This window comes from Streptomyces atratus, assembly GCF_900119365.1.
GTDB classification, from domain to species: domain Bacteria; phylum Actinomycetota; class Actinomycetes; order Streptomycetales; family Streptomycetaceae; genus Streptomyces; species Streptomyces atratus_B.
On sequence record NZ_FPJO01000001.1, the window covers coordinates 54,861 to 265,075 of the forward strand.

Genomic DNA, 210,215 nt, shown 5'->3' on the forward strand with positions numbered 1-210,215 from the left:
AGGGCCTCGGCTTCACCGAGGAAGCGGTGTACGAGGGCGAGGGCGGCCAGGTGCTCCACGCCGAGCTGTCCTGCGGCAACGGCAGGGTGATGCTGGGCTCCAAGGGTCGCGACGGCGTCTTCGCCAAGGCGATGCGGGACGCCGGTCCCGCCGGGGTCTACGTCGTGGTCGACGAGGTCGACGCGCACCATGCCAGAGCCGTGGAGCACGGGGTCGAGATCCTGATGCCGCCCACCGATCAGGACTACGGCTCGCGCGACTACATGGCACGGGACGCCGAGGGCAATGTGTGGAGCTTCGGTACGTACGCACCGGGATCGGCGGACTGACGGCCGGACGGGCCCGGGGCGGGGCCCGTCCGGCACGGGGTGTCAGGCGCCGCCGGTGTGCACCTGGAACGCGGCCCGGCGCACCGCCTTGGCCAGCGCGGGGTCCGGGTGCGCGGCGGCCAGGGCCACCAGCACCTGCACGGTGCGCGGGTGGCCCACGGCCCGTACCTCGTCCAGCAGGGCGGGCACCGTGCCCTGGACGGCCGAGTCGAGATGGCGGACCAGCAGCCCGGTCTCGCCGTGGTCGGCGACGGCCGCCGCGGTGTCGACCCAGAGCCAGGTGGCCTCCTCCCGGCTGAGGACGTCCTGGGCGTCCTCGGGGTCGGCTCCGTCGCACTCGGCCAGCCAGAGCAGCGCGTAGGGGCGCAGCGAGGGGTCGGCGACGACGGAGCGCACCTCGGGCTCGGCGGGGGCGCCGACGACCCGGAGCGCCTCGAAGGCGAGCCCCCGCAGGAGCGCGTCCTCGCCGCGGGCGACGGCGAGGAGTTCGGCGACGGCGCTGCCGACGGGGCGGGCGGCCAGCCAGGCCCGGTATTCGTCGCGGGCCGGGCCGGGGGTGAGCCGGGCACAGCCGAGCAGCATGTCCGCGGCGGACTGCTCGATGTTCCCGGCCGGGCTCTGGGCCGCGACGCAGATCTGTTCCAGCTTGACCCAGACCGCCCAGTTGCCGAGCGGGGTGAGGGTGGCGTGTCCGGCGCCGAGGGTGAGCGCGCCGACGGCGGCCAGCCCCTCCAGGGCCCAGTCCAGCAGCAGCGCCACCAGGGCGGCGGGGTGCGGGGCGGGTGCGGATTCGGCCGGTGCGGGCAGCGGCTGGGGGCCGTAGGGCACTTCGCAGCGCTCCTCGCGGAGCTCCGCGACGCGCTGGCCGAGCAGGTCCAGCAGAGCGGGCACGGTGACCGGGCCCGCCGAGAGCTGGAGGAGGGAGAGGACCTGCGGCACGGCCTCGACGGTCTCGGCGACCGCGGTGGACTCGATGTCCGCGGGAGCCGGGTGGACGAGCGACCAGGCGTCGAAGAGCGCCACCCAGCCGCGGAGCACGGCGGAGTCGTCGCGGTCCCAGGCGCGCAGCCGCCAGCCGGGGCGCGCGGTGTCGCCGTGCAGTTCCACGAGGCCGGCGAGCCTGGCCCGGTCCCAGCCGGAGCGCACCTGGGCCGGGGACAATTCCAGAGCTGTCGCGGCCCGTTGGAGGGCCTGGGCGGCGAGCGGTGGTGCGCCGGGGATCGCGCCGTCGGCTGCCCAGCGGGCGATCCGTACGGCGTCGGCGAGGGCCGTCCTGGCCTGGCGGGCCAGTTCCGACCGGGGCGGAGTGCCCTCCGGAGGGCGGGGGGCCGGCCTGGTGCGCCGGGTGGTCACGGCCTTGCGAGCGGTGGCAAGGGGTCGCGGGCGGACAAGTCGCAGCCTGGAGTCGCGCGGGTTACGGGACGTCACGGGAGCAGTCTTGCCCCTGACGGCCCGAAAGCCCAAACGGAACCCGAATTCCCGGTGGAGGGGCCGGTGGACGGGGCCCGGGACCAATCGGCCGAACCCTCGCATCACCTCACATCAGGGGCGTCAGGAAGCGGCGCAGGGTCTCTTCGTAGTGGTCCGGGTCGGCATTCCACATTGCCGCATGCGGAGCCTGCGGTACGGCGTGCAGGGCGATCAGGTCCGGGCGGCGGGCCGCGAGATCGCGGGACGGCTGCCAGGGGGCGAGCCGGTCGTCGGGGCCGTGGAAGATCAGGGTCGGGACGTGCAGTGCCGGTGCGAGGGAGCCGTCCAGCAGCCGGGCGCCGTGCAGTCCGGTCTGCCCCTGGGCGGCGCGGACGGCGAGCGGCAGCAGGACGGCCGGGACGCCGCGGGCGACGGCCAGGGCGCGCAGCGTGGTGGCCCAGTCCAGTACCGGGGAGTCCAGGACGAGGCCGCAGATCCGGTCGCGCAGCGCGGAGTTGACGGCCGCGTGCAGCGCCATCGAGGCGCCGGTGGACCAGCCGTGCAGGACGACCTTCTCGGCTCCGTAGCGCACGGCGAAGCGGATGGCGGCGTCCAGGTCGCGCCACTCGGATTCGCCGAGATGGGCGAGGCCGTCGGGGGAACGCGGGGCTCCGGCGTCGCCCCGGTAGGCCAGGTCGAGCACGGGCAGGCGCTGGTCGTGCAGGAACCTCATGACGTTCATGGGGTGTTCCCTGGTGGTGCCGAGGCCGTGCACGGTGATGACCCAGGTGTCGCGGGGGCCGGTGAGGAACCAGGCGGGCAGGGCGCCCAGTTCGCCGGGGATCTCGACCTCCTGGTGGCGGAGGCCGAGCGCCGAGAACGGGTCGCCGCTGTGCAGTTGCGGGGTGACGCGGACCTTGGTGCCGGTATCCAGGCTGCCGTGGTCGACGCGTTCCAGTCTGCGTACGACGGTGTCGGGGGCGTGGTGGGCGTGCTCGATCACCGGGCCGACCACGGCATGGACGCCCTTGCCCACCAGTCCGTACGTGCCGGGCCGCAGGGCGGTGAGGGAGCGGGTCAGGGTGATCTGCCCGGCCGCCGTGGCGTGCACGGTGAGTCTGCGGTCGGCGGGGAGCGGCCGCCCGGACGGCGCCCTGAGGGCGGCGTCGCTGGCCAGCCGGCCGGCCACGACCGCTGCCGCACCGACGCCGAGGATCGTGGTGACGGCTGCTGCCGTGACTGTTGCCGGGCGCACGGCTTCAGTGTCACGGGGAGTGCGGGACCCTGCCACAGGCCTTAGCCCGTCCGGTGGGCCGGGCCGGGTCAGCCCGGCTGTCCGTATCCCTTGAGCGCCTCCTGCACATCGCTCAGCTGCTCCGGCGAGAGCAGGTTCGGGGTGAGCCCGGGGACGGAGCTCGCGGCGAGCCAGAGCCGGCAGAGCCACTCCAGCTGGGCGGTCCGGTCGTACGCCTGGTCCAGGGTGGCTCCGTAGGTGACGGTTCCGTGGTTCTGGAGGAGGCAGCCCGTGCGGTCGCTCAGGGCGGCGAGCATGTTCTCGGCCAGTTCCGCGGTGCCGTAGCGCGCGTAGGCCGCGACGCGGACGGGGCCGCCCAGCATGGCGGCGGCGTAGTGCACCGACGGGACCTCGGGCACCAGCGTGGAGACGGCCGTGGCGTGCACCGCGTGGGTGTGCACGACGGCGGCCGCGTCGGTGTTCCGGTAGACGGCGAGGTGGAGCGGCAGCTCGCTGGTCGGGGCCAGTGAGCCGAGTACGCGGTTGCCCTCCGGATCGACGCCGACGGCGTCCTGGGGGCCCAGCCGGTCGTACGGCACTCCGCTCGGTGTGACCAGGATGGTGTCGCCGACCCGTGCCGACACGTTTCCCGAGGTCCCGACGACGAGACCCTCGGCCGCCGTCCTGCGGGCGGTGGTGACGACACCGTCCCAGGCACGCTCGATCGCGTTCCGCTGCTGATCGCTCATGCGCCGATCCTGTCAGTCCCGGAGACGAACGGGTATGCGATCGGCCACAGCCGCGCTCCACCGGAAAGCCGGGCCGCGCCTCCCTCCGGACACAAGCGGAATGCCTCCGCCCCGGTTTGGAACACCCCAGCGCCCTGCTCAGTTCACCTTCCGTTCACCCAGGTTGCCTACGGTCCACATGCCAATGACGTCGAACGATTGCCTGGGTAAATGGAACACATCACGCTGCTACTCGCGATTGTGATCGTGACAGCTCTAGTGTTCGATTTCACGAACGGTTTCCACGACACCGCGAACGCGATGGCGACGACCATCTCGACCGGTGCACTCAGACCGAAGACAGCGGTGGCCATGTCCGCCGTTCTCAATCTCGTCGGCGCGTTCCTGTCGGTGGAGGTCGCCAAGACGATCTCCGGCGGGATCATCAACGAGGACGGGCTGCGCACAGAAGTCATCTTCGCGGCACTCGTCGGCGCCATTCTGTGGAATCTGCTGACCTGGCTGGTCGGACTGCCGTCCAGCTCCTCGCACGCCCTGTTCGGCGGTCTGATCGGCGCGGCCGTGATGTCCGCGGGCTGGTCGTCCGTCAACGGCGGCACCGTCGTCACCAAGGTGCTGCTCCCCGCGGTCGCCGCCCCGATCGTCGCCGGTCTGGCCGCGCTGCTGGCCACCAGACTGACGTACCGGATCGGCGGAAAGGTCCGCAACGACGCCCAGGAGAAGGCCACCGCCAAGGGGTACCGGGCCGGCCAGATCGCCTCGGCCGGGCTGGTCTCCCTCGCCCACGGCACCAACGACGCGCAGAAGACCATGGGCATCATCACCCTGGCCCTGGTCACCGGCGGCGTCCTGCACCCGGGCGCCAACCCGCCGGTCTGGGTCATCGTCTGCGCCGGTACGGCCATCGCTCTCGGCACCTACCTGGGCGGCTGGCGCATCATCCGCACCATGGGCAGCGGCCTCACCGACCTCAAGCCGCCGCAGGGCTTCGCCGCCCAGACCAGTGCGGCCACCGTCATCCTGGCCTCCTCGCACCTCGGCTTCTCCCTCTCCACCACCCAGTCCTGCTCCGGCGCCGTGATGGGCGCGGGCCTCGGCCGCCAGGGCGGTGTGGTCCGCTGGTCCACCGCCACCCGGATGTTCGTCGCCTGGGGTCTGACCCTGCCGGCCGCCGGTCTGGTCGGTGCGGGCGCGGAGCTCCTCACCAAGCAGGGCACCTGGGGTGTCGTGGTCGTCGCGGCGCTGCTGGTCGTGGGCTCCGGTGCGATCTGGATGGTGTCGCGCCGCAAGCCGGTCGGCCACGACGATGTCGCGCCGACGGACGTCGACGACGAGCCCGCGGGCGTCGTCACCACGGCCATCGCCGCCGTGAGCCCGCCGCCCACCACGGCCCAGGCAGCGGCCCAGAACCTCATGACCACCATTCCGGCCCCGGCCGGAACCACCCAGGACCCGGCGCGACCCGCCACCGTCTGACCCGGCCGTCTAAGGATTCAGCATGAACATCGACTGGGCAGCCCTCGGCTCCGTATTCGGCGTCTCCCTCGTTGTCACCGTCGCGCTGGTGGGCCTCTTCACCCTGGGCATCGTCGGCCTCTCCAAGCAGCCGGAACCGGCGGCGCAGGGCGGCTCCGGCGGCTCGGTGCTGCTGGCCCGCGCCGGCGCGTACGTCTGCTTCGGGCTGTGCGCGGCGGCCGTCACGTACGGCATCTATCTGATCGTCGCCTGAACCACCCCGCGCACGCTCCCCGTCGGGCCGGACACCACAGGTGTCCGGCCCGATGTGGGTATCAGCACACTGCGCCGCCGCAGGTCAACGGCAGGTTGACGGGCGTTCGCGGAGCGTGGTGGACTGCCGGAGCCAATTACGGCGACAGCAGAGGAAGCCGGTGCGAATCCGGCGCGGTCCCGCCACTGTCACCGGGGAGCGGTCCCCCATACCGGAAGTCACGGCACGCGCGAGCGGGCTGGAAGGCCGGGGGAACCGCGGATCCGGGAGCCAGGAGACTCTCGTCGCCGGTCACGTCGAACCAGGGCGCGGACCCTGAGTGAGGACATATCGCCATGCCCGGCTGCCGTGCGTCCGCTGATCCGGTGCTCTCGACGAGAGCCTCCTGTACGAAGGTCCACCGAGGCGCGACGGCCGGCTGAGCCGTGCGAGCCGACCGCATCTTCGCGTACGGCGCCACAGTCGGTCTGATCGGCGATCTGCTGCTCGGTGATCCCCGCCGGGGACACCCGGTCGCCGCCTTCGGGCGGGCCGCGGCGGGCGTCGAGCGCCGGCTGTGGCGCGACCACCGCGGGTGGGGCGCGCTGCACACCCTCGTCTGCGCCGGAGGCGCCGCTGGTGGTGCCGCGCTGCTCGCCCGTGCCGTACGCCGCAGCCCCGCCGCCTCCGTGGCGCTGACCGCGGCCGCCACCTGGTCCGTCGTCGGCGGCACCTCCCTGGGCCGTGAGGCACGGGCCATCGGCTCCGCCCTGACGGCCGGTGACATCGACCTGGCCCGCGAACGGCTGCCGCATCTGTGCGGGCGCGACCCGCAGTCCCTGGACGGTCCGCAGATCGCCCGCGCCGTGGTCGAGTCCGTGGCGGAGAACACCTCGGACGCCGTGGTCGGCGCCCTGGTGTGGGGCGCGCTGGCCGGGGTCCCCGGGCTGGCCGGCTTCCGGGCCGCCAACACCCTCGACGCCATGGTCGGGCACAAGTCGCCCCGCCACCGGCGCTACGGCTGGGCCTCGGCCCGCCTCGACGACCTCGCGGGCTGGCCCGGCGCCCGGCTCACGGCCCTGCTCGCCGTGGCCGCCGGGGAGCGGCCACGTGGAGCGGTCCGCGCCTGGCGGGCCGATGCCGCCAAGCACCCGAGCCCCAACGCGGGCCCGGTGGAGGCCTCGTTCGCGGGTGCGCTCGGCGTACGGCTCGGCGGCACCCTCGCGTACGGCGGCCGGGTCGAGCACCGCCCCGTGCTCAACGGGGAGACGGGCCGGGCGGTGGAGACCGAGGACATCGAGCGCGCGGTGCGGCTGTCGCGCCGGGTGGGCGCGCTGGCCGTCGGCGTGTGCGTGGCGGGACGGCTCGGCGCGGCCCTGGCCGCACGACGGATCACGGGGCGCCGCACGGCGGGGCCTCGCATCGCAGGACGGAGAAGCGCATGAGCGGCGGGCTGCTGGTCGCCGGAACCACTTCCGACGCGGGCAAGAGCGTCGTCACCGCGGGCATCTGCCGCTGGCTCGTGCGCCGGGGTGTGAAGGTGGCGCCCTTCAAGGCGCAGAACATGTCGCTGAATTCGTTCGTCACCCGCGAGGGCGCCGAGATCGGGCGCGCCCAGGCCATGCAGGCCCAGGCCGCCCGCGTGGAGCCGAGCGCGCTGATGAATCCGGTCCTGCTCAAGCCCGGCAGCGACCGCTCCAGCCAGGTCGTCCTGATGGGGAAGCCGGTCGGCGAGATGAGCGCCCGCGGCTACCACGGCGGCCGGCAGCAGGCGCTGCTGTCCACGGTCGTGGACTGTCTGGAGCAGCTCCGGAGCACGTACGACGCGGTGATCTGCGAGGGGGCGGGCAGCCCGGCCGAGATCAATCTGCGGCGCACGGACATCGTGAACATGGGCATCGCACGGGCGGCGCGCTTCCCGGTGGTGGTCGTCGGCGACATCGACCGCGGTGGTGTCTTCGCCTCGTTCTTCGGTACGACGGCGCTGCTCGCCGCCGAGGACCAGTCGCTGATCGCCGGCTATCTCGTCAACAAGTTCCGCGGCGACGTGTCGCTGCTGGAGCCGGGCCTGGAGATGCTGCGGGACATCACCGGACGGCCGACGTACGGGGTGCTGCCCTTCGCCCACGGCCTCGGCATCGACGAGGAGGACGGTCTGAGGGTCTCGCTGCGCGGAGCCGTGCGCGAATCGGTCGTCGCGCCGCCGCACGGCGAGGACGTGCTGCGCGTCGCGGTGTGCGCGGTGCCCCTGATGTCGAACTTCACCGATGTGGACGCGCTGGCCGCCGAGCCCGGCGTCGTCGTCAGGTTCGTGGACCGCGCCGAGGAGCTGTCCGACGCGGACCTCGTCGTCGTGCCCGGCACCCGCGGCACCGTGAAGGCGCTGGCCTGGCTGCGCGAGCGCGGCCTCGCCGACGCGCTGGCGCGGCGCGCGGCCGAGGGCCGGCCGGTCCTCGGCATCTGCGGCGGCTTCCAGGTCCTCGGCGAGCACATCGAGGACGAGGTCGAGTCGCGGGCCGGGCGGGTCGAGGGCCTCGGCCTGCTCCCCGTACGCATCCGCTTCGACCGTGAGAAGACCCTGGCCCGGCCCGTCGGCGAGGCGCTCGGCGCACCGGTCGAGGGGTACGAGATCCACCACGGCGTGGCGGACGTGCACGGCGGAGAACCGTTCCTCGACGGTTGCCGGGTCGGCGTCGTGTGGGGCACCCACTGGCACGGTTCGCTGGAGAGCGACGAATTCCGCCGCCGCTTCCTGACCGAGGTCGCACGGGCCGCCGGCCGGCGCTTCGTCCCCGCTCCCGACACCGCGTTCGCGGCGCTGCGCGAGGAACAGCTCGACCGCCTCGGCGATCTCGTAGAAGAGCACGCGGACACCGACGCGTTGCTGCGGCTCCTGGAGTCGGGCGCGCCGTCGGGGCTTCCCTTCATCGCTCCTGGAGCCCCCGCGGCCACGGGGAGCCGCCGATGATCCCGGGCGCCGGCCCAGGCCGCCTTTTTCATACCCATTCACCCGCAGGAAGGACCGCCTCGTGAGCACGCATTTCCCGTTCACCGCCGTCGTCGGGCAGCAGGACCTGCAACTCGCCCTGCTGCTCAACTCCGTCGCGCCGAACATCGGTGGCGTGCTCGTACGGGGCGAGAAGGGCACCGCGAAGAGCACTGCCGTGCGCGCACTCTCGGCGCTGCTGCCGGAGGTTGACGTCGTCTCCGGGTGCCGTTTCTCCTGCGACCCCGTATCGCCCGACCCGGCGTGTCCCGACGGTCCCCATGAGGCGGGGGCCGGTGTGTCGCGGGACGCCCGGATGGTCGAGCTGCCCGTCGGCGCGTCCGAGGACCGGCTCGTGGGGGCGCTCGACATCGAGCGGGCGCTCGCGGAGGGCGTGAAGGCCTTCGAGCCGGGCCTGCTGGCCGACGCGCATCGCGGGATCCTCTACGTCGACGAGGTCAACCTGCTCCACGACCACCTCGTGGACCTGTTGCTGGACGCGGCCGCCATGGGCGCCTCGTACGTCGAGCGCGAAGGCGTCTCCGTACGGCACGCGGCGCGTTTCCTGCTCGTCGGGACGATGAACCCCGAAGAGGGCGAACTGCGACCGCAGTTGCTCGACCGCTTCGGGCTGACCGTCGAGGTCGCCGCGTCCCGGGAGACCGATCAGCGGGTCGAGGTCGTGCGGCGGCGTCTCGCCTTCGACGACGACCCCGCGGCCTTCGCCGCCGGGTGGGCCGACGAGGAGGACGGGCTGCGGGCGAGGATCGCCGCCGCGCGTGCGCTGCTGCCCGAAGTGCGGCTCGGGGACGCGGCGTTGCGGCAGATCGCGGCCACCTGCGCGGCCTTCGAGGTCGACGGGATGCGCGCGGACATCGTGATGGCGCGGACGGCCACCGCGCTGGCCGCCTGGGCGGGGCGTACGGATGTGCTCGCCGAGGACGTGCGGCAGGCCGCCCTGCTCGCGCTCCCCCACCGGCGCCGGCGCAATCCGTTCGACGCGCCGGGCCTCGACGAGGACAAGCTCGACGACACGCTGGAGCAGAACGGCGGCGAGGACGACGATCCGGACCCGGACGGCCCGGGTGGCGGCGGCCGGCCCCCGCGGGGCGACGGCCCCGACACGCCGCCGCAGCCCGAGGACGAGGCCTGCGACACGCCCGCGCCGTCCGTACCCGGGCAGGGGCAGGAACAGGGGCAGGGGCAGTCCTCCGGGGGCGGTGAGCAGCAACCGGTACGCGCTGCCGAGCCGTTCCGCACGAAGATGCTGAGCGTTCCCGGCCTGGGCGAGGGCGCGGCGGGGCGGCGGTCCCGGGCGCGCACCGAGCACGGGCGTACGACCGGCGCGCGGCATCCGCAGGGCGCCCTGACCAAGCTGCATCTGGCGGCGACCGTACAGGCCGCCGCCCCGCACCAGCGGGCGCGGGGGCGGTCGGGGCGCGGGCTGGTGGTCCGGCGGGACGATCTGCGGCAGGCGGTCCGGGAGGGACGTGAGGGGAACCTCGTGCTCTTCGTGGTGGACGCCTCCGGGTCGATGGCCGCCCGGCAGCGGATGGCCGCCGTGAAGGGCGCGGTCCTCTCGCTGCTGCTGGACGCGTACCAGCGGCGCGACAAGGTCGGGCTGATCACCTTCCGGGGCAAGGACGCCGAGGTCGCGCTTCCGCCGACGTCCTCGGTGGACGCCGCGGCGGCGCGGCTGGAGCTGCTGCCGACCGGTGGGCGCACCCCCGTCGCGGCCGGGCTGCTGAAGGCCCATGAGGTGCTGCGGGTGGAGCGGCTGCGTGATCCGTCGCGGCGGCCGCTGCTCGTCGTGGTGACCGACGGGCGGGCGACCGGGGGGCCCGAGCCGGTGGCGCTGGCGACCCGGGCGGCGCGGCTGCACGAGGCGGAGGGCATCGCGTCCGTCGTCGTGGACTGCGAGTCGGGGCCGGTACGGCTCGGCCTCGCGGGGAGCCTGGCGCACGCTCTCGGGGGCAGTGCCGTCACGCTCGACGAGTTGCGGGCCGACTCGATCGCCGGGCTCGTCAAGGACGTTCAGGAAACCAACAGGAGGGCTGCGTAATGCCGCAGGGACAGCCGACCACCGTGCCCGATGACGGGCTCACCACCCGTCAGCGCCGCAATCGGCCGCTGCTGATGGTGCACACCGGCATCGGCAAGGGGAAGTCGACGGCGGCCTTCGGGCTCGCGCTGCGCGCCTGGAATCAGGGGTGGCCCATCGGCGTCTTCCAGTTCGTCAAGTCGGCGAAGTGGAAGGTCGGCGAGGAGAACGCGCTGAAAGTCCTCGGCGCGAGCGGCGAGGGCGGGTCCGTCGTCTGGAACAAGATGGGCGAGGGCTGGTCGTGGGTCCAGCGCGACGACCAGCTGAACAACGAGGAGGCGGCGCGCGAGGGCTGGGAGCAGGTCAAGCGCGACCTGGCCGCCGAGACGTACCGGCTGTACGTCCTCGACGAGTTCGCGTACCCGATGCACTGGGGATGGGTCGACACCGACGAGGTGGTCGACGTGCTGCGCAGCCGTCCCGGCACGCAGCACGTGGTCATCACCGGGCGCAACGCACCGCAGCAGCTGCTGGACGCCGCCGACCTGGTGACCGAGATGTCGAAGATCAAGCACCCGATGGACGCCGGTCAGAAGGGTCAGCGGGGCATCGAATGGTGAAGGACCCGCGGTGAACGTTCCTCGTCTGGTGATCGCCGCGCCTTCGTCGGGCAGCGGCAAGACCACCGTCGCCACGGGGCTGATGGCGGCCTTCGCGGGGCGCGGCCTCGCCGTGTCCCCGCACAAGGTCGGACCCGACTACATCGACCCCGGCTATCACACGCTGGCCACGGGCCGGCCGGGGCGCAACCTCGACGCGTACATGTGCGGCCCCGATCCGGTCGCCCCGCTGTTCGCGCACGGGGCGCGGGGGTGCGACCTGGCGGTGGTCGAGGGCGTGATGGGGCTGTACGACGGGGCGGCGGGCCAGGGCGAACTGGCCTCGACCGCCCAGGTCGCCAAGCTGCTGCGGGCGCCCGTGGTGCTGGTCGTCGACGCGTCGTCGCAGTCGCGTTCCGTGGCCGCGCTGGTGCACGGCTTCGCCTCATGGGATCCGCAGGTGCGGATCGGCGGGGTGATTCTGAACAAGGTGGCCTCGCAGCGGCACGAGGCGCTGCTGCGGGACGCGCTGGACGAGTCCGGTCTGCCGGTGCTGGGGGTGCTGCGGCGGGCCGAGCAGGTGGCGGTGCCATCGCGGCACCTGGGGCTGGTGCCGGTGGCCGAGCGGCGCGGCGACGCGGTGGGCGCGGTCGAGGCGATGCGGGAGCAGGTGGTGGCGGGGTGCGATCTGGACGCGCTGATGGCGTTGGCCCGGTCCGCGCCCGCTCTGCCGGGTGAGGCGTGGGACGCGACGGAGGCGATCGGGGCCTGCGGCGGGCCCGTGCCGCCGTCCTCCCCCGCCGGTGGCCGGGGCCCGGTCGTGGCCGTGGCCTCCGGCGCAGCGTTCACTTTCTCCTACGCCGAGCACACCGAGCTGCTCACCGCCGCCGGAGCCGAGGTCGTGCCGTTCGATCCGTTGCGGGACGAGGCGCTGCCCGAGGGCACGCGGGGGCTGGTCATCGGCGGGGGCTTCCCGGAGGTGTACGCCTCCGAGCTGTCGGCCAACGCGGCGCTGCGCAGGGCCGTGGTCGAGCTGGCGGACTCGGGGGCCCCGGTCTCCGCCGAGTGTGCGGGGCTGCTGTATCTGGCGCGTTCGCTCGACGGGCTGCCGATGTGCGGGGTCCTCGACGCCGAGGCCCGGATGTCGAAGCGGCTGACGCTCGGCTACCGGCAGGCGGTGGCGGTCTCCGACAGTGTGCTGGCGGCGCCCGGCACCCGGGTGCGCGGGCACGAGTTCCACCGCACGGTGCTGGAGCCGGGTGCCGGGGCCGCTCCGGCGTGGGGCATGCACCAGCCGGAGCGGCGGGTCGAGGGGTTCGTGCAGGGCGGCGTGCACGCCAGCTATCTGCACACGCACTGGGCTTCGGAGCCCGGCATGGCGCGCCGGTTCGTCGAGCGGTGCGGGAAATGAGCCGCGTCCTCTGTACGGGCAGGCCGGTTGGTGCCGGGCCTGGTGGCCCGGCACCGGCGCGGTGCTCAGTCCGCGACGCCCACCACGAGCCAGATGAAGCCCACCCCGGCCACGGTGCACAGCAGTGTGGAGCGGGCCGGGTGTGCGTGGTGCGCCTCGGGGAGGATCTCGGCGGCGGCGAGGTAGAGCAGCGCGCCGCTGAAGAAGCCGAGATAGCAGCCGAGAAGTTCCTCCGGAAGGGTGAACAGAAGGGTCGTCGCGGCGCCCACGAGGGGTGCCAGGGCATCCGCGAACAGCATGAACAGGGCCTTGCGGCGGGCGTTCCCGTACAGGCTGGTGATCGTGTACGTGTTGAAGCCGTCGGCGAAGTCGTGCGTGATGACGGCGAGGGCGACGGCGGCTCCCATGCCGGCGCCCACCTGGAAGGCCGCACCGAGCGCGATGCCGTCCATCAGGCTGTGGCCGACCATCGCCGCCGCCGCCGTGAGCCCGACCTGCGGCACCCGCTCCTCGCCCGCGCCGTGGGCCGCCTGGCGTACCGCGAGCAGCCGCTCCACGAGGTGCGCGAGGAGGAAGCCGCCGACGAACAGCAGCAGGGCGGCCGGGACGCCGAAGACGGGTTCGCCCGCGGCGTCGATCGCCTCCGGCAGCAGGTCCAGGCCGACCACTCCGAGCATCAGCCCGCCGGCGAGGCCGAGGACCAGATGACGGCGGTCGGTGACGCGCTGGGCGACCCAGCCGCCCGCCAGGGTCATCAGGAACGCGCCGAGCGCGACGAACACCGCCATGCGCTCTTGCTAGCCGATTGACCCCGGTGCGCGCATCTCAGCGCGCCCCGCGCCGCGCCCTCCTGCTCGCACACTCCGAAAGGACCCCGGCCCATGTCCGAAGCAGTCGACGCAGCCGCCGTGTTGCGGCCCGCGTCGCTCGCCGTCGGGGTCGGCGCGTCCAGGGGCGCACCGGCCGACGAGGTCCTCGGGCTGGTCCGGGACACCCTGCGCGGGGCCGGACTCTCGCCGCTGGACGTCGCGGAGCTGGTGACCGTGGACGCCAAGGCGGACGAGCCGGGAATCGTCGCAGCCGCCGCGGCGCTCGGCGTACCGCTGCGTACGTACCCGGCCGTGGAGCTGGCCCGTGTCGAGGTGCCCGGTCCGTCCGGCGCACCGCTCGCCGCGGTCGGTACGCCGTCGGTCGCTGAGGCCGCCGCGCTCGTGGCGGGGGGTGAGCTCCTCGTACCGAAGCGGAAGTCGGCCCCTCGGGGGCGGGCGCCGATGGTGACCTGTGCGGTGGCGCGCCGCGATCCGTGCGGGCGGGCGGACGCGGCGGATGTGCCGTCCGGTCCCGGCCGTTGCGTGGAGCCGGGTGCCGGGCGCATAGTCGTTCTTCCGGACTCCGAGGACCGGGCGGCACCGCCGCGACAACCGGCCTCCCGCCCCGACGACGACGGCCCTCACCCCCACCCCACGGCGGCCATGCACACTCCCACGGAAAGTCCCGACGCGACCGGCGCGGGCACGCACGATCTGCGGCACCACGGTGACGCGGAAGTACGGGGACAGGACCGGGATCTGACCGATCTCGCCGTCAACGTACGGGCCGGGACTCCCCCGGCCTGGCTCAGGGACCGGATATCCGCGTCGCTCGGCTCGCTCGCCGCCTACCCGGACGGCCGTCCGGCGCGGGCGGCGGTCGCTGCCCGGCACGGGCTGCCGGTGGAGCGGGTGCTGCTGACGGCGGGTGCGGCGGAGGCGTTCGTGCTGATCGCCCGGGCGCTGCCGGTCCGCCGTCCGGTCGTGGTCCATCCGCAGTTCACCGAGCCGGAGGCGGCGCTGCGCGCGGCCGGGCACGAGGTGGGACGGGTGCTGTTGCGGGCCGAGGACGGATTCCGGCTGGATCCGTCGGCGGTGCCCGAGGACGCGGATCTGGTGGTGGTCGGCAATCCGACCAACCCCACGTCGGTGCTGCATCCGGCGGCGGTGCTGGAGCAACTGGCGCGTCCCGGCCGGACGCTGGTGGTCGACGAGGCGTTCATGGACGCGGTGCCGGACGAGCGCGAAACACTGTGCGGGCGTACGGACGTCCCGGGGCTCGTCGTGCTGCGGAGCCTCACCAAGACCTGGGGGCTCGCGGGGCTGCGGATCGGTTACGTGCTGGCCGGCCCGGGGACCATCCGCGCGCTGGAGGAGACCCAGCCGCTGTGGCCGGTGTCGTCCCCGGCGCTGACGGCCGCCGAGGCGTGCATGGAGCCGGGTGCCCTGGCCGAGGCGGCCGCCGCCGCGGAGCGGATCGCGGTGGACCGGGCCCATCTGGTGGCGGGGCTCATGGAGTTCACCGAGGTCCGGGTGGCGGGGCCCGCCGAGGGTCCGTTCGTCCTGGTGCGGCTGGAGCGGGCCGCCGAGGTGCGGGAGCGGCTGCGGATGCTGGGGTTCGCGGCACGCCGGGGAGATACGTTCCCCGGTCTCGGCCCCGAGTGGCTGCGGCTGGCCGTGCGCGACCGTGTCACGACCAACCGCTTCCTCCAGGCTTTCGACCAGGCACTGCAGACGCTGGGCTCGGCGGTGCGCTGACGGGGCAGCCGGTGCACAGCCGGCACCGGCTGCCCCGCTCGGGCTCCGGGAAGGGGTCAGCCCTGGGCGCGGCGCCTGGCCACGACCACCGCCCCGGCGCCCGCCGCCAGCAGTACGGCCGCGCCGCCCGCGATGTACGGCGTGGTGGAGCTGCTGCCCGTCTCCGCGAGGTTCGAGTCGACGGCCGGTTCCTGGCCGGTTCCGGTCTGCGGCTTCACCCCGCCGCCGTTGGTGGAACCGCCGTCGCCGCCGCCGGTGGAGCCGGTGGTGCTTCCGCCGTTGCCGGAGGTGCCTCCGTCGGTGGAACCACCGCTGCTGGAACCGCCGTTGCCCGAACCGCCGCTGTTCGACCCCCCGTTGCTCGACCCGCCGTTGGTCGATCCCCCGCTGTTCGACCCGCCACTGTTCGACCCGCCGTTGTCCCCGTCGCCCGGTCCGGTCGGCTTCGGCGTCTCGCAGGTGGCCTCGACGAGGGTGACCTCGCCCTGCACATCGGCGACGTTCAGCTTGAGCGGGTTGACGGAGACCTTCAGCCGCAGCGCGGTCGCCGCGGCGGTGCGCGAGGTGGTGTGCGTCTTCGAGAGGTCGAGGGTCACCTCTCCGACGCCCGGAACGCTGACCTGCGTGGTCCCGCCCGCGGTGAGGTCGATCCGCTTGCCGAGGACCGACACATGCCCCAGTACGTTCGACTCGGCGACCGGCTTCCGGCCCACCTCGCAGACCGCCTTGGAGGTGACCTTCTCCACCTCGATCAGCGAGAGCAGCGGCAGTCCGGGGACGTGGACCCGGGCCTTGGCCACATTGCTGTAGCCCTCGGCCCGGTGCTTGTCGACGGTCGCGTTGGCGGTGGCCACGTCGGCGGCGAGCACGCTGACCGGCCGGCCGCCGTCCACGCCGTCGAGCCGCACGCTGAGCGCGGTCTCCTTGGCGTCGGCGGGTGCCTTCACCTCATTGAGCGTGACCCTGAGCGGCACGTCGACCGTCTTGTTCAGGAGCGAGACGTCGAGTGCGGTACGGAGCACGACCGCGCTCGCCTTCCCGTCGCCGGTGGTCGTGGTGGTCGCGTCGGCGGCCTGCGCCGGGGCGGCGGCCAGCAGGGCGACGGGAGCGACGGCGACCGCCAGGGCGGCCAGGCGGAAGGTGTTGCTGTTCAAGGTGGTGGAACCCCCACAAGAGACATGGAGCCACCGGTGCCGTCCAATGGGGGACATCGAGAGCTCCGGTGGCCTCGACCCCGAAAGCTTTACGCACGGAGGGTGAACTTGCGGACACCTGACGTGAGTTCACCCCAAAGGGGGGTTTCCGCGTCTGTATTCGATTATCTCGGTACGTTCGTTCCTCCGGGTCACCCGATCCACTGAGCGCGTACGGTGCCGGAGCCGACCGCGCCGGGGTGCGCACGAAGGTGTTTCAACGACGGGGCAAGGAGTTCGGTAACTGCCCGTCAATACGGCACACCCCGGCCACGGGGCCGCCGGGCTCAGCCGATCACCCGCCCGTTCAGCACCACCCGCCGCGGCGCCGCCAGCACCCGCACGTCCGCCCGCGGGTCCTCGTCGTACACCACCAGGTCCGCCGGGGCGCCCTCCTCCAGCACAGGGCGCCCCAGCCACTGCCGGGCGCCCCAGGTCGTCGCGGACAGCGCGTCCAGGGCCGGGATGCCCGCCTTCACCAGCTCGGCGACCTCGTCCGCCACCAGCCCGTGGGCGAGCACTCCGCCCGCGTCGGTGCCGACGAAGACCGGGATCCCGGCGTCGTACGCGGCGCGCACCGTGTCGTAGCGCCGCTCGTGCAACCGCCGCATATGGGCCGACCAGCGGGGGAACTTGGCCTCGCCGCCCGCCGCGAGCGAGGGGAACGTGGCGATGTTGATCAGCGTGGGGACGATCGCCACACCGCGCTCGGCGAAGAGCGGAATGGTGTCCTCGGTGAGCCCGGTGGCATGCTCGACGCAGTCGATCCCGGCCTCGACGAGATCGCGCAGCGAGTCCTCGGCGAAGCAGTGCGCGGTGACCCGGGCGCCGAGCCGGTGCGCCTCGGCGATGGCCGCCGCGACCGCCTCGCGCGGCCAGAGGGCGGTCAGATCGCCCACCTCCCGGTCGATCCAGTCGCCGACCAGCTTCACCCAGCCGTCGCCGCGGCGCGCCTCCTGCGCGACGTAGGCGACCAGCTCGTCGGGCTCGATCTCATGGGCGTAGTTCCGGGTGTACCTGCGGGGCCTGGCGATATGCCGGCCGGCCCTGATGATCTTCGGCAGGTCCTCGCGGTCGTCGATCCACCGGGTGTCGGCCGGCGAACCCGCGTCCCGCAGCAGCAGCGCACCCGCCTCCCGGTCGGCGAGGGCCTGCTTCTCGCTGGTCGCCGCGTCGACGGCGCCGTGGTGGTCGAGCCCGACGTGGCAGTGCGCGTCCACCAGGCCCGGCAGCACCCAGCCGGTGACGGTCACCGCCCCGTCCGCACCGGCCGGTCTCCCGTACGAGATCCGCCCGTCGACCACCCAGAGCTCGTCCCGGACGTCCTCGGGACCGACGAGCACCCGCCCCTTCACGTGCAGCACCTGCGATGCCTTGTGATCACTCATGGACAGCACTGTACGAGGCGGCGCACGGGGCCCTGGGTACGCTTCGACGGAAGCACTGTCCGTACGCGCCACAGCGCACCGACCCGACCCGACCCGAAGAGAGCACCACCGTGACGCACCCCTTCCTCGACCTCGCCCCGCTCACCGCCGCGCACTTCGCGGCCATCGAGAAGCGGGTGGCCGGCCTCCTCGCCACCGAGCAGGACGTCGTCATCATGCAGGGCGAGGCGCTGCTCCCCCTCGAAGGCTGCATCCGGGGCGGTGCCCGGCCCGGCTCGACCGCGCTGAACGTCGTCACCGGGCCGTACGGGCAGACCTTCGGGAACTGGCTGCGGGACTGCGGTGCCAATGTGATCGATCTCGCGGTGCCCTTCCACACGGCGGTCACCGCCGACCAGGTCGCGCGGGCGCTGGCCGAGCACCCCGAGATCGACTTCGTCTCCCTGGTCCACGCGGAGGCGGCGACCGGCAACACCAATCCGGTCGCCGAGATCGGTGAGGCGGTCCGTTCGCACGGGGCGCTGTTCATGCTGGACGCCGTAGCCTCGGTGGGTGCCGAGCCGCTGCTGCCGGACGTGTGGGGCGTCGACCTCTGTGTGATCGGTGCGCAGAAGGCGATGGGCGGCCCGGCCGGGGTGTCGGCGGTGTCGGTGAGCGAGCGCGCCTGGGAGCGGATCGCCGCCAACCCCGAGGCCCCGCGCCGCTCGTACCTCTCGCTGCTGGACTGGAAGGAGCGCTGGATCGACGGTGGCCGCAAGGCCCTGCTGCACGCCCCCGCCCAGCTGGAGATGCTGGCGCTGGAGGCCTGTGCGGAGCGGATCGAGGCCGAGGGGCTGGACGCGCTGATGGCCCGTCACGCCGCTGCCGCCGCGGCGACGCGCGCAGGTGCGGTGGCGCTCGGCGGCGGGCTCTCGCCGTATGTGCACGCGGCCGCGGAGGCGGCGCCGGTCGCGACGACGCTGCGCGCCCCCGAGGGTGTCGACGCCGCCGGGCTGGTCGCGCGGGCGCTGGCGGCCGACCCGTCGCTGCCGCTGATCGCGGGCGGCGGCGCGCTGTCCAAGGAGATGATCCGGGTCAATCACTACGGCGTGGACGCGACACGGGGCGCGGTGCAGTCCTCGCTCGCGGCGCTGGGGGCGGCGCTGGCCGACGCGGGCCGGCAGGTCGATCTCGATGCCGCCCGCAAGGCCGTCTCGGAGGCCTGGCCGAGCGAGTAGGGCCCGCTCCTCCTCGGGTGTGCGAGGAGCCCGGTCCCGCGAAGTGCCAGCTCCCAAGGGTGCGTTGGTCTCTCGGCCCCTGGCGGGTGCCGAGAGCCGATGCGTACTATGTGGGGCCTGATCACGGCCGTCGGTGATCTCGGGATCAGAGGTCGGGGAACAGGGATCAGGCAACAGCACACCAAGCATCAGCGGGAGACTCGCCCATGCACCGTGGAGTAGAACTGACCGCCTATCTCGTCAACGAGTCGCGCGCCAGGATGCCCGAGCTCGCCGAGGACCCCCTGGCGGCCGCATGGATCCCGGACGGCGACCGGCCCGCGGTGCGAGAGCTGTGGGACGAGTTCGCCGGCACCGTCTACCCCCACGACGATCTGGTCGTCTCGCTGCGCGGCAGGTACATCGCGGACACCCTGGCCCGCTCGCTGCGCGAGGACCCGGACACGGTGCTCGTCGTGTGCGGGGCCGGCTTCTCCTCGTACCCGTGGCTCCTGCCGTTCCGGACGGCTCTCGAAGTGGATCTGCCGGACATGGCCGCGGCCAAGCGGGCCCGGACGGCGCAGCTGGTGGCGTCCGGGGTCCTGCCGGAGCGCGATGTCCACCATCACGCGGCGGACCTCGGCAGCCCGGACGCGCGCAAGGAACTCGTCTCCCTGGTACGCGAATTGGCCGACGGGCGCCCGGTGGCGTACGTGGCCGAGGGTCTGGTCTTCTATCTGCCGTCGGAGGCGGCCCGCGCGGTCGTCGGCCTCGGGGCCGAGTTCGGTACCTGCGTGGTCACCGCCGTCAGCTACTGGCCCGCCGCGGCCGCGGGCAGCAAGGTCCTCGCCGACCAGCGGCAGTGGTTCCGCAGCCGCTCGGTCCCGGAGGAAGCCTCCTATCTGACCCATCACGGCCTGACCTCGCTGCTCGGCAAGGAGATCGAGGACTGCGGTCCGGAGGATCTGCAGCAGCGGTACCTCGACCGGGTGGACGTGCCCGAGTCCGACCTGATCCCCGAGTACGTGGCCGTTTCCTGGAACGCGCCCGCGCGGAACGTTCCCGGGCAGGGTCTTCTGGGGCAGACCGAGGTGACGCGTTGAGCGAGGTGCTGCACCTGCAGAGCAGGGCGTACCCGGTGCACCACAATTCCCCGGCCCTGAGCCTGGAGTCCTTCCAGGTACCGGGACACGGCGAGTTACGCCCGACCGCCGGAGAGCTCGGGACGCTCGTGTACAACCCGGACCACACGATCGAGCTGGATCTGAAGGAGATCATCACCGGGATGATCACGCTTCCCGGTACGGAGATCGTCGGCTGCCACGCCCGCATCCTCAGCGCGGGCAGCATCCTGGTGACGTACGCGCTGAAGCACGAGGCGGACTTGCGCCTGCTTCCCCTCGCCGACCTCGACGCGCTGGACGCGCGGGTGAACAACGTGCTCCGCGAGGCGGACGCCCCCGTCCTCGCCGCGGTGCTGACAGCCGCGGCCGCCTGCGGTCTGGTGCAGGGGCTCGCACTGCGGCCGGACCTCGCGAGCAATGGCGAGGCGGCGCCGGTGGACCGTCAGTCCGCCCGGTACAACTGCCACTTCGTCACCCGGGAACCGCCCTGGGCGACCGATCCGCGGCTGCCGCAGCTCACCCCGGGACCGCACTGCCGGATACTGCTGCCGTACACCTACGCCTGGGACCGGGACCCGGCGACCCCGCTGCACGAGCTGCGGACGATGCTGGAGCCCACCGACATCGCGACGGCCCAGCAGTCCCTGCTCGTCGGCGCCCTGCTGGGTGGCCGCCGGATTCTGGTCGACCTCGCCAAGGCCGAGCACCCCACGACCGACGTCCACGCGTTCCGGCGCTTCCTCGACGGGGTCTGGTCCGACTACCACCACCTCGACGGCTACCGCATAGAGTCGACCCAGGGCCCCAGGGCCACCTATCTGGCCGCCCGTGAGTCCATCGGCCTGGACAACACCCAGGAGCGGGCCGACAAACTCCTCGGCTACGTCGGCAACTCCCTGCTGGCCGCCGCTTCGCAGCGGACCGAGGCACTCGACACCCGGCTGAACCGCGTCGCCTCCTCGCTCGCCATGGTCGCGGCGGCGTCCTTCAGCCTCGACGTCGCGGTGTTCCTGCTGCCCGATGTCTCGCTGGCGCCACGGATCGGTGTGGTCAGCAGCCTGATCGCGCTGACCGCCGCCGGGATCCTCGCCGTGTTCCTCCCCAACCGCCGGCTGCGGCGGGCCCGGCCGGGACGCGGCGGTGCCGGGCCGACGGGGCGGGTGCCACGCCAGCGCACGGCCGTCCCCGCTCCTGTCCCCGCACTCGATCCGGACGGCCTGCCCGCCGGCCCGGCCCCCCAGCCGTAAACAGCTGTACCCCGGCGGGCACCGGCGGCCACAGTGGAGCCCATGACCTCACTCGTACGTCACCTCACGATCGACTGCGCCGACGCCTACAAGCTGGCCGGCTTCTGGGCCGGGGTGCTCGGCACGCAGCTCTCGGACGACGACGCCCCCGGTGATCCCGAGGCGCTCGTCGAGTCCCCCGGTGCCGCGCTGCTGTTCATCCAGGTGCCGGAGCCCAAGAGCACCAAGAACCGCGTCCACCTGGACATCCAGCCGCAGGACCGGACCAGGGACGAGGAGGTCGAGCGGCTGCTCGGCCTCGGCGCCGCCCTCGTCGCCGACCACCGGAGGCCCAATGGGCGGGGCTGGGCGACGCTCGCCGATCCCGAGGGCAACGAGTTCTGCGTCGAGTGCGGTGCGGCGGAACGGGCGGCCCTGACCGGGACCCGGCTGCCGGTCACGGCGGACGACGTGACGACCGCGGTGCGCCTCGCGGTCGCCGCGCTCCAGGAGTCCCCGGTGACCGACTGGAACATTCCGGCGGGATCGCTGGAGTGGAGCTGCTGGGAGACCGCGGAGCATCTGAGCGACGACCTCTTCTCCTACGCGGCCCAACTGGGCCCGCAGCGGCCCGCGCTGGACGCGTACGTCCCGTACCGCTGGAGTCCCGAGCGCGAGGGCGGCCCGTGGAACGCGGTCTTCGCGGACCCGTCGGCCGGGCCCGCCGGACTGCTCCGGACGCTGGAGGCGAGCGGCGCGCTGCTCGCCTCGATGGTGCGGACGGCCTCGCCGGAGCTGCGCTCGTACCACTCCTACGGGGTGTCCGACCCGGAGGGCTTCGCGGCGATGGGGATCGTGGAGACCCTGGTGCACACGCACGATCTCGCCGCGAGCCTGGGTGTCGACTGGGCGCCGCCCGCCGGGCTCTGCGACCGGGTGCTGGCCCGGCTGTTCCCTCACGCCCCCAAGGACGCCGACCGCTGGGCCGTGCTGTGCTGGGCCACCGGCCGCGCCGAGCTGCCCGGCCACCCGCGCGTCACCTCGTGGAAGTGGCACGGCGCTCCGCTGGACGGGGCCGGTCAGGAGTAGCGGGCGGCCGCCCGGACCGCTGTCCCGGGACGGTCGGGGAAGTGCTCCTCCCGGGGGACTGGGGGCTGTCGCGATCCGCGGTCAGAGTTCCGTGTCGAGGATGTCCGACCACGCTGTGCTTTCCGCGCTCCCGTCGGACGGGGGCAGCGACATCTCCGCCCAGATGACCTTTCCCTGGGAGGTGTAACGGGTGCCCCAGCGCTCGGCCAGCCGTGCGACGAGGAACAGACCGCGGCCTCCTTCGTCCATCGCGGCGGCATCACGCAGATGGGGCGAGGTGCTGCTGCTGTCGGCCACCTCGCAGGTCAGGGTGCGGTCGCGCAGCAGTCGTACGGTGACCGGCGCGGAGCCGTAGCGGATGGCATTGGTGATCAACTCGCTGAGCAGCAGTTCCGTGGTGAACGTAAGCTCGGACAGACCCCAGTCGTCGACTTTCTCCGCCACGGCAGCGCGCATTCCCGCCACAGCGGCAGGATCGAACGGCACGTCCCAGTCGGCGACATGGTCGGGCCTCATCGCCCGCGTCCGGGCGATGAGCAGCGCCACATCGTCCTTCGGCCGACCCGGCAGGAGCGCGTCGAGGACCGCCTGGCAGCTCTCCTCCGGCGACCGGTCGGGATGGCCCGCCAGGGCCTGACGCAGCAGTTCGATCCCCACGTCGATGTCCCGGGTGCGGTCCTCGATGAGCCCATCGGTGTAGAGGACGAACTGCGTGCCCTCCGCCACCTCCAGTTCGGCCGTCTCGAACGGCATGCCGCCCAGGCCCAGGGGCGGGCCGGCCGGCAGGTCGGGGAACGACACACTGCCGTCGGGCCGGACCAGTGCGGGCGGGGGGTGCCCGGCCCGGGCCATGGCGCAGTGGCGGGAGACAGGATCGTAGATCGCGTACAGGCAGGTGGCTCCTGTGATCCCCGCATCGGCGGTGGTTTCCGCCTTCTCCTGGTCGATGCGTCCGACCAGGTCGTCGAGGTGGCGGAGGATCTCGTCGGGCGGAAAGTCGAGTGTGGAGAAGTTGTGCACGGCCGTACGCAGCCGTCCCATCGTCGCGGCCGCGTGCAGGCCGTGGCCGACGACATCCCCGACGACCAGCGCCACCCGGCTGCCCGAGAGCGGGATCACGTCGAACCAGTCGCCGCTCACCCCGGAGAGTGCGGGCAGGTAGCGATGGGCGACATCGAGCGCGCTCTGCTCGGGCAGGGCCCTCGGGAGCAGGCTGCGTTGCAGAGTCACGGCCATGACGTGCTCACGGGTGTAGCGGCGGGCGTTGTCAATGCTGACGGCCGCCCGTGCGACCAGTTCTTCGGCCAGGGACAGGTCGTCCTCCTCGAACGGCTGGGGCTTCTCGGAGCGCCAGAAGTTGGCCATGCCCAGGATGACGCCCCGTGCCTGGAGAGGCACCGTGATGAGCGAATGGATGCCGTACTCGACGATCGTCCGCGTCCGCTCAGGATCCTGGGCGAGCCAGCCGGGTGCGGCGGCCAGGTCGGGCACCAGCTCCGGCCGACCGGTAGCGAAGGCCTGTGCCTGTGGCGTGGAAGGGAGAAAGTTGATCAGCTGGCCGAGTTCGTACAGGGGATGGTCGTCCCGGATGCCGCGTACAGCGGTGCGGCGCATGTCCGTGTCCGCACTGGTCGGCTCGTCACCGTGGAGGACCAGTTCGGCCAGATCGACGGTTGCGAAGTCGGCGAGCCGGGGGACCGCGATCTCGGTCAGTTCGTCGGCCGTGCGCACCACATCGAGCGTGGTACCGATGCCGAGACCTGCGTCGTACAGCAGGCGCAGCCGCTCGCGGGCGTTCTCCGCCCTGCCGGACAGCGTCCGCAGTTCTGTGGAGTCACGCAAGGTCGCGACCGTCCCCTGGGGGCCACCGTGACGGTCCGTGGGCCGCTGGTTCACCGCGAGCAGTCGGCTCCCCGCAAGGTGCACTTCGTCCGTGGCCGCCCGCCCCGACGTCAGCAGCTCCAGCATGCCGGGATCAAGACCGGACAAGTCCGAGATGCGTCGCCCCTCGGCGTCGAGCGGCAGATCCAGCAGCCGTCTGGCCTCGTCGTTGGCCAGCAGCAGTCGACCGTCTTTGCTGACGATGAGCACGCCTTCGCGCACGGCGTGCAGTACCGCGTCGTGATGCTCGTACATGCGATTCATCTCGGCAGGGCCCAGACGGTGGGTCTGCCGCCGCAGCCGCCTGGCCACCAGCGCCGTCCCGCTCGTGGCCAATCCGAGCGCGATCGCCCCCGCACCGAGGATGATCGGAATCTGCCGTGCCACCGCTCCGGTCACGTTCTCGACCTTCATGCCGGCAGCCACCAGGGCCACGACCTGCGCGTGATCGTGGACGGGGACGATCGCCTGCGCCTCGCGGCCGAGCGGGCCGTTGACCGTCTCGGTGTACACGTGGCCGGCCAGCGCCGGCGCGATGGTGGCGACGGCCCTCTTCCCGATCAGCTCCGGCCGGGGATGCGTGTAGCGGATGCCTTTCGTGTCCATCACCACGATGAAGTCGACGCCGGCCGCTTTCCGCCCCGCCTCGGTGAGCGGCTGGAGCACCGCGGAGGGATCAGGGGCTTTCAGCGCGGTCAGGAGGCCCGGTGAATGAGCGAATGTCTGGGCGACGGCGACGCAGCGGTCTCTCGCCTCCGCGCTGCTGTCGCGCCGGGACTCCACTACGAGCGCCAGCATCGCAGCGGTCACGAGGAGCACGACGACAGCCACCTGCAGAGCGAAGACCTGGCCTGCGAGGCTCCGGGGATACCTGCCCGTGGGTGACCGCATCTGTGCGCTCCGGAATCGGCCGAAACGATTGATCCCCTTGCCCTTTGTAACACCGCGAGGTCGAAGGTGCGTGCGGTCGGGGCTCGCTCGGGGGCGGGACCGCGCGGCGGCCCGACGACGATCCGGCAGCCGTGGGACCGGATCGGCGCCAGGGTCGAGGAGGACCTCTGCCGGGAGACCGGGGACTGCCCCGGGCTCCGCCGATCCCCGGCGTGCGGAGTCAGCCGGAGAGCACGTCCAGGACCCGGTCCACGTCGGCCTCCGTGTTGTACAGGTGGAAGGCGGCGCGCAGGCTCCCCGCCCGGTTCGAGACCACCACCCCGGCCCGTGCGAGCTCCGGCTCCCGCACGCCAAGACCGGGCACGGCCACGATCGCCGACTCCCCCGGCACCGCCTCGTGCCCCAGCCCGGCCAGCCCCGCCCGCATGCGGGCCGCGAGCCCTGTGGCACGGGTGTGGATGGTCCCCACACCGACCTCGCTCAGCAGCGCGAGGGACCGCTCTGCGCCGTGGTACGAGAGGAAGGCGGGCGGCTCGTCGTAGCGGCGCGCGGTCGGGGAGAGCCGCTCGACCGGTCCGTACGTGCTGCTCCAGGGGTCGACGGCGGCGGACATGCCGACGAAGACCGGCGGCAGGCTCTGCTGCGCCTCCTCGGTGACGGTGAGGAACGACGCGCCCCGCGGGCAGAGCAGGAACTTGAAACCGCCGGTGACGGTGTAGTCGTACTCCCCGGCGTCCAGCGGCAGCCAGCCGGCCGACTGGGTGGCGTCGAGCAGTGTCCGGGCGCCGTGCGCGGCGGCCGCCGCGCGCACCGCCTTCAGGTCGGCGATCCGGCCGTCGGCCGACTGCACGGAGGAGAAGGCGACGAGCGCGGTGCCCGGTCCCACCGCTTCGGCCAGCCGGTCCAGCGGGACGTAGCGCATCCTGAGGTCGCCGCGGGCCGCGAAGGGGCCGACGACGGAGCTGAACTCGCCCTCGGGCGCCACGATTTCGGCCCCCGGCGGCAGCGAGGCGGCGATCAGCCCGACGTGTACGGAGACCGAGCTGCCGACGGCGACCCGGTCGGTGTCGACCCCGGCGAGGCGGGCGAAGCCGGTCCGGGCCGCTTCCACCACTTCGAAGTCGCCGGAGCCGTCCGTGACGCCCTCGGCGATCGCCTCGGCGAGCCTCCGCACGGCCGCCACGGTCCGCCGGGGCAGCAGCCCGCAGGTGGAGGTGTTGAGATAGGTCGTCCTCGGCGCGAACTCGGCGTCCACCGCACTGCTGAGCGAAGTAGTCTCCATACGCCCAGCCTGGGGCCCCCTCAACCTCTGGTCAATTACGAAAAGTTGAGGAGAACACCCAAGCACTGCTTGTCCGTGCCGCTGGAAACGGCCTCGGACGCCGCGCCTCAGGCCTGCGGAACCTCGCAGGCGCCGTCGGCGTCGCACGCCGCCGCGTCCCCGCCGATCGCGGTGAGCGGACGGTCCTTCCACGCCTGCTCCAGCGCCTGGGCGAAGACCTCGGCGGGCTGGCCGCCGGAGATGCCGTAGCGCCGGTCGAGCACGAAGAACGGCACCGCGTTGGCACCCAGCTCGGACGCCTCCCGCTCGTCGGCCCGCACCTCGGCCGCGTACGCCTCCGGGTCGGCGAGCACGGCGCGCGCCTCGTCGGCGTCGAGCCCGGCCTCGACCGCCAGCCCGACCAGCACGCCCGCGTCGTAGACGGACCGCTCCTCGGCGAAGTTCGCCCGGTAGGCGAGGTTCAGCAGCTCGCCCTGACGGCCGCGGGCCTTGGCCAGGTGGAGCAGCCGGTGGATGTCGAAGGTGTTGCCGTGGTCACGGCCCTCGGTGAGGTAGCCGAGCCCTTCGGCCTGCGCGTTGGCCGCGACATTCGCCTCCATGGCCTGCGCCTCTTCACGGGTGCGCCCGTACTTCTGCGCCAGCATGTCGATGACCTGCGCGGTGTCGCCCTTGGCGCGCCCGGGGTCGAGCTCGAAGGACCGGTGCACGACCTCGACCTGGTCGCGGTGGGCGAACCCGGCCAGGCCCTTCTCGAAGCGGGCCTTCCCGATGTAGCACCAGGGGCAGGCTATGTCGCTCCAGATCTCGACGCGCATGTCTCTTCTTCTCTCCGTGTCCTCGTACGTACGGCTCGGACGGCGTACGGCTCAGATGGTGCGGAGCCACCCTCCGCCCCCGTGCACAACACGGGGGCGGACTCCCTCATTCCCCGTTGTCATTCCGCGTCGTCGAGCTCGACGATCGGCCGGTCGGCGACCACGGCCACCAGGATCATCGGCGCGTCGCCGTCGCACTGGTTCAGGGATACGGCGACCCACCGGCCGTCCACCGGCCCCCACACCGCCAGGTCCCCGAGACAGTCCTTGTCGCACAGCGCCCGGTACAGCGGCGGCAGGGGCTCACCCGCGAGGTCACGGAAGATCGGCACCCGCATGCCCGCGGCCCGGTGGGCTCCCCACCGGCGGTCCAACTCGCCCACGAGATCGGCGAGATGGCCCGAGGCGGCCTCCTCGGCCTCCTCCCACTCGCGCTCGTACACACCTATGAGATCACCGCTCTCCCAGAGCGGCACGATCCGGAACCCCTCGCCGGCGGTCGCGCTCCACTCCCCGGTGTCCGGCTCCCCCTCGTCGACCGTCGGGCCCGTGGCGGGTACGGGCCCGGCGAGCAGCGCCTCGGTATCGAGGACCGCGCGGCCGGTCCCGAACGCCTCCCCGCTCCGGGCGGTCATCAGCTCCCGTCCCGCAGGTCGTCCGGACCCGTCGTGCGGAACGCGATCCGGTCGAAGGACGCCTCGCAGCCCTCGCCCGTCGGCGACTGGACCAGGAAGCCGACCGAGGCGTCATCCGCGCGCTCCGGCTCACCGAGGGCGAAGACGCGGACGAACGTCCACTTCTCGCCGTCGGTGGAAGCGTGGAAGGCGAACGCGTTGCCCGTGCGGCTGAGGCGCAGCCAGCAGCTGTCGCCGTCCACAGTGAAGGAGTTGACGTCGTCGGAATGGCCGCGGGTGACGACCGTGCAGACGGTGGGGCGGTCCGGGGAGAGTTCCAGGCAGATCTTGGCCCACTCCCGTTCCCCGACGTGGAGGTAGAGCACCCCGGCGTCGAAGGCCGCCGCGAAGCCGGCCTTCACCCGGGCGAGCAGCTGGAAGTCGCCCCTGGGTGCGGGGCCGAGGAGGCGGGGGGCGTCGCTGATGGAGTCGAGGGATTCGCCGCCCGGTGGTACGAAGCGGTCCTGGCGGGCGCCGGCGCGGCCGGTCAGGGTGCCGTTCTCGTACGTCCAGTCACCGCTGGGGCCGAACTCGGTTAGTTCGAAGGGGAGTTCAGGGAGTCGTGGGGTCATGCCCGGCGTCCGTCCACTCGGCGGGGGAGGTCCAGGGGGTTGTCCTCGCGGAGCTCCGGCGGGAGCAGGGCCTCGGGGGTCGTCTGGTAGGTGACCGGGCGCAGCCAGCGTTCGATCGCGGTGGCGCCGACCGAGGTGGAGGTGGAGGTGGTGGCCGGGTAGGGGCCGCCGTGGTGCTGGGCGGGGGCGACGGCGACGCCGGTCGGCCAGCCGTTGACGAGGACCCGGCCGGCCAGCGGGGTGAGGGCCGCGAGGAGTGCGGGGGCGTCGGCGTCGGCGCCGTCCGTGGCGGTCTGGAGGGTGGCGGTGAGGTTGCCGGGGAGCCGGGAGAGCACGGCGGTGACCTCCGCGTCGGAGGTGTAGCGGGCGACGACGGTGACGGGGCCGAAGCACTCCTCCAGGAGTTCGTCGTGCGGGCCCTCGGCGGCGAGGAGGTGCGCCGGCACCGTGAGGAAGCCGGCCGAGACGGTGTGGTCGCCGCCCGCGCCGGGGGTGACCGGCGCCTCCACGTCCGGGAGTCCGGCCCGGGTCCGTACGCCCTCGACGAAGGCCGCGCGCATCCGGTGGTCGAGCAGGACCGCGGCCTCGGTGTCGCTGACCGCGTCGGTGAGGGACTTCAGCAGCCGGTCGCCCCTCTCGCCCGCCGGGGCCAGGACGAAGCCGGGCTTGGTGCAGAACTGGCCGGCCCCCATGGTCATCGAGCCCGCGAGCCCTGCGCCGATCTCCTCGGCGCGCTCGTCGGCGGCCGCCTCGGTGACGACGACGGGGTTCAGGGAGCCGAGTTCGCCGTGGAAGGGGATGGGCCGGGGGCGGGCCGCCGCGGCGTCGAACAGGGCGCGTCCGCCGCGGACCGAGCCGGTGAACCCGGCGGCGGTGACGAGCGGGTGCCCGATCAGCTCGATGCCCGCGTCGAAGCCGTGCACCAGGATCAGCACGTCCTCGGGCAGGCCGACCTGGGCCGCCGCCCTGCGCAGCACGGAGGCGCACAGCTCGGAGGTGGCGGGGTGGTCGGGGTGCGCCTTGACGACGACGGGGCAGCCGGCCGCCAGCGCGCTCGCCGTGTCGCCGCCGGGGACGGAGAAGGCGAGCGGGAAGTTGCTGGCCGCGTAGACGGCGACGACGCCGAGCGGGATCTTGTAGCGGCGCAGGTCGGGCCAGGGCGGGGTCCGGGTGGCGTCCGCGTGGTCGATGTGGATGTCGAGGAAGGCGCCCTCGTCGACGACCTCTGCGAAGGCCCTCAACTGGGCGGCGGTGCGTGCGAGTTCACCGGTCAGCCGGGCCGGTCCGAGCGCGGTCTCGGCGTCGGCGGCCTCGATGACGTGCTCCCCGGCCTCGGCGAGCAGATCGGCCGCGGTGCGCAGGAAGGCTGCGCGCACGGTGCGGTCGGCGAGCGATTCGCGTACCGCGTGGGCGGCCCGGACCGCACGGTCGACCTCCTCCGCTGTAGCCTCCACCGCAACCTGCTCGCGCGGGTTCCCGGTGCGGGGGTCGACGCTCCAGACTGGTGCTGCTGCCACCGTGATTCCTTCCGCTCCACTGCCGCACATGTCAGAAGTTGTTCGGTATTCTGAACAGAGTTCCTGATCGTGAATATGCAGCGACTCTATTTCCGGGCGTTCAATGTTGGCAAGGAGCCACCGGGTTCCGGAAGTCGTCCGGTTCAAGCAGTCGTCGGGTGCAAGAAGTCTCAGGGTTTCGCAAGTGGTCTGGAAGGGGCGTAGGGCGATGTCGGTTGCCGAATCCGGTGGGGCACAGGTCAAGTCCGCCGTACGGACGGTGGAGCTGCTCGAATACTTCGCGGGGCGGCCCGGCATGCATTCGCTCGCCGCGGTGCAGGAGGCCGTCGGCTATCCCAAGTCCAGCCTGTACATGCTGCTGCGCACGCTGGTGGAGCTGGGCTGGGTGGAGACCGACGCGACGGGCACGCGGTACGGGATCGGCGTACGGGCCCTCCTGGTGGGCACCTCGTACATCGACGGCGACGAGGTCGTCGCGGCCGCCCGGCCCACCCTGGACCGGCTCTCCGACGACACGACGGAGACCATCCACCTGGCCCGTCTCGACGGAACGAACGTGGTGTACCTCGCCACCCGGCAGTCCCAGCACTATCTGCGCCCCTTCACCCGCGTCGGCCGCCGGCTGCCCGCCCACTCCACCTCGCTCGGCAAGGCGCTGCTGGCCACCCACAGCGACGAGCAGGTCCGCAAGCTGCTCCCCGAGACGCTGCCCGCGCTGACCGAGCACACCATCACCGACCGCGAGAAACTCATCGAGGAGCTGCACCTCATCCGCGAACAGGGGTACGCGGTGGACCGCGAGGAGAACACCCTCGGACTGCGCTGCTTCGGCGTCGCCGTCCCGTACCGCACCCCCGCCCGCGACGCCATCAGCTGCTCGGTGCCGGTCGCCCGGCTCACGCCCGCGCACGAACAGATGGTGAAGGACGCGCTGTTCGACGCCCGGGACCGGCTGACGCTCGCCACCCGGAGGCTCTGACCCGTGAGGATTTCCCTGCGCGAGGTCCAGGCCGGTGACCTGCCGTTGTTCTTCGCGTTCATGTCCGACCCGGAGTCGGTCAGGACGGCCGCCTTCACCAGCGAGGACCCCACCGACCGGCACGCCTTCGACGCCCACTGGCAGCGCATCCTGGCCGACGGCTCCGTCGTGATGCGCACGGTGCTCGCGGACGGGGCGGTGGTCGGCAACGCCGGGGTGTACGGGCCCTTGGGCGATCGCCAGGTCACCTACTGGATCGACCGGGCGCAGTGGGGCCGGGGGCTCGCGACGGCCGCGCTGTCGGCGCTGCTCGACGCCGTACCCGAACGCCCGCTGCACGCACGGGCCGCGGCCGACAACACCGGCTCGCGCCGGGTCCTGGAGAAGTGCGGATTCACCGTCACCGGCGAGGACCACGGGTACGCCCACGCCCGCGGCGAGGAGACCGACGAGCTGCTGTTCACCCTGCCGGGATGACCCGGCGGCGGTCCGTCTCCGCCGCGCGGCGGAGGCGGATCGTCGCGGGGCACGACGTGCCGGAGCGGCCCGCGCGGAAGCGTGGGTGTCATGACACGGACACCACTCGCCACGTCCGCCGCCGCACGGCGGCCGGGCACCCGCATCGCACTGCGCACCCTCACGATCGTCTCCACCCTGCCGTACATCGCGCTCAAGACCGCCTGGGTCTCGGGCAGTCGCATCGGCATCCCGGACGACAGCCCGCTGCTCGACCACCGCACCACGATGATCGTCACCAACGCCGTCACGATCCTGCTGGACAGCGCCGTCGTGCTCCTCGCCTTGCTGCTCACCCAGGCATGGGGACGGCGGGTGCCCGCCCGGCTGCTCGCCCTGCCCATGTGGGTGGCGTCCGGGCTGCTGCTGCCGATCATGACCGGGTACCCCCTGCAACTGGTGGTCGGCCTGGCCGGCGGAGCGGACACCGGCGCCGGGAACAACGAGCCCTCCTTCCTGGACGGCTGGGTCTTCGGCGTCGTCTACGGCGGCTTCATCCTCCAGGGCCTCGCCCTCGGCGCCCTCTTCGCGCTGTATGCCCAGGACCGCTGGGGCCGGCTGTGGAAGGGCACACTGAGGGACCTCCGGCCGGGCCCGACCGGGCCCGCCCTGCGGACCACCGCGGTCCTCGCCTCACTGCTCGCGATCGCACCGGCCGTCACGCATCTGGTGTGGGCCACCGGTTCGGCCGCGGGGCTCAACGAGAGCAGGGCCGCGGACCGGAACAACGTCTTCTACGTCATGGAGTCGCTCAACACCCTCTTCGCCGTCGCCGCGGCCGCCGGCGTGCTGCTGCTCGCCTTCCGCCGCCGCTCCGCGCTCCCCCTGGCCGTACCGCTCGCCCTGGCCTGGGGCGGCTCCGGAGCCTCGGCCTGCTGGGGCGGCTGGCTGAGCCTCGCCGCACTGACCGGGACCGGGAGCATTGCCGAACAGCCCACCCCGGCCATGATGTTGATCTACGGTGTCCAGATGCTGCTCGGAGCGCTGGTGGTCACTCTCGGCGGGTACTTCTTCGCGGAACGCGCGGCCGTCCGGCTGCCCGGCTCCACCGGAACGGCACCGGACGCACGGCCCGCCGGCGCCCGCGCGTGAGGCCGCTGTTCGGGCGGCGGGCCCGGCGGCGCTGGCTGCACCTGATCATCGGTGGCGCGCTGCTGATGCCGTACTTCCTGGCGGCGCTGGTGGTCGTCGGCCGGCTCCGCCCGGACCCCGCCCCCTTCTCGTCCGTCTCCCACCAGCTCACCGCGTTCGCCTGCGCCCTGCCCATGGCCGCGGTCACCGCGCTCCTCGCACCGGCCCGGCCGCTCTCGGTGGCCGCGGCCCGTGCGCTGTGCGGCGTCCCCGGCGACCGGCCGCTCGCCGACGGGCCCGCCGGAACCCGGCAGGCGCGGGTGCGCACGGCCGGCTGGTACACCCTGCATCTCGGGCTCGGCGGCGTCGTCAGCGCTCTGACGCTGACCATGCCCCCGCTCGCCGGGACGATCATGGCGCTGCCGTTCTCCCGGTCGCTGCGCGAATCCCGGACTCTCGGTCTGCCCGAGGTGATGGACCGGCCGTGGATTCTCGCCCTGCTCCCCTTCGCCGGACTGGCGATCCTGGTGGCCGTGGCCTGCTGCGCCGCGTGGGCCGGGGCGCTGCTGGCGGGCCGGGCGCCGGTGCTGCTGGGCCCGACGCCCCAGGACCGGCTGGCCGCGGCCGAACGCCGGGCGGCCGATCTGGCGGTGCGCAACCGGCTCGCCCGGGAGCTGCACGACTCGGTCGGCCACGCGCTGAGCGCCGTCACCCTCCAGGCGGGCGCGGCCCGCAGGGTCCTGGACAGCGACCCGGAGTTCGTCCGCGAGGCGCTGGCCGCGATCGAGGAGACCACCCGGCGCACGGTCGGTGAACTCGACTCCGTGCTCGGCCTGTTGCGCAGCGGCGAGGAGCCCGGGGCGTCCGAGATGACCGGCCCGGCGCTCGACGCGCTGGACGGGCTGCTGAAGCACTGCGGGGTCCCCGTCTCCTGTGCCGTGCGTGGCGACACCGGCACGGTCCCGGCCGCAGTTTCGAGGGAGGCGTACCGGATCGTGCAGGAGGGGCTGAGCAACGCGCTGCGGCACGGCGGGGGCGGGGTGCCGGTGGAGCTGCGGATCACGGTGCGGGCGGCGGAGCTGGCGGTCACGCTGGACAGTCCGCTGCCGGAGCGGGCCGCGGCGGTGCGGCCCGGGGGCGGGAGGGGGCTGCGCGGCATCGCCGAGCGGGCCGTGCTGCTGGGCGGCCGCGCGGAGGCCGGGCCGCACGACGGCGGGTGGCGGCTGGCCGCCCGCCTCCCCCTGCGTACGGACGGACAGGAGAGCCGATGAGCACGACGGTGCGGGTGGTCCTCGCCGACGACGAGCGCATGGTACGCACCGCGCTGCGCGTCATCCTGGACGCGGAACCCGGTCTGGAGGTCGTCGGCGAGGCGGCGACCGGCGCGGAGGCGGTGTCCGTGGTGCGGGAACTGCGCCCCGATGTGGTGCTGATGGACGTGCGGATGCCGGAGATCGACGGCATCCGGGCCACCGAGCAGATCCTCGGCACGCTCGACCGTCCCCCGAGGATCGTCGTCGTCACCACCTTCGAGAACGATTCCTACGTGTACGACGCGCTGGTCGCCGGGGCCGCCGGTTTCCTGCTGAAGCGGGTGGCGGCCGAGGACCTCGTGCGGGCGGTGCGGCTGGTCGCCCGCAGCGACACACTGCTGTTCCCGTCGGCGGTACGGGCGCTCGCGGCCGAGTACCGCAAGCGTGCGGCCGAGCCCCCGCGCTGGGCGTCCCGGCTCACCGACCGGGAGGCGGAGGCGCTGCGGCTGATGGCGGCGGGGCTGACCAACGCGGAGATCGCCGGGCGGCTGGGAGTGGGGCCCGCGACCGCGAAGACGCATGTGGCGGCGGTGCTCGCGAAGACCGGGGCGCAGAACCGCACCCAGGCCGTGATCGCGGCGTACGAGTCGGGATTCATCGCCCCGGGCCACGCCGGTCCGGCATGAGAAACCGGTGAGAATCGGCGCATTCGGGAACGGTGCGCGGAGCCCCGCTCGTCCCTCGGGCGGGATGAACAGAACGATCAGGCACGCTTCGGTCTTCTGCCTGCTGCTGGTTCTCGCGCTGCTGCTGCGGGCGACCTGGGTGCAGGCGTATCAGGCGAAGGCGCTCGCAGACAACGAACACAACCGGCGGAAGACCATCGCGCAGTACGCGCAGCCGCTCGGCGACATCATCGTGGCCGGGAACCCGGTCACCGGATCGAAGAGGACGGTGGGCAGCGACCTCGCGTACAAACGCACCTACACACAGGGCGAGCTCTACGCGGCCGTCACCGGTTACAGCTCGCAGGCGTACGGCTCCACGCAGCTCGAAGGGATCTACAGCCATGTGCTGGACGGCACCGACGACCGGCTGAAGAATCCGTTGGACGCGTTGACGCGCAAGCAGGCGGCCCCGGGCAACGTCCTGACGACGATCGACCCGGACGTGCAGAAGGCCGGGTACGAGGCGCTCGGCGACGACAAGGGGGCGGCGGTCGCGATCGACCCGAAGACCGGCCGGATCCTCGGCATGGTCTCCACCCCTTCGTACGACCCTTCGACGATCAGCGGGACGGCGGACGGCGAAGCCTGGCAGAAGCTGCTCGACGACGAGGACAAGCCGATGGTCAACCGCGCGCTGCGGCAGCCGCTGGCACCCGGCTCCACGTTCAAGCTGGTGGTGGCGGCAGCCGCGCTGGAGGACGGGCTGTACGGCTCGGTCGACGAGCGCACCGACAGCCCCAATCCGTACACGCTGCCCGACACCAGCACCGTCCTGAGCAACGAGAACCCCTCGGCGCCCTGCGAGAACGCCACGCTGCGCACCGCGCTCCAGTACTCCTGCAACAACGTCTTCGCGAAGGCCGCCGTCGACCTCGGCCAGGACAAGGTCAGGTCGATGGCGGAGAAGTTCGGCTTCAACACCGACAAGCTCGATGTGCCGGTACGGGCGTCCAAGAGCGTCTACCCCTCCGGCATGGACCGCCCGCAGACGGCGCTCACCGGCATCGGCCAGTTCGAGGTCACCGCGACGCCGTTGCAGATGGCCATGGTCTCGGCCGCCCTCGCCAACGGCGGCGAACTCGCCGCACCGCACATGGTGTCCGCCGTGACCGACTCCAAGGGCAGCGCGCTCCAGGAGTTCGCGGACGGGGACACCGAGCGGGTCGTCTCCGAATCCACCGCCGAGCAGCTGCGCAGCGCCATGGTGACCGTCGTCGAAGAGGGCACCGGCACCAACGCCCGGATCCCCGGGGCCGAGGTGGGCGGAAAGACGGGTACCGCGCAGAACGGCGTGGGCAACAGCAAGACCCCGTACGCCTGGTTCACCTCGTACGCGAAGGACGCGTCCAGCGGCAAGGAGGTTGCGGTCGCCGTGGTCGTCGAGGACTCGGGCGCGGCGCGCTCGGAGGTCAGCGGCAACGGTCTGGCGGCGCCGATCGCCCAGAAGATGATGAAGGCGGCCCTGGCGGACTGACAAGGACGGCGGGAGCCGTACGCCGGATCCGGCGCGGGTGCGCGGCCTCGGGCGCGCACCCGCGCCGGAGGTGTTCGGGGACGTCCGGCATGTGCCCTACCCCCGGGCGGGGCCGGCTCCTCGCGCCGGGTGCGGAGCAGGGCATCCTCCCGATGCCTCCGGGGCACCTCGGTCGGCAGCCTGGTCCCCATGACGAAGGCGCTGGCAGGGAGGGTGCGGTGGGTTCGGTGACGGGGTCGGGGACGGTGCGGGTGCTGCGGGACCGTACGGCCGGACTGTTTCTGACGGCGGTGGTCGTCTCGGGTTTCGGGACCTCCGCGATGTGGCTCGCGGCGGGGGTCTGGGTCAAGTCCCTCACCGGGTCGGACAGTCTGGCGGCGCTCGCCGTGTTCGCCATGTGGCTGCCGGTGCTGGTCGGGCCGGCGCTCGGGACGATCGCCGACCGGATCCCGGGGAAGCAGCTTCTGGTCGGGTCGAACCTCGTCATGGCGGGGCTGCTCACCTCGCTGACCCTGGTCGGTTCGGCGGGCCGGATCTGGATCCTCTTCGTCGTGCTCGTCCTGTACGGCGCGAGTTCCGTGCTGATGGACGCGGCCGAGTCGGCGCTGGTCGCCGGCGCCGTCGACGCCCGGCTGCTGGGCGACTTCAACGGGCTGCGGATGGTGGCGGGCGAGGGCATGAAGCTGCTGGCGCCGCTGGCCGGTGCCGGACTGTACACGCGGTTCGGGGGCGGGGCCGTGGCGCTGCTGGACGCGGCGTCGTTCGCGCTGGCGGCCGGGGTCTGCGCGCTGCTGCCGGCCGGGGAGCCGGACCGGGCCGCCCGTACCGGCCGGCGGGGCGAACTCACGGCGGGCATACGGCAGGTGTGGGGGTCCGCGGTGCTGCGGCCGCTCGTGCTGGCGGGCTCGGTGACGATGCTGTGCGCGGGACTCAACGGGGCCGCGGTCTACGCGGTCGTCGACGACGGTCTGGGGCACTCCCCCACGTACGCGGGCGTGCTGTACGCGGTGCAGGGCGCCGGGTCCGTCGTGGTCGGGCTGCTGGCCGGTCCGCTGCTCCGGCGGCTTGGGGAGCAGGTGTTCACGGCGGCCGGGATCGCGCTGTTCGCGGTGGCGGTGGGGGCGCGGGCGCTGCCGTACGACGAGGTGGCGCTGGCGGCGAGCGCGGCCGTCGGGATCGGGCTGCCGTGTGTGCTGATCGCCGCGATGACGGCGGTGCAGCGGGAGACCCCGGAGGCCGTGCTGGGTCGCACCGCCGCGACCGCCAACACGCTGATGATGGTCCCGAACGCGGTGGCGCTGGCACTCGGCGCCGGTCTGATCGCGCTGGTGGACATCCGGGTGCTGCTGCCGCTGGTCGGCGCGGCGGGGCTGTTGACCGCGGCCCTGTTGGTGACGGGCCGGCGGGGGAGGCTGACGGACGCCCCCGCCGGCCCGGCTCCCTCATCGGCGAAGGCGTGAGAGCGCTCCGGCGACGGCCTGGAGGTCCGGGTCGGAGGCCAGCCCGGCGTGGTACAGCCGCAGTTGGTCCGCGCCGAGGGACGCGGCGTGCGCGGCGTCCCGCTCCAGCGTGGCGGGGCTGCCGCCCATCCCGGTGACCACGGAGAAGTTGGCCGCGAGCACCCCGTCGCGCCCGGCGAACGGGCCGAGTACGGCCTCGCGCACCGCGTCGTCGCCGGTGCAGGGCAGCACCACACCGTCCGCCACGGACAGGATGTGCTCCGGGTCGACACCGACGTTCGCACCGGTGCGATGGGTCGCGGGGTCGGCGTGCAGCAGCACCTGGAACCCCGGCTCCGCCGCCGCCCGCACAGCTGCGACCGCCGACTCCTGGAGCGTACGGGCGACCCTGCCGCGCCACTGGAGAGTCGCGGCCGCGAGGTCGGCGCCGAGGAACTTCTCGATGCCCGCCCGGCCGGCCTCCGGAGAGCCGGAACCGGCCCAGACCGGCTCCAGCGCAGTGCGTACGGCCGCCGCCAGCCCGTCGGCGTCCAGGCCGTGTCCGGCGTAGCCGGTCCGGCAGTCGGAGCAGAAGCAGAGCGACATCAGATACTGCGCCGCGTCCCCGAGACCGACGCCCGCGACCTTGTCGTGGGCGTGCAGATGCGCGAAGCCGTACCAGCCGCAGGACTCCAGCTCGGTGCCGCGCGCGCCGCCGCGCACCGCCGCCTCCGCCGCCAGTGCGACCAGGTACGCGCGGACCGCGGGCCGGGCGATGCACGGTGCCCAGGGGTAGCGGTCGCCGTACGCGTTGACCACGGAGGTGTCCGGATGTTCGGCGCCCAGCCGGGAGTTGTGGGCCAGGACCACCCAGGTGTGCACCTCCAGGCCGGCTGCGGCGAGGGCCTCGGCGGCCTCGGCGAACGGATCGTCCGAGGCCACCCAGGACTGCTCGTAGGGGCGAAGTGTGCGCCCTGCCCACCGGGCGGCGTCCGGCGGGTAGAGCACCGCGGCGTGCTCGGCGGTGACGACGCGGCGACCGGGGTGACGCGGGGTCAGTGCCCGGGTGGAGTGGTAGGCGGCGGCCAGCGTCACCTGCTGGACACCCAGGTCCACGACGCGCGCGGCCGCGTCCGGGTCGCCGACGACGTCCCAGGGGTAGAGGAAGGCCGAGGTCTTCACCCGCGCCGCTCCTGCCGGTACTTCTCCAGCAGGGCCCGGCCGCGCGCGATGATCGCGGTGAGCTCCTCGATATGGGCGGCGGGCGGCTCGGTGAGCGGGGTGCGGACCTCGCCCACGTCCAGGCCGCCCAGCCGGACTCCGGCCTTGACGAGCGAGACGGCGTAGCCGCGGCCCTTGGCGCGCAGCTCCACGAGCGGCCGGTAGAAGTGGTCGAGCAGGGCCCCGGTCAGTTCGTCGTCGCCGGAGTCCATCGCCCGGTAGAAGGCGAGCGCGATGTCGGGCGCGAAGGCGAAGACGGCGGAGGAGTAGAGCGTGACACCGATGCCCCGGTAGGCCGGGCCGGTGAGTTCGGCGGTGGGCAGTCCGTTGAAGTACAGGAAGTCCCGGCCCGGCAGTCCGGTGCGGACGGCGCTGACGATGCGCTGCATCAGGTCGAGGTCGCCGTAGCCGTCCTTGAGGCCGATGACGCCGGGCGTCCCGGCCAGCGCGACGACGGTCGCGGGGGTGAAGACGGCGTTGTCGCGCTGGTAGACGATCGTCTCCAGGGAGGTGGCCGCGGCGAGCGCGGCGTAGTGGCTCAGCAGCCCCTCCTGGTCGGCGACGACGAGATATGGCGGCATGGCGAGGAGCCCGTCCGCGCCCGCTTCCTCGGCGAGCTTCGCGTACTGGATCGCGAGCGCCGTGCCGTATCCGGCCCCCGCGACGACGGGCACCTCGCCGGCGGTCTCCTCGACGGCCGCGGCGACGACACGGCGGAACTCCTGAGGCGTGAGCGCGTGGAACTCACCGGTGCCGCAGCAGGCGAAGACCGCCGCCGCACCGGCATCGACACCGGCTCGCACATGTGCGCGGAAGGCATCGAGGTCGACGTCGCCGTCCGGTCCGTACGCGGTGACGGGGAAGAAGAGCGGCCCGGCGACACGGCCGAGTCGGGCGGCAAGAGGGGCTGAGGTCACTGGCGCTCCCTGAGCGGGTTCAGGCGTACACAATTCTGATCGGTGTCCATATTCATGAACGGCTTCACGCTAAGGCAGCCGCCAGGCGCAGGTCAAGAAGGGGAGGGGAAGGGAACGGGCAAGGCAGTCGGCCCCGAAGACGGAGCAACCGGCTCCGGGCAAGCGGGGGCCACCCCCCGCCGCCACACTTGACTCCGAAAGCCAGGACTTCTTAGCCTGTCCATGCATATGAATGTCGTCCATGGATTTGATGTCCCAAGGAGATTCGCGTATGCCCGCTCCCCGCACCGTCCTGCTCACCGGCGCCGCCGGCGGCCTCGGCACCCTGATGCGCGGCCTGCTGCCCGCGTACGGCCACGAGCTCCGCCTCTTCGACGCCGTCCCCGTCGAGGGCGAGCCGGACGCGATCACCGCCGACCTCGGCGACCGGGAGGCGCTGCGTGAGGCCGTGCGGGGTGTCGACGCGATCATCCACCTCGCGGGCATCTCCCTGGAATCCACTTTCGACAAGATCCTCAAGGCGAACATCGAGGGCACGTACAACCTCTACGAGGCCGCGCGCGAGGAGGGCGTGCTGCGCATCGTGTTCGCCTCCTCCAACCATGTCGTCGGCTACACCCCCCGCCCACTGCCCGGCGACCCGCTGATCCCCGTCGACGCCCCGCGCCGCCCCGACACCTTCTACGGCCTGTCCAAGTCCTTCGGCGAGGACCTCGCCCAGCTGTACTGGGACCGGCACGGCATGGAGACCGTCTCGGTGCGCATCGGCTCCTGTTTCCCCGAGCCGACATCGGTACGGATGCTCTCGGTCTGGATGAGCCCCGAGGACGGCGCCCGGCTCTTCCACGCCGCGCTCACCGCCGAGGACGTGCGGCACACCGTCGTCCACGGCTCGTCCGACAACACCCGGCTGTGGTGGGACCTGACGACGGCCCGCGCACTGGGGTACGAGCCGAGGGACGACTCGGAGCCGTACGCGGCCCGGCTCATCGCCGAGCAGGGCGAACTGGACCCGGACAACCCCGACCACGCCCACCTCGGCGGTCACTTCTGCACCAATCCGCCGATCTGGCCACGCTGACGACGACCCGGGGCGGCCCTGTAATCCGCGCGACAGGGCACCCGTGCGCCGGGCAGGATACGGGGCCATGCCGAGACCTTCCGGATTCCTGTACGAGCAGCACGGCGACGCGAGCATCACCATCACCCACCACGGCCGCCCCGCGGGCACACTGCGCGGCGGCCGGGCGGAGAAGTTCCTGGCAGAGGTGGAGTCGGGGGACGCGCAGCTGGTGATGGCCCGCTGGACGGGGGCGTACAAGCACGGCAACGAGCGCACCGCCCGCAACCACCCGCGCAACCGCTGACGGGGCGTGCGGGGCGGGCGCCTGCCCCGCACGGCCGTATGTCCGCGAAGGCCGTGAAGGTCCGCGAAGGTCCGCGAAGGTCCGCGAAGGTCCGCGAAGGTAAGGGAACGGCAAAGCGAGGTCGTTCGTTACCCCGAGCATGACCGCTATGACCCCCGGCTCGAACATCCCTCTCTCCGCGGCCCGCGTGGCCGTGGACGTCTCCGCACCGGTGCGGCTCGACGTTTCGGGCCTGCTGCTCACCGCCGACGGCAAGGTGCGCTCCGACGACGACTTCATCTTCTACAACCAGCCCAACGGGCCCGGCGTGACCTACCGCTCCGGCGGCGGCACCGCGCCGGACGCGATCCTGGTGGACACCACCGCGGTCCCGCCCGGCATCGAGAAGATCGTCGTCACGGCGAGCCCGGATGCGGCGGGCCAGACCTTCCAGGGCATCGAGCCCACCGCGACGGTGCGCAACGCCGACGACGGCAGCGTGCTCGCCACGTTCACCCCACCCCGGCTGGGTGCCGAGACGGCGCTCGTGGTCATCGAGGTCTATCTCCGCAACGGCGCCTGGAAGGCCCGCGCGGTCGGCCAGGGCTATGCGAACGGGCTGGCCGGCATCGCCACGGACTTCGGCGTCTCGGTCGAGGAGGAGCCCGCCGCCGCACCGGCCCCCGCGCCCGTCGCGCCCCCGATGCCCGCCGCGGCCCCGGTGGACCCCCGGATCGCCGCGCCCCCGGCCCCCGCCGCCCCGCCGGCTCCGCCCGCCGCCCCGCCCGCCGGCGGCAAGATCAACCTCGACAAGGGCCGGGTCAGCCTCCAGAAGAACCAGACGGTCTCCCTGGTCAAGGGCGGCCGGCCGCTGCTCTCCCAGGTCAAGATGGGCCTCGGCTGGGAGCCCGCGTTCCGGGGCAAGGACATCGACCTCGACGCCTCCGTGATCGCCTACGGCCCCAACCGGAACCACCTGGACAGCTGCTACTTCGGCAGGCTCTCCATCCTGAACGGCGCGATCAAGCACTCCGGCGACAACCTCACGGGCGAGGGCGCGGGTGACGACGAGGTGATCGTCGTGGACCTGGGCCGGATCCCGGCGGAGGCGACCGGGCTGGTCTTCACGGTCAACTCGTTCACCGGCCAGAAGTTCACCGAGGTCGCCAAGGCCTACTGCCGGCTGGTCGACGCGGCCACCGGCGAGGAGTTGGTCCGCTTCGACCTGACCGGCGCCGAGCCGCAGACCGGCGTGATGATGGCCAAGCTGATCAAGCAGTTCTCCGGCGAGTGGGAGATGACGGCCATGGGCGACTTCGTGAAGTCGCGCACCGTCCGCGGCATGGTGAAGCCCGCCGCCCAGGCGCTGTAACAGGGAAGGCCCCCGATACGGCTTCAGGGGCTGCCTGCGGGTGCAGGCAGCCCCTGAAGCCGGAGAGCGTGACGGATACGGGGACGCGGACGCCGCGCGTGCTCGCCGCCTCCCTCAGAGCTTGGTCAGCTTGGAGTACGGGCTCAGGATCCTCCCCTGCCGCCCCGAGAAGTCGATGAGCACCGCGTCGTTGTCGCCCTCGACGGCGAGGACGCGGCCGAGTCCGAACTGATCGTGCGACACCCGGTCGCCCACATCGAACAATTCGACCGGTGGGTCCGCCTGGGCCGGGCGGTTGAAGGGACTGGAGGGCAGATGGCGCCGGGAACCGGCTGACTGTTTCATTACCTTGAGTATGCGCCCTGGGAACGCCCGACGCCATGCCCGTTCACCGCAGGGGTCCCACTGATACCGGATTCGTGATCAGCGGATCCAGGGCCAGTCCGCGTCCCGGCCCGCTTCCAGCAGCGGCACCATGCGGAACGCGGCGTCCGAAAGACCCCCGAAGGTGTGGCGCATCCCGTCGCCCGAAGGGGCGTGTCCGACCCGGTACCCGGCCAGGTTCCAGGTGTAGACGGGCACAGTGGCGGGCACCGCCGCGGTGGCGTCCGCGGCGTACGAGAACGACGCCTGCTCGTCGGTGACGATCAGCACCCGGTCATGGCCCCGGTAGTGCCGGCGCACCGCCTCCGCGGTGTTGGTGCCGCCGAGGTTGCCGAAGCGCTCCAGAACCTTCAGCACGGACTCACTCCGGCGATATGCGACCGGCGCACTGTTCGTACCGAACTGCACCAGATCGGCATCGGCCGCCCGCAGTGCCAGCGCCGTGCCGAAGATCGCGGCCGCGTCGGCCCGGTTGAGCTGCGAGCGGTCCGAGAGCGGCGACCACATCGAGCCCGAGCGGTCGACCAGGACCAGCGTCCGCCCCGGCAGGGCAGGCACGTTGTCCAGCGCGTGGCCGAGCGCCTGCTCCAGCGGGTGGGCCCAGCGCAGCGAGGGCGCGTGCTGGTAGGCAGCGAGGTAGCGGAACGGGAACTGCTGGGACGCGGCGACCGCGGCCGGGTCGCAGATCCGCTCCGCCACCCGCGCGGCGACCTCGTCCGAGACGCCCGCCTCGTCGAAGTTGCGCAGATTGCGGATGAGCGCCATCGCGCCCATCGACGGGATCACCGCTTCCCAGGCCGTGGCGTCCATCGGCCCTTGCAGCCAGCCCGCCAGGGCCTCCCAGGTCATGCCCGCGGCGGCCAGCCGGTCCGCCCCGTCGGCGCTCTCGACCACGGCCCGCCGTTCCCCGGTGGGCAGTTCCATCAGCGCGCGGTGGGCGTTCAGGACCCGGTCCGAGACCGGCACCACGGCCGTCTCGGGGTGGTGGCGGCGGTCGAGGGCGTACCGGAACAGCTCGCCCTGCCACGGCTTCTGTGGGTCGGGCGAGGCGTGCACCAGGTTCAGGATGTCGCCGAAGCGGTAGCCCTTGGACGCGGTGTCGTACTTCAGCAGCGACCTGCCGTTGTAGAGCCGGCGCACGGCATCGGCGATGCCACGCTTGACCGGCTTGGGCACGGCCCGGCCGTAGCGGGAGGTCCAGTACCCGAGGAGCTCCCCGGGCTCGTCGGCGCGCAGCAGGACGGAGTCGACGACCTGGCGGTTGGACGGTCCGTCCTCGGCGCCCGCGTCCAGCCGCGCCTTCACGTACTCGGCGGCGCCGACGATCGAGGCGGTACGCATCCGGCCGTCGCGGCGCAGCCAGTGCAGCAGGCCGGCGGTCCACTCGGGGTCACCGACGGCGAGCACCCGCACCAGTTCGGCGAAGCGCTCGTCGCGCTGCTCGCCGTCCTCGTAAAAGGTCTGCTGCGAAACGAAATTGGCGACCGCGAGCAGAAAAAGCTCGGAGCGGTTGTCACGCAGATGTCCCCGGCCGCCCTGATGGGTCGGCGCGGTGCGCCCGGTCGTCTTCACGGGCGAGGCGACACGGGGCCTGGTGGTGCGGGTGTTGAAGCGTGCCATGTGAATTCCCCCGAATTCATTGGGAGAAGGCACAGCGGAAAAGGGTGCCCGAGATCAGGAGTCGGCGACGGGCTCACTGATGCTCTACCCGATTGAGCTACCGGCCGTGGCCGGGCGGGACTCGAACCCGCAACCGTCAGTCCAATGGAAGTATCCGTCGCCTGCGCACCGGGCACCCCCCGGCGTCTGTGCCTCCCGAGATCAGAGTCGGCGGCGGCGGTTTCTTGGGAGGAAGTAGCCGCAGCCTGCGCACCGGGAGGTGCCATGCAGTCATGCTGATGAAGTTGTGGGTGCCCAGAGATCAGGGTCGGCGGAACCGACGAAGGTGCTCTACCGACTGAGCTACACCGGAACGGATCCGGTGGCGGGACTCGAACCCGCGACATCCCCATTATCAGTGGAAGTAGGTCCTGCCTGCGCACCTGGGCACGGACAGGACTCTAGAGGGATGCCCGGCCGGCGCGCGAGGGAATTACGCGCGCCGGTCGAAAGAACACCGGCCGAAAGGACGCCCGTGACAGGACGCCGGTCGACAGGCCGTCAGTGGCGGTTCGGCTGGCGCTTCCACGGGCCGGTGATGGCGAGCATGATGCCCGGCGTCTGGATGTTGGCGTACAGCGTCCGGCCGTCGGGCGAGAACGTGACTCCGGTGAACTCGCTGTACTCCGGCTCCTCCTCGCTGCCGATGTTCAGCTCGTTGCGCGCGATGGGATAGGTGCGGCCGCTCCCGGTCGCCCCGAAGAGGTGCTGGATGCCGTCGCCGTCCTCGGCGATGACCAGTCCGCCGTACGGCGAGACGGTGATGTTGTCCGGGCCGTCGAAGGCGCCGTCCTTCGACGGGTCGGCGTTCACCCCGAGGAGCACCTTCAGCGTCAGCGTGCGGCGCTTGGGGTCGTAGAACCAGACCTGGCCGTCGTGCTGGGCGGGGCTCTCGGAGCGGGCGAACGAGGAGACGATGTAGGCGCCGCCGTCGCCCCACCACATGCCTTCGAGCTTGCGGGCGCGGGTGACCTCGCCGTCGGCGAACTGCTTGCGCACCGAGACCGCCTTGGCGTCACGGTCGGGTACGTCGACCCAGTCCACGCCGTACACCGTGCCGATCTTCGTGGCGCGGGACAGGTCGTCGACGAACTTGCCGTTGCTGTCGAAGCACTTGGTGGCCTGGAGGACACCGGCGTCGTCGGCGAGCGTGCGCAGCTTGCCGCGGCCGTGCCGGAAGCCGTGCGGCGGGACCCAGCGGTAGAGCAGCCCGTTGGGGCCGGAGGCGTCCTCGGTCAGGTAGGCGTGGCCGAGCTTGGGGTCGATGACGACGGCCTCGTGGGCGTACCGGCCGAACGCCTTGATCGGGCGCGGGTCGCGGTTGGCGCGCTTGTCGTACGGGTCGACCTCGAAGACGTAGCCGTGGTCCTTGAGCAGGCCGTTCTTGCCGGCCCTGTCCTCGGTCTCCTCGCAGGTGAGCCAGGTGCCCCACGGGGTGGCGCCGCCGGCGCAGTTGGTGGACGTACCGGCGATGCCGACCCACTCGGCGGTACGGCCGTCGCGGCGGGTCTCCACGACGGTGCAGCCGCCGGCCGCGACCGGGTCGTAGACGAGGCCCTCGGCGAGCGGCACCGGGTGCTCCCAGCCGGCGCGGACGCCGCTGAGCTCGTGGTTGTTGACGAGCAGGGTGACGCCGCGCGGGCCCTCGAACGTGGCCGTGCCGTCGTGGTTGGAGGGGGTGAACTCACCGGACTCCAGCTTGGTGACACCGCTGTGGGTGATGACCTGGTACGAAAAGCCGGCGGGGAGCGCGAGTATGCCCTCGGGGTCGGCGATCAGCGGCCCGTAGCCGGGCTCGCGGCCGTGCCCATGACCGTGGTCGTGGCCGTGACCGTCGTGGCCGTCGTGGCCGTGCTTCGGGTCCCCGGCGGCCAGGGCGCCCGGTGCGGTGGCCAGTGCCGCGACGGTACCGGTCAATGCGATGCCGGCACCCGTGAGGGCGGACTGCTTGGTGAATTCCCTGCGTGTGAAGGGCATCACGTACTCCTGGGGCAACTGGGTGGGTTGTTGGCGCGCCCACAGTCGCGCCCTTGTGCCAACACCAGTTGAACTGCGGGCGACGCCAGGGGGCATCCTTCCTGTGCACTTGGCCGGAACGCATGCCCTGAACTCGCCGTTCGCCGTGGGCCACCCCGCTCGCACCGCCCGCTTCACCCCTGACGAGGAGTCAGGTCCTCTTGCGCGACCGGGCCTTGAAGGCCGCCTTGCGGGCCTCCTTGGCCTTCTTCTTGTCGCTGTGCAGCCGCCCCATCGCTTCGAGCACGTCCGCGGTCGCCGGGTGCTCCACCCGCCAGACCTCGTCGAAGAAGCCGCTGTGCTGGCCCGCCAGCCCCTCGACCAGGCCCTGGAGTTCGTCCAGATCGCCGTCGGCCTCCAGCTGGGCCGCGATCGTGTCGACGGCGAGCCAGAAGATCATCGACTCCGGCGGCGCGGGCACACCGGCCGCGCCCAGCTCCGCGAGCCAGACCCGGGCCAGGCCGCCCAGCTCGGGGTCGTCCAGCACCCCGCGCACCGCGGGCTCCGCCTCCGCGCCGACCAGGGCGAGGGCCTGCTGGCAGTGGAGCCTGCGCAGCGGGGCCTGCCGGTCCGTTCCGCGTGCCGCGGCCAGGAGTTCGGCCGCCGCACCGTCCGCGCCGCCGCGCCGGGCCAGCCACAGCTCGACCTCGCTGCGGGCCGCCGCCTCGGGGTAGTACGCGACGCCGCCGAGCAGTGCGTCGGCGCCCTTGTCCGCGAGGTCGCCGATGGCCGGGGCGTCCACCCCGGCCTCCAGCATCCGGGTCCGCAGCCCGTACAGGCCGAGCGGGGTGAGCTTCACCATTCCGTACCGGGTGATGTCCTCGTCGTCGGCCGGCGGGGCGGCGTCCTCGCCCTCCTCGACCAGCAACGCCTCGTCCACCGGGCGGTATTCGACGATCCCGATGGGTTCGAGGACCCGGAACTGGTCGTCGAGGCGCATCATCGCCTCGGACACCTGCTCAAGGATGTCGTCGGTGGGCTCGCCCATGTCGTCGGGGACGATCACCGACGCGGCGAGGGCGGGCAGCGGCACGGGGGCGGGGTCCGTGCCGCCGTGGCCGTCGCCGACGGTGAGCAGGTACAGATTGCCGAGGACCCCGTCGAGGAATTCCGCCTCGGCCTCCGGGTCCCAGTCCAGGGACTCGAAGTCGATCGAGCCGTCCTCACCGACGAGATCGGCGAGGTCGTCGAAGACCGGCGCGGTGGCGTCTGCGTGGACGGCCTCCAGGCCGTCGAGCCAGATCGACAGGACGTCCTTCGGTGACCCGCCGGTGACCAGCGCCAGGTTCTCACCGGCGGTAGCGGTCCCCTCCGCGTCCGGCCCGGCGGCCTCGTCGGGGTCCTCGACGTCGACGAGCCCCGCGTCGACCGCGAGCCGCCACGCCTCGCTCGCCTCCGCCGCGCCGTCCTCGTCGGCCGCCAGGCCCAGGTGCTCGGCCGCCGCGGGCAGTTGCGCGTCGACGAGCTCGCCGCCGGCACCGACCCGGGTCCCGGGGCCCGCCCAGCGGGCGAGCCGGACGGCGCGGGCGAGCAGCGGCGCGGCGAGCGCGTCCCGTGCCAGCTCGGCCTCGGTGCGCAGCCGTGCGGGCGGCAGGGTGGGGGGCTCTGCGGACATCAGGTGGTTCTCCTCGGGGCGTACCGGACGTACGGATCGGGCGCGCCGGACGTACGGACCAGGCGCACCGGGCGTGCGGATCGGGCGTGCCAAGCGTAGACGCATTTCGCCCCATGCCGCCCGGTTCATGCGACGGACAGCAGCAGTCCACCCGGAAGACCTTGACAACGGCCTTGCGCACACAAGAGATTGACGCGCGTAGACCTCCACTCTGACCCCCGATACCCCCGGAGCCCGTGATGCCTGCCGCATCGTCCAGAACGACCGCCGTCTCCGCCGTAGTCACCGCCGCGCTCGCCGCCGGCCTGCTCACCGGCGCCACCACCTCCGCGTCCGCCTCCACCGCCCCCGGCCAGGCCGTGGACGGCCAGGTCCGGATCCACGACATCCAGGGCTCCACCCGGATATCCCCGCTCGTCGGCCGACAGGTCGCGGAGGTGGCGGGCATCGTCACCGGAGTACGGACGTACGGCTCGAAGGGCTTCTGGTTCCAGGACCCGAACCCGGATGCCGACCCCGCCACCAGCGAGGGCATCTTCGTCTACACCGGCTCCGTGCCCACCGTCGCGGTCGGTGACGCGGTCACCGTCTCCGGCACGGTCACCGAGTACGTCCCGGGCGGCCTCGGCTCCGGCAACCAGTCGCTCACCCAGATCAGCAAGCCCACCGTCGCCGTGGTGTCCTCCGGCAACGCCCTGCCCGAGCCGGTGCGGGTCACGGAGCGCTCCGTCCCGTCCCGGTACACCCCGCAGGGCGACCGCGCGGCGGGCGGCTCCATCAACGCGCTGCCGCTGCGACCGTCCCGCTACGCCCTCGACTACTACGAGTCGGTCGAAGGGATGAACATCGGCGTCGGCACCTCGCGGGTGGTCGGCGCCACCGACGCGCACGCCGAGCTGTGGGTGACGGTGAAGCCGCGCGAGAACGACGCCCGCCGCGGCGGCACCGTCTACGGCTCGTACGACGCGCAGAACACCGGACGGCTGCAGATCCAGTCGCTGGTGCCGCTGGCCCAGCAGCCCTTCCCCAAGGCCGACGTGGGCGATGTGCTGACCGGTACGACCGAGGGCCCGCTCGACTTCAACCAGTACGGCGGCTACACGCTGACCGCCCGCACCATGGGCACGGTCGCCGCGAAGGGCCTGCGGCGGGAGACCACCCGCAAGCAGCGCGGCGGGGAGCTGGCCGTGGCGACGTACAACGTCGAGAACCTCGACCCGGCCGACCCGCAGGAGAAGTTCGACGCGCTCGCCGCCGCGATCGTCGACAACCTCGCCTCGCCCGACATCGTGGCGCTGGAGGAGATCCAGGACAACAACGGCGCGAAGAGCGACGGCACGGTCGCCGCCGATCTGACGGTGAAGAAGTTCACCGACGCGATCCTGGCGGCGGGCGGCCCGGCGTACGAGTGGCGCTCCATCGACCCGCAGGACAAGAAGGACGGCGGCGAGCCCGGCGGCAACATCCGCCAGGTGTTCCTCTTCAACCCGGAGCGGGTCTCGTTCACCGACCGGGCCGGCGGCGACGCGACGACGGCGACGGATGTCGTACGGGAGCGGGGCCGCGCCGCCCTGACCCTCTCCCCCGGCCGGATCGACCCGGCGAACGCGGCGTGGGAGAACAGCCGCAAGCCGCTCGTCGGGGAGTTCGGCTTCCGCGGCCGTACGGTCTTCGTCGTCGCCAACCACTTCGCGTCCAAGGGCGGTGACGAGTCCATCTTCTCGGAGCACCAGCCGCCGACCCGTTCCTCCGAGGTCCAGCGGCACGCGCAGGCCGAGGCGGTCAACACCTTCGTCAAGAAGCTGCTGGGCGTCCAGAAGAACGCGGACGTGCTGGTCGTCGGCGACATCAACGACTTCGAGTTCTCCGGCACGGCCAGGGCCCTGACGGCCGGGGGCGTGCTCTACCCGGCGATCAAGTCCCTGCCGCGCTCGGAGCGTTACAGCTACGTCTACCAGGGCAACAGCCAGGTCCTCGACCAGATCCTGACCAGCCCGTCGATCGACGACTACCACTACGACAGCGTGCACATCAACGCCGAGTTCGCCGACCAGAACAGCGACCACGACCCGCAGGTGCTCCGCTTCCGCCCGTAACGGCGGCCCTACGCGCCCGCCCCCGGCCGGATGCCGAGAGCGGGCGCGTACCGGTGCACCCCGCCGCCGGTCACCCCCGGATACGACCGCACCCGCTCCCACTGCGGCGTACTCGACCCGATCCCGGCACCGGGCGCGGCCAGTGCGTCGATGTGGGCCCCGGCGCTCTCCCATTCGGCGTAGTTGAGCACCCGGGTCCCGTCGGTGCTCACGTGGAAGTGGCCGGAGATGCCGCCCGGGGCGGGCGCCGGATCGGTCCCCAGTGCCTCGAACACGGTGTCCACCCAGTCCCGTTGCCGCGCCTTGTCCGGGCCCTCGAACTCGACATCGACGATCACGACACAGCCCGGCTCCCGTCCGTCGCCCTCCCGGGGCGGCGTGGAACGGTAGAGCTCAAGGGTGTGCAGTCCGAGCCGCCGGATGCCGGGCACGGCCGCGTCGATGTCCGTGTTGCGCTCGTCCCTGCCGTGCCGGAAGAAGTCCTGGTACGCCTGCTCACCACTCCACTGGCTGTAGTGAAACAGGGTCTTCCCGTCCTCACCGGCATGGACGGTGTACGAAAGGAGTCCCGGATGCGGCCAGTCCCGGCTGTCCCACGCCTCACGAATGGCCTCGACCGTCCGCCGTTGGCGCTCCGGGGTACCGACATCCCAGGTGCTCGCCTTGACGAGTCCGGCGTCGTTACGGGCAAGATCGGGACGGGAATCGAATCGCACGCTCATGACGGGTCCTCCTGACCGGGGCACCGGGGCGGTGTGCCGTTGCCGACCACCCTGATACGTCAAGTGCGCTTGAGGTCAACAGCACACCCTTTCGGCACCGTCGGGCGCCGCGAGAGCACAACGAACGGAGTAGCGCATGGCACCGCATCTCAGGACGATCAGCCGCGAGGAGCATCTGGCGTTCGTCGCGAGCCGTCCCGCCATGAGCCATATGCAGGTTCCGTCGTGGGGCGATGTGAAGCCCGACTGGCGTGCGGAGAGCATCGGCTGGTTCGACCGGGACGGCGCGGGACGGGAACGGATCGTCGGAGCCGGGCTCGTCCTGTACCGGCCGATCCCCCGGGTGAAGCGCTATCTGGCCTATCTGCCGGAGGGCCCGGTCGTCGACTGGCACGGCACGGGGCTGAGGCAGTGGCTGGATCCGATGCTGGCGCATCTGAAGGCACAGGGCGCTTTCTCGGTGCGGATGGGCCCGCCGGTGGTCGCCCGGCGCTGGGACGCCCGGACCGTCAAGGACGCCATCGCCGACCCGGCCGCCGGGCGGCTGCGCGACGTGCCGCCGGATTCGCAGGAGCCGCGGGCCGCCGAGGTCGTGGCGCAGCTGCGCGCTCTGGGCTGGCGGCGGGGCGAGGAGGAGAGCGAGGACGGTTTCAGCGCGGGGCAGCCCCGGTACGTCTTCCAGGTGCCGTTCGCCGGGCTGTCGCTGGAGGAGATCCGGGGCGGCCTGAACCAGCAGTGGCGGCGCAACATCAAGAAGGCCGAGAAGGCGGGCGTCAAGGTCGTCGAGGGCGACTACGAGGACCTCCCGGCCTTCTACGACCTGTACCGCGAGACGGCCGCGCGCGACCGCTTCATCCCCCGTCCGCTCGGCTACTTCCAGCGCATGTGGACCGTGCTGCGGGCCGAGGACCCCGACCGGATGCGGCTCTATCTCGCCCAGCACGACGGGGAGACCCTCTCCGCGGCGACGATGCTGACGGTGGGGAACCACGTCTGGTACTCCTACGGCGCCTCGACCGGCCGCAAGCGCGAGGTGCAGCCCAGCAACGCGATCCAGTGGCGCATGATGAGCGACGCGCACGAACTGGGCGCGGCCGTCTACGACCTGCGCGGCATCACCGACACCCTCGACGAGAGCAACCATCTGGTGGGCCTGCTGCGCTTCAAGGTCGGCACGGGCGGCCGGGCCGCGGAGTACATCGGCGAGTGGGACTACCCGATCAACAAGGTGCTCCACAAGGCCTTCACCCTCTACATGGCCCGTCGCTGAGCGGCGCGGCGCCCGTGGCAGACTCCGGAGCATGATCCTTCGCACCGCCACCCGGGCCGACCTGCCGGCCGTCCTCGCCCTGCTCGCCGACGAGAAGCGGGTCGCCGATCCGGCCTCGGTCGTGGTCGACGACGCGTACGAGAGGGCCTTCGCCGCCATCGAGAGCGACCCGCGCAACGAGATGCTGGTGCTGGTGGACGGCGACACGGTGCTGGGCTGCGCGCAGGCGACGTACATACCGGGGCTCGGCAGGCACGGCGAGGAGCGGGCGCTGATCGAGGCGGTGCGGGTCAGGGCCGACCGGCGGGGCGGCGGGCTGGGGCGGGAGCTGATGAAGCAGGCCGGGGACCGGGCCCGGCTGCGGGGGTGCGGGCTGATGCAGCTGACCAGCGGCAAGCGGCGTGCGGACGCCCACCGGTTCTACGAGTCGCTGGGCTTCGCCCGCAGCCACGAAGGCTTCAAGCTCGCCCTCTGACCCCGCGCGGCCGTGGTGCCGCTACGCGGGGTCGGTCCGCCACGCGGTCATGTCGAGCTCGTCGAGCAGCCGTACGTCGCTGCCCTTGAGCGGGAAGGTGCGCGCCTCCAGGCCGGGCGCCGGTGCGATCTCCAGGGCGTCGCCCTCGATGAGGTCGCCGCCGGTGGGGGTGGAGACCCAGGCCAGGAGCGATCGCATCGTCTTGCCCGGCTCCAACATGACCTCCTGCGGCCCGCGGTCGGTGCCCATGTAGGAGGAGCCCGGGTTCACCGGGACGGGCAGCCGGTCGCCGGCCTCGTCCAGGGCGCGGACGGACGGGTAGCCGTGGACCCGGTACGGCTTGCTGCCGCAGTTGGTGAGGGTGAGCCCGACGGCCCGGTGGCCGAGCGCCGCCTCCACCTCGCCCATGTCGACGACGACGCCGGAGGACGGGCAGCCGGCGCGGACGGTGGGCGTGGGGCCCGGCCCCCGCGTGCCCGGCGGCCGGCCGGAAAGCCCGGCGGAGACACTGGGGAACGGGGTCGGCAGCTTGTCGGCGTGCACCCCGCCGGGCAGCCGTGACACGCTCGGCGTCGGCTCCGGCTCGCCCTCGCCCGCCGGTACGAGGAACCCGGCGCATCCGGTGAGCGAGAGCCCCAGCCCCCCGGCCAGCAGCACGGCCGCCACCGGCCTTCGTCTCCCGGTCCCCGCCCATGCCGGTCCTCGCACGCTCACGCACCCACCCCGGTCTCAGCCTGCCGCATAGGCGTTCGATCATGCCAGAGTGCGGGGACCCGGCCCCGGTCAAGACGCAGCCCGCCGGGCGCGGGGCGGCCGACGGGCTGCGGAGGGCTTACGAGGAACTGCTCGCCGCCACAGGTCAGTTGTGGCTGTGCAGGACGTCGTTGAGGCCGTCCCAGACCGCGTTGTTCGGGCGGGCCTCGACGGCGCCGGAGACCGAGTTGCGACGGAAGAGGATGTTCGAGGCGCCGGAGAGCTCACGGGCCTTGACGATCTGGCCGTCCGGGAGCGTGATGCGGGTACCGGCCGTGACGTAGAGGCCGGCCTCGACGACGCACTCGTCGCCGAGCGCGATCCCGACACCGGCCTCGGCGCCGATCAGGCAGCGCTCGCCGATGACGATGCGCTCCTTGCCACCGCCCGAAAGGGTGCCCATGGTGGAGGCGCCGCCGCCGATGTCGGAGCCGTTGCCGACGACGACGCCCGCGGAGATGCGGCCCTCGACCATCGACGTGCCGAGGGTGCCCGCGTTGAAGTTGACGAAGCCCTCGTGCATGACGGTCGTGCCGGCGGCGAGGTGCGCGCCGAGCCTGACCCGGTCGGCGTCGGCGATCCGGACGCCCTTCGGCGCGACGTAGTCCGTCATCCGGGGGAACTTGTCGACCGAGGTGACCTGGAGGTGCAGGCCCTCGGCGCGGGCGTTCAGCCGCACCTTCTCCACGTCGTCGACGGCGACCGGGCCGAGCGAGGTCCAGGCGACGTTGGCGAGGAGGCCGAAGAGTCCGTCCAGGTTCTGGCCGTGCGGCTGGACGAGGCGGTGCGAGAGGAGGTGAAGGCGCAGGTACGCGTCGTGGGCGTCGAGCGGCTTCTCGTCGAGCGAGGCGATGACCGTACGTACGGCGACGACCTCGACACCGCGGCGGGCGTCAACGCCGACGGCCTTGGCGGCGCCCTCACCGAGGAGGCTGACGGCCTGGTCGGGGGCGAGCCGTTCGGTTCCGGCCGGGCCGGGCTCGGCGGTGAGCTCGGGGGCGGGGAACCAGGTGTCGAGAACGGAACCGTCGCCGGCGATGGTGGCGAGGCCGGCGGCGACGGCGCCGGTGGTGCGAGCAGGAGTCGTGTCGGTCATGACACGAAACCTAACCGGCGAGGCACCACCGGGGCCAACCGGTCTCGCCGGATGGTCGCGGTCCGGCCCGGGAGCCCGGACCTGCCAGGTCAGCCGGGCTGCGCCTGTCGTTCGGACACCGCTACGGCACCCTCCTCGCGCGTCGGCACCGCCGATGCCCGCGACGACCCCGGCCTGCGGGACGCTCAGCCCGCGCGGGCCGGTCAGATGGACGAAGGTGAAGCTGACGACTCCGTTGAGAAAGGAGCCGAAGGCCGGCAGCCGCACCGCGCGCGGTACGTCCCGCACGGCCCCGAAGAAGCTCGTCCCCAGCACCTCCCTAGTGAGTTTCCTTTGGGAACGGACTATGACATCATGCTTTCCTGCTGGTCGATCCGGTAAGAGGCGGATGCGGGAGACCGACGGAGGAGCCCATGCCCCAGCGCACCAGCCTGGCCGACGCCGACTGCGCGATCGCCCAGGCACTCGATGTCGTGGGCGACTGGTGGACCCTGCTGATCGTGCGGGACACGGCGCGCGGGGTGCACCGCTTCGACGCGCTCCAGGAGGAGCTGGGCGTGTCCCGCAAGGTGCTGACCGAGCGGCTGCGGCTGCTGGTCGACGCGGGGGTGCTCTCCCGGGAGCCGTACCAGGACCGGCCGCCCCGGTACGAGTACCGGCTCACCCGGCGCGGCCGCGCACTGCTGCCTGTACTGATCGCGCTCCAGGACTGGGGCGACACCTGGGTGCTGGGGGAAGGGGAAATGATGGCGACGGCCGCGGAGGCCTCGAAGGAGGCGGCCCGGGTGCACGCTCTGGTGGGCACGCGCCTGCCCGCGCTGCGACTGCTGGACCACGACGGCGGGTCGCGCGACCCGGTCGCCGACACCCCGTACACCGTCCTGTACTTCTTCCCCGGCGCCTACGCCCGCCGGGACGCCTATCCGCCCGGCTGGGCCGAGATCCCCGGCGCGAGCGGCTGCACGCTCGAATCCTGCACGTACCGCGACCAGTTGGCCGAGTTCACGACGGCCGGCGCGACCGTGCACGGAGTCTCCACCCAGCGCCCGGACGAGCAACGGGCCTTCGCGGACGCGGAGCGGCTGCGGTTCCCGCTGCTGTCCGACGCCGAGCTGGAACTGACGGCGGCGCTGCGCCTGCCGACCTTCCGCGCGGGGGGCACCAGCCGGATGAAGCGGCTGACGCTGGTGGTGGACCGCGACCGGACGGTCCGCGAGGCGCTGTATCCGATCACGGACATCGAGGAGAGCGTCCGAGCGGCGCTGGCGGCGGTACGGAGCGGGGGCCCGTCCGGGGAATGAGGGACGCCCGGGGAAGGGTCGGTCACCCCGGGGACGCGGCCGTCACCGGGCGATCCGCCCCAGCATCTCGCGCGCGTACGCCTCGTCGTACTCGCCGCCGGTGAGCAGCACCTGCAGACAGATCCCGTCCATGAGCGCGATCAGCGCCCGCGCCGTGGCCGGATCGGTCCGCCGGGACAGCAGTTCGGCGGTGCCGTCGGTCCACTCGGCGGCGACGGGGCGCAGCGCGGGCCTGCGCAGCGCGGCGAGATACAGCTCGTACTCCAGCTCGGCCCGTCCGCGCCCGCCGGAGAAGTACGCCCCCAGCAGCCCGGCCAGTTCCTCGGCGAGGCCGGCATCCGGGTCGGCCAGCGCCTCGCTCTCCCGCATGACCACGGCGAAGTTCTCGTTCGACCGGCGCAGCGCGGCGATCAACAGCTCGTCCAGCGAGGCGAAGTGATACGTCGTCGAGCCGAGCGGCACATCGGCCTCGGCCGCGACGGAGCGGTGGCTCAGCCCCGCGATGCCCTTGGCACCGACCACCCTGATCGCGGCGTCGATGATGCGGTCGCGCCGCTCGGGGTCGTAGCGGCGCACCATCAGTGGGCCCCGCCCAGATTCAGCACCACCACTCCGGCGATGACCAGCGCTATGCCCGCCAGCTTGACCGGGCTGCCGGACTCGCCCATGAAGAGGATGCCGATGGCGGCGACCGCCGCGGTGCCGATCCCGGCCCAGATGGCATAGGCGGTGCCCACCGACAGCGTCTTCAGCGTCTGGGCGAGCAGCCCGAAGGCCACGAGGTACCCCGCGACGGTGATCAGCGAGGGCCAGAGCCGGGTGAAGCCCTCGCTGTACTTCATGGCCGTCGTGCCGGCCACCTCCGCCGCGATCGCCGCGGCCAGCATTCCGTATCCCATGTGTACGAGTGTACGCATCGCCGTCCGTACGACAGTACGAGCACTTTGGGCCAACCGGGACGCTACGGTGTCCCGACCAGCACACCGGACAACGACACATGACGGAGCAGCAGTGGCGCAGGACGCAGGGTGGGGCGGCGGGGCACCGTACGGAGGGCCCCCGGGACCGCCGGGATGGGGCGGCTGGACGCCACCGCCGAAGCCGGGAGTGATACCGCTGGTGCCCCTGAGGCTCGGGGACATATTCAGCGGCGCCTTCAGCACGATGGGACGCTATTGGAAGCAGTTGTTCGGCATCGGCGCGGCCGTGTACGGCGGGGCGCTGGCGATCATGGGCGCCGCGGTCCTGATCGGGTACTCCGCGGTCAGCGATCCTCTGCACCGGCTCATCGCGCTCAGCGCCGACGAGGACCCTCCGTCCTCCGACGTGGTGCCGATCGTGGTCGCCCTCGGTGTCGTCTGGCTGCTCGGCCTGATCGTCTTCTCGGTCTCCACGGCCATGATGTACGCGACCGTCCCCACGATCCTGCAGGAGGCGGTGCTGGGCAGGCCGGCCACCTTCTCCTTCGTCTGGCGCCGGGCCTGGGCCCGCGTACCGGCGGTGGTCGGGACGGTGGTGCTGACCTCCCTGATCGCGGTGATCCCGATGGCGCTGATGGTGGTCGGCTTCTTCGCGTTCGTGATCGGCGCCATCACCATGGCGCACGGGGGCGATATCGCGCTGTGGACCGCGCTCGGCTTCCTGGGCGCGCTGGCCACCGCCCCGCTGGCGGTCTGGCTCTGGGTGAAGTTCTGTCTGGCGCCCTCGGCCGCGGTGTTCGAGGGACAGTCCCCGGTGGCCGCCCTGCGCCGCTCCTCGCAGCTGGTGCGCGGCGACTGGTGGCGGGTCCTCGGCATCACCCTGCTGGCCTTCGCGCTCGCCGCCGCGGCGAACTACGTCATCCAGATCCCGTTCTCGTTCCTCGGCATGTTCTCCGGGGTCATCGGCGGATCGACCCTGGACGAGGACCCGAATCCCGCCTCGATCGCCTTCGCCATGAGCGGCTATCTGGTGATCCTGGCGCTGGGTCAGCTGATCGGCCAGTTCATCTCGGCGACATTCCCGCAGCTGGTGACCGGACTGCTCTACGTCGACCGGCGCATGCGCACGGAGAACCTGGGACCGGCCCTCGCCGAGGCGGCGGCCGTACCCCCGCAGTACGGCCCGCGGTACGGCCCCTGAGCGCGTCCGCGAAGGCCCGGTCCGCTCAGGGAAACGGCCATGCCCGCCGGTCTGCCCGGCGGACATGGCCGTTCGCGTCCTCGATTCGCGAGGCGGTACCTCGCGAGGCCGTCCGTTCCGTCAGCCGCCGACGGTGAACCAGGTGGCCCGGGACTTCTTCCATTCGGCGTGGTCGAGGTCCTTCGCCTCGGTGCCGTCCCCGTACAGATCGGCCGATCCGGCATCCGTGATCAGCTGCGCCCGGGCGCCCGGAACCGTCAGATCCGGAACGTCCACGACGGCCTCCCAGCCGCCCGGGTCCGCCGTCGGCAGATCGGCCCGCTTGACCGGTGCGTGCGAGGCGACGCCGTCCCAGGTGTAGAGGGCGTACGGGTCGGAGTTGTCGTCGGCCGCCCAGGAACCGGCCACGATCAGATACTGGTCGGCGGCGTTCTTCCGGAGGTCCCGGATGCTGAGGCCGCCGAGGTCCAGCTCGATCGGCGCGCCCATGACCGCCTTCGCCCCGCTGCCGGCCACCTTGTCGAAGTTGGTGACGGGCACGATCAGGGCCTTGCCCCCCGACTTCGGCGGCACCAGAGGTGCCCGGAAACCGAGGTACGCGGTGGTCTTCGAGCCGGGCGCGAACTCCAGGCCCTCGATGTTGAACCCGTCGATCTGCTTGGGCGCTTCACCGTCCGCCGTCCCCGCGGCGAAGCCGAGCCGGTTGCCGTTCGCCTTGTCCCAGGCGACGAGGTCGTCCCGGAGCTTCTTGTACGAGCCGCCCACCGTCAGCTGCGTGGCGGCGCCCGACCCGGTCACCGTCGTGGTGAAGACGGTATTGCGGGGGGACTTGTACTCGCCGTCCTTGTTGTTGCCGAGCGAACCGGTCCAGTAGATGGTGTCGCCGGCCCGGGCCGCGCCCTCGATGTCGACCTCCTTCGACACCCCGAGCTCCGAGCCGACGTCCCAGCTCCTCACCGGCCCACCGGACGTGGAACGGTCGTACAGGCGCAGCGTGTTGGACTCGTCGTCGGCCACGACCACGTACCCGCCACCGACGTCGACGGCGGCCGAGGCATCCGAGGAACCGGTGAGATAACGGGTGTCTGCGGCGTTCTGAACGGCGGCGGAGGCGGCGTAGTGCAGCGTCTTGGTTGCGGTCTTGCCGCCGAGTCCGGTGACCTTGACCGTGAGGTCGGTGTAACCGCGCCCGTGCGCGGCGACCGTGAGCTTCCGGGTGCCGCCGGTCCCCGTCACGGTCACATCGCCGGCCTTGGCGACGGACGGCTTGGAGCTGGCGGACGCCGCCACGCCGAGCTCGGCCGCATCGGCCCCGCTCTGCGCGACGGTGACGGTCACCACGGGGTCACCGCTCGCGCCGACGGCGCCGGAGAGGTAGGAGACCGAGAGCCCGATCGTCGGCGTTCCGTAACTCGCGGCGTGCGCGGGGGCGTTGATTCCCAGGGCGGCCAGCAGGAGAACACCGCCCGCGGCGGCGGCCGTCCTTCGGTCGGGGAGCGAAGACTGATGCAGCACGGCATGCCTCTCGTCGACGTGGGTGTCGCGGGTAGGTTCCGCTACCCGTGCCAACGAGGGACACACATCATGAGTACGGCGGGCGAAACAACGACGAAAAACGGCCCCCGGCGCGGAGCCGGGAGCCGTTCGTCGTCAGTGGCGGGCTCAGACGTTGAAGCCCAGGGCGCGCAGCTGCTCGCGCCCGTCGTCCGTGATCTTGTCCGGGCCCCACGGCGGCATCCAGACCCAGTTGATCCGCAGCTCGCTGACGATGCCGTCGGTCGCCGACTTCGCCTGGTCCTCGATGACATCGGTCAGCGGGCAGGCCGCGGACGTCAGCGTCATGTCGAGGGTGGCGATATTGGCGTCGTCGATGTGGATGCCGTAGATCAGGCCCAGGTTGACGACGTCGATGCCCAGCTCGGGGTCGACCACGTCGTACAGCGCCTCGCGGACCTCCTCCTCGGAGGCCGGCTTGGTGGTCAGGGTCTCGTTGTCGCTCATGCCGTCTTCCCTTCGGACAGCGCTTTCGCCGTCGCGTCCTTCCACGCCATCCAGCTCAGCAGCGCGCACTTCACCCGGGCCGGGTACTTCGAGACGCCGGCGAACGCGACCGCGTCCTCCAGCACCTCCTCCATCGCGTCGTCGGGCTCCAGCTGGCCCTTCGACTGCATCAGCTCCAGGAAGGTCTCCTGGATCTTCTGCGCCTGGCCCAGCTCCTTGCCGACCAGGAGGTCGTTCAGCACGGAGGCGCTGGCCTGGCTGATGGAGCAGCCCTGACCCTCGTACGACACGTCGGCGATGGTCTCGCCGTCGTACTTCACCCGGAGAGTGATCTCGTCGCCGCACGTCGGGTTGACGTGGTGCACCTCGGCGTCGCCGTCCCGCAGGCCGCGCCCGTGGGGGTGCTTGTAGTGGTCCAGGATCACTTCCTGGTACATGGAATCAAGCTTCACCAGTCAACCCTCAGCCGCTCTGCCAATTAACCGAAAAAGTTCCGTACGTGTTCCAGTCCGTCCACCAGGGCGTCGACCTCGGCGGGCGTGGAGTACAGATAGAACGACGCTCGCGTCGTCGCAGGAATTCCGTACCGCAGGCAGACCGGCCGTGCGCAGTGGTGTCCGACCCGGACCGCGATGCCCTGCTCGTCGAGCACCTGGCCCACGTCGTGCGGGTGGATGTCGCCGAGCGTGAAGGAGATCGTGGCGCCGCGGTCCTCGGCCGTCGCCGGACCGATGATCCTGAGGTCCGGGACCTCCAGGAGCCGCTTCACCGCGTACTCGGTGATCGCGTGCTCGTGCCGGTAGATCTTCTCCATACCGATCGCCGAGAGGTAGTCCACGGCCGCACCGAGGCCGACGGCCTGGGCGATCGGGGGCGTACCGGCCTCGAACTTGTGCGGCGCGGGGGCGTACGTCGACGAGTGCATCGACACGGTCTCGATCATCTCGCCGCCACCGAGGAACGGCGGAAGGTCCTCCAGGAGCTCCTGCCGTCCCCAGAGCACGCCGATGCCGGTCGGGCCGACCATCTTGTGACCGGTGAAGGCCACGAAGTCGGCCTGCAGCGCCTGCACGTCGAGCACCATGTGCGGGGCGGCCTGCGAGGCGTCGATGCAGACCAGCGCGCCGACCTGCTGGGCCCGGCGGATGATCTTCTCGACCGGGTTGATCGTGCCCATGATGTTGGAGACCAGGGTGAAGGAGACGATCTTCGTCTTCTCCGTGATGATCTCCTCGATGTTGGACAGGTCGAGGCGGCCGTCGTCGGTGATGCCGAACCACTTCAGCTTCGCGCCCGTGCGCTGCGAGAGCAGCTGCCACGGCACGATGTTGGAGTGGTGCTCCATCTCCGTGGTGACGATCTCGGTTTCGTGGTCCACCCGGTAGGGCTCGTCGGCCCAGCCGAGCATGTTGGCCACGAGGTTGAGCGACTCGGAGGCGTTCTTGGTGAAGATCACCTCGTCGCGGCTGGGTGCGTTGATGAACGCGGCGACCTTGTCACGGGCGCCTTCGTACAGCGCCGTGGCCTCCTCCGCGATCGTGTACACACCACGGTGCACATTGGCGTTGTGCCGCTCGTAGTACTCGTTGAGGGCGTCGAGCACCTGGCGCGGCTTCTGCGAGGTCGCAGCGCTGTCCAGGTAAACGATCTTCTTCCCGTCGTGGACCGTCCGATCCAGCAGGGGGAAGTCCTTGCGGATCGCCTCGGTGTCGAGGAGGCCCGGCAGCTGTGTCACGCGGAAGCGCCACCCTTCACATATGCCTCGTAGCCCTCGTTCTCCAGCTTGTCGGCGAGCTCGGCGCCGCCGGACTCGGCAATGCGGCCGTTGGCGAAGACGTGCACGAAGTCGGGCTTGATGTAGCGGAGGATCCGCGTGTAGTGCGTGATCAGCAGGGTGCCGACCTCGCCGGTCTCGCGGACCCGGTTGACGCCCTCGGAGACGATGCGCAGGGCGTCGACGTCCAGACCGGAGTCGGTCTCGTCGAGGATCGCGACCTTCGGCCTGAGGAGCTCCAGCTGAAGGATCTCGTGGCGCTTCTTCTCACCGCCGGAGAAGCCCTCGTTGACGTTGCGCTCGGCGAACGCCGGGTCCATCTGGAGCCGGCCCATCGTCTCCTTGACCTCCTTCACCCAGGTGCGCAGCTTGGGCGCCTCGCCGCGGACGGCGGTGGCGGAGGTGCGGAGGAAGTTGGAGACCGAGACACCGGGGATCTCGACCGGGTACTGCATCGCGAGGAACAGGCCGGCGCGGGCCCGCTCGTCGACGGTCATCTCCAGGACGTCCTCGCCGTCCAGGGTCACCGAACCGCTGGTGATCGTGTACTTGGGGTGACCCGCGAGGGAGTACGCGAGGGTGGACTTGCCGGACCCGTTGGGGCCCATGATGGCGTGGGTCTCGCCCTGCTTCACGGTCAGGTCGACGCCCTTGAGGATCTCCTTCGTGGCGTTGTCGGCCTCGACGGAGACGTGCAGGTCGCGGATTTCAAGCGTTGCCATGGGTGACTCAGGACTCCTGGGTGACGGAGACGAGCACATCGTCCCCTTCGATCTTGACGGGGTATACGGGGACGGGGCGCGTCGCGGGAAGGCCGGACGGCTTGCCGGTGCGCAGGTCGAAGCTGGAGCCGTGCAGCCAGCACTCGATCATGCAGTCCTCGACCTCTCCCTCGGACAGTGAGACGTTCGCGTGCGAGCAGATGTCGTTGATCGCGTACACCTCGCCCTCGGTACGGACGACGGACACCGGGACGCCGTCGAGCTCCACCCGCTTCGGAGTGTCGTCCTCCAGCTCACTCAGCGCGCAGGCTTTGACGAAGGCCATCAGACGGATGCCTTCAGCTCGGCCTCGATCTTCTCCAGCAGCCGCGCCTCGACGTCCGGCAGACCGATCTGCTGGACGAGCTCGGCGAAGAAGCCGCGCACGACGAGCCTGCGGGCCTCCTCGGCGTCGATGCCACGGGACATCAGGTAGAAGAGCTGCTCGTCGTCGAACCGGCCGGTCGCGGAGGCGTGGCCGGCGCCGACGATCTCGCCGGTCTCGATCTCCAGGTTCGGCACGGAGTCGACCCGCGCGCCGTCCGTGAGGACGAGGTTGCGGTTCATCTCGTAGGTGTCGGTGCCCTCGGCCCTGGCCCGGATGAGGACGTCACCGATCCACACGGCGTGTGCGCCGTCGCCCTGGAGCGCGCCCTTGTAGGCGGCGTTGGACTTGCAGTGCGGGGTGTTGTGGTCGACCAGGAGGCGGTGCTCCTGGTGCTGGCCCTTGTCGGTGAAGTACAGACCGAAGAGCTCGGCCTCGCCGCCGGTGCCCGCGTAGGCGACGCGCGGGTGGAGTCGGACGAGGTCGCCGCCGAAGGTGACGACGATCGACTTGAACGAGGCGTCCCGGCCGACCAGCGCGTTGTGCTGGCCGACGTGGACCGCGTTCTCGTCCCAGTCCTGCACGGAGACGACGGTGAGCTTCGCGCCGTCACCGAGGACGTATTCGACGTTGGCGGCGAGCACCGCGTCACCGGTGTGGTCGATGACGACGACGGCCTCGGCGAAGGCACCCAGCTCGACGACCTGGTGGCCGTAGGCCACGCCGCCCTCGCCGTGCACCGCGATGCGGATCGGCTCGGTGAGCACGGCCTCCTTGGCGACCGTGACGACGGACGCCTGCTCGAAGGACGTGTACGCCTGGGCGGCGACGCGGTCCACCGGGGTGCCGGCCCTGCCCAGCCGGGAGTCGTCGCGGCCGACGGTCTCGACCGTGACGCCCTCGGGGGCCTCGATCGCGACCTTCACGGCCCCGCCGGTGGCGACGGCCGTGCCGTCATGCAGCCCGCGCAGCCGCTCCAGCGGGGTGAACCGCCACTCCTCCTCGCGGCCGTGCGGGACCGGGAAGTCCGCGACGTCGAACGACGGGGGCGCGCTCATGCGCGTGGCGACGGTCGACTCGGCGGCCACCGCGATGGACCCGGTGGTGGTGGAACCCGCCGGAAGGGGTCCCCCCGCTCGAGCGGAGCCGAGAGTGGGGGAGTTCTGAGCCTCAGCCATGGCTGTCGTAGTGCTCACTTTCTCTGTCAGTGGTCGGGGAATCCGGTCGGTCAGGCTGCGCTAGCCGACCGAACCCTCCATCTGCAGCTCGATCAGCCGGTTGAGCTCGAGGGCGTACTCCATCGGCAGCTCCTTCGCGATCGGCTCGACGAAGCCGCGCACGATCATCGCCATCGCCTCGAACTCCGTCAGACCACGGCTCATCAGGTAGAAGAGCTGGTCCTCGGAGACCTTGGAGACGGTCGCCTCGTGACCCATCGACACGTCGTCCTCGCGGACGTCGACGTAGGGGTAGGTGTCGGAGCGCGAGATCGTGTCGACCAGCAGCGCGTCACAGAGCACGTTGGACTTCGCGCCCGGCGCGCCCTCGCCGATCTCGATCAGACCGCGGTAGGAGGTACGGCCGCCGCCCCGCGCCACCGACTTGGAGACGATGTTGGAGGAGGTGTTCGGCGCCATGTGGACCATCTTGGCGCCGGCGTCCTGGTGCTGGCCCTCGCCCGCGAAGGCGATGGACAGGGTCTCGCCCTTGGCGTGCTCGCCCATCAGGTAGACGGCGGGGTACTTCATGGTGACCTTGGAGCCGATGTTGCCGTCGACCCACTCCATGGTCGCGCCCTCGTAGGCCACGGCGCGCTTGGTGACCAGGTTGTAGACGTTGTTCGACCAGTTCTGGATCGTCGTGTAGCGGCAGCGGCCGCCCTTCTTCACGATGATCTCGACGACCGCGGAGTGCAGCGAGTCGGAGGAGTAGATCGGGGCGGTGCAGCCCTCGACGTAGTGGACGTAGGCGTCCTCGTCGACGATGATCAGCGTCCGCTCGAACTGGCCCATGTTCTCCGTGTTGATACGGAAGTAGGCCTGCAGCGGGATGTCGACGTGGACACCCTTGGGCACGTAGATGAACGAGCCGCCGGACCACACGGCCGAGTTCAGCGAGGCGAACTTGTTGTCACCGACCGGGATGACAGTGCCGAAGTACTCCTTGAAGAGCTCCGGGTGCTCCTTCAGCGCGGTGTCGGTGTCGAGGAAGATGACGCCCTGCTCCTCCAGGTCCTCACGGATCTGGTGGTAGACGACCTCGGACTCGTACTGCGCGGCGACACCGGCGACCAGGCGCTGCTTCTCCGCCTCCGGGATGCCGAGCTTGTCGTAGGTGTTCTTGATGTCCTCGGGCAGGTCCTCCCAGGACTCCGCCTGCTTCTCCGTGGACCGCACGAAGTACTTGATGTTGTCGAAGTCGATGCCCGACAGGTCGGAGCCCCAGTTCGGCATGGGCTTCTTGTCGAACAGCTTCAGGCCCTTGAGGCGCAGCTTCAGCATCCACTCGGGCTCGTTCTTCTTCGCCGAGATGTCGCGGACGACCGCCTCGGAGAGCCCGCGCTTGGCTGCGGCGCCTGCCGCGTCGGAGTCGGCCCAGCCGAATTCGTACGTGCCCAGACCCTCGAGCTCAGGGTGGACAGTCTCCGTGGGGAGCGTCATGCGGGGTTCCTCCCGGCCGTGCTTGCAGATGCTGAATGGGTGGTCTGTGGTGCTGAGTGGCCGCTGCGCGGAATGTACGTCGTGCACACGCCGTCGCCGTGGGCGATGGTGGCCAGACGCTGCACATGCGTCCCGAGGAGGCTGGAGAAGAACTCCGTCTCCGCCTCGCACAGCTGCGGATACTGCTCGGCGACATGGGCGACCGGGCAGTGGTGCTGGCACAGCTGCTCGCCCTGCTGCGGACCGGGCGCGCTACGCGCCGTAGCAGCGTACCCGTCGGCGGACAAGGCCTTGGCCAGCGCTTCGGTACGGGCCTCGGGGTCCGCGGCCTCGACCGCCGTGCGGTACGCCTCGGACTGGGCCACGATCCTGGCGCGGGCGAAAGCGGTGACCGCCTCCTCGCCCGCGGTCTCGGAGATCCAGCGCAGGGCGTCCGCCGCGAGTTTGTCGTAGGACTGGTCGAAGGCGTCCCGGCCGCAGTCGGTGAGGGCGAACACCTTGGCCGGGCGGCCGCGGGTCCGCGCCCCGTAGACCCGCTGCTCACGGGCCTCGACGACGCTGTCCGAGACGAGGGCGTCGAGATGGCGGCGGACCGCGGCCTGGGTGAGACCGAGGCGCTTCGCCAGCTCGGCGACGGTGGACGGGCCGTGGTCCAGGATGGAGCGCGCGACCCGGTTGCGCGTCGAACGCTCACCGGTCGCGAGTTCCTCCTGCGGAGCCTCGCCAACGTATTTCACAACGCCATTGTTGCGTAATTCATCCGGCCCTGACAACCACGGTCCGAAACGATCTACGGTGCCATCCATCACTTAGGGTTACCTAATCCGGCCCCGGGAGGCGGGGGCCGTTCCACGCCTGCCTAGACTTACCGGCCATGAAGAGCGAGTCGGCCGTACAGGTCCGCGGCCTGGTGAAGCGGTACGGCCCCAAGACCGCTGTGGACGGCCTCGACCTGTGTGTGCGCACCGGCACCGTCACCGCCGTCCTCGGCCCCAACGGCGCCGGCAAGACCACCACCGTCGAGACCTGCGAGGGCTACCGCCGCCCGGACGCCGGGACGGTACGGGTCCTCGGCCTCGACCCGGTCGCCGACGCAGCGAAGCTCCGCCCCCGGATCGGTGTGATGCTCCAGTCGGGCGGCGTCTACTCCGGGGCACGCGCCGACGAGATGCTCCGCCACATGGCGAAGCTCCATGCCCGTCCGCTGGACGTCGACACCCTGATCGAGCGCCTGGGCCTCGGCAGCTGCGGCCGGACGACCTACCGGCGGCTCTCCGGTGGCCAGCAACAGCGGCTCGCCCTGGCGATGGCCGTCGTCGGCCGGCCCGAACTGGTCTTCCTCGACGAGCCGACCGCCGGCCTCGACCCACAGGCCCGCCGCTCCACCTGGGAGCTCGTGCGCGAGCTGCGCACCGACGGGGTCTGCGTGGTCCTCACCACGCACTTCATGGACGAGGCCGAGGAGCTCGCCGACGACGTCGCCGTCATCGACGCGGGCAAGGTCATCGCCCAGGGCAGCCCCGAGACGCTCTGCCGGGGCGGCGCCGAGAACACCCTGCGCTTCACCGGCCGTCCCGGTCTCGACATCGGCTCGCTGCTGAAGGCGCTGCCCGACGGCTCCGAGGCGGCCGAGATCGTCCCGGGCGCGTACCGCATCTCCGGCGACGTCAACCCGGAGCTGCTGGCCACCGTCACCTCCTGGTGCGCCCAGCACGGAGTGATGCCGTCGGGCATCTCCGTGGAGCGGCACACACTGGAGGACGTCTTCCTGGAACTGACCGGCAAGGAGCTGCGCGCATGAGCGCCGGTACGTACACCCCGCGCCCGGGCGCCGCCCCGCTGGGCCGCATGATCACCGCACAGACCGCCCTGGAGACGCGGATGCTGCTGCGCAACGGCGAGCAGCTGCTGCTGACCGTGATCATCCCGACGCTGCTGCTGGTGCTGTTCAGCGCGGTCGACATCGTGGACACCGGCGCGGGCGAGTCCGTCGACTTCCTGGCGCCCGGCATCCTCGCGCTGGCCGTGATGTCCACGGCCTTCACGGGCCAGGCCATCGCCACCGGTTTCGAGCGGCGCTACGGGGTGCTCAAGCGGCTCGCTGCCTCGCCGCTGCCGCGCTGGGCGCTGATGACCGCGAAGACCCTCGCGGTGCTGGTCACCGAGGGGCTGCAGGTGGTGCTGCTCACGGTGATCGCCTTCGCGCTGGGCTGGTCGCCGCACGGCAACCCCTTCGCCGTCCTGCTGCTGCTCGTGCTCGGCACGGCGGCCTTCTCCGGGCTCGGGCTGCTGATGGCCGGGACGCTCAAGGCGGAGGCGACGCTCGCCGCGGCCAACCTGGTCTTCCTGCTGCTCCTGGTCGGCGGCGGGGTGATCGTGCCGCTGGACAAGTTCCCGGACGCGGTGCAGTCGGTGCTCGGGCTGCTGCCGATCGCGGCCCTGTCCGACGGTCTGCGCGAGGTGCTCCAGCACGGTGCGTCGATGCCGTGGGGCGATCTCGGCATCCTGGCGGTGTGGGCGGTACTGGGGCTGGGCGCGGCGGCGCGGTTCTTCCGCTGGGAGTGAGGCGGCGAACGCGCTCCGTCGACGGTTCGGGGTAACTCGTCCCCCTCGTGAAAGCTTGCACAAGCCGCCGCCTACGATGGTGCGCGTGCCCAAGCTGACCCGAGCCGATGTCGCTCAAGCCGCGCGGAACCCGCTCCTGTACATCGCCGAGCGATGGACCCCCTCCCCCCGTACGGTCCGCCGTGCGGCCATGTCGGCCGTCGTCATGGCCGTGGTGATCGTCGTGACCGGTGGTGCGGTGCGGCTGACCGGCTCCGGCCTCGGCTGCCCGACCTGGCCCAAGTGCACCGACGAGAGCCTCACGGCGACGAGCGAGATGGGCTTCCACGGCGCCATCGAGTTCGGCAACCGGATGCTGACGTACGTCCTGTGTGCGGCCGTCGGCTGGGCGATCATCGCCGCGCGGTCCGCCAAGCCCTGGCGGCGCAGCCTGACGAAGCTCGGCTGGGTGCAGTTCTGGGTGGTCATGGGCAACGCCGTGCTCGGCGGCATCGTGGTGCTGGTCGGCCTCAACCCGTACACCGTCGCGGCGCACTTCCTGCTCTCCACGGCGCTGCTCACCGTAGCGATGGTGACCTGGCACCGGGTCAGCGAGGGCGACGAGGCGCCCCGTCCTCTGGTCGGCAAGGCGGTCTCCCAGCTGACCTGGCTGCTCGCGGTCGCCGCGGGGCTGCTGATCGCGGTCGGCACGGTGGTCACGGGCGCCGGACGGCACGCGGGCGACTCCAGCGATGTACACCGCATTCCGATCGACTGGAAGATGATCTCGCAGCTGCACGCCGATCTGGCCTGGGTCGTGGTCGCGCTGACCGTCGCGCTCTGGTTCGTGCTGAAGGCCGTCGACGCGCCGATCGGCCCGCTGCACCGCGCCCGCGACCTCTTCCTGGTGCTGATGGGGCAGGGCGTGATCGGGTACGTGCAGTACTTCACCGACACGCCGGAGATCCTGGTCGGCCTGCACATGCTGGGCTCGTGCCTGGTGTGGATCGCGGTCGTGCGGGTGCTCCTGTCGCTGCGTGAGCGCCCCGTGGCCGTGGCCGCGGCGCCCGGCCCCGTGGCCGAGCAGCCGGAGCCCGTGACGGCGGGCTGACCACCGGCCGCCTCCCCCACACACACGTACGCCGATCGCCGGACGGGTTTCCTCCTCGGAACCGTCCGGCGATCGGCGTATGCGGGGGGAACCGCGCGGTCAGGCCCGGTCGGAGGGGCCGCCGATCTGGATGCCCGCCATCCGCGTCCACTCGTACGGGCCGGTGCGGACCTTCGCGGCGAACTCCCCGTCGAAGGACTCGTGCATCGTGATCCCGGCCTTCCGGGTGGCGCTCTCGGCGACCTCGTACGAGGGGGCGACCAGATCGCCCCAGCCGCCGTCCTCGCCCACGAGCACGATCCTGGCGCCCCGCTGCCCGATGTAGGCGAGCTGTCCCTCCGCGCCGCCGTGCGCCTTGGAGAAGGCGCCGATCTCCTTGGCGAGCTTCGCCGCCCTGCGCTCCGCGCGGGCCGCCCGCTTGCCGCTCTCCACCTGGGTCTCTGCCGTCTCAGCCATGCTCAGGATGCTACCGACGGGTAGCTCGACGCGCGACGGGCGGGGTACGTGGCCTGGGCCACGTACCCCGCCCGTCGGCAGGGATCGAGGAGCGGGACTACCTCAGGAAGGGGTCGACCGCCACGGCGACGAAGAGCAGCGAGACATAGGTGATGGACCAGTGGAACAGCCGCATCTCCTTGAGCTTCGCGCCGGTCACGCCGGCCTTGGCCCGGTTCTGCAGGCCGTGCGCCTCCCAGAGCCAGAACCCGCCGGTCGCCAGCGCCACCGCCGTGTAGAACCAGCCGGTGTAACCCAGCGGGGTCAGCAGCAGCGACACGGCCACCATCACCCAGCTGTAGATGACGATCTGGCGGGCCACCACCTGGTTGGACGCGATGACCGGAAGCATCGGGACGCCGACCCGGGCGTAGTCCTCCTTCACCTTCATGGAGAGCGGCCAGTAGTGCGGCGGCGTCCAGAAGAAGATGACGGCGAAGAGGATCACCGCGGCCCAGGACATCGAGTTCGTCACGGCCGACCAGCCGATGAGGACCGGCATGCAGCCCGCGATGCCGCCCCAGACGATGTTCTGCGAGGTGCGGCGCTTGAGCAGCATCGTGTACACGACGACGTAGAACAGCAGCGCGCCGAGCGACAGCGCCGCCGAGAGCCAGTTCACCAGCAGGCCGAACCAGACCGTCGAGATCACCGCGAGGGCGAAGCCGAAGGCCAGGCACTCACGCGGGCTCACCATGCCGGTGACCAGCGGGCGCTGCGACGTACGGTCCATCAGGGCGTCGATGTCGCGGTCGATGTACATGTTCAGCGCGTTGGCACCGCCGGCGGAGAGATATCCGCCGATGGTGGTGGTGACCACGAGCCACAGGTCGGGTACACCCTGCGCGGCGAGGAACATCACCGGAACAGTGGTGATCAGCAACAGCTCGATGATCCGCGGCTTGGTCAGCGCCACGAAAGCCTTGACACGGGCCCCGAACGGGCGATGGCCCCCTGGGCTGGGAGTCAAGGCGACCCCTGCGGGTCGGGACTCGACGGCCGTCACGCACACCCCTGACAGAGAAATCCCAGCAAGCTCCGGGCGTGAAGGCCCGGTAAAGACTTGCGCGAACCAGACCACTGTAGACGTTGGGGACAGGCCGACCTTCGCGGGGGTGGGTCGTGTTGGAGCGGCGCGGAAGCGGGGCCCATGAGCAGGGGGGGTCCCGCCCGGCGGAGCGGAACAGAAGGAGCGGGGCACGCTCACCGGAGGGCCCATAAGTAAGGAGAAGCGCTCATCGGAGTGGCGCAGAAGTGAGCCGTCGCGCTCATACGGGAGGCGAACTCCGCAGGCCGCCTGCACCCTGGAAAGCAGCGGAAAATGCTTGTTCCGACGGGGGTAGGCTCGACAACGCCCGGTGCGGTCACAGTCACCGGTTTACAACAGTGGAGAGGAGCCCTGACTCAGGGTGAGCACCAAGCCGACCACCACAGATCTCCAGTGGACCGAATTGGACCAGCGGGCCGTGGACACTGTCCGTGTCCTTGCAGCGGACGCCGTACAGAAGGTCGGAAACGGCCACCCTGGTACGGCCATGAGCCTCGCTCCCGCCGCGTACACCCTCTTCCAGAAGGTGATGCGCCACGACCCCGCCGACGCGGACTGGGCCGGGCGCGACCGGTTCGTGCTGTCGGCCGGTCACACCAGCCTGACCCTCTACATCCAGCTCTACCTGGCCGGGTACGGCCTGGAGCTCGATGACCTCAAGGCGTTCCGCACCTGGGGCTCGAAGACCCCCGGCCACCCGGAGTACGGCCACACCACCGGCGTCGAGACGACCACCGGCCCGCTGGGCCAGGGTGTCGCCAACGCGGTGGGCATGGCGATGGCCGCCCGCTACGAGCGCGGCCTGTTCGACCCGGAGGCGGCCCCCGGCACCTCCCCCTTCGACCACATGGTCTGGGCCGTCGCCGGTGACGGCTGCCTCCAGGAGGGCATCTCCGCGGAGGCGTCCTCGCTGGCCGGCCACCAGAAGCTGGGCAACCTGGTCCTGCTGTGGGACGACAACCACATCTCCATCGAGGGCGACACGGAGACCGCGGTCTCCGAGGACACCCTGAAGCGGTACGAGGCCTATGGCTGGCACGTCCAGCGCGTCGAGCAGCTGCCGAGCGGCGACCTGGACCCGGCGGGTCTGTACCGCGCGCTCCAGGCCGCGAAGGCCGAGACCGGGCGCCCGTCGTTCATCGCGGCCCGCTCGATCATCGCCTGGCCCGCGCCGCACGCCCAGAACACCGAGGCCTCGCACGGCTCGGCGCTCGGTGACGAAGAGGTCGCCGCCACGAAGAAGGTCCTCGGCTTCGACCCGGAGAAGGCCTTCGAGGTCGCCGACGAGGTCATCGCCCACACCCGTGAGGCGCTGGACCGCGGCCGCGAGGCCCGGGGCGAGTGGGAGAAGTCCTTCGCCGCGTGGCGCACCGCCAACCCGGAGCGCGCCGCCGAGTTCGACCGGATCTCCGCCGGCGAGCTGCCCGCGGGCTGGGAGGACAGGCTTCCGGTCTTCGAGCCGGGCAAGGGTGTCGCCACCCGTGCCGCCTCCGGCAAGGTGCTCCAGGCGCTCGGCGAGATCATCCCCGAGCTGTGGGGCGGCTCCGCCGACCTCGCGGGCTCGAACAACACCACGATCGACAAGACCTCGTCGTTCCTCCCGGTGGGCAACCCGCTGCCGGGCGCGGACCCGTACGGCCGCACGATCCACTTCGGCATCCGCGAGCACGCCATGGCCGCGGCCATGAACGGCATCGCGCTGCACGGCAACACCCGTATCTACGGCGGCACCTTCCTGGTGTTCTCCGACTACATGCGCAACGCCGTGCGTCTGTCCGCGCTGATGCACCTGCCGGTGACGTACGTGTGGACGCACGACTCGATCGGTCTCGGCGAGGACGGCCCGACGCACCAGCCGGTGGAGCACCTGGCATCGCTGCGCGCCATCCCGGGCCTGAACATCGTCCGCCCGGCCGACGCCAACGAGACCTCCATCGCCTGGCGCGAGATCCTGCGCCGCTACACCAAGGTGTTCGGCAAGGGCGCCCCGCACGGTCTGGCGCTGACCCGCCAGGGCGTTCCGACGTACGAGGCGAACGAGGACGCGGCCAAGGGCGGCTATGTGCTCTTCGAGGCCGAAGGGCCCGACGGGCAGAGCACAGCGCCGCAGGTGCTGCTGATCGGTACGGGCTCCGAGGTGCACCTCGCGGTCGAGGCGCGCGAGGAGCTGCAGGCGGCCGGCATCCCGACCCGGGTGGTCTCGATGCCGTCGGTCGAGTGGTTCGAGGAGCAGGACCAGGCGTACAAGGACAGCGTCCTGCCGCCGTCCGTGAAGGCGCGCGTCGCCGTGGAGGCCGGCATCGGTCTGACCTGGTACCGCTACGTCGGTGACGCCGGCCGGATCGTCTCGCTGGAGCACTTCGGTGCCTCGGCCGACGCCAAGGTCCTCTTCCGCGAGTTCGGCTTCACCGGCGAGCACGTCGCCGCCGCCGCGCGGGAATCTCTCGCCGCAGCCACGCGCTGACGCCGTTATACGACTAGTAGGAGATGCAATTCTCATGACAGACGCACTCAGGCGCCTCTCCGACGAGGGCGTGGCGATCTGGCTCGATGACCTGTCGCGCAAGCGGATCACCTCGGGCAACCTCGCCGAGCTGATCGACCAGCAGCACGTCGTGGGCGTCACCACCAACCCGTCGATCTTCCAGAAGGCGATCTCGCACGGCGACGGATACGAGCAGCAGCTCACCGACCTCGCCACCCGCAAGGTCACCGTCGACGAGGCCATCCGCATGATCACGACGGCCGACGTACGGGACGCGGCGGACATCCTGCGTCCGGTCTTCGACGCCACGGACGGCCAGGACGGCAGGGTCTCCATCGAGGTCGACCCGCGTCTGGCCCACCGTACCGATGCCACCGTCGCCGAGGCCAAGCAGCTGGCCTGGCTGGTGGACCGGCCCAACACGCTCATCAAGATCCCGGCGACGAAGGCCGGTCTCCCGGCGATCACCGAGGTCATCGGCAAGGGCATCAGCGTCAACGTCACGCTGATCTTCTCGCTGGAGCGCTACCGCGAGGTCATGGACGCCTACCTGGCGGGCCTGGAGAAGGCGAAGGCCGCGGGCCTGGACCTCTCCCTGATCCACTCGGTGGCCTCTTTCTTCGTGTCCCGCGTGGACACCGAGATCGACAAGCGCCTCGACACCGTCGGCACCGACGAGGCCAAGGCCCTCAAGGGCAAGGCGGCACTCGCCAACGCCCGGCTCGCCTACCAGGCGTACGAAGAGGTCTTCGGCTCGGAGCGCTGGGCCGCCCTGGACAAGGCGCAGGCCAACAAGCAGCGTCCGCTGTGGGCCTCGACCGGCGTCAAGGACCCCGCGTACAAGGACACCCTGTACGTGGACGACCTGGTCGCCCCCGGCACGGTGAACACCATGCCCGAGGCCACCCTGGACGCCACCGCCGACCACGGGCAGATCACCGGCAACACGATCGCCGGCACCTACGAGCAGTCCCGCGCCGAGCTCGACGCCGTGGCGAAGCTCGGGATCTCCTACGACGACGTCGTCCAGCTCCTCGAGGACGAGGGCGTCGAGAAGTTCGAGGCGGCCTGGATCGACCTGCTCAACTCGACCGAGGCGGAGCTCAAGCGCCTCGCCCCTTCGGAGGGCTGACCACCTTGTCTGGTGTTCCCGGAGCCAACCCGCTTCGTGACCCCCAGGACCGACGGCTCCCGCGCATCGCGGGGCCGTCGGGGCTGGTGATCTTCGGGGTCACGGGCGATCTGTCCCGTAAGAAGCTGATGCCCGCGGTCTACGACCTGGCCAATCGCGGCCTGTTGCCGCCGGGGTTCTCCCTCATCGGTTTCGCGCGCCGCGAGTGGCAGGACGAGGACTTCGCACAGGAGGTCCACGACGCCGTCAAGCAGCACGCCCGTACACCGTTCCGCGAAGAGGTCTGGCAGCAGCTCATCCAGGGGATGCGCTTCGTCCAGGGCAACTTCGACGACGACGAGGCCTTCGAGCAGCTGAAGACCACGATCCAGGAGCTGGACAAGGCGCAGGGCACGGGCGGCAACTTCGCCTTCTACCTGTCCGTGCCGCCGAAGTTCTTCCCCAAGGTCGTCCAGCAGCTCAAGAAGCACGGACTCGCCGACCAGAAGGAGGGCTCCTGGCGGCGTGCCGTCATCGAGAAGCCCTTCGGCCACGATCTGAAGAGCGCTCAGGAGCTCAACCAGATCGTGCACGACGTGTTCCCGCCCAACGAGGTCTTCCGGATCGACCACTACCTGGGCAAGGAGACCGTCCAGAACATCCTGGCGCTGCGGTTCGCCAACACGATGTTCGAGCCGATCTGGAACAGGTCGTACGTCGACCACGTCCAGATCACGATGGCCGAGGACATCGGCATCGGCGGCCGGGCCGGCTACTACGACGGCATCGGCGCCGCCCGTGACGTCATCCAGAACCACCTGCTCCAACTGCTGGCGCTGACCGCGATGGAGGAGCCCGGCTCCTTCCATCCGAAGGCCCTGGTCGCCGAGAAGCTCAAGGTGCTCACGGCGGTGGAGCTGCCGGACGACCTGGGCAAGCACACGGTGCGCGCCCAGTACGTGCACGCGTGGCAGGGCGGCGAGGAGGTCCCCGGCTACCTCGAAGAGGACGGCATCGACCCCAAGTCGAAGACCGACACCTACGCCGCGATCAAGCTGACGATCAACAACCGCCGCTGGGCGGGCGTTCCGTTCTACCTCCGTACCGGAAAGCGGCTCGGCCGCCGGGTCACGGAGATCGCGGTCGTCTTCAAGCGGGCCCCGTACCTGCCCTTCGAGTCCGGCGCCACCGAGGAGCTGGGCGGCAATGCCCTGGTCATCCGGGTCCAGCCGGACGAGGGCGTGACCGTGCGGTTCGGCTCCAAGGTGCCCGGCACCTCGATGGAGGTCCGGGACGTCACGATGGACTTCGCCTACGGCGAGTCCTTCACGGAGTCCAGCCCGGAGGCCTACGAGCGGCTCATCCTCGATGTGCTGCTCGGCGACGCCAACCTCTTCCCCCGGCACCAGGAGGTCGAACTCTCCTGGAACATCCTCGACCCGATCGAGGAGTACTGGGACAAGCACGGCAAGCCCGCCCAGTACCCGGCGGGCACCTGGGGTCCGGCCGAGGCCGACGAGATGCTCGCACGAGACGGACGGAGCTGGCGCCGGCCATGAAGATCGATCTCACGGAGACCACTTCCAGCAAGATCAACCAGGCGCTGGTCTCGGCCCGCCGTGCCCTCGGCACCCCGGCCATCGGCATGGTGCTCACCCTGGTCATCGTCACCGACGAGGAGAACGCCTACGACGCGCTCAAGTCGGCCGGTGACGCCTCGCGCGAGCATCCCTCGCGGATCATCGCGGTGATCAAGCGGGTCAGCCGCTCGCCGCGCAGCCGCCGGGACGCCCGGCTCGACGCCGAGGTGCGGGTCGGTTCCGACGCGGGCACCGGCGAGACGGTCGTGCTGCGTCTCCACGGCGAGCTGGTCAACCACGCCCAGTCGGTGGTCCTGCCGCTGCTGCTGCCGGACGCCCCGGTCGTGGTCTGGTGGCCCGAGGACGCCCCCGCCGACCCGGCGAAGGACCCGCTGGGCGCGCTCGCCCAGCGCCGGATCACGGACGCGTACTCGGCGGAGGACCCGGCCAGGGAGCTGGCGGCGCGCGCCGACTCGTACACCCCGGGCGACACCGATCTGGCCTGGGCCCGCATCACGCCGTGGCGCTCGATGCTGGCCGCCGCGCTCGACCAGCAGCATGTCGAGCTCGTCTCGGCGACGGTCGAGGGCGAGTCGGAGAACCCGAGCTGCGAGCTGCTGGCCATGTGGCTCGCGGACCGGCTGGGGGTCCCGGTGGAGCGCACCGTCTCCGCCGGTCCCGGTCTGACGGCCGTGCGGATGGAGACCAAGAACGGCGTCATCGTCCTGGACCGTCCCGACGGTTCGCTGGCCACGCTCTCGATGCAGGGCCAGCCGGACCGCGCCGTGGCGCTCAAGCGGCGGGACACCGCCGAGCTGCTCGCCGAGGAGCTGCGCCGCCTGGACCCGGACAACACCTACGAGGCCACGGTGAAGTTCGGCGTGGCACAGCTCGGCGGACCGGCTGAGCCGAAGCCGGCCGAGCCCGCTGCGGCCACCACCCCGGCCGCCGCGAAGAAGACCGCGGCCAAGAAGGCGGCGTCGAAGTGAGTGCCCCTCAACTCGTCGTGCACCGCGACAAGGAGCTGATGGCTCAGGCCGCCGCGGCCCGGCTGATCACGAGGGTCGTGGACGCCCAGGCCGCACGCGGCTACGCCTCGGTGGTGCTCACCGGCGGGCGCAACGGCAACGGCCTGCTGGCCGCGCTCGCCGGTGCGCCCGCCAGGGAAGCGATCGACTGGTCGCGGCTCGATCTGTGGTGGGGCGACGAGCGGTTCCTGCCGGAGGGCGATCCGGAGCGCAATGTCACGCAGGCCCGCGAGGCCCTGCTGGACTCGGTGCCACTGGACCCGTCCCGGGTGCACGCGATGCCCGCTTCGGACGGCCCGTTCGGCAACGACGCCGACGCGGCGGCGGCCTCGTACGCCGAGGAACTGGCCGCCGCGGCCGGACCCGAGGACCACGGCCCGGTGCCGACGTTCGACGTGCTGATGCTGGGCGTCGGCCCGGACACGCATGTCGCGTCGCTCTTCCCGGAGCTGCCCGCGGTACGGGAGACCGAGCGCACCGTCGTCGGTGTGCACGGCGCCCCCAAGCCGCCGCCCACCCGCGTCTCGCTCACGCTGCCCGCGATCCGGGCGGCGCGCGAGGTGTGGCTGCTCGCCGCGGGCGAGGACAAGGCGGAGGCCGCGGAGATCGCGCTCTCGGGTGCCGGGGAGATCCAGGCCCCGGCGGCCGGTGCGTACGGCCGCAGCCGCACCCTGTGGCTGATGGACGCGGCGGCGGCCTCCCGGCTGCCGCGCGCGCTGTATCCGCCGGCCTCTCCCTGAGGGATCGTCAGTACGGTTGCGCACGGGCCCGGTTCGCTCCTCGGAGCGGCCGGGCCCGTCGCGTGGCAGGCGTGCGGGACTCGGGCCATGGTGCGTATCGCAACCGTGGTGATGGGTGCGTCGGACGTACGGCGTGCGGCGGAGTTCCGGAAGGCGTCGCTCGGCCATGTGGAGCGTGAGCCGGCCAAGGACGACTGGGTGGTGGTGCTGGTCCCGGCCGAGGGGCCCGGCGCCGGACTGGCCCTGGGCCGCAGCGGTACGCCGGTGCAGGAGGTCCCCCGCGTCCATCTCGATCTGTACACCGGGGAACAGGACGCCGAGGTGGACCGGCTGATCGCGCTCGGAGCGGCGCGGGTCGACCGGGATCTGTACCCGGACGACCCGGATTTCGTGGTGCCGGCGGATCCCGAGGTCAATCGCTTCTGCGTCATCGACACCACGCACGGCTGACCGGGGTCAGCCGGTGGGCGGGACGCGCTCCAGGAAGGGCTCCAGCAGGCCGGGCACGGCCTCGGAGGCGAACCGGAGGCCCTCGCTCATGTCCGTGTCGTACGCCGTGTACGCGCCCGCTCCGGCGGCCGTCGTCGCGGTGACGCTCAGCACCCCGGCCCGCCGCTGGAAGTACGTCTGGCGGACCGTCCAGCCGATGACTCCGGCCCGCTCCAGCGCGGCGGTCGAGCGCCTGACGCTGCCGGACCTCACCACCAGGTAGTCGCCGCTGATGGCGTGCCCCAGCCCGCGGTACGCGTCCCGGGCCAGGAACACCCCGGCCGCCGGCCCCACGACGGCGCAACCGAGCGCGATCCAGAGCAGTACGGGTGTCAGCAGCACGCCCAGGAGAGCCAGGACCAGCACCGGGACCGCGACGGCCCAGAGCGCCCGGCGCAGCCTGCGGCCGCGGGCCGCGAGGGGGTGCCCGGTCAGCGGGGCGCCGGTCGGGGACGTGGTCTCGCGCAGGACATCGGCGGCCACCGCGTCGGCGACGGGCCTGGGCGCGGCGGGCAGCAGGGTGTTGTGGTCGCCGTGCTGCTCCTCGTCGTCCTTGGCGAGTCCGGTGGTGATCGCGTCGACCCGGGCCGCACCGAACGTCCGGATGCCGAGCGGTTCGACGAGGTCGACCCCGCGCAGCCGGCGCTCCTCGATGGAGACGGAGCGTGAGGTCAGCAGTCCGCGCCGGATGCGCAGGGTGCCGCCGGGCTCGCGCTCCAGCCGGTAGTTCCACCACATCTCGACCCACAGGCCGAGCGCGCCGACGACACCGGCGAGCACCGCGGCGAGGGCGAGGATCACGATCATGGTGAGCAGCGAGGTGTCCCGGAAGCGGTCGCCGACCCACTCGATCACCTGCCCCTGCGCCCCGAACCAGTCGCTGACCTGCATCACCGCGCCGGCCGCCGCACCGCCGAGCGCGGGGGCGACGAAGGAGACCGGTGCGTAGCGGATCCAGCGCGGGTCGAGGGCGGCGAGTTCGCCCTCGCGGTGGGTGCCCGGGGTGCCGGTGGCCGCGCGTGCCAGCAGTTCGCGGCGGAGCCGTTCGCTCTCGGGCCGGGTGACCGGGTCGAGTTCCAGGGTGGAGTCGTTGCCGGAGTGCTCGCCGGTGCCGATGCGGACGGTGACCAGGCCGAGCACCCGTTGCAGCGGGTGTGCGGTGACGTCGACGCTGCGGATGCGTTCGCGGGCCAGTGAGCGCTTCTTGACCAGGAACAGCCCGGTGTGGAGTTCGACCCGGTCGGCGCCGATGCGGTAGCGGGTGCGGCGCCACCGTACGTGGTCGCCGGCCGCCGCGGAGCCGATCAGCAGGACCGAGCCGGCGAGGACCCAGGCGATCGCGGGCCCGAGGCCGAGCCGCCCGGACAGGCCGAGCGTGGTCGGCACGGCCGCGCCGGCCGCCACTCCGGCCGTGAGGAGAGCGCTGAGGAGGACCGTGCGCCGGTCCAGCCGCCGCCAGTCGGCGGTGGTGGCCGTGCCGGGTTCCTGGGCCGGGCTCCGGTCGTCCCCGGCGTCCGGGGAGGGGGAGAGCGCCGCCTCGGAGCTCATGTGGCGTCCCCGGGGGTGTCCTGGGTGATCCGGGTCAGCCGCTCGGCCAGCCCGGCCGCCGTTTCGTGGTCGAGGCCCTCGATCCGCACCGCGCCCTTGGCCGAGGCGGTGGTGACGGTGACCGTGGCGAGCCGGAAGAGCTGTTCGAGCGGTCCGCGCACGGTGTCCACGGTCTGGATCCGGGACATCGGGGCGATCCGCCACTCCTGCCGGAAGACCCCGGTCCTGACGTACACCGCTTCGTCGGTGACCTCCCAGCGGTGGGTGCGGAACCACCAGACGGGGAGGAGGACGGCGCAGCCGGTGCCGAGGACCGCGAGGACCGCGGCGGGCAGCAGCAACCAGAACCGGGCGGGCCCGATGAGCGTGCCCAGTACGGCCAGGACGAGCACGGGGGTGGCGGTCAGCAGCAGCCACTGGGCCCGCCACCACCCCACGGCCCTCGGGTCCAGCGTGTTGTTCGGCGGCCGCAGCCGCACCGTTCCCTCCCCCGTGGTCATCGGCTCAGCGCCCCCGGCGGGTGCGGTACGCCTCGACGAGCGCGGCGGTCGAGCTGTCCAGCTGCTCGCCCCCCTTGCCCTCGGTGAGCACCGGCTCGATCTTCTTGGCGAGGACCTTGCCGAGTTCGACGCCCCACTGGTCGAAGGAGTCGATGTTCCAGACGGCGCCCTGGACGAAGACCTTGTGCTCGTACAGCGCGATCAGCTGGCCGAGCACGGACGGGGTGAGCCGGTCGGCGAGGACCGTCGTCGTCGGGTGGTTGCCCCGGAAGGTCTTGTGCGGCACCAGTTCCTCGGCGACGCCCTCGGCACGGACCTCCTCCGGCGTCTTGCCGAAGGCCAGCGCCTGGGTCTGGGCGAAGAAGTTGGCCATCAGCAGATCGTGCTGGGCGACCAGGCCGGGCAGCAGGTCGGCGACCGGCTCGGCGAAGCCGATGAAGTCGGCCGGGATGACCTTGGTGCCCTGGTGGATCAGCTGGTAGTAGGCGTGCTGTCCATTGGTGCCGGGGGTGCCCCAGACGACCGGTCCGGTCTGCCAGTCGACCGGATTGCCGTCCCGGTCCACGGACTTGCCGTTGGACTCCATGTCCAGCTGCTGCAAGTACGCGGTGAACTTGGACAGATAGTGGCTGTACGGCAGCACGGCATGCGACTGGGCGTCGAAGAACGCCCCGTACCAGACGCCCAACAGGCCCATCAGCAGGGGGACGTTGGACTCGGCGGGGGCGGTACGGAAGTGCTCGTCGACGAGGTGGAAGCCGTCGAGCATCTCGCGGAACCGCTCCGGGCCGATGGCGAACATCAGCGAGAGGCCGATGGCGGAGTCGTAGGAGTAGCGGCCGCCGACCCAGTCCCAGAACTCGAACATGTTGGCGGTGTCGATGCCGAACTCCGCGACCTTGCCGGCGTTCGTGGACAGCGCCACGAAGTGCTTGGCGACCGCGTCCTGACCGGCGTTCAGACCGGTCAGCAGCCAGTTGCGGGCGGAGGTGGCGTTGGTGATGGTCTCGATCGTCGTGAAGGTCTTCGACGCGATGACGAAGAGCGTCTCGGCCGGGTCGAGATCCCGCACCGCCTCATGGAGGTCGGCGCCGTCGACGTTGGACACGAAGCGGACGGTCAGCTCGCGGTCCGTGAAGGAGCGCAGCACCTCGTACGCCATGGCGGGGCCGAGGTCGGAGCCGCCGATGCCGATGTTGACGATGTTTTTGATGCGCTTGCCGGTGTGACCGGTCCACTCGCCCGACCTGACGCGGTCGGAGAACGCCGCCATCCGGTCGAGTACGGCGTGCACACCCGGCACCACGTTCTCGCCGTCGACCTCGATCACCGCGTCGCGCGGGGCACGCAGCGCGGTGTGCAGGACGGCGCGGTCCTCGGTGGTGTTGATCTTCTCGCCGCGGAACATCGCGTCCCGCAGCTCGGCCACCCCCGTGGCGGCGGCGAGTTCGCGCAGCAGCCGCAGCGTCTCGTCGGTGACCAGGTGCTTGGAGTAGTCGACGTAGAGATCGCCGACCGTGAGGGTGTATCCGGTGCCGCGCTGCGGATCGTCCGCGAAGAGCCGGCGCAGATGTGTCGCTCCGAGCTGCTCGCGGTGCTTGCCCAGAGCGGTCCACTCGGGCGTCTGGTTGAGCCTGGTTCGGCTTCTTGTATTCATCCCGGATATCAGCCCAATTCTTCTCGTGCCTGCAGATGCCCCGCTGCCCCTCCAACCTAATTGATCGGAGGAGCGGACGAGGCAATGGAGACCTGCGGCACGACTGGGGCCTGTCCGACCCTGATCCGCCGGACAGGACCTGAAGCGGTCCGGCCGGACACCCTGTGGGTGCCCGGCCGGTGAACTTCTAGATTTCGCCCCGGAGTTTCGCCAGGGCCTCGGCAAGGATGGCCTCGCCGTCCGCGTCGCTGCGCCGCTCGCGCACGTATGCGAGGTGCGTCTTGTACGGCTCGGTGCGCGGCGGGTCCGGCGGGCTGTCCCGGTCCTGTCCGGCCGGGAAGCCGCAGCGCGGGCAGTCCCAAGTCTCCGGTACCTGCGCGTCACTGGCGAAGCTCGGCTGCGTCTCGTGCCCGTTCGAGCACCAGAAGGAGATGCGGAGGCGCGGCGCGGACTCGCCGCGCTCGGCCTCCCCCATCGGCCCCGCTCCGACCCGGCTTCCCCGGATCGCGTTGCCACTTGCCACGGTCGTAACTCCCTGCGTGATGGTGCTCGAAGATGCCCCAGTCTACGTAAGGCCCAACGCGCGTCCAGTGAGAGGAGTTACACCGTCACCGGGAATCGCGTACGACGGGTCAGTTGTCCAGCTTGATCAGCAGACCGAGCACAACAATGCACGCGAACCATCCCAGACCGACGACCACAGTGATCCGGTCGAGGTTCCGCTCGGCGACCGAGGAGCCGCCGACCGACGACTGCATGCCGCCACCGAACATGTCGGAGAGGCCGCCGCCCTTTCCCTTGTGCATCAGCACCAGCAGCATCAGCAGCAGGCTGAAGACGATCAGGGCGATCTCGAACGCCAAAATCACGGCTGGTCCCTACTTTCCGGAATTCCTCTGGACTGCATGTGCGAACGACGGGGGCCGGGAGGCTACACCCTCCACGGCCCCCGCAAGGGTACGACGGATCCGCGCTACCGCATACTCACTGGTCGCGGAAGCGGACGATCTTGACGAACTCGTCGGCGTCCAGTGCGGCACCGCCGACCAGAGCGCCGTCCACGTCGGGCTGCGCCATGATCGCGGCGACATTGCCGGACTTCACCGAGCCGCCGTACTGGATACGGACGGCGTCGGCCAGCTCCTGCGAGTACAGCTCGGCCAGCCGGCGGCGGATCGCACCGCAGACCTCCTGGGCGTCCTCGGGGGTGGCGACCTCACCGGTGCCGATGGCCCAGACCGGCTCGTACGCGATCACGACGGACTCGGCCTGCTCGGCCGGTACGTCCTTCAGACCGCCGTCGAGCTGCGCCAGGGTGTAGGAGACCTGGTCACCGGCCTTGCGGACTTCCAGGCCCTCGCCGACGCAGAGGATCGGGGTCAGGCCGTGCTTGTACGCGGCCTTCACCTTGGCGTTGCAGATCTCGTCGGTCTCGCCGTGGTACTGCCGGCGCTCGCTGTGGCCGACGGCGACGTAGGTGCACCGCAGCTTGGCGAGCATCGGGCCGGAGATCTCGCCGGTGTACGCGCCGGAGTCGTGCGCCGAGATGTCCTGGGCGCCGTACTTGATCTTCAGCTTGTCGGCCTCGACCAGGGTCTGCACGGAGCGCAGATCGGTGAAGGGCGGCAGGACGGCGACCTCGACGACGTCGTAGTCCTTGTCGGTCAGTGCGAAGCCGAGCTTCTGGGTGTGTGCGATGGCCTCGAGGTGGTTGAGGTTCATCTTCCAGTTGCCCGCCATCAGCGGGGTACGAGTGGTCATGAAAGGTCAGTCCTCCAGTGCGGCGAGCCCGGGAAGCGTCTTGCCCTCGAGGTATTCGAGGCTGGCACCGCCACCGGTCGAGATGTGTCCGAATGCATTCTCGTCGAAGCCCAGGGTGCGGACGGCCGCGGCGGAGTCGCCACCGCCGACGACACTGAAGCCCGAGGAGTCGACGAGGGCCTGGGCGACGGCCCGGGTGCCCTCGGCATAGTCGGGGTGCTCGAAGACGCCCATCGGGCCGTTCCAGAAGACGGTGGCCGCGTCGGCGAGCTTCGATGCGTACAGCGTGTTGGTCTCGGGGCCGTTGTCCAGGCCGATGAACCCGGCCGGCATGGCGTCCGCGGGCACGGTGCGGTGCTCGGTCGGGGCCTTGGCCTTGAGGTCCGGGAACTGCCCGGAGACCACGACGTCGACGGGGAGCACGAACTCCACGCCCTTGTCCTCGGCGCGCTTGAGGTACTCCAGCACCGCCGGGATCTGGTCCTCCTGGAGGAGCGAGCTGCCGACCTCGTGGCCCTGGGCCTTGAGGAAGGTGTACGCCATGCCGCCGCCGATCAGGATGCGGTCGGCGCGCTCCAGGAGGTGGTCGATGACGCCGAGCTTGTCGGAGACCTTGGAACCGCCGAGCACCACGGCGTACGGACGCTGCACGTTCTCGGTGAGCTTCTTCAGGACGCCGACCTCGGTGGCGATCAGGTCACCGGCGGCGTGCGGCAGCCGGGCCGGGAGGTCGAAGACCGAGGCGTGCTTGCGGTGCACGGCGCCGAAGCCGTCGCCCACGTACAGGTCGGCGAGCTCGGCCAGCCGGTCGGCGAACGCGCCTCGCTCGGCGTCGTCCTTGGACGTCTCGCCGGGGTTGAAGCGGAGGTTCTCGAGGACGGCGACCTCGCCGTCCTCGAGCGCGGCGACCGTGGCGCGGGCGGACTCGTCGACCGTGTCGGTCGCGAAGGCCACGTCGGCGCCGATGAGTTCACCGAGGCGGGCGGCGGCGGGCGCCAGCGAGAAGGCCGGGTCCGGGGCGCCCTTGGGGCGGCCCAGGTGCGAGGCGACGACGACCCGCGCGCCGGCGGCGACGAGTTTCTCCACGGTCGGCTGGACGGCGCGGATACGGCCGTCGTCGGTGATGGTGGTGCCGCTCAGCGGCACGTTGAGGTCGGCGCGGACGAATACGCGCTTGCCGTTGACCCCTTCGGCGATCAGTTCGTCAATCGTCTTCATCTTGCTGGACTCCTTGGAGGGCGGGAGAGCATGCGACGGGGCCCGAACGGCGCGGCGTTGCGCTGTTCGAGCCCCGTGCTCACATCTGAGTGCCTGCCGGTTCGACGGTCAGAGCTGGCTGCCGACGAAGACGGTCAGGTCGACGAGGCGGTTGGAGTAACCCCACTCGTTGTCGTACCAGCCGAGGATCTTCACCGACTTGCCCTCCTGAACCATGGTCAGCGAGGAGTCGAAGGTGCAGGAGGCCGGGTCGCTGACGATGTCCGAGGACACGATCGGGTCCTCGGTGTAGTACAGGATGCCCTTGAGGTCGCCGTCGTCCGCGGCCTTCTTGAAAGCGGCGTTGACCTCGTCCTTGGTGACCTCGCGCTGGAGCTCGACGACCAGGTCGGTGGCCGAGCCGGTCGGGACCGGGACGCGCATGGCGATGCCGTCCAGCTTGCCCTTCAGCTGCGGGAGCACCAGGGCGGTGGCCTTGGCGGCACCGGTGGTGGTCGGGATGATGTTCTCGGCGGCGGCGCGGGCGCGACGCAGATCCGAGTGCGGGAAGTCCAGGATGCGCTGGTCGTTGGTGTACGCGTGAACCGTCGTCATGAGGCCCTTGACGATGCCGAAGTTCTCGTCCAGAACCTTGGCCATCGGTGCGACACAGTTGGTCGTGCAGGACGCGTTGGAGATGACGTGGTGGTTGGCCGCGTCGTACTTGTCCTGGTTGACGCCCATCACGATGGTGATGTCCTCGCCCTTGGCCGGGGCCGAGATGAGGACCTTCTTGGCGCCGCCCGCGATGTGCTTCTCGGCGTCGGCCTTCTTCGTGAAGATGCCGGTCGACTCGATGACGATGTCGACACCCAGCTCACCCCAGGGGATGTCGGCCGGGTTGCGCTCGGAGAGAACCTTGATCGTGTGACCATCGACGGTGATGGTGTCGGCGGTGTGGCTGACCTCTGCCTTCAGACGACCCAGGATGGTGTCGTACTTCAGCAGGTGGGCCGTGGTCGCGGTGTCACCCAGGTCGTTGACAGCCACGATCTCGATGTCCGCACCCTGCTCCAGCAGCGCACGGAAGTAGTTACGACCGATGCGGCCAAAGCCGTTGATGCCTACGCGGATCGTCACGAACCGATCTCCTCGTTAGGTACGCGGGGTTTTCACCCCGGCGAGTTGTATGAGATGTCCCCGACCGCCTCCGACCCTACCTCTCCGAGGGCCCCGGAGTGACATCGAACGGGGCCGGAGGAACGCCGGAGGCCCGTACTCCTCGGCAGGAGTACGGGCCTCCGGATGTTCGGCCGCACACGCTGCGACAATTACGCAGCGTCAGCATCTCCGGGGAGCTCCGCGCGTCCCGGATACGTCCGGTTTTGTCTCCGTCGCGGGTCAGCCCACCAGGCCGTCGGCGAGCTCCTCGCTGAGGGTGGATTCGGTGCCCGGGATGCCCAGGTCCTGGGCCCTCTTGTCGGCCATCGCCAGCAGCCGGCGGATCCGGCCGGCGACCGCGTCCTTGGTCAGCGGCGGGTCGGCGAGCGCGCCCAGCTCCTCCAAGGAGGCCTGCTTGTGCTCCATGCGCAGCCGTCCGGCAGCCGCGAGGTGCTCGGGCACCTCCTCGCCCAGGATCTCCAGCGCGCGCCCCACCCGGGCACCCGCGGCGACCGCGGCCCGCGCGGAACGGCGCAGGTTGGCGTCGTCGAAGTTGGCGAGCCGGTTGGCCGTGGCGCGGACCTCGCGGCGCATCCGCCGCTCCTCCCAGGCCAGCACCGACTCATGGGCGCCCAGCCGGGTGAGCAGCGCGCCGATCGCGTCGCCGTCGCGGACGACGACCCGGTCCACCCCGCGCACCTCGCGGGCCTTGGCCGCGATGGAGAGCCTGCGGGCCGCGCCGACCAGTGCGAGCGCCGCCTCCGGGCCCGGGCAGGTCACCTCCAGCGAGGAGGAGCGGCCCGGCTCGGTGAGCGAGCCATGGGCCAGGAAGGCTCCGCGCCAGGCCGCCTCGGCATCGCAGGTGGCCCCCGAGACCACCTGCGGGGGCAGCCCGCGGATGGGTCGGCCGCGGCCGTCCACCAGACCGGTCTGGCGGGCCAGCTGATCGCCGCCGGCCACCACCCGTACGACGTAGCGGGAACCGCGCCGCAGACCTCCGGGGGCCATCACGATCAGCTCCGAGCTGTGCCCGAAGATCTCGAGGATGTCCCGCTTGAGCCGACGCGCCGCCATCGCGGTGTCCAGCTCCGCCTCGATCACAATCCGGCCGCTCACCAGGTGCAGCCCACCCGCGAACCGAAGAATCGCCGAAACCTCTGCTTTCCTGCAGCAGGTCCGGGTCACGGGAAGCCGAGAGATTTCGTCCTTCACCGCCGGCGTCATCGCCATGGGCCGATCCTTCCATGCATCCGAAAAATACGGTCGTACGCGGCGGCCAACAGCTCCGGATCATGAATCGGAACGCCGTCGGGTGAGGCCACCGGCGCCAGCTCGACCGCGGCGCCGAGCCGCTTGGCGGCATCGGCGAGGGACTCACGATCGGGCACAGCGGCTTCGTCGGCCAGCACCACGTCCAGGGCGAGTTTAGGGGCGTGTCGTCCCAAAACCTCCAAATGACGCTGCGGGGAGAAGCCATCAGTTTCACCGGGTTGCGGTGCGAGGTTGAGCGAGAGGACCTTGCGGGCCTTGGTTTCGATGAGCGCGTCGAGCAGTTCGGGGACGAGCAGGTGCGGGATCACCGAGGAGAACCAGGACCCCGGGCCGAGCACCACCCAGTCGGCGTCGAGCACCGCGGCGACGGCCTCGGGGACGGCCGGCGGGTCGTTCGGGACGAGGTGCACGGACTGCACCTCGCCGGGGGTGAGCGCCACGGTGGCCTGGCCGCGCACGGTGTCCACGTCGTCCGGGCGGGCCGGGTCGTGGCCCCGGACCAGGGCCTGGAGCTCCAGCGGCACGGCGGACATGGGCAGCACCCGGCCGTGCGCCCCGAGGAGCCTGCCGACCAGGTCGAGTGCCTGGACGTGGTCGCCGAGCTGTTCCCAGAGGGCGACGATCAGCAGATTGCCGACCGCGTGCTCGTGCAGATCACCCTTGGACTGGAAGCGGTGCTGGATCACCCGGGCCCAGGTCTGGCCCCAGTCGTCGTCGCCGCACAGGGCGGCGAGCGCCTTGCGCAGGTCGCCGGGCGGCAGTACGCCGAGCTCCTCGCGGAGCCGGCCGCTGGAGCCGCCGTCGTCGGCGACGGTGACCACGGCGGTGAGATCGCCGGTGATCCGGCGGAGCGACGCGAGCGACGCGGACAGCCCCATGCCGCCGCCGAGGGCGACGACCTTGGGCTGTGCGCCGCGCTTGCGGCCGGACAGCGCGGAGGTGGCTCTGCGCAGCCGCCGCAGGCGCAGATTGCGGCTGGTCACTCGCGCCCCATGTCCCGGTGGACGAGGACCGTCTCGATGCCTTCGGTCGCGAGCCGGGCCGCCAGCTTCTCGGACATGGCGACCGAACGGTGCTTGCCGCCGGTGCAGCCGACGGCGATCGTCACATAGCGCTTGCCCTCTCGGCGGTACCCGGCGGCGATGAGCTGGAGCAGCTCCGTGTACTGGTTGAGGAATTCCTTGGCGCCGGGCTGGTCGAAGACGTAGGCGGAGACCTCCTCGTTGAGCCCGGTGAACGGGCGCAGCTCGGGGACCCAGTGCGGGTTGGGCAGGAAGCGGCAGTCGACCACCAGGTCGGCGTCGACCGGCAGGCCGTACTTGAAGCCGAACGACATGACCGTGGCGCGCAGCTCCGGCTCCTCGTCGCCGGCGAACTGGGCGTCCATCTTGGCGCGCAGTTCGTGCACGTTGAGGCTGGAGGTGTCGATCACCAGGTCGGCGTCGCCGCGCAGCTCGCGCAGCAGGTCGCGCTCGGCGGCGATGCCGTCGACGATCCGGCCGTCGCCCTGGAGGGGGTGCGGGCGGCGGACCGATTCGAAGCGGCGGACGAGGGCGTCGTCGGAGGACTCCAGGAAGACGATCCGCCGGGTGACGTGCTTGGCCTCCAGGTCGGCGAGGGATTCACGGAGGTTGTCGAAGAAGCGGCGCCCGCGGACGTCGACGACGACGGCGATCCGCGCCACGTTGCCCTGCGAGCGGGCGCCGAGCTCGACCATGGTGGGGATCAGGGCGGGCGGCAGATTGTCGACGACGAACCAGCCGAGGTCCTCCAGACACTTGGCCGCCGTGCTGCGCCCGGCGCCCGACATCCCCGAGATGATCACCAGCTCGGGAATGGTCGTATTCCCGTCGCCCGTCTCGATCGTGGTGCCCGTACTCACGTGTCCTGCTCCGTCTGCTCGGTCGGTGCCGTCGTGCTCGACTTCTTGCTCGCGCTCGGCTTCGTGTTCGTTTTCACGCTCGGTCATGTCGTGCTGCCCCCGTCGTCCTCTTCAATGATCTCTCCTGTCGCCGTGTTCACGGCGGGCGTGGCCGGGGCGGCCGAGGCGAGGGCGACAGCCACTGATTCCGCCGTCCTGCTGCCTATCCCCGGAACCTCGCAGATCTCGTCGATTGTCGCCTGCTTCAGCTTCTTCACGGAGCCGAAATGCTTGATCAACGCCTGTTTCCGGGTTTCGCCGAGGCCGACGACGGCGTCCAGCGGGCTGGAGCGGATGCGTTTGGCCCGCTTGGCGCGCTGGTACGTGATCGCGAAGCGGTGGGCCTCGTCACGGACCCGCTGGAGGAGATAGAGGCCCTCGCTGGAGCGGGGCAGGACGACGGGGTCGTCGTCATCGGGCAGCCAGACCTCTTCGAGGCGCTTGGCGAGGCCGCAGACGGCGATGTCGTCGATCCCCAGCTCGTCGAGGGCCCGCTTGGCGGCGGCGACCTGCGGCTGGCCGCCGTCGACCACGACGAGCTGCGGCGGATAGGCGAACCGCTTGGGACGGCCGTCGTCCTCGCGCGGCTCGGCGTCCGGGTCGGGGGCGGTGTCCGGGTCGGATGTGGTGTCCGGGGCCGGTCCGGTCGGGGCGGGGGCCTCCTCCCACTCCCCCGTGCGCTCCTTGTCCTGGAGGTACCTCTTGAAGCGGCGGCCGATCACCTCGTGCATCGACCGGACGTCGTCCTGGCCCTCGAAGCCCTTGATCTGGAAGCGGCGGTACTCGCTCTTGCGGGCGAGCCCGTCCTCGAAGACGACCATGGAGGCGACCACGTCGTCGCCCTGCAGGTGGGAGATGTCGAAGCACTCGATGCGCAGCGGGGCGGTGTCGAGGCCGAGCGCCTCGGCGACCTCCTCCAGGGCGCGGGAGCGGGTGGTCAGGTCGGAGGCGCGCTTGGTCTTGTGCAGCCCCAGGGCCTGCTGGGCGTTGCGTTGGACCGTCGCCATCAGGTCCTTCTTGTCGCCGCGCTGCGGGATGCGCAGGCTGACCTGGGAGCCGCGGCGGCCGGCGAGCCACTGGGAGACCGCGTCCGGGTCCTCGGGCAGGGCCGGGACGAGGACCTCCTTGGGGACGGCGTCGCCCGCCTCCTCGCCGTACAACTGCTGGAGGGCGTGCTCGACCAGGCCGGAGGTGTCGACGTTCTCGACCTTGTCGGTGACCCAGCCGCGCTGGCCGCGCACCCGGCCGCCGCGTACGTGGAAGATCTGGACGGCGGCTTCGAGCTCGTCCTCGGCGACCGCGATCAGGTCGGCGTCGGTGGCGTCGGCCAGCACGACGGCGCTCTTCTCCATGGCCCGCTTGAGGGCCTCCACGTCGTCGCGGAGCCGGGCCGCCCGCTCGTACTCCATCTCCTCGGCCGCCGCCATCATGTCCTTCTCCAGGCGGCGGATGTACGTACCGGTCCGGCCGGCCATGAAGTCGCAGAAGTCGTCGGCCAGTTCGCGGTGCTCCTCGGGGGTGACGCGGCCGACGCAGGGGGCCGAGCACTTGCCGATGTAGCCGAGGAGGCACGGCCGGCCGGTCCTGGCGGCGTTCCTGAAGACCCCGGCGGAGCACGTACGCACCGGGAAGACCCGGAGCATCAGGTCGACCGTCTCGCGGATCGCCCAGGCGTGACCGTACGGACCGAAGTAGCGCACGCCCTTCTTCTTGGCGCCGCGCATGACCTGGACGCGCGGGAACTCCTCGTCGAGCGTGACCGCGAGATACGGATAGCTCTTGTCGTCGCGGTACTTGACGTTGAACCGCGGGTCGAACTCCTTGATCCAGGAGTACTCCAGCTGGAGGGCCTCGACCTCCGTGGAGACGACCGTCCATTCCACCGAGGCGGCCGTGGTGACCATCGTGCGCGTACGCGGGTGGAGCGCGGCCAGGTCCTGGAAGTAGTTGGCCAGGCGCTGGCGCAGGTTCTTGGCCTTTCCGACGTAGATCACCCGGCGGCGTTCGTCGCGGAACTTGTAGACCCCCGGGGAGTCGGGGATCTGTCCCGGCTTGGGGCGGTAGCTGGAGGGGTCTGCCATGTGTCCCACCCTACTTGCGGGCAGTGACAGTGCGGCCGGACCGGAAGTGGTGCCGTGCTCCGGGGCGCGGATCGCGGGAGCGCGCCCCGGAGCACGGGTCAGTGGGTGCCGCCGCCGGTCACGGGTTCTCCCGGTGGCGGCGGTTGCGCAGGAAGGTGAGTCCGCCGAGGCCGAGCACCACGAGGGCGCCCGCTCCGGCGGCGGCCGAGGTGGCGTTCAGGGCCGGGCCGGGCACCGTGCTCGCGGCGACCGGCCGGGCCTCCCGGCTGCCGGGTGCGGGGGCGGCGGACGGGGCGTAGCCGCCCGCCTTGCCGGAGCGGGCGTATCCGGAGCCGGGGAGCTTGTCGTCGTACGCCTCCCGTACCCGGGCGCGGTAGGCGGCCGGCGTGGTGCCGCGGGCGCCGACGGGGCGGCCCGCGGCGACCTCGGCCTGGACGGTGGGGTAGCGCAGCCAGCCGGTGACGTACGAACCGGGGTTGATGCCGGCCCAGTACAGACCGTCCTGGACATTGCCGGGCGTGGCCTGCGAGTTCGGGCACTCGTAGCCCTGCGTCCGGCCGAAGGCGGCGTTGCAGAACTGGTTCTGCGAGTAGGTGCGGCCGAACCAGGTGGCGATGGTGTTGCCGGAGGCCGCCCAGCACCAGTTGGTCCTCTGCTGGGCCTGCATGGTGATGTCCAGACGCTGGGTGGCGGCGACGGCGGTGCCCGCGGTGGCGCTCCGGGCCGTGGCGTCGGCGACTGGGACTGGGAGTGAACCGGGCCCCGGCCGGTGTCAGGGCCCTGGCCGGCGTCAGGTGTCCGGTCCCTGACCGTGTCAGGCGTCGGGGCCCGCGACCAGCCTTCCGCCCTCGACCCTGACCGGGACCGCGGGCAGCGGCGCGGTCGCCGGGCCGCTCATCGCCTTGCCGGTCGTGGTGTCGAAGTGGCTGCCGTGGCAGGGGCACGTCCCCACGTTGTCCTCGACCTTGTCCAGCAGGCAGCCCGCGTGGGTGCACTGGGCGCTGAACGCCTTGTACTGGCCCTTGGCCGGGCAGTTCACGATGACCCGCTCGTTGCGGTAGAGCTTGGATCCGCCGACCGGAATCTCTTCCGGCGCACCGAGCTCGACGGAGGCGGTCGGTGTCGGCGTCTCGGCATGGCCGAGCTTCGATTCGGTCGAGCAGGCGGCCACTCCCAGCCCGGCGGCGCCGGCGAGAGCGGCACCCTTCAGCACGGTACGGCGGGCGGCGGGCTGGCCGGACATGCGGTCTCCACTGGTCGAAGGGGTGGATGGGCACCGGGCGCAACCGAAGCGCCGCGGGTACCAGAAGTACCGCGGGCATCGGAGTCGTCAGAGCCATCGGTGCCATCGGTGACAGAACCGACGATACCGGCGGAGACCGGCGGCCCTGCGGCCGGGCCACCCGAGAACGGTTGTCCCTGGTCAGCGGCTTCAGCGGCTTCAGCTTGGCAGAACGCGAGCGGCGGCCCCCGGAGGTCCGGGAGCCGCCGCGACGCGCGGGTGTCAGGCCTTGCGCGCGCGGGTCGCCTTCTTCGCCGCGGGCTTCTTCGCCGCCGCCGTCCTGTCGGTCTTGGCCGTGGCGGACTTCGCGGTCCGGCCCGCGCTTGTCCTGGCGGTGGCCGTCTTCCTCGCCGGGGTCGACTGGGCGGCGACCGCCTTCTTCGCGGCCACCTTCCGCACCGGCTTGCGGGCTGCGGGCACCGCGGCCTCGTTCACCCGGTCCGGGTCCAGGATGTCCTGGAGGAACTTGCCGGTGTGGCTGGCCGGAACCCCGGCGACCTCCTCGGGAGTGCCCTCGGCGATGACCAGACCGCCGCCGCTGCCTCCTTCGGGGCCCATGTCGATGACCCAGTCCGCGGTCTTGATCACATCGAGGTTGTGCTCGATGACGATCACCGAGTTGCCCTTGTCGACCAGCCCGGAGAGCACCTTGATGAGCTTGCTGATGTCCTCGAAGTGCAGACCCGTGGTCGGCTCGTCCAGGACGTAGACCGTGCGGCCGGTGGAGCGCTTCTGCAGCTCGCTGGCGAGCTTCACGCGCTGCGCCTCACCGCCGGAGAGCGTCGGCGCGGACTGGCCGAGCCGCACATACCCGAGGCCCACCTCGTTGAGCGTACGGAGGTGGCGGGCGATCGTCGGAACGGCCTCGAAGAACTCCAGGCCCTCCTCGATCGGCATGTCCAGCACCTCGGCGATGGACTTGCCCTTGTAATGGACCTCCAGGGTCTCCCGGTTGTAGCGCGCTCCGTGGCAGACCTCGCACGGGACGTACACATCCGGCAGGAAGTTCATCTCGATCTTGATGGTGCCGTCGCCGGAGCAGTTCTCGCAGCGGCCGCCCTTGACGTTGAAGGAGAAGCGGCCCGGCAGATAGCCGCGCACCTTCGCCTCCATCGTCTCGGCGAACAGCTTGCGGACATGGTCGAAGACACCGGTGTACGTAGCCGGGTTGGACCGGGGCGTGCGGCCGATGGGCGACTGGTCGACGTGCACCACCTTGTCGACCAGGTCGTCGCCGTCGACCCGGGTGTGCCGGCCGGGGACCGACTTGGCGCCGTTCAGCTCGCGCGCCAGGTGGGTGTAGAGGATGTCGTTGACCAGCGTCGACTTCCCCGAACCCGAGACGCCCGTGACGGCCGTGAGCAGGCCGAGCGGGAAGGAGACGTCGATGTCCTGGAGGTTGTTCTCCCGGGCGCCGTGCACCGTGAGCCTGCGCTGCGGGTCGACGGGGCGCCGGACGTCGGGCATCGGGATCGACTTCTCGCCGTTCAGATACTGACCGGTGATCGATTCGCCGTTGCCCAGCAGCTCCTTGAGCGATCCGGAGTGGACCACCTTGCCGCCGTGCTCACCGGCGCCGGGGCCGATGTCGACGACCCAGTCGGCGACCTTGATGGTGTCCTCGTCGTGCTCGACGACGATGAGCGTGTTGCCCATGTCGCGGAGCCGGACCAGGGTCTCGATCAGTCGGTGGTTGTCCCGCTGGTGCAGGCCGATGGACGGCTCGTCCAGCACGTACAGCACGCCGACCAGGCCCGAGCCGATCTGGGTGGCGAGCCGGATGCGCTGGGCCTCGCCGCCGGACAGGGTGCCGGCCGCGCGGTTGAGCGAGAGGTAGTCGAGGCCGACGTCGACCAGGAACCTCAGCCGCTCGTTGACCTCCTTCAGCACCCGCTCGGCGATCTTCTTGTCGCGGGCGTTGAGCTTCATCCGGCCGAGGAACTCGGCGCACTCGCTGATCGACATCGCGGCGACCTCGGCGATGGACTTCTCCATCACCGTCACCGCGAGGACGATCGGCTTGAGCCGGGTGCCCTCACAGGTCGGGCAGGGCACCTCGCGCATATAGCCCTCGAAGCGCTCCCTGCTGGAGTCGCTCTCGGCGTCGGAGTGCCGCCGCTTGACGAACTGCACCGCGCCCTCGAAGGCGGGGGTGGTGTACGCGCGCTCCCGCCCGTAGCGGTTGCGGTAGCGGACCTCGGTCTGGATCTTGTGGCCGTGGAGCAGGGCCTTCCTGGCCCGCTGCGGCAGCCCGGCCCAGGGGATGTCCGTACGGAAACCGAGGGCGTCGGCGAGCGCGTTGATCTGCCGGCCGAAGTACTCCTTGGTGTGGCCGTGCGACCAGGGGTGGATCGCGCCCTCGTCGAGCGACTTCTCCTCGTCGGGGACGATCAGCTCCGGGTCGACCTCCATCCGCGTACCGATACCCGTGCAGTCGGGGCAGGCGCCGAAGGGCGAGTTGAAGGAGAAGGAGCGCGGTTCGAGCTCCTCGAAGGAGAGGTCGTCGTACGGGCAGTAGAGGTGCTCGGAGTACATCCGCTCACGCTCGGGGTCGTCCTCGGGGAGGTCGACGAAGTCGAGCACGACCATGCCTCCGGAGAGCCCGAGCGCGGTCTCGACCGAGTCGGTCAGCCGGCGCTTGGCGCTGTCCTTCACCGTGAGACGGTCGACGACCACCTCGATGGTGTGCTTCTCCTGCTTCTTCAGCTTGGGCGGCTCGGAGAGCTGGATGGTCTCGCCGTCGACCCGGGCCCTGCTGTAGCCCTTGGTCTGCAGATCGGCGAAGAGGTCGACGAACTCGCCCTTGCGCTCGCGCACCAGCGGCGAGAGCACCTGGAACCGGCTGCCCTCGGGCAGGTCGAGCACCTTGTCGACGATCGCCTGCGGCGACTGGCGCGAGATGGGACGGCGGCATTCCGGGCAGTGCGGCTTGCCGATCCGGGCGAAGAGCAGCCGGAGGTAGTCGTAGACCTCGGTGATGGTGCCGACCGTCGAGCGCGGGTTGCGCGAGGTCGACTTCTGGTCGATGGAGACAGCGGGCGAGAGGCCCTCGATGAAGTCGACGTCCGGCTTGTCCATCTGGCCGAGGAACTGGCGGGCGTACGAGGAAAGGGACTCCACGTAGCGCCGCTGGCCCTCGGCGAAGATCGTGTCGAACGCGAGAGACGACTTGCCCGACCCGGAGAGCCCGGTGAAGACGATCAGGGAGTCGCGGGGAAGGTCGAGCGAGACGTTCTTGAGGTTGTGCTCGCGAGCGCCACGGACGATGAGACGGTCGGCCACGCCGGTCCGCACCTTTCTGGAGAGAAGTGGGGGAACTGAGCCCCTGTCCCAGGGTATGGGGGGCGCCACAGCGATGTACGAAGCTTTCGACTCCGAGCGTATAGCACGCACATTCGATTTACGGACGCCTGTGGACTCCTTCACCCGAATGAGTGGCGAGGCTAGGCTCAGCCTCATGATTGATCATGCGCACGACCTGGAAGCCGTACGTGAAGCAACCGATCGACTGCTCAGCGCCACCGGAAAATTGGACGCCGCCGCACTGGCCGAGCCGTCGCGACTTCCTGGCTGGAGCCGGGGTCATGTCATTGCGCACCTCTCCCGTAACGCCGACGCGCTCGTAAATGTTCTCCAGGGCCGGCCCATGTACGCAGACAGCGAAACCCGCGACCGCGACATCGAGCGCGACGCGCCCCGGCCGCCGGCCGAGCAGCTGGCCGACCTGTCCGGGAGCGCGGACCGCTTCGCGGCCGCCGCCGCGGCCCCGGCCGACTGGTCCCGCACGGTCACCCTGCGCAACGGCGTCACGGACTCCGCCTCCCGGGTCCCCTTCCGCCGCCGGGTCGAGGTCGAGCTGCACCATGTCGACCTGGGGATCGGCTACGAGCTGAAGGACCTGCCCCAGGAGTTCGTCGCCCGGGAGATCGAGTTCCTCGCCGAGCGGTTCGACGGGCACCCCGATGTCGTGTCCACGAGGCTGGACGACGGCCGGGGGCCGATCCGGACGACCGGCGGCGGCGCGGAGGGCGGTCCCGTCACCGTCCGCGGCGCGGCCACCGAACTCCTCGGCTGGCTCTGCGGGCGCCGCGACGGGGCGGCGCTGACCGTCGAAGGCGGCCCGCTTCCCGCACTGCCCCCGCTATAGGCTGAGAGGCATGACGTACAGCGGAGCGGTCAAGGTCGGCGGGCGCGCGGACGTGCACGAGCTGACGGATCTGATGATCTCCAAGGTCGCCGTCGGCCCGATGAACAACAACGCGTATCTGCTGCGCTGCCGGGCCACCGGCGAGCAGCTCCTGATCGACGCGGCCGCCGAGGCCGGCACGCTGCTGCGGCTGATCGGTGACGACGGCATCGCGTCCGTCGTCACCACCCACCGGCACGGCGACCACTGGCAGGCGCTGGCCGAGGTGGTGGCGGCCACCGGAGCGCGCACCTACGCCGGGCGGTACGACGCCGAGGGCATCCCGGTCCCGACCGACGTCCTCGTCGACGACGGCGGCACGCTCCGGGTGGGCGAGGTCGTCCTGACCGCCCGTCACCTCGTGGGTCACACCCCGGGCTCCATCGCGCTGGTCTACGACGACCCGCACGGCGCCCCGCACCTGTTCACCGGGGACTGTCTCTTCCCGGGCGGTCCTGGAAGGACAACACTTCCGAACGACTTCAACTCGCTGATGGACGACATCGAGGCCAAGCTCTTCGACCAGCTGCCGGATGAGACTTGGGTCTACCCGGGCCACGGCCATGACACCACGCTCGGCGCGGAACGCCCGCATCTAACGGAGTGGAGAGCCCGAGGCTGGTAAACCGGAACCTCGTACAAGCGGGGCCGCCCTAACGAAGGGCCCTACGCCAACCTCGTCGGCGTAGGGCCCTTCGGTCTGTGCGGGTCAGGTAGCCGCGCCCCAATGGGCCCCGTTCTCCCGAAGCCGGCGAAGTGGCAAGTAGCTCTCTGTAATCAGAGTGACGCTCGGTCAAGAAGAGCGAGGCGGGGGCCGGGGACTTCGCCGGCCTGGAGGGCGGCGAAGTCGGCGTGCGCCCTCTCGGCAGCTTCGGGGTACGCCTCGCGCTTGGCTTGCTCGGCCAGTGCCCGGTAGACGCTGGCCACCGAGGGATTGCGCCCCTTGCGCTTGCCGGTGGGGATGATCAGGTCGGGCTGGATCTGCCCGACGGACTCGCCGTTCGCGCGGCGCCGCAGCACGGTGTGCAGCATGTCGTCGGTGATGACCGGCGGTCGGCCGCCGTGCTTGCCCTTGCGAGAGGCGGTGTCGAGCCCTTCCAGTGTGGACTCTCGGATGTTCTCACGCTCGGCACCCTGCGGGAAATGGCAGCTCAGCCAGCGCGCGCAGTCCACTCCGGCGGCGTCCACAACCGGGCATTGGCGCTGCCGACCTGGATCAGCGTTCCGGTATGTCGATCCTGACGCACCGGGCGGAACCCGTCGATCGCGAACACCTGCTGTCCGCTGGTGATGTCGACGCCCTGCAGACCGGCCTCGTCGGCGATCAGCAGATGCTCTCCGTCGGTGAAAAAGCCGAAATCGCCGACCGGCCAGGGGAACGTCGCGACCGCCTTGATCCATCGGACGCCCGGCGAGCGCAGTTCGATCGAGGTGGGGTCGAGGACGTGGACGGTACCGCTGCCGGCATCGTCCCGGTCATACACCGCGATCCGCCCGTCGTCGATCCACACCACCGGCCAGTTCCACTCCGAGACCTCGGGATACACCGCATAGCTGGGCCCGTCCTCGGACTCATACGGGTTGTCGTGCAGCCAGGCGGTCAGGCTCCACACCGCCGGCATCCCCCACGGCTGCCACACCCAACCGCCGTCGTAGACACGAGTCCCGTCAGGACTCAGCGACAGCGCGCCGTGGAAGTAATCGAGGTCGTGCTCCGCATCTTCCTCATCTCTATCCGGGCTGTCCCGCGCCGTAAGCACCTCGCCGGACGCGAGATCGGTGACATCCAACCGGTTCCAGTCAGTGCGATGGACGACAACCGGCCGGCCACCGTGTTCGGCGAACGCCAACGCGAACGGGACGGTTTCACAGCAGTAATCCCCACCGTCCAACTTCATCGCTGGCGAACCGGTGGTGAGATCGACGACGGTGCCGTACCGACCGCGGTCTTGAACCACCGCCGCCCAACGGCCACATCGAGACACGTGAAGCCGCAGCCGAACACCGCCACCGTATTCGGACGCCAGCCTCTCCTCCCGATACCGGGCCACGTCCTGCACCTCGCCGGTCGTCGGCGTCCACCGCGCCAGCCGTCCGTCCTCGGACAGCACCAGCCACGCCGGCCCCGCGTCACCGAGGGCCGCTGGCAACGCTGCCACATCCACGACCGGCCGCAGCGCGTCGGGAACCGCCACGTCCACCGTGATCATCGCCATTTTGATCCCATCGGTGCACCCGTGTGACCCCCCGCGGCGGCGTGAACAGCAGGTGATACGGCACCGTATCGGCAAAGTCGGTGAGCGCCGCGATGCCGGTCACGGCGGTGAGGTCAGCACGGATCTGGTCTATGTCGGGCTCATTCTCGCGCAGGTCCGCCTCGGTGTCGTCCAGCGAGAAGCCCCCTCCGCGCATGTTCGGCTTGGGGTGACCCTGCTCCTCGTGCCAGGTCGTCACGGCGGACATGGCACGTTCGACGGTCGACGGCCCGGCCGGCGCCCCGGTGCGCTTGCGGGGCGTGACGGTCAGGTGCTGGACCCACTCCGCCATCGTCTCGCCGGACGCCGGGACGGCCGTACGGCCCTCCGCCTCGCACCATGCTTCGAACGCCTTGCGGTCCGGCCAGCGCGAGATGGCCGTGGACGAGGTCATGGCGGAAGCCATGGAAGCTCTGTGGAAGCAGCGCAAGACGCTGAAGACGCCGGAGCGCGCCATGTACCGCATGGCCGAACGGATGGCCTGGAGGCGCTTCCCCCACGACCCGAGGGAGGCACCCGCTGACCTGCTGGAGACCGAGAAGGCCATGGAGGATCCGATCGACGCTCTGGTCGACCGGATCCTCGTGGAGGAGGAACTCGCCAAGCTCCCGGAGAAGACGCGTCAGTACCTCTACGACCACAAGGCGCTCGGCAAAACCGCGGAGAAGGTGGCGGCCGACTACGGCGTGCCCAAGGGCACAGTGACCCAGAACGTCCGCCGCAGCCTGGAAAAATGCGGCCGGCCTTCGACTGCCTGCGCTTCCTCGCAGCCCTCGCGGAGCTCATCCGGGAGATCAGCCACTGGCTCATCTCGTGAACACACGGCGCGCTGTCTTCCGGCGATAAGGGGTTCCCCGGCGGGGTCGGCAATACGCACAAGGACCCCGAGGCCTTCGCGAGCCTGCTCCACGACGTGGAGACCAAGCTCTTCGACCAGCTGCCCGACGAGACATGGGTCTACCCTGGCCACGGCCACGACACCACGCTCGGCGACGAGCGTCCGCAGCTGCCGCAGTGGCGCGCCCGCGGCTGGTGAAACGGGCCGCACCCGACCCCCGCGCGTGAGGTGAGCACCGGCCGGGGCGGGCAACGAATCGCTGCCCGCCCCGGCCGGTGCCGTTCCCGTCCGCAGCAGTGGTCAGGCGTCTGTGCCGGCACCCTTGCCGGCGGTCTCGTCGGCGTCCTCGACCGACTCCGTCCGGGCCTGCTTCTTGTTGGCCATGAGACTGGTGATCGTGGTGATCACCAGCACGCCGCAGATGACGCCGAGCGAGACCGGGATGGAGATCTCGGGGACGTGCACCCCGGACTCGTGCAGTGCGTGCAGCACCAGCTTCACCCCGATGAAGCCGAGGATGACCGAGAGCCCGTAGCTGAGGTGGACCAGCTTCTTCAGCAGCCCGCCGATCAGGAAGTACAGCTGCCGCAGTCCCATCAGGGCGAAGGCGTTGGCGGTGAAGACGATGTACGGGTCCTGGGTCAGACCGAAGATCGCAGGGATGGAGTCCAGGGCGAACAGCACGTCGGTGGTGCCGATGGCGAGCATGACGACCATCAGCGGCGTCAGGACGCGCTTGCCGTTGTTCCGGATGAAGAGCTTGGTGCCGTGGTAGCGGTCGGCCACCCCGAAGCGGCGCTCGATCGTCTTGAGCAGACGGTTCTCCTCGAACTCCTCCTCCTCGTCGGCCCGCGCCTCCTGGATGAGCTTCCAGGCGGTGTAGATCAGGAACGCGCCGAAGATGTAGAAGACCCACGAGAAGTTGGCGATCACGGCGGCACCGGCGGCGATGAAGACCGCCCGCAGCACCAGCGCGATCAGCACACCGATCAGCAGCACGCGTTGCTGGAGGTGTGAGGGGACCGAGAACTTCGCCATGATCAGGACGAAGACGAAGAGGTTGTCGACACTGAGCGACTTCTCGGTGATGAAACCGGCGAAGAACTCGCCCGAGGCCTGGCTCTCGCCGAAGAGCAGCAGGCCGAGTCCGAAGAGGACGGCCAGCGCGATCCAGACGACCGTCCAGATCCCGGCTTCCTTGGTCGTCACGTCATGGGGCTTGCGCCCGATGAAGAAGTCGACGGCGATAAGGGCTGACAGACCAAGAATGGTCAGCACCCAGAGGGTCCATGAAACGTCCACTGCGCCTCCGGCAGTTCGCTACGGCTACTGATCAGCGTCGTCGCTGCCGGAGGTCTCTTCCACCCGGGCACACGGGCTGCGCGCCACGGGCCGGCGCCCCGGGACCGGTCACGGTCCGTATTGACGGGAACGCCGCGTATGGGAGTACTCCCCTCCGCCCAAAGAACAGTACAGGCAACACCAAGGAAAGGTAAAGGGAAGGGTAAAGATCATTCAAAAGCGCTGGTAGGAGTGGTGAGAGAGCAAAGCCGGGCGCACCGGCCCAGGTGCGGCCGGTGCGCCCGGCTCAGGTCGGTGCCGGTACGCCGGGGCTCAGAAGCGCCGGGGGCGACGGGCCGCGGCCACCTTGGCGAGCACCTGTTCCAGGACCCGGCTGCCCTGCGGTATCCGCGGCGGCTCGTACGTCCAGGCGTGCCCCACCCAGGGATCGGCCAGGTGGTCGTCGGCGACCGGGGTGAGCCGGAGCAGCGAGCGCCACAGCGGGTCGAGCACCGGCCCGTACGCGCTGGCGTCCTCCCGGTCCGCGACCATCAGCAGATGGACGCCGACCGAGGGCCCCTCGTCGGCGAGGTAGCGCAGCTGGGTGACGGCCCGGTCGTCGAAGCCGTGCGGGAAGTCGTTGACGATCAGCAGCTGCTCGCCCGTGTCCACGTCCGGCGGAAGCGAGTCGGCGGCGCCGGCCCGGATCGCCATCTGCACCAGGTCGACACGCCGGGTGAGATGGGCGAGGACCGTGGCCACGCCTCCCGCTCCGGAGGCGGGCGGCCCCGCGAGCGCCCCGGACTGCGCCAGGGGTGCGAGCGCCCCGGCCCCCGAGCCGGCGGGGTCGATGACATGGACCGAGAACTCGTCGGCCGGGTAGACGGCCAGCAGCCGGGCCGCGTGCGCGACCGCGCTCTCCATGGCGAGGCCGCGCAGCCGGGCACCGTCCAGCACGGCCGCGGCCTCGGACGCCGTACGGCCGCTGTCGATCCAGATGCCGCGCTCCAGCGGCAGCCGGACCAGCAGCGGGATGCGCAGGCCGGGGTTCTCCGGCAGGTGGAGGTCACCGATGCGCAGCGCCATGGGGATCTCCATCGGGACGCGGTAGGCGTGCCAGACGGGGTTGTCCCAGCCCGCGAACGGGGCGGGCAGCGCGGGCTCCACCACGTCGGCCTCGGCGGCGAGCTGGGCGAGGTCACGGTCGAGGGCCTCGCGGGCCCGGGTGGTCAGCTCGTCGCGCTTGGCCCGGGCTTCCGCGCGGGCCCGGTCCCCCGCGCCGCCGATCCGGCTGCGCGGGTCGGACAGGGTGCGGTCGAGCTCCTGCTCCATGCGGGACTCGGCGAAGTCGACGGCGCTGCGGTAGGCGGCGGTGGTGCGGGACAGGTCCTCGAACATGCCCCAGATCTGGTTGTAGAGGCGCTCGTCCATGGACCAGCCGGTCGCGTCCCCGGCGACGGGCTGTGCGGGGCGTCCCGGCTGGGCGGGCGGCGCGGTGGGCGGGGGCGGCGGGGGTGCGGCGGCCTGGCGGCGCGGGTGCGCGTAGTTGATGGGCCCGCCCGTCGGGGCGGCGGGCGGCGGGGTGACGGGCTCCGTGAGCGGTTCGGGCGGCTGGGCGGCGGGCCTGCGGCCGTCCGGCGGCGGCATGGGGCCGGCGCCGGCGCCGGATCCGCCCCGGCCTGCGTCCGAGGTGCGCGGCGGGGGCGGGGTGACCGAGCGGGCCATCGCCCGGGTGACCGCGTCCTGGATGGATTGGGCCAGCTCGGCGGCCCGGGGCAGGCCCTGGTCGGCGAGCATGGCGGCGAGGCCGCCCGCGTAGCCCTGGCCGACGGCGCGTACCTTCCAGGCGCCCTGGCGGCGGTAGAGCTCCAGGGCCGCGACCGCGGACTCGGTGTCCAGTCCGGTGAGGGTGAAGGTGGCGATCTCGGTGCCGTCGAGCCCGGTGACGGCGACGAACGGGGAGGCGACCGCGCCGAACCGGACCGGGCCGCCGACTCCCGTCGGCAGGGCCAGCAGCACGGTGACCCGGTGCACCGAGGCGGGCAGGGCGTCGAGGTCCACGGCGAGCCGGTGGTCTGCGGCGGCCTGCCTGGACACTTCGAGCCCGGGGAGCTGGGGCGATCCCGGGTGGGCGATCCACTCGGTGCCGTGCACCGTGCCGTTCTCGTCGCCGAGCGTGGCACCGGCCACGACGGGCGTGCCGGCCGATACCCGGATCTCCAGACGGGTCTGGGGCAAGGTGTGGTTCTGCCCCCGGACCAGCTCGGCCGTCATTGCCCTGTCCCCTCGACGAGTCACTGCTGCGTGGTGCGCCGCGTGCGGTGCGGCGTCATGTGCCGCAGCTCCCGGCGGCCGATGCCTCCGGGAGCTGCGGGTACCGATGTGTACCGGCTCGGAGGGTGCCGAGGATCCCCGGCACCCTCCCCCGGTCGGGCCCTGCCTACAGGTGCGGCAGGATCGCCGGCATCAGGTCCTGGAAGGTACGGCCGTTGGCCGGGTTGCCGAGGGCAGTCATCTGCCACCCGTTCCCCGAGCGGTGCACCTTCGCCATGATCTGGGCGGTGTACTGCCCGCCGCCGTCCAGCGTGTAGCGCGCGAGCTCCTGGCCGTTGGTCTCGTCGACGATGCGGCAGAAGGCGTTCTGCACCTCCTGGAACGTCTGGCCGGTGAAGGAGTTCACCGTGAAGACGATCTGGTCGATGTGGACCGGCACCCGCTGCAGGTCGACGAGGATCGCCTCGTCGTCGCCGCCGGAACCGGCGCCGCCGACCAGGTTGTCCCCGGTGTGCTTGACGGAGCCGTCGTCACTGACGAGGTGGCGGAAGAAGACCACGTCGACCGGCTGCTTGTCGGCGAAGAGCACCGCCGATGCGTCGAGGTCGATCTCCCGTGTACGTGAACCGAACAGACCCCGGCGCGGTGCCGCCCGCCAGCCGAGCCCCATCCGCACCGCGGTCAGGGTCCCCCCGTCGCTCTTCTGCAGGCTGATGGCCTGACCCTTGGTCATATTGACCGTCACGCGCTGTCCCCTCTCCGCTCTCCCCGCAACCATCCGTGCGCGGTTTCCCAGCACCCTACGCAGTCGCGCCGGTGGCGCGGCCGCTCAGGGCCGTTTTGTGTCGGTCCTGCAACACACCGGATGCGACGGGCTCAGGCAAGGCCCGCTTCGCGCATCTGGCGCAGCTCCTTCTTCAGCTCCCCGACCTCGTCGCGCAGTCGCGCCGCCACCTCGAACTGGAGGTCCGCGGCGGCCGCCCGCATCCGGTCGGTCATCTCCTCGATGATTCCGGCGAGTTCGGTGGCGGGCCGGTCGGTGACCGCTTCGCCGCCGCCCTTGGCCTTCTTGGACGCGGCCGCCTTGACGCCCAGCGCGGGAACGGGTGCCTTGGCACCCTTCGCCTGGCGGTAGCCGGTGCCGAGCAGCTGCTCGGTGTCGACCTCCTCGCGGGCGATCGTCGCGACGATGTCATTGATCTTCTTCCGCAGCGGCTGCGGGTCGAGACCGCGCTCGGTGTTGTACGCGATCTGCTTCTCGCGGCGGCGGTTGGTCTCGTCGATGGCCTGCTCCATCGCCGGGGTGATCTTGTCCGCGTACATATGGACCTGTCCCGAGACGTTTCGGGCGGCGCGGCCGATGGTCTGGATCAGGGACGTCCCCGAGCGCAGGAAGCCCTGCTTGTCCGCGTCGAGGATGGCGACGAGCGACACCTCGGGCAGGTCGAGGCCCTCGCGCAGGAGGTTGATGCCGACCAGTACGTCGTACTCACCGGAGCGCAGCTCGCGCAGCAGCTCGATGCGGCGCAGCGTGTCGACGTCGCTGTGCAGATAGCGGACCTGGATGCCGAGCTCCAGGAAGTAGTCGGTGAGGTCCTCGGCCATCTTCTTGGTGAGCGTGGTGACCAGGACCCGCTCGTCCTTCTCGGCGCGGGTGCGGATCTCGTGCACCAGGTCGTCGATCTGGCCCTCGGTGGGCTTGACGACCACCTCGGGGTCGACGAGGCCGGTGGGGCGGATGATCTGCTCCACGAAGCCCTTGCCCCGGGACAGCTCGTACTTCCCGGGGGTGGCGGAGAGGTAGACGGTCTGGTTGATCCGGCTCAGGAACTCCTCCCACTTCAGCGGACGGTTGTCGAGCGCGGAGGGGAGCCGGAAGCCGTGGTCGACGAGGGTGCGCTTGCGGGAGGCGTCGCCCTCGTACATCGCACCGATCTGCGGCACGGTGACGTGCGACTCGTCGAGGACGAGGAGGAAGTCCTCGGGGAAGTAGTCGAGGAGGGTGTTGGGGGCGGTGCCTGGCGAGCGGCCGTCGAAGTGCATCGAGTAGTTCTCGACGCCGGAGCAGGTGCCGATCTGCCGGAGCATCTCGATGTCGTACGTGGTGCGCATCCGCAGCCGCTGGGCCTCCAGCATCTTGCCCTGCTTCTCCAGCTCGGCAAGGCGTTGCTCCAGCTCCTGCTCGATGCCGCTGACCGCCTTCTCCATGCGCTCGGGGCCTGCGACATAGTGGCTGGCGGGGAAGACGTGGAGGGACTGGTCCTCGCTCATCACCTCGCCGGTGAGCGGGTGGAGGGTGGAGAGGGCCTCGATCTCGTCGCCGAACATCTCGATGCGGACGGCGAGCTCCTCGTAGACCGGGAAGATCTCGATGGTGTCGCCGCGGACCCGGAAGGTGCCCCGGGCGAACGCGAGGTCGTTGCGGGTGTACTGGATCTCGACGAAGCGGCGCAGCAGCTGGTCCCGGTCGATCTCGTCGCCCACCTTGAGCTGGACCATCCGGTCCACGTACTCCTGGGGCGTACCGAGGCCGTAGATGCAGGAGACGGAGGCGACCACGACGACATCGCGCCGGGTGAGCAGCGAATTCGTCGCGGAGTGGCGCAGCCGCTCGACCTCCTCGTTGATCGAGGAGTCCTTCTCGATGTAGGTGTCCGACTGCGGGACGTACGCCTCGGGCTGGTAGTAGTCGTAGTACGAGACGAAGTACTCGACGGCGTTGTTGGGCAGCAGCTCGCGGAACTCGTTCGCCAGCTGTGCGGCGAGCGTCTTGTTCGGTGCCATCACGAGCGTGGGGCGCTGCAGCTTCTCGATCATCCACGCGGTGGTCGCCGATTTGCCGGTGCCGGTCGCGCCGAGCAGGACGACGTCCTTCTCGTCGGCGCGGATGCGCCGCTCCAGCTCGGCGATGGCCGCGGGCTGGTCGCCGCTGGGCTGGTAGGGACTGACGACCTCGAAAGGCGCCACCGAACGTTCGATCTTCGAAACGGGCCGCATGGAACCACCGTACGACCCGCCACTGACAACCGGACGGGGTCAGCCGATGTGCCGGGCCCGATCACCATTCTCCCGGCGGCGCGGGGTCGCGCGGCCGGGAGTGGAACGAGGCCGGGTCGGCATGCGTGCCGAACCGCGGCACCTGCCGCTGGGCCGGTATCCCCCGCGGCCGGCCGGCCTCCGCGTTCCCCGGGTCGTTCCAGTCCGGGGTGCCCATCACCATCAGTGGATCGAACATCACGACCACCGCGGCGAGGATCAGGAAGCAGCCGGGGCCGATCAGCAGCGGCACCAGCGGTGCGGTCGCCGTGGCGGCCGCGGCGGTCTCGGGGAGGGCGCCGGGGTGCAGATGGACGCTGAGCGCGGCCATGCCCGTGTAGTGCATGCCGCTCACCGCGACGCCCATGACGACGCTGGCCCCGAGGCTGGGCAGGAACCCGTGGACGGAGACGGCCGCCCAGAGCGCGGTGGTGGCGGCCACCACGGCGATCACGACGGAGAGGGCCACGGTGACCGTGTCGTACTCGAACTGCCCTTCGAGGCGCATTCCGGCCATGCCCAGGTAGTGCATGGTGGCCACGCCGAGTCCGGTGATGGTGCCGCCCGTCACCAGAGCCATTCCGGTGGCGCCGCGGTACCCGACGATGAAGATGCCGACGCCGACCATGCCGACGGCGACCGCGAGACTGGCGAAGGTGATCGGCTTGTCGTAGCCGATGGTCGCCCCTTCGACGGAGAAACCCATCATCGCTATGAAGTGCATGGTCCATATGCCGGAACCGATGGACGTCGCGCCGAGGGCCAGCCAGCCGGCCTTGAAGGAGCGCTCGGTACGCAGCGAACGGTTCGTGCAGCGCAGCCCGAGGGCCGCTCCGAGGCAGGCCATGAGGAAGGCCGCGACGGGCGTCACCGCTCCGTAGCTGAAACCGTCGATCGTGCCCTGCATGCTCGTACGCCCTTCGCGGAAGCCCGGGTTTCGGGGTGACCCTAAGGCGCGAGTCCCGGCAAACAAACAGAAGAGCTGCATTTTATCGAGCGGGAATTCGGCCTGTGACCCGGCATCGGCGGCCGCGTTCACGTTGTGGCCATCCTTCGCCTGTCCCCCGTTGGGGCGCGGCTGTCACTCTCGGCCCGTCCGCAACTTCTGACGCAAGGAGTACACGTGTACGCACGCACCGCAACCGCCGCTCTCGCCGCCGCCGCCCTGATGGGCACCGGCGCCTTTCTGATGTCGGGCTCCGACACGCGGACCCCGGACCGGGCCATGGCCGGCGCCGGGAACGTGGCCGCGGTCACCGGCATCAGCACCGTGAGCGCCCGGACCACGGACGCGAAGCGGACCGCCCCCGTCGTCTTCGCCCACCGGGGCGCTTCGGCCTATGCGCCGGAGAACACCCTGGCCGCCGTCGACAAGGCCGACGCCCTCGGCTTCGACTGGGTGGAGAACGACGTCCAGTTCACCAAGGACGGTGTGCTGGTGGTCGTGCACGACACCGATCTGAGGCGGACCACCGATGCCGAGGAGGTCTTCCCGGACCGGACCTCGTGGGCGGTCAAGGACTTCACGGCGGCGGAGATCGCCCGGCTGGACGCGGGCAGCTGGTTCGGCCAGCAGTTCGCCGGGACCCGCGTGCCCACGCTCAAGCAGTACCTGGACCGGGTCGAGCGCAACCGGCAGAAGCTGCTGCTGGAGATCAAGAGCCCCGAGATCTACCCGGGCATCGAGAAGGAGACCCTGCGGGTGCTGCGCCAGAAGGGGTGGCTCGACCGCTCTCACGTGAAGAACCGGCTCGTCATCCAGAGCTTCGGCGCGGACAGCGTGAAGAAGGTGCACCAGCTGCGCCCGGACGTCACGACGGGCTTCCTCGGCACCCCCGCGGTGGCCGACCTGCCCTCGTACGCGGCCTTCACCGACCAGATCAATCCCTCCTACAGATCCGTTTCGGCCGACTACGTGAACGCGGTGCACGCGCTGAAGGGCGCGCACGGCAAGAAGCTCCGGGTCAACACCTGGACGGTCAACGACGCGGCGAGCGCCCAGAAGGTGGCGGGCCTCGGCGTGGACGGGATCATCACCAACAACCCGGACGTGGTGCGCGAGGCCACGGGCTGAACCGGGGCCGCGGCCGGCTGTCAGTGGGCGGCCGTACCGTGGATCCCATGAACAGCAACGCAGTTGTCGAGTGGGCAGTCGTCGGGAGCGACATCGGCCCGCTGCTCCTTGCCGCGACCGGCACGGGCCTGGTGAGCGTGGTCTTCCACGCCCGCCCCGAGGTGCGGGTGAAGGCGCTCGGGCAGCTGCGGACGCGGCTCGGCGCGGAGCCGGTGGAGAGTCCCGGCTCCGCCCGGCTCGCCGAGCCGATACGCCGGCTCGCGGCGTACTTCGCGGGCTCGTCGCGGGAGTTCTCGCTCGACCTGGACTGGTCGCTGACCTCAGGCTTCAACCGCCAGGTGCTCCGCGAGCTGGCGACGGGCGTGCCGTACGGGACGGTCGTCGGATACGGGGAGCTGGCCGGGCGCGTGGGCCGGCCGGGTGCCGCGCAGGCGGTCGGGGTGGCCATGGCGTCCAATCCGCTGCCGGTGGTGGTGCCGTGCCACCGGGTGGTGGAGAGCGACGGCGGGCTCGGCGGTTTCGGCGGGGGTCTCGACACCAAGCGGCAGCTGCTGGCGCTGGAGGGTGTGCTGCCCCAGCCGCTGTTCTGAAAGGGCCGCCGGAGCCTTCGCACCGGGGAGCCCCTGGTGACCGCCGCCGTGGCGGCGCGCCGTGCCCGGTCCGAACCCGGTTTCGTACCCGTGCACGGACTGGCACACTGCGCCAGTGACCAACACCCTTGACGCACCTGACACCCCCACCGGGCCCGGCCGTCCCGCCGCCCTGGTCTCGGCGGCCGACCTTCCCGGGCTGCGGCGCAGAACGTCCGCGGTGCTCATAGGCAGCCAGATACTCGGCGGCCTCGGCGTGCCCATCGGTATCGCCCTGGCCCCCGTGCTGGCCACGGAGGTGAGCGGCTCCGAGGCGCTGTCCGGCCTGGCCCCGACCGCTTCGGTGACCGGGACCGCGCTGCTCTCGCTGCCGCTGGCCGCGCTGATGACCGCGCGCGGCCGACGCCCCGGTCTCGTACTGGCGTATCTGATCGGTGCGCTCGGCGCGGGGCTGGTGGTCCTGTCCACTCTCGTGGAGAGCTTCCCGTTGCTGCTGCTCGGCATGGCCGGGTTCGGTGCGGGTTCCTCGGCCAATCTGCAGGCCCGGTTCGCCGCCGCGGATCTGGCCGAGCCCGACCGGCGCGGCCGGGCGATCTCCACCGTCATCTGGGCCACCACGATCGGTTCGGTCCTCGGGCCGAACATCGCCGCTCCGGTGGGCCATGTCTTCCGCGGCTCCGCGATATCCGAGCAGGCGGGCCCGTTCGTCTTCGCGGCCGGGATCTTCCTGCTGGCGGCCGTGGTGGTCGGGGTGCTGCTGCGGCCGGACCCGCTGCTCACGGCGCGGGCGCTGGCGCCGCAGGGCGACGAATCCCGGGCCGGCCGTTCGCTGCGTGCGGGAGTCGCGGCGGTCCGGGCCTCGCCGATGGCACGGCTGGCGCTGGTGACGGTGGCCGTCTCGCACACCGCGATGGTCTCGATCATGGTGATGACCCCGGTCGACCTGGGCCACCACGGCGCCGGACTCCAGCTGATCGGCCTGGTCATCAGCGGCCATATCGCGGGGATGTACGCGTTCTCCCCGGTGATGGGCTGGCTGTCGGACCGCTTCGGCCGGCTCGCGGTGATCGGTCTGGCGGTCGGGCTGCTCTCCTGTGCCGCGCTGCTGGCCGGAACCGCGGGCGCCAGTCACGGGCGGACGGCGGCCGGCCTCTTCATGCTCGGTCTCGGCTGGTCGGCGGGGCTGGTCGCCGGTTCGGCGCTGCTCACCGACTCCGTGCCGCAGGCCGCCCGCGCCGCCGTGCAGGGTCTGTCGGATCTGACCATGAACACGGCGGCGGGCATCGGCGGAGCCGTCGCCGGGGTCATCGTCGCCCGGGCGAGCTACGGCTGGCTGAACGTGGCCGGAGCGTGTCTGCTGCTGCCGATGGCGACGCTGGCACTGCGCCGGGCACTCGCCCGGCCCGCGGCACCGGCGTCTTCCCACGACCTCTGAGGCCTCGGAGGCTCCTGAGGTTGCGGAGGCTCCCGAGGCCTCGGATGGCTCCTGATGCCTCAGAGGCTGATGTGGTACGCCTTGCGCAGCGTCTCGTGCACGGTCCACGTCGTACGGTCGCCCTCGCGCAGCACGCAGGCGTCCCCCGGCCCGAGCTCCAGCGTCGCGCCGTCCTCGACCACCACGGTCGCGCGGCCGCTCACGACCACGAAGAGTTCGTTGGCCTCGGTGTCGGTGACCACGCCGGGCGTGATCTGCCAGATCCCGCGCAGCTGCTTGCCGTCGGGCGACTCCCAGAGCACCTTGCCGGTCACCACGGGGTCGCCCGAGACGATCTGCGCGGGGTCGAGCGGTTCCGGTTCGAGTTCGGCATCCGGAATGTGTACGACGAACGAGGCAGGAGCTTGATCAAATGTGGTCATGGCCGGTCACCTTAGCGACCGCCCGAAGACGACTCGGCAGCAGGATGCGCCAGGACCGGTCGACAGAATCCCGGGCCGCCGACCGGCCCGCCCGACCGGTCCGCACGGGGCCGCTACCCCGGTCGCACGTTTGAGGCGACTGCGCCCGCGACAGGGATGTGGACATGTCATCCAACGCGTCGCACAGCGCACATCCCTGCGCCCCCGCCCTCTCCGCCGAGGTGCGGGCGGCCCTCGCCGCGCACCACCCCGTCGTGGCCCTGGAGTCGACGATCATCGCCCACGGTCTGCCGCGCCCGCGCAATCTGCGGGTCGCCGAGGAGCTCGAAGGGCTCGTACGTTCCGCGGGCGCGGTGCCCGCAACCATCGCCGTACTCGACGGAAGGGCCCATGTGGGCCTGGAGAAGGACCAGTTGGAGCGGGTCGCCACGGATCCCGCGATGCGGAAGCTGGGCCACCGGGACCTCGCACCGGCCCTGGCGACGGGCGCGAGCGGGGCGACGACCGTGTCCGCGACGGCGTTCCTGGCCGCACGCGCCGGCCTGCGCGTCTTCGCCACCGGCGGCCTCGGCGGTGTGCACCGGGAGTGGACCCGGACCCAGGACGAGTCCGCCGATCTCCGGCTTCTCGCACGGACCGGCGTCACGGTGGTGTGCGCGGGGGTGAAGTCGATCCTGGACGTCCCGGCCACGCTCCAGCGCCTGGAGACGCTGGGCGTCACAGTGCTCGGTTACGGCACCGACCGCTTCCCCGGCTTCTATCTGACCAGTTCGGGCGAGCCGGTCGACTGGACGGTTCGGACGCCCGAGGAGGTCGCGGAGGTGATGCGGGCCCAGGACGAGCTCGGCGGTCCCGGCTCCGCGCTGATCGTCGCCAACCCGGTCTCCATGGCGGACCAGTTGGACCCCGCGCTCCACGACCGTGTGCTGGCCGAGGCGCTGGAGGAGTGCCGGGAGCGCGGCGTCGTGGGCCAGGCCGTCACACCGTTCCTGCTGGACCGGCTGATGCGGGGAACCGGAGGCGCTTCGCTGGAGGCCAATCTGGCGGCCGTGCGCGGAAACGTGTCGCTCGCCGCGCGGATCTCCGGCGCGTGGGCCGCCGCGCCCCAGGACCCGGCGGCCCGACGATGACCGACGGCGGGCTGCTCGTCGTCGGGGATGTGGTCACGGATGTGGTGGCCCGGCACGGAACGGCACTGGTCCGCGGTACGGACACCGCGGCCCGTATCCATACCCTGCCCGGCGGCGCGGGGGCCAACGTCGCCTGCTGGGCGGCCCGTTCGGGATGTGCCGACGTACGGCTGCTGGCCAGGGTCGGCGCCGACAGCGCGGACTGGCACCGGGACGCGCTGCGGCGGGCGGGGGTGCGCTGCCTGCTGGCCGTGGACGACGACGTGCCGACCGCAACCGTCGTCGCGCTGGTCGACTCCGACGCCGAGCGCACCTTCCTCACCGACAGCGGAGCCGTGCTCCGCCTCTCCCCCGACGACTGGTCACCGTCGATGCTGGACGGCATCGCCCATCTCCATCTCTCCGGCTATCTCCTCTTCGCCGCGACGAGCCGTGCGACGGCCCTGCTCGCCCTGCGGGAGGCGCGGCGGCGACGGATCCCGGTGAGCATCGACCCGGCCTCGGCCGGCTTCCTCGCCCAGCTGGGCGCCGACCGGTTCCTGGCCGCCGCGGAGGGCGCCGGTCTGCTGCTGCCCAACGCGGACGAGGCCCGGTTGCTCACCGGACTGCCCGAACCGGCCGACGCAGCGGCCAAGCTGAGCCTCCAGGCCGGCCGGGTGGCCGTCACGCTCGGCGAGGGCGGGGCGCTGCTCGCCGCCGGGGGCGCGGTGACCCGGCACGTCCCGGCCGTCCGGGTGCGCGGGGCGGTGGACTCGACCGGTGCGGGCGACGCGTTCACCGGCGGCTTCCTCGCGGCGCACCTGGCGGGGGCGGACGACGCCTCGGCCGTGGCGGCGGGCTGCCGGGCGGGCGCGGAGGCGGTCACCACCGTGGGCGGCCGCCCCGGCCCATGACGAGACACCGGCCCGCAGCTCTGACCCATGATCAGGCGTCGGGCCGCGGCCCCGCCCACCCCGTCCAGGCCGGGTGCAGCGGATCGTCGGCCCGTACGACCGCGTCCGCACGGTCGCCGGGCGCCGCCTCGTCCTCGTACCGCGCGAAAGCGGGCAGGGTCCAGCGCTCGCCCTCCTCGGTACGCCGCCGCAGCGCGCCCGGCGACAGCCGCAGATGGACGCTCAGGTCGAACGGGAACCAGTGCCCCAGCAGCAACGGGCCGTGCACCACCAGCACTCCGCCCTCGGGCAGCGGCCGGTACGGGCTGCGGGTGGCCCGGTCGGTCGCCGGATCCCAGAGGTCGGGCAGCACCCGCCCGCTGCCGCCGGCTTCCAGCGGTCCGAAGACCTCGCGCCACAGCGCGCCCGTGTCGAACCAGCTGTCGTAGTACGAGTCGGGGTCCTCCTTGCCGTACTCGTACCGGAGGCTCGCCGGGCGCAGGAATCCCTCGGTGGCCACGACCAGCACCGCACGGCCCCGGACCCGCAGCGCCTGCGCGACGCGCTCGGCCAGTTCCCCGGTTCGGGCCGCCGGAGCGCCGTCGACGGCGACCTTCAGCCAGGGTCCGCCGTCGGCGGCTTCGAGGGCGTCGGCATGTGCGGCGAAGGCTTCGGCCAGCCGCTCCCAGGTGATCGCTTCGAATCGCACCCCACCATCATCGCCTCGGGCCCGGCGCTCAGTCCCGGCCGTCCCACCAGCGGGGGGGCGTCCTCGTCGGGTCCGTCGGGGCCGGCGAAGCGGAACGGGACGCCGAGCCGCTCCGCCAGTTCGCGGCCCGTCCGCGCCGCCTCGACGGTCCCCGCCGCGCCGATCCGGAAGTGGGCCAGGGCAACGCCCTCCCACGGCCGGGCCGGCACGGCGCTCAGCACCACGATCCAGCCCCAGGTGTCACCGTCCCAGACCGCCTCGACGGCCACGGGGTCGCGGGGCAGGGCGCCGGCTGCGGCGGCCAGGGTGTCCACGTCGTGGCGGGGCGGGGGCGGGGGCGGCATGCGGTCCGCGAGCGCGCGGTGGCGCCCGGCCAGCACGTCCATGCACACGTGCAGCTCCGGACGGGGTTCGGTGCCGCTCTCCCGCATCGCGTGGACGGCCCGGATGTCCCGGCCCGCCAGGACCGGTTCGTCGACCCGCTCACGTACACCGGCGGGGAATGTCCACCACAGAAGCTGTGCCCGGTGGCTCTCGGCGAGGCGCAGCACCCGGTCGGCGAGCGGGCGCAGGCGCGGTTCGCGGTCGGCCGCCGCTTCGGCGAGCCGGCGGATGTCGGCGGACCACTGTCCGGAGACGTGGTCCGGCGCGTCGATGCGCCGCAAGCCGCGCTCCAGCAGCCCCCGGGCGTTCTCCGGCTGCCCGCGCAGTACGGCCTTCGTCGCGGCGACCGCGTTGGCCAGCGCGCTCGCGGGCGGCGACCAGTCGTCACCGCACGCCGCGGGGTGGCCCTGGCCGGGTGCGGCCGGGGACGCCCCGATCTCCAGGTCCACGCGCCAGAAGAGCGGCAGTCCGCGGAAGGCGGCGAAGAGCAGACGCCGCTCGCGGGAGTCTTGCGAATCGGGGTCCGTACGCAGGGAGTCCAGTGGCAGAACCGCTTCGAGCACCTCTCGGACGGCGGCGAGGCAGGTGTCGAACCGGTCGCCGGGCACGGTCCAGGCGAGGTCGATGTCGCTGTACGGGTCCGCCGTTCCACGGGCGAGCGAGCCCCGCAGCTCCGCCCGCGAGCCGGGGCAGTGCGCGGTGAGCGCCCGCATCAGCTCCCGCGCGAACGCGGCGCGGCGCGCCGGGTCGAGTACGCACGCGCCCGTCCGGTCCTGCGGTTCCTTCCCGTCCATGGCCTCTGCCTCCCGCCGTTCGGAAAACGCTCCGTCCCCGGCGCGTCCGCCTCCTACGCTCTGCCCCATGGACCTCGAATTCGCCCGCACGTTCGCCGCCGAGTGGCTGGACGGCTGGAACTGCCATGATCTGGAACGCATTCTGACGCACTATCACGAGGACGTGACGTTCAGCTCGCCCGTCATCGCGCAGATGACCGGCGACGCGTCCGGCACGGTGCACGGCAAGGAGGCGCTGCGCGCGTACTGGGCCACCGGCCTGGAGCGCATCCCCGAGTTGCGGTTCGAGCTGGTGGACGTCCGGGTGAGCGTCCATGCCCTGGTGATCGACTACCGCAACCAGATCGGCGGCCGGGTCAGCGAGGTGCTGACTTTCCGCGACGGGCTGGTGGTCTCCGGGTTCGGGGCGTACGGGGAGACGCTCGCCAACTGACGTCCGGCCGAACGCTGCCGGTGGCCGCACGGGAGCCGGCGGCGGGAACACCTCCGGGCCGGGCCGTCACTCGCCGCGCAGCTCGGCGGCGAGCGGCCCGTCGCCCGACACCTCGATACGCCCGCCCTTGACGGCCTCGGCGAGGGTCAGCCCGCCCCGCGCCAGCTCCAGGCAGGCCTCGACGTCGAGTGCGATACGGGCATCGGCGCGGGCGGCGGGACCGTCCCCGTAGACCGCCGACCCGTCCTGTGCGTCACCGGCACGTACATGGAACTCGCCCTCGTCCAGGTGGACTTCGACGATCCCCGCATGGGTCAGCCCGTCCAGCGCGCGCAGCAGCGGGAGGGCGAACCAGTGGGCCCGCACCGCGTCGGTGGCGCGCCGTTCGGCCAGCGCGGGCGCACCCCACTCGGCGAGCGCGGCGAGTACCGGCATCAGGCCGTGGCCGCGCGCGGTCAGTTCGTAGACCGAGGCGGCGGCGGGCGGCGGGAGCCGGCGGCGGGTGGCGAGGCCGCTCTGCTCCATGTCCCTGAGCCGGGAGGCGAGCACGTCCGTACTGACGCCGGGCAGGTCGGCGTGGAGGTCGGTGTAGCGGCGGGGGCCCGCCAGCAGTTCACGGACGATCAGCAGGGTCCACCGGTCGCCCACGGAGTCGAGGGCACGCGCGGTGGCGCAGAACTGGTCGTAGCTCCGGCGGCGGACCGGGCGCGTTGCGGGCTGTTGCTGACGTGGCATGCGACGCAGTCTAGACATGTTGTTGGACTTTCCAAGCCTGAGCTTGGTAAAACCAAGTATCGCAATCAGGTCGGGGAGGCCACCGCATGGAATTCCGGCAGTCCAGCAAGCTCGACGAGGTCTGTTACGAGATCCGGGGCCCGGTCATCGAGCACGCCAACGCCCTGGAGAAGGCGGGCCACAGCGTGCTCCGGCTCAACACGGGCAACCCCGCGCTCTTCGGCTTCGAAGCGCCGGAGGAGGTCGTCCAGGACGTGATCCGGATGCTTCCGCAGGCCCATGGCTACACCGATTCGCGCGGCATCCTGTCCGCCCGCCGGGCGGTGGCGCAGCGCTACCAGGCGATGGGGCTGGCGGACGTCGGGGTCGACGACATCTTCCTCGGCAACGGTGTCTCCGAGCTGATCTCGATGGCCGTCCAGGCGCTGCTGGAGGACGGCGACGAGGTGCTCGTCCCGTCCCCCGACTACCCGCTGTGGACCGCGGTGGTGACCCTCGCGGGCGGCAAGTCCGTGCACTACACCTGCGACGAGGCCGCGGACTGGAACCCCGACCTCGCCGACATGGCTTCGAAGATCACCGACCGCACCAAGGCCGTCGTGATCATCAACCCGAACAATCCGACCGGCGCCGTCTATCCGCGCGAGATCCTCGAAGGCATCCTCGATCTGGCGCGCAGGCACGGCCTGATGGTGTTCGCCGACGAGATCTACGACCAGGTCCTGTACGACGACGCCGAGCACCACAGCGTGGCGACCCTCGCCCCCGACCTGGTCTGCCTCACCTTCAGCGGCCTGTCGAAGACGTACCGCGTGGCGGGCTTCCGATCCGGCTGGATGGTGGTCTCCGGCCCGCAGCAGCACGCCCGCGGCTATCTGGAGGGGCTGACCACGCTCGCCTCCATGCGCCTGTGCCCCAATGCGCCCGCGCAGTACGCCATTCAGGCCGCGCTCGGCGGCCGGCAGTCGATCCGGGAGCTGGTCGCGCCGGGCGGCAGGCTGTACGAGCAGCGCAACCGGGCCTGGGAGAAGCTGAACGAGATCCCGGGGGTGTCGTGCGTGAAGCCGAAGGGCGCGCTGTACGCGTTCCCGCGCCTGGATCCGAAGGTGCACCGCATCGTCGACGACGAGAAGTTCGTGCTGGATCTGCTGCTGCGGGAGAAGATCCAGGTCGTGCAGGGCACCGGCTTCAACTGGCCGCGGCCCGACCACTTCCGGATCCTCACCCTCCCGTACGCTGACGATCTCGACGCGGCGATCAGCCGCATCGGCCGCTTCCTGACCGGATACCGCCAGTGATCGGATACCCCCGGTGACCTGCTCCACGTGCAGCCTTCCCGTCCATACCCAGTTCGCCTCGTCCGGGCTGGTCGGCCCGATCGTGGAGGACGGGCTCGATCCGGCCACCGACCCGGCCTGGGCGGAGTCGGGCGCGGCGTCACCGGCCGAGTACGCGCGCTGGTCAGGCCATCTGTGCGGTATGACCTGCCTGCGCATGGCGCTCGGCGCCGGAGCCCCGTCCCTGTTCGCGCTGCGCGACGGGGCGCTCCGGTACGGCGCGTATACACAGGGCGCGCAGGGGGAGATCAAGGGGCTGATCTACGCCCCCTTCGCCGAGTACGCACGTGAGGTGCACGGCGTGGACGCCACGGTGCACCGCCATCTCGCACCGGAGGAGATCCTCGGTCTGCTGGACGGCGGCCGTACGGTCATGGCGTCGGTGCACCACGGAATCCGGTACCCCGGGCGGCCGGCTCCGGGGCGGGGCGGGCATCTGGTGCTGCTGACGTCCCGTACGGCCGACGGCACGGGCGTCCACTTCCACAACCCGTCGGGCACGACGGCGGGGACGCGGGCCGCGGAGCTCGCGCTGCCCGACTTCGAGCGCTTCTTCGCGGGGCGCGGGGTGTCGCTGCCCGCGCGGGTGTGAACGGCACGCCGTGAGCCGCGCGCCGTCCGGAACGGGAGCGGGCCCGGGGGCGTAGCCGGCCCCCGAGCCCTGGTGTGCCACCCGTTCGGCACGCCGACACTTTTAAGGACCCGTGTCAGGTTTATGTCGCCGCGTCCTGCCTTTAGACGACCGCAGATCGAAGCTCTGCGAGCCGGAGTCGAACCGGCATCTCGACGCCCATGGGCACGGGCCCGTCTGATTCGGCGATGGGTGGCGAATGCTGAGTCTGGAGCAAGAGTCTGAGATTGATCGCGGTCTGCCTCTGCCATTTGGGCCACCCCGGCCCGTTCATGTGCGGGAGGCACTGAATGCCGGGGGGAGGACTCGAACCTCCACTGGAACCGCGTCGTCACGACAAGCTTCAGTTTCAGCTTGCGCTCCTCGCGCACCCCGGCCGAAATGAGTCGGCCGGGGAATCAATGGTCGGTCACCCGAAGAGGTAACCGAATACCGCATCACCCACCCGCTGGTCGGTGACGTCCGCGCCGTTGGCTTCCTCGCGGGCGTACTTCACGGCCTGCTGGAGCTTCTCCACCCGGTCCAGCAGTTCGTTGACGCGCCGCGCGGGAAGGGCGCCGGAGAACTTCACCGTCGTCCAGTACCCGATCGGGACGTCCTCGTAGTACACCTCGACCTGCGCCGGGTGCTTGTCGGTGGCCTCCGCCTTCACGTGGTTGCGGGGCACCTTCTTCGTACGGAGGGTCCGCACCGGCTCGGTCTTCCAGGAGTCCGTCGACGGGTCCTGGGTCCAGGCCTCCGCGGCGTCGAGCACCGGCAGCTTGCGGACAAAGGTGTTGAGGTCCGTCAGCTGCTTCTCCAGGAAGAGCAGATACGAGACCGGAACGTCGCTCACGAGCACCCGCCCGTCGACCTTCACGTCCGCGCGGGCCGTGCAGTTGGCCCAGTCCTTCGTGGCGGTCACATCGAAGAGCCGGGTCAGGGTCGCCGCGGTCTCCCGCAGCACGTCCTCGGCCTTGATCTGCACCAGCGTCGACTCGGGCGGCAGCTGCTCGCCCTCCTCGTCCTTCGGCTGGTACGTCCGGGAGATGCCGGCCAGCAGACCGGTCTTCTGGAGACCGTGATGAGCCGCCGTCAGGTCCTGGTGGGCCTTGGACTTGACGCCCTTCTCCACTGCGATGATCTGATTGAGTTTCGCCACAACGAGGAAACTAGCAACGCCGAACCGGCCGGGACAAACACTTTTCATATGGTCCGCCTCTTCTCGTACGGGTGGATTCCGCCGGACGCACCTGTCCTTGCCGTCGCCGGACGGGGACCGCTTGCAACAGTGAGGCCCACGCATTCGCGCCACCGGCCCGCAGGCTCCCCGCTCGCGCACGGGCTCCGCCCTCGCGGCCTTCTCCCCCGCCCGCGGCCGGACACCATCCGTCACCGCCGCTCCCAGGCGCCGAACGAAGGTCCCCGCCTTGCCTCGTCTCCCCCGCTTCACCGCCCCGAAGGGCCTCACCGGCCCGAAGAAGAAGCGCACCGCGCTCACCACGACGGCCGTCGCCCTGGCCGTACTGACCGTGTCAACGCCCGTCGCGTACGCCACACTCGGCGACGAGGCGCCCGCGGCCTCGCGGTCCACGGCGCAGGTCGTCGCCTCGCGCGGGAAGGCCTACATCGAGACCCGGCTCTTCCTCGGAACCGAACGCCCGGACGGCGGACCCGCTGTGACCGATCGTCAATTCCTGTCGTTCATCGACGAGGAGGTCACGCCGCGCTTCCCGAACGGGCTGACCATCCAGGACGGCCGGGGGCAGTGGCGCGACTCCAACGGGGTCATCGAACGGGAGCGCAGCTATGAACTGACCCTGCTCTACCCCGCGTCCGAGGCCCTCGTGCGCGACGCCCGGATCGAGCGGATCCGCGATGCCTACGAGAAGGCCTACGCCCAGGACTCGGTGGCCCGGATCGAAGAGCGCACGACCGCCGACTTCTGACACCCGGCCGCAGACCGTCGGCCGTCGGCTTCCGGCGCACGGCGACCGCACGGCCATTCCGTCGCCCGGTCACACCGCCGCTCGGGCCCTGCGCCCGCGCGGCCGGTTGATCCGGTGCGCCAGCGCGTGAACTCCCGCCACGGTCACCGGAAGAAGCGCCAGTGCCGCAGCGGTCGCGCCGGCGCCGCCGCTCCTGATACCGGCCGCCTTCAGCCGCCGCACGGCCCAGACCGAGTACGGGATGACGACCGTCGGCGCCGTGACCACCCCCGGCGTGTAGCCCCGGTACGCCAGCGACTGCGCCAGGTGCGCGACACCGTGCACCCCAAAGCCGACCAGCACGCTCCGGAAGAACGGGCTGCGGCCTCCGGTGCGCGCCCCGTCCGCCGACGCCGCCGCGATGACCCCGCCCATGAGGCCGATCGCGACATCGACGTCCCGCTGCGAGAGCTCCATCCGCTTCCAGAACGCCTCGGGCACTCGCGGGAACCGCTCCTGGAGTCCGGGCCGGGCCGCCCGCGCCCAGCCGGCCATGGTGACCAGCTCCTCCAGGTCATTGGCCACCCAGGCGGCGAACAGCCCCCAGGTCACCGCCTTGGAAACCGTTGCCTCCGCCATCCCGGGCCCCCTGCGTCGCAGTACGAAGTACGATGACGGCACCCTACAGTGCAACGCAACGTTGCGTTGCTTTTCCTTGGAGCGCCCATGCCCGACCCGACCGTGAACCGCCGCCCGGGCCGGGGCCCCCGCGCCGCGGAGGCGATCTTCGACACCACGCTGCGCCATCTCGCGGAACGCGGCTACGCCCGGCTCACCATCGAGGCCGTCGCGCAGGAATCCGGGGTCAACAAGACGACGATCTACCGCTGGTGGCCCTCGAAACCGGCGCTCCTGCGGGCGGCCCTGATCCATGCCCGGGTCCTCGACATCGACATCCCCGACACGGGCAGCCTCCGCGGTGATCTGATCGCGCTCACCGAACAGATCACCCGCCTGCTCACCGACGGGCGCACCGAACCCGTCGCCCGTGCCATGACCGCGGGCACCGGCCTGCCCGACGACGAACTCGCCGCCCTCACCCGCGACTTCTTCGCCGACCGCTTCTCCCGTGAACAGCCGGTCTTCATCCGTGCCGCCGCCCGCGGCGAACTCCCCGCGGATACCGACCCGATGCTGCTGCTGGACCTGATCGCCGGGGCGGTCTGGATGCGGGTGCTGCTCCGCCGCGAACCGGTGCCGCCGGACTTCGCCCGGGATGTCGTCGATGCCGTGCTGCCTCGCTGACGGCGCCGGGAGCGGGCGCGGCCCGGTCGGGTACTGTGCCGCGGCCGGGTACGGGACCGTACACACACGCGGAACGGGAACGATCCACATGGGCACGCCAGTACGTCACTTCACGGCCACGACACCGGACGGTCAGGTGCTCACGGTCAATATCGAGCGGGACTTCCGGTACGACCCGTACCGCGACTTCCTCGTATGCACCCACTGCGACCGGTCGCCGTCACTGCTGACCATGAAGAAGATCGTGGACATGGCCGGGGAGCATCTGGCATCGGTGCACGGTGCCGACCAGGGCCTGTCCCAGCAGGACAACGAGGGGTACCGCAAAGCACGGCTGATCATGCTGCCGATCACCGCCGTGTTGCTGATCGCTCTCTTCGTCTATCTGCAGAACTCCTGAGAGCAGGGTGGTACCGGTGCCGGCCGGATTCAGCCCCCGCTGAGTTCGATGAGCGCGCTCACCGGGTCGGTGTCCGGAGTGGCGCGGGGCCACCAGTCGTCCTCGCCGGGCTCGGATTCGTAGCCGTACCAACGGCCGTCGTGGCCGAAGCGGAGCTGAAGTGTGCCGCCGGGGTGGGTGAGGTGGTTGCGCCGGGGCTGGAAGCGCGGGAAGCCGGCTGCCGCGAGCGCGGGGCGGGCCCGGTCGAAGGGGCCGGCCGGGGGGTCCCAGGGGGTTTCGAGGACGGCCAGCCCGCCGGCGCCGCCCTGCCGCCAGGCCGCGACCGCCCTGGCCAGGTCGGTGGTGGTGCGGCCGGTGGCGTACGCCAGCTCGCGGTAGAGGGCGCGGGTGGTGGCGGTGAGCCCGGCGGTGGGACGGGACGCGGCCAGACGTACCGCGTCCTGCCAGGGGGTGAGTCCGGCGAGCGGGTCGGCGCCGGTGGTGAGGAGCGCGTGCGCGCGGGCCGCCGCGTCCGTGGCGAGGTGATCGAGAGCGAGCGGGTCCCGTGCACCGGGCAGGCTCGGGTACGAGGGCGGCTGTGCGGGGTGCGGCAGCACCGGCAACGGGGCCGGGAGCGGCGGGAGATAGCGCTCGGCCAGGGCTTCGCGCGCCGGTACGGAAGGGGTGGCGGGGGCCGAGGGACGTTCCCGGGCGGAGTGCGCGGCGTTGCGGCGGCCCAGCTCTTCGAGGAGTTCCCGTTCGCCCCGGCCGCGCAGCAGCAGGAGGACGAACGGGTCGGCGTCCAGGAGCCGCGCCATCTGGTAGCAGAGCGCGGCCACGTGCTTGCAGGGCCAGCCGTGGTCCGGGCAGGAGCAGCCGGGGTCGAGGTCCCCGGCGGCGGGCAGCAGCCCGATACCGGCCTCGGCCGCCGTGTCGGCCAGCGAGTGCGGCATCTCCTTGGTGAGCAGCGCGGCGAGATGACCGGGCCGGGCCGCGACCGCGTCGAGGAAGGTGTCCCAGTCGGGGTCGGCGAGGGTCCGCAGCCGCAGCTCGCAGCGGTAGGGGCGGGGGCGGCTGCCGTGGACGTAGGCGACGACCCGGCCGGGGGTGACGGTGATCGCGGCGACCTTGCCGCTGTCGGCGTACGTACGGCCCCGGGAGAGCCGGCCCTCGTCCATCGAGAGGGATTCCAGGGCGGCCACCCAGGCACGGCCCCACCAGCTGTCCGCGAAGGGTTCTTCGCCGTCGCCGGTGCGGGGCGGCACGGCCTCGAAGGTGCGCCGCAGGTCGTCGGGGCCGGGGCGCGGGCGCGCGGCGGGGCGTGGGTCGTGGCCGGTGTGCGGGCGGGGGCTCATGCCGGCCTCCGGAGCGAGACGAGATCGGCCAGGTCGCGGTCGCTGAGCTCGGTCAGCGCGGTCTCGCCGGTGCCGAGGACCGTGTCGGCCAGGGCGCGCTTCGCCTCCAGCAGCTCGCCGATCCGGTCCTCGACGGTGCCTTCCGCGATCAGCCGGTGGACCTGCACGGGCTGCGTCTGGCCGATGCGGTACGCCCGGTCCGTGGCCTGTTCCTCGACGGCCGGGTTCCACCAGCGGTCGTAGTGGATGACGTGGGCGGCCCTGGTGAGATTGAGTCCGGTGCCCGCCGCCTTGAGGGAGAGCAGGAAGACCGGGACCTCGCCGGACTGGAAGCGGTCCACCATCCGCTCCCGCTCGGCGACCGGTGTGCCGCCGTGCAGGAGCTGGGAGGGGATGGCACGCGAGGCGAGGTGGGCGGAGAGCAGCCTGGCCATGGTCACGTACTGGGTGAAGATCAGGACGGAGCCGTCCTCGGCGAGGATCGTGTCGAGGAGTTCGTCGAGCAGGGCGAGCTTTCCGGAACGGCCGACGAGGCGGGTCGGCTCCTCCTTCAGATACTGCGCGGGGTGGTTGCAGATCTGCTTGAGCGAGGCCAGCAGCTTCATGATCAGGCCGCGCCGGGCGATGCCCTCCGAGGCCTCGATGAACGCCATCGTCTCGCGGACCGCCGCCTCGTAGAGCGTGACCTGCTCGCGGGTGAGGAAGACGGGGTGGTCGGTCTCCGTCTTGGGCGGCAGTTCGGGGGCGATGCCCGGGTCGGACTTCTTGCGGCGCAGGAGAAAGGGCCGGATCAGGCGGGCGAGCCGTTCGACCGCTTCGTCGTTGGCGAGCCCGGCGGCCGTGCCGGTGTTCTCGACGGTGCGGGCGTGCCGGGCCCGGAAGGCCTTGAGGGGGCCGAGCAGTCCGGGAGTGGTCCAGTCGAGCAGGGCCCACAGCTCGGAGAGGTTGTTCTCCACCGGGGTGCCGGTGAGGGCGACTCTGGCGGGGGCCGGGATGGTGCGCAGCGCCTTCGCCGTGGAGGACTGGGGGTTCTTCACGTGCTGGGCCTCGTCGGCGACGATCAGCCCCCAGCTGTGGCCCGCCAGTTGCGCGGCGCTGGAACGCATCGTGCCGTACGTGGTGAGGACGAAGCCGCCGTCGGGCCCGGCGAGTGTGCGGTCGGTGCCGTGGAAGCGGCGCACGGGGACACCGGGCGCGAAGCGGCTGATCTCGCGGTGCCAGTTGCCCAGGAGGGAGGCGGGGCAGATCACCAGGGTGGGCGCGGGACGGGCGCGGTGCAGATGGAGGGCGATGAGGGTGATCGTCTTGCCCAGGCCCATGTCGTCGGCGAGGCAGCCGCCGAGGCCGAGCGAGGTCATCCGGTCCAGCCAGGCCAGGCCGCGCAGCTGGTAGTCGCGGAGCGTGGCGTCCAGGCCGGGCGGCGGGGCGATGGTGGTGTGGTCGGCGGTGATGCGTTCGCGGAGGGCGGCCAGCGCGCCGACGGGCACGGCCTCGACCTGTTCGCCGTCGACCTCGGCGGTGCCGGTCAGGGCGACGGCGAGGGCGTCTACCGGATCGAGCAGGCCGAGCTCCCGCTTGCGTGCCTTGCGTACGAGCGCGGGGTCGACGACGACCCATTGGTCCCGCAGGCGCACCACGGGCCGGTGGGCCTCGGCGAGGATGTCCATCTCCGCCTCGGTGAGCTGCTCGTCGCCCAGCGACAGCTGCCAGTCGAAGGCGAAGAGCTGCTCGGCGTCGAAGAACGAGGTGCCGTCGGTGGCCGAGCCGGGCGCGGGCCGCACGACGGCGGAGGCGGTGAGCGAGCGGACGAGCTCCCTGGGCCAGTGGACGCTCACTCCGGCCGTGGCCAGCCGGGCTCCGGCGTCGCCGAGCAGCTCGTACAGCTCGTCCTCCGTCAGGGCGAGCACATCGGGCACCGGCTGGTCCAGCAACCGCTCCAGCGGCGCCCAGAGGCGGGCGGCGCGGCGCAGGGCGAGCACGGCGTCGATCCGGGCCCGCGGGCCGAAGGGCTCGCCCGCCCCGCCGTTCCACAGCGCGGCGGCGTCGGTGACGTAGGTCGGATCGGCGAGGCTGTGCACCTGAGTGACAGCAGCGGCGGCGTGCCGCGCGGCGGTGGCATCGGCCCCGGCAGAACCGGTGGCGTCGGCCCCGTCGTCGGCCGTGTCGAAGAGTTCGTACGCCGACAGGTCCAGGCGCAGCGACACCCGTACACCCGCGTCGAGCCCGGCCGCGACCTCGACCGCCCAGTCACGCGCTCCCGGCAGGTGCTGGGCCTCGCGGGCCGCGAAGGGCGCCCCCATCGCGTACGCCGCGGCGGGCGTACGGGGCAGGGTGTCGGCGACCGCGTCGAGGAACGAGCCGAGCAGCCACTGCGGGTCGGGGACCCGGAGCGGGGTGCGGTCCGGCAGCGGGACCGCGTGGCCCTCGGCGGGCATGGCGGCGGCTATCGCCCGGAGGTGGGCGATGTCCTCGGCGTCGCGCGGCCCGGCCCGCCAGGCGTCGTGGTCGTCGTCCGTCAGACCGGGGAGCAGTCTGCCGCGCGCCGCCAGGTTGAGCGCCTGGAGCGCGGCGGCGCCCCAGCATCGCGTGGCGGGGTGGGCGGACTCCTGGTGCCGGGCCCGGGCCAGCAGCGGGAGCGCGTCGGCGACGGGCAGCAGGACCGCGGGCACCGTGCGCCGACGGACGCCGTCCTCTTGCCCCTGCCGACGGACGACGGTGATCTCCCCCGTACGCGCACCGGGTGCCGGACTCTCCGGGTCCGCGGGGTGTCCGCAGACCTCGCCCGGCTCCGGGAGGGCACCGCCGTCGGGATCCCAGAAGGCGACGCTCCCGGCCCTCGGCAGCGGTGCGGGCAGGAAGACGGCGGCACAGCGCAGGAGGCGGGCAGCGGACGTGTCCTGCTGGTGTTGTGCCGTGGTCATCGGTCCCCCTCCCCTCCCGCGCCGATCCTCTTGATCGCCTCGATCCTCATGACTCCTGCGAGTCTAGGCGGGGGGTCCGACAACCGGTCTTCAGTGCTTGGCCAGCGGCTTCGGACGGGAAGGCCGTGCGGGAACGGCGGCCGGGGGCGGGGGCGCGGGCATGGGCGCCGGCCCCACGGCCGACGGCTGCTGCGGCCTCGGCTGGGTCTGGGCCGGGCGCTGGGCCTGCGCGGGGCGCTGCGGCCGGTCGGCGGGGCGGGGCGGTTGCGCATGGCGCTGCGGCTGCGTCGGCCGCTGCGGCTGGGCGCTCTGCGGTGGCGGGGTCAGCTGTTGCTGCGCGGGCTGCTGTGCCCGCTCCAGGAAGCGGAGCAGCTCCACCGGGAACGGCAGCACCAGCGTGGAGTTCTTCTCCGCCGCGACCGCCACCACCGTCTGCAGCAGACGCAGCTGGAGCGCGGCCGGCTGGGCGGACATCTGCGCCGCCGCCTCGGCGAGCTTCTTCGACGCCTGGAGCTCGGCGTCCGCGTTGATGACCCGGGCACGCCGCTCACGGTCTGCCTCGGCCTGGCGGGCCATGGACCGCTTCATCGTCTCCGGCAGCGAGACGTCCTTGATCTCCACCCGGTCGATCTGCACGCCCCATCCGACCGCGGGGCTGTCGATCATGAGTTCAAGGCCCTGATTGAGCTTCTCGCGGTTGGACAGCAGATCGTCCAGATCGCTCTTGCCGATGATCGACCGCAGTGAGGTCTGCGCCATCTGCGACACCGCGAAACGGTAGTCCTCGACCTGGATCACGGCGCTCGCCGCGTCGACGACCTTGAAGTAGATGACCGCGTCCACCCGCACCGTCACGTTGTCCCGGGTGATCCCGTCCTGCGCCGGCACCGGCATCGTCACGATCTGCATGTTGACCTTGCGCAGCCGCTCGATGCCGGGGATCACCATGGTGAAGCCGGGCCCTCGTACGTCGTCACGGAGCCTGCCGAGCCTCAGCACGACGCCCCGCTCGTACTGCTTGACGACCTTGGCCGCCGCAGCCAGGTACAGCGTGCCCACCGAGGCCGCCGCCACTATCGCGATCACGAGTTCCTGGACCATGACGGCCCCCTGAAAGCCGGAAATTGATCGAAGGCGACCGAATCGAACGAATCATATGATTCAGCCGCTATTACCACGGTATGCCCAGTCTCAATCAATATGAACACGGAGGGGCCACCGCCACGGCGACCGTCCCCCCGCCCGGCGGCGCACCGGATGCCGGGGCGCCGAGGAGGGGGCAGGGTGACCAGCGTCAGCACGTACTCCGTAGACGAGGACCCGCCCATGCCCGTGATCGCTCACCGACGCCGCCGCCTCGGCATCGCAGCCGGGACCGCGCTCCTGACCCTCACCGTCGCAGGCTGTTCCGGCCTCGGCCGGACCGCGGTCGGGCCGATCACCTACACGACGGAGCGGGGCGCCGTGATCATGGTCAACAGCCCGTCCGTGAAGGGCTGCCACCGGCTCGCCCCCTCGGGCGCCAAGGCAGTGAACAACGGCACCCTGGTCGACATCATCCTGTACCGCACGCGCGACTGCACCGGTCCGGGGACGACGTACCTCGCGACGTCATTCAGCGATGTCAACGGGCTCTTCGCCCTGCCGTGGCGCAGCTACAGCACGGTCCACTGACCGGGCAGCCCGTTCAGCGCGGTCCGCCGCCTACGCGGGCACGGCGCGCACCCATATTCCGTCATCCGTGAGATACCGGTCGACGGTCAGGCCCGCCGCCGCCAGATGCCCCTCGAACTCCTCCTTCGACAGCTCCCGCGACCGGAACGTCTGGGTCCATCGCGCGTCGTCGAAGACGTACTCGGCATGCACCGAGTCCACCCCGTCCCCCACGGGCTCCGCCGAGACGATCCGTACGGTGTATCCGGCCGGATGTGTCCTCTCCCGTGGCAGGTTGCTGTGGTAGTCGGCACCCTCGCGCTGGATGAGCACTACGCCGCCGTCCTCGACGTGCTTGCGGCAGGTCCGCAGCATCCCCTCACGCACCCGGTCCTCGCTCGTGTGCACCAGGAACGACGCCAGCATCACCACGTCGAACCTCTCCTCGCCGAGGTCCAGCGACTCGATGGGGCTCCGCACGGTGCGGGCGCCCCTGATGTGCTCCAGCATCTGCGCCGACTCGTCCACGGCGGTGACCTCGAAGCCGAGCCCGATCAGCGGATGGGTCACCCGGCCCACGCCGCAGCCCAGCTCCAGAATGCTCGCCCCGGCGGGCACGGCGGCTGCGATCACCTCCGGTTCGTCGCCGACGGACAGCCGTCGGTACAGCTCGACCGCGCAGCCGTCCGGCGTGATCGCGCCGGGACCCGTCCCTGAATAGCCCTCACGCACCAGTTCTCCGCTCATGTACCCACGAACGAACGGCCGTTGTCGGTGGTTCCGGACGCGGACACCGCCCCGTTCCCGTTCCCGTCACACCGAGCGACGGGCGACCAGTGCCGCGCTGATGTGCTGGAGATCGGCCGGACGGGCCGGGGAGAGGCCGGTCAGCCGGTCGATGCGGCGGATGCGGTAGTCGACGGTGTTGGGGTGGATGTGCAGGGCGGCGGCGGTGGCCCGACGGTCCAGGCCCAGTTCGAGATACGTCTCCAGGGTGCGCAGCAGCTCCGGCTTCGCCTCCAGGGGCCGCAGCAGCTCGGCGAGCCCGTGCAGGGCCTCGCTGGGCCGGCTGAGCTGGTACTCCAGCAGGACATCGGCCAGCCGGTACAGGCCGGGCGGCCGGCCCGTACGGGCGATCAGGTCGACGATCTCGGCGTTACGGGCCACCGCGGCCGGCACCGCCTCCGGCTCGGCGGTCTCCGCCGCGGCGGTGATGGGCACACCCGCCGCGCGGGCCGCCTCCTCGATCAGCACGCACAGGCCGCCCGGCCCGCGCCACGGCGGCGGTGACTCGGCTGCGGGCAACAGCACCGTGCCGCCGGAGGCGTCGAGGGCGGTGAGCGCCGGCGTACCGGCGAAGTGGTCGAGGGCCGTGCGGACGCGGCGGATCTTGCGCCGGGCCGCAACGCCCGCGCCCGGCCCCGGTAACTGGCTCAGCTCGTCGGGGTGCGGGGCCAGCGCGAGCGTCATCGTGAGGTAGCGGGCGGCCGGGCGCAGTCCGGTGCGGTGGGTGAAGCGGTCCAGGGGTTCGCCGGTCAGCAGGGCGGCCATCAGGGCGTGCCGGCCGCCGTGTTCCTGGCTGTCGAGGATCTGCCGGGCCTGAAGGTACGCGCTGCTGACCGCGGAGGTCAGCTGCTGCTGAAGGACCATGATCCGGTCCATGATCTCCAGGACGGTGGGGAGGTCACCGGGGAGCGCCCCCTTCGCGGTCTCCTGCCAGCACATCGCCGTGCCGACCTGGTAGGCGGTGAGGATGGCGTCCAGCGGTACGCCCTCCTCGGCGCGCTGGGCCGCCGAGTCGCGCTGCTGGGCGAGTTCGGCGTCCGTGGCGGGGCGGCGGTGCTCGACGACATCGGCGAAGAGCCGCAGGTTGTGCTGGACGATGTCGGCGATGTCGCCGGAGATCTCCTCGTGCGGCAGTCCGGCGTAGACCGGCAGATCGGCCAGCAGCCGGGCGACGACACGGCCGGTCAGGGCCGGGACGCGGGCGCGCAGATGCGCGGCCACCGGGCGCCCGGCGATGGACAGCGGCCGTTCCTCCGGCCCTCCCGGGGCGCCGTGCTCCCCCGTGATGACGAGCGGCCGATTGTCACGCGTCACAAGTTCCCCCGCAGAAGTCTGCGTTACCCACCAGTTAAACGACGGCTGTCGAGTCTGCATGATGACCGGCGTCACACGCCATGCCACGTCCCGCCCCCCACCGTCGGAGGATTCCGTGAACATGCCGCAGCACAAGGGTTTCTGTCGATCCGTCAGGACCATCGTGGGCACGCTCGCCCTGGCCGGTCTGGCCGTGGGAACCGGCGCGGCTGGGGCATCCGCCGCCGAGGACGGCACCACGTCCTATGTCGCGCTCGGCGACTCCATGGCCTCCGGGCCGCTCATTCCGGACATCACGGGGCCGGTGGCCTGCGGCCGCTCGACGCACAACTACCCGCACGAGCTCGCCGAGCGCCTCGGCGCCTCGCTGCGCGACGTCACCTGCAGCGGTGCCGCGTCCAAGCACATGACGGAGAAGCAGTCGCTGTCGCTGCTCGACATCCCGATGGGTTCGGCCCCGCCGCAGTTCGACGCGCTGCGCCCGGACACCGACCTGGTGACGCTGACCATCGGCGGCAACGACACCGGCCTGGTCGGCATCGCGCAGAAGTGCACCACCCTCGACCCGAACGCCACCCCGTGCAAGGAGAAGTACAACGAGGGCGGCGTGGACCAGGTGGGTCAGCGCATCGCGGAGTTCGCGCCGAAGCTGGGCGTCGTACTGGACTCGATCCACCAGCGCTCGCCGCACGCCCGGGTGATCGTCACGGGTTACGGCCTGTACATCAAGCCCGGCGGCTGCTGGCCGCTGCAGCCGGTCCTCCCGGTGGACGCCGACTTCCTCCAGGGCAGCGTCGACCGGATGAACGCGGTGATCGCCGAGCAGAGCGCGGCGCACGGTGCCGAGTACATCGACCTCGCCACGCCCAGCAAGGGCCACGACTCCTGCCAGGCCCCGTCGGACAAGTGGGTCGAGGGGTACGTGCCGACCGCGGCCGCCGCCCCGCTGCACCCCAACCGGAACGGTGAGGCGAACTACGCCGCCATCATCGGCGCACACCTCCAGGGGAGCTGACCGAAGTTGCTCCACCGCCTGCTGCGCGGGCTGCTGGCGGCGGCGCTCGCCGCCGCCGCCCTGCTCGCCCCGGACGCCCCTGCGGCAGAGGCCGCCGGGCCGTCCGGGCCCGGCTGCGACCCGCTGGCGCCCGCCGAGTGCCTGCTGCCGTTCCCGAACGACTGGTACACCCGGCCCGACCCGGCCACCGACACCGGCCGCCGGGTGTCCTTCGGAGCGGCCACGCTGCCACCCGCCGCGGCCGGCCGGCCCGTCGACCCGACGGCCTGGAACCGGTCCGACGGCTTCTCCCCCGGCTCGACGCTGATCGCGCACGTCCCCGGCCTCGACCCGGCGGCGACCGGCACCGCCCCGCTCACCGACATCGGCCGCTCCCTCGCCCCGGACGCCCCCGTGGTGCTGATCGACACCCGGACCGGGGAGCGGTGGCCGTACTGGGCCGAGGCGGACGCCAACGCCACCGACCCCGCGCGCCGGGCCCTGCTGATCCACCCCGCGCGCAACTTCCGCGACGGCCACCGCTACGCCGTCGCCCTGAGACACCTCAAGGACGGGGCGGGCCGCACGATCCCGGCCGCCGAGCCGTTCGCCGCCGTCGCCGGGAGACCGCTGCCCGCCGGGCATCCGCTGTACGCCCGGCAGCGTCAGCTCCGCCCGGCCCTGAAGGCCTTGCACAGGGCCGGGGTGGGGTCCGAAGGGACGTACCTCGCCTGGGACTTCACCGTCGCGAGCACACGCAGCCTCACCGGCGACCTCTTCACCGTCCGCGACGACGCGTTCCGCCGGCTCGGCGACCGCTCCCCCGCGTTCGCCGTCACCGGTGTCACCGACTTCACGGCCGAGCAGGCCCCCCGGATCGCCCGGGAGGTGACCGGCCGGATCAGCGTGCCCGGCTACCTGGACCTGCCCGGCGGCCCGCCCGGCTCCGTACTGCACCGCGGCCACGACGGCCTGCCCCGGCGGCTCCCGGGGAGCAGCCAACTCGCCGAGTTCCGCTGCGAGATACCGCGCTCCGCCTTCCGTACCCCCTCGCACCCCGCGCTCTACGGGCACGGCCTCCTCGGCCGCCGCTCCGAGGTCGGCGCGGGCAACGTCAAGGCGATGGCGGCGGAGCACAACTTCACGTTCTGCGCGACGGACTGGATCGGGATGGCCGAGGAGGACGTCCCCGTGGTACTCGGGGCGCTCGCCGACCCGAACCTCTTCCCCGCCGTTCCCGAACGCAGCGAGCAGGGCATGCTGAACGCACTCTTCCTCGCCCGCGCCCTGATCCACGCCGACGGACTGACCACCGACGCGGCCTTCCGCGACGCGGACGGCCGGCTGCTCCTCGACCTCCGGCACGGCATCGGGTACGACGGGAACAGCCAGGGCGGAATCCTCGGCGGCGCCCTGGTCGCCGCCTCGCCCGACATCCGGCGCGGGGTCCTCGGAGTCACCGGCATGAACTACGGCCTGCTCCTCAACCGCAGCGTCGACTTCGCACCGTTCCAGCAGGTCCTGGACCTCTCCTACCCGGACAAGCTGCGCCAGCAGATCGTCCTCCAGCTGTTCCAGATGGTGTGGGACCGCGGCGAGACCAACGCGTACGCGAACCACCTCACCGACCGCCATCAGGTACTGATGCACATCGCGTACGGGGACCACCAGGTCGCCAACGCGGCGGCCGACGTGGAGGCGCGCACCATCGGCGCCCGGCTGATCACCCCGGTGCTCGCGCCGGGCCGCAGCCCGGACACCGTCCCGTACTGGGGCATCAGAACCGTCGCGTCCGGCCGACTGCCGTACCGGGGCTCCGCGATGACGGTGTGGGACAGCGGCACGCCCACCCCGCCGCTCACCAACACCCCGCCCGCCGGGCCGGTCTACGGCCACGACCCGCACTCGGACCCCCGCAATTCGCCGGCCGCCCGTCAGCAGAAGGCCACCTTCCTGACCACCGGCCGTGTCATCAATGTCTGCGGCAACACGCCGTGCACCGCCGCCCCCACCTCCTGACACCCCCCACCACCCCGACAGGGATGCAGACAAGGAGCACCATGCGCACGCACCGCATCACCCAGGCAGCCGTCGCGGCCGTCCTGCTCGCCGGTACGGTCCTCGTCCCGCCCGCCCTCGCCGCCACTCCCGCCGGCGCGCCCGCAGCGAGCGCCGAAGCCGGTGCGCGGGCCGCCGCCGTGCCGTTCACCGCGGCCACCGCCAAGCGCGCCGCCGACGGCGGCTACACGCTCTCCTGGTCCTCCGCCGCCGGTTCGGTGTCCGTCACCGCCGTGACCTCCCCCGACGCCACCACCGGCACCCCGGTGGGCACCGCCCCCGGCACCGGTTCGCTGACCGTCCCGGCCGGAACCCTCGCCGAAGCGGGACGCTGGTACTTCCGGCTGGTGCCGGACAGCGGTTCGCCGCTCGTCGTCGCCGAACGCTCGCTCGGGATCGAGTCCGCCCGCAACTTCCGGGACATCGGCGGCTACCGCACCACCGACGGGCGCTGGGTGCGCCCGGGTCTGGTCTACCGCTCCAACAAGATCAACAGCCTCACCGACGCCGAGCAGCAGCGCCTGCTCTCCCAGCGACTCACCCTCGACGTGGACCTGCGCAACGCGGTGGAGCGGCACGACGCCCCGGACCGGCTGCCCGCCGGTGTGAAGTACCAGGTCGCCGATGTGGTGTCGCTCAGCCACGGCCTCCGCTTCCACGACTCGGCGCTGATGACACTGGCCGAGGCCATCGCGGCCGGGCTGTTCTCCGGCTCGTCCGACCTCGGCCAGTCCATCGGCTACCCGTTCATGGTCAACTTCGTGGGCGCCGACTACGCCTTCCGCGACCTGCTCACGGCCGTCGCGACGAACGACTCCGGCGCGACGGTCTTCCACTGCAGCTCGGGCAAGGACCGCACCGGCTGGAGCACGGCCGTGCTGCTCACCCTGCTCGGCGTCCCGCGCGAGACCGTCGAGGCGGACTTCCTCGCCAGCAACGACTACCTGGGCAACCCGAAGGCCGTCGAACTGAGCTGGCTGCGCGCGGCGTTCGACGAGGTGGACCACCTGTACGGCGACTTCGACACCTACGTACGCGAGGGCCTGAAGCTCGACGACGTGACGGTGGCCGCCCTGCGCAACAAGCTGCTGACGGACTGACGCTCCGTCAACACCCGGTGTACTGACCAGTGGTGCCCCCGCCGCTCACCGGCGGGGGCCCGCCGTCAGTACGCCGGGTAGCGGTCGGCCGGCCAGGCGACCGCGTGCTCGAACTCCACGCACAGATCGTCGGCCAGCTCGGTGATCACACCCCGGCCCTCGGTCGACACCAGCCAGGCCGGCGGAAGGTGTACGTCCCCGTGGCGCGCGCCGAGCAGGTTGCCGCAGATCGCACCCGTGGAGTCGCTGTCGCCCGAGTGGTTGACCGAGAGCAGCAGCGCCCCGGCCACCTGATCGGCGCGGGGCAGCACGAGGGCGCTGTACACGGCGATGGCGAGGGCCTCCTCGGCGACCCAGCCGGCGCCCAGCGTCTCCACCTTCTCGCCGGTCGGCGCGCCCTGCGCGGCCAGGTCGACGGCGGCACGCAGCGCCGCCGACGTCTCCTCGTGCCCCGGGTGGCGGCGCAGCAGCTCCATGGCCCGCAGTACGGCGCCCTCCGTCGAGTCGCCCTCCAGGAGGTGCGTGACGATCGCGGCGAAGGCCCCGGCGGCGTACGCACCGGTGGGGTGGCCGTGGGTGATCTGCGCGCACCAGTAGGCGAGCCGGAAGGCCGCCTCGGCGTCCTGGCCCACCAGTCCGAAGGGTGCGGACCGCATCACCGTGCCACATCCCTTGGACCCGGTGTTGACGGGTCCGGGCTCACCGAGCCTGCCCTTCGGCTCGGGGACGTGGCCGGTCGCGAGCCCGGTCAGGCAGGCGTTGCCGGGGGCGCGGCGCGCGTAGAGCCAGGGCTGCTGCCTGAGCCGACCGGTACGCACCGGGCTGTCGCCGCCGCGGGCCGGCGGTGCGGGGTGGTTCTGGGTGTCCAGCCAGCGCAGATAGGCGTTCCGTACGATCCGGGTCTCGGCGCCGCCGTCCTCGGTGCCGCCCTTCGGCATCGCCCGGGAATGGGCCCTGATCAGCCCTTCGGCGGTGAACAGGGTCATCTGCGTGTCGTCCGTGACCCGCCCGACGACGCCCTCGTCGTCCGGGAGCAGCCCCTGTACGCCGTACTCACCGTGCGCGCGGCGGATACCGGCCAGGGACAGGAACTCCACCGGATTGCCCAGCGCGTCCCCGATCGCCCCGCCCAGCAGACAGCCCCGGACCCTCGCCCTGCGGCCTGTGCGGTCCTCCCACGATGTGCCGTTCACGCACGCTCTCCCCATCCGGTGTGTCGACAGGTCGTCCCAAAAAAGCCGTCGTGGGTCCATCCTGGTAGGAGAGGCGATCGCCATGCGTACCGGCAATGAACCGACGACTGCCCGCAGTCCACTGCGGCTGCGGCTCTGGCTGAGTCTATGGGGGCTGGTCTGGGCCGTCTTCGGCCTGGCCGCCTTCACGATGACCGGCCGGCCGGGCTGGGCCGCCGCCTGCGGCCTGCTGCTCCTACTGGTCCTCGTGGACCTGACAGTGATCGTCCACCACATCCACCAGGGCCCGCACTACCAGCCCGGCCGCGATGTCCCGCCGTACGAACCCGACCACGGCGGGCGCGGCAGGTACAGGCACTGAACCGGGCCGGGCGGGCGCGTACCCGCCCGGCGCCGTTGCCTCAGTCCTGGGCCGGGAAGCGGGCCGCCCGCAGATACTCCGGGTTCGGGTCGAGCGCGGCGGCCAGCCGGAAGTGGCGGGCGGCCCGGTCGGTGCGGCCGGAGCGCTCGAAGGTGCGGGCCAGCGCGAAGTGCGCGAAGGCGTTGTCCGGTTCGCGTTCCAGGACGAGTTCGAATTCGAGCTCGGCGGGGCGCAGCTGGGCGGCGGCGAAGAACGCACGGGCGCGCAGCAGCCGGGCCGCGGTGCTCTCCGGATGGGCCGCGATCACCGAATCCAGCAGCTTCACCGCGCCACGGGGGTCGCGCGCCGCCAGCAGGTGTTCGGCCGCGCGGAAGTCGATGACGTCGGTCTCCGGGGTCCTCTCGGGCACGGTTTCGTCCTTCCCTTCGTCACCGGGTTCACAACGTCCGGCCGGGGGCCGGTATTCCGCGGCGGGGCCGGCGGACCGGCTGCCCGGGTCAGCCGGCCGCGGCCCGCTCGGTCAGCTCCGCCCAGACCTTGCGGACCTGCGGCTCCAGGTCCTCCAGCGGCCCGTCGTTGTCGATGATCAGATCGGCCACGGCCCGGCGCTGCTCCCGGGTGGCCTGGGCGGCCATCCGGGCGCGGGCCTCGGACTCGGTCATGCCGCGCAGCCGTACCAGCCGGTCGAGCTGGGTCTCAGCGCTCGCGTCCACGACGACGACCAGGTCGTAGAGCGGCGCCAGGCCGTTCTCGGTGAGGAGGGGTACGTCGTGGACGACGACCGAGTCCGGCCCCGCGGCCCGCTCCAGCTCGGCGGAACGGGCGCCGACCAGCGGGTGGACGATCGCGTTGAGTGCGGCGAGCCGGTCGGCATCGGAGAAGACGACCGAGCCGAGCTTCGGCCGGTCCAGGGTGCCGTCCGCGGTGAGGACATCGGCGCCGAACTCTTCGACGACGGCCGCGAGCCCGGGTGTCCCCGGCTCGACGACCTCACGGGCGATCCGGTCCGCGTCGATCAGCACGGCTCCGTATCCGACGAACAGCCGTGACACTTCACTCTTGCCGGCGCCGATCCCACCGGTCAGGCCCACTTTCAGCATGACCGGCAGCCTAGTACGCGCAGGGAGCGGCGGGTGGGGTCAGGCGTCCCCCTCGCGCTCCGCGAGGAACCGCTCGAATTCGAGGCCGATCTCGTCGGCGGACGGCAGGTCCACCGGCTCGGCCACCAGATTGCCGCGGGTCTCGGATCCGGCGACCGCATCGTACTGGTGCTCAAGGCCCTCGACGAGCGAGACGAGCTCCTCGTCACCCTGGTCGATCTGCCGGTCGATCTCGGTCTGGGTGCGGTGCGCCTCCGTGCGCAGCGCATGGGCGACGGTCGGCAGGACCAGGCCGGTCGCGGCCGTGATCGACTCCAGCGCGGTGAGCGCCGCGTCCGGGTACGCGGAGCGGGCGACGTAGTGCGGCACATGGGCGGCGACACCGAGGACGTCATGTCCGGCCTCCATCAGCCGGTACTCCACCAGGGCTTCCGCGGAGCCGGGCACCTGCGCCTCGTCGAAGGGGCTGCGGTGGCCGGGCATGAGGTCCGTGCGGTTGCCGTGCGGGGTGATGCCGACGGGGCGGGTGTGCGGGACACCCATCGGGATGCCGTGGAAATTCACCGCGAGGCGGACGCCGAGGCGCTCGACGATCTGCTCGACGGCGGCGGCGAAGCGCTCCCACTCCACATCGGGCTCGGGCCCGGACAGCAGCAGGAAGGGCGCACCGGTGGCGTCCTGCACGACCCGGACGTCGAGCGTCGGGGTCTCGTAGGCGGCCCAGCGGTCGCGCCGGAAGGTCAGCAGCGGGCGCCGTGCGCGGTAGTCGACGAGACGGTCGTGGTCGAAGCTGGCCACGACCTGGTGCGGCAGCGTTTCGAGCAGGCCGTCCACGATCTGCTCGCCGGTCTCGCCCGCGTCGATGTATCCGTCGAAGTGGTAGAGCATGACCAGGCCGGCCGACTCCTGGGCGAGCGCCATGTCGACGACGGCCAGGCCCTTCGGCTCCCATTCGTACAAACTCTGCGGATCAGGCACGGTTACCGCTCCTCCTCGTGTTCCTGGAGAAGAACGTCCGGCAGGGCACACGCATTCCCGGACTGTGCCCTTCCACCCGCCGGTTCATGCCGGAACGAGTGCGAGAACCCGGTACTTGTCGACAGCGGCGGACGACCGCCCGCCTGCCGGAGACACCGGCATCGGCGCCAAGGGCACGGGCGTTGATGTTCACGTCGGTGAACACCCTTACGCAAAAGTCGAGTTCACGGCAGGTCAGGGACGCCGAGATCCTCGCCGGGGGCGTCACGGGGCGCCGGATCCCCAAGTACCCCACAAGCGTTCCCCCGTTCACCAGCCCGCCATTCCCGTCCCTCATCCCCGCCTCGCGGGCAATGGTCCAGACATTGACACGGCCGCACCTCGTCCCTACCGTCACTGGGCAGCACGTTCAGAGACTCGCCCCACATTCACGTACGAGAACCTCGAACACCTTCGACGGGAAGGCACCCCCATGCGCACCCGCACGCTGCTCCCCGCCCTGCTGGCCACCGCGCTCGCCACCGGCGGCCCCGCCCTCGCCTCCGCCACCACGGCGGGTGCGGCCACGGTCATCGATGTGAGCACCGCCGCCCAGCTCAAGTCCGCCCTCACCACCGCGGCCCCCGGCGACACGATCCGGCTCGCCGAAGGCACCTACACCGGCAACTTCAAGGCGACCGTCCCCGGCACCGCCTCCGCCCGGATCACCCTCACCGGCTCCGCCAGGGCGGTCCTCACGGCCGGCGGGGGCTATGGACTGCACCTCGACGGCGCCTCCTACTGGACCGTCAAGGGCATCACTGTCACCGGCGGCCAGAAGGGCATCATGGCCGACACCGCCACCGGCGTCGTCATCGATTCGGTGACCGTGCACGATCTGGACATGGAGGGCGTCCACTTCCGCAAGTCCAGCAAGGACGGCGTCATCAAGAACTCCCGGATCTACGACACCGGGCACGACGGCCGCGGCATGGGCGAGGGTGTCTACGTCGGCACGGCCGGCGATCTCTCCGACCGGAGCGACCGGGTCCAGATCCTGGGCAACACGATCGGTCCGGGGGTCGGCGGCGAGAACGTCGACATCAAGGAAGGCACCACCGGGGCGAGGATCATCGGCAACACCTTCGACGGCAGCGGGCTGACCGGCGCCAACTACGACGACTCCTGGGTCGACGTGAAGGGCAACGACGTCCTGGTCGAGGGCAACAAGGGCTCCCGTACGACCAACAACGGCTACGAGACCCACACCCAGCAGAGCGGCTGGGGCTGCGGCGCCGTCTTCCGCGACAACACCTCGGACCTGACCGGCGCCAAGGGCGACAAGCAGATCGCGGTCAACGTCACCAACTACGGCGCGAACTGCCCGACCACCGTCCACAGCAGCAACACGGTGACCGGCGGCAAGGGCCTCACCAACATCGCCGTCACGCCGTAACCGCCCGGCGGAAACGAGTGAGGCCCGCTCCCCGAAGGGAGCGGGCCTCACTTTTCAGCTACTGCGGTCGATCATCGACCGGAGGGGGTGCAGAGCGTCAGCTCTGGCCGCCCGCCAGCTTCTCGCGCAGGGCAGCCAGGGCCTCGTCCGACGCCAGGGCGCCGGAGTTGTCCGCGGACTCCGAGGAGTACGAGCCGCCACCGCTGCCGCCGGAGGCAGCCGGGGCGCCACCGGCCGGGGCGGCAGCGCCCTCGGCAGCAGCGGCCTCGTCGGCCTCGCGGGACTTGATGACCTGGGCCTGGTGCTGCTCGAAGCGCTGCTGCGCCTCGGCGTACTGCGTCTCCCACGCCTCGCGCTGGGTCTCGTAGCCCTCGAGCCAGTCGTTGGTCTCGGGGTCGAAGCCCTCGGGGTAGATGTAGTTGCCCTGGTCGTCGTAGGACGCGGCCATGCCGTACAGGGTCGGGTCGAACTCGACCGAGGCCGGGTCGGCACCGAAGGACTCGTTGGCCTGCTTCAGCGAGAGGCTGATGCGACGACGCTCGAGGTCGATGTCGATGACCTTGACGAAGATCTCGTCGTTGACCTGGACGACCTGCTCCGGGATCTCCACGTGGCGCTCGGCCAGCTCGGAGATGTGGACCAGACCCTCGATGCCCTCGTCGACGCGCACGAACGCACCGAACGGAACGAGCTTGGTGACCTTACCGGGAACGACCTGCCCGATCTGGTGCGTGCGGGCGAACTGCTGCCACGGGTCTTCCTGCGTCGCCTTGAGCGACAGGGAGACGCGCTCGCGGTCCATGTCCACGTCGAGAACCTCGACGGTGACTTCCTGGCCGACCTCGACAACCTCGGAGGGGTGGTCGATGTGCTTCCAGGAGAGCTCGGAGACGTGCACGAGACCGTCGACGCCGCCGAGGTCCACGAACGCACCGAAGTTGACGATCGAGGAAACGACGCCGGAGCGGACCTGGCCCTTCTGCAGGGTCGTGAGGAACGTCTGGCGGACCTCGCTCTGGGTCTGCTCCAGCCAGGCACGGCGGGACAGGACCACGTTGTTGCGGTTCTTGTCCAGCTCGATGATCTTGGCTTCGAGCTCCTTGCCCACGTAGGGCTGGAGGTCGCGGACGCGGCGCATCTCGACGAGGGAGGCCGGCAGGAAGCCACGGAGGCCGATGTCGAGGATGAGACCACCCTTGACGACCTCGATGACGGTACCGGTGACGATGCCGTCCTCTTCCTTGATCTTCTCGATCGTGCCCCAGGCACGCTCGTACTGAGCGCGCTTCTTGGACAGGATGAGGCGGCCTTCCTTGTCCTCCTTCTGGAGAACCAGGGCCTCGATCTCGTCGCCGACCTTGACGACCTCGTTCGGGTCGACGTCGTGCTTGATCGAAAGCTCGCGGGAAGGGATGACGCCTTCGGTCTTGTAACCGATGTCGAGCAGGACCTCGTCCCGGTCGACCTTCACGATGACGCCGTCGACGATGTCGCCGTCGTTGAAGTACTTGATCGTCTCGTCGATCGCGGCGAGGAAGGCTTCCTCGTTACCGATGTCGTTGACCGCTACCTGCGGGGTGGTGGCGGTGGTCTCGGTGCTGCTCGTCATGTGGGAAAGGGCTCCGGTACGGACAGTGAGTCGTAGGTACTGCTACGCCGGGAGCCCGTATCACCTCTGCAGAAGCCGGACAGCTCGGGAAGTGCCGATCCCGCCGGACGGGAGGCGCCTCGTGAACCGAGGGGACATACAACAGATGCGAGCGCGGCCTGCTAGGTCTGAGGCGCGCAGGCTCGCAGCGCAACTTGTAGCATACGGGGGCAGCCGGGCACGGTCAATGCGCGAAGGCGCACACCGGGGGCGCAACGGCTCATATCCGGCGCAACTCGTGTTCCCCGAGGCCAGATCGGCCGCAGGAGACATTCCATGGGCACGGGAGCCGTACTCACCAGGTACCCCAAGCCGCATACCGCGTGCGGCGGGGTACGGGCAAACTACAACGACGGACACGATGAGCCAAGAGATCTACGCGGCCGAACCGGAAGCGACCCGTCGCGAGGCGTCGGAGGCCGAGAGCAGCCGGGCCAGTCGCGGCTGGTGGGACCGGAACGCCGACGAGTACCAGAGCGACCACGGCGCCTTCCTCGGCGACGACCGTTTCGTCTGGGGGCCCGAGGGGCTCGACGAGGCGGAGGCCGGTCTGCTGGGGCCCGGCGCGTCGCTGCGCGGCCTGGACGTCCTGGAGATCGGTGCGGGCGCCGCGCAGTGCTCCCGCTGGCTCGCCGCGCAGGGCGCCCGCCCGGTGGCCCTGGACCTCTCGCACCGGCAGCTGCAGCACGCGCTGCGGATCGGCGACGAGGTGCCCCTGGTGGAGGCGGACGCCGGGGTGCTGCCGTTCCGGGACGGCTCCTTCGACCTGGCCTGCTCCGCCTACGGCGCGGTGCCCTTCGTCGCCGACCCCGTGCAGGTCTTCCGCGAGGTGCACCGGGTGCTGCGCCCCGGGGGCCGCTGGGTCTTCTCGGTGACGCACCCGGTCCGCTGGGCGTTCCCGGACGAGCCGGGGCCGGAGGGCCTCTCGGTCGCGGCCTCCTACTTCGACCGCACTCCCTATGTCGAGCAGGACGAGCGGGGCGACGCCGTGTACGTCGAGCACCACCGCACGCTGGGCGACCGGGTGCGGGACGTGGTGGCCGGCGGCTTCCGGCTGGTCGACCTCGTCGAACCGGAGTGGCCCGCCTGGAACCACCAGGAGTGGGGCGGCTGGTCCCCGCTGCGCGGGAACCTCATCCCCGGTACGGCGATCTTCGTCTGCGAACGGGACTGATCCCGTACCGATACCGGGGTACGGGATCGGGGGCGCGCCGTACGAGACTGGGGGCGTGATCCGTACCGACGCCCTGGGCCAGTTGCCCGTACGCACCGCCGTTCCCGCCCTGGAGCGGGCGCTCGACGACCGCGGCGTGGCGGTGCTGTGCGCGCCGCCCGGCACCGGCAAGACGACACTCGTACCACTGGTCCTGGCCGGTCTGGCCGGGGGCGGCCCGGTGCGCAGGGTGGTGGTGGCCGAGCCGCGGCGGATCGCCGCGCGGGCGGCGGCGCGGCGAATGGCCTGGCTCATCGGGGAGCAGGCCGGCGGCCGGGTGGGGTTCACGGTCCGCGGGGAGCGGGTGGTGGGGCGCGACACGGTGGTGGAGGTGGTGACCACCGGTGTGCTGCTCCAGCGGCTCCAGCGCGACCAGGAGCTGGCCGGGGTCGACGCGGTGATCATCGACGAGTGCCATGAGCGGCATCTGGACGCGGACACGGTCGCCGCGTTCCTGCTCGATGTGCGGGAGGCGATCCGGCCCGATCTGCGGCTGGTCGCCGCGTCCGCGACGACGGACGCGCAGGGCTGGGCACGGCTGCTGGGCGATGCCCCGGTGGTCGAGGCGCAGGGTGTCTCGCATCCGGTGGAGGTGGTCTGGGCGCCGCCGGCCGCTCCGGTGCGGCCGCCGCACGGGATGAGGGTCGATCCGGCGCTGCTGACGCATGTCGCCGCGACGGTGCGCCGGGCGCTCGCGGAGCGGGACGGCGACGTGCTGTGTTTCCTGCCGGGTGTCGGTGAGATCGGCCGGGTGGCGGGGCAGCTGGCCGGGGTGGCCGCCGAGGTGCTCCAGGTGCACGGGCGGGCTCCGGCGGCGGTGCAGGACGCGGTGCTGGCCGGGTCGTCGCAGGGCCGGCGGGTGGTGCTGGCGACTTCGGTGGCGGAGTCGTCCCTCACGGTGCCCGGGGTGCGGGTCGTGGTGGACTCGGGGCTGGCCAGGGAGCCGCGTACCGATCACGCCCGGGGGCTGAGCGCGCTGACGACGGTGCGGGCCTCGCAGGCGGCGGGAAGGCAGCGGGCGGGCCGGGCCGGGCGGGAGGCGCCCGGGGCGGTGTACCGGTGCTGGGCGCAGGCGGAGGACGGGCGGCTCGCCCGCTTCCCGTCCCCGGAGATCAAGGTCGCGGATCTGGCGGCGTTCGCTTTGCAGGCGGCGTGCTGGGGCGATCCGGACGCGTCGGGGCTGGCGCTGCTCGACCCGCCGCCGGCGGGTGCGATGAGCGCGGCGCGCGAGGTACTGGCGGCGGTCGGCGCGGTGGACATGGACGGGCGGGTGACCGACCGGGGCGTACGGATGTCCCGTCTCGGCCTGCATCCGCGGCTGGCGCGGGCGCTGCTGGACGGCGCCGCAGAGGTGGGCGGGCGGCGGGCGGCCGAGGTGGTGGCGCTGCTGAGCGAGGAGCCGCCCCGGGAGTACGGGGACGATCTGGCGGCCGCGCTGCGCTCCGCGCGGCGGGGCGGGGACGGCTACGCGGCGCGCTGGCGGCAGGAGGTCCGGCGGCTGTCCTCGTCGGTGCGGGACGTGGCCGGGGGTTCCGGTCCGGACGACGCGGCCGTCGGCCTGGTGGCCGCGCTGGCGTTCCCGGAGCGGGTGGCGCGGGCGCGCGGCGAGGGGGTGTTCCTGATGGCGTCGGGGACGGGCGCGGAGCTGCGGGACGGTTCGGGGCTGCGCAGTGCGCCCTGGCTGGCGGTCGCGGTCGCCGACCGGCCCGCCCACGCGGCGTCCGCGCGGGTGCGGCTCGCGGCCGTCGTCGACGAGGACACGGCACGGGCAGCTGCCGGGCAGCTGCTCCAAAGCGGCGAGGAGGTCCACTGGTCCGGCGGCGATGTGGTGGCCCGCCGGGTGGAGCGGCTGGGCGCCGTCGAGCTGTCGGTGCGCCCCCTGCAGCAGCCGGCGCCCGGGCTGGTGCGCGAGGCACTGGTCGAGGGTCTGCGGCGGGAAGGGCTCGGGCTGCTGCGCTGGACGCGGGAGAGCGAGCAGTTGCGGGAGCGGCTCGCCTTTCTCCAGCGTGAGCTGGGTGCGCCCTGGCCGGATGTGTCGGAGGATGCGCTGCTGGAGCGTACCGAGCAGTGGCTGGAGCCAGAGCTGTCACGGGCCCGGCGGCGCTCCGATCTGGTGCGGATCGATGCGGGGCAGGCGCTGCGGAGGCTGCTGCCGTGGGCGACGGGCGAGGCGGGGCGGCTGGACGAGCTGGCGCCGGAGCGGATCGAGGTGCCGAGCGGTTCCCGTGTCCGGGTGGAGTACGGCGGGGCGCAGCCGGTACTCGCGGTGAAGCTCCAGGAGCTGTTCGGCCTGCGGGAGACCCCGAGGGTGGCCGGGGTGCCGGTCCTGGTCCATCTCCTCTCCCCGGCCGGCCGTCCCGCGGCGGTCACGGCGGATCTGGCATCGTTCTGGCGGGACGGGTACCGGGCCGTACGGGCGGAGCTGCGCGGCCGCTACCCGAAGCATCCGTGGCCGGAGGATCCCACCACGGTGGAGGCGACCCGGTTCACGAAGGCACGGCTCAAGCGGGAGCGGGAGTAGGGGCGGGGTCCGGTGTCCCGTCCGGGCGGCGGGAGCGGGCCTCCAGCCAGAGGGCGAGCGCGAGCAGTCCGGCACCGAGGACCAGGAAGCCCCACGGCAGGTACGAGGTGAGCAGCAGGACCAGCAGGCGCTGGGACTTGACCAGCTCGACGATCGATTCGACGTAGTCCGGGCGCATCTTCACGTGCCCGGCGAACACGGTCATGGTGTCCTGCGGCATCCCCATCTTCCTGGCGTTGCGCAGCTCCTCCTTGTGGATCTCCTCGCCGTTGACCGGTGCTCCGGTGACCGGGTCCACCCAGAACATCCGCTTGGTGGTGTACCAGCGGGTCATGCCCGTCTTCGCGATCTGTTCCGGGGTGACGCCCTTGATCGGCATCTTCTTCGGCATCGGGACCTTGGTCCACGGGATGGTCTGCTCGAAGTAGTAGACGTCCATGCCGTGGAAGGTGCGGGTGCCCTTGTAGTGGATGGGCGAGCTGGTGCGGGCCTGGGCGTCGAAGTACTCGTAGTCGCGTTTCTGGGTGAGGAAGGGCCACTTGAACTCGATGCCCTCGCGCCGGACCGGGTCGCCGTCGACGGATTCGCCGGTGGCGTGGACGGGGGCCTGGCTGTGGGCGTCGAAGATGTAGCGCTCGGGGATCTCGGAGACCATCTTGCCGTCCGGGCCGGCCACGAAGCTGAGGGCGTCCCAGACGACGACGTCGCGGCCGGCGCTGCGTTCGATCTTCTCGGACTCCTCGACGTTGCCCTTGAGGGTCTGCACGATGGTGACCTTGGGGACCTGCTTCACCTTCATGTTGTCGTTGTAGTCGAGGAGGGTGGCGGGCTTCGCCTCCAGCACCGTCTCCTGGTACTGACTGGGCGGGATCTTCGCCAGCCTGGGGAAGGCGTACCAGCGCAGCAGTGGCGACATGGCGGCGAAGAAGACGGCGAACGCCAGGAGTACGAGGCTGGCTCGGCGGCGCATGGTGGTGCCCTCCCTCGGCTTCGGTTGCTTCTTCCGGTGGTCAGTGCCGCAGGGGCACTAGTTCTTGGGGCCCGGGACGGTGGTCAGCAGGGGTTTGGGCGAGGTCTCTCCCGGCGGGGCGCCGATCGCGCTGATGGTGAGGACGAGTGCGAGGGCTGCGGCCAGCCCGATGACGGCGGCGACGAGAGCACGCATGCCGGTCCTCCCGGAGAGCATGGATCTGATGGGTCGTCAGGGTTGGGGCACCGTAGCAACGCGGGCGCGAGATGAGAACACGTAGAACAGCCCCTCTGCCGGGTGGTGGCGGAGGGGCTGCTGTTCGTGCGGCCGGGCGGGGTCAGACGGCGGGTGCCTCGGGGGCCTCGACCTTCAGCTCGATGACGATCGTGGCGCCGCCCTCGGTGGTGAGGCGCAGCTTGTAGGTGCCCGTGTTGTCGTCGGCGTAGATCTTGGGGAGCTTCAGGATGCCGTCGGCGCCGGTCCTCAGATCGGTGAGGGTGCGGACCGGCTTGTCGTCGGCGTCCTTGAAGTAGGGACCCTTGTCGTTCTCGGCCGGCTCCTCGGCGTCGGTGATCATGGTGGCGGTGACGGCGACACCGGCCGCGAGCGCGCCCTTGTAGGTGGCCTTGACCTCGACGGTGTCGGCGAACTCGGTGCCGGGCGCCGCGGTCAGTGCCTTGTCGTCGGTCCTGGCGATCGCGTCGGCCTGGCGGGCGGTGACGGTCGCGGTGTAGGTGACGGGGGGCAGCGAGCGGCCGGTGGCGGTGGCCCGCACCGTGAACTTCCCGGCCTTCTCGCCCGCCTTGAGCACCGGGGCGGTGACCGTGCCGTCGGCTCCGGTGAGGAGGGTGACGGCGTTCTTCCCGCCGTTGAAGGCGGCGTCGGTGTCACCGGCGATGGTGAAGGTCACGGACACCTTGGCGAGCGGGCCGCCGAGGCGGTTCCTGGCCCGTACCTTGATCCGCTCGGCGAAGGCGTCGCCCGCGGTGGCGGTCAGCGTGCCGGTACCGGCGTTCTCCACGCCTGCGAGAGTCTGGGCCGGCGGGGTCGTCGGCGGGGTCGGGCTGGTCGATCCGCCGCCACCCGGCTTCGTCGGGTCCGGGCTCGGCTCGGGCTTCGGCTTCGGCTTCGGCCCCCCGGACGGCGAGGGCGACGGGCTCGGGCTGCCGGAGCTGTGGTCCGTACCTCCGCCGAGGCCGGGCGGCACGGTGCCGGTCCCGTCGGGGATCTCGTGGGTGCCGCGGTTGTAGTAGTCGAACCACGAGCGGACGGTGCGCAGATAGGCGTCCGAGTGGTTGTAGCTCAGGACCGCCCGGTCGAGGTCCGCGGCGAGGGACAGATCGCGGGAGCTGGCACAGAGGTAGCGTCCGGCGGCGAGCGCCGCGTCGTAGATGTTGTTGGGGTCCTTGCGGCCGTCGCCGTTGCCGTCCTGGCCCCAGGTCGCCCAGGTGGACGGGATGAACTGCATCGGGCCGACGGCACGGTCGTGGGTCGAGTCCCCGTCGTACGCCCCGTTGTCGGTGTCCTTGATCATGGCGAAGCCCCGGCCGTCGAGGACCGGGCCGAGGATCGGCGAGAACGTGGTGCCGTTCGCGTCGACCCTGCCGCCGCGGGCCTGGCCGGACTCGACCTTGCCGATCGCCGCGAGCAGCTGCCAGGGCAGCCGGCAGGCGGCGTCGGTGTCGTCGAGGGTCTGCTCGGCCTTCTTGTACGCGGCCAGGATCGAGGCCGGGATGCCGGATTCCGCGCTGCCGGTGACGGGCAGATTCGTGGACGTACCGGGCTTGTTGGGGGTGTTCAGCGGGGGCAGGTCCGTGTAGTACGGCGAGTTGCCGGTGGCCGCGCTGTCGTCGGGCGGAGGCGTCGTCCCGGTGGACTGCTGGTCACCGCTGTCGGTGACCAGCGTGGCACCGGGGACTCCCGAGGCGGAGAGCGCCGCCACGGCGACGGCGGCCACAGCAGTGGTGGTCGCCCCCTTGCGAAGTCGACGACCGAATTGCGCTGCCATAAGCTCTGGCCCCTCCCCTTCGACGACTGTCCGCGCTCCCCAGCAGCAGGACTCAGGCGACCCTACGGCAACTTGTGCCGCCGGGACACCGTGCACTGACCGGTTCTTACCTCTTTTTCACGTTCCGGACAGCAAGTCGTACGGCGGTGGTCGGGCGGGCGACGACGGCTCGCCCATACTTGCCGCCATGCCGTTCACACTGAGTCATGCCGCTGCCGTTCTCCCCGGGATGCGGCGGGACGGAACGGCGCGCGGGCCGCTGTTCGCCTCGGTCCTCGTCGCGGGATCGTTCGCCCCCGACATGACGTACTACGCGGACACCGCGGTTCCCGGCGCCATGGAGTTCGGGCAGGTCACCCACTCGGTTTGGGGTGTGTTCACGGTCGATGTGCTGATCACCGCGGCCGTGGTGGCGTTGTGGCTGCTGCTGCGCGAACCGCTGGTGGCGCTGCTGCCAAGAGCCTGGCAGGGGCGGGTGCACGCGTTCCTGCGGGGGCGGCGCGGGGCCCGGGGCGCCCGGGAGGCCGCCGGGTTCGTGCTGTCGGCGGTGATCGGGGCCGCCACCCATGTCGTCTGGGACGCCTTCACCCATCACGACCGGTGGGGTGTGCGCCTGGTGCCGCTGCTCGACGGGAGCGCCGGCGGACTTCCGGTGTTCCAGCTGGTGCAGTACGGCAGTTCGGCGGTGGCCCTGGCCGTGCTCGCCTGGTTCACGGCGTCGGGGCTGCAGCGGACCGGGGCGCGCCCGGCCCCGCCGTCCGTGCCGGTGCTGGACCGCCGGGCGCGTTGGTCGGCGGGGGTACTGCTGAGCGTCTGCGTACTGCTCGGTGTCGCCCACCGGTGCGCACGCTGGTACGCGTACTTCGGGCACATCGACACCCCGCTGGACATCATCCCGACCGCCTGTTTCGGCGCCGGGGCGGGGCTGGCGGCGGGCCTGGTGCTGTACGGGGCGTGGATGCGGCTGCGACGGCCGCGCACAGCCGCACCGGCGACCGCCGAACGGACCTAGGCCCTGTCGTCAAACTGCCGTCTGCCGCGCGGCAGTTTGACGACAGGGCCTAGAGCACAGGGGTCCGGGCGGGCCGGGGCAGCATGTCCCCGGCCCGTCCGGCGCCTCCGGCGGGTCAGTGCGCCGCGGACTCCCAGTCCGTACCGACGCCCACCGAGACATCCAGCGGGGCGCGCAACTGCACGGCCGTGGACATCTCGCGGCGCAGGATCTCCTCCACCCGAGCCCGCTCGCCCCCGGCGATCTCCAGCACGATTTCGTCATGGACCTGGAGCAGCATCCGGGACTTCAGCTTCGCCTCGGTCAGCGCCCGGTCGACCTGGAGCATGGCGACCTTGACGATGTCCGCGGCCGTGCCCTGGATCGGTGCGTTGAGCGCCATCCGCTCGGCCATCTCGCGGCGCTGACGGTTGTCGCTGTTGAGGTCGGGGAGGTAACGGCGGCGGCCGAAGACCGTCTCCGTGTATCCCGTGGCCCTGGCCTCCTCGACCACCCGGTGCAGATAGTCACGCACTCCGCCGAACCGCTCGAAGTAGGTGTCCATCAGGCCGCGCGCCTCGCCCGCCTCGATGTTCAGCTGCTGGGAGAGACCGAACGCGGAGAGCCCGTACGCCAGTCCGTAGCTCATGGCCTTGATCTTGCGGCGCATCTCCGGGTCGACGGCCGACTTGTCGACGCCGAAGACCTGCGAGGCGACCGTGGTGTGCAGGTCCTCGCCGGAGGTGAACGCCTCGATCAGGCCCACGTCCTCGGAGAGGTGGGCCATCACCCGCAGCTCGATCTGGCTGTAGTCGGCCGTCATCAGCGTCTCGAAGCCCTCGCCGACGACGAAGCCGCGGCGGATGGCCCGGCCCTCGTCCGTACGGACCGGGATGTTCTGCAGGTTGGGGTCGGTGGAGGAGAGCCGGCCCGTCGCCGCCACCGTCTGGTTGAACGTGGTGTGGATACGGCCGTCCGCCGCGATCGTCTTGATCAGGCCCTCGACCGTGACCCGCAGCTTGGCCTGCTCGCGGTGGCGCAGCATGATCACCGGCAGCTCGTGCTCGGTCTGCGCGGCGAGCCAGGCCAGCGCGTCGGCGTCCGTGGTGTACCCGGTCTTCGTCTTCTTCGTCTTCGGCAGGCCCAGCTCGCCGAAGAGGACCTCCTGGAGCTGCTTGGGCGAACCGAGGTTGAACTCGCGGCCGACCGCGGCGTGCGCCTCCTTCACCGCCTGCTGCACCGCACCGGCGAACTGCTGCTCCATGCCTTCCAGGTGGGCCCGGTCGGCGGCGATGCCGTGCCGCTCCAGACGGGCCAGCAGCGCGGACGTCGGCAGCTCCATGCCGTGCAGCAGCTCCGCCGCACCGACCTCCGCGAGCCGGGTGGTGAACGCGTCGCCCAGGTCCAGGACCGCGCGGGCCTGCGCCATCAGGGACTCGGCCTCGGCCTGGTCGTCCGCGCCGAAGGCCAGCTGCCCGTCGGACGCCGCGGCGGGGGCCAGCTCACGGCCCAGGTACTCCACCGTCAGCGCGTCCAGCGCGAAGGAACGGCGGCCGGGCTTGACCAGATAGGCGGCCAGCGCGGTGTCCATCGTGACGCCGTCGACCTGCCAGCCGTGCTCGGGGAAGACCCGCATGGCGCTCTTCGCGTTGTGCATGACCTTGGGCCGGTCCGCGTCGGCGATCCAGGCGGCGAACGCCTGCTCGTCGCCCTCGTCGAGCAGGGCCGGGTCGAACCAGGCCGCCGCACCGTCCGCCGCGGCCAGCGCGATCTCGGTGACCGTGCCGCTGCCCACCGCCCAGGTGTCGACCGTGGCCACGCCGAGCGGCTGCCCGCCGTGCTCGGCGAGCCAGGGCGCGAGCTCACCCGCGCCCAGCACCGCACCGTCCAGCTCGACGCCCGCGGCGGGCGCCGGGGCCTCGTCCTCGGCCGCGCCCGGGTCGACGGCCAGCAGCCGCTCGCGCAGGCTCGGGTTACGGATCTCCAGTACATCCAGCACACCCGTCACCGCGGTGCGGTCGTACGGTGCGCGCTCCAGGTCCTGCGGGGTCTTCGGCAGCTCCACGTCACGGACCATCTCGGTCAGCCGGCGGTTCAGCCGCACCGCGTCCAGGTGGTCCCGGAAATTCTGCCCGGCCTTGCCCTTGACCTCCTCGGCGCGCTCGACCAGCTCGTCGAACGAACCGAACTGATTGATCCACTTCGCGGCGGTCTTCTCACCCACACCGGGGATGCCCGGGAGGTTGTCCGACGGGTCGCCGCGCAGCGCCGCGAAGTCGGGGTACTGCCGCGGCGTGAGCCCGTACTTCTCCTCGACCTTCGCAGGGGTGAAACGCGTCAGCTCCGAGACGCCCTTGGTCGGGTACAGCACGGTGACGTTGTCCGTGATCAGCTGGAACGAATCCCGGTCACCGGTGACGATCAGCACCTCGAAGCCGGCCGCCTCGGCCTGCGTGGCCAGCGTGGCGATGACATCGTCCGCCTCGAAGCCGTCGACCGCGAAACGGTCCGCGCGCATCGCGTCCAGCAGCTCACCGATCAGCTCGACCTGCCCCCGGAACTCGTCCGGGGTCTTCGAGCGGTTCGCCTTGTACTCCGGGAACTCCTGCGAGCGCCAGGTCTTGCGGGAGACGTCGAACGCCACCGCGAAATGCGTCGGCGCCTCGTCACGCAGCGTGTTCGCGAGCATCGACGCGAAGCCGTACACCGCGTTCGTCGGCTGCCCCGACCCTGTCGTGAAATTCTCCGCAGGCAGCGCAAAGAACGCCCGGTACGCCAGGGAGTGCCCGTCCATCAGGAGCAGGCGCGGTCGGTTGTCTGCCGTCTTCTTCGATGCCGTCTCAGCCACGCCCCCGATCCTGCCACGGACCACCGACATTCCCGACCGGCCCCACTGGCCGCCCTCCCCGTCGCTGCCGTGAGCCGGTGCCGCGTGACAGGATCGGAAGAGGAACACGGACAGCCTCGATGCACACCGCGCACCGCGCGGCTTCGCAGTCGGCTCAAAGGGGAGCACGCAATGGCCACCAAGCCGCCCACAGGAGATCCGGTCCAGGACGCACCGCGGGTCGAGCCGGCGCAGCACGCCGCCGCCGGGCTCCCGGCCGTCGCCCACAGCCTGCTCATCGCCCAGCAGCAGATGGGCGTACGGCGCACCGCACAGACCCTCCTCAAGGTCAACCAGAAGAACGGCTTCGACTGCCCCGGCTGCGCCTGGCCCGAGGGCGACAAGCGGCACACGGCGGAATTCTGCGAGAACGGCGCCAAGGCCGTCGCCGAGGAGGCGACGCTGCGCCGGGTCACCCCCGACTTCTTCGCCGCGCACCCGGTCGCCGACCTCGCCACCCGCAGCGGGTACTGGCTGGGCCAGCAGGGGCGGATCACCCAGCCGATGCACCTCCCCGAGGGCGCCGACCGGTACGAGGCGGTGACCTGGGAGCGCGCCTTCGACATCATCGCCGAGGAGCTGAACGCGCTCGCCTCCCCCGACGAGGCCCTCTTCTACACCTCGGGCCGCACCAGCAACGAGGCCGCGTTCCTGCTCCAGCTGTTCGCCCGCGAATTCGGCACCAACAACCTCCCCGACTGCTCCAACATGTGCCACGAGTCCTCCGGCTCGGCACTGACGGAGACCATCGGCATCGGCAAGGGCAGCGTCTCCCTGGAAGACCTCCACCGGGCGGACCTGATCATCGTCGCCGGACAGAACCCCGGCACGAACCATCCCCGGATGCTCTCCGCCCTGGAGAAGGCCAAAGCGGCCGGCGCGAAGATCATTTCGGTGAATCCGCTCCCCGAGGCCGGCCTGGAGCGGTTCAAGAACCCGCAGACCCCGCTCGGCATGATCAAGGGCGCCGCGCTCAACGACCTCTTCCTCCAGATCCGGATCGGCGGCGACCAGGCCCTCTTCCGGCTCCTGAACAGAATGATCCTGGAGACCGAGGGCGCCGTCGACGAAGCCTTCGTACGGGAACACACCCACGGCTACGAGGAATTCGCCCGGGCGGCCCGCGAGGCCGACTGGGAGCAGACCCTCGCCGCCACCGGCCTCGACCGCGCCGCCATCGAGCAGGCGCTCGCCATGGTCCTCGCCTCGAAGCGCACCGTCGTCTGCTGGGCCATGGGCCTCACCCAGCACAAGCACTCCGTACCGACCATCCGCGAAGTCGTGAACTTCCTGCTGCTGCGCGGCAACATCGGCCGCCCCGGCGCCGGAGTCTGCCCCGTCCGGGGCCACTCCAACGTGCAGGGCGACCGCACCATGGGCATCTTCGAGCGCCCCGCCCCCGCCTTCCTCGACGCCCTCGACAGGGAATTCGGGATCACCTCACCGCGCCACCACGGCTACGACGTCGTCCGCTCCATCCAGGCCCTGCGCGACGGCGACGCCAAGGTCTTCTTCGCCATGGGCGGCAACTTCGTCGCAGCCACCCCCGACACGGACGTCACCGAGGCCGCGATGCGCCGCGCCCGCCTCACCGTCCACGTCTCCACCAAGGTCAACCGCTCGCACGCCGTGACCGGCACCCGCGCCCTGATCCTGCCGACACTGGGACGCACCGACAAGGACGTCCAGGCGAGCGGCAAGCAGTTCGTCACCGTCGAGGACTCCATGAGCATGGTCCACGCCTCGCGCGGCAACCTCACCCCCGCCGGACCCCATCTGCTCTCCGAGCCCGCCATCGTCGCCCGCCTCGCCCGCGCCGTCCTCGGCCCCGGATCGGCCACCCCCTGGGAGGAGTTCGAGAAGGACTACGCGACGATCCGCGACCGCATCTCCCGCGTCGTCCCCGGCTTCGAGGACTTCAACGCCCGCGTCGCGCACCCCGGCGGCTTCACCCTCCCGCACGCCCCGCGCGACGAACGCCGCTTCCCCACCACGACCGGCAAGGCCAACTTCACCGCCGCACCCGTCGAGTACCCCGAACTCCCCGAAGGCAGGCTGCTGCTGCAGACCCTGCGCTCCCACGACCAGTACAACACCACCATCTACGGCCTCGACGACCGCTACCGCGGTATCAAGGGCGGCCGCCGCGTCGTCCTGGTCAACCCCGACGACGCCCGCACCCTCCACCTGCCCGACGGCGCGTACACCGACCTCGTCGGCGAATGGAAGGACGGCGTGGAGCGCCGCGCCCCCGGCTTCCGCATCGTGCACTACCCGACCGCCCGGGGCTGCGCCGCCGCCTACTACCCGGAGACCAATGTGCTGGTCCCCCTCGACTCCACCGCCGACACCAGCAACACCCCGGCCAGCAAGTCCGTCGTCATCCGCTTCGAGAACACCGGTACGGCGAGCCCCGGCTCGTCGAGCGGCTGAACGAGGAGCGGTACGGGGGCGCGGGCGCCGGCCGCCCCGGTCCCGGGGCGGCCGCACGGCCACCGGACAGGCCTAAGCATCCGCTCAGTCGTCTGATAAGAACGGTGCACACAGCATCGAAGCCGTGAACCACCGCAGACGATCGGAGCCGGCCCATGGGCGAGCACACCGCACCCAAGTTCCCCCAGGAGATCATCGACGAGTACGCCGCACTCGGCGTCGACCTGCCCGCACTCTTCTCCGCCGGCCACCTCGGCGAACGCATGGGCGTCACCATCGTCGAAGCCTCCGCGGACCGCGTCGTCGGCACCATGCCCGTCGAGGGCAACACCCAGCCCTACGGACTCCTCCACGGCGGCGCCTCCGCCGTCCTCGCCGAGACCCTCGGCTCCATCGGCTCCATGCTCCACGGCGGCGTCACCAAGCTCGCTGTCGGTGTCGACCTGAACTGCACCCACCACCGCGGCGTACGCAGCGGACTCGTCACCGGCGTCGCCACCCCCGTACACCGCGGCCGCTCCACCGCCACGTACGAGATCGCCATCACCGACGAACAGGACAAGCGGGTCTGCACCGCACGCCTCACCTGCATGCTCCGCGACGCCCCCCGGCCCGACGCCGCCTGACGGACCGGAACACACACCGAACACACCGCGGCACCACTGCCCGGCCGGAACACGATCCGGCCGGGCAGCGTCATTCCCGCCCGCAACCGCCCGTCCAACACCGGGAATTGGCAATGGAAAACGCCAACTCCCTTGACCCGGAACACCGTTGTGTGGCCAACTCGGCACCCCCACACGCACCGGCCCGCACTCCACGCACACAACACCGCGTCGACCACATCACCACCGACGTGACACTGCGTAACCGGCATCCGATCCGCGGACGCCCCCACGCGGCCCCCGAGCCCGGCCCCCGCAGCCGCCGGGCACCTCGCCATGCCCTCGCGCACCGCACCCCTCCCCACCTGGCACGACAGCACCATGATCGACTCAAGCCCCTTAGCAGAGCTGCGCGTTCTCAGAATGTGGTCACTTCACCGTCCGGTAAAAAGCCGTACATGTCCGCACAGCCACCTCAAGCCTTGCTCAACGGCATAACAAGACAGTCACATCCTGCGGCGGACCCATCCCCGACCCCCACACCTGCGCCTAGAGTCACCGCCAGTCACCGCGCCGCCGGGCGCGTCTGCAGCACGGCCCTGTACCACCCAGTACGGCCCGGCGAACGACACGGCACCTCAAGCAGAGGAGGCCGCGCCAGGGAAAGGACCTTTCGTGCGACACCGTTCTTTGCTCATACTCACCACCGTGCTCACGACCGGAGCACTGACCCTCACCGCCTGCGGGTCGCGCGACGACAGCAAGAAGAGCAGCGACAGCGGCGGCACCCAGACCGTCGTCATCGGCGTCGACGCGCCCATCACCGGCGACCTGTCCGCCCTCGGCCTCGGCATCAAGAACTCCGCCGACCTCGCCGCCAAGACGGCCAACAAGGAAAACACCGTCCCCGGCATCAAATTCGAGGTCAAGCCCCTCGACGACCAGGCACAGCCCTCCGTCGGCCAGCAGAACGCCCAGAAGTTCATCGACGACGACACCGTCGTCGGCGTCGTCGGCCCCCTGAACTCCGGCGTCTCCCAGTCGATGCAGAAGCCGCTCAACGACGCCGGCCTCACCCAGGTCTCCCCCGCCAACACCGGCACCGAGCTCACCCAGGGCGAGAACTGGAAGACCGGCGACAAGAAGCGCCCCTTCAAGACCTACTTCCGCACCGCCACCACGGACCAGATCCAGGGCGCCTTCGCAGCGAAATACCTCTTCAACAACGCGAAGGTCAAGCAGGTCTACCTCATCGACGACCAGAAGCCCTACGGCGCCGGTCTCGCCGCCTCCTTCAAGAACACCTTCACCACCCTCGGCGGCAAGATCGTCGGCTCCGACCACGTCAACCCCGACGACCGCGACTTCAACGCCGTCGTCACCCAGGTCAAGAAGTCCGGCGCCAAAGCCGTCTACTACGGCGGCGAATACCCCGCCGGCGCACCCCTGAGCCAGCAGCTCAAGGACAGCGTCCAGATCCCCCTCATGGGCGGCGACGGCATGTACAGCGCCGACTTCATCAAGCTCAACAAGAAGGCCCAGGGCGACATCGCCACCTCCGTCGGCAAGCCCGTCGAGGAACTCGACTCGGCCAAGAAGTTCATCGCCGACTACAAGACCGCCGGATACAAGGACGCCTACGAGGCCTACGGCGGCGGCACCTACGACGCCACCTGGTCGATCATCGAAGCCGTCAAGATCGCCGTCGCCGACAACGGCGGCAAGCTCCCCAGCGGCGACGACGCCCGCGCCAAGGTCCTCGCAGCCATGGCCAAGGTCAAGTTCGACGGCGTCACCGGCCCCGTCTCCTTCGACGAATACGGCGACACCACCAACACCATGATGACCGCCTACCAGGTCAACGGCGGCAAGTGGACCTCCAAGCTCAGCGAGGCCTACAAGCCGTAACAAGCTCCCGGGCCCACGCCTGACCCCCCAGACCGCGCGGGAGCGCCACCAACGCCCCCGCGCGGTGCCATATCCGAACCACTCCACGGAGGCCCTGCGGTGAACGAACTGCCGCAACAGCTGGCCAATGGACTCATCCTCGGCGCGATGTACGGACTCATCGCGATCGGCTACACGATGGTCTACGGAATCATCCAGCTCATCAACTTCGCCCACGGCGAGATCTTCATGATCGGAGGCTTCGGAGCTCTCACCGTGTACCTCTGGATGCCGGCCGGTGTCTCCCTCCTCGCAATCATCCCCCTCATGATCATCGGCGGCGTCATATGCTCCGTCGCCGTCAGCGCAGCCGCCGAACGCTTCGCCTACCGGCCCCTGCGCAACGCCCCCCGACTGGCCCCGCTGATCACCGCGATCGGACTCTCCCTCGCACTCCAGCAGGCCATCTGGAAGTGGTACCCCGACGCCAAGAAGGACCGCTCCTTCCCCCAGTTCAAGGGCGAAGCGATCGACATCTTCGGCGCCCACATCCAACGCGGTGACCTCTTCGTCCTCATCACGGCACCCATCTGCATGATCGCCCTCGGGCTCTTCGTCTCCAAGACCCGCTCCGGCCGCGGCATGCAGGCCACCAGCCAGGACCCCGACACCGCCAAACTCATGGGCATCAACACCGACCGCATCATCGTCATGGCCTTCGCCATCGGTGCCGCGTTCGCCGCCGTCGCCGCCGTCGCCTACGGGCTCAAGAACGGCCAGATCGGCTTCAAAATGGGCTTCATCATGGGCCTCAAAGCCTTCACCGCAGCCGTACTCGGCGGCATCGGCAACATCTACGGCGCCATGCTCGGCGGCGTCGTACTCGGCATCGCCGAATCCCTCGCCACCGGCTACATGAGCAACGTCCCCGGCATGGACCTCTTCGGCGGCGGCGCCTGGAAGGACGTATGGGCCTTCGTCCTCCTCATCATCGTCCTGCTGCTCCGCCCCCAGGGCCTGCTCGGCGAACGCGTCGCGGATCGGGCGTGATACGGATGACCACCAACCACACCACCACACCCGGCCCCGCCCCCTTCCTGCCGATCCCCACCGCAGCGGCCCGCATCGGCACCACCGCAGGCGCCGCCGTCGCCCTCGCCGGCACCTTCCTCGCCTGGACCTGGACCGACGAATTCCCCGGCGACCTCACCGTCACCGGCTACCCCGGCGGCCTCCAGGTCCTCACCCTCATCAGCGCCGCACTCACCCTGCTCCTCACCCTGTCCGGGTACGGCATCCGAGGCCTGCGCTGGCTCACCCCCGGCGGCACCAACAGCCCCGCCCGCCTCCTCGCCCTCGGCACCCTCGGCACCACCGGCTACACCATCGGCGCCATCGCCTACGACCTCGGCGGCATCGTCAACCTGGAACCCGGCGCCTGGGTCAGCGGCATCGGCGCGCTCATCGCCGCCGTCACCGCACTCGGACTCCCCGGCGACCAGCCACTCGCCGACACCGAAACCACCGCCTGGCAACGCTTCCGCAACAGCCTCGGCGCCCCCCAGGCCCCCCGCCCCAAAGCCCTCCCCTCCTGGGCCGAAATCCTCATCATCGTCGCCGCGTTCGGCATCGGCCTCTACGTCTTCGCCTACGGCATCGACACCGACTACACCGAACTCTTCATCGGCTTCCTCATCACCGTCGGCTTCGCCTTCACCGCACTCCACCGGGCCGGACTCGTCTCCCGCCTCACCGCACTGACCGCGAAGCACCGCAACATCACCCTCGCCGCAGCCCTCGTCGCAGCCGTCTGCTTCCCCTTCACCCAGCAGAAAGAGGAATACGCGCTCATCGGCGCCAACATCCTCATCTTCGGCACCGTCGCACTCGGCCTCAACGTCGTCGTAGGCCTCGCCGGCCTCCTCGACCTCGGATACGTCGCCTTCCTCGGCGTCGGCGCCTACGCCGCCGCCCTGGTCTCCGGCTCCACCATGTCGGCCATCGGCGTCGAATTCCCCTTCTGGGCCGCCGTCCTCACCGGCGCCGGAGCATCACTCGTCTTCGGCGTACTCATCGGCGCACCCACCCTGCGACTGCGCGGCGACTACCTCGCCATCGTCACCCTCGGCTTCGGTGAAATCTTCCGCCTCACCGTCAACAACCTCAACGGCAACAGCGGACCCGACCTCACCAACGGCTCCCAGGGCATCCCCAGCATCCCCGACCTCAACTTCTTCGGCTTCGACTTCGGCCTCAAACACAACATCCTCGGCTTCGACCTCGGCAGGTCCGCCAACTACTACCTGCTGATGCTCGTCTTCACCGCCGTCGTCGTCCTCGTCTTCCGCCGCTCCGGAGAATCCCGCATCGGCCGCGCCTGGGTCGCCATCCGCGAGGACGAAACCGCAGCCACCGCCATGGGCATCAACGCCTTCCGGCTCAAACTGCTCGCCTTCGCCCTCGGCGCCACCCTCGCCGGACTCGCCGGAACCGTCCAGGCACACGTCAACTACACCGTGACGCCCGAGCAGTACCAGTTCGCCGGCTCCGTACCCCCCAACTCCGCCTTCCTCCTCGCCGCCGTCATCCTCGGCGGCATGGGAACCCTCAGCGGCCCCCTCGTCGGCGCCGCACTGCTCTACCTCATCCCGGCCAAACTCCAGTTCATGCAGGACTACCAGCTCTTCCTCTTCGGCATCGCACTCATCCTCCTGATGCGCCTGCGCCCCGAAGGACTGGTCGCCGACCGCAGGAAGCAGCTCGAATTCCACGAGAACGACCAGCCCGACGTACCGGAACCACAACAGTCCGAAAAGACCGGCGCCGGCGTCGCCAAGGCGGGGGCGTGACCACCATGACCACCACGAAGACCGCCACCACCGTCCTCGACGCCAGCGGCGTCACCATGCGCTTCGGCGGCCTCACCGCCGTACGCAACGTCGACCTCACCGTCAACGCGGGCGAGATCGTCGGCCTCATCGGCCCCAACGGAGCCGGCAAGACCACCTTCTTCAACTGCCTCACCGGCCTGTACGTCCCCACCGAGGGCACGGTCAGCTACAAAGGCACCGTCCTGCCGCCCAAGCCCCACCTCGTCACCCAGGCAGGCATCGCCCGCACCTTCCAGAACATCCGGCTCTTCGCCAACATGACCGTCCTGGAAAACGTCCTCGTCGGACGCCACACCAGGACCAAGGAAGGCCTCTGGTCCGCCCTCCTGCGCCTCCCCGGCTTCACCAGGGCCGAGCAGGCCAGCCGCGAACGCGCCATGGAACTCCTGGAGTTCATCGGCCTCGCCGACAAGGCCGACCACCTCGCGCGCAACCTCCCCTACGGAGACCAGCGCAAGCTGGAAATCGCCCGCGCCCTCGCCAGCGACCCCGGACTCCTCCTCCTCGACGAGCCCACCGCCGGCATGAACCCGCAAGAGACCCGCGTCACCGAAGAACTCATCTTCGCCATCCGTGACCAGGGCATCGCCGTCCTCGTCATCGAGCACGACATGCGGTTCATCTTCAACCTCTGCGACCGCGTCGCCTGCCTCGTCCAGGGCGAGAAGCTCGTCGAAGGCACCGCGACCGAGGTCCAGAGCGACGAACGCGTCGTCGCCGCCTACCTCGGCACCCCCTTCGAAGGCGCCCCCGGCGCCGAAGAAGCCGCCGAGGTCGAAGCCGCCGAGGTCGAAGCCGCGGAAGCCGGAGCCGCGCAGGCGGGCACCGCCAAGACCGCAGCCACCACCGACACCAGCACCGGCACCGGCACCAGCACCAGCACCAGCACCAGCACCGAGGAGGAGGACACCCGATGACCGCACTTCTGGAGGTCGAGGACCTCCGCGTCGCCTACGGCAAGATCGAAGCCGTCAAGGGCATCTCCTTCACCGTCGAAGCCGGCCAAATCGTCACCCTCATCGGCACCAACGGCGCCGGCAAGACCACCACCCTGCGCACCCTCTCCGGCCTGCTCAAGCCGGCCGGCGGCCGCGTCGTCTTCGACGGCAAACCGCTCACCGACGTACCCGCACACAAGGTCGTCTCCCTGGGCCTCGCCCACTCCCCCGAGGGACGCCACATCTTCCCCCGGCTCACCATCACCGAGAACCTCCAGCTCGGCGCCTACCTCCGCAACGACAAGGCAGGCATCGAGAAGGACATCCAGCGCGCCTACGACCTCTTCCCCATCCTCGGGGAACGCCGCAAGCAGGCCGCCGGAACCCTCTCGGGCGGCGAACAGCAGATGCTCGCCATGGGCAGGGCCCTCATGTGCCAGCCCAAACTCCTGATGCTCGACGAACCCTCCATGGGCCTCTCCCCGATCATGATGCAGAAGATCATGGAGACCATCGTCGAGCTCAAGGCCCAGGGCACCACCATCCTGCTCGTCGAACAGAACGCCCAGGCCGCGCTCTCCCTCGCGGACCAGGGCCACGTCATGGAGGTCGGCAAGATCGTCCTCTCCGGCACCGGCGCGGACCTCCTCCACGACGAGTCCGTCCGCAAGGCGTATCTCGGCGAGGACTGACGCACACGAGGAAGGCCCGCGTCCCGGATGTCCGGGACGCGGGCCTTCCTCGTACTCGCGTACGACCTACTCGGCCGCCTTCTTCTTCTCCTCGGCATCCTCGATCAACGCCTCGGCAAGCTGCTGCATCGACAGCCGGCGGTCCATCGACGTCTTCTGGATCCACCGGAACGCGGCAGGCTCGGAGAGCCCGTAATCCGTCTGCAGAATGCTCTTCGCCCGGTCCACCAGCTTCCGCGTCTCCAGCCGCTGCGCGAGATCCGCGACCTCGGACTCCAGCGCCTTCAGCTCCGCGAACCGCGACACCGCCATCTCGATGGCCGGCACCACGTCGCTCTTGCTGAACGGCTTCACCAGATACGCCATCGCCCCGGCATCCCTGGCCCGCTCGACGAGATCGCGCTGCGAGAACGCGGTCAGCATCAGGACCGGCGCGATGGACTCCTCGGCGATCTTCTCCGCCGCGGAGATCCCGTCCAGGACCGGCATCTTCACATCGAGGATGACCAGATCCGGCCGGTGCTCCCGAGCAAGCTCGACGGCCCGCTGCCCGTCCCCGGCCTCGCCGACGACCGCGTAGCCCTCTTCCTCCAGCATCTCTTTGAGGTCGAGACGGATGAGCGCCTCGTCCTCGGCGATGACGACGCGGGTCGTCAGCGGCGGAACGTGCGACTTGTCGTCGTCGGCGGGCTGGGGCGACTCGGGCGTGGTCACGGGGCTCCTTGATCAAGGCAGGGGTACTGCTGCCAAGAGCCTACCCAGCTGCGGTAAGGTGGTCGGGCAGCGGGTCGGGGGAAACCTACGATTCAGCGAGCCCCGGTAGTCCAATTGGTTAGAGACAATGGATTCAAAACCCATACAGTGTCGGTTCGAGTCCGACTCGGGGTACTTTTCCTTCGATTCCAAGGCCGCCGAAGAATGGCTAGGCTTCACGTGAACGTGTGAATGCTGGCTTGTTCCGCCTCCAGGTTGCCTGGATACCGGACAGGCTCGGCCTGGTGTACGACCTTGATACGCGCAAGCGCGCTCTGGCCCTCGTCGCGCAGGGTTTCAGCCAGAACTCCGTAAGCAAGCAGACCGGCATCTCGCGCGCCGCAATCCGTTCGTGGCAGACACGAACAGATCCCCTCGGCAGGGGGCGCGCTGCGGGCTGTCCGCGGTGCAGCGACATGCCGAGTGATCCTGAAGTCCCCGCTGCGTACGCCTACTTGCTGGGCCTCTATCTCGGCGACGGCTGCATCAGCTCTAGCAAGAGGGGCGTGCATTTCCTCCGTATCGCCTGCGCCGACAGCTGGCCCGGTCTCATCGACGCTTGCGCCGAAGCCATGCAGCTCGTGCGCCCCGGCAACAAGGTGTTCCGAGTTCAGCGTCAGGGCTGCCAGAACGTGACCTGCTACAGCAAGCACTGGCCGTGTCTCTTCCCCCAGCACGGCCCCGGCAAGAAGCACGAGCGCACGATCTCTCTCGAACCCTGGCAACAGCGGATCGTGCGTACCCACCCCTGGGAATTCATCCGCGGTCTGATCCACTCCGACGGATGCCGAGTCACCAACTGGACCACGAGACTCATCGGTGGCGAGCAAAAACGCTACGAGTACCCCCGGTACTTCTTCACCAACTTGTCAGCCGACATCCTGGGACTGTTCACCGATGCCCTGGACCTCGTCGGCGTTCACTGGAAGCAGGCCAACAGCCGGAACATCTCCGTCGCCCGACGGGCGTCCGTCGCGCTGATGGACGCCCACGTCGGGCCGAAGTACTGACGACCGGCCTACTTCGGGCTGTCGTCCTCGCCGATGCGGTGCACCCGCACCAGGTTCGTCGAGCCCGGGACGCCCGGCGGGGAGCCGGCCGTGATGACGACGACGTCGCCCTTCCGGCAGCGGCCGATCCTCAGCAGCTCCTCGTCGACCTGGGCGACCATCGCGTCCGTCGAATCCACATGCGGGCCGAGGAAGGTCTCGACGCCCCAGGTCAGGTTCAGCTGGGAGCGGGTGGCCGGGTCGGGGGTGAAGGCGAGGAGCGGGATGGGCGAGCGGTAGCGGGAGAGGCGCCGGACCGTGTCGCCGCTCTGGGTGAAGGCGACCAGGAACTTCGCGCCGAGGAAGTCGCCCATCTCGGCCGCCGCGCGGGCCACCGCGCCGCCCTGCGTGCGGGGCTTGTTGCGGTCGGTCAGGGGCGGGAGGCCCTTGGTGAGGATGTCCTCCTCGGCGGCCTCGGCGATGCGGGACATCGTGCGGACCGTCTCGATGGGGTACTTGCCCACGCTGGTCTCGCCGGAGAGCATCACCGCGTCCGTGCCGTCGATGACCGCGTTGGCGACGTCGGAGGCCTCGGCGCGGGTGGGGCGGGAGTTGTCGATCATCGAGTCGAGCATCTGGGTGGCCACGATGACCGGCTTGGCGTTGCGCCTGGCGAGTTTGATCGCGCGCTTCTGGACGATCGGCACCTGTTCCAGGGGCATTTCGACGCCGAGGTCGCCGCGGGCGACCATGATGCCGTCGAAGGCGGCGACGATGCCGTCGATGTTCTCGACGGCCTGGGGCTTCTCCACCTTGGCGATGACGGGGAGGCGGCGGCCCTCCTCGTCCATGATGCGGTGGACGTCCTCGATGTCGCGTCCGCTGCGTACGAAGGAGAGGGCGATGATGTCGGCGCCGGTGCGCAGGGCCCAGCGGAGGTCTTCGATGTCCTTCTCGGAGAGTGCGGGGACGGAGACGGCGACGCCGGGGAGGTTGAGGCCCTTGTGGTCGGAGACCATGCCGCCTTCGATGACGGTGGTGTGGACGCGGGGGCCGTCGACTTCGGTGACTTCGAGGGTGACGCGGCCGTCGTCGACGAGGATGCGTTCGCCGGTGGTGACGTCGGCGGCGAGGCCGTCGTAGGTGGTGCCGCAGGTGTGGCGGTCGCCTTCGACGGGTTCGACGGTGATGGTGAAGTTGTCGCCGCGTTCAAGGAGTACGGGGCCTTCGAGGAAGCGTCCGAGGCGGATCTTCGGGCCTTGAAGGTCGGCGAGGATGCCGACGCTGCGTCCGTTCTCGTCGGAGGCCTTGCGTACGTGGTGGTACCGCTCTTCGTGTTCGGTGTAGGTGCCGTGGCTGAGGTTGAGGCGGGCGATGTCCATTCCCGCTTCGACCAGTGCCTTGATCTGGTCGTATGTGTCGACGGCGGGGCCCAGGGTACAAACGATTTTTGCTCGGCGCATGGTTCGACCCTAGACCTTACCTACGGGTAGTTGATTGGTGTGCCGTGACTGCTCAACGACCTTTGGGTGAAGGGTTGTTGACAAGTGTTGAATTGTGCGGCGGGGTGCTCGGATGAGCATTTTTCTAGAGTTTTGGCGGTGACATGAGGAAGCGGGCGTTGACCTGGGCGTAGACGGTCTGGCGTTGTGGTTCGAGGTCGAGGGCGGGTGCGGGTTCGGGTGCTGCTCCGCCGAAGGCAGCGCGGCCGCGCATGGCGCCGGGTGCGGGGAGGGCGGCCGGGGCGGCGTTCTCCGCGCCGAGGTCGGCGAGTTCGACGAGGGCGGTGAGCTGGGCGCCGAGGGCGTCGGCGTATTCGCGGGCGCGTTGGACGGCTTCGTGGACGGCTTGGCGGCGGGCGGTTCCGTGGGCGGGTGAGTCGGGGCGCAGGCCCCACCAGGGGCCGTTGACGCGGGTCATTTCGAGGTCGGCGATTCGGGTGGTCAGTTCGCCCAGTGCGGTGAAGTCGTTGAGGACGGCGGTGATGTGGACGCGGCCGTGGTAGGCGTGGATTTGTTCGTTGCGGCCTTTCTGGGTGAGTTCGGGCGTGATGGAGAATGCGCCGGTTTCGAGTTTTTCTACGGCTTGTCCGTAGGAGCGTGCGAGTTCGAGGACTTGGTTGTTGCGGCGGGTGAGGTCTTCGAGGGCGTTGCGGCGGTCCTTGCCGCGGGTGGTGACGGTGATGCCGATGCGGGCGATTTCGGGGTCGACTTCGAGGCGGGCTTCGCCTCGGACAGCGACGCGGGGGTGTTCGGGGGTGCCGTAGGACGGTGGGGTGTTGGTCATGGGTCCACTGTCGCATCCGGGTCCGACAGCGGGTGGTCATCAGATCGAAACCCGCAGGGGGTGTTGCCGGGTGTGGCTCCTGGGTCATTATCTACGCGCGTTGTGCGCGGTGGTCCTTGTTGTCGGGGAGCTGCGTCGTGCGAGTACAGAGCTGCGTGAGAACTGAGATGTGGGAGACGAAATGCCGCTGAACCGTAGGACGTTCCTGGGCACATCGGCGGCCGCCGGTGCGGGTGTGGCGATCGCGGGGGGTTCCGCGGTGCCTGCCACGGCTCATGGTCATGGCCATGGGCACGGTCATGGGCGTCCGCCGAAGCGGTACTCGTTCACGGTGATGGGCACCACCGATCTGCATGGGAATGTCTTCAACTGGGACTACTTCACCGACAAGGAGTTCGACGACAAGGCGCACAACGATGTCGGCTTGGCGAAGATTTCCACGTTGGTGGATCAGGTGCGCCGGGAGAAGGGTCGTCGTAACACGTTGATGATCGATGCGGGCGACACTATCCAGGGCACCCAGTTGTCGTACTACTACGCCAAGATCGATCCGATCACGGCGAAGCGTGGTCCGGTGCATCCGATGGCTCAGGCGATGAACGCGATCGGGTACGACGCGGCGGCGCTGGGCAACCATGAGTTCAACTACGGCATTCCGGTGCTGCGGAAGTTCGAGGAGCAGTGCGACTTCCCGCTGCTGGGGGCGAACGCGCTGGATGCGAAGACGTTGCGGCCGGCGTTCGCTCCGTATGTCATCAAGCGGTTGCGTACTCCGCACGGCCGGGATGTGAAGGTCGCGATTCTGGGGCTGACCAATCCGGGTGTCGCGATCTGGGACAAGGCGAATGTCAGCGGGAAGATGGTGTTCCCGGGGCTGGAGGAGCAGGCGGCGAAGTTCGTGCCGCGGCTTCGTTCGATGGGTGCGGATGTGGTGATCGTCTCGGCGCACTCGGGGAGCAGTGGTACGTCGTCGTACGGTGATCAGATTCCGTACGTGGAGAATGCGGCGGGTCTGGTGGCCGAGCAGGTGCCGGGGATCGACGCGATTCTGGTCGGGCACGCGCACCAGGAGATCCCCGAGTATTTCGTGGAGAACAAGCGGACCGGCAAGAAGGTGGTGCTTTCGGAGCCGTTGAAGTGGGGGCAGCGGTTGACGCTGTTCGACTTCGATCTGGTGTGGGAGAAGGGCCGCTGGGTGGTGGAGAAGGCGGGTTCGCAGGTGTTGAACTCCAACACTGTGGCGGAGGACCCGAAGATCACGGGGCTGCTGGCGGACGAGCACAAGAAGGTGGTGGCGTACGTCAATCAGGTCATCGGTACGTCGACGGCGGCGATGGCGACGGCGGAGGCGGCCTGGAAGGACGAGCCGATCATCGATCTGATCAATGTGGTCCAGGCGGAGACGGTGAAGGCGGCGTTGGCGGGTGGTGCGTATGCGGCGCTTCCGGTGCTTTCGCAGGCGTCGTGTTTCTCGCGTACGGCGCAGATCCCGGCCGGTGATGTGACGATCAAGGATGCGGCGGGTCTGTATCCGTTCGAGAACACGCTTGAGGCACGTCTGCTGACGGGTGCGCAGCTGAAGGATTACCTGGAGTTCTCGGCGCGGTATTACGTGCAGACTCCGGTGGGTGCTCCGGTGGACACGGCGAAGTTGACGAATGCGGACAGCACTCCGGATTACAACTATGACGCGGTGTCGGGTCTGACGTACGAGATCGATATTGCGAAGCCGAATGGTTCGCGGATCGTGAATCTTTCGTTCGGGGGGAAGCCGATCGATCCGGCGGCGGAGTTCGTGCTGGCGGTGAACAATTACCGGGCCAGTGGTGGCGGTAACTTCCCGCATGTGGCGGGTGCCGAGCAGTTGTGGGCGAATTCGGAGGAGATCCGTAACACGATCATTGCCTGGGTGCAGGCGAAGGGTTCGGTGGATGGTGCGCAGTTCGCTTCGGTGGACTGGCGTCTGACGCGTGAGGGCACGCCGGTGTTCTAGCCGGTTGTTCTGGTGGGCGGCCGTTTTCTCCTTCGGGAGGGGGCGGCCGCCTTCTGTGTGTGGTGGGTGTCAGGTGTTCCGGGCGAGGGGGATGAGGTCGGGTCCTTGGGTGGGGACGCAGGGGTTGTGGGGGGTGAGGCCGAAGGTGGTGAAGGCGGTGCGTTCGGGGAGGGGGTAGGGGTTGGTGCCGGTGAGGTCGTTGAGGATGGTGGCGCTGCGCCAGGCGGCGAGTCCGAGGTCGGGGGCGCCGACGCCGTGGGTGTGGCGTTCGGCGTTCTGTACGTAGACGTTGCCGGTGACGGTGGGGTCGAGGACGAGGCGGAACCGGTCGTCGATGCGGGGGCGTTCGGAGGCGTCGCGGCGCATGTAGGGGTCGAGGCCGGTGAGGATGCGGTCGAGGGGGCGTTCGCGGTAGCCGGTGGCGAGGACGACGGCGTCGGTGGTGAGTCGGCTGCGGGTGTTCTGTTGGGTGTGTTCGAGGTGGAGCTCGATGCGGGTGTTGGCTACGCGTCCTGCGGTGCGTACGGAGACGCCGGGGGTGAGGGTGGTGTCGGGCCAGCCGCCGTGGAGGGTGCGGCGGTAGAGCTCGTCGTGGATGGCGGCGATGGTGTCGGCGTCGATGCCTTTGTGGAGTTGCCATTGGTGGGGGACGAGTTCGTCGCGTACGGATTCGGGGAGGGCGTGGAAGTAGCGGCTGTAGTCGGGGGTGAAGTGTTCGAGGCCGAGTTTTGAGTACTCCATGGGTGCGAAGGCCTGGGTGCGGGCGAGCCAGTGGAGGTTTTCGTGGCCTGTGGGGCGGGCGCGCAGGAGGTCGAGGAAGATTTCGGCGCCGGATTGTCCGGAGCCGATGACGGTGATGTGGGGGGCTTCGAGGAGTTCTTGTCGGTGGTGGAGGTAGTCGGCGGAGTGGATGACGGGGACGTTCTCGGCTTCGGTGAGGGGTTTGAGGGGTTCGGGGATGTGGGGCTCGGTGCCGATGCCGAGGGCGATGTTGCGGGTGTGGGCGCGGCCGAGTGCTTCGGCTTCGCCTTCGTTGTCGAGTTGGGTGAAGTCGATTTCGAAGAGTTCGCGTTGGTTGTTCCAGCGGACGGCGTCGACCTGGTGGCTGAAGTGGAGTCCGGGGAGCTGGTCGGTGACCCAGCGGCAGTAGGCGTCGTATTCGGCGCGTTGGATGTGGAAGCGTTCGGCGAAGTAGAAGGGGAAGAGCCGGTCGCGGCTGCGTAGGTAGTTGAGGAAGGTCCAGGGGCTGGTGGGGTCGGCGAGGGTGACGAGGTCGGCGAGGAAGGGGACTTGGAGGCTGGCTCCGTCGATGAGGAGGCCGGGGTGCCAGTGGAAGGCGGGGCGTTGTTCGTAGAAGGCGGCGGTGAGGGGGCGGGGGTTGGCGGGGATGCCGTGGGCGAGGGCGGCGAGGGAGAGGTTGAAGGGGCCGATGCCGATGCCGATGAGGTCGTGTGGCTGGTCGGTGTCGGGGGTGGGCAGGTCGGTCATCGGGGGGTGTTGCCTTCCGCGAGGTCGTTGGCGAGTTGGTTGACGAGGTCGAGGAGTGTGCGGAGGTGGTCGGGGGTGGTGTGGGGGTTGAGGAGGGTGGCTTTGAGCCAGAGGCGGTTGTCGGTGTGGGCGCGGCCGAGTACGGCTTGGCCGCGGGTGAGGAGGGTGCGGCGGATGGTGGCGACGGTGGTGTCGTCGGCGTCGGTGGGGCGGAAGAGGACGGTGCTGATGGTGGGGCGGTCGTAGAGGTCGAGGGTGGGGGTTTTGGCGATGAGGTCGGCGAGGTGGTGGGCGGTGGTGAGGGTGCGGTCGATGAGGTCGGCGATTCCGGTGCGGCCGAGTGCCTGGAGGGTGACGGCGATCTTGAGGGCGTCGGGGCGTCGGGTGGTGCGCAGGGAGCGGCCGAGGAGGTCGGGGAGGCCGGCTTCGGTGTCGTCGTCGGCGTTGAGGTAGGGGGCTTGGTGGTGGAGTGGGTCGAGGTGGTGGCGGTGGGGGACGGCGAGGATGCTTGCGGGGGCGGGTTGCCAGCCGAGTTTGTGCAGGTCGAGGGTGACGCTGTGGGCGCGGTCGAGGCCGTGGACCTTGCCTCGGTGGGTGGGGCTGAAGAGGAGGGGGCCGCCGTAGGCGGCGTCGATGTGGAGTTCGGCGCCGTGGGTGGCGCAGAGGTCGGCGATGTCGGCGAGTGGGTCGATCTGGCCGGTGTCGGTGGTGCCGGCGGTGGCGGTGACGAGGAGGGGGTGGTCGTGTCGGGTGAGGGCTTCGTCGAGTGCGGCGAGGTCCATGACGCCGGTGGGGGCGGGGATGACAACGGGTTGGGGGAGGCCGAGGAGCCAGGCGGCGCGGGTGATGCTGTGGTGGGCGTTGGCGGCGCAGATGGTCTGTACGGGGCCGTTGCGTTCGCGGGCGAGGAGGAGGGCGAGTTGGTTGGCTTCGGTGCCGCCGGTGGTGATGAGTGCGTCGGGGGTGGGTTGGTGGGGGTAGATCTCGGCGGCGAGTGCGGCGGTGGTGTCGGCTTCGAGGGCGGAGGCGGCGGGGGCCTGGTCCCAGGAGTCCATGGAGGGGTTGAGGGCGGAGGCGGCGAGGTCCGCTGCGGTGGCGAGGGCGAGGGGTGGGGTGTGGAGGTGGGCGGTGCAGAGGGGGTCGGCGGGGTCTGCGGCGCCTTCGGTGAGGGCGGTGACGAGGGTGCGCAGGGCGTTGTGGGGGCCGGTGCCGTGGTCGGGGATGAGGGGGTGGGTGGCGGTGCGCATCCGTGGGGTGACGGCGTCGGGGCCGCCGGCGGGGAGGGGGCCGTCGCGTCGGTGGGCTCCGTCGTGGAGTGCGGTGAGGACGGTGTCGATGAGGGGGCGCAGGGCGGCGGGGCCGGTGGTGGTTCCGGCGAGGGGTGGGGGTGGGGTGGGCATCGTGGTGGGCCCTTCGGGTGCGCGCGGGGCATGGGTGGACATGCCAGCTTGTCCGGGTTTCCGGGGGCGCGGCCGGGGAGCCGGGTGAGGTGAACTCGAAAGGGGGACGGGTGGTGGGGTGTGGGGGTGTTGGGGTGGGTTCCGGTGGTATGGGTGCGGCGGTGGACATGGGTGTGCCCGGCGTCCCCCTGTGTGGTGGGGTGGCGCCGGGCACGGGTGGTGCGGTGTTGTGGGTCAGTGGGTGTTGCGTACGTGGAGGGCGCGGCGCAGGTCGTCGATCTGGTCGGTGAGCTTGCGGTGCAGGGCGGGGATGAGGGCCTTGTCGTTGAGGGCTTGTTCGCCGAGGTGGAGGTTGTCGGTGTCCACGGCGTACGTGGGGAAGGCGTAGCGTCCTGCGGCGTCGGCGATGGCGGGTCCCCGGCGGGCGGCGAGGCGGGTGGCCTCGGGGTAGTAGCGGGGGACGTATTCGCTTACGAGGTCGGCCTGTTCGGGCTGCCAGAAGCCTTGGGCGGTGGCGGTGAAGAGGTAGTTGGAGAGGCTGTCGTCGTTGAACAGGGCGTTCCAGGCGGTGGTCTTGGCCTCGGGGGTGGGGAGGGCGGCGCGGCAGCGGGCGGCGCCTTCCTGGCCGGTGGCGCTGGGGTCCTGTTCGAGTTCGGCGGCGATGGTGGCTTCGTCGGTGGCGCCGAGGACGGCGAGGCGGGTGAGGATGCGCCAGCGCAGTTCGGGGTCGAGTTCGGGTCCGCCGGGGACGGTGCCGTTGGTGAGCCAGTCCTGGATGGTGTCGGGCTGGGTGGCGGCGTCGATGAGGTGGCGTACGGCGATGAGGCGGAGGCCGGGGTTGTGGCCGTCCTCGGTGCGGCGGATGAGGTCGCGGCAGAGGGCGGTGAGGGTGGCGAGGGCGGCGGGGCGGTGTTCGGGGGTGAGGTAGCGGCGGGCGATGTGGGTGTCGGCGAAGGCGAGTACGCCCTGGGCGAGGGCGAGGTCGGTTTCGAGCGGGAGGTGGGTGCGGGCCGCTTCGAGGTAGGTGGTGGGGGCGAGGTCGCCGTCGCGGACCATGTCGCGGGCGGTGTTCCAGACGACGGCGCGGGTCAGGGCGTCGGGGATGCCGGAGAGGCCGGTGGCGACGGTTTCCCAGGATTGGGTGTCGAGGCGGATCTTGGCGTAGCTGAGGTCGCCGTCGTTGAGGACGAGGAGTGCGGGGCGGCGGCCGGGGCGTGCTTGGGGTGTGCCGTTCTGGGGGACGTCGATCTCGTAGCGTTCGCGCAGGACGAGCCGGTCGGTGCCGGTGTGGGTGTCCGGGGCGTGGTCGTAGGCGCCGACGGCGATGCGGTGGGGGCGGCTGCCGTTGTGGTGGACGCCGAGGGTCCAGGTGCTGTCGGTTTCCTCGATGTGGGAGGTGAGGGTGTCGACTCCGGTGGTGCGCAGCCAGGCTTCGGCCCAGGCGTGGACGTCGCGGTCGGTGGCCGATGCGAGGTTGTCGATGAAGTCGGCGAGGGTGGCGTTGGCGAATTTGTGGCGGGCGAAGTGGGTGTTGATGCCGGCCAGGAAGTCCTTCTCGCCGAGCCAGGCGACGAGTTGGCGCAGGGCGGATGCGCCCTTGGCGTAGGAGATGCCGTCGAAGTTGAGCATTGCGGACGCGGTGTCGGGGACGGCGTCCGGGTCGGGTGCGACGGGGTGGGTGGAGGGGCGCTGGTCGGCGTCGTAGCCCCAGCCCTTGCGGGCGACGCCGAAGTCGACCCAGGTGTCGGTGAAGCGGGTGGCTTCGGCGAGGGTCTGGTAGCCCATGTATTCGGCGAAGGACTCGTTGAGCCAGATGTCGTCCCACCAGGCGAGGGTGACGAGGTCGCCGAACCACATGTGGGCCATTTCGTGGGCGATGACCATGCCGCGGGTCTGGCGTTCGGTGTCGGTGACGGCGGAGCGGTAGATGAACTCGTCGCGGAAGGTGACGAGGCCGGGGTTCTCCATGGCGCCGGCGTTGAATTCGGGTACGAAGGCCTGGTCGTAGGAGTCGAAGGGGTAGGGCTCGTCGAACTTCTCGTGGAAGCGGTCGAAGCAGGCCCGGGTGATGTCGAGGATCTCGTCGGCGTCCGTGTCGAGGTGGGGGGCCAGTGAGCGGCGGCAGTGGATGCCGAAGGGCAGTCCGGCGTGTTCGGTGGTCACGGAGTGCCAGGGGCCGGCGGCGACGGCGACGAGGTAGGTGGAGATCAGCGGGGTGGCGGCCAGGGCCCAGTGGCCGTCGCCGCGGTGTTCGGCGATGCCGTTGCCGAGGACGGTCCAGCCTTCGGGGGCGGTGACGGTGAGTTCGAAGACGGACTTGAGGTCGGGCTGGTCGAACGCGGCGAAGACGCGCTGGACGTCTTCCATGAAGAGCTGGGTGTAGACGTATGTCTCGCCGTCGGTCGGGTCGGTGAAGCGGTGCATGCCTTCGCCGGTGCGGGAGTAGCTCATGGCGGCGTCGATGCGCAGCTCGTGGGTGCCGGGGGTGAGTGCGGTGAGCGGGAAGCGGTTCTCGACGAGGTCGGCGGGGTCGAGGGGTTGTCCGTCGAGGCTGATCGAGCGCAGGGTGGCCGGCTTGAGTTCGACGAAGGTGTCTCCGGCCGCGGCTGCGGTGAACTGGATGACGGTGCGGGAGTCGAAGGTCTCCTCCCCCGCGGTCAGATCGAGGTCGATCGTGTACCGGTGTACGTCGAGGAACTGGGCTCGGGTCTGCGCTTCGTCGCGCGTCAGTACGGACATGCGTCCATGCTGCCGTACGCGGTGGGCGCGCCGCAGGCGGGTTCTCCCACGGCTGAGTGGTATGGGGTCGGGGGCTCGGAGGGGGCGCCTATTTCTGGTCGCCGCGGAAGTTGCGGTACTCGTCGTTCATGAGGTCCCAGAAGGACCGGTAGCGGACGGCGCCGGGCAGGCAGTGGGCGAGGGCCTGTCTGAGTATTCCTTTCGTCGCCCGGAGGGCGGCTTCGCGGCGTCTGGTGCGTGCTCTCGGCGTGCCGGGCGCAGACCCTCGTACTGGATGTACTTGGGTCTACGCCCGGTGCGGCGAGAGTGCGTGCCAGGCGTCGCGCCCGGCCCGTTGCAACCGTGCGTGCGGCTGTCGCGTCCCGCGTTGCGGCGGGGCATGCGGCCTCGTGGTGGGCGGGGGTGCCGGAGCGGATGGGGCGGGTCGTGTTCGGAGCGGTGGCGGGGCGGGGTGGGCGGCGGTGGGTTGTGGGGGTTGTGCCGTGGGGTGTGGCGGCGGGTGCGGTCGCCTGGTGTCTGGTGGGGAGTTGGCGGGCGGCGCGTCTGGAGAACTATCCCTGGAACGTCTGGACTCCGATCGGTTACGGAGCGGTCAAGGGGGTGTTCCTGGGGCTGCTGGCGGGTTGGTGTGCCGTGGTGGTGCTCCGGGTCGTCCCGGTGGCCTGGTGGAGGGAGCGCGGCGGGGTCGCGGTGGTGCGGTTCGCGGGGCTCGTCCTCTCGGGAGGGCTGCTGGGTGGTCTGGTGCCGGGGACCGTCCGGGACTTCATGGGTGAACCGCAGCCTCGGACCCTGTACTACTTCGACGGGCCGAGGCCGGAATCGGAGTGGTACTGGCGGCCGTTGCTGTCCGAGTGGCTGATGTGCACGGTGCTGCCTGCGCTCGGCTGTGCGGTGCTGCTGGCCGTGGGTGCCCTGGTGTCCGTCCGGTCCTCGCGTCCTGAGCGGTTCGGCTGGGCGGTGCCGGCCCTGGTGGGGGTGGGTCTGTTGTTCCTGCCCGACTGGGCGGCTTCCGGGGCGCCCGAACCCGTGGGCAACGGCGATCACGTCAATGAGTCGGCGTCGGCCGGGCTCGTCGTGCTGGCCACGGGGCTCGGGCTGCTGGTGAGTGCCTGGGTGGTGTGGTGGAGGCGCAGGCCGCGCCGGCCGGTGGGTCCTGCGTCCCCGGGGCTCACGCCTCCCCGTTCGTCGCCGATTCCTCCGCGATCCGTTCGTGGTGGCGGATGACCTCCGCCACGATGAAGTTCAGCAGCTTCTCGGCGAAGGCCGGATCCAGGTGTGCGCTCTCCGCCAGCTGCCGCAGCCGGGCGATCTGCCTGCTCTCGCGGGCCGGGTCGGCCGGGGGGAGCTGGTGGGCGGCCTTGAGGTGGCCGACCTGCTGGGTGCATTTGAAGCGCTCGGCGAGCATATGGACAACAGCGGCGTCAATGTTGTCGATGCTCTCGCGCAGCCGGGTCAGTTCCGCGTTCACGGACTCGTCGATGTCCCTCGTGGTCATGGTCAGCGAGCTTAGACCGACCGGGCCCAGCGGGGTGATCGTCGGTGGGTTCCCGGGGTCCGGGACCTGGTCGCTCCAGCCGCCCGGTACGTTGCGGCCCTGCTGTTCGCGGAAGCGGACCGGTGCGGTGCCGACCCGGCGGGCGAAGAGGCGGGAGAAGTACGCCGGGTCGTCGTAGCCGACGCGTCGGGCGACGGCGGCGACCGGCAGCTCCGTGGCGGCGAGGAGTTCCTTGGCGCGGCCGAGCCGGATGCCGAGGAGGTAGTCCTTGGGGCTGCACCCGGCGCTCCGCCGTACCGCCGTGCGCAGTTCGGCGGGTGTCATGCCGTTCCGGGCGGCGTGCTCGGCGACGGACAGTGGCTGGAAGGCGTCGCGGGCGAGGGCCTGGAGTACGGGGTCGCCGTCGGGGCTGACATCGGCGCGGGCCCGGCGCAGGGCGACGAGGAGTTCGTGGACGGCGGCGCCGGTCTCGACCTCAAGGAGCGGGTTGCCGCGCCGTGCCGCGCGTACGATCCGTCCGATCGCGGCGCGGGGGCCCGCCGTGTCGGCGAGCGGGACGAGCGGGCGGTCGGGCTCGATGTAGCCGAGTTCGGTGTAGGTGGCGGTGGCGGGGCCGGTGAAGTCGACGAAGCTCTCGTCCCAGCCGGTGCCGGGGTCGGCGCCGTAGTGGTGCGGGGTGCCGGGGGTGAGCCAGATCAGGCTGGGCGTGGTGACGGGGATCCGGCGGCCGTCGGGTCCGGTGAACCAGCCGCTGCCGGAGTTGATGACGACGGCCACGTGGTGGTCGAGGGTGCGTGGGCCGACGGTGGGCAGCGCGCCGTGCTGGAGTCCCACGCCCAGGCAGACGAGGCCCAGCCGGTGGTGGAGCGGGCTGGGAGTGAAGAAACGCATCCAGGTGTGGTACATCGGCCTTCCTTCCTCCCTTTTTCTCGCATTGATCCGAACAGTTGGTCCGAACAATTGTGTCCAAACAGCAGTGATCTTTGTCCATGGACCGGCAGGACGCCAGGGGGAGAAGCTGGGACGCAAGATTCCTCCCGGGTTCGCCCGCTCCGTGGTGCGTGCCGTCGTACGGGCCCGGGGCCGTACGGCTCCGGGGACCACACGCACAGGAGAGTACGAGCACGATGGCTGACTTCACCGTGGGGGACGACCACTTCCGGCTCGACGGGAAGCCCGTACGGCTGCTGTCGGGGGCCCTGCACTACTTCCGGGTGCACGAGGCGCAGTGGGATCACCGGCTGTCGATGCTGCGCGCCATGGGGCTGAACTGTGTCGAGACGTATGTGCCGTGGAATCTGCACGAGCCGCGGCCGGGCCGGTTCCGGGACGTGGCGGCGCTCGGCCGGTTCCTGGACGCGGCGCAGCGGGCCGGGCTGTGGGCGATCGTCCGCCCGGGGCCGTACATCTGTGCCGAGTGGGAGAACGGTGGTCTGCCGGCCTGGGTGACGGGGCGGTTCGGCCGGCGGGTGCGGTCGCGTGACGCGGAGTACCTGGGTGCCGTGGAGCGGTGGTTCACGGCGCTGCTGCCGCAGGTGGTGCAGCGGCAGATCAGCCGCGGCGGGCCGGTGATCATGGTCCAGGCGGAGAACGAGTACGGGAGTTTCGGCTCCGATCAGGTCTACCTCCAGCGGGTGGCCGGGATGCTGCGTGAGCGCGGGGTGACCGTGCCGCTGTTCACCTCCGACGGGCCGGAGGACCACATGCTCACGGGCGGTTCCGTGCCGGGGCTGCTGGCCACGGCGAACTTCGGCTCGGGTGCGCGCAAGGCGTTCGAGGTGCTGCGCCGCCATCAGCCGAAGGGGCCGCTGATGTGCATGGAGTTCTGGTGCGGGTGGTTCGAGCACTGGGGTGCCGAGCCGATCGTGCAAAAGCCCGCGCAGGCCACCGAGGCGCTGCGGGAGATCCTGGAGTGCGGGGCGTCGGTGAACATCTACATGGCGCACGGCGGGACGAACTTCGCCGGGTGGGCGGGGGCGAACCGGTCCGGTCCGGTCCAGGACCAGGACTTCCTGCCGACGGTGACCTCGTACGACTACGACGCGCCGATCGACGAGTACGGCCGTCCCACGGAGAAGTTCCGGCTGTTCCGCGAGGTGCTCGCCGAGTACGCGGACGGGCCGCTTCCGGAGCTTCCGCCGGAGCCCGCCGGGCTTGCGGTTGCGGTGCGGGCGGAGCTGACGGAGCGGGCGCCGCTGGATGCGGTGCTGGAGGCGCTGGGTGACGAGGAGGCGGCGCCGTCCGGTGTGCCGCCGACCTTCGAGGAGCTGGGGGTCGACCGGGGTCTGGTGCGCTACCAGGTGGGTGTGCCGGGCCCGCGCCAACCCTACGAGCTGAGTGCGGCGGGGCTCCGGGACCGGGCCGTGGTGTACGTGGACGGGGTCCGGGCGGGTGTGCTGACCGAGGAGAACTGCACCCTGGACGAGCCGGTGGCCGGGCCTGCGGAGGTCGAGCTGTGGGTGGAGTCGCTGGGCCGGGTCAATTACGGGCCGCGGCTCGGTGAGCCCAAGGGGATCACGGGCGGGGTGCGGCACGAGCGGCAGTATCTGCACGGGGTGCGGGCGCGGGCGCTGCGGCTGGAGGCGTTCGAGGAGCCGGACGCGGTGGCGAAGGTGGCGTTCGGCGGTGCGGAGGGGGCCGGGGCGACCGGGCTGTTCCGGGGGACGTTCGAGGTCGCCGGGGTGGAGGGTACCGGGCATGCGGGGCTCGAACTGCCGGGCTGGACGCGTGGGTTCGTGTGGGTGAACGGCTTCGGCCTGGGCCGCTACTGGTCGGTGGGCGCGCAGCGGACGCTGTACGTGCCGGGGCCGGTGCTGCGGGAGGGCGTCAACGAGGTGTGGGTGCTGGAGCTGGAGGGCGCGGGCGCGCCGTACGCGGAGCTGGGTCCGGGGGTGCCCGTCCGGACGGGCACCCCCGGGGATGTTCAGGTGTGATTCAGGAACCGGCCGGGGCCGGGGTCAGAGCGTGGCTGCCGCGGACGCGATGTTGGCGGCGAACGTCGAGACCTCGCTGTACACACCGGGGTAGCCGGGCTCGGCGCAGCCCTTGCCCCAGCTGACGATGCCCACCTGGATCCAGGCTCCGGCGTTGTCCTTGCGGAACATGGGGCCGCCGGAGTCGCCCTGGCAGGTGTCGACGCCGCCGGTGTCGATCAGTCCGGCGCAGATCTCGTCACCGGGGACGAGGTCGCTGCCGTACGCGGCCTGGCAGTCGGCGTCGGAGACGAACGGCACGGAGGCCTTGAGCAGGTAGCGCTGCTGGGCGCCGCCCCCGGTGGCCGCGCCCCAGCCGGCGATGTTGAAGTCGCCGTTGTTGTACGCGGTGGTGGTGGCGATCTTCAGGGTCGGCAGGTCGATGGGCTTGGCGAGCTTGATGAGCGCCCAGTCCTTGCCCGCGCCGTTGTAGCCGGGGGCCTGGAGGACCTTGGTGGACTTGACCTTGATCGCGCTGGAGGACTGCAGGTCGACGACGCCCGCGGTGGCGGTGATGGAGGTGTTGTTGCCCGAGCCGTCCACGCAGTGCGCGGCGGTGAGGACGATGTCCTTGGCGTAGAGTGCGCCGCCGCATCCCATGGACAGCCGGACCATGAACGGGAATTCGCCCTGGGCGGCACGGGTTCCGCCGACGACCGGCTGGGGGGACGCGGAGGCCCCGGCGGGCTGGAGGCTGACGGCCGCGAGGACGACGGCGGCTATGACGGAACATCTCTTCACGGCACGCAGGAGCTGCTTCAAGAGACTGCCTTCTTTCGTGGGGGGTGCTTGTGGGGGGGTACTTGTGGGGAGTGCCTGCGCCCGGGCCGGGTGCCGACCGTGTGCGGCACACCACCGCACCGATAGCCATGCTCCCGACAAAGGCACGGTTCGGATTATCGGGAAATGATCACGGCGCCCACAAGGATCACTTTCCGGCCAAGATCACCCACGGCGTTCCGGCTACAGTGAAATCCGGTCGGGCCTCGCGGACAGGGGGTGAAACGTGGCGGACGGCAGCCGGAACGACGGCCGGAGCACCGGCAGCCCGGTGGTCCACGGTTTCCCGCATCTCGAAACGGTCCGGTCCGCGATCACGGCGCTGTACCGGCGGCTCTCGTACGACGGTGTCCGCGGTTACGCGACGAGCCTCGCCCCCGTCGACGCCGCCTTCTCCGACCAGGACGATCTCCATCTCGGCGCCCAGCGGGTGGCGCGGGCGGTGGTCCAGCATCTGCATCTGCCGGACGCCCGCATGATCGTCGCCTTCCGCGCGATGGAACACGCCGCCGACGTCGAACTGGCCGCGGGGCCGGAGTACTTCGTCGAACTCAACGACCGCTTCCGCACCCACCGCAGGGACATCGGCGCCGCGCTCTCGCACGAGGTCACCCATGTGCTGCTGCACCGCCTGGGCCTGGAGTTCCCCGGTACGCGCGACAACGAGATCCTCACCGACACCGTGACCACGTACCTGGGCGCGGGCTGGCTGCTGCTCGACGCCTTCCGCGAGGACGAGGTCTCCAGCCAGAAGCTCGGCTATCTCACCCCGGAGGAGTTCGGATACGTCCTCGCCAAGCGGGCGCTGGCCTTCGACGAGGACCCGTCACCGTGGTTCACCAGCCCGCAGGCCTACACGGCCTACACGAAGGGGCGCGCACAGGCCCTCCAGGACACCCGGCAGCCGCCGCTCACGGCGGCGGGCTGGGCGGGCCGCCGCCGCTACGCGAAGGACCGGCGGCACGCCCAGGACCATCCGGGCGCCCCGGCCGCCCCCGGCGTTCCGTACACCTTCGAGGGCACCCCGGACGGACTGCGGGTCTCCTTCCCCTGCCCGACCTGCCACCAGCGCATCCGGGTCCCGGTACGGGGCCGGGTGCGGGCGCGGTGCGGGCTGTGCCGGACGGTCCTGGACTGCAGCACATGAGCCGTGGAGCCGCGGCGGCCCCGGGGTCCCGTCTCCACCGCCGCACTCCTCGTCCGGCGATGGATACGGGCACACGTGCTCCACCGCGCCGGGACGGACGCGCTGTGGCGGGGCCCGGTCGGACGACCCCCTGGTCCGCGGGAGTTGTCTGCGGTGGCTCGCCCGGACCGATCCGGTCGCGGCCGTCGGGACCGCCTTCACGGCCCGGGACCCCGCCCTGTGGCAGTGGGCAGCCCGCACCGCCACGTCCTCGCGGCTGACACCGGCCGAGCGGGACGCACTGCTTCCGCTCCTCGAAGGCAGCAGCAGCCCCCGCATACGCCTGCGGGCCCTGCGGGCCAGGGCCCGCAGCCCGCAGGGCGAGGCACATGTGCGGCGGGCCGTGCTCGACCCGGACGCCCGGATCCGCTACCACGCCCGCGCCACGCTGTACGCCCGCGGGCACACGGATCTCGCGCCGCGGGTGTATCGCGACGCCCTGGCACCGGCTTCCGTCCCGGACGCGACCGCCATCGGCGCGCTCGGCGGGCTGGCCGACCCGGGCGGCGCGTGCGACGTACCCCGGATCCTGGACTTCACGGCCCACCCCAAGGCCCGCGTACGCGCCGAGGCCTGGCGGGCCCTGAGCATTCTGGACCCGCGGGAACTGGGCCGGAGGGCCGACCGGCTGGCGGCCGACCCCAGCGACAAGGTGCGGCGCCATCTCCCGGGCCCGCGGGCGGATTGACACCGGCCGGGCCGAAGTCCGCTGCGCCGCCCCACTCGGCGTACCGCCTGGACCCGTCCGGCGGATCAGGGCCGGACCGGCCCTACCGCGCCCCGTACACCGGCTGCGCCGGCTCCGCCCGAGCGAGCAGTTTCCGTACCGCCTCCCCCGCCTCCGCCGGCTCCCATCGCGCGCCCCGGTCCGCGGTGGGGCCGGGCCGCCAGCCCTCCATGACCGTGATCCGCCCGGCCTCCACCTCGAAGACCCGCCCGCTCACCCCGTCGCTCGCGGCCGAGCCGAGCCACACCACCAGCGGGGACACGTTCTCCGGGGCCATCGCGTCGAACCCGCCCTCCCCCTGCGCCGCCATCGCCTGCGCGAAGGTCCGCTCCGTCATCCGGGTCCGGGCCGCCGGGGCGATCGCGTTGACCTGGACCCCGTACCGGGCCGTCTCCTCCGCGGCGACCAGCGTCAGGCCGACGATCCCGGCCTTCGCGGCGGAGTAGTTGCCCTGGCCGACGCTGCCGAGCAGCCCCGCGCCGGAACTGGTGTTGATCACCCGGGCGACCGGCGTGCGGCCCGCCTTCGCCTCGGCCCGCCAGTGCGCGGCCGCGTGGCGCAACGGCAGGAAGTGACCCTTGAGATGGACCCGCATCACGGCGTCCCAGTCGTCCTCGTCCAGATTCACCAGCATCCGGTCGCGCAGGAACCCCGCGTTGTTGACCAGGGTGTCCAGCCGCCCGAAGCTCCCCAGGGCGGCCGTGACCAGTGACGCGGCCCCCTCGGTCGTGGCGATGTCGCCCCCGTGCACGACCGCCTCGCCGCCCGCCGCCACGATCTCGTCCACCACCTGCCGGGCCGGGCCGGCGGAGCCGCCGTCGCCGCCGGGGCCGACGCCCAGATCGTTGACGACCACCTTCGCGCCCTCTGCGGCGAAGGCGAGCGCATGGGCCCGGCCGAGCCCGCGCCCCGCACCCGTCACGATCACCACGCGGCCGTCGCACAGACCACTCATCACTCGCCTCCTTGTTGGCGATGCGGGGGCAGGCTGCTACCTTCCACACCTAACAAATGTTTGGTGGAAAGGTAGCTGATTCGCTCATGGGTGTCTCCACCGCAAGTCCCGGCAAGGGCATCCGGCTCGTCACCGTCGACCACCCGCCCGTCAACGCGCTGCCCGTGCAAGGCTGGTACGACCTCGCCGACGCGCTCCGCTCGGCGGGCCGCGACCCCGAGGTCCGCTGCGTCGTACTGGCCGCCGCCGGACGGGGATTCAACGCGGGCGTCGACATCAAGGAGATGCAGCGCGACACCGGGCACGAGGCCCTGATCGGCGCCAACCGGGGCTGCTACGAGGCGTTCGCCGCCGTCTACGAGTGCGAGGTCCCGGTCGTCGCCGCGGTGAACGGCTACTGCCTCGGCGGCGGCATCGGCCTCGTGGGCAACGCCGACGCGATCGTGGCGAGCGACGACGCCACGTTCGGCCTGCCCGAGCTGGACCGGGGCGCGCTCGGCGCGGCGACCCATCTGGCCCGGCTGGTGCCCCAGCACCTGATGCGCGCGCTCTACTACACCTCGCGCACCGCGACCGCCGCCGAACTGCACTCCCACGGCTCGGTCTGGAAGGTCGTACCGCGCGAGGAACTCCTCGGTGCGGCACTGGAACTGGCGGGCGAGATAGCCCGCAAGGACGGGTATCTGATCCGGCTGGCCAAGGCCGCCATCAACGGCATCGACCCGGTGGACGTACGCCGCAGCTACCGCTTCGAGCAGGGCTTCACCTTCGAGGCCAACCTCAGCGGGGTCGCCGACCGCGTCCGCGAAACGTTCGGCAAGGAGGCATGAGGCATGACCACGACCGACAAGACCATGACGGCCGACGACGTGGTCTCCCGGCTCAGCAGCGGGATGACGATCGGCATCGGCGGCTGGGGCTCGCGCCGCAAACCCATGGCGCTGGTGCGGGCGCTGCTCCGCTCCGAGATCACCGATCTCACCGTGGTCTCGTACGGCGGCCCCGACGTGGGGCTGCTCGCCGCCGCCGGCAGGATCCGGAGACTGGTCGCGGCCTTCGTCACGCTCGACTCGATCCCGCTCGAACCCCATTTCAGGGCGGCCCGCCAGCGCGGCGCGTTCGAACTGATGGAGATCGACGAGGCCATGTTCATGTGGGGGCTGCACGCCGCCGCGAACCGGCTGCCGTTCCTCCCCGTGCGCGCCGGTATCGGCTCCGACGTGATGCGGGTCAACCCGGGCCTGCGCACGGTGACTTCTCCGTACGAGGACAGCGAGGAGTTCGTCGCGATGCCCGCGCTGCGGATGGACGCCGCGCTGGTCCACCTGAACCGCGCCGACCGGTTCGGCAACGGCCAGTACCTCGGCCCCGACCCGTACTTCGACGACCTGTTCTGCGAGGCCGCGGACGCCGCGTACATGTCCTGCGAGCGCCTCGTGGACACGGCCGAGCTGACCGGGAACGCCGCCCCGCAGACCCTCCTCGTCAAGCGGCACTCCGTCACCGGTGTCGTCGAGACCCCGAACGGCGCGCACTTCACCTCCTGCGTGCCCGACCATCCGCGCGACGAGGCGTTCCAGAAGGCGTACGCGACCGCCGCCGCCGACCCCGACGCCTGGGCGGCCTTCAGCGAGCGCTTCCTGCCCGCCGGGGGCGACGAGAAGAGCTACCAGTCGGCCGTCCGGACCTGGCACGAGGAGCAGAAATGACCACGGAGAACACGACCGCGAACCCGACCGCGGTCACCCGGGCCGAGTACTGCGTGATCGCCTGCGCCGATGCCTGGCGCGACAACGGCGAGGTGCTCGCCAGCCCGATGGGCCTCGTCCCGTCCGTCGGCGCCCGGCTCGCCAGGCGCACCTTCTCGCCCGATCTGCTGCTCACCGACGGCGAGGCGCTGCTCGTCGCCCCGGACGGTACGACGGAGGGCTGGCTGCCCTACCGCCAGCACCTCGCCATGGTCACCGGCGGCAGGCGCCACGTGATGATGGGGGCGAGCCAGATCGACCGGTTCGGCAACCAGAACATCTCCTGCATCGGCGACTGGGAACAGCCCTCCCGCCAGCTGCTCGGCGTGCGCGGCGCCCCGGTCAACACCCTGAACAACCCGGTCAGTTACTGGATTCCCAAGCACTCCACCCGGGTCTTCGTCGAGCGCGTCGACATGATCTGCGGGGTCGGCTACGACAGTGCCGCCGCGGCCGGTCCGTCGGCGAGCCGCTACCACCGCATCCCGCGCGTGGTGAGCGATCTCGGCGTCTTCGACTTCGTGACCCCGGACCGCTCCATGCGCCTGGCCTCGCTGCACCCCGGCGTCACCGTCGACCAGGTCCGCGAGGCCACCGGTTTCGCGCTCACGATCGCGGACGACGTCCCGTACACCCGGGAGCCGACCGCCGCGGAGCTGTCCCTGATCCGCGAGGTCATCGACCCGCAGGGCACCCGGAACCGCGAGGTCAGGGTCTGATGCGGACGGCGCTCACGGAGCTCGTCGGCGTCCGCCACCCCATCGTCCAGACCGGCATGGGCTGGGTCGCGGGCCCCCGCCTGGTCTCCGCCACGGCCCGCGCCGGCGCCCTCGGCGTCCTGGCCTCCGCGACGATGACCACCCAGCAGCTGCGGGCGGCGGTGCGGGAGGTCAAGTCCCGTACGGACGAGCCGTTCGGCGTCAATCTGCGCGCCGACGCGGGCGACGCGCGCGAGCGGGTACGGATCATCATCGACGAGGGCGTGAAGGTGGCGTCCTTCGCGCTGGCCCCCTCGGAGGAGCTGATCGCCGAGCTGAAGGACGCGGGTGTGGTCGTGATCCCGTCGATCGGCGCCCGGCGTCATGCCGAGAAGGTCGCGGCGTGGGGCGCGGACGCGGTGATCGTGCAGGGCGGCGAGGGCGGCGGGCACACCGGTGAGGTGGCGACCACGGTGCTGCTGCCCCAGGTCGTGGACGCGGTGGACATCCCGGTGATCGCGGCGGGCGGTTTCCGCGACGGCCGGGGCCTGGTCGCGGCGCTGGCGTTCGGGGCGGCGGGCATCGCGATGGGCACCCGGTTCCTGCTGACGTCGGACTCGACCGTGCCGGACGCGGTGAAGGCCCGTTATCTGGCGGCGGGCGTCAAGGACGTCACGGTCACCACGGCGGTGGACGGGCTCCCGCACCGGATGCTGCGTACGGAGATGGTCGCGGCGCTGGAGCACGCGGGCCGGGTCCGGGCCCTGGCGCAGGCGGTGCGCCGGGCGTCGGGCTTCCGGCGGATCTCCGGGCTGAGCTGGTCCCGGATGGTGCGCGACGGTCTCGCCATGAAGCACGGCAAGGACCTGTCGTGGAGCCAGGTCCTGCTGGCAGCCAACACACCGATGCTGCTGAAGGCATCCATGGTCGACGGCCGGACGGATCTGGGGGTGATGGCCTCGGGCCAGGTGGCGGGCCTGATCGAGGATCTGCCCAGCTGCGCGGAGCTGGTGGAACGGGTGATGGCCGAGGCCCACGAGGCGCTGGGCGCGGTGGTCCGCGCGGAGCGGGTCAAGGGCGCGGACGCGTAGGCGGCGCCCGGTTCTCTCCGGGCGCCGCCTTGTCCGCCATGTGTCCCTACGGTTACGCGGCCCTGCGGCTGCGTCCCGCCGCCGCGCCGCCGCGTCCGGCCCCGGAGCGCCCGGCACCCGCGCCGCGCGACTCGCCGTTGCCCCGGCCGCCGCCCGAGCCCGCGCCGCGGGAGGCGCCGCCCGAGCCCGAGCCTCGCGAGGCGCCGCCCGTACCCGCGGCGCGGGCCTCGCCGCCGCCCTGTCCGGCGCCACCGCGGCGGCCCCGGCCACGGCTGCCCGAGCGGAAGCCGGTGCCGCCCGCCGCGGCCCCGCCCGAGCGCGTGCGCTGCTTGGGCGGGGTCGGCTGCGGGACCTCGATGACGACCGCGACACCGGACGGCTCACGGGCCCCGGTGATCCGGGTGAGCTCCTCGTCACTGGACTTGATCCGGGTGGTCTTCGGGGCGATGCCCGCGTCGGCCATCAGCCGGGTCATCTCCCGCTTCTCCTCCGGCAGCACCAGGGTGACGACGCTGCCGGACTCCCCGGCGCGCGCCGTGCGCCCGCCGCGGTGCAGGTAGTCCTTGTGGTCGGTCGGCGGGTCCACGTTCACGACCAGGTCGAGGTCGTCGACATGGATGCCGCGGGCCGCCACGTTCGTCGCGACGAGCGCGGTGACCTGGCCGTTCTTGAACTGGTCCAGGGTCCGGTTGCGCTGCGGCTGCGAGCGCCCGCCGTGCAGGGCGGCGGCCCGTACTCCGCTGGCGAGCAGCCGCTTGGCGAACCGGTCTGCGGCGCGCTTGGTGTCCACGAACATGATCACGCGGCCCTCACGGGCGGCGATCTTCGTGGCGACGGCCTTCTTGTCGGTCTCGTCGATCACATGGAGCACGTGGTGCTCCATGGTGGTGACGGCGCCGGCGGACGGGTCGACGGAGTGCACGACCGGGTCGGTCAGGAACATCTTGACCAGCCGGTCGATGTTCTTGTCGAGCGTCGCGGAGAACAGCATCCGCTGGCCGTCCGGCTCGACCTGCTTGAGCAGGGCGACGACCTGCGGCATGAAGCCCATGTCGGCCATCTGGTCGGCCTCGTCGAGGACGGTGATGGCGACCTGGTCGAGGCGGCAGTCGCCGCGTTCGATGAGGTCCTTCAGCCGTCCGGGCGTGGCGACGAGCACCTCGGCGCCGCGGCGCAGCGTGCCGGACTGCTTGGTGATCGACATGCCGCCGACGACGGTGGCCAGGCGCAGGTTCACGGACGTCGCGTACGGCGTCAGCGCGTCGGTGACCTGCTGGGCGAGCTCGCGGGTCGGGACCAGGACGAGCGCCAGCGGGGCCTTCGGCTCGGCGCGCCGGCCGGCGGTGCGGGCCAGCAGGGCGAGGCCGAAGGCGAGGGTCTTGCCGGAGCCGGTGCGGCCGCGGCCGAGGATGTCCCGGCCGGCGAGCGAGTTCGGCAGGGTGGCGCCCTGGATCGGGAACGGTTCGGTGACGCCCTGCGCGGCAAGGGTCTTCAGCAGGGCTGCGGGCATGTCCAGCTCGGCGAACGCCTCTACGGCGGGCAGTGCGGGGGTCATGGTTTCCGGCAGGGCGAATTCGCCCTGCGGCGGCGTGGCCCTGCGACGGGGCGACGCCTTGCCGGATCCCTTGCCGGAACCCTTAGCGGTTGCCTTTGCCGGGGCCGTGCCGCGCCCCCTCGACGGGCGGTTGCGGGCGGGTCGGTCCTGGCGTTCGGAGCGGGTCATACGGAATTGCCCTCCTGGGGGATTCCTGAGGAGTCCCGGGAAGTCCTGGGGATTCCTGAGAACTGCGTGGGACTGCGGGACTGCATGGGACTGCGTGGGACTGCTGGGGAGCCCTGTGGGCGGGCGTACGTGTTCGCCATGTCCTGGGGACAGCACAAGCCGGGACCCGCACCTTCACGGTGCGGGCCCCGGCTGCGAGGTACGCGTCCGGCAATTAGGCCGGGACGATGTTCTCCGCCTGCGGGCCCTTCTGGCCCTGCGTGACGTCGAAGGAGACCTTCTGGCCCTCCTGGAGCTCACGGAAGCCCGAGGTGGCGATGTTGGAGTAGTGGGCGAAGACGTCGGCGCCGCCGCCGTCCTGCTCGATGAAGCCGAAGCCCTTTTCCGAGTTGAACCACTTCACGGTTCCAGTAGCCATGTCATTCTCCTAAAAGAGGTGCAGTGCCGGAAATCCGCACTTTACGAATTCCAAGTCGCCGCATTGAGCCCCATCCGGAGAAAGCCGGAAAACAATAATGCGCCTGAGGAAGCATTCCCGTCAGGCGCACATAAAGTTCATGGGTACCAAAACTGCAACTCGACAACCGTAGCACGTTCCGTCGGCCCGCGGCGGGAACACGCCGCGGGCCGGCCGGCGGATTCTTGCCCGGGCCCTTGCGGTAACTGGCCGGGAGCCGTCCCGGAACACCGCCGGATTCGTTGTCGCGACCGGTGTCGGAGCGGTTCGGCGACCGTGTCCGGCCGGCTCCGGGGTCAGAGCCGTTCGATGATCGTCACATTCGCCTGACCGCCGCCCTCGCACATGGTCTGGAGTCCGTAGCGGCCTCCGGTGCGCTCCAGTTCGTGCAGCAGAGTCGTCATCAATTTCGCTCCGGTTGCGCCGAGCGGGTGACCGAGGGCGATTCCGCCGCCGTTGACGTTGACCCGTCCGGGGTCGGCCCCGGTCTCCTTGAGCCAGGCCAGCACGACGGGCGCGAATGCCTCGTTGATCTCGACCAGGTCCATGTCGTCGATGGTCATTCCGGTCTTCTTCAGCGCGTACGCGGTGGCCGGGATCGGTGCCGACAGCATGCGGATCGGGTCCTCGCCGCGCACCGAGAGGTGGTGGACGCGGGCGCGCGGGGTGAGGCCGTGCTCGGCCACGGCGCGCTCGGAGGCGATGAGCAGGGCGGCGGCGCCGTCGGAGATCTGCGAGGAGCACGCGGCGGTGATCGTGCCGCCGTCCAGGACCGGCTTCAGCGCCGCCATCTTCTCCGGGGTGGTGTCGCGGCGCGGGCCCTCGTCGGTGGTGACGTCGCCGAGGGCGACGGTCTCGCGTGCGAAGCGGCCCTCGTCGATGGCGCGGATCGCCCGCCGGTGGGAGCGGAGCGCGAACTCCTCCATGTCCTGGCGGCTGATGTCCCACTTCTCGGCGATCAGCTGGGCGCCGTGGAACTGGTTGACCGGTGCGTCGCCGTACCGGGCGCGCCAGCCCTCGCTGCCCGCGTACGGACCCTCGGTCAGCCCGAGGGGTTCGGCGGCCTGGCGGGAGGCGAAGGCGATGGGGATCTGCGTCATGGACTGGGTGCCGCCCGCGACGACCAGGTCCTGGGTGCCGGAGAGGACGCCCTGGGCGGCGAAGTGCAGGGCCTGCTGGGAGGAGCCGCACTGCCGGTCGATGGTCACGCCGGGGACCTCCTCGGGCAGCCCGGCCGCCAGCCAGCAGGTGCGGGCGATGTCGCCGGCCTGCGGTCCCACGGTGTCGAGGCAGCCGAAGACCACGTCCTCGACGGCGGCCGGATCGATCCCGCTCCGTTCCACGAGGGCCTTGATGACATGGGCGCCGAGGTCGGCGGGGTGGACGGCACCGAGGCCTCCGCCACGCCGCCCGACCGGGGTGCGTACCGCTTCGACTATGTATGCCTCGGCCATGTCTGCTGCTCCTTGGTGAGCGCGGGTGGGGTCAGGTGTCGAGGGCGATGCCGTCCAGGACCATCGAGAGGTACTGGCGGGCGATCTCCTCGGGGCTGTGCAGTCCGCCCGGCCGGTACCAGGACGCCGCGACCCAGACGGTGTCGCGGACGAAGCGGTAGGTGAGGCGGATGTCCAGGTCGGCGCGGAAGCTGTGGTCGGCGACGCCGCGTTCCAGCGTGCCGAGCCAGGCCTTCTCGAACTTCTGCTGGGAGTCGGCGAGGTACTGGAAGCGCGGCTGGGCGGCCAGATGCCTGGCTTCCTTCTGGTAGATGGCGACCGCGGCGCGGTGCCGGTCGATCTCCCGGAAGGACTCGGTGACGAGTGCCTCGATGGTCTGCCTGGGGGCCAGTTGGGCGGCGAGCACCGTGTCGTACCCCTCCCAGAGTTCGGTGAGGAAGGTCGAGAGGATCTCGTCGATCATCGATTCCTTGGAATCGAAGTGGTAGTAGAGGCTGCCCGCGAGCATCCCGGCCGCGTCCGCGATCTTGCGGACGGTGGTGGCGTTGTATCCCTGGGCGGCGAAGACCTCGGCGGCGGTGGCGAGCAGTTCGCGGCGCCGCTCGGGCGAGGGGGTCACCTGGGGCTTCTTCTTGGTAGGCACCCGACCATTCTCCGCCCGGCCGCCGCCCGCCCGGCCGTGGCACGGTCAGGCACGCTGACTGCTGACGGAGACGACCTCGCCGGTCAGGTACGAGGAGTAGTCGCTGGCGAGGAAGACGATGACGTTGGCGACCTCCCACGGCTCGGCGTACCGCCCGAAGGCCTCCTTCGCGGTCAGTTCGTCGAGGAGTTCGGCGGAGGTGACCTTCACCAGGTGCGGGTGCATGGCGAGGCTGGGCGCGACGGCATTGACGCGTACGCCGTACTCGGCGGCCTCGATCGCGGCGCACCGGGTGAGCGCCATGACGCCCGCCTTCGCGGCTGCGTAGTGGGCCTGGCCGCTCTGGGCGCGCCAGCCGACGACGGAGGCGTTGTTGACGACGGTGCCGCCCCGGCCCGCCGCCCGCAGCGAGCGCAGGGCGGTCCGGGTGCAGCGGAAGGTGCCGTTCAGGGTGACGTCGAGGACCTTGGTCCACTGTTCGTCGGTCATCTCGGTGAGTGCGGCGGTGCCGCCGAGTCCGGCGTTGTTGACGACGATGTCGAGGCCGTCGTGGGTCCGTTCGGCGAGCGCGAACAGTGCCTGGACCTGGGTCTCGTCGGTGACGTCGCAGGGCAGTGCGGCGACGCGGTCCGCGCCGAACTCCTCGGCGAACGCCTGCTCGGTCTCCTTGAGCCGGCGGGCGTGCGCGTCGCCGATGACGATGCGGGCGCCCTCCTCCAGGAATCTGCGGGCGGTGGCGCCGCCGATGCCGGCCCCGGCGGCCGCGGTGATGACGGCGGTGCGGCCGGTCAGCAGCCCGTGTCCGGATATGTACTGCGGTGCGCTCACGCCTGTGCCTCCTTGGTCCCGGCCCTTCGGATCCTCGACGGTGCTGGTGCCCGTAAGTTAACCTACCAAACACTTGTTAGGGAAGGATGAGCCGATGCCCTCTGCCCACGACACCTCCGCCGACGACCACCGGGCCGGCCCGGTGCTGTACGAGCGCCGCGGCCCGGTCGCGTACCTCACGCTGAACCGCCCGCGCTACCGCAACGCCCAGAACTCGGCCATGACCTACGCCCTGGACGACGCGTTCTACCGGGCCGCCGAGGACTCCGAGGTCAAGGTGGCCGTGCTGGCGGGTGCCGGGGAGCACTTCTCGGCGGGCCACGACATCGGCACGCCCGAACGCGACGCGCATCTGCCCTTCGAGCGCCGGGCGGGCCTGTGGTGGGACCACTCCGACAAGGCCGGCGCGGAGAGCCGCTTCGCCCGCGAGTCGGAGGTCTATCTGGGCATGTGCAGGCGGTGGCGCGAGCTGCCGAAGCCGGTCATCGCCTCCGTCCAGGGCGCCTGTGTGGCCGGTGGGCTGATGCTTGCCTGGATCTGCGACCTGATCGTGGCGAGCGAGGACGCCTTCTTCGCCGATCCGGTGGTGCGGATGGGCATCCCCGGCGTCGAGTACTTCGCGCACCCGTGGGTGATGCCGCCCCGGATCGCGAAGGAGTTCCTGTACACCGGCGACCGGATGAGTGCCCGCCGGGCGTACGAGGTCGGCATGGTGAACAAGGTGGTGGAGCGGGCCGAACTCGCCGATTCCACCCATGAGCTGGCGCTGCGGGTCGCGGGGATGCCGCGCCTCGGGCTGGCCCTGGCCAAGCGCGCGGTCAATCAGGCCGAGGACCTCCAGGGAATGCACACCGGGATGGACTCGGTCTTCGGACTGCACCACCTCGCCCATGCGCACAACGCGGAGACCGCGGCGGACCCGCTCGGCGGCATGGACATCGCCTCGATGAAGAAGAAGGCGGACGGCTGATGGATCTGTCGTGGACGGCCGAGGAGACGGCGTTCCGGGACGAGGCTTGCCGGTGGCTGCGGGCCAACGTGCCCGCCGTGCCGCTGCCGTCGCTGGAGACCGCCGAGGGCTTCGCCGCGCACCGGGAGTGGGAGGCGAGGCTGTACGCGGACCGCTGGTCGGTGGTCTCCTGGCCGGCCGAGTACGGCGGCCGGGGCGTCGACATCTTCCGGTGGCTGATCTTCGAGGAGGAGTACTACGCGGCGGGCGGCCCCGGCCGGGTCTCACAGAACGGCATCAGCCTGCTCGCCCCCACGCTCCTCGACCACGCCACGGACGAGCAGCGGGCCCGGGTCCTGCCGCCGATGGCGAGCGGTGAGGTGATCTGGGCGCAGGCCTGGTCCGAGCCGGAGGCGGGCTCGGACCTGGCGTCGCTGCGTTCGCGGGCGGTGCGCACGGACGGCGGCTGGCTGCTCTCGGGGCAGAAGACCTGGTCCTCCAGGGCCGCGTTCGCGGACCGGGCGTTCGGCATCTTCCGTACGGATCCCGGGGCGGCCAAACCGCACCACGGGCTGACGTATCTGATGTTCGACCTGTCGGCGCCGGGGGTCTCGGTCCGGCCGATCGGCCGGCTCGACGGCAAGCCGGCCTTCGCCGAACTGTTCCTGGACGAGGTGTTCGTACCGGACGAGGACGTCATCGGGGAGCCCGGTCAGGGCTGGCGTATCGCCATGTCGACAACGGGCAACGAGCGCGGGCTGACGCTCCGCTCCCCCGGCCGTTTCCTGGCCGCCGCCGACCGGCTGGCCGCGCTCTGGCGCACCCACGGCGACCCGTCGGACACGGCGCTGCGGGACCGGGTGGCGGACGCGGTGATCGGGGCGCGCGCGTATCAGCTCTTCACCGCCGCCAACGCGTCCCGCTTCGCCGCCGGGGAGACCATCGGCGCGGAGTCCAGTCTGAACAAGGTGTTCTGGTCCGAGTACGACATCGCGCTGCACGAGAGCGCACTCGATCTGCTGGGCCCGGACGCGGAACTCGCCGAATCCGAGTGGGCCGAGGGGTACGTCTTCTCCCTCGCGGGCCCCATCTACGCCGGCACGAACGAGATCCAGCGCGACATCATCGCCGAGCGGCTGCTCGGCCTGCCGAAGGGACGGCGCTGATGCGTTTCCTCCTCGACGACGAGCAGCGGGAGTTCGCCCGCTCGCTGGACGCGATGCTGACCGCCGCGGACACCGCTTCGGTGGTCCGGGCCTGGGCCGCCGGGGACCACGGACCGGGCATGGACCTGTGGGCGCGGCTGGCGGGGGCGGGGGTCTTCGCCCTCGCGGTGCCGGAGGCGTACGAGGGCGTCGGCCCGCTTCCGGTCGAACTCGCGGTCGCTTTCACCGAGTTGGGGCGGCACGCGGTGCCGGGGCCGGTGGTGGAGACGGTCGCGGCGGCGGTGCTGCTGGCGGACGTGGGCGGGCCGGCGGCCAAGGAGTGGCTGCCCCGGCTGGCGTCCGGCGCGGCATCGGCGACGCTGCGGGTGGCGGGGTGCGGGCCGTACGCGCTGGACGCGGACGCGGTGGACGCCGTGTTCACGGTGAGCGGCGACGAGCTGCGGCTGGCGCCGGGCCCCGGGGAGCTGAGCGTCTCGTCCGACCCGGCCCGCCGGCTGCTGCGCCCCGAACCGGGCGGGGAGCTGCTCGCTTCGGGGGCCCGGGTGGCGCAGGCGGCGGAGGCGGCCGCCCGGTGGGCGGCGTTCGCGACGGCCGCCCAGGCGCTCGGCACGGGCGAGGCGTTGCTGCGGGCCACGGTTTCGTACGTCGGGCAGCGCACCCAGTTCGGTACGGCCATCGGTTCCTTCCAGGCGGTCAAGCACCGCCTCGCGGACACCCTGACCGGGCTGGAGTTCGCCCGCCCGCTGCTGTACGGGGCGGCGCTCGCGCTCGCCGGGGGCGTGCCGGACCCCGGGGCGGCGGTGGCGGCGGCCAAGGTGACGGCGGGCGAGGCGGGGTACGCGGCGGCGCGGACCGCGCTGCAGCTGCACGGGGCGGTGGGCTACACGCAGGAGCTGGACCTGTCGCTGTGGCTGCGCAAGGCACGCCCCCTGCGTGATGCGTGGGGGACGCCGGGGGCGTGCCGGGCGCGGGTGCTGGCCGACGGGCCGGCCGCGTCAGAAGGCCTCGCCCATTGAGCCGTCGTTACCCCTCCGGAAGGTGCGCAGCGAGTGGCCGGGGCGCCATGCCTGGATGGCCAGGGTGTCGCCGCCTTCGAGACCGGTGCGTACCACCTCGGTCAGCTCCACGCGGAAGAGGTGGAAGGGTTCCGGCGGCTTCACCTCCTCGATGAAGCGCGCCAGCACGGCGGGGTCGGTCTCCTCCACGGCGCGTCCGGAGATCCGTACATCGCCGTCGGCCATCTCGGCGTCGGGTCCGGGGTTGGCCTGCACCGCGAACCGTGGATCGCGGCGCAGGTCCAGCGCCTTGCGCGAGTTCGGCATCATGCCGAGCCACAGTTCACCGAAGCGGAAGTCCACCTCCAGCCCGGTCACGCGCGGGAATCCGTCCTTGCGCAGGGTCGCCAGGACGTGGTGCCTGTACTGCTGGAAGCGGGTCCGGACGGTGTCGGCGAAGGCCGGCTCCGCCGAGCGGAACTCTTCCCAGGAACTCGATGTCATGCGCCCATGGAACCCGGGAATCCCGACATCTTCTGTCTGCTTTTGTGGGCCGCACCCGATCGGCGGCGAGGCCGCCGGGTTCCCGTCGTCATCCGGCCGACAGGGTGATCAGCAGGGCCCAGCCATGGGTCCGCAGCACGCCCGGCGTCTCCTCCCGCGTCAGCAGCGCGTCGTAGCGATCGAGTTCGACGTCCGTGCCGTCGAGCACCGCACCGTCCTCCAGCGCGACGGCCAGGACCGCCCCGCCCCGGGGCGCCGCGAGCCGGACCGTGCCGCGCACCACCGCGACCGCCGCGGCCGTCCGCCCCCTGCGGCACATGACGTTGACGTTCACGACCGGGCCGCCGAGGAGCCTGCCGTCGGTCTCCAGGTCACCGGGGAAGTCGTGCGGCCAGTACGGCTCGTCGACGATGTGGTGCTCGCCGCCCACCATGAGGTCCATCCCGGCGCCCTCGACCACGGTCAGGGTCCGGTCGACGCCGGGGAACGCGGAGAACGGCCCGTCCTCGGTCACATCGGCGAGGCTGACCCGCCAGTCGAAGGCGTCCAGCGGCGCGCCCTCGGGGTGTGCCGCGATCTCCCGGGTGACTCCCCCGCCGTTCTTCCAGGGCGTGGCCGTACGGTCGGCCGCCCGCAGCACCCGCGCCGTCACTTGACGATCCCCTGGGCCCTGGCCGCGGCCAGCCACTGCGGGAATTCGGCGACGAGCCGGTCGTACAGCTCGGCGTCCGGGACCTGCCGAGGGTCGGGGCCGGCGTGGAAGAAGCCGGCGTTGTCGACGGCACGCTTGGCGGGTACGGCCAGTTCGTCGAGCCTGCGCAGGAAGTCGAACTGGTTGCTCCGTTTGTTGCCGAAGCCGATGAACTGCCAGAACAGGGGCAGTTTCGCCGCCTTGCAGAGATAGCGTTCCGCGGCGTGCTTGCTGATCGGGCCGCCGTCCGTCTGGAAGACGACGAGCGCTGGCGCGGTGGAGCCGCTGTCGATGTAGTGGTCGATGACGGCGTCCATCGCCAGGTGGTAGCTGGTCTTCCCCATGTGCCCGAGGCCCGCCACTATGGCGTCGACCCGGCCGCGGTGGTTGTCCAGGGTCATGTCGGTGACGGCGTCGACCTCCGTGGAGAAGAGGACGAGGGGGACGCGGCCGTCGTCGTCCAGATGGGCACAGAGCCCCAGCACCCGGTCCGCGAGGGCCTGGACGCTGCCGTCCTTGTAGTACTCCCGCATGGAGCCGGAGTGGTCGAGCACCAGATACACCGCGGCACGCTCGCCGCTCATGCGGTGCTTGGTCAGCGAGACCGCGGCGCTCTTGTAGAGGCCGACCAGCGCGGGGGCGCTCTCCTCCATCTTGCGGAGGCTGATGGCCGGACCTGCGGCGGCGACGGACGAGCCGGCCATGCGGTTTCTCCGATCCTCGATGTGTCGGACATGCCAGAACCCTGAGCGTAAGCCACTCAGGTATGCCTTCGGCGGGCGGCGTTCGCTATCTTGATCTGCCGCCGTCCCCACCGGCCGCTCGTGTCCGCTCACGTGAAGGAGCCTGCCGTGGAGGCAGCGGTCACCACCTGTTATCGCCACCCTTCGTACGAGACGTATGTCAGCTGCACCCGCTGCGAACGCTTCATCTGCCCCGCCTGCATGCGTGAGGCCGCGGTCGGTCACCACTGCGTGGAGTGCGTGAAGGAGGGGCAGCGTTCGGTCCGGCAGGCACGCACGGTGTTCGGCGGCGCGGTCGCACGGTCCGCGGTGCCGCTCGTCACGTATGTGCTGATGGGCCTCAACATCGCGGCGTACCTGGGCGAGTTGATCCGTCCGGGGATCATCGACCGGTTCGCGATGCTCGGTGCGGGACTGACCGGCCCGGATGGCGGCCAGTACGTCTACGAGGCCGGGGACTTCCCCGGTTTCGAGGTGGTCGGGGTGGTGGGCGGCGAGTGGTACCGGCTGCTGACCGGGGCCTTTCTCCATCTCCCGCCGGACGGGTCGTCCTTCGGTCCGCTGCCGTTCGGGGTGCTGCACATCCTGTTCAACATGTACGCGCTGTGGAACCTGGGCCGGGTCGTGGAGGAGCAGCTGGGCCGGGCCCGTTATCTCGCGCTGTATCTGCTGTCCGCGCTGGGCGGTTCGGTGCTGGTGTACCTGATCGCGCCGTCGGAGGGCACGGTGGGCGCCTCGGGTGCGATCTTCGGTCTCGGGGCGGCGTTCTACGTCATCAACCGGCGGCTGGGCCGCGACATGCGGGCGGTGAACCGGTTCATGGCCGGCTTCCTGATCTGGATGCTGATCTCGGCCGGATTCGCCTCGTGGCAGGGCCACCTGGGCGGGCTGCTGACGGGCGGCATCGTCACCGTCGCGTACGCCTACGCCCCGGCGAAGCGCCGTACGACGGTCCAGGCCGCCGCGGGTGTGGTGGTGTTCGCCGTGCTGGTGCTGCTGGTGGTGCTCAAGACCTCCGCGCTGACCGGCTGAGCCGGGGTCGGCAAGGCCGGCCCCGGACGCGCCGCGGCGCCTGCCGAATCGTCCGGTCGGGGACGGGCAGGCGCCGCGTTCGGTTCCGCACGCCGTTGTGCGGGACGTCTTCGTGTGCCGTGATCAGACCGTCAGTGCGCGGTCCGTCGGGCGGATCGGGGCCGGCAGTGCGCTGGCCCCGGTCAGGTAGCGGTCCACCCCGCGTGCCGCGGAACGGCCCTCGGCGATGGCCCACACGATGAGGGACTGGCCGCGGCCGGCGTCGCCGGCGACGAAGACCCCGTCGACGTTGGTGGCGAAGTCCGCGTCGCGCGCGACGTTGCCGCGCTCGTCGAGCTCCAGGCCGAACTGCTGGACCAGACCGTTGGCCTGGTCGGTACCGGTGAAGCCCATGGCGAGGGTGACCAGCTGAGCGGGGATGCTCCGCTCGGTGCCGGGCTTCTGTTCCAGCTTGCCGTCCTTGAACTCCACCTCGGCCAGGTGCAGCGACTGGACGTCGCCGTTCTCGTCGCCCTCGAAGTGGGTGGTGGAGACGGAGTAGAGCCTCTCGCCGCCCTCCTCGTGCGCGGAGGTGACCTTGTAGAGCATGGGGAACGTCGGCCAGGGCTGGCCGGCGTTCCGGTCCTCGCCGGGCCTGGGCATGATCTCCAGCTGGGTGACGGAGAGCGCGCCCTGGCGGTGGGCGGTGCCGACGCAGTCGGCTCCGGTGTCGCCGCCGCCGATCACGACGACGTGCTTGCCCTCGGCGGTGATCGGGGCGACCGTCAGGTCGCCCTCCTGCACCTTGTTGGCCAGCGGCAGGTACTCCATGGCGAAGTGCACGCCGTTCAGCTCACGGCCCGGGACGGGCAGATCGCGCGAGACGGTGGCACCCGCGGCGATGACGACCGCGTCGTACCGGCGGCGGAGCTTGGCGGCGTCGATGTCCCGGCCGATCTCCGTCTCGGTGCGGAACTTGGTGCCTTCCGCGCGCATCTGCTCGATGCGGCGGTTGATGTGCGACTTCTCCATCTTGAACTCGGGGATGCCGTACCGGAGAAGGCCTCCGATGCGGTCCGCGCGCTCGTAGACGGCGACGGTGTGGCCGGCCCGGGTCAGCTGCTGGGCGGCGGCGAGACCCGCCGGGCCCGAGCCGATGACGGCGACGGTCTTGCCGGAGAGCCGCTCGGGCGGCTGCGGGGTGACGTCACCGTTGCCCCACGCCTTGTCGATGATGGAGACCTCGACGTTCTTGATGGTGACGGCCGCCTGGTTGATGCCGAGCACGCACGCCGACTCGCACGGGGCCGGGCAGAGCCGCCCGGTGAACTCCGGGAAGTTGTTCGTGGCGTGCAGGCGCTCGGACGCGGCCGACCAGTCCTCGCGGTAGGCGTAGTCGTTCCACTCGGGGATGAGGTTTCCGAGCGGGCAGCCGTTGTGGCAGAACGGGATGCCGCAGTCCATGCAGCGGCCGGCCTGCTTGCTGATGATCGGGAGCAGCGAGCCCGGAACGTAGACCTCGTTCCAGTCCTTGACGCGCTCGCCCACGGGGCGGGTCTCGGCGACCTCGCGCCCGGTGGTCAGGAAGCCCTTGGGGTCAGCCATTGGTCGCCGCCTCCATCATCTTCTCGGTGGTCTCCTGCTCGGAGAGACCGGCGAGCTCAGCGGCGTCCTTGGCGGCGAGCACTGCCTTGTAGGTGGACGGGATGATCTTGCTGAAGCGGGTCACGGCGGTGTCCCACTCGGCAAGCAGCTTCTCGGCGACCGTGGATCCGGTCTCCTCCTGGTGGCGGCGCACCACGTCGTGCAGCCACTGCTTGTCGGTGTCGGAGGGGGCCTCGATGGCGCCGAGGTTGCCGACGTTGACGTTGTCGCGGTTCAGGTCGACGACGTAGGCGACACCGCCCGACATGCCCGCGGCGAAGTTGCGTCCGGTCTCGCCGAGGACGACGGCGTGGCCGCCGGTCATGTACTCGCAGCCGTGGTCGCCCACGCCCTCCGAGACGACCGTGGCGCCGGAGTTGCGGACGCAGAACCGCTCACCGGTGCGGCCGCGCAGGAACAGCTCGCCGCCGGTGGCGCCGTAGGCGATGGTGTTGCCCGCGATGGTGGAGTACTCGGCGAGGTGGTCGGCGCCGCGGTCCGGGCGGACGACGACCCGGCCTCCGGAGAGGCCCTTGCCGACGTAGTCGTTGGCGTCGCCCTCCAGGCGCAGCGTCACACCGCTCGGTACGAACGCGCCGAAGGACTGGCCGGCGGAACCGGTGAAGGTGATGTCGATGGTGTCCTGCGGCAGGCCTGCGCCGCCGAACTTCTTCGTCACCTCGTGGCCGAGCATGGTGCCGACGGTCCGGTTGATGTTGCGGATCGCGATCTGGGCCCGGACCGGCTGGGCGGTCTCGGCGCTGTCCGCGTTCAGGGCGTCGGCGGCGAGCCTGATCAGCTCGTTGTCGAGGGCCTTGGCCAGGCCGTGGTCCTGCTCGATCCGCTGGTGGCGGACCGCGCCCTCGGGCAGCTCGGGGACGTGGAACAGCGGCTTCAGGTCGAGGCCCTGCGCCTTCCAGTGCGTGACCGCGCGGTCGGTGTCGAGCAGCTCGGCGTGGCCGACGGCCTCTTCGATCGTACGGAAGCCCAGCTCGGCGAGGATCTCGCGGACCTCCTGGGCGATGAACTCGAAGAAGTTGACGACGTACTCGGCCTTGCCGGAGAAGCGGTCCCGCAGGACCGGGTTCTGGGTGGCGATGCCGACCGGGCAGGTGTCCAGGTGGCAGACGCGCATCATGACGCAGCCGGAGACGACGAGCGGCGCGGTGGCGAAACCGAACTCCTCGGCGCCCAGCAGCGCGGCGATGACCACGTCGCGGCCGGTCTTCAGCTGGCCGTCGGTCTGTACGACGATGCGGTCGCGCAGGCCGTTGAGCAGCAGCGTCTGCTGGGTCTCGGCGAGGCCGAGCTCCCAGGGGCCGCCCGCGTGCTTCAGGCTCGTCAGAGGAGAAGCGCCGGTGCCGCCGTCGTGGCCGGAGATCAGGACGACGTCCGCGTGCGCCTTGGAGACACCGGCGGCGACCGTGCCGACCCCGACCTCGGAGACCAGCTTCACGTGGATACGGGCCGCCGGATTGGCGTTCTTGAGGTCGTGGATCAGCTGGGCCAGATCCTCGATGGAGTAGATGTCGTGGTGCGGCGGCGGTGAGATCAGGCCGACACCCGGGGTGGAGTGCCGGGTCTTCGCGACCCACGGGTAGACCTTGTGGCCGGGCAGCTGGCCGCCCTCGCCGGGCTTGGCGCCCTGCGCCATCTTGATCTGGATGTCGTCCGCGTTGACCAGGTACTCGCTGGTCACGCCGAAGCGGCCGGAGGCGACCTGCTTGATGGACGAGCGGCGCGCCGGGTCGTAGAGCCGGTCGGCGTCCTCGCCGCCCTCACCGGTGTTGGACTTGCCGCCCAGCTGGTTCATGGCGATGGCGAGGGTCTCGTGCGCCTCGCGGGAGATCGAGCCGTACGACATGGCGCCGGTGGAGAAACGCTTGACGATGTCGGAGACGGACTCGACCTCGTCGATGGAGATCGGCTCGCGGTCCGGCCTGAAGCCGAACAGACCACGGAGCGTCATCAGCCGCTCGGACTGCTCGTTCACCCGGTCGGTGTACTTCTTGAAGATGTCGTAGCGCTTGTTGCGTGTGGCGTGCTGGAGGCGGAAGACCGTCTCCGGGTCGAACAGGTGCGGCTCGCCCTCGCGGCGCCACTGGTACTCGCCGCCGATCTCCAGCGCGCGGTGCGAGGCGGAGATGCCGGAGGCGGGGTAGCCCTTGGCGTGCCGGGCGGCGACCTCCTTGGCGATGACGTCGAGGCCGGCGCCGCCGATCTTGGTGGCGGTGCCGTTGAAGTACTTCGCGACGAATTCCTCGTCCAGGCCGACGGCCTCGAAGACCTGGGCGCCCCGGTAGGAGGCGACCGTCGAGATGCCCATCTTGGACATGACCTTCAGGACACCCTTGCCGAGCGCGTAGATCAGGTTCCGGATGGCCTTCTCGGGCTCGATGCCCTCGATGAACGTACCGGCGCGGACCAGGTCCTCGACGGACTCCATCGCCAGGTACGGGTTGACCGCGGCGGCGCCGTAGCCGATGAGCAGCGCGACGTGATGGACCTCGCGGACGTCCCCGGCCTCGACCAGCAGACCCACCTGGGTGCGCTGCTTGGTGCGGATGAGGTGGTGGTGGACGGACGAGGTGAGCAGCAGCGACGGGATCGGGGCGTGCTCGGCGTCGGAGTGCCGGTCGGAGAGGACGACCAGGCGGGCGCCGTCCTCTATGGCGGCGTCGACCTCGGCGCAGATCTGCCCGATCCGCGCGGCGAGGGCTTCGCCGCCGCCGCCGACCCGGTAGAGGCCGGAGAGCGTGGCGGCCTTCATGCCCGGCATGTCGCCGTCGGCGTTGATGTGTATCAGCTTGGCCAGCTCGTCGTTGTCGATCACCGGGAACGGCAGCGTGACGCTGCGGCACGACGCGGCGGTCGGCTCCAGCAGGTTGCCCGACGGGCCCAGCGTGGAGCGCAGCGAGGTGACGAGTTCCTCGCGGATGGCGTCCAGCGGCGGGTTGGTGACCTGCGCGAACAGCTGGGTGAAGTAGTCGAAGAGCAGCCGGGGGCGCTCGGAGAGCGCGGCGATCGGCGAGTCCGTGCCCATGGAGCCGAGCGGCTCGCCGGCGGTGCGGGCCATCGGCGCGAGGATGACGCGGAGCTCTTCCTCGGTGTAGCCGAAGGTCTGCTGGCGGCGGGTGACGGAGGCGTGCGTGTGCACGATGTGCTCCCGCTCGGGGAGGTCCTCCAGCTCGATCTCGCCGGTCTCCAGCCACTCCTCGTAGGGCTGCTCCGCGGCGAGGGCGGCCTTGATCTCGTCGTCCTCGATGATGCGGCCCTCGGCCGTGTCGACGAGGAACATCTTCCCGGGCTGGAGGCGGCCCTTGCGGACGACCTTCGCGGGGTCGATGTCCAGGACACCGACCTCGGAGGAGAGCACGACGAGGCCGTCGTCGGTGACCCAGTAGCGGCCTGGGCGCAGACCGTTGCGGTCCAGGACCGCGCCGACCTGGGTGCCGTCGGTGAAGGTGACGCAGGCCGGGCCGTCCCAGGGCTCCATCATCGTGGAGTGGTACTGGTAGAAGGCGCGGCGGGCCGGGTCCATCGAGTCATGGTTCTCCCACGCCTCGGGAACCATCATCAGCACCGAGTGCGGCAGCGAACGGCCACCGAGGTGGAGCAGCTCCAGGACCTCGTCGAAGGAGGCGGAGTCGGAGGCGTCGGGGGTGCAGACGGGGAAGATCCGGTCGAGCTGGGCGTCCCCGAAGAGGCTCGACGCGAGCTGGGACTCGCGGGCCTTCATCCAGTTGCGGTTGCCCTTGACCGTGTTGATCTCGCCGTTGTGCGCGACGAAGCGGTACGGGTGGGCGAGCGGCCAGCTCGGGAAGGTGTTGGTGGAGAACCGCGAGTGGACCAGGGCGACCGCGGTGGCGAAGCGACGGTCGGAGAGGTCCGGGAAGAACGGCTCCAGCTGCCCGGTGGTGAGCATGCCCTTGTAGACGATCGTGCGGGCGGAGAGCGAGGGGAAGTACACCCCGGCCTCCCGCTCGGCGCGCTTGCGCAGCACGAAGGCCTTGCGGTCGAGGGCGATGCCGGTGTTCTCGCCGTCCGCCACGAAGAGCTGCCGGAACTCGGGCATGGTGGCGCGGGCGCCCTTGCCGAGGATGCCGGGGGTGACGGGGACCTGGCGCCAGCCGAGGACCTTCAGGCCCTCCTCGGTGGCGATCTTCTCCAGCTTGCGGACGGCCTCGGTTGAGTCGTCGGCGGGCAGGAAGGCGATTCCGACGGCGTAGCCGCCGGCCTCGGGGAGGTCGAAGGCGGTGTCTTCGCGCAGGAAGGCGTCCGGCACCTGGAGGAGGATCCCGGCGCCGTCGCCGGAGTCGGGCTCGGATCCGGTGGCACCGCGGTGTTCGAGATTGCGCAGTACGGTCAGCGCCTGCTCGACCAGCTCATGGCTGGCCACACCGGTCAGAGTGGCCACGAACCCGACACCACAGGCGTCGTGCTCGTTACGGGGGTCGTACATCCCCTGCTGGGCGGGGCGACCGTCCATGGGCGACCAGGCGTGGATGCGCATCGGCTCTCCCGTCGTCGTCGTGGCATATGCAGTGCCGAGGGACGACGTTGGCCCTCTGCGAAATTTCGTGCAGGTTATACATAATGGGGCGCTTCTCAAGAAGCGGATAGTTCGTTCCAACATACGGACACCGCCCGAGGCGGTGGGGATGGGTCGCAGTCGGAGGATCGGCGCCCGGGGGGGGACCGCAGAGAGCAGGCGTCGTTGCCCGCGGTGTCTACGGCTTGCCCGGCGGCAAAGGAAATGAAACCGCCAGGTAATGGCTACTTATGTGTAGCCCTGCATAGGGACTCATTTTACGCCTGCGGGGGCTGTTCCGCCCAGTGGCAGTCACCAAGACGTACGTCACACGGATGGCGGACACGTGACGGGCACCCATGCCCGCCTGCGGGAATGGGTGCCCGGACCTTCGCGGGGTCAGCTCCCGACGGCCACGCCGAACAGCGTGCCCAGACCGTAGGTGAGGGCCGCCGCGGCCCCGCCCAGCGCCAGCTGACGCAGTCCGCTGTACAGCCAGCTGCGGGCCGTCACCCTGGCCACCACCGCGCCGCAGGCGAACAGCCCGACCAGTGCGAGCAGCACGGCCGGCCACAGTGCGCTCGCCCCGAGCAGATACGGCAGCACGGGCAGCAGGGCGCCCAGCGCGAAGGCGCCGAACGACGACACCGCGGCGACGAGCGGCGAGGGCAGATCGCCGGGGTCGATGCCCAGCTCCTCGCGGGCGTGTATCTCCAGGGCCTGCTCCGGGTCGCGCGACAGCTGCCGCGCGACCTCGCGGGCGAGCTCGGGCTCCACACCGCGGGACTCGTAGAGCTCGGCGAGCTCCCGCTCCTCGTCGTTGGGGTGTTTGCGCAACTCCCGCCGCTCCACGTCGAGTTCGGCCTCGACGAGCTCGCGCTGCGAGGCCACGGAGGTGTATTCGCCGGCCGCCATGGAGAACGCACCGGCGGCCAGGCCCGCCAGACCGGTGATCACGATCGTCTGCTGGGAGACCGAGCCGCCCGCGACGCCGGTCATCAGTGCGAGGTTGGAGACCAGCCCGTCCATGGCACCGAAAACCGCCGGACGCAGCCAGCCGCCGTTCACGTCACGGTGGGTGTGGTTGTCGCGGTGTGCTTCGTGCAGTACGGCGTCGGTCTCGATGATGGACACGGCTCTCCCCTTCTCCGGCGGCGGAATCCACTCGCCCCGCCCCCGCTCGACACCATCGAAAGTACGCACGAAAAACGGCCCCCGCCAGCAAGGCAGGCCGTACTTACCACCCTCCGTGAGCAGGTAAGTACGGCCTTCCTTGCTGGTTCTGACTCTTCATCCGACTGGCCCTTTTGTTGTGATTGTCGGCCTCTGTCGGGGCTCCGCGTGGCACAGATCGAGGGAGTACGAGAACTGGCTCGGCGCGAGCGAAGGGTCGACGCGATGGAGTTGATCACAGGAGATCCGGCGAAGCCGCGGGCAGGCGGCACCGGCCGGCCCGAGCTGCCCCGGGGAGATCTCGCCGACCGGGCCCGCGGCTGCCTGCTCGGTCTCGCCGTCGGGGACGCGCTGGGCGCGCCGGCGGAGAATCTGCGGCCGTCGGAGATCCGCCGCCGCTGGGGCCGGATCGAGGGCTTCGTGAGCGACGACCCCGCGGGCACCGACGACACGGAGTACGCGATCTTCTCCGGGCTGCTGCTCGCCCGGCACGGCTCCGCGCTGACCGTCACGCATGTGGAGCGGGCCTGGCATCTGTGGATCGCCGATCTCGACGAGGGGCAGTTCCGCGGTGCCGGGTTCAGCGAACGGGGGACGCTGGAGAATCTGCGCCGGGGGCTCGCCGCCCCGATCTCCGCCCAGCACCGGCACGCCTGGAGCGACGGCCTGGCGATGAGAGCGGCACCGTTCGGGGTCTTCGCGGCGGGCCGGCCGGACGAGGCGGCGCGGCTGGTCGCGGTGGACGGGCGGGTCAGCCATGACGGGGAGGGCATCTACGGCGGCCAGGCGGTGGCGGCCGGGGTGGCCGCCGCGATGACGGGTGCCGGGGTCGCGTCGGTGATCGCCGCCGCGCTGTCGGTCGTCCCCATGGACTCCTGGACGGCGCGTTCGCTGCGGCGCGCGGTGGCCGCCGCGCAGCGCGCCCACCCCGACCGGCTCACCATGGAACGCGCGGTGCGCTCAGCGGTGGTGATCGGCGGCTACCCGTGGACGGACCTGGCGCCCGAGGCGGTGGGCCTGGCCTTCGGGGCGTTCGCGGCGGCGCGCGGCGACTTCCGTACGGCGGTGCTGACCGCGGTCAACATGGGCCGCGACGCTGATACCACGGCCGCGGTGGCGGGGGCCCTGGCCGGTGCCCTGAACGGGGAGTCCGCGATCCCGCCGCAATGGGGCGACGCGATCGGCCCGGTCCGGGGCAGCTGCCTGCCGACCATGCGGGGCCATCACGTGCTGGACATCGCGGAGTTGCTCACCCCGGACGAGGCCGACGACGCGGGTGGGGTGTACGAGGCGGGCGGGGCGTACGAGAACGCCACGCCGCGCGGCGCCGGCCGCACCGACGACGAGGCCCCGGCCGGGCACCTTTCACCTGCGGACGCGGTCACGCGCCACGCGCGGCCTGCGGACGCCGACGCCCCTCGCGCCCCCGCGTCCCCGGCCGCCCGTCCCCGTACCCGCTCCGGCGCCGGGCACCGGGCCCGGATCGAGGGGCTGTTGCTCGGGCTCGCCGCCGGGGACGCCGCCGGGTGGCCCGCCGCACGGCACCGGGCGGCCCGGATGCCCGAGTGGACCCGGCGGCTCACCCGGGAGCTCGACACCTTCGCCGAGCAGAACGCCACGACCACGCTGCCCGTCCCCATCGCGCTCAACCAGCCGCCCGAGCCGCTGCGGCTGGGGCCCTCCGACGATGCCGAATGGGCGGCCTTCGCCGCCGGGACCCTGCTCACCTCTGCGGCCGGTCCGCTGCACGGGCTCTCCCCCGGACGCCGGATGCGGGCCGCCGTCGATGTCGCCTGGAACGCCCTGGCGGCCGAGGTCGCCGCGGCCGCCGCCCGTGCCCCCGAGGTCGAATCCGCGGTGCTCCCGCTGCGTGCCCGGATCTCGGTACGGGCCGGACTCGGCAATCTCGCCGCCGGGCTGCGCCCGCCCGCCACCGGCCACGACAACCCGCACTACTTCGACGACGCGGCCTGCGTACGGGCCGCCGTGCTCGCTGTCGCCCACCCCGCGGACCCCGCCGCCGCCGCCGACCTCGCCGAGTTCGACGCGCGCTACACCCAGGACGGCGACGGGGTCCACGGGGCCCGCGCGATGGCGGCGGCGATCGCCGAGGCGCTCGGCGGCGCGGACGTGGACACCGCGGTGAACGCCGCGCTCGCCCAGCTCCCCGACGGCACCGAGATCGCCCGCAACGCCGCCCACGCCGTCCGGATCGCCCGTGACTTCGTCGGCGAGGCGGCGGGCGCCTTCGCCCTGGTGCCGGTGCTGGAGCATCAGATCGTCGACCATGTCTACAGCTACGGGATCGCCGCCGCCGAGACCGTCCCGGTCGCTCTCGCCCTGGCCACCGCCGCCCGCGGCCAGATCGCCCAGGCCGTTCCCGCCGCCGCCTGCCTGTCGCGGGTGGCCGACTCGGCGCCCGCGCTGGCAGGAGCGCTGACCGGTGCGCTCGGCGGAATCGGTGCCGTCCCGGACGGCTGGCGCGAGGCCTGCCGCACCCTCGCGGGCTGTGCGCTGCCCCGGCTCGCGGGGACCGATCTCATCGAACTCGCCGGGCTGCTGGCAGACACGGAACCGAAGCCCCCGACGGGTGGACAATTCGGACATGACATCCACGATGCCCCTGCGGCCCGAGGCCGGACCCACGACACTCACACTCGATGAACGGATCACGGGCGCACTCGTCGGCGCCGCGGTCGGCGACGCGCTCGGCGGTCCGGTGGAGGGCCGGTCCCCCGAGCAGATCGTGGCCCGTCACGGCGGGCGGATCGACGGCGTCGTGGGCCCGTGGGACGGCGAGAACTGGCGTACCGCGCGCCCCATCGCCCCGTACCACAAGGGAGACGGGCACGTCACCGACGACACCCTGATGACCCATGCGCTGGTGCGGGTGTACGGCGCGGTGCGGGACCATCTCGACGCCTACGCGGTCGCCGGGCATCTCGTGCCCGAGCTGATCTCGGGCCCCCGCTGGATCCCGGAGCTGGAGGCAGAGGCGCTGCCGCTCCAGCGGATCTTCCTCGCCGAGAAGTGGATCGTCGCCCGGCTGCACTACGGCCATGTCGATCCGCGCGAGGCCGGCAACGGGAACATCGTCAACTGCGGTGCGGCGATGTACATGGCCCCGGTCGGCCTGGTCAACGCCGCCCACCCGGAGGCCGCGTACGCCGAGGCGCTGGATGTCGCCGGTGCCCACCAGTCGAGCTACGGGAGGGAGGCGGCCGGGGTCTTCGCGGCGGCCGTCGCCGCCGCCTGCGCCCCGGGCGCGACCCCCACGAGCGTCGTCGACACCTGTCTGGCGCTCGCCAAGGACGGCACCCGGTCGGCGATCGAGGCGGTGTGCGAAGTGGCCGCCGGACACAGCGACTTCGAGTCGGCGCTGACCCCGCTGCGTGCCGCGGTCGCCCCCTTCGACACGGTCGGCCCCGACTACCGCGCCCCGTCCCTCGGCGCCCGCCGGCCGTCGCGGCTGCATGCCGTCGAGGAGCTGCCGATCGCGCTCGGGATGTTGCTCGTCGCGGACGGCGACTACCGGCACACGGTCCTCGGCTCGGTCAATTACGGCCGGGACTGCGACTCGATCGCCACGATGAGCGGCGCCGTCGCGGGCGCGCTCCACGGTGAACGGGCGATCCCCGCCACCTGGGTGAAAACGGTCGCCGAGGCCAGCCGCCTCGATCTGCACGCACCCGCGCAGACCCTGGCGGACGTCGCCCGCGAGGTGTTCGTACGGGACACGTCCCGGCGCCGCGCGCACGAGTCGGCGTTCGCCGCGCTGGCGGGTACGCCATGACCGTACGGGTGACATGGGTGCAGCCCGAGGACCTCGTCGGGCACGAACTGCGGCAGGCGGCCGAGGACGGGCGGGACGCACGGGCCGTCGCACGCCGGTGGTACGAGGCGGGCGGCGCCCCCGCCCCGGAGCGCGCGGGCGCCTCCACACCTCCGGCACCGGAGCTGCGCACCCTCGCGGAGCGACTGCTCGATGAACTCGCCCTGCTGGAATCGCCGTTGGAGAAGGACGAACCGACGGAGCTGGCCGCGATCCGGGCCGCGTGCCCGGACTGGCCGGCGCCCCGCCCCGACGCGCCGCCGGTGAGCCGGGACCGGCTGCACGCCGCCTGGCTGGGCCGGGCGGCCGGCTGTCTGCTCGGCAAGCCCGTCGAGAAGCTGCCGCTGGACGGCATCCGCGCCCTGGCCCGCGCCACCGGCAACTGGCCGCTCACCACCTGGTTCACCGCCGAGAACCTGCCCGCCCCACTGGCCGCCACCTACCCCTGGAACCGCCGCTCCGCACCCAACTCGCTGGCCGAGAACATCGACGGCATGCCCGAGGACGACGACCTCAACTACCCCTTGCTCACTGTGCTGTTGCTCCAGCGGTACGGCCCGTCCTTCACCACCGGGGATCTCGCGAGGCTCTGGCTCGACGAGCTGCCGGCCGGCCGGACCTTCACCGCCGAGCGGATCGCGTACCGCAATCTGCTGGACGGCATCGAGCCCCCGCACACCGCCCGCTGCCGCAACCCGTTCCGGGAGTGGATCGGCGCGCAGATCCGGGCCGATGTGCACGGCTGGACCCATCCCGGCGACCCCTCGGCCGCGGCCGAGCAGGCGCACCGGGACGCCGTGCTCAGCCACACCGCCAACGGGGTGTACGGGGCGATGTTCACCGCCGCGGCGCTCGCCGAGGCGGCCGGGGGCGAGAGCGATGTGCACGCGTGCCTCGCCGCCGGGCTGCGGGTCGTACCGCCGCGTTCGCGGTTCGCGCACGCGGTGCTCCTCGGTGTCGAGACGGCCCGGAGCAGCGCCGGTTTCGACACGGTGGCCGACCGGCTGCACGCCGAGTACGGCAGGTACCACTGGGTCCATGTGCTGCCCAACGCCGCGCTGCTCGCCGCCGCCCTCACCCATGCCGACGGCGACTTCTCGCTCTCCATCTGCCGCGCGGTGTCGGGCGGCTGGGACACCGACTCCAACGGCGCGACCGCCGGTTCGCTCGCCGGGCTGCTGGCCGGGGCCCCTTCGCTGCTGCCCGACCGCTGGACCACCCCGCTGAAGAACCGTCTCGCCTCGTCCGTCCCCGGTTTCGACTCCATCGGCTTCGACGAACTGGCCGAACAGACCCACCGGCTCACCCAGAAGGAGGCGCTGTGCCCATGACCCGCATCGCGGTGCTCGGCAGCACCAATATGGACCTCGTCGCGTACGTCGCACGGGCTCCGGAGCCCGGAGAGACCGTCACCGGGCGGGAGTTCCGCACCGTCCCCGGCGGCAAGGGCGCCAACCAGGCCGTCGCCGCCGCCCGCGCGGGCGGCGATGTGACGATGATCGGCGCGGTGGGCGACGACGCGTACGGCGCGCAGCTCCGGGCCGGTCTGGAGCACGCGGGCCTCGACACCGATCTGCTGCACACCGCCGAGGGCCCCAGCGGCATTGCGCACATCGTCGTCGACGACACGGGCGCCAACTCCATCGTGGTGGTCCCCGGCGCCAACGGCACCGTCACCGCTCTCGGCCCCGGCGAGATGGCCGCCATCGCGGGCGCCGATCTACTGCTGCTCCAGCTGGAGCTGCCGCTGTCCGCGGTGATCGAGGGCGCACGGGTGGCCCACGCCCAGGGCGTACGCACCATCCTCGCCCCCTCCCCCGTGCAGCCCCTGCCCGCCGAACTCCTGGACTGCGTCGATCTGTTGATCCCCAATGAGCACGAGGCGGCCGCGCTGACCGGCTTCACCGACCCCCGTGCGGCGGCGCGCCATCTGCTCAGCCAGGTCCCCGCGGTGATCGTCACGCTCGGCGCGAAGGGCTGCCTGTACGCGGCCCGGGGCGGCGAGCCCGTGATCTTCCCCGCCCCCGAGGTCACCGCCGTCGACACCACGGGGGCGGGCGACACCTTCGTCGGCACGCTCGCCGTCGCGCTCGGCGAGCGACGCCCCGTACCGGAGTCGCTGGCCTGGGCGTCCTCGGCCGCCGCGCTCTGCGTCCAGCGGCCGGGCGCCTCGACCTCCATGCCGTACCGCACCGAGATCGACGCCGCATGACCGCGCCCGCGCAGGCCCCCCTGACCGGGCTGCGGGTCGTCGACCTCGCCACGCTCTTCGCCGGTCCGCTCTCCGCCACCATGCTCGGCGACTTCGGCGCCGAGGTGATCAAGGTCGAGCATCCGCGCAGGCCCGACCCCTCGCGCGGGCACGGCCCCACGAAGGACGGCGTCGGCCTGTGGTGGAAGCTGCTCGGCCGCAACAAGCGCAATCTGACCCTCGACCTGTCCACCCCCGGCGGCCGTGACGTACTGCTCCGGCTGGCCGCCGGGACCGATGTGATCATCGAGAACTTCCGTCCGGGCACGCTGGAGCGCTGGGGTCTGGGCTGGCCGGATCTGCACGCGGTCAACCCGCGGCTGGTCCTGGTCAGGGTCACCGGTTTCGGGCAGTTCGGCCCGTACGCACACCGCCCCGGCTTCGGCACCCTGGCCGAGGCGATGAGCGGGTTCGCCGCGATCACCGGGGAGCCGGACGGGCCGCCCACGCTGCCGCCGTTCGGGCTCGCCGACTCGATCGCGGCGCTGGCCACCGCGTACGCCGTGATGGCCGCGCTCGCCGGGCGCGAGCGCACCGGTCAGGGGCAGATCGTCGACATGGCGATCATCGAGCCGATCCTGACCGTGCTCGGCCCGCAGCCCATCTGGTACGACCAGCTCGGCTACGTACAGCCGCGCACCGGCAACCGCTCCCGGAACAACGCCCCGCGCAACACGTACCGCACCTCGGACGGGCACTGGGTGGCGGTCTCCACCTCCGCGCAGTCGATCGCGGAGCGGGTGATGCGCCTGGTCGGCCGGGCCGAGCTGATCGACGAGCCGTGGTTCGCCTCCGGCACCACCCGAGCCGAGCACGCCGACGAGCTCGACGAGGCGGTCGGCAACTGGATCGCCCGGCACACCCGGGAGGAGGCGGTCTCGGCCTTCGAGAAGGCGGAGGCGGCCATCGCACCGATCCACGACGTCCAGGACGTGATGGAGGACCCGCAGTACCGGGCGCTGGACTCCGTCACCGAGGTCGACGACCCGGAGCTGGGTCCGCTGAGGATGCAGAACGTGCTCTTCCGCCTCTCGGCGACGCCGGGCGCGATCCGCTGGGCGGGCCGGCCGCACGGCGCGGACACCGAGGAGATCCTGACCGGGCTGGGGCTGTCGGCCCCGGAGATCGCCGCGCTGCGGGCGGAGCGGGTGCTGTGACGGCGGCGGTCCCGCTCACCTGGCTGTACGTCCCCGGGGACCGGCCGGAGGTGGTGCGCAAGGCGCGGGATTCGGGCGCGGACGTGGTGATCGTGGACCTGGAGGACGCGGTGGCGCCGGACCGCAAGGAGTACGCGCGCTCGGCCACCGCCGAACTGTTGTCCGAAGCGGCCGGGGACGCGGCCGTGCCGTTCAATGTCCGGGTCCACACCGAGGCGGACGTCCTCGCCCTGGCCGGGCTGCCGGGCCTCGCCGGGCTGCGGCTGCCCAAGATCACGCATGCGGCGTCCGTCCATCACATCGCGGCCGTGGCGCCGGGCGTCGCGCTCTGTCCGCTGCTGGAGTCGGCACTCGGCATCGAGCACGCGTACTCGGTCGCCGCCTCCCATCCCCAGGTGCGCTCCATCGCCCTCGGCGAGGCGGACCTCCGGGCCGATCTGGGGGTACGGGAGGACGCCGGGCTCGACTGGTCGCGCAGCCGGGTGGTGGTCGCCGCCCGCGCGGCCGGACTCGCCCCGCCCACCCAGTCGGTGTTCCCGGACGTCCGGGACCTGGACGGCCTGTGGGCGTCCTGCGCGCACGGCCGTGCGCTGGGCTTCCTGGGCCGGGCTGCGATCCATCCCCGCCAGCTCCCGGTGATCGAGCGGGCGTACCGCCCGACGCCGAGGGAGATCGAGGCGGCGGCGGAGATCGTGGCGGCGGCCGTGACGGACGAGGGCGCGCTGGCCCTGCCGGACGGCCGGTTCGTCGATGCGGCAGTGGTGGCCTCGGCCAGGAGGACGCTGGCGCTGGCCGGCGAGTGAGGCCACATGCGTAGGGCCCCGGACCGGTCGGTCCGGGGCCCCGTGCACGGGTTCACACGGCTCAGCCGTTCTTGGCCTTCTCCGCGGTGTCGTTCTTCTCCAGCGTCGTGACGGCGGCCTTGGCCGCGTCGCCCGCGTCGTCCTTGGAGTCCGCGTCGTCCTTGGAGTCCGCGTCGTCCTTGG

Annotated in this window: 182 protein-coding genes, 2 tRNA genes, 5 pseudogenes and 1 riboswitch (1 of these 190 only partly in view); of the genes and pseudogenes, 89 read left to right on the forward strand and 100 right to left on the reverse strand. The window is 71.3% G+C overall.

Features of this window, described 5'->3' with window-relative positions:
• A protein-coding gene (locus tag BT364_RS00310; RefSeq protein WP_072483003.1) for a VOC family protein crosses the window boundary here: on the forward strand, positions 1-329 show its 3' portion. 85 nt of this gene lie to the left of the window's left edge; the window shows 329 of its 414 coding nt (coding positions 86-414); its start codon lies beyond the left edge, outside the window; it ends in the stop codon at positions 327-329.
• A 42-nt stretch (positions 330-371) separates the two neighbouring features.
• On the opposite strand, the gene BT364_RS00315 is transcribed toward BT364_RS00310, so the two are convergent.
• The 3 genes from BT364_RS00315 to BT364_RS00325 all read right to left on the reverse strand — a co-directional run bounded on the left by BT364_RS00315 (position 372) and on the right by BT364_RS00325 (position 3,722).
• On the reverse strand, positions 372-1,682 hold the full coding sequence (locus tag BT364_RS00315) for a hypothetical protein (protein ID WP_072483004.1): 1,311 nt from the start codon (positions 1,680-1,682) through the stop codon (positions 372-374).
• A 184-nt stretch (positions 1,683-1,866) separates the two neighbouring features.
• Positions 1,867-2,994 carry an alpha/beta hydrolase gene (locus BT364_RS00320; RefSeq protein WP_072483005.1) on the reverse strand — a complete coding sequence of 376 codons (1,128 nt, stop codon included), beginning with the start codon at positions 2,992-2,994 and terminating at the stop codon, positions 1,867-1,869.
• A gap of 68 nt (positions 2,995-3,062) precedes the next feature.
• Complete coding sequence (locus BT364_RS00325; protein ID WP_072483006.1) at positions 3,063-3,722, reverse strand: class II aldolase/adducin family protein; 660 nt, start codon at positions 3,720-3,722, stop codon at positions 3,063-3,065.
• Positions 3,723-3,932: 210 nt separating this feature from the next.
• Between BT364_RS00325 and BT364_RS00330 the strand changes: the two genes are divergently transcribed.
• From BT364_RS00330 to BT364_RS00360, 7 genes are all read left to right on the forward strand, one after another.
• Entirely contained in the window at positions 3,933-5,198 is a 1,266-nt protein-coding gene (locus BT364_RS00330) for an inorganic phosphate transporter (protein WP_072483007.1), read from the forward strand.
• Positions 5,199-5,220: 22 nt separating this feature from the next.
• Complete coding sequence (locus tag BT364_RS00335) at positions 5,221-5,451, forward strand: hypothetical protein (protein ID WP_072483008.1); 231 nt, start codon at positions 5,221-5,223, stop codon at positions 5,449-5,451.
• Positions 5,452-5,602: 151 nt separating this feature from the next.
• A riboswitch (cobalamin riboswitch) is annotated at positions 5,603-5,731 on the forward strand.
• A gap of 145 nt (positions 5,732-5,876) precedes the next feature.
• On the forward strand, positions 5,877-6,875 hold the full coding sequence (locus BT364_RS00340) for a cobalamin biosynthesis protein (protein WP_072483009.1): 999 nt from the start codon (positions 5,877-5,879) through the stop codon (positions 6,873-6,875).
• A complete protein-coding gene (locus tag BT364_RS00345; protein ID WP_072483010.1) occupies positions 6,872-8,398 on the forward strand; it encodes a cobyric acid synthase in 1,527 nt (508 codons plus the stop codon). Before BT364_RS00340 ends, BT364_RS00345 begins: the two co-directional genes overlap by 4 nt.
• Before the next feature lie 61 nt (positions 8,399-8,459).
• Positions 8,460-10,478, forward strand: coding sequence for a putative cobaltochelatase (locus tag BT364_RS00350; protein WP_072483011.1), 2,019 nt, complete (start codon positions 8,460-8,462; stop codon positions 10,476-10,478).
• A complete protein-coding gene (cobO, locus tag BT364_RS00355) occupies positions 10,478-11,077 on the forward strand; it encodes a cob(I)yrinic acid a,c-diamide adenosyltransferase (protein WP_072483012.1) in 600 nt (199 codons plus the stop codon). Before BT364_RS00350 ends, cobO begins: the two co-directional genes overlap by 1 nt.
• A 10-nt stretch (positions 11,078-11,087) precedes the next feature.
• The gene (locus BT364_RS00360) at positions 11,088-12,467 is read left to right on the forward strand and encodes a cobyrinic acid a,c-diamide synthase CobB (protein WP_072483013.1); all 1,380 of its coding nucleotides are present in this window, start codon (positions 11,088-11,090) and stop codon (positions 12,465-12,467) included.
• Positions 12,468-12,532: 65 nt separating this feature from the next.
• On the opposite strand, the gene BT364_RS00365 is transcribed toward BT364_RS00360, so the two are convergent.
• Positions 12,533-13,255 (reverse strand): ZIP family metal transporter, encoded by a 723-nt coding sequence (locus tag BT364_RS00365; protein WP_072483014.1) that lies wholly within the window; start codon positions 13,253-13,255, stop codon positions 12,533-12,535.
• A 93-nt stretch (positions 13,256-13,348) separates the two neighbouring features.
• On the opposite strand from BT364_RS00365, the gene cobC reads away from it, so the two are divergent.
• Positions 13,349-15,034 carry an Rv2231c family histidinol phosphate aminotransferase CobC gene (gene cobC / locus BT364_RS00370; protein WP_072483015.1) on the forward strand — a complete coding sequence of 562 codons (1,686 nt, stop codon included), beginning with the start codon at positions 13,349-13,351 and terminating at the stop codon, positions 15,032-15,034.
• Between the two features lie 56 nt (positions 15,035-15,090).
• Here cobC and BT364_RS00375 read toward each other — a convergent pair whose 3' ends face one another.
• Entirely contained in the window at positions 15,091-16,188 is a 1,098-nt protein-coding gene (locus BT364_RS00375) for an SCO1860 family LAETG-anchored protein (RefSeq protein WP_072483016.1), read from the reverse strand.
• Between the two features lie 326 nt (positions 16,189-16,514).
• On the reverse strand, positions 16,515-17,591 hold the full coding sequence (locus tag BT364_RS00380) for an amidohydrolase family protein (RefSeq protein WP_072483017.1): 1,077 nt from the start codon (positions 17,589-17,591) through the stop codon (positions 16,515-16,517).
• 134 nt (positions 17,592-17,725) lie between these two features.
• Here BT364_RS00380 and BT364_RS00385 point away from each other — a divergent pair, with 134 nt between their 5' ends.
• The 4 genes from BT364_RS00385 to BT364_RS00400 all read left to right on the forward strand — a co-directional run bounded on the left by BT364_RS00385 (position 17,726) and on the right by BT364_RS00400 (position 22,250).
• Positions 17,726-18,832: a pyridoxal-phosphate-dependent aminotransferase family protein gene (locus BT364_RS00385; RefSeq protein ID WP_072483018.1), complete on the forward strand. Its 1,107-nt coding sequence runs from the start codon at positions 17,726-17,728 to the stop codon at positions 18,830-18,832.
• Between the two features lie 206 nt (positions 18,833-19,038).
• Positions 19,039-19,914 carry a class I SAM-dependent methyltransferase gene (locus BT364_RS00390; protein ID WP_079179271.1) on the forward strand — a complete coding sequence of 292 codons (876 nt, stop codon included), beginning with the start codon at positions 19,039-19,041 and terminating at the stop codon, positions 19,912-19,914.
• Positions 19,911-21,182, forward strand: coding sequence for a hypothetical protein (locus BT364_RS00395; protein WP_072483019.1), 1,272 nt, complete (start codon positions 19,911-19,913; stop codon positions 21,180-21,182). Before BT364_RS00390 ends, BT364_RS00395 begins: the two co-directional genes overlap by 4 nt.
• Before the next feature lie 42 nt (positions 21,183-21,224).
• Positions 21,225-22,250, forward strand: a complete 1,026-nt coding sequence (locus tag BT364_RS00400) for a VOC family protein (protein ID WP_072483020.1) — start codon at positions 21,225-21,227, stop codon at positions 22,248-22,250.
• Between the two features lie 81 nt (positions 22,251-22,331).
• Here the strand turns inward: BT364_RS00400 and BT364_RS00405 are convergent, their stop codons facing one another.
• The 6 genes from BT364_RS00405 to BT364_RS00430 all read right to left on the reverse strand — a co-directional run bounded on the left by BT364_RS00405 (position 22,332) and on the right by BT364_RS00430 (position 29,882).
• The gene (locus BT364_RS00405) at positions 22,332-25,022 is read right to left on the reverse strand and encodes a SpoIIE family protein phosphatase/ATP-binding protein (RefSeq protein WP_072483021.1); all 2,691 of its coding nucleotides are present in this window, start codon (positions 25,020-25,022) and stop codon (positions 22,332-22,334) included.
• A gap of 220 nt (positions 25,023-25,242) precedes the next feature.
• Positions 25,243-26,304: an aminotransferase class V-fold PLP-dependent enzyme gene (locus tag BT364_RS00410; RefSeq protein ID WP_072483022.1), complete on the reverse strand. Its 1,062-nt coding sequence runs from the start codon at positions 26,302-26,304 to the stop codon at positions 25,243-25,245.
• A gap of 107 nt (positions 26,305-26,411) precedes the next feature.
• Positions 26,412-27,119, reverse strand: coding sequence for a DsbA family oxidoreductase (locus BT364_RS00415; RefSeq protein WP_072483023.1), 708 nt, complete (start codon positions 27,117-27,119; stop codon positions 26,412-26,414).
• A gap of 119 nt (positions 27,120-27,238) precedes the next feature.
• Positions 27,239-27,754 (reverse strand): hypothetical protein, encoded by a 516-nt coding sequence (locus BT364_RS00420; RefSeq protein WP_072483024.1) that lies wholly within the window; start codon positions 27,752-27,754, stop codon positions 27,239-27,241.
• Positions 27,754-28,365, reverse strand: a complete 612-nt coding sequence (locus BT364_RS00425) for a DUF1349 domain-containing protein (RefSeq protein WP_072483025.1) — start codon at positions 28,363-28,365, stop codon at positions 27,754-27,756. Before BT364_RS00425 ends, BT364_RS00420 begins: the two co-directional genes overlap by 1 nt.
• Positions 28,362-29,882: an aldehyde dehydrogenase (NADP(+)) gene (locus tag BT364_RS00430; protein ID WP_072483026.1), complete on the reverse strand. Its 1,521-nt coding sequence runs from the start codon at positions 29,880-29,882 to the stop codon at positions 28,362-28,364. The genes BT364_RS00425 and BT364_RS00430 overlap by 4 nt, the downstream gene beginning before the upstream one ends.
• A 208-nt stretch (positions 29,883-30,090) precedes the next feature.
• Here BT364_RS00430 and BT364_RS00435 point away from each other — a divergent pair, with 208 nt between their 5' ends.
• From BT364_RS00435 to BT364_RS00465, 7 genes are all read left to right on the forward strand, one after another.
• Positions 30,091-30,861 carry an IclR family transcriptional regulator gene (locus tag BT364_RS00435; RefSeq protein WP_072483027.1) on the forward strand — a complete coding sequence of 257 codons (771 nt, stop codon included), beginning with the start codon at positions 30,091-30,093 and terminating at the stop codon, positions 30,859-30,861.
• A 3-nt stretch (positions 30,862-30,864) separates the two neighbouring features.
• Entirely contained in the window at positions 30,865-31,338 is a 474-nt protein-coding gene (locus BT364_RS00440) for a GNAT family N-acetyltransferase (RefSeq protein WP_072483028.1), read from the forward strand.
• A gap of 90 nt (positions 31,339-31,428) precedes the next feature.
• A complete protein-coding gene (locus BT364_RS39700) occupies positions 31,429-32,469 on the forward strand; it encodes a hypothetical protein (RefSeq protein ID WP_072483029.1) in 1,041 nt (346 codons plus the stop codon).
• The gene (locus BT364_RS39705) at positions 32,466-33,719 is read left to right on the forward strand and encodes a sensor histidine kinase (protein WP_072483030.1); all 1,254 of its coding nucleotides are present in this window, start codon (positions 32,466-32,468) and stop codon (positions 33,717-33,719) included. Before BT364_RS39700 ends, BT364_RS39705 begins: the two co-directional genes overlap by 4 nt.
• A complete protein-coding gene (locus BT364_RS00455) occupies positions 33,716-34,387 on the forward strand; it encodes a response regulator transcription factor (protein WP_072483031.1) in 672 nt (223 codons plus the stop codon). Before BT364_RS39705 ends, BT364_RS00455 begins: the two co-directional genes overlap by 4 nt.
• Positions 34,388-34,451: 64 nt before the next feature.
• A complete protein-coding gene (locus tag BT364_RS00460) occupies positions 34,452-35,903 on the forward strand; it encodes a peptidoglycan D,D-transpeptidase FtsI family protein (protein ID WP_072483032.1) in 1,452 nt (483 codons plus the stop codon).
• Between the two features lie 227 nt (positions 35,904-36,130).
• Positions 36,131-37,363: an MFS transporter gene (locus BT364_RS00465; RefSeq protein WP_256259568.1), complete on the forward strand. Its 1,233-nt coding sequence runs from the start codon at positions 36,131-36,133 to the stop codon at positions 37,361-37,363.
• Here BT364_RS00465 and BT364_RS00470 read toward each other — a convergent pair.
• Together BT364_RS00470 and BT364_RS00475 are read right to left on the reverse strand one after the other, a co-directional pair.
• Entirely contained in the window at positions 37,346-38,524 is a 1,179-nt protein-coding gene (locus BT364_RS00470) for a hypothetical protein (RefSeq protein WP_072483034.1), read from the reverse strand. The genes BT364_RS00465 and BT364_RS00470 overlap by 18 nt on opposite strands.
• Positions 38,521-39,480, reverse strand: coding sequence for a 5-dehydro-4-deoxyglucarate dehydratase (locus tag BT364_RS00475; protein WP_072483035.1), 960 nt, complete (start codon positions 39,478-39,480; stop codon positions 38,521-38,523). The genes BT364_RS00470 and BT364_RS00475 overlap by 4 nt, the downstream gene beginning before the upstream one ends.
• Positions 39,481-39,751: 271 nt before the next feature.
• On the opposite strand from BT364_RS00475, the gene BT364_RS00480 reads away from it, so the two are divergent.
• From BT364_RS00480 to BT364_RS00490, 3 genes are all read left to right on the forward strand, one after another.
• Complete coding sequence (locus BT364_RS00480; RefSeq protein ID WP_072483036.1) at positions 39,752-40,561, forward strand: NAD-dependent epimerase/dehydratase family protein; 810 nt, start codon at positions 39,752-39,754, stop codon at positions 40,559-40,561.
• A gap of 67 nt (positions 40,562-40,628) precedes the next feature.
• Positions 40,629-40,847, forward strand: coding sequence for a hypothetical protein (locus BT364_RS00485; RefSeq protein WP_072483037.1), 219 nt, complete (start codon positions 40,629-40,631; stop codon positions 40,845-40,847).
• Positions 40,848-40,986: 139 nt separating this feature from the next.
• Positions 40,987-42,198 carry a TerD family protein gene (locus BT364_RS00490; protein WP_072483038.1) on the forward strand — a complete coding sequence of 404 codons (1,212 nt, stop codon included), beginning with the start codon at positions 40,987-40,989 and terminating at the stop codon, positions 42,196-42,198.
• Between the two features lie 114 nt (positions 42,199-42,312).
• Here the strand turns inward: BT364_RS00490 and BT364_RS00495 are convergent, their stop codons facing one another.
• The 5 genes from BT364_RS00495 to BT364_RS00510 form a co-directional block, all read right to left on the reverse strand.
• Positions 42,313-42,543: a hypothetical protein gene (locus BT364_RS00495; RefSeq protein ID WP_072483039.1), complete on the reverse strand. Its 231-nt coding sequence runs from the start codon at positions 42,541-42,543 to the stop codon at positions 42,313-42,315.
• Positions 42,544-42,621: 78 nt separating this feature from the next.
• Positions 42,622-44,202 (reverse strand): TROVE domain-containing protein, encoded by a 1,581-nt coding sequence (locus BT364_RS00500; RefSeq protein WP_072483040.1) that lies wholly within the window; start codon positions 44,200-44,202, stop codon positions 42,622-42,624.
• 356 nt (positions 44,203-44,558) lie between these two features.
• A tRNA-Ile gene (locus BT364_RS41265) sits at positions 44,559-44,628 on the reverse strand.
• A gap of 114 nt (positions 44,629-44,742) precedes the next feature.
• Positions 44,743-46,218, reverse strand: a complete 1,476-nt coding sequence (locus BT364_RS00505) for an alkaline phosphatase PhoX (RefSeq protein ID WP_072483041.1) — start codon at positions 46,216-46,218, stop codon at positions 44,743-44,745.
• Between the two features lie 190 nt (positions 46,219-46,408).
• Complete coding sequence (locus BT364_RS00510) at positions 46,409-47,872, reverse strand: hypothetical protein (RefSeq protein WP_072483042.1); 1,464 nt, start codon at positions 47,870-47,872, stop codon at positions 46,409-46,411.
• Positions 47,873-48,111: 239 nt separating this feature from the next.
• Here BT364_RS00510 and BT364_RS00515 point away from each other — a divergent pair, with 239 nt between their 5' ends.
• Positions 48,112-49,968, forward strand: coding sequence for an endonuclease/exonuclease/phosphatase family protein (locus tag BT364_RS00515; RefSeq protein WP_072483043.1), 1,857 nt, complete (start codon positions 48,112-48,114; stop codon positions 49,966-49,968).
• Positions 49,969-49,976: 8 nt separating this feature from the next.
• Here BT364_RS00515 and BT364_RS00520 read toward each other — a convergent pair whose 3' ends face one another.
• Positions 49,977-50,690, reverse strand: a complete 714-nt coding sequence (locus BT364_RS00520; protein ID WP_072483044.1) for an antibiotic biosynthesis monooxygenase — start codon at positions 50,688-50,690, stop codon at positions 49,977-49,979.
• Between the two features lie 136 nt (positions 50,691-50,826).
• On the opposite strand from BT364_RS00520, the gene BT364_RS00525 reads away from it, so the two are divergent.
• Positions 50,827-51,960 carry a lipid II:glycine glycyltransferase FemX gene (locus BT364_RS00525; protein ID WP_072483045.1) on the forward strand — a complete coding sequence of 378 codons (1,134 nt, stop codon included), beginning with the start codon at positions 50,827-50,829 and terminating at the stop codon, positions 51,958-51,960.
• Positions 51,961-51,991: 31 nt separating this feature from the next.
• Positions 51,992-52,435 (forward strand): GNAT family N-acetyltransferase, encoded by a 444-nt coding sequence (locus BT364_RS00530; RefSeq protein WP_072483046.1) that lies wholly within the window; start codon positions 51,992-51,994, stop codon positions 52,433-52,435.
• A gap of 21 nt (positions 52,436-52,456) precedes the next feature.
• Here BT364_RS00530 and BT364_RS00535 read toward each other — a convergent pair whose 3' ends face one another.
• Together BT364_RS00535 and dapD are read right to left on the reverse strand one after the other, a co-directional pair.
• On the reverse strand, positions 52,457-53,092 hold the full coding sequence (locus BT364_RS00535) for a DUF4232 domain-containing protein (RefSeq protein ID WP_079179301.1): 636 nt from the start codon (positions 53,090-53,092) through the stop codon (positions 52,457-52,459).
• 202 nt (positions 53,093-53,294) lie between these two features.
• Positions 53,295-54,284 carry a 2,3,4,5-tetrahydropyridine-2,6-dicarboxylate N-succinyltransferase gene (dapD, locus tag BT364_RS00540; protein WP_072483653.1) on the reverse strand — a complete coding sequence of 330 codons (990 nt, stop codon included), beginning with the start codon at positions 54,282-54,284 and terminating at the stop codon, positions 53,295-53,297.
• 413 nt (positions 54,285-54,697) lie between these two features.
• On the opposite strand from dapD, the gene BT364_RS00545 reads away from it, so the two are divergent.
• Positions 54,698-55,585, forward strand: a complete 888-nt coding sequence (locus BT364_RS00545; RefSeq protein ID WP_072483048.1) for a winged helix-turn-helix transcriptional regulator — start codon at positions 54,698-54,700, stop codon at positions 55,583-55,585.
• A gap of 42 nt (positions 55,586-55,627) precedes the next feature.
• On the opposite strand, the gene BT364_RS00550 is transcribed toward BT364_RS00545, so the two are convergent.
• On the reverse strand, positions 55,628-56,164 hold the full coding sequence (locus tag BT364_RS00550; protein WP_072483049.1) for a TetR/AcrR family transcriptional regulator: 537 nt from the start codon (positions 56,162-56,164) through the stop codon (positions 55,628-55,630).
• Positions 56,164-56,484 (reverse strand): DMT family transporter, encoded by a 321-nt coding sequence (locus tag BT364_RS00555; RefSeq protein ID WP_072483654.1) that lies wholly within the window; start codon positions 56,482-56,484, stop codon positions 56,164-56,166. Before BT364_RS00555 ends, BT364_RS00550 begins: the two co-directional genes overlap by 1 nt.
• 265 nt (positions 56,485-56,749) lie before the next feature.
• Between BT364_RS00555 and BT364_RS00560 the strand changes: the two genes are divergently transcribed.
• Positions 56,750-57,706 (forward strand): DUF7847 domain-containing protein, encoded by a 957-nt coding sequence (locus BT364_RS00560; protein WP_256259541.1) that lies wholly within the window; start codon positions 56,750-56,752, stop codon positions 57,704-57,706.
• A 120-nt stretch (positions 57,707-57,826) separates the two neighbouring features.
• Here the strand turns inward: BT364_RS00560 and BT364_RS00565 are convergent, their stop codons facing one another.
• The 9 genes from BT364_RS00565 to BT364_RS00605 form a co-directional block, all read right to left on the reverse strand.
• A complete protein-coding gene (locus tag BT364_RS00565) occupies positions 57,827-59,221 on the reverse strand; it encodes a DUF3616 domain-containing protein (protein ID WP_072483656.1) in 1,395 nt (464 codons plus the stop codon).
• A gap of 147 nt (positions 59,222-59,368) precedes the next feature.
• The gene (locus BT364_RS00570; protein ID WP_030974666.1) at positions 59,369-59,707 is read right to left on the reverse strand and encodes a metal-sulfur cluster assembly factor; all 339 of its coding nucleotides are present in this window, start codon (positions 59,705-59,707) and stop codon (positions 59,369-59,371) included.
• On the reverse strand, positions 59,704-60,159 hold the full coding sequence (sufU, locus tag BT364_RS00575; protein ID WP_072483050.1) for a Fe-S cluster assembly sulfur transfer protein SufU: 456 nt from the start codon (positions 60,157-60,159) through the stop codon (positions 59,704-59,706). The genes BT364_RS00570 and sufU overlap by 4 nt, the downstream gene beginning before the upstream one ends.
• 26 nt (positions 60,160-60,185) lie before the next feature.
• Positions 60,186-61,442 carry a cysteine desulfurase gene (locus BT364_RS00580; RefSeq protein WP_072483051.1) on the reverse strand — a complete coding sequence of 419 codons (1,257 nt, stop codon included), beginning with the start codon at positions 61,440-61,442 and terminating at the stop codon, positions 60,186-60,188.
• A complete protein-coding gene (gene sufC / locus BT364_RS00585; RefSeq protein WP_072483052.1) occupies positions 61,439-62,203 on the reverse strand; it encodes a Fe-S cluster assembly ATPase SufC in 765 nt (254 codons plus the stop codon). The genes BT364_RS00580 and sufC overlap by 4 nt, the downstream gene beginning before the upstream one ends.
• A gap of 7 nt (positions 62,204-62,210) precedes the next feature.
• A complete protein-coding gene (locus BT364_RS00590; protein ID WP_072483053.1) occupies positions 62,211-62,528 on the reverse strand; it encodes a bifunctional 3-phenylpropionate/cinnamic acid dioxygenase ferredoxin subunit in 318 nt (105 codons plus the stop codon).
• Positions 62,528-63,745 carry a Fe-S cluster assembly protein SufD gene (gene sufD, locus BT364_RS00595; RefSeq protein ID WP_072483054.1) on the reverse strand — a complete coding sequence of 406 codons (1,218 nt, stop codon included), beginning with the start codon at positions 63,743-63,745 and terminating at the stop codon, positions 62,528-62,530. The genes BT364_RS00590 and sufD overlap by 1 nt, the downstream gene beginning before the upstream one ends.
• A gap of 60 nt (positions 63,746-63,805) precedes the next feature.
• Positions 63,806-65,227 carry a Fe-S cluster assembly protein SufB gene (gene sufB / locus BT364_RS00600; protein ID WP_072483055.1) on the reverse strand — a complete coding sequence of 474 codons (1,422 nt, stop codon included), beginning with the start codon at positions 65,225-65,227 and terminating at the stop codon, positions 63,806-63,808.
• Complete coding sequence (locus BT364_RS00605) at positions 65,224-65,964, reverse strand: helix-turn-helix transcriptional regulator (protein WP_072483056.1); 741 nt, start codon at positions 65,962-65,964, stop codon at positions 65,224-65,226. The genes sufB and BT364_RS00605 overlap by 4 nt, the downstream gene beginning before the upstream one ends.
• 137 nt (positions 65,965-66,101) lie before the next feature.
• Here BT364_RS00605 and BT364_RS00610 point away from each other — a divergent pair, with 137 nt between their 5' ends.
• The 3 genes from BT364_RS00610 to BT364_RS00620 all read left to right on the forward strand — a co-directional run bounded on the left by BT364_RS00610 (position 66,102) and on the right by BT364_RS00620 (position 68,882).
• Positions 66,102-67,028 carry an ABC transporter ATP-binding protein gene (locus BT364_RS00610; protein WP_072483057.1) on the forward strand — a complete coding sequence of 309 codons (927 nt, stop codon included), beginning with the start codon at positions 66,102-66,104 and terminating at the stop codon, positions 67,026-67,028.
• Entirely contained in the window at positions 67,025-67,792 is a 768-nt protein-coding gene (locus BT364_RS00615; RefSeq protein ID WP_072483058.1) for an ABC transporter permease, read from the forward strand. The genes BT364_RS00610 and BT364_RS00615 overlap by 4 nt, the downstream gene beginning before the upstream one ends.
• A 76-nt stretch (positions 67,793-67,868) precedes the next feature.
• A complete protein-coding gene (locus BT364_RS00620) occupies positions 67,869-68,882 on the forward strand; it encodes a COX15/CtaA family protein (RefSeq protein ID WP_072483059.1) in 1,014 nt (337 codons plus the stop codon).
• Between the two features lie 99 nt (positions 68,883-68,981).
• Here BT364_RS00620 and BT364_RS00625 read toward each other — a convergent pair whose 3' ends face one another.
• Positions 68,982-69,338: a hypothetical protein gene (locus BT364_RS00625; RefSeq protein ID WP_072483060.1), complete on the reverse strand. Its 357-nt coding sequence runs from the start codon at positions 69,336-69,338 to the stop codon at positions 68,982-68,984.
• A gap of 97 nt (positions 69,339-69,435) precedes the next feature.
• Entirely contained in the window at positions 69,436-70,389 is a 954-nt protein-coding gene (locus tag BT364_RS00630; RefSeq protein ID WP_072483061.1) for a heme o synthase, read from the reverse strand.
• 397 nt (positions 70,390-70,786) lie between these two features.
• Here BT364_RS00630 and tkt point away from each other — a divergent pair, with 397 nt between their 5' ends.
• From tkt to BT364_RS00660, 6 genes are all read left to right on the forward strand, one after another.
• Positions 70,787-72,889: a transketolase gene (gene tkt, locus BT364_RS00635; RefSeq protein WP_072483062.1), complete on the forward strand. Its 2,103-nt coding sequence runs from the start codon at positions 70,787-70,789 to the stop codon at positions 72,887-72,889.
• A gap of 34 nt (positions 72,890-72,923) precedes the next feature.
• A complete protein-coding gene (tal, locus tag BT364_RS00640; RefSeq protein WP_072483063.1) occupies positions 72,924-74,042 on the forward strand; it encodes a transaldolase in 1,119 nt (372 codons plus the stop codon).
• Between the two features lie 5 nt (positions 74,043-74,047).
• Positions 74,048-75,580 (forward strand): glucose-6-phosphate dehydrogenase, encoded by a 1,533-nt coding sequence (gene zwf, locus BT364_RS00645; protein WP_072483064.1) that lies wholly within the window; start codon positions 74,048-74,050, stop codon positions 75,578-75,580.
• A complete protein-coding gene (gene opcA / locus BT364_RS00650) occupies positions 75,577-76,590 on the forward strand; it encodes a glucose-6-phosphate dehydrogenase assembly protein OpcA (RefSeq protein WP_072483065.1) in 1,014 nt (337 codons plus the stop codon). Before zwf ends, opcA begins: the two co-directional genes overlap by 4 nt.
• Positions 76,587-77,369 (forward strand): 6-phosphogluconolactonase, encoded by a 783-nt coding sequence (pgl, locus tag BT364_RS00655; protein ID WP_072483066.1) that lies wholly within the window; start codon positions 76,587-76,589, stop codon positions 77,367-77,369. Before opcA ends, pgl begins: the two co-directional genes overlap by 4 nt.
• A gap of 87 nt (positions 77,370-77,456) precedes the next feature.
• Positions 77,457-77,819 carry a VOC family protein gene (locus BT364_RS00660; RefSeq protein WP_072483067.1) on the forward strand — a complete coding sequence of 121 codons (363 nt, stop codon included), beginning with the start codon at positions 77,457-77,459 and terminating at the stop codon, positions 77,817-77,819.
• A 6-nt stretch (positions 77,820-77,825) separates the two neighbouring features.
• Here the strand turns inward: BT364_RS00660 and BT364_RS00665 are convergent, their stop codons facing one another.
• From BT364_RS00665 to uvrA, 15 genes and pseudogenes are all read right to left on the reverse strand, one after another.
• On the reverse strand, positions 77,826-79,406 hold the full coding sequence (locus BT364_RS00665; RefSeq protein WP_079179274.1) for a PH domain-containing protein: 1,581 nt from the start codon (positions 79,404-79,406) through the stop codon (positions 77,826-77,828).
• Positions 79,403-79,906, reverse strand: coding sequence for a PH domain-containing protein (locus BT364_RS00670; RefSeq protein WP_072483068.1), 504 nt, complete (start codon positions 79,904-79,906; stop codon positions 79,403-79,405). The genes BT364_RS00665 and BT364_RS00670 overlap by 4 nt, the downstream gene beginning before the upstream one ends.
• A gap of 4 nt (positions 79,907-79,910) precedes the next feature.
• Positions 79,911-81,563 carry a glucose-6-phosphate isomerase gene (gene pgi / locus BT364_RS00675; protein WP_072483069.1) on the reverse strand — a complete coding sequence of 551 codons (1,653 nt, stop codon included), beginning with the start codon at positions 81,561-81,563 and terminating at the stop codon, positions 79,911-79,913.
• Between the two features lie 187 nt (positions 81,564-81,750).
• Positions 81,751-82,086, reverse strand: coding sequence for an RNA polymerase-binding protein RbpA (locus tag BT364_RS00680; RefSeq protein WP_072483070.1), 336 nt, complete (start codon positions 82,084-82,086; stop codon positions 81,751-81,753).
• Between the two features lie 109 nt (positions 82,087-82,195).
• Positions 82,196-82,432 (reverse strand): preprotein translocase subunit SecG, encoded by a 237-nt coding sequence (secG, locus tag BT364_RS00685; protein WP_072483071.1) that lies wholly within the window; start codon positions 82,430-82,432, stop codon positions 82,196-82,198.
• A gap of 115 nt (positions 82,433-82,547) precedes the next feature.
• Positions 82,548-83,324: a triose-phosphate isomerase gene (tpiA, locus tag BT364_RS00690; RefSeq protein ID WP_072483072.1), complete on the reverse strand. Its 777-nt coding sequence runs from the start codon at positions 83,322-83,324 to the stop codon at positions 82,548-82,550.
• Positions 83,325-83,330: 6 nt separating this feature from the next.
• The gene (locus BT364_RS00695; protein ID WP_072483073.1) at positions 83,331-84,542 is read right to left on the reverse strand and encodes a phosphoglycerate kinase; all 1,212 of its coding nucleotides are present in this window, start codon (positions 84,540-84,542) and stop codon (positions 83,331-83,333) included.
• 108 nt (positions 84,543-84,650) lie between these two features.
• Positions 84,651-85,661 (reverse strand): type I glyceraldehyde-3-phosphate dehydrogenase, encoded by a 1,011-nt coding sequence (gene gap, locus BT364_RS00700; protein ID WP_072483074.1) that lies wholly within the window; start codon positions 85,659-85,661, stop codon positions 84,651-84,653.
• A 261-nt stretch (positions 85,662-85,922) separates the two neighbouring features.
• A complete protein-coding gene (gene whiA / locus BT364_RS00705; protein ID WP_030919772.1) occupies positions 85,923-86,912 on the reverse strand; it encodes a DNA-binding protein WhiA in 990 nt (329 codons plus the stop codon).
• On the reverse strand, positions 86,903-87,937 hold the full coding sequence (locus BT364_RS00710; protein WP_072483075.1) for a gluconeogenesis factor YvcK family protein: 1,035 nt from the start codon (positions 87,935-87,937) through the stop codon (positions 86,903-86,905). Before BT364_RS00710 ends, whiA begins: the two co-directional genes overlap by 10 nt.
• Entirely contained in the window at positions 87,934-88,923 is a 990-nt protein-coding gene (gene rapZ / locus BT364_RS00715; protein ID WP_072483076.1) for an RNase adapter RapZ, read from the reverse strand. The genes BT364_RS00710 and rapZ overlap by 4 nt, the downstream gene beginning before the upstream one ends.
• Positions 88,920-90,956, reverse strand: coding sequence for an excinuclease ABC subunit UvrC (gene uvrC / locus BT364_RS00720; RefSeq protein ID WP_072483077.1), 2,037 nt, complete (start codon positions 90,954-90,956; stop codon positions 88,920-88,922). The genes rapZ and uvrC overlap by 4 nt, the downstream gene beginning before the upstream one ends.
• Before the next feature lie 394 nt (positions 90,957-91,350).
• A pseudogene (locus BT364_RS44030) lies at positions 91,351-91,707 on the reverse strand (papain-like cysteine protease family protein); the annotation flags it as partial.
• Positions 91,708-91,770: 63 nt separating this feature from the next.
• Positions 91,771-92,199 (reverse strand): Rieske (2Fe-2S) protein, encoded by a 429-nt coding sequence (locus BT364_RS00730; RefSeq protein WP_072483078.1) that lies wholly within the window; start codon positions 92,197-92,199, stop codon positions 91,771-91,773.
• A 261-nt stretch (positions 92,200-92,460) separates the two neighbouring features.
• Positions 92,461-95,520, reverse strand: a complete 3,060-nt coding sequence (gene uvrA, locus BT364_RS00735) for an excinuclease ABC subunit UvrA (RefSeq protein WP_072483079.1) — start codon at positions 95,518-95,520, stop codon at positions 92,461-92,463.
• A gap of 175 nt (positions 95,521-95,695) precedes the next feature.
• On the opposite strand from uvrA, the gene BT364_RS00740 reads away from it, so the two are divergent.
• Positions 95,696-96,385: a maleylpyruvate isomerase family mycothiol-dependent enzyme gene (locus BT364_RS00740; RefSeq protein WP_072483080.1), complete on the forward strand. Its 690-nt coding sequence runs from the start codon at positions 95,696-95,698 to the stop codon at positions 96,383-96,385.
• A gap of 10 nt (positions 96,386-96,395) precedes the next feature.
• A complete protein-coding gene (locus BT364_RS00745; RefSeq protein WP_072483081.1) occupies positions 96,396-97,049 on the forward strand; it encodes an MBL fold metallo-hydrolase in 654 nt (217 codons plus the stop codon).
• 152 nt (positions 97,050-97,201) lie between these two features.
• On the opposite strand, the gene BT364_RS00750 is transcribed toward BT364_RS00745, so the two are convergent.
• Genes BT364_RS00750 through BT364_RS42480 form a run of 3 tightly spaced genes read right to left on the reverse strand, consistent with a single transcriptional unit; the run spans position 97,202 to position 99,136 of the window.
• A complete protein-coding gene (locus BT364_RS00750; protein WP_256259544.1) occupies positions 97,202-97,612 on the reverse strand; it encodes a ferritin family protein in 411 nt (136 codons plus the stop codon).
• On the reverse strand, positions 97,576-98,634 hold the full coding sequence (locus BT364_RS00755; protein ID WP_143166440.1) for a hypothetical protein: 1,059 nt from the start codon (positions 98,632-98,634) through the stop codon (positions 97,576-97,578). Before BT364_RS00755 ends, BT364_RS00750 begins: the two co-directional genes overlap by 37 nt.
• Positions 98,555-99,136 carry a hypothetical protein gene (locus BT364_RS42480; protein WP_256259545.1) on the reverse strand — a complete coding sequence of 194 codons (582 nt, stop codon included), beginning with the start codon at positions 99,134-99,136 and terminating at the stop codon, positions 98,555-98,557. The genes BT364_RS00755 and BT364_RS42480 overlap by 80 nt, the downstream gene beginning before the upstream one ends.
• Positions 99,137-99,517: 381 nt before the next feature.
• On the opposite strand from BT364_RS42480, the pseudogene BT364_RS00765 reads away from it, so the two are divergent.
• Positions 99,518-99,715 (forward strand): annotated as a pseudogene (locus tag BT364_RS00765) (MBL fold metallo-hydrolase); the annotation flags it as partial.
• A 102-nt stretch (positions 99,716-99,817) separates the two neighbouring features.
• Here BT364_RS00765 and BT364_RS00770 read toward each other — a convergent pair.
• The 5 genes from BT364_RS00770 to BT364_RS00790 form a co-directional block, all read right to left on the reverse strand.
• Positions 99,818-100,819 carry a TerC family protein gene (locus BT364_RS00770; RefSeq protein ID WP_072483084.1) on the reverse strand — a complete coding sequence of 334 codons (1,002 nt, stop codon included), beginning with the start codon at positions 100,817-100,819 and terminating at the stop codon, positions 99,818-99,820.
• Positions 100,820-101,131: 312 nt separating this feature from the next.
• The gene (locus BT364_RS00775) at positions 101,132-103,072 is read right to left on the reverse strand and encodes a TerD family protein (protein ID WP_072483085.1); all 1,941 of its coding nucleotides are present in this window, start codon (positions 103,070-103,072) and stop codon (positions 101,132-101,134) included.
• Between the two features lie 166 nt (positions 103,073-103,238).
• Complete coding sequence (locus BT364_RS00780; protein WP_072483086.1) at positions 103,239-103,817, reverse strand: TerD family protein; 579 nt, start codon at positions 103,815-103,817, stop codon at positions 103,239-103,241.
• A gap of 131 nt (positions 103,818-103,948) precedes the next feature.
• Positions 103,949-106,069 carry an excinuclease ABC subunit UvrB gene (gene uvrB, locus BT364_RS00785; protein ID WP_072483087.1) on the reverse strand — a complete coding sequence of 707 codons (2,121 nt, stop codon included), beginning with the start codon at positions 106,067-106,069 and terminating at the stop codon, positions 103,949-103,951.
• Between the two features lie 61 nt (positions 106,070-106,130).
• Positions 106,131-107,015, reverse strand: a complete 885-nt coding sequence (locus BT364_RS00790; RefSeq protein ID WP_072483088.1) for an MHYT domain-containing protein — start codon at positions 107,013-107,015, stop codon at positions 106,131-106,133.
• Between the two features lie 216 nt (positions 107,016-107,231).
• On the opposite strand from BT364_RS00790, the gene BT364_RS00795 reads away from it, so the two are divergent.
• From BT364_RS00795 to BT364_RS00805, 3 genes are all read left to right on the forward strand, one after another.
• Entirely contained in the window at positions 107,232-108,182 is a 951-nt protein-coding gene (locus BT364_RS00795) for a glycerophosphodiester phosphodiesterase (protein ID WP_072483089.1), read from the forward strand.
• A 47-nt stretch (positions 108,183-108,229) separates the two neighbouring features.
• Positions 108,230-108,772 (forward strand): methylated-DNA--[protein]-cysteine S-methyltransferase, encoded by a 543-nt coding sequence (locus tag BT364_RS00800; RefSeq protein WP_072483090.1) that lies wholly within the window; start codon positions 108,230-108,232, stop codon positions 108,770-108,772.
• Between the two features lie 115 nt (positions 108,773-108,887).
• Positions 108,888-110,207 (forward strand): MFS transporter, encoded by a 1,320-nt coding sequence (locus BT364_RS00805; RefSeq protein WP_072483091.1) that lies wholly within the window; start codon positions 108,888-108,890, stop codon positions 110,205-110,207.
• Between the two features lie 59 nt (positions 110,208-110,266).
• Here BT364_RS00805 and BT364_RS00810 read toward each other — a convergent pair whose 3' ends face one another.
• The gene (locus BT364_RS00810; RefSeq protein ID WP_072483092.1) at positions 110,267-110,629 is read right to left on the reverse strand and encodes a cupin domain-containing protein; all 363 of its coding nucleotides are present in this window, start codon (positions 110,627-110,629) and stop codon (positions 110,267-110,269) included.
• Between the two features lie 164 nt (positions 110,630-110,793).
• Here BT364_RS00810 and BT364_RS00815 point away from each other — a divergent pair, with 164 nt between their 5' ends.
• Both BT364_RS00815 and BT364_RS00820 read left to right on the forward strand, forming a co-directional pair.
• On the forward strand, positions 110,794-111,759 hold the full coding sequence (locus BT364_RS00815; RefSeq protein ID WP_072483093.1) for a pseudouridine-5'-phosphate glycosidase: 966 nt from the start codon (positions 110,794-110,796) through the stop codon (positions 111,757-111,759).
• Positions 111,756-112,652 (forward strand): carbohydrate kinase family protein, encoded by an 897-nt coding sequence (locus BT364_RS00820; RefSeq protein WP_072483658.1) that lies wholly within the window; start codon positions 111,756-111,758, stop codon positions 112,650-112,652. Before BT364_RS00815 ends, BT364_RS00820 begins: the two co-directional genes overlap by 4 nt.
• 31 nt (positions 112,653-112,683) lie before the next feature.
• Here the strand turns inward: BT364_RS00820 and BT364_RS00825 are convergent, their stop codons facing one another.
• Entirely contained in the window at positions 112,684-113,340 is a 657-nt protein-coding gene (locus BT364_RS00825; RefSeq protein WP_072483094.1) for a nucleoside/nucleotide kinase family protein, read from the reverse strand.
• Positions 113,247-114,518 (reverse strand): nucleotidyltransferase domain-containing protein, encoded by a 1,272-nt coding sequence (locus BT364_RS39715; RefSeq protein WP_072483095.1) that lies wholly within the window; start codon positions 114,516-114,518, stop codon positions 113,247-113,249. The genes BT364_RS00825 and BT364_RS39715 overlap by 94 nt, the downstream gene beginning before the upstream one ends.
• Before the next feature lie 67 nt (positions 114,519-114,585).
• On the opposite strand from BT364_RS39715, the gene BT364_RS00835 reads away from it, so the two are divergent.
• Complete coding sequence (locus BT364_RS00835) at positions 114,586-114,951, forward strand: nuclear transport factor 2 family protein (protein ID WP_072483096.1); 366 nt, start codon at positions 114,586-114,588, stop codon at positions 114,949-114,951.
• 66 nt (positions 114,952-115,017) lie between these two features.
• On the opposite strand, the gene BT364_RS00840 is transcribed toward BT364_RS00835, so the two are convergent.
• Positions 115,018-115,686: a winged helix-turn-helix transcriptional regulator gene (locus BT364_RS00840; protein WP_072483097.1), complete on the reverse strand. Its 669-nt coding sequence runs from the start codon at positions 115,684-115,686 to the stop codon at positions 115,018-115,020.
• A gap of 86 nt (positions 115,687-115,772) precedes the next feature.
• Between BT364_RS00840 and BT364_RS00845 the strand changes: the two genes are divergently transcribed.
• Positions 115,773-116,984 (forward strand): pyridoxal phosphate-dependent aminotransferase, encoded by a 1,212-nt coding sequence (locus BT364_RS00845; protein WP_072483098.1) that lies wholly within the window; start codon positions 115,773-115,775, stop codon positions 116,982-116,984.
• A 13-nt stretch (positions 116,985-116,997) separates the two neighbouring features.
• The gene (locus BT364_RS00850) at positions 116,998-117,615 is read left to right on the forward strand and encodes a cysteine peptidase family C39 domain-containing protein (protein WP_072483099.1); all 618 of its coding nucleotides are present in this window, start codon (positions 116,998-117,000) and stop codon (positions 117,613-117,615) included.
• A 330-nt stretch (positions 117,616-117,945) separates the two neighbouring features.
• Here BT364_RS00850 and BT364_RS41270 read toward each other — a convergent pair.
• Positions 117,946-118,031 (reverse strand): annotated as a pseudogene (locus tag BT364_RS41270).
• 32 nt (positions 118,032-118,063) lie between these two features.
• Positions 118,064-118,795: a DUF7873 family protein gene (locus tag BT364_RS00855; RefSeq protein WP_072483100.1), complete on the reverse strand. Its 732-nt coding sequence runs from the start codon at positions 118,793-118,795 to the stop codon at positions 118,064-118,066.
• Positions 118,796-119,150: 355 nt separating this feature from the next.
• Here BT364_RS00855 and BT364_RS00860 point away from each other — a divergent pair, with 355 nt between their 5' ends.
• Entirely contained in the window at positions 119,151-119,582 is a 432-nt protein-coding gene (locus BT364_RS00860; RefSeq protein WP_256259569.1) for a DUF3574 domain-containing protein, read from the forward strand.
• Positions 119,583-119,651: 69 nt separating this feature from the next.
• Here BT364_RS00860 and BT364_RS00865 read toward each other — a convergent pair whose 3' ends face one another.
• Entirely contained in the window at positions 119,652-120,200 is a 549-nt protein-coding gene (locus BT364_RS00865; protein WP_177327989.1) for an HXXEE domain-containing protein, read from the reverse strand.
• A gap of 87 nt (positions 120,201-120,287) precedes the next feature.
• Here BT364_RS00865 and BT364_RS00870 point away from each other — a divergent pair, with 87 nt between their 5' ends.
• Positions 120,288-120,866, forward strand: a complete 579-nt coding sequence (locus BT364_RS00870) for a TetR/AcrR family transcriptional regulator (protein ID WP_072483102.1) — start codon at positions 120,288-120,290, stop codon at positions 120,864-120,866.
• A gap of 88 nt (positions 120,867-120,954) precedes the next feature.
• The gene (locus BT364_RS00875; RefSeq protein ID WP_072483103.1) at positions 120,955-121,266 is read left to right on the forward strand and encodes a hypothetical protein; all 312 of its coding nucleotides are present in this window, start codon (positions 120,955-120,957) and stop codon (positions 121,264-121,266) included.
• Positions 121,267-121,295: 29 nt separating this feature from the next.
• Here the strand turns inward: BT364_RS00875 and BT364_RS00880 are convergent, their stop codons facing one another.
• From BT364_RS00880 to BT364_RS00890, 3 genes are all read right to left on the reverse strand, one after another.
• Entirely contained in the window at positions 121,296-122,600 is a 1,305-nt protein-coding gene (locus tag BT364_RS00880; protein WP_072483104.1) for an SWIM zinc finger family protein, read from the reverse strand.
• A complete protein-coding gene (locus BT364_RS00885) occupies positions 122,597-125,521 on the reverse strand; it encodes a DEAD/DEAH box helicase (RefSeq protein WP_072483105.1) in 2,925 nt (974 codons plus the stop codon). The genes BT364_RS00880 and BT364_RS00885 overlap by 4 nt, the downstream gene beginning before the upstream one ends.
• Positions 125,522-125,611: 90 nt before the next feature.
• On the reverse strand, positions 125,612-126,622 hold the full coding sequence (locus BT364_RS00890) for a slipin family protein (protein ID WP_072483106.1): 1,011 nt from the start codon (positions 126,620-126,622) through the stop codon (positions 125,612-125,614).
• Positions 126,623-126,847: 225 nt separating this feature from the next.
• Between BT364_RS00890 and BT364_RS00895 the strand changes: the two genes are divergently transcribed.
• Positions 126,848-127,195 (forward strand): hypothetical protein, encoded by a 348-nt coding sequence (locus BT364_RS00895; RefSeq protein ID WP_072483660.1) that lies wholly within the window; start codon positions 126,848-126,850, stop codon positions 127,193-127,195.
• Positions 127,196-127,225: 30 nt separating this feature from the next.
• Here the strand turns inward: BT364_RS00895 and BT364_RS00900 are convergent, their stop codons facing one another.
• Together BT364_RS00900 and BT364_RS00905 are read right to left on the reverse strand one after the other, a co-directional pair.
• A complete protein-coding gene (locus BT364_RS00900; RefSeq protein ID WP_072483107.1) occupies positions 127,226-127,921 on the reverse strand; it encodes a class I SAM-dependent methyltransferase in 696 nt (231 codons plus the stop codon).
• A 66-nt stretch (positions 127,922-127,987) separates the two neighbouring features.
• Positions 127,988-129,202: a PucR family transcriptional regulator gene (locus BT364_RS00905; RefSeq protein WP_072483661.1), complete on the reverse strand. Its 1,215-nt coding sequence runs from the start codon at positions 129,200-129,202 to the stop codon at positions 127,988-127,990.
• A gap of 193 nt (positions 129,203-129,395) precedes the next feature.
• On the opposite strand from BT364_RS00905, the gene BT364_RS00910 reads away from it, so the two are divergent.
• Genes BT364_RS00910 through BT364_RS00920 form a run of 3 tightly spaced genes read left to right on the forward strand, consistent with a single transcriptional unit; the run spans position 129,396 to position 133,426 of the window.
• A complete protein-coding gene (locus BT364_RS00910; RefSeq protein ID WP_177327991.1) occupies positions 129,396-130,289 on the forward strand; it encodes an SGNH/GDSL hydrolase family protein in 894 nt (297 codons plus the stop codon).
• A gap of 6 nt (positions 130,290-130,295) precedes the next feature.
• The gene (locus BT364_RS00915) at positions 130,296-132,287 is read left to right on the forward strand and encodes a hypothetical protein (RefSeq protein WP_072483109.1); all 1,992 of its coding nucleotides are present in this window, start codon (positions 130,296-130,298) and stop codon (positions 132,285-132,287) included.
• Between the two features lie 41 nt (positions 132,288-132,328).
• Entirely contained in the window at positions 132,329-133,426 is a 1,098-nt protein-coding gene (locus tag BT364_RS00920) for a tyrosine-protein phosphatase (RefSeq protein WP_072483110.1), read from the forward strand.
• 65 nt (positions 133,427-133,491) lie between these two features.
• Here BT364_RS00920 and BT364_RS00925 read toward each other — a convergent pair whose 3' ends face one another.
• Entirely contained in the window at positions 133,492-134,634 is a 1,143-nt protein-coding gene (locus BT364_RS00925; protein ID WP_072483111.1) for an ADP-ribosylglycohydrolase family protein, read from the reverse strand.
• Between the two features lie 67 nt (positions 134,635-134,701).
• On the opposite strand from BT364_RS00925, the gene BT364_RS00930 reads away from it, so the two are divergent.
• Positions 134,702-134,980 (forward strand): DUF6343 family protein, encoded by a 279-nt coding sequence (locus BT364_RS00930; protein WP_072483112.1) that lies wholly within the window; start codon positions 134,702-134,704, stop codon positions 134,978-134,980.
• 40 nt (positions 134,981-135,020) lie between these two features.
• On the opposite strand, the gene BT364_RS00935 is transcribed toward BT364_RS00930, so the two are convergent.
• From BT364_RS00935 to BT364_RS00945, 3 genes are all read right to left on the reverse strand, one after another.
• The gene (locus tag BT364_RS00935; RefSeq protein ID WP_072483113.1) at positions 135,021-135,389 is read right to left on the reverse strand and encodes a tetratricopeptide repeat protein; all 369 of its coding nucleotides are present in this window, start codon (positions 135,387-135,389) and stop codon (positions 135,021-135,023) included.
• A gap of 88 nt (positions 135,390-135,477) precedes the next feature.
• Positions 135,478-136,080 (reverse strand): dephospho-CoA kinase, encoded by a 603-nt coding sequence (gene coaE, locus BT364_RS00940; protein WP_072483114.1) that lies wholly within the window; start codon positions 136,078-136,080, stop codon positions 135,478-135,480.
• A gap of 39 nt (positions 136,081-136,119) precedes the next feature.
• Positions 136,120-137,058 carry a PAC2 family protein gene (locus BT364_RS00945; RefSeq protein ID WP_177327992.1) on the reverse strand — a complete coding sequence of 313 codons (939 nt, stop codon included), beginning with the start codon at positions 137,056-137,058 and terminating at the stop codon, positions 136,120-136,122.
• A 472-nt stretch (positions 137,059-137,530) separates the two neighbouring features.
• Between BT364_RS00945 and BT364_RS00950 the strand changes: the two genes are divergently transcribed.
• Complete coding sequence (locus BT364_RS00950; RefSeq protein ID WP_072483116.1) at positions 137,531-138,493, forward strand: right-handed parallel beta-helix repeat-containing protein; 963 nt, start codon at positions 137,531-137,533, stop codon at positions 138,491-138,493.
• Positions 138,494-138,590: 97 nt separating this feature from the next.
• On the opposite strand, the gene rpsA is transcribed toward BT364_RS00950, so the two are convergent.
• Positions 138,591-140,102: a 30S ribosomal protein S1 gene (gene rpsA, locus BT364_RS00955; RefSeq protein ID WP_072483117.1), complete on the reverse strand. Its 1,512-nt coding sequence runs from the start codon at positions 140,100-140,102 to the stop codon at positions 138,591-138,593.
• Between the two features lie 400 nt (positions 140,103-140,502).
• Here rpsA and BT364_RS00960 point away from each other — a divergent pair, with 400 nt between their 5' ends.
• Together BT364_RS00960 and hrpB are read left to right on the forward strand one after the other, a co-directional pair.
• Entirely contained in the window at positions 140,503-141,315 is an 813-nt protein-coding gene (locus BT364_RS00960) for a class I SAM-dependent methyltransferase (RefSeq protein WP_072483118.1), read from the forward strand.
• Between the two features lie 55 nt (positions 141,316-141,370).
• Positions 141,371-143,875: an ATP-dependent helicase HrpB gene (hrpB, locus tag BT364_RS00965; RefSeq protein WP_072483119.1), complete on the forward strand. Its 2,505-nt coding sequence runs from the start codon at positions 141,371-141,373 to the stop codon at positions 143,873-143,875.
• Here the strand turns inward: hrpB and BT364_RS00970 are convergent.
• The 3 genes from BT364_RS00970 to BT364_RS00975 form a co-directional block, all read right to left on the reverse strand.
• Positions 143,856-144,845 (reverse strand): cell envelope lipid trafficking protein PgfA, encoded by a 990-nt coding sequence (locus tag BT364_RS00970; RefSeq protein WP_072483120.1) that lies wholly within the window; start codon positions 144,843-144,845, stop codon positions 143,856-143,858. The two genes, hrpB and BT364_RS00970, sit on opposite strands and share 20 nt — an antisense overlap.
• 57 nt (positions 144,846-144,902) lie before the next feature.
• Positions 144,903-145,040 carry an SPW_0924 family protein gene (locus BT364_RS39725; RefSeq protein WP_107408142.1) on the reverse strand — a complete coding sequence of 46 codons (138 nt, stop codon included), beginning with the start codon at positions 145,038-145,040 and terminating at the stop codon, positions 144,903-144,905.
• A gap of 142 nt (positions 145,041-145,182) precedes the next feature.
• Positions 145,183-146,853: a lytic transglycosylase domain-containing protein gene (locus BT364_RS00975; RefSeq protein ID WP_072483121.1), complete on the reverse strand. Its 1,671-nt coding sequence runs from the start codon at positions 146,851-146,853 to the stop codon at positions 145,183-145,185.
• A gap of 187 nt (positions 146,854-147,040) precedes the next feature.
• On the opposite strand from BT364_RS00975, the gene BT364_RS00980 reads away from it, so the two are divergent.
• Positions 147,041-147,865 (forward strand): DUF4184 family protein, encoded by an 825-nt coding sequence (locus BT364_RS00980; protein ID WP_072483122.1) that lies wholly within the window; start codon positions 147,041-147,043, stop codon positions 147,863-147,865.
• A 115-nt stretch (positions 147,866-147,980) separates the two neighbouring features.
• On the opposite strand, the gene polA is transcribed toward BT364_RS00980, so the two are convergent.
• Positions 147,981-150,692: a DNA polymerase I gene (gene polA / locus BT364_RS00985; protein ID WP_072483123.1), complete on the reverse strand. Its 2,712-nt coding sequence runs from the start codon at positions 150,690-150,692 to the stop codon at positions 147,981-147,983.
• A 171-nt stretch (positions 150,693-150,863) separates the two neighbouring features.
• On the opposite strand from polA, the gene BT364_RS00990 reads away from it, so the two are divergent.
• The 7 genes from BT364_RS00990 to BT364_RS01020 all read left to right on the forward strand — a co-directional run bounded on the left by BT364_RS00990 (position 150,864) and on the right by BT364_RS01020 (position 160,177).
• Positions 150,864-153,164 carry an FdhF/YdeP family oxidoreductase gene (locus tag BT364_RS00990; RefSeq protein ID WP_072483124.1) on the forward strand — a complete coding sequence of 767 codons (2,301 nt, stop codon included), beginning with the start codon at positions 150,864-150,866 and terminating at the stop codon, positions 153,162-153,164.
• Positions 153,165-153,319: 155 nt separating this feature from the next.
• A complete protein-coding gene (locus tag BT364_RS00995; protein ID WP_072483125.1) occupies positions 153,320-153,790 on the forward strand; it encodes a PaaI family thioesterase in 471 nt (156 codons plus the stop codon).
• Between the two features lie 669 nt (positions 153,791-154,459).
• Entirely contained in the window at positions 154,460-155,677 is a 1,218-nt protein-coding gene (locus BT364_RS01000; RefSeq protein WP_072483126.1) for a branched-chain amino acid ABC transporter substrate-binding protein, read from the forward strand.
• A 99-nt stretch (positions 155,678-155,776) separates the two neighbouring features.
• Positions 155,777-156,706: a branched-chain amino acid ABC transporter permease gene (locus BT364_RS01005; protein ID WP_072483127.1), complete on the forward strand. Its 930-nt coding sequence runs from the start codon at positions 155,777-155,779 to the stop codon at positions 156,704-156,706.
• 5 nt (positions 156,707-156,711) lie between these two features.
• Positions 156,712-158,505 carry a branched-chain amino acid ABC transporter permease gene (locus tag BT364_RS01010; RefSeq protein WP_072483128.1) on the forward strand — a complete coding sequence of 598 codons (1,794 nt, stop codon included), beginning with the start codon at positions 156,712-156,714 and terminating at the stop codon, positions 158,503-158,505.
• The gene (locus BT364_RS01015; protein WP_072483129.1) at positions 158,502-159,464 is read left to right on the forward strand and encodes an ABC transporter ATP-binding protein; all 963 of its coding nucleotides are present in this window, start codon (positions 158,502-158,504) and stop codon (positions 159,462-159,464) included. The genes BT364_RS01010 and BT364_RS01015 overlap by 4 nt, the downstream gene beginning before the upstream one ends.
• Positions 159,461-160,177, forward strand: a complete 717-nt coding sequence (locus BT364_RS01020; protein ID WP_072483130.1) for an ABC transporter ATP-binding protein — start codon at positions 159,461-159,463, stop codon at positions 160,175-160,177. The genes BT364_RS01015 and BT364_RS01020 overlap by 4 nt, the downstream gene beginning before the upstream one ends.
• Before the next feature lie 66 nt (positions 160,178-160,243).
• On the opposite strand, the gene BT364_RS01025 is transcribed toward BT364_RS01020, so the two are convergent.
• Positions 160,244-160,891, reverse strand: coding sequence for an ANTAR domain-containing response regulator (locus tag BT364_RS01025; protein WP_072483131.1), 648 nt, complete (start codon positions 160,889-160,891; stop codon positions 160,244-160,246).
• A 99-nt stretch (positions 160,892-160,990) separates the two neighbouring features.
• Between BT364_RS01025 and BT364_RS01030 the strand changes: the two genes are divergently transcribed.
• Positions 160,991-161,065 (forward strand) — tRNA-Leu (locus BT364_RS01030).
• Positions 161,066-161,175: 110 nt separating this feature from the next.
• Positions 161,176-161,940 (forward strand): helix-turn-helix domain-containing protein, encoded by a 765-nt coding sequence (locus BT364_RS01035; protein WP_072483662.1) that lies wholly within the window; start codon positions 161,176-161,178, stop codon positions 161,938-161,940.
• An 8-nt stretch (positions 161,941-161,948) separates the two neighbouring features.
• On the opposite strand, the gene pyk is transcribed toward BT364_RS01035, so the two are convergent.
• Together pyk and BT364_RS01045 are read right to left on the reverse strand one after the other, a co-directional pair.
• Positions 161,949-163,382 carry a pyruvate kinase gene (gene pyk / locus BT364_RS01040; RefSeq protein WP_072483132.1) on the reverse strand — a complete coding sequence of 478 codons (1,434 nt, stop codon included), beginning with the start codon at positions 163,380-163,382 and terminating at the stop codon, positions 161,949-161,951.
• Between the two features lie 124 nt (positions 163,383-163,506).
• Entirely contained in the window at positions 163,507-164,205 is a 699-nt protein-coding gene (locus tag BT364_RS01045) for an SIMPL domain-containing protein (protein ID WP_072483133.1), read from the reverse strand.
• 181 nt (positions 164,206-164,386) lie between these two features.
• On the opposite strand from BT364_RS01045, the gene BT364_RS01050 reads away from it, so the two are divergent.
• Positions 164,387-166,198: a bifunctional metallophosphatase/5'-nucleotidase gene (locus BT364_RS01050; RefSeq protein WP_072483134.1), complete on the forward strand. Its 1,812-nt coding sequence runs from the start codon at positions 164,387-164,389 to the stop codon at positions 166,196-166,198.
• A 69-nt stretch (positions 166,199-166,267) separates the two neighbouring features.
• Here BT364_RS01050 and BT364_RS01055 read toward each other — a convergent pair whose 3' ends face one another.
• The 3 genes from BT364_RS01055 to pepN all read right to left on the reverse strand — a co-directional run bounded on the left by BT364_RS01055 (position 166,268) and on the right by pepN (position 171,825).
• Complete coding sequence (locus BT364_RS01055) at positions 166,268-167,686, reverse strand: lysine N(6)-hydroxylase/L-ornithine N(5)-oxygenase family protein (RefSeq protein WP_072483135.1); 1,419 nt, start codon at positions 167,684-167,686, stop codon at positions 166,268-166,270.
• Positions 167,683-169,128 carry a pyridoxal phosphate-dependent decarboxylase family protein gene (locus BT364_RS01060; protein WP_256259548.1) on the reverse strand — a complete coding sequence of 482 codons (1,446 nt, stop codon included), beginning with the start codon at positions 169,126-169,128 and terminating at the stop codon, positions 167,683-167,685. The genes BT364_RS01055 and BT364_RS01060 overlap by 4 nt, the downstream gene beginning before the upstream one ends.
• 192 nt (positions 169,129-169,320) lie before the next feature.
• Positions 169,321-171,825: an aminopeptidase N gene (gene pepN / locus BT364_RS01065; protein ID WP_072483136.1), complete on the reverse strand. Its 2,505-nt coding sequence runs from the start codon at positions 171,823-171,825 to the stop codon at positions 169,321-169,323.
• 468 nt (positions 171,826-172,293) lie between these two features.
• On the opposite strand from pepN, the gene BT364_RS01070 reads away from it, so the two are divergent.
• Positions 172,294-173,049: a hypothetical protein gene (locus tag BT364_RS01070; protein ID WP_177327994.1), complete on the forward strand. Its 756-nt coding sequence runs from the start codon at positions 172,294-172,296 to the stop codon at positions 173,047-173,049.
• Here the strand turns inward: BT364_RS01070 and BT364_RS01075 are convergent.
• Positions 172,994-173,320, reverse strand: a complete 327-nt coding sequence (locus BT364_RS01075; protein ID WP_079179303.1) for a chorismate mutase — start codon at positions 173,318-173,320, stop codon at positions 172,994-172,996. The genes BT364_RS01070 and BT364_RS01075 overlap by 56 nt on opposite strands.
• A gap of 30 nt (positions 173,321-173,350) precedes the next feature.
• Positions 173,351-174,226: pseudogene (locus BT364_RS01080) on the reverse strand (helix-turn-helix domain-containing protein); the annotation flags it as partial.
• 221 nt (positions 174,227-174,447) lie between these two features.
• Here BT364_RS01080 and BT364_RS01085 point away from each other — a divergent pair.
• The gene (locus tag BT364_RS01085; protein WP_072483138.1) at positions 174,448-176,253 is read left to right on the forward strand and encodes a glycoside hydrolase family 35 protein; all 1,806 of its coding nucleotides are present in this window, start codon (positions 174,448-174,450) and stop codon (positions 176,251-176,253) included.
• 24 nt (positions 176,254-176,277) lie between these two features.
• On the opposite strand, the gene BT364_RS01090 is transcribed toward BT364_RS01085, so the two are convergent.
• Positions 176,278-177,054: a S1 family peptidase gene (locus BT364_RS01090; RefSeq protein ID WP_072483139.1), complete on the reverse strand. Its 777-nt coding sequence runs from the start codon at positions 177,052-177,054 to the stop codon at positions 176,278-176,280.
• 244 nt (positions 177,055-177,298) lie between these two features.
• Between BT364_RS01090 and BT364_RS01095 the strand changes: the two genes are divergently transcribed.
• On the forward strand, positions 177,299-178,219 hold the full coding sequence (locus BT364_RS01095; RefSeq protein WP_072483140.1) for a hypothetical protein: 921 nt from the start codon (positions 177,299-177,301) through the stop codon (positions 178,217-178,219).
• A 370-nt stretch (positions 178,220-178,589) separates the two neighbouring features.
• Positions 178,590-178,946, forward strand: a complete 357-nt coding sequence (locus BT364_RS01100; protein WP_143166441.1) for a hypothetical protein — start codon at positions 178,590-178,592, stop codon at positions 178,944-178,946.
• An 82-nt stretch (positions 178,947-179,028) separates the two neighbouring features.
• Here BT364_RS01100 and BT364_RS01105 read toward each other — a convergent pair whose 3' ends face one another.
• The gene (locus tag BT364_RS01105) at positions 179,029-179,940 is read right to left on the reverse strand and encodes an SDR family oxidoreductase (protein WP_072483142.1); all 912 of its coding nucleotides are present in this window, start codon (positions 179,938-179,940) and stop codon (positions 179,029-179,031) included.
• Between the two features lie 86 nt (positions 179,941-180,026).
• Between BT364_RS01105 and BT364_RS01110 the strand changes: the two genes are divergently transcribed.
• From BT364_RS01110 to BT364_RS01125, 4 genes are read left to right on the forward strand one after another with little or no spacing between them, the layout of a single operon-like run.
• Complete coding sequence (locus BT364_RS01110) at positions 180,027-180,770, forward strand: enoyl-CoA hydratase family protein (protein WP_072483143.1); 744 nt, start codon at positions 180,027-180,029, stop codon at positions 180,768-180,770.
• A gap of 3 nt (positions 180,771-180,773) precedes the next feature.
• A complete protein-coding gene (locus BT364_RS01115; protein ID WP_072483144.1) occupies positions 180,774-181,649 on the forward strand; it encodes a CoA transferase subunit A in 876 nt (291 codons plus the stop codon).
• Positions 181,646-182,407, forward strand: a complete 762-nt coding sequence (locus BT364_RS01120) for a CoA-transferase subunit beta (protein ID WP_072483145.1) — start codon at positions 181,646-181,648, stop codon at positions 182,405-182,407. Before BT364_RS01115 ends, BT364_RS01120 begins: the two co-directional genes overlap by 4 nt.
• Entirely contained in the window at positions 182,407-183,477 is a 1,071-nt protein-coding gene (locus tag BT364_RS01125) for an NAD(P)H-dependent flavin oxidoreductase (protein ID WP_072483146.1), read from the forward strand. The genes BT364_RS01120 and BT364_RS01125 overlap by 1 nt, the downstream gene beginning before the upstream one ends.
• A 52-nt stretch (positions 183,478-183,529) precedes the next feature.
• On the opposite strand, the gene BT364_RS01130 is transcribed toward BT364_RS01125, so the two are convergent.
• The 5 genes from BT364_RS01130 to BT364_RS01150 all read right to left on the reverse strand — a co-directional run bounded on the left by BT364_RS01130 (position 183,530) and on the right by BT364_RS01150 (position 188,582).
• A complete protein-coding gene (locus BT364_RS01130) occupies positions 183,530-185,200 on the reverse strand; it encodes a DEAD/DEAH box helicase (RefSeq protein ID WP_072483147.1) in 1,671 nt (556 codons plus the stop codon).
• A 214-nt stretch (positions 185,201-185,414) separates the two neighbouring features.
• Positions 185,415-185,618 (reverse strand): cold-shock protein, encoded by a 204-nt coding sequence (locus BT364_RS01135; RefSeq protein WP_003969786.1) that lies wholly within the window; start codon positions 185,616-185,618, stop codon positions 185,415-185,417.
• Between the two features lie 335 nt (positions 185,619-185,953).
• Positions 185,954-187,111, reverse strand: a complete 1,158-nt coding sequence (locus BT364_RS01140; RefSeq protein WP_072483148.1) for an acetyl-CoA C-acetyltransferase — start codon at positions 187,109-187,111, stop codon at positions 185,954-185,956.
• 31 nt (positions 187,112-187,142) lie between these two features.
• Positions 187,143-187,754, reverse strand: a complete 612-nt coding sequence (locus BT364_RS01145; RefSeq protein WP_072483149.1) for a TetR/AcrR family transcriptional regulator — start codon at positions 187,752-187,754, stop codon at positions 187,143-187,145.
• Between the two features lie 45 nt (positions 187,755-187,799).
• Positions 187,800-188,582 carry an SDR family oxidoreductase gene (locus BT364_RS01150; protein ID WP_072483150.1) on the reverse strand — a complete coding sequence of 261 codons (783 nt, stop codon included), beginning with the start codon at positions 188,580-188,582 and terminating at the stop codon, positions 187,800-187,802.
• Positions 188,583-188,676: 94 nt separating this feature from the next.
• Between BT364_RS01150 and BT364_RS01155 the strand changes: the two genes are divergently transcribed.
• Genes BT364_RS01155 through BT364_RS01165 form a run of 3 tightly spaced genes read left to right on the forward strand, consistent with a single transcriptional unit; the run spans position 188,677 to position 191,713 of the window.
• Positions 188,677-189,552, forward strand: coding sequence for an enoyl-CoA hydratase (locus BT364_RS01155; protein ID WP_072483151.1), 876 nt, complete (start codon positions 188,677-188,679; stop codon positions 189,550-189,552).
• Positions 189,552-190,697, forward strand: coding sequence for an acyl-CoA dehydrogenase family protein (locus BT364_RS01160; RefSeq protein WP_072483152.1), 1,146 nt, complete (start codon positions 189,552-189,554; stop codon positions 190,695-190,697). The genes BT364_RS01155 and BT364_RS01160 overlap by 1 nt, the downstream gene beginning before the upstream one ends.
• Positions 190,697-191,713 carry an acyl-CoA dehydrogenase family protein gene (locus BT364_RS01165; protein ID WP_072483153.1) on the forward strand — a complete coding sequence of 339 codons (1,017 nt, stop codon included), beginning with the start codon at positions 190,697-190,699 and terminating at the stop codon, positions 191,711-191,713. Before BT364_RS01160 ends, BT364_RS01165 begins: the two co-directional genes overlap by 1 nt.
• Here BT364_RS01165 and BT364_RS01170 read toward each other — a convergent pair.
• The 3 genes from BT364_RS01170 to BT364_RS01180 all read right to left on the reverse strand — a co-directional run bounded on the left by BT364_RS01170 (position 191,693) and on the right by BT364_RS01180 (position 193,591).
• The gene (locus BT364_RS01170; RefSeq protein ID WP_072483154.1) at positions 191,693-192,196 is read right to left on the reverse strand and encodes a pyridoxamine 5'-phosphate oxidase family protein; all 504 of its coding nucleotides are present in this window, start codon (positions 192,194-192,196) and stop codon (positions 191,693-191,695) included. The genes BT364_RS01165 and BT364_RS01170 overlap by 21 nt on opposite strands.
• 88 nt (positions 192,197-192,284) lie before the next feature.
• Positions 192,285-192,848, reverse strand: coding sequence for a HutD/Ves family protein (locus BT364_RS01175; RefSeq protein WP_072483155.1), 564 nt, complete (start codon positions 192,846-192,848; stop codon positions 192,285-192,287).
• Positions 192,845-193,591: a vWA domain-containing protein gene (locus BT364_RS01180; RefSeq protein ID WP_072483156.1), complete on the reverse strand. Its 747-nt coding sequence runs from the start codon at positions 193,589-193,591 to the stop codon at positions 192,845-192,847. Before BT364_RS01180 ends, BT364_RS01175 begins: the two co-directional genes overlap by 4 nt.
• Before the next feature lie 147 nt (positions 193,592-193,738).
• Here BT364_RS01180 and BT364_RS01185 point away from each other — a divergent pair, with 147 nt between their 5' ends.
• Positions 193,739-194,662 carry a rhomboid family intramembrane serine protease gene (locus BT364_RS01185; protein WP_072483157.1) on the forward strand — a complete coding sequence of 308 codons (924 nt, stop codon included), beginning with the start codon at positions 193,739-193,741 and terminating at the stop codon, positions 194,660-194,662.
• 123 nt (positions 194,663-194,785) lie between these two features.
• Here BT364_RS01185 and BT364_RS01190 read toward each other — a convergent pair whose 3' ends face one another.
• The 3 genes from BT364_RS01190 to BT364_RS01200 all read right to left on the reverse strand — a co-directional run bounded on the left by BT364_RS01190 (position 194,786) and on the right by BT364_RS01200 (position 201,950).
• Positions 194,786-196,246, reverse strand: a complete 1,461-nt coding sequence (locus BT364_RS01190) for a glutamate synthase subunit beta (RefSeq protein ID WP_072483158.1) — start codon at positions 196,244-196,246, stop codon at positions 194,786-194,788.
• On the reverse strand, positions 196,239-200,798 hold the full coding sequence (gltB, locus tag BT364_RS01195) for a glutamate synthase large subunit (RefSeq protein WP_072483159.1): 4,560 nt from the start codon (positions 200,796-200,798) through the stop codon (positions 196,239-196,241). The genes BT364_RS01190 and gltB overlap by 8 nt, the downstream gene beginning before the upstream one ends.
• A 417-nt stretch (positions 200,799-201,215) precedes the next feature.
• Positions 201,216-201,950: a VIT1/CCC1 transporter family protein gene (locus BT364_RS01200; RefSeq protein WP_072483160.1), complete on the reverse strand. Its 735-nt coding sequence runs from the start codon at positions 201,948-201,950 to the stop codon at positions 201,216-201,218.
• A 264-nt stretch (positions 201,951-202,214) separates the two neighbouring features.
• Between BT364_RS01200 and BT364_RS39740 the strand changes: the two are divergent.
• The 7 genes and pseudogenes from BT364_RS39740 to BT364_RS01235 all read left to right on the forward strand — a co-directional run.
• Positions 202,215-203,268 (forward strand): annotated as a pseudogene (locus tag BT364_RS39740) (ADP-ribosylglycohydrolase family protein); the annotation flags it as partial.
• 2 nt (positions 203,269-203,270) lie between these two features.
• Positions 203,271-204,653, forward strand: coding sequence for an ADP-ribosylglycohydrolase family protein (locus BT364_RS39745; protein ID WP_371268075.1), 1,383 nt, complete (start codon positions 203,271-203,273; stop codon positions 204,651-204,653).
• Positions 204,595-205,782: an ADP-ribosylglycohydrolase family protein gene (locus tag BT364_RS01215; RefSeq protein ID WP_072483161.1), complete on the forward strand. Its 1,188-nt coding sequence runs from the start codon at positions 204,595-204,597 to the stop codon at positions 205,780-205,782. Before BT364_RS39745 ends, BT364_RS01215 begins: the two co-directional genes overlap by 59 nt.
• Positions 205,779-207,152 (forward strand): ADP-ribosylglycohydrolase family protein, encoded by a 1,374-nt coding sequence (locus BT364_RS01220; RefSeq protein WP_072483162.1) that lies wholly within the window; start codon positions 205,779-205,781, stop codon positions 207,150-207,152. The genes BT364_RS01215 and BT364_RS01220 overlap by 4 nt, the downstream gene beginning before the upstream one ends.
• The gene (gene rbsK / locus BT364_RS01225; protein WP_072483163.1) at positions 207,149-208,033 is read left to right on the forward strand and encodes a ribokinase; all 885 of its coding nucleotides are present in this window, start codon (positions 207,149-207,151) and stop codon (positions 208,031-208,033) included. The genes BT364_RS01220 and rbsK overlap by 4 nt, the downstream gene beginning before the upstream one ends.
• The gene (locus BT364_RS01230; RefSeq protein ID WP_072483164.1) at positions 208,030-209,229 is read left to right on the forward strand and encodes a CaiB/BaiF CoA transferase family protein; all 1,200 of its coding nucleotides are present in this window, start codon (positions 208,030-208,032) and stop codon (positions 209,227-209,229) included. The genes rbsK and BT364_RS01230 overlap by 4 nt, the downstream gene beginning before the upstream one ends.
• A complete protein-coding gene (locus tag BT364_RS01235) occupies positions 209,226-210,032 on the forward strand; it encodes an HpcH/HpaI aldolase/citrate lyase family protein (protein WP_072483165.1) in 807 nt (268 codons plus the stop codon). Before BT364_RS01230 ends, BT364_RS01235 begins: the two co-directional genes overlap by 4 nt.
• The last annotated feature ends 183 nt before the right edge of the window (positions 210,033-210,215 follow it).

What these genes read in the sequence shown, in the direction of transcription:
- BT364_RS00810 (WP_072483092.1), bottom strand. Translation starts at nt 110,629, where the DNA reads ATGACCACATTTGATCAAGCTCCTGCCTCGTTCGTCGTACACATTCCG.
- BT364_RS00990 (WP_072483124.1), top strand. Translation starts at nt 150,864, where the DNA reads ATGGCCACCAAGCCGCCCACAGGAGATCCGGTCCAGGACGCACCGCGG.
- rbsK (WP_072483163.1), top strand. Translation starts at nt 207,149, where the DNA reads ATGACCCGCATCGCGGTGCTCGGCAGCACCAATATGGACCTCGTCGCG.
- BT364_RS00695 (WP_072483073.1), bottom strand. Translation starts at nt 84,542, where the DNA reads ATGAAGACGATTGACGAACTGATCGCCGAAGGGGTCAACGGCAAGCGC.
- whiA (WP_030919772.1), bottom strand. Translation starts at nt 86,912, where the DNA reads ATGGCGATGACGCCGGCGGTGAAGGACGAAATCTCTCGGCTTCCCGTG.
- BT364_RS39700 (WP_072483029.1), top strand. Translation starts at nt 31,429, where the DNA reads ATGACACGGACACCACTCGCCACGTCCGCCGCCGCACGGCGGCCGGGC.
- BT364_RS00820 (WP_072483658.1), top strand. Translation starts at nt 111,756, where the DNA reads ATGACCGACGGCGGGCTGCTCGTCGTCGGGGATGTGGTCACGGATGTG.
- BT364_RS00620 (WP_072483059.1), top strand. Translation starts at nt 67,869, where the DNA reads ATGGTGCGCGTGCCCAAGCTGACCCGAGCCGATGTCGCTCAAGCCGCG.
- BT364_RS39715 (WP_072483095.1), bottom strand. Translation starts at nt 114,518, where the DNA reads ATGGACGGGAAGGAACCGCAGGACCGGACGGGCGCGTGCGTACTCGAC.
- BT364_RS00755 (WP_143166440.1), bottom strand. Translation starts at nt 98,634, where the DNA reads ATGATCACGGTGGACGTGGCGGTTCCCGACGCGCTGCGGCCGGTCGTG.
- BT364_RS00900 (WP_072483107.1), bottom strand. Translation starts at nt 127,921, where the DNA reads ATGAGCGGAGAACTGGTGCGTGAGGGCTATTCAGGGACGGGTCCCGGC.
- BT364_RS00530 (WP_072483046.1), top strand. Translation starts at nt 51,992, where the DNA reads ATGATCCTTCGCACCGCCACCCGGGCCGACCTGCCGGCCGTCCTCGCC.
- BT364_RS01215 (WP_072483161.1), top strand. Translation starts at nt 204,595, where the DNA reads ATGACATCCACGATGCCCCTGCGGCCCGAGGCCGGACCCACGACACTC.
- BT364_RS00590 (WP_072483053.1), bottom strand. Translation starts at nt 62,528, where the DNA reads ATGGCCTTCGTCAAAGCCTGCGCGCTGAGTGAGCTGGAGGACGACACT.
- BT364_RS00510 (WP_072483042.1), bottom strand. Translation starts at nt 47,872, where the DNA reads ATGTCCGCAGAGCCCCCCACCCTGCCGCCCGCACGGCTGCGCACCGAG.
- BT364_RS01230 (WP_072483164.1), top strand. Translation starts at nt 208,030, where the DNA reads ATGACCGCGCCCGCGCAGGCCCCCCTGACCGGGCTGCGGGTCGTCGAC.
- BT364_RS01020 (WP_072483130.1), top strand. Translation starts at nt 159,461, where the DNA reads ATGACCGCACTTCTGGAGGTCGAGGACCTCCGCGTCGCCTACGGCAAG.
- BT364_RS01165 (WP_072483153.1), top strand. Translation starts at nt 190,697, where the DNA reads ATGCGTTTCCTCCTCGACGACGAGCAGCGGGAGTTCGCCCGCTCGCTG.
- BT364_RS01060 (WP_256259548.1), bottom strand. Translation starts at nt 169,128, where the DNA reads ATGTCCACCCATGCCCCGCGCGCACCCGAAGGGCCCACCACGATGCCC.
- BT364_RS01180 (WP_072483156.1), bottom strand. Translation starts at nt 193,591, where the DNA reads ATGGCCGGCTCGTCCGTCGCCGCCGCAGGTCCGGCCATCAGCCTCCGC.
- BT364_RS00455 (WP_072483031.1), top strand. Translation starts at nt 33,716, where the DNA reads ATGAGCACGACGGTGCGGGTGGTCCTCGCCGACGACGAGCGCATGGTA.
- BT364_RS00485 (WP_072483037.1), top strand. Translation starts at nt 40,629, where the DNA reads ATGCCGAGACCTTCCGGATTCCTGTACGAGCAGCACGGCGACGCGAGC.
- BT364_RS01140 (WP_072483148.1), bottom strand. Translation starts at nt 187,111, where the DNA reads ATGGCCGAGGCATACATAGTCGAAGCGGTACGCACCCCGGTCGGGCGG.
- BT364_RS00460 (WP_072483032.1), top strand. Translation starts at nt 34,452, where the DNA reads ATGAACAGAACGATCAGGCACGCTTCGGTCTTCTGCCTGCTGCTGGTT.
- BT364_RS01110 (WP_072483143.1), top strand. Translation starts at nt 180,027, where the DNA reads ATGGGTGTCTCCACCGCAAGTCCCGGCAAGGGCATCCGGCTCGTCACC.
- BT364_RS00625 (WP_072483060.1), bottom strand. Translation starts at nt 69,338, where the DNA reads ATGGCTGAGACGGCAGAGACCCAGGTGGAGAGCGGCAAGCGGGCGGCC.
- BT364_RS01010 (WP_072483128.1), top strand. Translation starts at nt 156,712, where the DNA reads ATGACCACCAACCACACCACCACACCCGGCCCCGCCCCCTTCCTGCCG.
- tpiA (WP_072483072.1), bottom strand. Translation starts at nt 83,324, where the DNA reads ATGACCACTCGTACCCCGCTGATGGCGGGCAACTGGAAGATGAACCTC.
- BT364_RS00560 (WP_256259541.1), top strand. Translation starts at nt 56,750, where the DNA reads ATGGGACGCTATTGGAAGCAGTTGTTCGGCATCGGCGCGGCCGTGTAC.
- BT364_RS00835 (WP_072483096.1), top strand. Translation starts at nt 114,586, where the DNA reads ATGGACCTCGAATTCGCCCGCACGTTCGCCGCCGAGTGGCTGGACGGC.
- BT364_RS01050 (WP_072483134.1), top strand. Translation starts at nt 164,387, where the DNA reads ATGCCGCTGAACCGTAGGACGTTCCTGGGCACATCGGCGGCCGCCGGT.
- cobO (WP_072483012.1), top strand. Translation starts at nt 10,478, where the DNA reads ATGCCGCAGGGACAGCCGACCACCGTGCCCGATGACGGGCTCACCACC.
- BT364_RS00480 (WP_072483036.1), top strand. Translation starts at nt 39,752, where the DNA reads ATGCCCGCTCCCCGCACCGTCCTGCTCACCGGCGCCGCCGGCGGCCTC.
- BT364_RS00425 (WP_072483025.1), bottom strand. Translation starts at nt 28,365, where the DNA reads ATGACCCCACGACTCCCTGAACTCCCCTTCGAACTAACCGAGTTCGGC.
- cobC (WP_072483015.1), top strand. Translation starts at nt 13,349, where the DNA reads ATGTCCGAAGCAGTCGACGCAGCCGCCGTGTTGCGGCCCGCGTCGCTC.
- BT364_RS01085 (WP_072483138.1), top strand. Translation starts at nt 174,448, where the DNA reads ATGGCTGACTTCACCGTGGGGGACGACCACTTCCGGCTCGACGGGAAG.
- rapZ (WP_072483076.1), bottom strand. Translation starts at nt 88,923, where the DNA reads ATGACCGAGCGTGAAAACGAACACGAAGCCGAGCGCGAGCAAGAAGTC.
- BT364_RS00865 (WP_177327989.1), bottom strand. Translation starts at nt 120,200, where the DNA reads ATGGCGGAGGCAACGGTTTCCAAGGCGGTGACCTGGGGGCTGTTCGCC.
- BT364_RS00875 (WP_072483103.1), top strand. Translation starts at nt 120,955, where the DNA reads ATGGGCACGCCAGTACGTCACTTCACGGCCACGACACCGGACGGTCAG.
- BT364_RS00525 (WP_072483045.1), top strand. Translation starts at nt 50,827, where the DNA reads ATGGCACCGCATCTCAGGACGATCAGCCGCGAGGAGCATCTGGCGTTC.
- BT364_RS00335 (WP_072483008.1), top strand. Translation starts at nt 5,221, where the DNA reads ATGAACATCGACTGGGCAGCCCTCGGCTCCGTATTCGGCGTCTCCCTC.
- BT364_RS00545 (WP_072483048.1), top strand. Translation starts at nt 54,698, where the DNA reads ATGCCCCAGCGCACCAGCCTGGCCGACGCCGACTGCGCGATCGCCCAG.
- BT364_RS00515 (WP_072483043.1), top strand. Translation starts at nt 48,112, where the DNA reads ATGCCTGCCGCATCGTCCAGAACGACCGCCGTCTCCGCCGTAGTCACC.
- BT364_RS00330 (WP_072483007.1), top strand. Translation starts at nt 3,933, where the DNA reads ATGGAACACATCACGCTGCTACTCGCGATTGTGATCGTGACAGCTCTA.
- BT364_RS00920 (WP_072483110.1), top strand. Translation starts at nt 132,329, where the DNA reads ATGCGCACGCACCGCATCACCCAGGCAGCCGTCGCGGCCGTCCTGCTC.
- BT364_RS00815 (WP_072483093.1), top strand. Translation starts at nt 110,794, where the DNA reads ATGTCATCCAACGCGTCGCACAGCGCACATCCCTGCGCCCCCGCCCTC.
- BT364_RS00800 (WP_072483090.1), top strand. Translation starts at nt 108,230, where the DNA reads ATGAACAGCAACGCAGTTGTCGAGTGGGCAGTCGTCGGGAGCGACATC.
- BT364_RS01045 (WP_072483133.1), bottom strand. Translation starts at nt 164,205, where the DNA reads ATGACCAACACCCCACCGTCCTACGGCACCCCCGAACACCCCCGCGTC.
- BT364_RS00910 (WP_177327991.1), top strand. Translation starts at nt 129,396, where the DNA reads ATGCCGCAGCACAAGGGTTTCTGTCGATCCGTCAGGACCATCGTGGGC.
- coaE (WP_072483114.1), bottom strand. Translation starts at nt 136,080, where the DNA reads ATGCTGAAAGTGGGCCTGACCGGTGGGATCGGCGCCGGCAAGAGTGAA.
- uvrC (WP_072483077.1), bottom strand. Translation starts at nt 90,956, where the DNA reads ATGGCAGACCCCTCCAGCTACCGCCCCAAGCCGGGACAGATCCCCGAC.
- BT364_RS00555 (WP_072483654.1), bottom strand. Translation starts at nt 56,484, where the DNA reads ATGGGATACGGAATGCTGGCCGCGGCGATCGCGGCGGAGGTGGCCGGC.
- BT364_RS00495 (WP_072483039.1), bottom strand. Translation starts at nt 42,543, where the DNA reads ATGAAACAGTCAGCCGGTTCCCGGCGCCATCTGCCCTCCAGTCCCTTC.
- BT364_RS00500 (WP_072483040.1), bottom strand. Translation starts at nt 44,202, where the DNA reads ATGGCACGCTTCAACACCCGCACCACCAGGCCCCGTGTCGCCTCGCCC.
- BT364_RS00365 (WP_072483014.1), bottom strand. Translation starts at nt 13,255, where the DNA reads ATGGCGGTGTTCGTCGCGCTCGGCGCGTTCCTGATGACCCTGGCGGGC.
- BT364_RS01120 (WP_072483145.1), top strand. Translation starts at nt 181,646, where the DNA reads ATGACCACGGAGAACACGACCGCGAACCCGACCGCGGTCACCCGGGCC.
- BT364_RS01125 (WP_072483146.1), top strand. Translation starts at nt 182,407, where the DNA reads ATGCGGACGGCGCTCACGGAGCTCGTCGGCGTCCGCCACCCCATCGTC.
- BT364_RS42480 (WP_256259545.1), bottom strand. Translation starts at nt 99,136, where the DNA reads ATGGCGCGCTCCGGCGTCTTCAGCGTCTTGCGCTGCTTCCACAGAGCT.
- BT364_RS00840 (WP_072483097.1), bottom strand. Translation starts at nt 115,686, where the DNA reads ATGCCACGTCAGCAACAGCCCGCAACGCGCCCGGTCCGCCGCCGGAGC.
- BT364_RS01115 (WP_072483144.1), top strand. Translation starts at nt 180,774, where the DNA reads ATGACCACGACCGACAAGACCATGACGGCCGACGACGTGGTCTCCCGG.
- BT364_RS01135 (WP_003969786.1), bottom strand. Translation starts at nt 185,618, where the DNA reads ATGGCTACTGGAACCGTGAAGTGGTTCAACTCGGAAAAGGGCTTCGGC.
- BT364_RS00980 (WP_072483122.1), top strand. Translation starts at nt 147,041, where the DNA reads ATGCCGTTCACACTGAGTCATGCCGCTGCCGTTCTCCCCGGGATGCGG.
- BT364_RS00775 (WP_072483085.1), bottom strand. Translation starts at nt 103,072, where the DNA reads ATGACGGCCGAGCTGGTCCGGGGGCAGAACCACACCTTGCCCCAGACC.
- BT364_RS00660 (WP_072483067.1), top strand. Translation starts at nt 77,457, where the DNA reads ATGGTGCGTATCGCAACCGTGGTGATGGGTGCGTCGGACGTACGGCGT.
- sufB (WP_072483055.1), bottom strand. Translation starts at nt 65,227, where the DNA reads ATGACGCTCCCCACGGAGACTGTCCACCCTGAGCTCGAGGGTCTGGGC.
- BT364_RS00570 (WP_030974666.1), bottom strand. Translation starts at nt 59,707, where the DNA reads ATGAGCGACAACGAGACCCTGACCACCAAGCCGGCCTCCGAGGAGGAG.
- BT364_RS00930 (WP_072483112.1), top strand. Translation starts at nt 134,702, where the DNA reads ATGCGTACCGGCAATGAACCGACGACTGCCCGCAGTCCACTGCGGCTG.
- BT364_RS01160 (WP_072483152.1), top strand. Translation starts at nt 189,552, where the DNA reads ATGGATCTGTCGTGGACGGCCGAGGAGACGGCGTTCCGGGACGAGGCT.
- uvrB (WP_072483087.1), bottom strand. Translation starts at nt 106,069, where the DNA reads ATGCGGCCCGTTTCGAAGATCGAACGTTCGGTGGCGCCTTTCGAGGTC.
- BT364_RS00610 (WP_072483057.1), top strand. Translation starts at nt 66,102, where the DNA reads ATGAAGAGCGAGTCGGCCGTACAGGTCCGCGGCCTGGTGAAGCGGTAC.
- BT364_RS00615 (WP_072483058.1), top strand. Translation starts at nt 67,025, where the DNA reads ATGAGCGCCGGTACGTACACCCCGCGCCCGGGCGCCGCCCCGCTGGGC.
- BT364_RS00950 (WP_072483116.1), top strand. Translation starts at nt 137,531, where the DNA reads ATGCGCACCCGCACGCTGCTCCCCGCCCTGCTGGCCACCGCGCTCGCC.
- sufD (WP_072483054.1), bottom strand. Translation starts at nt 63,745, where the DNA reads ATGGCTGAGGCTCAGAACTCCCCCACTCTCGGCTCCGCTCGAGCGGGG.
- BT364_RS00870 (WP_072483102.1), top strand. Translation starts at nt 120,288, where the DNA reads ATGCCCGACCCGACCGTGAACCGCCGCCCGGGCCGGGGCCCCCGCGCC.
- BT364_RS01075 (WP_079179303.1), bottom strand. Translation starts at nt 173,320, where the DNA reads ATGACCACGAGGGACATCGACGAGTCCGTGAACGCGGAACTGACCCGG.
- BT364_RS01155 (WP_072483151.1), top strand. Translation starts at nt 188,677, where the DNA reads ATGCCCTCTGCCCACGACACCTCCGCCGACGACCACCGGGCCGGCCCG.
- BT364_RS00490 (WP_072483038.1), top strand. Translation starts at nt 40,987, where the DNA reads ATGACCGCTATGACCCCCGGCTCGAACATCCCTCTCTCCGCGGCCCGC.
- BT364_RS00415 (WP_072483023.1), bottom strand. Translation starts at nt 27,119, where the DNA reads ATGCGCGTCGAGATCTGGAGCGACATAGCCTGCCCCTGGTGCTACATC.
- BT364_RS00730 (WP_072483078.1), bottom strand. Translation starts at nt 92,199, where the DNA reads ATGTCCGGCCAGCCCGCCGCCCGCCGTACCGTGCTGAAGGGTGCCGCT.
- pgi (WP_072483069.1), bottom strand. Translation starts at nt 81,563, where the DNA reads ATGAATACAAGAAGCCGAACCAGGCTCAACCAGACGCCCGAGTGGACC.
- BT364_RS00895 (WP_072483660.1), top strand. Translation starts at nt 126,848, where the DNA reads ATGCCCGTGATCGCTCACCGACGCCGCCGCCTCGGCATCGCAGCCGGG.
- rpsA (WP_072483117.1), bottom strand. Translation starts at nt 140,102, where the DNA reads ATGACGAGCAGCACCGAGACCACCGCCACCACCCCGCAGGTAGCGGTC.
- BT364_RS00410 (WP_072483022.1), bottom strand. Translation starts at nt 26,304, where the DNA reads ATGGAGACTACTTCGCTCAGCAGTGCGGTGGACGCCGAGTTCGCGCCG.
- BT364_RS00885 (WP_072483105.1), bottom strand. Translation starts at nt 125,521, where the DNA reads ATGACCACGGCACAACACCAGCAGGACACGTCCGCTGCCCGCCTCCTG.
- pepN (WP_072483136.1), bottom strand. Translation starts at nt 171,825, where the DNA reads ATGTCCGTACTGACGCGCGACGAAGCGCAGACCCGAGCCCAGTTCCTC.
- BT364_RS00325 (WP_072483006.1), bottom strand. Translation starts at nt 3,722, where the DNA reads ATGAGCGATCAGCAGCGGAACGCGATCGAGCGTGCCTGGGACGGTGTC.
- BT364_RS00435 (WP_072483027.1), top strand. Translation starts at nt 30,091, where the DNA reads ATGTCGGTTGCCGAATCCGGTGGGGCACAGGTCAAGTCCGCCGTACGG.
- BT364_RS00790 (WP_072483088.1), bottom strand. Translation starts at nt 107,015, where the DNA reads ATGCAGGGCACGATCGACGGTTTCAGCTACGGAGCGGTGACGCCCGTC.
- BT364_RS00520 (WP_072483044.1), bottom strand. Translation starts at nt 50,690, where the DNA reads ATGAGCGTGCGATTCGATTCCCGTCCCGATCTTGCCCGTAACGACGCC.
- BT364_RS00740 (WP_072483080.1), top strand. Translation starts at nt 95,696, where the DNA reads ATGATTGATCATGCGCACGACCTGGAAGCCGTACGTGAAGCAACCGAT.
- tal (WP_072483063.1), top strand. Translation starts at nt 72,924, where the DNA reads ATGACAGACGCACTCAGGCGCCTCTCCGACGAGGGCGTGGCGATCTGG.
- BT364_RS00845 (WP_072483098.1), top strand. Translation starts at nt 115,773, where the DNA reads ATGGAATTCCGGCAGTCCAGCAAGCTCGACGAGGTCTGTTACGAGATC.
- BT364_RS00960 (WP_072483118.1), top strand. Translation starts at nt 140,503, where the DNA reads ATGAGCCAAGAGATCTACGCGGCCGAACCGGAAGCGACCCGTCGCGAG.
- pyk (WP_072483132.1), bottom strand. Translation starts at nt 163,382, where the DNA reads ATGCGCCGAGCAAAAATCGTTTGTACCCTGGGCCCCGCCGTCGACACA.
- sufC (WP_072483052.1), bottom strand. Translation starts at nt 62,203, where the DNA reads ATGGCAACGCTTGAAATCCGCGACCTGCACGTCTCCGTCGAGGCCGAC.
- BT364_RS01055 (WP_072483135.1), bottom strand. Translation starts at nt 167,686, where the DNA reads ATGACCGACCTGCCCACCCCCGACACCGACCAGCCACACGACCTCATC.
- BT364_RS01170 (WP_072483154.1), bottom strand. Translation starts at nt 192,196, where the DNA reads ATGACATCGAGTTCCTGGGAAGAGTTCCGCTCGGCGGAGCCGGCCTTC.
- BT364_RS39725 (WP_107408142.1), bottom strand. Translation starts at nt 145,040, where the DNA reads ATGCGTGCTCTCGTCGCCGCCGTCATCGGGCTGGCCGCAGCCCTCGCA.
- BT364_RS00390 (WP_079179271.1), top strand. Translation starts at nt 19,039, where the DNA reads ATGCACCGTGGAGTAGAACTGACCGCCTATCTCGTCAACGAGTCGCGC.
- BT364_RS01190 (WP_072483158.1), bottom strand. Translation starts at nt 196,246, where the DNA reads ATGGCTGACCCCAAGGGCTTCCTGACCACCGGGCGCGAGGTCGCCGAG.
- BT364_RS00345 (WP_072483010.1), top strand. Translation starts at nt 6,872, where the DNA reads ATGAGCGGCGGGCTGCTGGTCGCCGGAACCACTTCCGACGCGGGCAAG.
- BT364_RS00970 (WP_072483120.1), bottom strand. Translation starts at nt 144,845, where the DNA reads ATGCGCCGCCGAGCCAGCCTCGTACTCCTGGCGTTCGCCGTCTTCTTC.
- BT364_RS00890 (WP_072483106.1), bottom strand. Translation starts at nt 126,622, where the DNA reads ATGGTCCAGGAACTCGTGATCGCGATAGTGGCGGCGGCCTCGGTGGGC.
- BT364_RS00405 (WP_072483021.1), bottom strand. Translation starts at nt 25,022, where the DNA reads ATGCGGTCACCCACGGGCAGGTATCCCCGGAGCCTCGCAGGCCAGGTC.
- BT364_RS00420 (WP_072483024.1), bottom strand. Translation starts at nt 27,754, where the DNA reads ATGACCGCCCGGAGCGGGGAGGCGTTCGGGACCGGCCGCGCGGTCCTC.
- BT364_RS00400 (WP_072483020.1), top strand. Translation starts at nt 21,225, where the DNA reads ATGACCTCACTCGTACGTCACCTCACGATCGACTGCGCCGACGCCTAC.
- opcA (WP_072483065.1), top strand. Translation starts at nt 75,577, where the DNA reads ATGAAGATCGATCTCACGGAGACCACTTCCAGCAAGATCAACCAGGCG.
- BT364_RS00550 (WP_072483049.1), bottom strand. Translation starts at nt 56,164, where the DNA reads ATGGTGCGCCGCTACGACCCCGAGCGGCGCGACCGCATCATCGACGCC.
- dapD (WP_072483653.1), bottom strand. Translation starts at nt 54,284, where the DNA reads ATGACCGACACGACTCCTGCTCGCACCACCGGCGCCGTCGCCGCCGGC.
- BT364_RS00665 (WP_079179274.1), bottom strand. Translation starts at nt 79,406, where the DNA reads ATGAGCTCCGAGGCGGCGCTCTCCCCCTCCCCGGACGCCGGGGACGAC.
- gltB (WP_072483159.1), bottom strand. Translation starts at nt 200,798, where the DNA reads ATGCGCATCCACGCCTGGTCGCCCATGGACGGTCGCCCCGCCCAGCAG.
- BT364_RS00670 (WP_072483068.1), bottom strand. Translation starts at nt 79,906, where the DNA reads ATGACCACGGGGGAGGGAACGGTGCGGCTGCGGCCGCCGAACAACACG.
- BT364_RS01105 (WP_072483142.1), bottom strand. Translation starts at nt 179,940, where the DNA reads ATGAGTGGTCTGTGCGACGGCCGCGTGGTGATCGTGACGGGTGCGGGG.
- BT364_RS00975 (WP_072483121.1), bottom strand. Translation starts at nt 146,853, where the DNA reads ATGGCAGCGCAATTCGGTCGTCGACTTCGCAAGGGGGCGACCACCACT.
- BT364_RS00995 (WP_072483125.1), top strand. Translation starts at nt 153,320, where the DNA reads ATGGGCGAGCACACCGCACCCAAGTTCCCCCAGGAGATCATCGACGAG.
- BT364_RS00505 (WP_072483041.1), bottom strand. Translation starts at nt 46,218, where the DNA reads ATGCCCTTCACACGCAGGGAATTCACCAAGCAGTCCGCCCTCACGGGT.
- BT364_RS00880 (WP_072483104.1), bottom strand. Translation starts at nt 122,600, where the DNA reads ATGAGCCCCCGCCCGCACACCGGCCACGACCCACGCCCCGCCGCGCGC.
- BT364_RS01220 (WP_072483162.1), top strand. Translation starts at nt 205,779, where the DNA reads ATGACCGTACGGGTGACATGGGTGCAGCCCGAGGACCTCGTCGGGCAC.
- BT364_RS00745 (WP_072483081.1), top strand. Translation starts at nt 96,396, where the DNA reads ATGACGTACAGCGGAGCGGTCAAGGTCGGCGGGCGCGCGGACGTGCAC.
- BT364_RS00925 (WP_072483111.1), bottom strand. Translation starts at nt 134,634, where the DNA reads ATGGGGAGAGCGTGCGTGAACGGCACATCGTGGGAGGACCGCACAGGC.
- BT364_RS01130 (WP_072483147.1), bottom strand. Translation starts at nt 185,200, where the DNA reads ATGACCCGCTCCGAACGCCAGGACCGACCCGCCCGCAACCGCCCGTCG.